Origin of the sequence: Microbacterium sp. NPDC089186, assembly GCF_040685115.1 — a bacterium.
Lineage (GTDB): Bacteria > Actinomycetota > Actinomycetes > Actinomycetales > Microbacteriaceae > Microbacterium > Microbacterium galbum.
In genome coordinates, this window is record NZ_JBFBHJ010000004.1 from 336,182 (window position 1) to 564,055 (window position 227,874).

Annotated in this window: 211 protein-coding genes, 1 tRNA gene and 1 riboswitch (1 of these 213 running past the window's edge); of the genes, 76 read left to right on the plus strand and 136 right to left on the minus strand. The window is 71.4% G+C overall.

All coding sequences use genetic code 11. The features are described from left to right. Nucleotides 1–163: 163 nt before the first annotated feature. Complete coding sequence (locus AB0N82_RS15430) at nucleotides 164–1,564, plus strand: amidase (protein ID WP_315993184.1); 1,401 nt, start codon at nucleotides 164–166, stop codon at nucleotides 1,562–1,564. A gap of 3 nt (nucleotides 1,565–1,567) precedes the next feature. On the opposite strand, the gene AB0N82_RS15435 is transcribed toward AB0N82_RS15430, so the two are convergent. The 14 genes from AB0N82_RS15435 to AB0N82_RS15500 all read right to left on the minus strand — a co-directional run bounded on the left by AB0N82_RS15435 (nucleotide 1,568) and on the right by AB0N82_RS15500 (nucleotide 18,369). Continuing rightward, entirely contained in the window at nucleotides 1,568–2,164 is a 597-nt protein-coding gene (locus AB0N82_RS15435; protein ID WP_363392770.1) for a GrpB family protein, read from the minus strand. Nucleotides 2,165–2,228: 64 nt separating this feature from the next. Then, nucleotides 2,229–3,305: a peptide chain release factor 1 gene (gene prfA, locus AB0N82_RS15440; RefSeq protein WP_363393346.1), complete on the minus strand. Its 1,077-nt coding sequence runs from the start codon at nucleotides 3,303–3,305 to the stop codon at nucleotides 2,229–2,231. A gap of 32 nt (nucleotides 3,306–3,337) precedes the next feature. Continuing rightward, nucleotides 3,338–5,533 carry a transcription termination factor Rho gene (rho, locus tag AB0N82_RS15445; protein WP_363392773.1) on the minus strand — a complete coding sequence of 732 codons (2,196 nt, stop codon included), beginning with the start codon at nucleotides 5,531–5,533 and terminating at the stop codon, nucleotides 3,338–3,340. Between the two features lie 153 nt (nucleotides 5,534–5,686). After that, nucleotides 5,687–6,619, minus strand: a complete 933-nt coding sequence (gene thrB, locus AB0N82_RS15450; RefSeq protein ID WP_315993187.1) for a homoserine kinase — start codon at nucleotides 6,617–6,619, stop codon at nucleotides 5,687–5,689. Then, on the minus strand, nucleotides 6,616–7,698 hold the full coding sequence (thrC, locus tag AB0N82_RS15455) for a threonine synthase (protein ID WP_315993188.1): 1,083 nt from the start codon (nucleotides 7,696–7,698) through the stop codon (nucleotides 6,616–6,618). The genes thrB and thrC overlap by 4 nt, the downstream gene beginning before the upstream one ends. Nucleotide 7,699: 1 nt before the next feature. Beyond that, complete coding sequence (locus tag AB0N82_RS15460) at nucleotides 7,700–9,022, minus strand: homoserine dehydrogenase (RefSeq protein WP_363392777.1); 1,323 nt, start codon at nucleotides 9,020–9,022, stop codon at nucleotides 7,700–7,702. Beyond that, nucleotides 9,019–10,449, minus strand: a complete 1,431-nt coding sequence (lysA, locus tag AB0N82_RS15465; RefSeq protein ID WP_363392780.1) for a diaminopimelate decarboxylase — start codon at nucleotides 10,447–10,449, stop codon at nucleotides 9,019–9,021. Before lysA ends, AB0N82_RS15460 begins: the two co-directional genes overlap by 4 nt. A 173-nt stretch (nucleotides 10,450–10,622) precedes the next feature. Then, nucleotides 10,623–12,599: a M60 family metallopeptidase gene (locus AB0N82_RS15470; RefSeq protein ID WP_363392783.1), complete on the minus strand. Its 1,977-nt coding sequence runs from the start codon at nucleotides 12,597–12,599 to the stop codon at nucleotides 10,623–10,625. A gap of 454 nt (nucleotides 12,600–13,053) precedes the next feature. Further along, nucleotides 13,054–13,830, minus strand: a complete 777-nt coding sequence (locus tag AB0N82_RS15475; RefSeq protein ID WP_363392786.1) for a DUF2993 domain-containing protein — start codon at nucleotides 13,828–13,830, stop codon at nucleotides 13,054–13,056. 3 nt (nucleotides 13,831–13,833) lie between these two features. After that, a complete protein-coding gene (locus AB0N82_RS15480; protein ID WP_315993193.1) occupies nucleotides 13,834–15,498 on the minus strand; it encodes an arginine--tRNA ligase in 1,665 nt (554 codons plus the stop codon). Nucleotides 15,499–15,574: 76 nt separating this feature from the next. Then, the gene (locus AB0N82_RS15485; RefSeq protein WP_363392789.1) at nucleotides 15,575–16,384 is read right to left on the minus strand and encodes a transglutaminase family protein; all 810 of its coding nucleotides are present in this window, start codon (nucleotides 16,382–16,384) and stop codon (nucleotides 15,575–15,577) included. Nucleotides 16,385–16,462: 78 nt separating this feature from the next. After that, nucleotides 16,463–16,936, minus strand: coding sequence for a hypothetical protein (locus AB0N82_RS15490; protein WP_315993195.1), 474 nt, complete (start codon nucleotides 16,934–16,936; stop codon nucleotides 16,463–16,465). Continuing rightward, the gene (locus AB0N82_RS15495) at nucleotides 16,933–18,081 is read right to left on the minus strand and encodes a serine/threonine-protein kinase (RefSeq protein WP_363392793.1); all 1,149 of its coding nucleotides are present in this window, start codon (nucleotides 18,079–18,081) and stop codon (nucleotides 16,933–16,935) included. Before AB0N82_RS15495 ends, AB0N82_RS15490 begins: the two co-directional genes overlap by 4 nt. Before the next feature lie 33 nt (nucleotides 18,082–18,114). Continuing rightward, nucleotides 18,115–18,369: a DUF6458 family protein gene (locus AB0N82_RS15500; RefSeq protein WP_108319361.1), complete on the minus strand. Its 255-nt coding sequence runs from the start codon at nucleotides 18,367–18,369 to the stop codon at nucleotides 18,115–18,117. Nucleotides 18,370–18,541: 172 nt separating this feature from the next. Here AB0N82_RS15500 and AB0N82_RS15505 point away from each other — a divergent pair, with 172 nt between their 5' ends. Next, a complete protein-coding gene (locus AB0N82_RS15505; RefSeq protein ID WP_363392796.1) occupies nucleotides 18,542–19,651 on the plus strand; it encodes a hypothetical protein in 1,110 nt (369 codons plus the stop codon). A 170-nt stretch (nucleotides 19,652–19,821) separates the two neighbouring features. Next, entirely contained in the window at nucleotides 19,822–20,019 is a 198-nt protein-coding gene (locus tag AB0N82_RS15510; RefSeq protein WP_315993198.1) for a DUF2188 domain-containing protein, read from the plus strand. Nucleotides 20,020–20,072: 53 nt separating this feature from the next. On the opposite strand, the gene AB0N82_RS15515 is transcribed toward AB0N82_RS15510, so the two are convergent. The 3 genes from AB0N82_RS15515 to AB0N82_RS15525 form a co-directional block, all read right to left on the minus strand. Then, a tRNA-Arg gene (locus tag AB0N82_RS15515) sits at nucleotides 20,073–20,145 on the minus strand. A gap of 126 nt (nucleotides 20,146–20,271) precedes the next feature. Beyond that, nucleotides 20,272–20,442, minus strand: coding sequence for a hypothetical protein (locus AB0N82_RS15520; protein WP_315993199.1), 171 nt, complete (start codon nucleotides 20,440–20,442; stop codon nucleotides 20,272–20,274). 80 nt (nucleotides 20,443–20,522) lie between these two features. After that, nucleotides 20,523–20,972, minus strand: coding sequence for a hypothetical protein (locus AB0N82_RS15525; RefSeq protein WP_363392800.1), 450 nt, complete (start codon nucleotides 20,970–20,972; stop codon nucleotides 20,523–20,525). Nucleotides 20,973–21,072: 100 nt separating this feature from the next. Here AB0N82_RS15525 and AB0N82_RS15530 point away from each other — a divergent pair, with 100 nt between their 5' ends. After that, on the plus strand, nucleotides 21,073–21,468 hold the full coding sequence (locus AB0N82_RS15530; protein WP_363392803.1) for a DUF5684 domain-containing protein: 396 nt from the start codon (nucleotides 21,073–21,075) through the stop codon (nucleotides 21,466–21,468). 55 nt (nucleotides 21,469–21,523) lie between these two features. Here the strand turns inward: AB0N82_RS15530 and AB0N82_RS15535 are convergent, their stop codons facing one another. From AB0N82_RS15535 to AB0N82_RS15550, 4 genes are all read right to left on the minus strand, one after another. Further along, nucleotides 21,524–21,826 carry a hypothetical protein gene (locus AB0N82_RS15535; protein WP_363392806.1) on the minus strand — a complete coding sequence of 101 codons (303 nt, stop codon included), beginning with the start codon at nucleotides 21,824–21,826 and terminating at the stop codon, nucleotides 21,524–21,526. Between the two features lie 266 nt (nucleotides 21,827–22,092). Continuing rightward, nucleotides 22,093–22,419, minus strand: coding sequence for a hypothetical protein (locus AB0N82_RS15540; protein WP_363392809.1), 327 nt, complete (start codon nucleotides 22,417–22,419; stop codon nucleotides 22,093–22,095). A 99-nt stretch (nucleotides 22,420–22,518) separates the two neighbouring features. Further along, a complete protein-coding gene (locus AB0N82_RS15545) occupies nucleotides 22,519–22,656 on the minus strand; it encodes a hypothetical protein (RefSeq protein WP_315993204.1) in 138 nt (45 codons plus the stop codon). Between the two features lie 38 nt (nucleotides 22,657–22,694). After that, the gene (locus tag AB0N82_RS15550; RefSeq protein ID WP_315993205.1) at nucleotides 22,695–23,249 is read right to left on the minus strand and encodes a MarR family transcriptional regulator; all 555 of its coding nucleotides are present in this window, start codon (nucleotides 23,247–23,249) and stop codon (nucleotides 22,695–22,697) included. A gap of 114 nt (nucleotides 23,250–23,363) precedes the next feature. Between AB0N82_RS15550 and AB0N82_RS15555 the strand changes: the two genes are divergently transcribed. From AB0N82_RS15555 to AB0N82_RS15565, 3 genes are all read left to right on the plus strand, one after another. Continuing rightward, entirely contained in the window at nucleotides 23,364–23,741 is a 378-nt protein-coding gene (locus tag AB0N82_RS15555) for a hypothetical protein (RefSeq protein WP_363392813.1), read from the plus strand. Between the two features lies 1 nt (nucleotide 23,742). Next, nucleotides 23,743–24,084: a hypothetical protein gene (locus AB0N82_RS15560; protein WP_315993207.1), complete on the plus strand. Its 342-nt coding sequence runs from the start codon at nucleotides 23,743–23,745 to the stop codon at nucleotides 24,082–24,084. Nucleotides 24,085–24,254: 170 nt separating this feature from the next. Further along, nucleotides 24,255–24,419, plus strand: coding sequence for a hypothetical protein (locus tag AB0N82_RS15565; protein WP_315993208.1), 165 nt, complete (start codon nucleotides 24,255–24,257; stop codon nucleotides 24,417–24,419). Between the two features lie 60 nt (nucleotides 24,420–24,479). Here the strand turns inward: AB0N82_RS15565 and AB0N82_RS15570 are convergent, their stop codons facing one another. The 5 genes from AB0N82_RS15570 to AB0N82_RS15590 all read right to left on the minus strand — a co-directional run bounded on the left by AB0N82_RS15570 (nucleotide 24,480) and on the right by AB0N82_RS15590 (nucleotide 29,683). Then, on the minus strand, nucleotides 24,480–25,550 hold the full coding sequence (locus AB0N82_RS15570; RefSeq protein ID WP_315993209.1) for a spore photoproduct lyase family protein: 1,071 nt from the start codon (nucleotides 25,548–25,550) through the stop codon (nucleotides 24,480–24,482). A 9-nt stretch (nucleotides 25,551–25,559) separates the two neighbouring features. After that, nucleotides 25,560–26,384, minus strand: a complete 825-nt coding sequence (locus AB0N82_RS15575; RefSeq protein WP_315993210.1) for a DNA-formamidopyrimidine glycosylase family protein — start codon at nucleotides 26,382–26,384, stop codon at nucleotides 25,560–25,562. Between the two features lie 2 nt (nucleotides 26,385–26,386). Further along, nucleotides 26,387–27,868 (minus strand): NAD(P)/FAD-dependent oxidoreductase, encoded by a 1,482-nt coding sequence (locus tag AB0N82_RS15580; protein WP_363392819.1) that lies wholly within the window; start codon nucleotides 27,866–27,868, stop codon nucleotides 26,387–26,389. Further along, entirely contained in the window at nucleotides 27,865–28,368 is a 504-nt protein-coding gene (locus tag AB0N82_RS15585; RefSeq protein ID WP_315993212.1) for an SRPBCC family protein, read from the minus strand. The genes AB0N82_RS15580 and AB0N82_RS15585 overlap by 4 nt, the downstream gene beginning before the upstream one ends. A gap of 139 nt (nucleotides 28,369–28,507) precedes the next feature. Continuing rightward, nucleotides 28,508–29,683 carry a GAF domain-containing sensor histidine kinase gene (locus AB0N82_RS15590; RefSeq protein ID WP_363392822.1) on the minus strand — a complete coding sequence of 392 codons (1,176 nt, stop codon included), beginning with the start codon at nucleotides 29,681–29,683 and terminating at the stop codon, nucleotides 28,508–28,510. A gap of 110 nt (nucleotides 29,684–29,793) precedes the next feature. On the opposite strand from AB0N82_RS15590, the gene AB0N82_RS15595 reads away from it, so the two are divergent. After that, nucleotides 29,794–30,072 (plus strand): hypothetical protein, encoded by a 279-nt coding sequence (locus AB0N82_RS15595; protein ID WP_315993214.1) that lies wholly within the window; start codon nucleotides 29,794–29,796, stop codon nucleotides 30,070–30,072. A 67-nt stretch (nucleotides 30,073–30,139) separates the two neighbouring features. Here the strand turns inward: AB0N82_RS15595 and AB0N82_RS15600 are convergent, their stop codons facing one another. From AB0N82_RS15600 to AB0N82_RS15620, 5 genes are all read right to left on the minus strand, one after another. Then, nucleotides 30,140–31,456, minus strand: coding sequence for a hypothetical protein (locus tag AB0N82_RS15600; protein WP_363392825.1), 1,317 nt, complete (start codon nucleotides 31,454–31,456; stop codon nucleotides 30,140–30,142). A 129-nt stretch (nucleotides 31,457–31,585) separates the two neighbouring features. Further along, on the minus strand, nucleotides 31,586–31,909 hold the full coding sequence (locus tag AB0N82_RS15605; RefSeq protein WP_363392828.1) for an SMR family transporter: 324 nt from the start codon (nucleotides 31,907–31,909) through the stop codon (nucleotides 31,586–31,588). Nucleotides 31,910–31,922: 13 nt separating this feature from the next. Beyond that, nucleotides 31,923–31,985: riboswitch (guanidine-III (ykkC-III) riboswitch) on the minus strand. 161 nt (nucleotides 31,986–32,146) lie between these two features. Continuing rightward, nucleotides 32,147–33,007, minus strand: coding sequence for a CPBP family intramembrane glutamic endopeptidase (locus tag AB0N82_RS15610; RefSeq protein WP_363392831.1), 861 nt, complete (start codon nucleotides 33,005–33,007; stop codon nucleotides 32,147–32,149). Further along, on the minus strand, nucleotides 33,004–33,726 hold the full coding sequence (gene trmB, locus AB0N82_RS15615; protein WP_363393349.1) for a tRNA (guanosine(46)-N7)-methyltransferase TrmB: 723 nt from the start codon (nucleotides 33,724–33,726) through the stop codon (nucleotides 33,004–33,006). The genes AB0N82_RS15610 and trmB overlap by 4 nt, the downstream gene beginning before the upstream one ends. Nucleotides 33,727–33,785: 59 nt before the next feature. Then, entirely contained in the window at nucleotides 33,786–34,619 is an 834-nt protein-coding gene (locus tag AB0N82_RS15620; protein WP_315993219.1) for a DUF3097 domain-containing protein, read from the minus strand. A 126-nt stretch (nucleotides 34,620–34,745) separates the two neighbouring features. Between AB0N82_RS15620 and AB0N82_RS15625 the strand changes: the two genes are divergently transcribed. From AB0N82_RS15625 to AB0N82_RS15640, 4 genes are all read left to right on the plus strand, one after another. Next, nucleotides 34,746–36,854 carry a TPM domain-containing protein gene (locus AB0N82_RS15625; RefSeq protein WP_363392835.1) on the plus strand — a complete coding sequence of 703 codons (2,109 nt, stop codon included), beginning with the start codon at nucleotides 34,746–34,748 and terminating at the stop codon, nucleotides 36,852–36,854. A gap of 89 nt (nucleotides 36,855–36,943) precedes the next feature. After that, nucleotides 36,944–37,699: a PspA/IM30 family protein gene (locus AB0N82_RS15630; protein WP_315993221.1), complete on the plus strand. Its 756-nt coding sequence runs from the start codon at nucleotides 36,944–36,946 to the stop codon at nucleotides 37,697–37,699. A 62-nt stretch (nucleotides 37,700–37,761) separates the two neighbouring features. Continuing rightward, complete coding sequence (locus AB0N82_RS15635) at nucleotides 37,762–38,574, plus strand: arginase family protein (RefSeq protein ID WP_363392839.1); 813 nt, start codon at nucleotides 37,762–37,764, stop codon at nucleotides 38,572–38,574. Continuing rightward, nucleotides 38,571–39,026 carry a Fe-S oxidoreductase gene (locus AB0N82_RS15640; protein WP_315993223.1) on the plus strand — a complete coding sequence of 152 codons (456 nt, stop codon included), beginning with the start codon at nucleotides 38,571–38,573 and terminating at the stop codon, nucleotides 39,024–39,026. The genes AB0N82_RS15635 and AB0N82_RS15640 overlap by 4 nt, the downstream gene beginning before the upstream one ends. A gap of 140 nt (nucleotides 39,027–39,166) precedes the next feature. Here the strand turns inward: AB0N82_RS15640 and AB0N82_RS15645 are convergent, their stop codons facing one another. The 3 genes from AB0N82_RS15645 to AB0N82_RS15655 form a co-directional block, all read right to left on the minus strand. Continuing rightward, a complete protein-coding gene (locus AB0N82_RS15645) occupies nucleotides 39,167–39,631 on the minus strand; it encodes an SIP domain-containing protein (protein WP_363392842.1) in 465 nt (154 codons plus the stop codon). Between the two features lie 69 nt (nucleotides 39,632–39,700). Beyond that, nucleotides 39,701–40,411: a tyrosine-protein phosphatase gene (locus tag AB0N82_RS15650; RefSeq protein ID WP_363392845.1), complete on the minus strand. Its 711-nt coding sequence runs from the start codon at nucleotides 40,409–40,411 to the stop codon at nucleotides 39,701–39,703. Beyond that, complete coding sequence (locus AB0N82_RS15655) at nucleotides 40,408–40,959, minus strand: carboxymuconolactone decarboxylase family protein (protein ID WP_315993226.1); 552 nt, start codon at nucleotides 40,957–40,959, stop codon at nucleotides 40,408–40,410. Before AB0N82_RS15655 ends, AB0N82_RS15650 begins: the two co-directional genes overlap by 4 nt. Nucleotides 40,960–41,136: 177 nt before the next feature. Here AB0N82_RS15655 and AB0N82_RS15660 point away from each other — a divergent pair, with 177 nt between their 5' ends. The 8 genes from AB0N82_RS15660 (at nucleotide 41,137) to AB0N82_RS15695 (ending at nucleotide 48,693) form a co-directional block, all read left to right on the plus strand. Next, nucleotides 41,137–42,090 (plus strand): alpha/beta hydrolase, encoded by a 954-nt coding sequence (locus AB0N82_RS15660; protein WP_363392848.1) that lies wholly within the window; start codon nucleotides 41,137–41,139, stop codon nucleotides 42,088–42,090. Between the two features lie 158 nt (nucleotides 42,091–42,248). Further along, nucleotides 42,249–43,760 (plus strand): ABC transporter substrate-binding protein, encoded by a 1,512-nt coding sequence (locus tag AB0N82_RS15665; RefSeq protein ID WP_363392851.1) that lies wholly within the window; start codon nucleotides 42,249–42,251, stop codon nucleotides 43,758–43,760. Further along, the gene (locus tag AB0N82_RS15670; RefSeq protein ID WP_363392854.1) at nucleotides 43,757–44,707 is read left to right on the plus strand and encodes an ABC transporter permease; all 951 of its coding nucleotides are present in this window, start codon (nucleotides 43,757–43,759) and stop codon (nucleotides 44,705–44,707) included. The genes AB0N82_RS15665 and AB0N82_RS15670 overlap by 4 nt, the downstream gene beginning before the upstream one ends. After that, entirely contained in the window at nucleotides 44,704–45,573 is an 870-nt protein-coding gene (locus tag AB0N82_RS15675; protein ID WP_363392857.1) for an ABC transporter permease, read from the plus strand. The genes AB0N82_RS15670 and AB0N82_RS15675 overlap by 4 nt, the downstream gene beginning before the upstream one ends. Then, nucleotides 45,570–46,436, plus strand: a complete 867-nt coding sequence (locus AB0N82_RS15680) for an ABC transporter ATP-binding protein (RefSeq protein WP_363392860.1) — start codon at nucleotides 45,570–45,572, stop codon at nucleotides 46,434–46,436. The genes AB0N82_RS15675 and AB0N82_RS15680 overlap by 4 nt, the downstream gene beginning before the upstream one ends. Next, nucleotides 46,433–47,224: an ATP-binding cassette domain-containing protein gene (locus tag AB0N82_RS15685; RefSeq protein ID WP_315993232.1), complete on the plus strand. Its 792-nt coding sequence runs from the start codon at nucleotides 46,433–46,435 to the stop codon at nucleotides 47,222–47,224. The genes AB0N82_RS15680 and AB0N82_RS15685 overlap by 4 nt, the downstream gene beginning before the upstream one ends. Nucleotides 47,225–47,315: 91 nt before the next feature. Continuing rightward, nucleotides 47,316–48,374 carry a M4 family metallopeptidase gene (locus AB0N82_RS15690; protein ID WP_363392863.1) on the plus strand — a complete coding sequence of 353 codons (1,059 nt, stop codon included), beginning with the start codon at nucleotides 47,316–47,318 and terminating at the stop codon, nucleotides 48,372–48,374. Then, nucleotides 48,361–48,693, plus strand: a complete 333-nt coding sequence (locus AB0N82_RS15695) for a protealysin inhibitor emfourin (RefSeq protein ID WP_363392866.1) — start codon at nucleotides 48,361–48,363, stop codon at nucleotides 48,691–48,693. The genes AB0N82_RS15690 and AB0N82_RS15695 overlap by 14 nt, the downstream gene beginning before the upstream one ends. Nucleotides 48,694–48,996: 303 nt before the next feature. Here AB0N82_RS15695 and AB0N82_RS15700 read toward each other — a convergent pair whose 3' ends face one another. The 4 genes from AB0N82_RS15700 to AB0N82_RS15715 all read right to left on the minus strand — a co-directional run bounded on the left by AB0N82_RS15700 (nucleotide 48,997) and on the right by AB0N82_RS15715 (nucleotide 51,476). Beyond that, entirely contained in the window at nucleotides 48,997–49,608 is a 612-nt protein-coding gene (locus AB0N82_RS15700; RefSeq protein WP_315993235.1) for an N-acetyltransferase family protein, read from the minus strand. A 68-nt stretch (nucleotides 49,609–49,676) separates the two neighbouring features. Continuing rightward, a complete protein-coding gene (locus AB0N82_RS15705; protein ID WP_315993236.1) occupies nucleotides 49,677–50,363 on the minus strand; it encodes a uracil-DNA glycosylase in 687 nt (228 codons plus the stop codon). After that, complete coding sequence (locus AB0N82_RS15710) at nucleotides 50,360–50,845, minus strand: phosphoribosyltransferase (RefSeq protein WP_315993237.1); 486 nt, start codon at nucleotides 50,843–50,845, stop codon at nucleotides 50,360–50,362. Before AB0N82_RS15710 ends, AB0N82_RS15705 begins: the two co-directional genes overlap by 4 nt. Before the next feature lie 85 nt (nucleotides 50,846–50,930). After that, nucleotides 50,931–51,476, minus strand: a complete 546-nt coding sequence (locus tag AB0N82_RS15715; RefSeq protein WP_315993238.1) for a hypothetical protein — start codon at nucleotides 51,474–51,476, stop codon at nucleotides 50,931–50,933. Nucleotides 51,477–51,823: 347 nt separating this feature from the next. Here AB0N82_RS15715 and AB0N82_RS15720 point away from each other — a divergent pair, with 347 nt between their 5' ends. Continuing rightward, a complete protein-coding gene (locus AB0N82_RS15720; protein WP_315993239.1) occupies nucleotides 51,824–52,909 on the plus strand; it encodes an AAA family ATPase in 1,086 nt (361 codons plus the stop codon). A gap of 67 nt (nucleotides 52,910–52,976) precedes the next feature. Here the strand turns inward: AB0N82_RS15720 and AB0N82_RS15725 are convergent, their stop codons facing one another. The 35 genes from AB0N82_RS15725 to AB0N82_RS15895 all read right to left on the minus strand — a co-directional run bounded on the left by AB0N82_RS15725 (nucleotide 52,977) and on the right by AB0N82_RS15895 (nucleotide 82,311). After that, nucleotides 52,977–53,315: an HU family DNA-binding protein gene (locus AB0N82_RS15725; protein ID WP_363392871.1), complete on the minus strand. Its 339-nt coding sequence runs from the start codon at nucleotides 53,313–53,315 to the stop codon at nucleotides 52,977–52,979. 429 nt (nucleotides 53,316–53,744) lie between these two features. Beyond that, on the minus strand, nucleotides 53,745–54,161 hold the full coding sequence (locus tag AB0N82_RS15730; RefSeq protein WP_363392874.1) for a flagellar assembly protein FliW: 417 nt from the start codon (nucleotides 54,159–54,161) through the stop codon (nucleotides 53,745–53,747). Beyond that, on the minus strand, nucleotides 54,158–55,045 hold the full coding sequence (locus AB0N82_RS15735) for a flagellar hook-associated protein 3 (protein ID WP_363392877.1): 888 nt from the start codon (nucleotides 55,043–55,045) through the stop codon (nucleotides 54,158–54,160). Before AB0N82_RS15735 ends, AB0N82_RS15730 begins: the two co-directional genes overlap by 4 nt. Before the next feature lie 13 nt (nucleotides 55,046–55,058). Next, nucleotides 55,059–56,465: a flagellar hook-associated protein FlgK gene (flgK, locus tag AB0N82_RS15740; RefSeq protein WP_363392879.1), complete on the minus strand. Its 1,407-nt coding sequence runs from the start codon at nucleotides 56,463–56,465 to the stop codon at nucleotides 55,059–55,061. A 4-nt stretch (nucleotides 56,466–56,469) separates the two neighbouring features. Then, a complete protein-coding gene (locus AB0N82_RS15745; protein WP_315993244.1) occupies nucleotides 56,470–56,952 on the minus strand; it encodes a flagellar protein FlgN in 483 nt (160 codons plus the stop codon). A gap of 131 nt (nucleotides 56,953–57,083) precedes the next feature. After that, entirely contained in the window at nucleotides 57,084–57,332 is a 249-nt protein-coding gene (gene csrA / locus AB0N82_RS15750; RefSeq protein WP_315993245.1) for a carbon storage regulator CsrA, read from the minus strand. Between the two features lie 92 nt (nucleotides 57,333–57,424). Further along, the gene (locus tag AB0N82_RS15755) at nucleotides 57,425–59,485 is read right to left on the minus strand and encodes a flagellar biosynthesis protein FlhA (protein ID WP_363392883.1); all 2,061 of its coding nucleotides are present in this window, start codon (nucleotides 59,483–59,485) and stop codon (nucleotides 57,425–57,427) included. Nucleotides 59,486–59,573: 88 nt separating this feature from the next. Further along, nucleotides 59,574–60,677: an EscU/YscU/HrcU family type III secretion system export apparatus switch protein gene (locus tag AB0N82_RS15760; RefSeq protein WP_363392886.1), complete on the minus strand. Its 1,104-nt coding sequence runs from the start codon at nucleotides 60,675–60,677 to the stop codon at nucleotides 59,574–59,576. Next, entirely contained in the window at nucleotides 60,674–61,435 is a 762-nt protein-coding gene (locus AB0N82_RS15765) for a flagellar biosynthetic protein FliR (RefSeq protein ID WP_363392889.1), read from the minus strand. Before AB0N82_RS15765 ends, AB0N82_RS15760 begins: the two co-directional genes overlap by 4 nt. Beyond that, nucleotides 61,432–61,710 carry a flagellar biosynthesis protein FliQ gene (fliQ, locus tag AB0N82_RS15770; RefSeq protein ID WP_076674472.1) on the minus strand — a complete coding sequence of 93 codons (279 nt, stop codon included), beginning with the start codon at nucleotides 61,708–61,710 and terminating at the stop codon, nucleotides 61,432–61,434. The genes AB0N82_RS15765 and fliQ overlap by 4 nt, the downstream gene beginning before the upstream one ends. Then, the gene (gene fliP, locus AB0N82_RS15775; RefSeq protein WP_363392893.1) at nucleotides 61,707–62,540 is read right to left on the minus strand and encodes a flagellar type III secretion system pore protein FliP; all 834 of its coding nucleotides are present in this window, start codon (nucleotides 62,538–62,540) and stop codon (nucleotides 61,707–61,709) included. The genes fliQ and fliP overlap by 4 nt, the downstream gene beginning before the upstream one ends. Before the next feature lie 115 nt (nucleotides 62,541–62,655). Then, nucleotides 62,656–63,117, minus strand: coding sequence for a flagellar biosynthetic protein FliO (locus tag AB0N82_RS15780; protein WP_363392896.1), 462 nt, complete (start codon nucleotides 63,115–63,117; stop codon nucleotides 62,656–62,658). Further along, a complete protein-coding gene (locus AB0N82_RS15785) occupies nucleotides 63,114–63,770 on the minus strand; it encodes a FliM/FliN family flagellar motor switch protein (RefSeq protein ID WP_363392899.1) in 657 nt (218 codons plus the stop codon). Before AB0N82_RS15785 ends, AB0N82_RS15780 begins: the two co-directional genes overlap by 4 nt. Continuing rightward, a complete protein-coding gene (locus tag AB0N82_RS15790) occupies nucleotides 63,767–64,663 on the minus strand; it encodes a flagellar motor switch protein FliM (RefSeq protein ID WP_315993252.1) in 897 nt (298 codons plus the stop codon). Before AB0N82_RS15790 ends, AB0N82_RS15785 begins: the two co-directional genes overlap by 4 nt. A 29-nt stretch (nucleotides 64,664–64,692) precedes the next feature. Further along, nucleotides 64,693–65,505, minus strand: coding sequence for a flagellar motor protein MotB (locus AB0N82_RS15795; protein WP_315993253.1), 813 nt, complete (start codon nucleotides 65,503–65,505; stop codon nucleotides 64,693–64,695). Further along, nucleotides 65,502–66,305 carry a MotA/TolQ/ExbB proton channel family protein gene (locus tag AB0N82_RS15800; RefSeq protein ID WP_315993254.1) on the minus strand — a complete coding sequence of 268 codons (804 nt, stop codon included), beginning with the start codon at nucleotides 66,303–66,305 and terminating at the stop codon, nucleotides 65,502–65,504. Before AB0N82_RS15800 ends, AB0N82_RS15795 begins: the two co-directional genes overlap by 4 nt. Nucleotides 66,306–66,310: 5 nt before the next feature. Further along, nucleotides 66,311–66,529 carry a flagellar FlbD family protein gene (locus AB0N82_RS15805; RefSeq protein WP_363392904.1) on the minus strand — a complete coding sequence of 73 codons (219 nt, stop codon included), beginning with the start codon at nucleotides 66,527–66,529 and terminating at the stop codon, nucleotides 66,311–66,313. A gap of 105 nt (nucleotides 66,530–66,634) precedes the next feature. Then, nucleotides 66,635–67,798: a flagellar hook protein FlgE gene (locus AB0N82_RS15810; protein ID WP_363392907.1), complete on the minus strand. Its 1,164-nt coding sequence runs from the start codon at nucleotides 67,796–67,798 to the stop codon at nucleotides 66,635–66,637. Nucleotides 67,799–67,864: 66 nt separating this feature from the next. Beyond that, nucleotides 67,865–68,296 (minus strand): flagellar hook capping FlgD N-terminal domain-containing protein, encoded by a 432-nt coding sequence (locus AB0N82_RS15815; RefSeq protein WP_363392910.1) that lies wholly within the window; start codon nucleotides 68,294–68,296, stop codon nucleotides 67,865–67,867. Between the two features lie 11 nt (nucleotides 68,297–68,307). Next, nucleotides 68,308–70,692, minus strand: coding sequence for a flagellar hook-length control protein FliK (locus AB0N82_RS15820; protein ID WP_363392913.1), 2,385 nt, complete (start codon nucleotides 70,690–70,692; stop codon nucleotides 68,308–68,310). Then, nucleotides 70,689–71,072 (minus strand): hypothetical protein, encoded by a 384-nt coding sequence (locus tag AB0N82_RS15825; protein ID WP_315993259.1) that lies wholly within the window; start codon nucleotides 71,070–71,072, stop codon nucleotides 70,689–70,691. Before AB0N82_RS15825 ends, AB0N82_RS15820 begins: the two co-directional genes overlap by 4 nt. Continuing rightward, nucleotides 71,069–71,494 carry a flagellar FliJ family protein gene (locus AB0N82_RS15830; RefSeq protein ID WP_363392916.1) on the minus strand — a complete coding sequence of 142 codons (426 nt, stop codon included), beginning with the start codon at nucleotides 71,492–71,494 and terminating at the stop codon, nucleotides 71,069–71,071. The genes AB0N82_RS15825 and AB0N82_RS15830 overlap by 4 nt, the downstream gene beginning before the upstream one ends. Next, nucleotides 71,491–72,816: a FliI/YscN family ATPase gene (locus AB0N82_RS15835; protein ID WP_363392919.1), complete on the minus strand. Its 1,326-nt coding sequence runs from the start codon at nucleotides 72,814–72,816 to the stop codon at nucleotides 71,491–71,493. Before AB0N82_RS15835 ends, AB0N82_RS15830 begins: the two co-directional genes overlap by 4 nt. Then, a complete protein-coding gene (locus AB0N82_RS15840; RefSeq protein WP_363392922.1) occupies nucleotides 72,813–73,439 on the minus strand; it encodes a FliH/SctL family protein in 627 nt (208 codons plus the stop codon). Before AB0N82_RS15840 ends, AB0N82_RS15835 begins: the two co-directional genes overlap by 4 nt. A 133-nt stretch (nucleotides 73,440–73,572) precedes the next feature. Then, a complete protein-coding gene (gene fliG / locus AB0N82_RS15845) occupies nucleotides 73,573–74,667 on the minus strand; it encodes a flagellar motor switch protein FliG (protein WP_363392925.1) in 1,095 nt (364 codons plus the stop codon). Next, entirely contained in the window at nucleotides 74,664–76,301 is a 1,638-nt protein-coding gene (gene fliF, locus AB0N82_RS15850) for a flagellar basal-body MS-ring/collar protein FliF (protein WP_363392928.1), read from the minus strand. The genes fliG and fliF overlap by 4 nt, the downstream gene beginning before the upstream one ends. Before the next feature lies 1 nt (nucleotide 76,302). Further along, complete coding sequence (locus AB0N82_RS15855; protein ID WP_315993265.1) at nucleotides 76,303–76,629, minus strand: flagellar hook-basal body complex protein FliE; 327 nt, start codon at nucleotides 76,627–76,629, stop codon at nucleotides 76,303–76,305. Next, complete coding sequence (flgC, locus tag AB0N82_RS15860; protein ID WP_315993266.1) at nucleotides 76,629–77,021, minus strand: flagellar basal body rod protein FlgC; 393 nt, start codon at nucleotides 77,019–77,021, stop codon at nucleotides 76,629–76,631. The genes AB0N82_RS15855 and flgC overlap by 1 nt, the downstream gene beginning before the upstream one ends. Continuing rightward, entirely contained in the window at nucleotides 77,018–77,365 is a 348-nt protein-coding gene (locus AB0N82_RS15865; protein ID WP_315993267.1) for a flagellar biosynthesis protein FlgB, read from the minus strand. The genes flgC and AB0N82_RS15865 overlap by 4 nt, the downstream gene beginning before the upstream one ends. Nucleotides 77,366–77,469: 104 nt before the next feature. After that, nucleotides 77,470–77,745, minus strand: coding sequence for a hypothetical protein (locus tag AB0N82_RS15870; RefSeq protein ID WP_315993268.1), 276 nt, complete (start codon nucleotides 77,743–77,745; stop codon nucleotides 77,470–77,472). Nucleotides 77,746–77,751: 6 nt separating this feature from the next. Continuing rightward, nucleotides 77,752–78,135, minus strand: a complete 384-nt coding sequence (fliS, locus tag AB0N82_RS15875) for a flagellar export chaperone FliS (protein WP_315993269.1) — start codon at nucleotides 78,133–78,135, stop codon at nucleotides 77,752–77,754. 36 nt (nucleotides 78,136–78,171) lie between these two features. Next, nucleotides 78,172–79,536: a flagellar filament capping protein FliD gene (gene fliD / locus AB0N82_RS15880; protein ID WP_363392934.1), complete on the minus strand. Its 1,365-nt coding sequence runs from the start codon at nucleotides 79,534–79,536 to the stop codon at nucleotides 78,172–78,174. A 99-nt stretch (nucleotides 79,537–79,635) separates the two neighbouring features. After that, nucleotides 79,636–80,460 (minus strand): flagellin, encoded by an 825-nt coding sequence (locus AB0N82_RS15885; protein ID WP_315993271.1) that lies wholly within the window; start codon nucleotides 80,458–80,460, stop codon nucleotides 79,636–79,638. A gap of 143 nt (nucleotides 80,461–80,603) precedes the next feature. Continuing rightward, nucleotides 80,604–81,431, minus strand: a complete 828-nt coding sequence (locus AB0N82_RS15890) for a sigma-70 family RNA polymerase sigma factor (protein ID WP_315993272.1) — start codon at nucleotides 81,429–81,431, stop codon at nucleotides 80,604–80,606. A 133-nt stretch (nucleotides 81,432–81,564) separates the two neighbouring features. Further along, the gene (locus AB0N82_RS15895; RefSeq protein WP_363392938.1) at nucleotides 81,565–82,311 is read right to left on the minus strand and encodes a hypothetical protein; all 747 of its coding nucleotides are present in this window, start codon (nucleotides 82,309–82,311) and stop codon (nucleotides 81,565–81,567) included. 105 nt (nucleotides 82,312–82,416) lie between these two features. On the opposite strand from AB0N82_RS15895, the gene AB0N82_RS15900 reads away from it, so the two are divergent. After that, complete coding sequence (locus AB0N82_RS15900; protein ID WP_363392941.1) at nucleotides 82,417–83,916, plus strand: MFS transporter; 1,500 nt, start codon at nucleotides 82,417–82,419, stop codon at nucleotides 83,914–83,916. A 12-nt stretch (nucleotides 83,917–83,928) separates the two neighbouring features. Here AB0N82_RS15900 and AB0N82_RS15905 read toward each other — a convergent pair whose 3' ends face one another. Together AB0N82_RS15905 and AB0N82_RS15910 are read right to left on the minus strand one after the other, a co-directional pair. Further along, entirely contained in the window at nucleotides 83,929–85,005 is a 1,077-nt protein-coding gene (locus AB0N82_RS15905) for a hypothetical protein (protein ID WP_363392943.1), read from the minus strand. Nucleotides 85,006–85,021: 16 nt separating this feature from the next. Further along, entirely contained in the window at nucleotides 85,022–85,792 is a 771-nt protein-coding gene (locus AB0N82_RS15910) for an SDR family oxidoreductase (protein ID WP_363392946.1), read from the minus strand. A gap of 169 nt (nucleotides 85,793–85,961) precedes the next feature. On the opposite strand from AB0N82_RS15910, the gene AB0N82_RS15915 reads away from it, so the two are divergent. Further along, on the plus strand, nucleotides 85,962–87,284 hold the full coding sequence (locus AB0N82_RS15915) for a bifunctional o-acetylhomoserine/o-acetylserine sulfhydrylase (RefSeq protein ID WP_315993277.1): 1,323 nt from the start codon (nucleotides 85,962–85,964) through the stop codon (nucleotides 87,282–87,284). A 133-nt stretch (nucleotides 87,285–87,417) separates the two neighbouring features. Here the strand turns inward: AB0N82_RS15915 and AB0N82_RS15920 are convergent, their stop codons facing one another. Then, nucleotides 87,418–88,116, minus strand: coding sequence for an SDR family oxidoreductase (locus AB0N82_RS15920; protein WP_363392950.1), 699 nt, complete (start codon nucleotides 88,114–88,116; stop codon nucleotides 87,418–87,420). A gap of 116 nt (nucleotides 88,117–88,232) precedes the next feature. Here AB0N82_RS15920 and AB0N82_RS15925 point away from each other — a divergent pair, with 116 nt between their 5' ends. Beyond that, nucleotides 88,233–89,438: a homoserine O-acetyltransferase gene (locus AB0N82_RS15925; RefSeq protein WP_363392953.1), complete on the plus strand. Its 1,206-nt coding sequence runs from the start codon at nucleotides 88,233–88,235 to the stop codon at nucleotides 89,436–89,438. 150 nt (nucleotides 89,439–89,588) lie between these two features. Here AB0N82_RS15925 and AB0N82_RS15930 read toward each other — a convergent pair whose 3' ends face one another. Next, the gene (locus AB0N82_RS15930) at nucleotides 89,589–90,836 is read right to left on the minus strand and encodes an MFS transporter (RefSeq protein WP_363393352.1); all 1,248 of its coding nucleotides are present in this window, start codon (nucleotides 90,834–90,836) and stop codon (nucleotides 89,589–89,591) included. Nucleotides 90,837–91,065: 229 nt separating this feature from the next. Here AB0N82_RS15930 and AB0N82_RS15935 point away from each other — a divergent pair, with 229 nt between their 5' ends. Next, complete coding sequence (locus AB0N82_RS15935) at nucleotides 91,066–91,446, plus strand: hypothetical protein (protein ID WP_363392956.1); 381 nt, start codon at nucleotides 91,066–91,068, stop codon at nucleotides 91,444–91,446. A gap of 145 nt (nucleotides 91,447–91,591) precedes the next feature. On the opposite strand, the gene AB0N82_RS15940 is transcribed toward AB0N82_RS15935, so the two are convergent. From AB0N82_RS15940 to AB0N82_RS15950, 3 genes are all read right to left on the minus strand, one after another. Continuing rightward, a complete protein-coding gene (locus AB0N82_RS15940) occupies nucleotides 91,592–91,927 on the minus strand; it encodes a thiamine-binding protein (RefSeq protein ID WP_363392959.1) in 336 nt (111 codons plus the stop codon). A gap of 75 nt (nucleotides 91,928–92,002) precedes the next feature. Next, nucleotides 92,003–93,310, minus strand: coding sequence for a glycosyltransferase family 87 protein (locus AB0N82_RS15945; protein WP_363392962.1), 1,308 nt, complete (start codon nucleotides 93,308–93,310; stop codon nucleotides 92,003–92,005). 75 nt (nucleotides 93,311–93,385) lie between these two features. Beyond that, a complete protein-coding gene (locus tag AB0N82_RS15950) occupies nucleotides 93,386–94,234 on the minus strand; it encodes an ADP/ATP-dependent (S)-NAD(P)H-hydrate dehydratase (protein ID WP_363392965.1) in 849 nt (282 codons plus the stop codon). 29 nt (nucleotides 94,235–94,263) lie between these two features. Between AB0N82_RS15950 and AB0N82_RS15955 the strand changes: the two genes are divergently transcribed. After that, a complete protein-coding gene (locus tag AB0N82_RS15955) occupies nucleotides 94,264–95,322 on the plus strand; it encodes an NADH:flavin oxidoreductase/NADH oxidase (protein WP_363392968.1) in 1,059 nt (352 codons plus the stop codon). A 214-nt stretch (nucleotides 95,323–95,536) separates the two neighbouring features. Here AB0N82_RS15955 and AB0N82_RS15960 read toward each other — a convergent pair whose 3' ends face one another. Both AB0N82_RS15960 and AB0N82_RS15965 read right to left on the minus strand, forming a co-directional pair. Then, the gene (locus tag AB0N82_RS15960) at nucleotides 95,537–96,592 is read right to left on the minus strand and encodes a hemolysin family protein (protein ID WP_363392971.1); all 1,056 of its coding nucleotides are present in this window, start codon (nucleotides 96,590–96,592) and stop codon (nucleotides 95,537–95,539) included. Then, entirely contained in the window at nucleotides 96,589–97,932 is a 1,344-nt protein-coding gene (locus AB0N82_RS15965) for a hemolysin family protein (RefSeq protein ID WP_315993286.1), read from the minus strand. The genes AB0N82_RS15960 and AB0N82_RS15965 overlap by 4 nt, the downstream gene beginning before the upstream one ends. Nucleotides 97,933–98,088: 156 nt before the next feature. Between AB0N82_RS15965 and AB0N82_RS15970 the strand changes: the two genes are divergently transcribed. After that, nucleotides 98,089–99,123: a glycoside hydrolase family 76 protein gene (locus AB0N82_RS15970; RefSeq protein ID WP_363392974.1), complete on the plus strand. Its 1,035-nt coding sequence runs from the start codon at nucleotides 98,089–98,091 to the stop codon at nucleotides 99,121–99,123. Here the strand turns inward: AB0N82_RS15970 and AB0N82_RS15975 are convergent. Then, nucleotides 99,113–100,573, minus strand: coding sequence for a GuaB1 family IMP dehydrogenase-related protein (locus tag AB0N82_RS15975; RefSeq protein WP_363392977.1), 1,461 nt, complete (start codon nucleotides 100,571–100,573; stop codon nucleotides 99,113–99,115). The two genes, AB0N82_RS15970 and AB0N82_RS15975, sit on opposite strands and share 11 nt — an antisense overlap. Before the next feature lie 163 nt (nucleotides 100,574–100,736). Between AB0N82_RS15975 and AB0N82_RS15980 the strand changes: the two genes are divergently transcribed. Then, nucleotides 100,737–104,426, plus strand: coding sequence for a multifunctional oxoglutarate decarboxylase/oxoglutarate dehydrogenase thiamine pyrophosphate-binding subunit/dihydrolipoyllysine-residue succinyltransferase subunit (locus tag AB0N82_RS15980; RefSeq protein WP_363393355.1), 3,690 nt, complete (start codon nucleotides 100,737–100,739; stop codon nucleotides 104,424–104,426). A 222-nt stretch (nucleotides 104,427–104,648) separates the two neighbouring features. Here the strand turns inward: AB0N82_RS15980 and AB0N82_RS15985 are convergent, their stop codons facing one another. Genes AB0N82_RS15985 through AB0N82_RS16005 form a run of 5 tightly spaced genes read right to left on the minus strand, consistent with a single transcriptional unit; the run spans nucleotide 104,649 to nucleotide 110,696 of the window. Beyond that, nucleotides 104,649–105,950 carry an esterase gene (locus AB0N82_RS15985; RefSeq protein WP_363392980.1) on the minus strand — a complete coding sequence of 434 codons (1,302 nt, stop codon included), beginning with the start codon at nucleotides 105,948–105,950 and terminating at the stop codon, nucleotides 104,649–104,651. Beyond that, nucleotides 105,947–108,457 carry a DUF2156 domain-containing protein gene (locus AB0N82_RS15990; RefSeq protein ID WP_363392983.1) on the minus strand — a complete coding sequence of 837 codons (2,511 nt, stop codon included), beginning with the start codon at nucleotides 108,455–108,457 and terminating at the stop codon, nucleotides 105,947–105,949. The genes AB0N82_RS15985 and AB0N82_RS15990 overlap by 4 nt, the downstream gene beginning before the upstream one ends. A gap of 36 nt (nucleotides 108,458–108,493) precedes the next feature. Then, the gene (locus AB0N82_RS15995) at nucleotides 108,494–109,798 is read right to left on the minus strand and encodes a GNAT family N-acetyltransferase (protein WP_363392986.1); all 1,305 of its coding nucleotides are present in this window, start codon (nucleotides 109,796–109,798) and stop codon (nucleotides 108,494–108,496) included. A 53-nt stretch (nucleotides 109,799–109,851) separates the two neighbouring features. Next, complete coding sequence (locus tag AB0N82_RS16000) at nucleotides 109,852–110,094, minus strand: zf-HC2 domain-containing protein (RefSeq protein ID WP_315993292.1); 243 nt, start codon at nucleotides 110,092–110,094, stop codon at nucleotides 109,852–109,854. Beyond that, complete coding sequence (locus AB0N82_RS16005; RefSeq protein WP_298875749.1) at nucleotides 110,091–110,696, minus strand: sigma-70 family RNA polymerase sigma factor; 606 nt, start codon at nucleotides 110,694–110,696, stop codon at nucleotides 110,091–110,093. Before AB0N82_RS16005 ends, AB0N82_RS16000 begins: the two co-directional genes overlap by 4 nt. 112 nt (nucleotides 110,697–110,808) lie before the next feature. Between AB0N82_RS16005 and aroA the strand changes: the two genes are divergently transcribed. From aroA to bcp, 3 genes are read left to right on the plus strand one after another with little or no spacing between them, the layout of a single operon-like run. Beyond that, nucleotides 110,809–112,155, plus strand: a complete 1,347-nt coding sequence (aroA, locus tag AB0N82_RS16010; protein ID WP_363392989.1) for a 3-phosphoshikimate 1-carboxyvinyltransferase — start codon at nucleotides 110,809–110,811, stop codon at nucleotides 112,153–112,155. 3 nt (nucleotides 112,156–112,158) lie between these two features. Continuing rightward, nucleotides 112,159–113,217, plus strand: coding sequence for a ribosome small subunit-dependent GTPase A (gene rsgA, locus AB0N82_RS16015; protein WP_315993294.1), 1,059 nt, complete (start codon nucleotides 112,159–112,161; stop codon nucleotides 113,215–113,217). Then, on the plus strand, nucleotides 113,214–113,687 hold the full coding sequence (bcp, locus tag AB0N82_RS16020) for a thioredoxin-dependent thiol peroxidase (RefSeq protein ID WP_315993295.1): 474 nt from the start codon (nucleotides 113,214–113,216) through the stop codon (nucleotides 113,685–113,687). Before rsgA ends, bcp begins: the two co-directional genes overlap by 4 nt. A gap of 54 nt (nucleotides 113,688–113,741) precedes the next feature. Here bcp and AB0N82_RS16025 read toward each other — a convergent pair whose 3' ends face one another. Beyond that, complete coding sequence (locus AB0N82_RS16025; protein WP_363392993.1) at nucleotides 113,742–114,122, minus strand: histidine kinase; 381 nt, start codon at nucleotides 114,120–114,122, stop codon at nucleotides 113,742–113,744. 211 nt (nucleotides 114,123–114,333) lie between these two features. On the opposite strand from AB0N82_RS16025, the gene AB0N82_RS16030 reads away from it, so the two are divergent. Further along, nucleotides 114,334–114,582 (plus strand): WhiB family transcriptional regulator, encoded by a 249-nt coding sequence (locus tag AB0N82_RS16030; protein WP_013583608.1) that lies wholly within the window; start codon nucleotides 114,334–114,336, stop codon nucleotides 114,580–114,582. Nucleotides 114,583–114,715: 133 nt separating this feature from the next. Here AB0N82_RS16030 and AB0N82_RS16035 read toward each other — a convergent pair whose 3' ends face one another. Then, nucleotides 114,716–116,212 carry a PAS domain-containing sensor histidine kinase gene (locus AB0N82_RS16035; protein ID WP_056226906.1) on the minus strand — a complete coding sequence of 499 codons (1,497 nt, stop codon included), beginning with the start codon at nucleotides 116,210–116,212 and terminating at the stop codon, nucleotides 114,716–114,718. A gap of 225 nt (nucleotides 116,213–116,437) precedes the next feature. On the opposite strand from AB0N82_RS16035, the gene AB0N82_RS16040 reads away from it, so the two are divergent. Both AB0N82_RS16040 and AB0N82_RS16045 read left to right on the plus strand, forming a co-directional pair. After that, on the plus strand, nucleotides 116,438–116,719 hold the full coding sequence (locus tag AB0N82_RS16040) for a DNA-binding protein (RefSeq protein ID WP_363392996.1): 282 nt from the start codon (nucleotides 116,438–116,440) through the stop codon (nucleotides 116,717–116,719). Nucleotides 116,720–116,857: 138 nt separating this feature from the next. Beyond that, nucleotides 116,858–117,292 (plus strand): Rv3235 family protein, encoded by a 435-nt coding sequence (locus AB0N82_RS16045; protein WP_363392999.1) that lies wholly within the window; start codon nucleotides 116,858–116,860, stop codon nucleotides 117,290–117,292. A gap of 237 nt (nucleotides 117,293–117,529) precedes the next feature. Here AB0N82_RS16045 and AB0N82_RS16050 read toward each other — a convergent pair whose 3' ends face one another. Together AB0N82_RS16050 and secA are read right to left on the minus strand one after the other, a co-directional pair. Beyond that, nucleotides 117,530–118,756, minus strand: coding sequence for a pyridoxal phosphate-dependent aminotransferase (locus AB0N82_RS16050; RefSeq protein ID WP_315993299.1), 1,227 nt, complete (start codon nucleotides 118,754–118,756; stop codon nucleotides 117,530–117,532). 223 nt (nucleotides 118,757–118,979) lie between these two features. After that, complete coding sequence (gene secA / locus AB0N82_RS16055) at nucleotides 118,980–121,778, minus strand: preprotein translocase subunit SecA (protein WP_363393002.1); 2,799 nt, start codon at nucleotides 121,776–121,778, stop codon at nucleotides 118,980–118,982. A 184-nt stretch (nucleotides 121,779–121,962) separates the two neighbouring features. Between secA and AB0N82_RS16060 the strand changes: the two genes are divergently transcribed. Next, entirely contained in the window at nucleotides 121,963–123,276 is a 1,314-nt protein-coding gene (locus AB0N82_RS16060) for a hypothetical protein (RefSeq protein ID WP_315993301.1), read from the plus strand. Nucleotides 123,277–123,337: 61 nt separating this feature from the next. Here AB0N82_RS16060 and raiA read toward each other — a convergent pair whose 3' ends face one another. From raiA to mtrA, 5 genes are all read right to left on the minus strand, one after another. Next, the gene (raiA, locus tag AB0N82_RS16065; RefSeq protein ID WP_363393005.1) at nucleotides 123,338–124,000 is read right to left on the minus strand and encodes a ribosome-associated translation inhibitor RaiA; all 663 of its coding nucleotides are present in this window, start codon (nucleotides 123,998–124,000) and stop codon (nucleotides 123,338–123,340) included. Between the two features lie 120 nt (nucleotides 124,001–124,120). Then, nucleotides 124,121–124,759, minus strand: a complete 639-nt coding sequence (locus AB0N82_RS16070) for a phosphoribosyltransferase family protein (protein ID WP_363393008.1) — start codon at nucleotides 124,757–124,759, stop codon at nucleotides 124,121–124,123. 87 nt (nucleotides 124,760–124,846) lie between these two features. Further along, nucleotides 124,847–126,505: an LpqB family beta-propeller domain-containing protein gene (locus AB0N82_RS16075; protein WP_363393011.1), complete on the minus strand. Its 1,659-nt coding sequence runs from the start codon at nucleotides 126,503–126,505 to the stop codon at nucleotides 124,847–124,849. Continuing rightward, the gene (mtrB, locus tag AB0N82_RS16080; protein WP_315993305.1) at nucleotides 126,502–128,187 is read right to left on the minus strand and encodes an MtrAB system histidine kinase MtrB; all 1,686 of its coding nucleotides are present in this window, start codon (nucleotides 128,185–128,187) and stop codon (nucleotides 126,502–126,504) included. The genes AB0N82_RS16075 and mtrB overlap by 4 nt, the downstream gene beginning before the upstream one ends. A gap of 7 nt (nucleotides 128,188–128,194) precedes the next feature. Further along, entirely contained in the window at nucleotides 128,195–128,875 is a 681-nt protein-coding gene (gene mtrA, locus AB0N82_RS16085; protein ID WP_315993306.1) for an MtrAB system response regulator MtrA, read from the minus strand. A 163-nt stretch (nucleotides 128,876–129,038) separates the two neighbouring features. Here mtrA and AB0N82_RS16090 point away from each other — a divergent pair, with 163 nt between their 5' ends. The 8 genes from AB0N82_RS16090 (at nucleotide 129,039) to AB0N82_RS16125 (ending at nucleotide 139,381) form a co-directional block, all read left to right on the plus strand. Continuing rightward, the gene (locus AB0N82_RS16090) at nucleotides 129,039–130,424 is read left to right on the plus strand and encodes a glycerophosphoryl diester phosphodiesterase membrane domain-containing protein (RefSeq protein WP_363393015.1); all 1,386 of its coding nucleotides are present in this window, start codon (nucleotides 129,039–129,041) and stop codon (nucleotides 130,422–130,424) included. Next, on the plus strand, nucleotides 130,421–131,077 hold the full coding sequence (locus tag AB0N82_RS16095) for a DUF4129 domain-containing protein (RefSeq protein WP_363393018.1): 657 nt from the start codon (nucleotides 130,421–130,423) through the stop codon (nucleotides 131,075–131,077). The genes AB0N82_RS16090 and AB0N82_RS16095 overlap by 4 nt, the downstream gene beginning before the upstream one ends. After that, complete coding sequence (locus tag AB0N82_RS16100; protein WP_363393021.1) at nucleotides 131,074–132,240, plus strand: DUF4350 domain-containing protein; 1,167 nt, start codon at nucleotides 131,074–131,076, stop codon at nucleotides 132,238–132,240. Before AB0N82_RS16095 ends, AB0N82_RS16100 begins: the two co-directional genes overlap by 4 nt. Nucleotides 132,241–132,380: 140 nt before the next feature. After that, nucleotides 132,381–133,310 (plus strand): MoxR family ATPase, encoded by a 930-nt coding sequence (locus tag AB0N82_RS16105; protein ID WP_363393358.1) that lies wholly within the window; start codon nucleotides 132,381–132,383, stop codon nucleotides 133,308–133,310. After that, nucleotides 133,310–134,611, plus strand: coding sequence for a DUF58 domain-containing protein (locus tag AB0N82_RS16110; RefSeq protein WP_363393024.1), 1,302 nt, complete (start codon nucleotides 133,310–133,312; stop codon nucleotides 134,609–134,611). Before AB0N82_RS16105 ends, AB0N82_RS16110 begins: the two co-directional genes overlap by 1 nt. A gap of 125 nt (nucleotides 134,612–134,736) precedes the next feature. Next, nucleotides 134,737–135,759, plus strand: a complete 1,023-nt coding sequence (locus AB0N82_RS16115; RefSeq protein WP_298874550.1) for a 3-oxoacyl-ACP synthase III — start codon at nucleotides 134,737–134,739, stop codon at nucleotides 135,757–135,759. Beyond that, on the plus strand, nucleotides 135,756–138,425 hold the full coding sequence (locus tag AB0N82_RS16120) for an alpha/beta fold hydrolase (RefSeq protein ID WP_363393027.1): 2,670 nt from the start codon (nucleotides 135,756–135,758) through the stop codon (nucleotides 138,423–138,425). Before AB0N82_RS16115 ends, AB0N82_RS16120 begins: the two co-directional genes overlap by 4 nt. After that, on the plus strand, nucleotides 138,422–139,381 hold the full coding sequence (locus AB0N82_RS16125; RefSeq protein WP_363393029.1) for an NAD-dependent epimerase/dehydratase family protein: 960 nt from the start codon (nucleotides 138,422–138,424) through the stop codon (nucleotides 139,379–139,381). The genes AB0N82_RS16120 and AB0N82_RS16125 overlap by 4 nt, the downstream gene beginning before the upstream one ends. Before the next feature lie 503 nt (nucleotides 139,382–139,884). On the opposite strand, the gene katG is transcribed toward AB0N82_RS16125, so the two are convergent. From katG to AB0N82_RS16140, 3 genes are all read right to left on the minus strand, one after another. Further along, a complete protein-coding gene (gene katG, locus AB0N82_RS16130; protein WP_363393032.1) occupies nucleotides 139,885–142,137 on the minus strand; it encodes a catalase/peroxidase HPI in 2,253 nt (750 codons plus the stop codon). Next, a complete protein-coding gene (locus AB0N82_RS16135; protein WP_315993314.1) occupies nucleotides 142,134–142,595 on the minus strand; it encodes a Fur family transcriptional regulator in 462 nt (153 codons plus the stop codon). Before AB0N82_RS16135 ends, katG begins: the two co-directional genes overlap by 4 nt. A 190-nt stretch (nucleotides 142,596–142,785) precedes the next feature. Then, the gene (locus AB0N82_RS16140) at nucleotides 142,786–143,781 is read right to left on the minus strand and encodes a stage II sporulation protein M (RefSeq protein WP_315993315.1); all 996 of its coding nucleotides are present in this window, start codon (nucleotides 143,779–143,781) and stop codon (nucleotides 142,786–142,788) included. 16 nt (nucleotides 143,782–143,797) lie between these two features. Between AB0N82_RS16140 and AB0N82_RS16145 the strand changes: the two genes are divergently transcribed. Beyond that, nucleotides 143,798–144,628 (plus strand): RDD family protein, encoded by an 831-nt coding sequence (locus AB0N82_RS16145; RefSeq protein WP_363393036.1) that lies wholly within the window; start codon nucleotides 143,798–143,800, stop codon nucleotides 144,626–144,628. Between the two features lie 167 nt (nucleotides 144,629–144,795). Here AB0N82_RS16145 and AB0N82_RS16150 read toward each other — a convergent pair whose 3' ends face one another. Then, complete coding sequence (locus AB0N82_RS16150; RefSeq protein ID WP_136587001.1) at nucleotides 144,796–145,002, minus strand: DUF3499 family protein; 207 nt, start codon at nucleotides 145,000–145,002, stop codon at nucleotides 144,796–144,798. A gap of 260 nt (nucleotides 145,003–145,262) precedes the next feature. Between AB0N82_RS16150 and AB0N82_RS16155 the strand changes: the two genes are divergently transcribed. After that, nucleotides 145,263–145,697, plus strand: coding sequence for a hypothetical protein (locus tag AB0N82_RS16155; protein ID WP_315993317.1), 435 nt, complete (start codon nucleotides 145,263–145,265; stop codon nucleotides 145,695–145,697). A 33-nt stretch (nucleotides 145,698–145,730) separates the two neighbouring features. Here AB0N82_RS16155 and AB0N82_RS16160 read toward each other — a convergent pair whose 3' ends face one another. The 4 genes from AB0N82_RS16160 to manA form a co-directional block, all read right to left on the minus strand. Continuing rightward, the gene (locus tag AB0N82_RS16160; protein ID WP_363393040.1) at nucleotides 145,731–147,122 is read right to left on the minus strand and encodes a DUF5719 family protein; all 1,392 of its coding nucleotides are present in this window, start codon (nucleotides 147,120–147,122) and stop codon (nucleotides 145,731–145,733) included. After that, complete coding sequence (locus tag AB0N82_RS16165; RefSeq protein WP_363393042.1) at nucleotides 147,119–149,962, minus strand: glycosyltransferase; 2,844 nt, start codon at nucleotides 149,960–149,962, stop codon at nucleotides 147,119–147,121. The genes AB0N82_RS16160 and AB0N82_RS16165 overlap by 4 nt, the downstream gene beginning before the upstream one ends. A 101-nt stretch (nucleotides 149,963–150,063) precedes the next feature. Next, complete coding sequence (locus AB0N82_RS16170) at nucleotides 150,064–150,387, minus strand: WhiB family transcriptional regulator (RefSeq protein ID WP_058232110.1); 324 nt, start codon at nucleotides 150,385–150,387, stop codon at nucleotides 150,064–150,066. Between the two features lie 143 nt (nucleotides 150,388–150,530). After that, nucleotides 150,531–151,694: a mannose-6-phosphate isomerase, class I gene (gene manA, locus AB0N82_RS16175; protein ID WP_363393046.1), complete on the minus strand. Its 1,164-nt coding sequence runs from the start codon at nucleotides 151,692–151,694 to the stop codon at nucleotides 150,531–150,533. Between the two features lie 61 nt (nucleotides 151,695–151,755). On the opposite strand from manA, the gene AB0N82_RS16180 reads away from it, so the two are divergent. The 4 genes from AB0N82_RS16180 to AB0N82_RS16195 are packed head-to-tail and all read left to right on the plus strand — an operon-like array spanning nucleotide 151,756 to nucleotide 157,462. After that, the gene (locus AB0N82_RS16180) at nucleotides 151,756–153,156 is read left to right on the plus strand and encodes an O-antigen ligase family protein (RefSeq protein ID WP_363393048.1); all 1,401 of its coding nucleotides are present in this window, start codon (nucleotides 151,756–151,758) and stop codon (nucleotides 153,154–153,156) included. Beyond that, the gene (locus tag AB0N82_RS16185) at nucleotides 153,153–154,529 is read left to right on the plus strand and encodes an O-antigen ligase family protein (protein ID WP_363393051.1); all 1,377 of its coding nucleotides are present in this window, start codon (nucleotides 153,153–153,155) and stop codon (nucleotides 154,527–154,529) included. Before AB0N82_RS16180 ends, AB0N82_RS16185 begins: the two co-directional genes overlap by 4 nt. Nucleotides 154,530–154,580: 51 nt before the next feature. Next, nucleotides 154,581–156,494 carry a glycosyltransferase gene (locus tag AB0N82_RS16190; protein WP_363393054.1) on the plus strand — a complete coding sequence of 638 codons (1,914 nt, stop codon included), beginning with the start codon at nucleotides 154,581–154,583 and terminating at the stop codon, nucleotides 156,492–156,494. 2 nt (nucleotides 156,495–156,496) lie between these two features. Beyond that, a complete protein-coding gene (locus AB0N82_RS16195; protein ID WP_363393057.1) occupies nucleotides 156,497–157,462 on the plus strand; it encodes a glycosyltransferase in 966 nt (321 codons plus the stop codon). A gap of 10 nt (nucleotides 157,463–157,472) precedes the next feature. On the opposite strand, the gene AB0N82_RS16200 is transcribed toward AB0N82_RS16195, so the two are convergent. Genes AB0N82_RS16200 through glf form a run of 4 tightly spaced genes read right to left on the minus strand, consistent with a single transcriptional unit; the run spans nucleotide 157,473 to nucleotide 162,213 of the window. Further along, nucleotides 157,473–158,213, minus strand: a complete 741-nt coding sequence (locus AB0N82_RS16200) for an ABC transporter ATP-binding protein (RefSeq protein WP_315993325.1) — start codon at nucleotides 158,211–158,213, stop codon at nucleotides 157,473–157,475. After that, the gene (locus AB0N82_RS16205) at nucleotides 158,213–159,004 is read right to left on the minus strand and encodes an ABC transporter permease (RefSeq protein ID WP_315993326.1); all 792 of its coding nucleotides are present in this window, start codon (nucleotides 159,002–159,004) and stop codon (nucleotides 158,213–158,215) included. Before AB0N82_RS16205 ends, AB0N82_RS16200 begins: the two co-directional genes overlap by 1 nt. 22 nt (nucleotides 159,005–159,026) lie before the next feature. Further along, entirely contained in the window at nucleotides 159,027–161,069 is a 2,043-nt protein-coding gene (locus AB0N82_RS16210) for an acyltransferase family protein (RefSeq protein ID WP_363393060.1), read from the minus strand. A gap of 7 nt (nucleotides 161,070–161,076) precedes the next feature. Beyond that, entirely contained in the window at nucleotides 161,077–162,213 is a 1,137-nt protein-coding gene (gene glf / locus AB0N82_RS16215) for a UDP-galactopyranose mutase (RefSeq protein ID WP_315993328.1), read from the minus strand. 148 nt (nucleotides 162,214–162,361) lie between these two features. Between glf and AB0N82_RS16220 the strand changes: the two genes are divergently transcribed. The 9 genes from AB0N82_RS16220 (at nucleotide 162,362) to AB0N82_RS16260 (ending at nucleotide 173,908) form a co-directional block, all read left to right on the plus strand. Then, nucleotides 162,362–164,287 carry a DUF6541 family protein gene (locus AB0N82_RS16220; RefSeq protein WP_363393063.1) on the plus strand — a complete coding sequence of 642 codons (1,926 nt, stop codon included), beginning with the start codon at nucleotides 162,362–162,364 and terminating at the stop codon, nucleotides 164,285–164,287. A gap of 1 nt (nucleotide 164,288) precedes the next feature. Then, nucleotides 164,289–165,485, plus strand: coding sequence for a glycosyltransferase (locus AB0N82_RS16225; RefSeq protein WP_363393066.1), 1,197 nt, complete (start codon nucleotides 164,289–164,291; stop codon nucleotides 165,483–165,485). Next, on the plus strand, nucleotides 165,482–166,678 hold the full coding sequence (locus AB0N82_RS16230) for a glycosyltransferase family 2 protein (protein WP_315993331.1): 1,197 nt from the start codon (nucleotides 165,482–165,484) through the stop codon (nucleotides 166,676–166,678). Before AB0N82_RS16225 ends, AB0N82_RS16230 begins: the two co-directional genes overlap by 4 nt. A gap of 5 nt (nucleotides 166,679–166,683) precedes the next feature. Continuing rightward, the gene (locus AB0N82_RS16235; protein WP_363393069.1) at nucleotides 166,684–167,817 is read left to right on the plus strand and encodes a glycosyltransferase family 1 protein; all 1,134 of its coding nucleotides are present in this window, start codon (nucleotides 166,684–166,686) and stop codon (nucleotides 167,815–167,817) included. Then, nucleotides 167,810–169,048: a hypothetical protein gene (locus AB0N82_RS16240; protein WP_363393072.1), complete on the plus strand. Its 1,239-nt coding sequence runs from the start codon at nucleotides 167,810–167,812 to the stop codon at nucleotides 169,046–169,048. The genes AB0N82_RS16235 and AB0N82_RS16240 overlap by 8 nt, the downstream gene beginning before the upstream one ends. 31 nt (nucleotides 169,049–169,079) lie before the next feature. Then, nucleotides 169,080–170,057 (plus strand): glycosyltransferase family 2 protein, encoded by a 978-nt coding sequence (locus tag AB0N82_RS16245; RefSeq protein WP_363393075.1) that lies wholly within the window; start codon nucleotides 169,080–169,082, stop codon nucleotides 170,055–170,057. 138 nt (nucleotides 170,058–170,195) lie between these two features. Beyond that, nucleotides 170,196–172,400 carry a hypothetical protein gene (locus AB0N82_RS16250; RefSeq protein WP_363393077.1) on the plus strand — a complete coding sequence of 735 codons (2,205 nt, stop codon included), beginning with the start codon at nucleotides 170,196–170,198 and terminating at the stop codon, nucleotides 172,398–172,400. A 112-nt stretch (nucleotides 172,401–172,512) separates the two neighbouring features. Next, a complete protein-coding gene (locus AB0N82_RS16255; RefSeq protein ID WP_363393080.1) occupies nucleotides 172,513–172,953 on the plus strand; it encodes a GtrA family protein in 441 nt (146 codons plus the stop codon). After that, the gene (locus tag AB0N82_RS16260; RefSeq protein WP_363393083.1) at nucleotides 172,946–173,908 is read left to right on the plus strand and encodes a glycosyltransferase family 2 protein; all 963 of its coding nucleotides are present in this window, start codon (nucleotides 172,946–172,948) and stop codon (nucleotides 173,906–173,908) included. The genes AB0N82_RS16255 and AB0N82_RS16260 overlap by 8 nt, the downstream gene beginning before the upstream one ends. A 59-nt stretch (nucleotides 173,909–173,967) precedes the next feature. Here AB0N82_RS16260 and AB0N82_RS16265 read toward each other — a convergent pair whose 3' ends face one another. The 8 genes from AB0N82_RS16265 to rfbA form a co-directional block, all read right to left on the minus strand. Beyond that, nucleotides 173,968–174,984, minus strand: a complete 1,017-nt coding sequence (locus AB0N82_RS16265; RefSeq protein WP_363393085.1) for a Gfo/Idh/MocA family oxidoreductase — start codon at nucleotides 174,982–174,984, stop codon at nucleotides 173,968–173,970. Further along, entirely contained in the window at nucleotides 174,981–176,078 is a 1,098-nt protein-coding gene (locus AB0N82_RS16270) for a DegT/DnrJ/EryC1/StrS family aminotransferase (RefSeq protein WP_363393088.1), read from the minus strand. The genes AB0N82_RS16265 and AB0N82_RS16270 overlap by 4 nt, the downstream gene beginning before the upstream one ends. After that, a complete protein-coding gene (locus AB0N82_RS16275) occupies nucleotides 176,071–176,694 on the minus strand; it encodes an acyltransferase (protein ID WP_363393091.1) in 624 nt (207 codons plus the stop codon). The genes AB0N82_RS16270 and AB0N82_RS16275 overlap by 8 nt, the downstream gene beginning before the upstream one ends. Nucleotides 176,695–176,751: 57 nt before the next feature. Beyond that, nucleotides 176,752–177,960 (minus strand): ABC transporter ATP-binding protein, encoded by a 1,209-nt coding sequence (locus AB0N82_RS16280; protein WP_363393094.1) that lies wholly within the window; start codon nucleotides 177,958–177,960, stop codon nucleotides 176,752–176,754. Continuing rightward, nucleotides 177,960–178,877, minus strand: coding sequence for an ABC transporter permease (locus AB0N82_RS16285; protein ID WP_363393097.1), 918 nt, complete (start codon nucleotides 178,875–178,877; stop codon nucleotides 177,960–177,962). The genes AB0N82_RS16280 and AB0N82_RS16285 overlap by 1 nt, the downstream gene beginning before the upstream one ends. Nucleotides 178,878–178,899: 22 nt before the next feature. Further along, on the minus strand, nucleotides 178,900–180,828 hold the full coding sequence (locus tag AB0N82_RS16290) for a rhamnan synthesis F family protein (protein ID WP_363393100.1): 1,929 nt from the start codon (nucleotides 180,826–180,828) through the stop codon (nucleotides 178,900–178,902). Next, the gene (locus AB0N82_RS16295; protein WP_363393103.1) at nucleotides 180,825–182,747 is read right to left on the minus strand and encodes a rhamnan synthesis F family protein; all 1,923 of its coding nucleotides are present in this window, start codon (nucleotides 182,745–182,747) and stop codon (nucleotides 180,825–180,827) included. The genes AB0N82_RS16290 and AB0N82_RS16295 overlap by 4 nt, the downstream gene beginning before the upstream one ends. A gap of 88 nt (nucleotides 182,748–182,835) precedes the next feature. Then, on the minus strand, nucleotides 182,836–183,720 hold the full coding sequence (gene rfbA / locus AB0N82_RS16300) for a glucose-1-phosphate thymidylyltransferase RfbA (RefSeq protein WP_363393106.1): 885 nt from the start codon (nucleotides 183,718–183,720) through the stop codon (nucleotides 182,836–182,838). A gap of 82 nt (nucleotides 183,721–183,802) precedes the next feature. Between rfbA and rfbB the strand changes: the two genes are divergently transcribed. Then, nucleotides 183,803–184,801, plus strand: coding sequence for a dTDP-glucose 4,6-dehydratase (gene rfbB, locus AB0N82_RS16305; protein WP_363393109.1), 999 nt, complete (start codon nucleotides 183,803–183,805; stop codon nucleotides 184,799–184,801). Between the two features lie 4 nt (nucleotides 184,802–184,805). After that, nucleotides 184,806–186,218 carry a bifunctional dTDP-4-dehydrorhamnose 3,5-epimerase family protein/NAD(P)-dependent oxidoreductase gene (locus AB0N82_RS16310; RefSeq protein ID WP_363393112.1) on the plus strand — a complete coding sequence of 471 codons (1,413 nt, stop codon included), beginning with the start codon at nucleotides 184,806–184,808 and terminating at the stop codon, nucleotides 186,216–186,218. A gap of 42 nt (nucleotides 186,219–186,260) precedes the next feature. Here AB0N82_RS16310 and AB0N82_RS16315 read toward each other — a convergent pair whose 3' ends face one another. The 10 genes from AB0N82_RS16315 to AB0N82_RS16360 form a co-directional block, all read right to left on the minus strand. Next, nucleotides 186,261–188,309, minus strand: a complete 2,049-nt coding sequence (locus AB0N82_RS16315) for a hypothetical protein (RefSeq protein WP_363393115.1) — start codon at nucleotides 188,307–188,309, stop codon at nucleotides 186,261–186,263. A gap of 94 nt (nucleotides 188,310–188,403) precedes the next feature. Further along, nucleotides 188,404–190,764 (minus strand): VCBS repeat-containing protein, encoded by a 2,361-nt coding sequence (locus AB0N82_RS16320; RefSeq protein ID WP_363393118.1) that lies wholly within the window; start codon nucleotides 190,762–190,764, stop codon nucleotides 188,404–188,406. Then, nucleotides 190,761–191,288, minus strand: coding sequence for a hypothetical protein (locus AB0N82_RS16325; RefSeq protein ID WP_363393121.1), 528 nt, complete (start codon nucleotides 191,286–191,288; stop codon nucleotides 190,761–190,763). The genes AB0N82_RS16320 and AB0N82_RS16325 overlap by 4 nt, the downstream gene beginning before the upstream one ends. A 61-nt stretch (nucleotides 191,289–191,349) precedes the next feature. Continuing rightward, entirely contained in the window at nucleotides 191,350–192,300 is a 951-nt protein-coding gene (locus AB0N82_RS16330) for a glycosyltransferase (protein ID WP_363393124.1), read from the minus strand. A gap of 60 nt (nucleotides 192,301–192,360) precedes the next feature. Beyond that, nucleotides 192,361–193,464, minus strand: coding sequence for a glycosyltransferase (locus tag AB0N82_RS16335; protein WP_363393127.1), 1,104 nt, complete (start codon nucleotides 193,462–193,464; stop codon nucleotides 192,361–192,363). Continuing rightward, nucleotides 193,461–194,885: an LCP family protein gene (locus AB0N82_RS16340; RefSeq protein ID WP_315994584.1), complete on the minus strand. Its 1,425-nt coding sequence runs from the start codon at nucleotides 194,883–194,885 to the stop codon at nucleotides 193,461–193,463. The genes AB0N82_RS16335 and AB0N82_RS16340 overlap by 4 nt, the downstream gene beginning before the upstream one ends. Before the next feature lie 38 nt (nucleotides 194,886–194,923). Further along, nucleotides 194,924–195,391 (minus strand): 5-(carboxyamino)imidazole ribonucleotide mutase, encoded by a 468-nt coding sequence (purE, locus tag AB0N82_RS16345; RefSeq protein ID WP_363393361.1) that lies wholly within the window; start codon nucleotides 195,389–195,391, stop codon nucleotides 194,924–194,926. Between the two features lie 119 nt (nucleotides 195,392–195,510). Beyond that, nucleotides 195,511–196,644, minus strand: coding sequence for a 5-(carboxyamino)imidazole ribonucleotide synthase (locus tag AB0N82_RS16350; RefSeq protein WP_363393130.1), 1,134 nt, complete (start codon nucleotides 196,642–196,644; stop codon nucleotides 195,511–195,513). A 192-nt stretch (nucleotides 196,645–196,836) separates the two neighbouring features. Further along, entirely contained in the window at nucleotides 196,837–197,391 is a 555-nt protein-coding gene (locus AB0N82_RS16355) for a PH domain-containing protein (protein ID WP_363393133.1), read from the minus strand. Nucleotides 197,392–197,471: 80 nt separating this feature from the next. Further along, nucleotides 197,472–198,254 carry a biotin--[acetyl-CoA-carboxylase] ligase gene (locus tag AB0N82_RS16360; RefSeq protein ID WP_363393136.1) on the minus strand — a complete coding sequence of 261 codons (783 nt, stop codon included), beginning with the start codon at nucleotides 198,252–198,254 and terminating at the stop codon, nucleotides 197,472–197,474. A gap of 139 nt (nucleotides 198,255–198,393) precedes the next feature. On the opposite strand from AB0N82_RS16360, the gene AB0N82_RS16365 reads away from it, so the two are divergent. Further along, nucleotides 198,394–199,992 carry an acyl-CoA carboxylase subunit beta gene (locus AB0N82_RS16365; RefSeq protein ID WP_315993349.1) on the plus strand — a complete coding sequence of 533 codons (1,599 nt, stop codon included), beginning with the start codon at nucleotides 198,394–198,396 and terminating at the stop codon, nucleotides 199,990–199,992. Continuing rightward, nucleotides 199,989–200,225 carry an acyl-CoA carboxylase subunit epsilon gene (locus AB0N82_RS16370; RefSeq protein WP_363393139.1) on the plus strand — a complete coding sequence of 79 codons (237 nt, stop codon included), beginning with the start codon at nucleotides 199,989–199,991 and terminating at the stop codon, nucleotides 200,223–200,225. Before AB0N82_RS16365 ends, AB0N82_RS16370 begins: the two co-directional genes overlap by 4 nt. 496 nt (nucleotides 200,226–200,721) lie before the next feature. Here the strand turns inward: AB0N82_RS16370 and AB0N82_RS16375 are convergent, their stop codons facing one another. The 4 genes from AB0N82_RS16375 to AB0N82_RS16390 form a co-directional block, all read right to left on the minus strand. Further along, nucleotides 200,722–201,759, minus strand: a complete 1,038-nt coding sequence (locus AB0N82_RS16375) for a hypothetical protein (RefSeq protein ID WP_315993351.1) — start codon at nucleotides 201,757–201,759, stop codon at nucleotides 200,722–200,724. Beyond that, complete coding sequence (locus AB0N82_RS16380; protein ID WP_315993352.1) at nucleotides 201,756–203,024, minus strand: ATP-binding protein; 1,269 nt, start codon at nucleotides 203,022–203,024, stop codon at nucleotides 201,756–201,758. The genes AB0N82_RS16375 and AB0N82_RS16380 overlap by 4 nt, the downstream gene beginning before the upstream one ends. Then, complete coding sequence (locus AB0N82_RS16385) at nucleotides 203,005–203,670, minus strand: response regulator transcription factor (protein ID WP_315993353.1); 666 nt, start codon at nucleotides 203,668–203,670, stop codon at nucleotides 203,005–203,007. Before AB0N82_RS16385 ends, AB0N82_RS16380 begins: the two co-directional genes overlap by 20 nt. A gap of 86 nt (nucleotides 203,671–203,756) precedes the next feature. After that, on the minus strand, nucleotides 203,757–205,019 hold the full coding sequence (locus tag AB0N82_RS16390) for a TRAM domain-containing protein (RefSeq protein ID WP_363393144.1): 1,263 nt from the start codon (nucleotides 205,017–205,019) through the stop codon (nucleotides 203,757–203,759). Between the two features lie 270 nt (nucleotides 205,020–205,289). Between AB0N82_RS16390 and AB0N82_RS16395 the strand changes: the two genes are divergently transcribed. Then, nucleotides 205,290–205,937 carry a Maf family protein gene (locus AB0N82_RS16395; RefSeq protein WP_363393147.1) on the plus strand — a complete coding sequence of 216 codons (648 nt, stop codon included), beginning with the start codon at nucleotides 205,290–205,292 and terminating at the stop codon, nucleotides 205,935–205,937. A 77-nt stretch (nucleotides 205,938–206,014) separates the two neighbouring features. Then, a complete protein-coding gene (locus tag AB0N82_RS16400; protein WP_363393150.1) occupies nucleotides 206,015–207,781 on the plus strand; it encodes a biotin carboxylase N-terminal domain-containing protein in 1,767 nt (588 codons plus the stop codon). A 317-nt stretch (nucleotides 207,782–208,098) separates the two neighbouring features. Here AB0N82_RS16400 and AB0N82_RS16405 read toward each other — a convergent pair whose 3' ends face one another. Continuing rightward, on the minus strand, nucleotides 208,099–209,559 hold the full coding sequence (locus tag AB0N82_RS16405) for an NAD(P)H-quinone dehydrogenase (RefSeq protein WP_315993357.1): 1,461 nt from the start codon (nucleotides 209,557–209,559) through the stop codon (nucleotides 208,099–208,101). 108 nt (nucleotides 209,560–209,667) lie between these two features. Here AB0N82_RS16405 and AB0N82_RS16410 point away from each other — a divergent pair, with 108 nt between their 5' ends. From AB0N82_RS16410 to AB0N82_RS16420, 3 genes are all read left to right on the plus strand, one after another. Continuing rightward, nucleotides 209,668–210,501, plus strand: coding sequence for a purine-nucleoside phosphorylase (locus tag AB0N82_RS16410; protein WP_363393154.1), 834 nt, complete (start codon nucleotides 209,668–209,670; stop codon nucleotides 210,499–210,501). Then, entirely contained in the window at nucleotides 210,498–212,189 is a 1,692-nt protein-coding gene (locus tag AB0N82_RS16415) for a phospho-sugar mutase (protein ID WP_363393157.1), read from the plus strand. The genes AB0N82_RS16410 and AB0N82_RS16415 overlap by 4 nt, the downstream gene beginning before the upstream one ends. Nucleotides 212,190–212,361: 172 nt before the next feature. Next, nucleotides 212,362–213,321, plus strand: a complete 960-nt coding sequence (locus AB0N82_RS16420) for a type IV toxin-antitoxin system AbiEi family antitoxin domain-containing protein (protein ID WP_363393160.1) — start codon at nucleotides 212,362–212,364, stop codon at nucleotides 213,319–213,321. Nucleotides 213,322–213,421: 100 nt separating this feature from the next. Here AB0N82_RS16420 and AB0N82_RS16425 read toward each other — a convergent pair whose 3' ends face one another. Further along, entirely contained in the window at nucleotides 213,422–215,350 is a 1,929-nt protein-coding gene (locus AB0N82_RS16425; protein WP_363393163.1) for a PTS sugar transporter subunit IIA, read from the minus strand. A 202-nt stretch (nucleotides 215,351–215,552) separates the two neighbouring features. Between AB0N82_RS16425 and AB0N82_RS16430 the strand changes: the two genes are divergently transcribed. The 7 genes from AB0N82_RS16430 (at nucleotide 215,553) to AB0N82_RS16460 (ending at nucleotide 222,206) form a co-directional block, all read left to right on the plus strand. Next, entirely contained in the window at nucleotides 215,553–215,879 is a 327-nt protein-coding gene (locus AB0N82_RS16430) for a PTS sugar transporter (protein ID WP_363393165.1), read from the plus strand. Nucleotides 215,880–215,896: 17 nt separating this feature from the next. Next, complete coding sequence (locus AB0N82_RS16435; protein ID WP_076674181.1) at nucleotides 215,897–216,172, plus strand: HPr family phosphocarrier protein; 276 nt, start codon at nucleotides 215,897–215,899, stop codon at nucleotides 216,170–216,172. A gap of 14 nt (nucleotides 216,173–216,186) precedes the next feature. Continuing rightward, a complete protein-coding gene (gene ptsP / locus AB0N82_RS16440) occupies nucleotides 216,187–217,872 on the plus strand; it encodes a phosphoenolpyruvate--protein phosphotransferase (RefSeq protein WP_363393168.1) in 1,686 nt (561 codons plus the stop codon). Between the two features lie 99 nt (nucleotides 217,873–217,971). Further along, the gene (locus tag AB0N82_RS16445; protein WP_315993364.1) at nucleotides 217,972–219,636 is read left to right on the plus strand and encodes a PTS mannitol transporter subunit IICB; all 1,665 of its coding nucleotides are present in this window, start codon (nucleotides 217,972–217,974) and stop codon (nucleotides 219,634–219,636) included. A gap of 104 nt (nucleotides 219,637–219,740) precedes the next feature. Further along, nucleotides 219,741–220,178, plus strand: a complete 438-nt coding sequence (locus AB0N82_RS16450) for a PTS sugar transporter subunit IIA (RefSeq protein ID WP_363393172.1) — start codon at nucleotides 219,741–219,743, stop codon at nucleotides 220,176–220,178. Then, nucleotides 220,175–221,326, plus strand: coding sequence for a mannitol-1-phosphate 5-dehydrogenase (locus AB0N82_RS16455; protein ID WP_363393175.1), 1,152 nt, complete (start codon nucleotides 220,175–220,177; stop codon nucleotides 221,324–221,326). The genes AB0N82_RS16450 and AB0N82_RS16455 overlap by 4 nt, the downstream gene beginning before the upstream one ends. 109 nt (nucleotides 221,327–221,435) lie before the next feature. Then, the gene (locus tag AB0N82_RS16460) at nucleotides 221,436–222,206 is read left to right on the plus strand and encodes an alpha/beta hydrolase (protein WP_363393178.1); all 771 of its coding nucleotides are present in this window, start codon (nucleotides 221,436–221,438) and stop codon (nucleotides 222,204–222,206) included. Between the two features lie 98 nt (nucleotides 222,207–222,304). Here AB0N82_RS16460 and AB0N82_RS16465 read toward each other — a convergent pair whose 3' ends face one another. From AB0N82_RS16465 to AB0N82_RS16475, 3 genes are read right to left on the minus strand one after another with little or no spacing between them, the layout of a single operon-like run. After that, nucleotides 222,305–223,966, minus strand: a complete 1,662-nt coding sequence (locus AB0N82_RS16465) for a tripartite tricarboxylate transporter permease (RefSeq protein ID WP_363393181.1) — start codon at nucleotides 223,964–223,966, stop codon at nucleotides 222,305–222,307. Between the two features lie 12 nt (nucleotides 223,967–223,978). Continuing rightward, the gene (locus AB0N82_RS16470; RefSeq protein ID WP_315993369.1) at nucleotides 223,979–224,533 is read right to left on the minus strand and encodes a tripartite tricarboxylate transporter TctB family protein; all 555 of its coding nucleotides are present in this window, start codon (nucleotides 224,531–224,533) and stop codon (nucleotides 223,979–223,981) included. Then, the gene (locus tag AB0N82_RS16475) at nucleotides 224,530–225,546 is read right to left on the minus strand and encodes a tripartite tricarboxylate transporter substrate binding protein (protein WP_315993370.1); all 1,017 of its coding nucleotides are present in this window, start codon (nucleotides 225,544–225,546) and stop codon (nucleotides 224,530–224,532) included. Before AB0N82_RS16475 ends, AB0N82_RS16470 begins: the two co-directional genes overlap by 4 nt. Before the next feature lie 170 nt (nucleotides 225,547–225,716). Here AB0N82_RS16475 and AB0N82_RS16480 point away from each other — a divergent pair, with 170 nt between their 5' ends. Continuing rightward, entirely contained in the window at nucleotides 225,717–227,300 is a 1,584-nt protein-coding gene (locus tag AB0N82_RS16480) for an ATP-binding protein (RefSeq protein ID WP_363393185.1), read from the plus strand. Nucleotides 227,301–227,302: 2 nt separating this feature from the next. Continuing rightward, a protein-coding gene (locus AB0N82_RS16485; protein WP_363393188.1) for a response regulator crosses the window boundary here: on the plus strand, nucleotides 227,303–227,874 show its 5' portion. It continues 109 nt past the right edge of the window; 572 of the gene's 681 nt are visible here — the first part of the coding sequence; it begins with the start codon at nucleotides 227,303–227,305; its stop codon lies beyond the right edge, outside the window.

The window sequence follows — 227,874 nt, forward strand, 5'->3', positions numbered from 1 at the left end:
GGTGAACGGCCGGTTCCGCGCCGCCCCACGCCGGGTGGCGCGCGGCCGGCGAAGGGTCGGTTCCGCGACGCTCGGCGCCGGCGCCGCCCGCTCGTTCGCACGCCGACGCGTCGGTGCACCTCCCGCCCGCTGCGGTGACCGGGGCTCGCCCTAGGCTCGAGACATGACCCGTCTGCACGATCTGTCGCTCGCCGCCCAGGTCGACGCCCTTCGACGCGGCGAACTCGCGCCGGCCGACCTCACCGCTCACTACCTCGACCGAGCAGAGCGCTTCGCCGACCTCGGCGCGTTCGCCGAGGTCTCCCCCGACGCAGCGCGGCAGCGTATCTCCGAGCTGCCGCCGTCGCCGCGCGGAGCGCTCTGGGGCGTCCCCCTCGCCGACAAGGACCTCGTGGCGCGGGCGGGGGTGCCCACCCGTTACGGCTCGCGCTCGCGCGCCGATCACGTGCCCACGGCGTCCGACCCCCTCGCCGCCGCCCTCGACGCCGCCGGCGCCGTGAACATCGGCAAGACGTCCACGTCGGAGTTCGGCCTCACCGGTTTCACCGAACCCCTCATCCACGCCCCGGCGCGCGACCCCTGGCGCCTCTCCGCCGGAGCCGGCGGTTCGAGCGGAGGAGCGGCCGTCGCGGTGGCCGCGGGCCTGCTACCCGCCGCCGTGGGATCGGACGGCGGGGGGTCCATCCGCATCCCCTCGGCGACGGTCGGCGTACTGGGCCTGAAGCCGTCGCGCGGGCGCCTGCCGCTCGGTTCCGGTTTCGATTCGCCGGACGGGTTGTCGGTGACCGGGCCGATCGCGCGCAGCGCGGAAGACGTCGGCCTCCTCCTCGATGCTCTGATCGATCTCGCGCCCTTCTCGTACGCCACGACGGCGCCGGGCAGCGGACCCTTCGTCGACGCGGCCCGGCGCGAGCCCCGGGAGCTGCGCATCGGCGTCACGACTGTTTCACCGTGGGACGACGACGAGGACATCGCGCTCGATCCGGACGCCCGCGCGGCGGTCGAGGTGACGAGCGCCTGGCTGAGCGACGCCGGACACGCGGTGACGGATGCCGACTGGCATCCGTGGGGCTATGCAGAGCTGTTCCACGTGCTCTGGCGCGCCAGTGCCGCTCGCGTGCCGCTCACCGACGACGACATGGACCTCGTCGAGCCGCTCACCGCGTGGCTGGTGCGGGAGGGCCGACGGTTGTCGGCGCTCGACCTCCTGAACGGGCTCGCCGCCGCGCGGGCGTTCGAGCGCCGCACGATCGCCGACTTCTCGGCTTTCGACGCCGTGCTGACCCCGGCCCTCGCCCAGCCTCCGCAGCCCGTGGGGTCCTACGCCGGGCACTCTCCCCAACGCACCTTCGCGATGCAGGTCGAGTACGCGCCGTACTCGAGCTTCGTCAACGTCGCGGGCCTCCCGGCGCTGACGATGCCGGTGACCGCGGATGCCGAGGGCCATCCCGTGTCGGCGCAGCTCGTCGGCAGGCCCGGTGGCGAGGCGGTGCTGCTGTCGCTCGCGTCGCAGCTGGAGGCGCGACGCGGGCCTCTCCCCCACCCGCCCGCGTGGATCGACTGAGACCTATCGGGAGATCAGCCCCGCGGCGACGAACGCACGGGCGTAGATCGCCCGGACGGTGGCCTGCTTTCGCTCGTTGTAGGCGCTCATGAGACCGTCCTCGGCGACCTCGCGCTTCACGCGCGCGTAGAGCGCCCGGTCGTCGGCATCCGCCCGCAGATGGTCGCGGAAGATCAGGTGGCGGGCGGCCTCGGGGCTGTCGGGCGGCCAGACGTGCAGGTGGACGGCGGGCTCGCTCGCGACCAGGAGCCGGTGCCCGAGCCACCACGGCTCGCGCACGCGCAGGGCGAAGCCCGCGGCCTCGAGGGTCGGCACGTAGGCATCCTCGTCGTCGGTGTCGGCGACGGTGAGATCGACGTCGATCACCGGCTTGGCCGCCAGCCCGGGCACCGCGGTGGAGCCGACGTGGTCGACGCGGATCGCCCGCTGCCCGAGAGCGTCGTGGATGCGATCGCGCACCGTCGCGAAGGTCAGGGGCCAGGTGGCATCCGCGTCGACGATCTCGATCCGCCGTGCCTGTGCGGGCTCCCCCACCCACGGCGAGGCACCGGGAGGCGGGGGCGTGTCGTCGAACGCGACGATGCGGGCGGCGGAGGGCACCCACCGACCCTACGACAGACGAGGCGAAGCGTCCGGTCGGCCGCCGGCGAGGGGGTTCGGCAGGTCAGCCGTCGGCGAGGGCGACGAGACGCGCCTCTTCGTCGGCGATGATCGCCGATTCGATGATCGGGCCGAGCGCGCCGTCCATCACCTGGTCGAGGTTGTAGGCCTTGTACCCGGTGCGATGATCCGCGATGCGGTTCTCGGGGAAGTTGTATGTGCGGATGCGCTCGGAGCGATCCATTCCGCGGATCTGCGAGCGCCGTGCGTCGGCGGCGACGGCGTCGCGCTCCTCCTGCTGCTTGGCGAGCAACCGGGCGCGCAGCACGCGCATGCCGGCCTCGCGGTTCTGCAGCTGCGACTTCTCGTTCTGCATCGACACCACGATGCCCGTGGGCACGTGGGTGATGCGCACCGCGGAGTCGGTCGTGTTGACCGACTGCCCACCCGGTCCCGAGGAGCGGAAGACGTCGATCTTCAGGTCGTTGGGGTCGATCGCGACCTCTTCGGGCTCGTCGGCCTCGGGGAAGACGAGAACACCCGTCGTCGACGTGTGGATGCGGCCCTGCGACTCGGTCGCGGGCACGCGCTGCACGCGGTGCACGCCGCCCTCGTACTTCAGGTGCGCCCAGACGCCCTGCGCGGGATCGCTCGAGGAGCCCTTGATGGCGACCTGGACGTCTTTGTACCCGCCCAGGTCGGATTCGGTGCGCTCGAGCAGTTCCGTCTTCCACCCCATGGATGCCGCGTACTGCAGGTACATACGCAGCAGATCGGCCGCGAAGAGGGCGCTCTCCGCTCCCCCCTCGCCGCCTTTGATCTCCATGATGACGTCACGTGCGTCGTCGGGGTCGCGCGGGATGAGCAGGCGCCTCAAGCGCTCCTGCGTCTGCGCCACGCGCTCCTCGAGGGCGGGGACCTCCTCGGCGAAGGCCTCGTCTTCACGGGCGAGTTCGCGTGCCGCGTCGAGGTCGTCGGACGCCGCGGTCCACGCTTCGTGGGCCGCGACGATCCGCGACAGTTCGGCATAGCGCCGGTTGACGCGCTTGGCGCGCGCGGCGTCCGCGTGCACGGCCGGGTCGGAGAGCTCCTCCTGAACGGCCTTGTGCTCTTCGAGCAGGCCGCGGACCGACTCGAACATCGCGGGCTCCGCCATCGCGCCAGCTCCCCCGATCAGCGGATGCTGTTGTCGTCACCGCCGCGCGCGGGCGCCGGGATCGACTTCTGCATCTGCACGAGGAACTCGACGTTGGACTGCGTCTCCTTGAGCTTGCCGAGCACGACCTCGAGAGCCTGCTGCGGCTCGAGACCGGCCAGGGCGCGGCGGAGCTTCCAGGTGATCTTGACCTCGTCGGGCGAGAGCAGCATCTCTTCGCGGCGGGTGCTCGACGCGTTGACGTCGACGGCCGGGAAGATGCGCTTGTCGGCGAGCTGGCGGTTCAGACGCAGCTCGCTGTTGCCCGTGCCCTTGAACTCCTCGAAGATGACGTCGTCCATCTTCGACCCGGTCTCCACGAGCGCGGTCGCGAGGATCGTGAGCGATCCGCCGTTCTCGATGTTGCGCGCGGCGCCGAAGAAGCGCTTCGGCGGGTACAGCGCCGACGCGTCGACGCCACCGCTGAGGACGCGGCCGGAGGTGGGGGCGGCGAGGTTGTACGCGCGGCCGAGACGGGTGATCGAGTCGAGCAGCACGACGACGTCGCGACCGAGCTCCACGAGACGCTTCGCGCGCTCGATGGCGAGCTCGGCGACGGTGGTGTGGTCTTCCGCCGGACGGTCGAACGTCGAGGCGATGACCTCGCCGCGCACCGTGCGCTGCATGTCGGTGACCTCTTCGGGGCGCTCGTCGACGAGCACGACCATGAGGTGGACCTCGGGGTTGTTGTGCGCGATCGCGTTGGCGATCTGCTGCAGCACGATCGTCTTGCCCGCCTTCGGGGGCGCGACGATGAGACCGCGCTGACCCTTGCCCACCGGGGCGACCAGGTCGATGATGCGCTGCGTGAGCTTCTCGGGACCGGTCTCGAGGCGCAGGCGCTCCTGCGGGTAGAGCGGCGTGAGGTTGTTGAACTCGACACGGGCGGCTGCGTCGTCGACCGACAGCCCGTTGATCGAGTCGACCTGCACGAGGGCGTTGTACTTCTGGCGGCCCTGCTGCTCGCCCTCGCGGGGCTGCTTGATGGCGCCGACGACGGCGTCGCCCTTGCGCAGGTTGTACTTCTTCACCTGGCCGAGCGAGACGTAGACGTCGCTCGGACCGGGCAGGTAGCCGGTGGTGCGCACGAAGGCGTAGTTGTCGAGCACGTCGAGGACGCCGGCGATCGGGACGAGGACGTCGTCCTCGCCGATCTCGGTCTCGAACTCGTCGCCCGTCGTGTTCTGCCCGCGGCGCTTGTTGCGCTGGCGGTTGCGGCTGTTCGCCGGACCCTGCTGCTGCTGGGCCTGCTGACCGTTCTGGCCGCTGTTCTCGCGCTGACCGCTCTGCGAGCCCGCGTCGCGCTGGCCGCTCTGCGTCGGCGCCTCGGCCTCGTCGGCGGACGTGGAGGCCGCGGCGTCGTTCTTCTCGGCGGCGTCGGCCTTGTTGCGGTTGCGGTTGCGCGACCGGCTCCGACCGCGACCGCGAGCGGGGGTCTCGTCGGTCTGCTCGGCGGAGTCGCTCGCGTCGGCGGCCTGCTCCGACTGCTCGGTCGCGTTCTCGGCGTCGGCATCGGGCGCCGCGTCGGCGGCGACGTCGGCGGCGGTCGTGACGGGCGTGGTGGGCTCCTCGGCCGGGGCGTCGGCGGCCGGAGCCTCGGATGCCGGAGCCTCGGATGCCGGAGCCTCGGATGCCGTGGCCTCCGCGGCGGCCTCGTCGGAGGGCGCGGTGGTCTCGGTGTCGGCGGGCGCGCTGGCGGCCTCGGCAGCGGCAGCCTCGGCAGCGGCGGCCTCGGCGGCGGCCTTCTCCTCGGCGGTCGCGCTCTTGGCGCGGCGCGGCGCGCGCTTGCGGGGGGCGCGGGCGGGCTTCTCGGCCGGGGCCGGCTCCTCCGTGGCGGTCGCGTCGGCGGCGGCGTCGTCCGCGGCCGCAGCAGCGGCGGTGTCAGCAGCCGGCGCATCCGCGGTCGGCTCGTCCGCGGCCGGCGCGTCAGCCGCCGGCTCCTCGGCCGGCGTCTCGACAGCGTCGGCCGGGAACAGCGCCTCGGGCTGCGCGTCGGCGTCGGCCGGGGCGTCAGCGCCCTCGCCGTCGGTGGCCTCCGCCTCGGGTGCGTCGGCGGCGGGCGCGTCGGCCGCCGCGGTGTCGGTGCCGTCCGCCGCAGCCGTGGGCTGCTCCTCGGCGGGGTTCTCCGCGCTCTCGGGCGCGTCGACGGGCTGGGTCTCGGAGATGGACTCCACGAGTGCTCCTCAGAAAATGAAACGTGATCAGATCGCGCTTCGCCATGCAGAACGCAGACGAAGAGACACCAGCGGTTCGGAAGACTGCAGCCGATACCGGGTTCGCGATGTGTTGCGGATTTCGCAGGTGTGCAGAGGCTCAGATTCGCGAATTTACGCGGAACCCTCTGCGTTTTTCACTGTACCACCCTTGACGTCGACGGCGAGCATGAGGGCCTGCCACGGGGTGTCAACGACGGATGCCATAAGATCCGCCGCCGCGAGTCGCTGTCCGGGCCCGTCCGCGAGCACGAGCACGCTGGGGCCCGCCCCCGACACGACCGCCGCATACCCCTCGGCCCGCAGCGCCCGCACGAGCCTGTCGGTCTCGGGCATCGCCTGGGCGCGGTAGTTCTGATGCAGCTTGTCCTCGGTGGCCGCCATCAGCAGCTCGGGGCTCTGCGTCATCGCCGCGATCAGCAGGGCGGAACGCGAGACGTTGAATACGGCGTCCTCGCGGGGCACCTGCAGCGGCTGCAGGCTGCGCGCGACGGCGGTCGACATCGTGAAGCTCGGCACGAAGACCAGCGGCGAGACACCGCGGTGCACGATGAGCTGCTTGTGCTGCGGGCCCTCGGCATCCATCCAGGCGATGGTGAGACCGCCGAACAGGCCGGGCGCGACGTTGTCGGGGTGCCCCTCCATCTCGGTGGCCAGGCGCAGGAGGTCGACGTCGCTGAAGGCGACCTCCCCCTCGAGCAGGCCCGTGGCGGCCAGGATGCCGGCCACCACGGCGGCACCGGACGAGCCCATGCCGCGCCCGTGCGGGATGACGTTGCGTGCGCTCAGCCGCAGACCGGGGAGGGTGCGGCCGACAGAGGCATAGGTGTGCGCCATCGCGCGCACGACGAGGTGCGACGCGTCGCGGGGGACGTCGGCCGTCCCCTCCCCCTCGACCTCGATCTCGAGGCGGTCACCGTCGAGCTGCTCGACGACGAGTTCGTCGTAGACGCTGAGGGCCAGGCCCAGGGTGTCGAAGCCGGGACCGAGGTTCGCGCTGGTGGCGGGAACGCGGACGGCGACCCGGCGACCGGGGCCTGAGCTCACGCGGTCACCGGCTGCAGGTCGAGCACGGAGGCGACCTCCGAGGTGGCGGCGTCGACCACGGTCGGCTCGACCGTCGTGCCGTCGGCCTTGCGCAGAGCCCACTGCGGGTCCTTCAGGCCGTGCCCAGTGACGGTCAGCACGACCTTCGCACCCGACGGGACGACGCCCGCCTCGGCACGGCTGAGCAGACCCGCGACGCTGATAGCCGACGCGGGCTCGACGAAGACGCCGACCTCGCCCGCGAGGATCTTCTGCGCCTCGAGGATGCCCTCGTCGTCGATCGCGCCGAACCAGCCGTCGGTGGCCTCGCGGGCCTCGAGAGCGAGCTCCCACGACGCCGGGTTGCCGATGCGGATCGCGCTGGCGATCGTCTCGGGGTTCTTCACGACCTCGCCGCGCACGAGGGGCGCGGACCCGGCTGCCTGCAGACCGAACATGCGGGGCACCTTCGTCGCGACGCCGCGAGCTGCTTCCTCGCGGTAGCCGCGCGAGTAGGCGGTGTAGTTGCCGGCGTTGCCGACGGGGATGAAGTGGAAGTCGGGGGCGTCGCCCAGCTGCTCGACGACCTCGTAGGCCGCGGTCTTCTGGCCTTCGATGCGGTCGGGGTTGACCGAGTTCACGAGGTGCACCGGGTAGTGATCGGCGAGCTCCCGCGCGATCTCGAGGCAGTCGTCGAAGTTGCCGCGGATCTGGATGAGACGGCCGTTGTGCGCCACCGCCTGGCTCAGCTTGCCCATGGCGATCTTGCCCTCGGGCACGAGCACCGCGGCGGTGATACCGGCGTGCGCGGCGTAGGCGGCGGCGGAGGCCGAGGTGTTACCGGTGGAGGCGCAGATGACGGCCTTGGCGCCGTGCTCGACGGCGCGCGAGAGCGCCACGGTCATGCCGCGGTCCTTGAACGACCCGGTGGGGTTCATGCCCTCGAACTTGACCCACACGTCGGCGCCGGTTCGGCGCGAGAGCGCCGGGGCGGGGATGAGGGGTGTGCCGCCCTCGCCGAGCGTGACCACGGTGGAGGCGTCGGTGACACCCAGACGGTCGGCGTATTCGCGGAGGACTCCGCGCCAGAGGTGAGCCATGTCAGTTCCCTTCCACGCGCAGCACGGAGACCACGCGCTCGACGACGCCGCTCGCGGCGAGACGCTCGACGGTCTCGCTCAGGTCCTGCTCGCGGGCCTTGTGTGTTCCGATGACCAGCCGGGCGGAACCGCCGGTCTGGGTGTTCTCGTCCGCCTCGATCACGGTCTGCTCGACGGTCGCGATGGACACGCGGCCCTCGCTCAGGATGCCGGCGACGGTCGCCAGCACGCCCGGCTGATCGTCGACCTCGAGCGTGATCTGGTAACGCGTGATGACGTGCCCGATCGGCACGGCCGGCAGGTTCGCGCGCGTGGACTCGCCCACCCCGACGCCTCCGGCGATGTGCCGGCGCGCCGCCGAGACGACGTCGCCGAGCACGGCGGAGGCCGTCTGCACGCCGCCGGCGCCCGCGCCGTAGAACATGAGGTCGCCGGCCGCCTCGGCCTGGACGAAGACGGCGTTGTTGGCGCCGTGGACGCTGGCGAGCGGGTGCGACCGATCGACGAGGGCGGGGTATACGCGCACGGAGATGGACTCCGAGCCGTCGGCGGCCGTCAGACGCTCGCACACGGCGAGCAGCTTGATGACGTACCCCGCGTGACGAGCGGACTCGATCATCGCGGCGTCGACCGAGGTGATGCCCTCTCGGTGCACGGCATCCAGGGGAACCGTCGTGTGGAAGGCCAGGCTCGCGAGGATCGCGGCCTTCTGCGCGGCGTCGTAGCCCTCGACGTCGGCGGTGGGGTCGGCCTCGGCGTACCCGAGCTGCTGCGCCTGGGCCAGGACATCGGCGAAGTCGGCGCCCTCGGTGTCCATGCGGTCGAGGATGTAGTTCGTCGTGCCGTTGACGATGCCCATGATGCGCACGACGCGGTCGCCGGCGAGCGAGTCGCGCAGCGGGCGGATGATCGGGATGGCACCGGCGGCGGCGGCCTCGTAGTACACCTCGGCGCCGACCTGGTCGGCGGCCTCGAAGACCTCGGAGCCGTGGGTCGCGAGCAGCGCCTTGTTGGCGGTGACGACGTCGGCGCCCGAGGCGATCGCGTGCAGCACCTGCGTGCGGGCCGGCTCGATCCCGCCCATGAGTTCGATCACGATGTCGCTGCCGACGATGAGGGTCTCGGCATCCGTCGTGAAGAGCTCGCGCGGGAGGTCGGCGTCGCGCTTGGAGTCGACGTTGCGCACGGCGATGCCGGCGAGTTCGAGCTTGGCGCCCGCGCGGTCGGCGAGCTCGTCGCCGTGCTTGAGCAGCAGGTCGGCGACCTGCGAGCCGACGGCGCCGGCGCCGAGGAGCGCCACGCGGAGCGTGCGGTAGTCGGTCATGCGGTGTCTCCGTGGGGTGTTGCGGTGGGGGCGGATGCCGGGATGCCGGCGTCGCGCGAGAGCAGATCGTCGATGGTCTCCCCGCGCACGATCACGCGGGCCTGTCCCCCGCGCACCGCGACGACGGGCGGGCGGGGCGTGTAGTTGTAGTTGCTCGCGAGCGAGAAGCAGTAGGCGCCGGTGGCGGGCACGGCCAGCAGGTCGCCCGGTGTGACGTCGGCGGGGAGGTACTCGGCATCCACGACGATGTCACCCGACTCGCAGTGGTGGCCGACGACGCGCGAGAGCGCCGGGGTCTCGGAGCTCGTGCGCGAGACGATGCGCGCGGAGAAATCGGCGCCGTAGAGAGCGGGGCGGGCGTTGTCGCTCATTCCGCCGTCGACGCTGACGTAGGTGCGCTCGAGGTCCTCGGCGGCCGTGACCGTCTTGACCGTCCCGACCTCGTACAGCGTCACCCCGGCCTGGCCGACGATGACACGACCGGGCTCGGTGGCGACGTCGGGCATCGGGATGCCGCGCACGGCGCACTCGTCGGCGATGGCGTCCAGGATGCCGTCGGCGATCTCCTCGATGGGCTTCGGGTCGTCGACCGAGGTGTAGGAGATGCCGAAGCCGCCGCCGACGTTGAGGAGGGGGATCTCTCCCCCGGCCAGCAGGTCGGCGTGCAGGTCGACCAGGCGTGCGGCCGATTCGCGGAATCCGGACGAGTCGAAGATCTGCGAGCCGATGTGGGCGTGCAGGCCGACGAAGCGCAGGCTGGTGAGCTCGCGGATGCGCGCGACGGCCTCGGCCGCGCCGTCGAGCGAAAAGCCGAACTTCTGGTCTTCGTGCGCGGTCGCGAGGAACGCGTGGGTCTCGGCGTGCACGCCGGTGCGAACGCGTACGAGCACGGACTGCACGGCGCCGCGGCGCTCGGCGATCGCGGCCAGGCGCTCGATCTCGATGGGGCTGTCGACGACGACCGAGCCGATGCCGACCTCGACCGCGCGCTCCAGCTCGCGCACGCTCTTGTTGTTGCCGTGGAAGCCGAGGCGCGCGGGGGCTGCTCCCCCGGCGAGGGCGACCTCGAGCTCGCCGCGCGTGCACACGTCGACGGAGAGTCCCTCGTCGACGACCCACCGCACGACCTCGGTCGACAGGAACGCCTTTCCGGCGTAGTAGACGCGAGCCCGGATCCCGTGACGCGCCGCCGCCGAGTCGAACGCGGCGCGGGCGCGGCGGGCGTGCTCGCGCACCTCGTCCTCGTCGAGGACGTACAGCGGGGTGCCGAAGCGGTCACGCAGATCGAAGACGGAGACGCCTCCGATCTCGACGGAGCCGTCGTCGACGCGACGAGCGGACGCGGGCCAGACGGGGGCGACGAGCTCGTTCGCTTCGGCCGGAGTGGTGAGCCACTCGGGCACGAGCGCGGAGTGCGAGGCGGACACAGAGGGACCAATCGGGTTTTGCGGCGACGCGACGGCCGCGGATCACGGCTGCCACCCCCGCGGAGAGTCACGCGGCGGGCAGCCCGATCAGTCTAGGGCACCGCGTATGCCGCTCCCTTCCCGTGTCCGGTGGCGCCGCCCCGCGTCCGCAGCCGCCGGGCTCCGGGCGGCCGTCAGACCACGAACCGCCCCCCGCGGATGGTCAGCGTCTGAGGCGTCTTGGACAGGGACCCGGTCTGCACGCTGTCCGCGTAGACGCGCACCCGGGAGGGCTCCGCGGCGGTGACGAGGAGCCGGTACCCGTTCGACACCGACATGCCGTCGAGCGCCGTCACGACCTTGTCGTGGGTGTCGTCTCCGTTCACGGTCACCGTGACGAGCGTCCGGCCCCGCGCGTTCTGCAGAGCGACCTGGTAGTACGGCTTCCCCTTGAAGTAGTAGTCGTGCGGGGCGACACCGGTCGAGGTGACCACGAGGCGCTTCCCGTCTCGGCTCATGCCGATCCATCCGGAACGGACGTCGTAGATGCCCACGAATCCGAGCGCCGAGGTGACGGTGACCGGAACCGTCCGCGTCAGCGCCTCCTGCGTGGCATCCGATGACTGGAGGATCGCGAGAAGCCGCCCCTCCATCGAACCGACGTTGATCGCGACGGACTCGCGCGCGACGAGGGTGCTCGTCGACCCGGCGAGCGTCGACAGACCGGTCACCTCGCCTGACGAGGCCGTGCGGTCGCCCAGGTACAGGCTCACGTTCTCCGCCGTCAGCGTGCCGATGGGGAGGTCGTACCCCGCGTCCCGCTCGCGGTGCGCGTCTCGGGAGTCGATGGCGGTCCAGATCTGGTTCTGCAGCGCGGGATGCGCGCTCAACGTCGTCAGAACCGCTGACGTGATCGGAACGCCCCACGCGGTGAAGAACGGGCCGAGGTCGCGCTCGGCCACCTGGGAGGCCACCTGGGCGAAGAGGTCCTTCTTGTCCTGGTCGGAAGAGGGCATCGACAGCCCGCGGATCCGTCGGACGCGGTACGCCTGATCGACCGCCGGATAGAACCCCTCGCCGAAGGACTGCCGGAGCTGATCGAAGAGGAAGAGCGGATAGAACGGATCCTCGTCCGTCAGCTGCGCGAAGCTCCGGTCCCCGACGGCCTGGGCGAAGTACCGCGCGATCCGGTCCTCGGCCTCGGGCCACTCGTCCAGACGGTGGTGGCCGGTATGACGCTGTTGGAGGGCGAGCGAGGAGATGTTGACCGTCACCTCACCCAGTCCGCTCCACGTGTACGACGGGGTCTGGAACGTGTGTCCGACCTCGTGCCAGATGCCCCACGAGTCGGAGTCGGCGAGCAGCGCCTCACTGGCACCCGTGTCGACCTGGAAGCACAGCCACTGACTCGTCGCGAAGGCCCACCCCGCCCCGCTGTCCGCTCCGCTGAAATACACGCGACCGGCGTGCTTGCGTCCGACCCCGACCGCGGCATAGCTCAACCCGTAGACGTCGCAGGTCGACGAGAGCACCCGATCGAGCCGCGCCACGGTGTCGGCGGGATCCCATGCGACGTTCCGGGCGGCCATGTCGTCGATCACCCGTCGCTGGACGTCGACGAACACCCGGTCGCCGACGAGCGTGACGACGGGTACCGACGACGCGGCCAGTCGGGAGGCGAACTCAGCCGATGTCGTCCGGTCCTTCACCCACGCGGGCTGCGCGGAGCCGCCCGACACCGTCAGCTCCACAGCCTGGCTGTCGGAGTGATTGATGACGTAGACGATTCCGTCCTGGGCGGCGGTGATGCTCTGACTTCCCGTCGTCAACGTCGTGACGGAGAGATCGGTGCCCGTGCCGCCGTTGAACGCCTTCCAGGGCCCGCGCGCGCCGATCGCCAGAGACAGGGTCGCCGGGGCCCCGTCCGGCACCTCCACCTGGAGCACCTGCTTCGGCCGCACGTGTCGTCCGGTGGGTTGCAGATCGCTGTGTGCGAAGCCCCGGTTCTCGACGGTCGCGATGTCGTCCTGATACCCGTGCGCGAGCGCGAGGACGCGGGTCGAGGCGCCCGTCTCGTCGTGCCGGATGACGGTCGCCTCCCGCACCTCGAGCGCCGTGCTGGTCGCCCCGAGGACGTGGATGCCGTGATGCCGAGGCTCCGGGGGCGGCATCGGTGCGCACGCGCACCGACGTCGTGTACGCGCCCGAGGAGTCCGTGACGCCCGTCGGTCGTTCGATGATCGCGCGGGCGGGGTCGTCCAGCGAGAGGGACACGGCGTCGCCGGCGCGAGGCCGTCCATCGGCTTCGATACTCGTGACCCTCACGGTCGCCGTCTCATCGGGGTAGGCGGCCGCGCGGGACGACGTCAGCGTCACGCGGTCGGTCCGGCTCGCCGCCGCGTGCGCAGGCAGTGCCGCGCTCACGCTCAGAACGGGAATCGTCCACGCGCCTGCGGTGAGAACCCTGCGACGTGACACCGCGGACATGCCGACCTCCCCATGACGCGCCGCGGTCGCGGCATCCGTCCGTCGACCCCGACCATAGGCAGGCTCACGCCGGTCGGCGGTCGCGCTCACCGACGCGGAGGACGGGTGACGCGGTCGGTGATCGCGATGCGCGGCCGGTCAGCTGCAGGAGCCGTCGGCCTGCAGCGCGGGGTCGTCGAGGATGCCGCCCGCGAGGTCGAAGGCGGCCACGAGGCTCTGACCCTGCACCGTCGCGGAGGTCAGCGTGAGGCCGGCCGGGAGGCGATCGGCGATGCACAGGCTCTGCGGGCCGAGGACCGCGTCGGCCACGCCGCCGAACTGCGCGCGCAGCGTGTCGGCGTCGATGGTGTTGCCGCCGAGTTCGAACGACGTCGGGGTGAGGGTCAGGTCACCGGACGCTGCGCCCGGGGTGACCGAGACGCCCACGGGGATGCCGACGCCGAAGAGCGACAGCTCGTTCGTGAAGGTGAGATCGGGGGCGGCCATCGCCACCGTGCCCGACGGGAAATCGGGGATCTGCGCGAGCAGCGCCCGCAACTGCTCCTCATTGAGACGCACCGAGGCCGATCCTCCGTCGGCAGGACCCTCACCCGACACCGGCACGCCCTGCATCTCCACGAGGACGTCACCGGTGATGGGGCCCAAGGTCACGTCGTCCGAGCTGACCGTGACGTCGTCGAGGCGCCCTGCGATCAGCTGCGGGAGCACGATTCCGCTCACCGACACGTCGAGGTTCTGGTCGTCGGCCAGGCCGACGTTCTTCACGACCAGCGAGCGGACCGTGTTCGTCACGAGGGAGCGTGCGATGAACTCGGCGGCCACCACGGCACCCGCCAGCAGCACGACGACCACGAGGAGGATCGCGATCCATCGACCTGAACGGCGGCGGGGGGCCACGGCATCCGCGTCCGTCATGGACTACATCCGCTCCGGAGCGCCGACGCCGAGCAGCGTGAGGCCGTTGCGGAGCACCTGACCGGTGGCGTCGTTGAGCCACAGGCGCGTGCGGTGCACCGACTCGACCGGGGCGTCACCGAGCGGGATGACGCGGCAGTTGTCGTACCACCGGTGGTACAGGCCGGCGAGCTCTTCGAGGTAGCGCGCGACGCGGTGCGGCTCGCGCACCTCGGCGGCGAACGCGACGACCCGGGGATACTCCTGCAGGGCACCGAGAAGCGCCGACTCGGTCTCGTGATCGAGAAGCTCCGGGGCGAACTCCGAGCGGTCGACACCCGAGTCGGCGGCGTTGCGTGCGACGTTGTGCGTGCGCGCGTGGGCGTACTGCACGTAGAAGACCGGGTTGTCGTTGGTGCGCTTCTGCAGGATCTCGGGGTCGAGCGTCAGCGGCGAGTCGGCCGGATACCGTGCGAGCGAGTAGCGCAGCGCGTCGGTGCCGAGCCACTGCTGCAGGTCGTCGAGCTCGATGATGTTGCCCGCGCGCTTGGACAGCTTGGCACCGTTGATCGACACGAGCTGTCCGATGAGCACCTCGATGTCCTTCTCGGGGTCGTCGCCCGCGGCGCCGGCGAGAGCCTTGAGACGGTGGACGTAGCCGTGGTGATCGGCGCCGAGGAGGTAGATCTTGTGCGCGAAGCCGCGGTCGCCCTTGTTGAGGTAGTAGGCGGCATCGGCGGCGAAGTACGTGTACTCCCCGTTGGAGCGACGGATGACGCGGTCTTTGTCGTCGCCGAAATCGGTGGTGCGCACCCAGACGGCGCCCTCGTCGTCGAAGACATGGCCCTGTTCGCGCAGACGGTCGACCGCCTCGTCGACGAGACTCGGCTGCGCATCGACGTGCGCGTGCAGCGTGCGCTCGGAGAACCAGACGTCGAAGTGGACGTTGAAGCGCTCGAGAGAGGCCTGGATCTCGCCCAGCTGGAAGCGATAGGCCAGTTCGGTGGCGACGGCCACCTGCTCGGCGCGATCGAGATCGCGCAGGTCGGGGCGCTCCGCCAGCACCCGCTCGGCGAGCGCTCCGATGTACGCGCCCCCGTATCCGTCGTCGGGGGTCGGCTCGCCGTGCGCCGCGGCCACGACGGAGCGGCCGAAGCGCTCCATCTGGGCGCCGGCGTCGTTGATGTAGAACTCGCGGACGAGCGTCGCACCGCTCGCGAGCAGCACGCGGGCGATGGCATCGCCGAGAGCCGCCCACCGGGTGTGGCCGATGTGCAGGGGTCCGGTCGGGTTCGCGCTGACGAACTCGAGGTTGATGGTGTTCCCGCGCTGGGAGTCGTTCGTTCCGAACGCGGCGCCCTGCTCGACGATGACCTTCGCGAGCGCGCCGGCGGCAGCGGCATCCAGTCGGATGTTGATGAAGCCGGGGCCGGCGACCTCGACGCTCGCGACGCCGTCGACCGCCTCGAGACCGGCGGCGATCTCCGCGGCGAACTCGCGCGGGTTCGCTCCGACGACCTTCGACAGCTTGAGCGCCGCGTTGGACGCCCAGTCGCCGTGGTCGCGGTTCTTCGGCCGCTCCAGCGGGAGGTCGGCGGCGGTGATCCCCGCCGAGGAGCCCTCTCGTCGCGCCTCGGCGAGCGGGGCGATGACGGCGAGGAGGGCTGCGGAGAGGGCTGCGGGATCCATAACCCTGCAAGTCTAGGCGGAGCGGGGCGGGACCCCCTCCGTGACGACGAACCGCCGGAGGCGACCGCGGAGCGCGTCAGCCGATCTGCACCAGCGCGGCGTGGTCGTCGGGGGTCGTGGCATCCGGGGTCTCGTCGTCGAAGACCGCGTCGACGTGCAGGCGTTCCAGCCCCACGTATCCCCCGTGGTAGCTGAGGAAGGCGCAGTCGGCGGCGTCGCGCCCCGTCGCGATGCGGACGAGCGAGCGGCGATCCGCGAGACGGGTCGCGTCGACGACGTACCAGGCGCCGTCGATGTAGGCCTCGGCGACGGCGTGGAAGTCCATCGGCTCGAGGCCGGGGGCGTAGCACGCGGCATACCGCGCCGGCATGTCCATCGCCCGCAGGAGCGCGATGACGACGTGGGCGTAGTCGCGGCACACGCCCTGGCCGGTCATGAGCGTCGTGACCGCGCTGTCGGTGCCGAGGCTCAGGCCCGGGGTGTAGGTGACGGTGGATGCCACGAACGACGACACCGCGGTCAGCAGCTCTTCACCGGAGAGCCCGCGGAACTGGCGACGTGCCTGCGAGAACACCTCGTCGGACTGGCAGTAGCGGCTCGGGCGCAGGTAGGTGATGGTCTCGAGGTCGCTCGTGCGGGGGCTCTGCGCGGGACCGGCGACGACGGCGTCGTACCGCACCGTCAGGGGGCCCTGCTCGCCGGTGACGCGGTGAAGGCGGCTGCCGGACTGGTCGACGATCTCGGTGGGCGTGTACACGCGATCACCCTGCGAGAACGTCAGGTCCTCGCTCAGCAGAGGGACCCCCTGGGCGGCGGAGATCTGGAAGATGAGGTCGACGGATGCCCCGAGATCGAGGTCCAGTTCAGCGGTCACGCGGCGCGGCACCGGGCAATCCTCGCACGGCGCGCGGGCGTGGGGGCCATCCCCGCGCACCTGTTCCGCGACACGCCGCCGCCGGCATGCTCACCCGTCCTTCTTGCCCGGCCCCTTGCCGTTCCCCGGCCCCTTCTCGTCGCCCGGCTTCTTGTCGGACGGGCCCCCGCCGTTCCCGCCTCCGCCGGTGTCATCCGTGCCGTCGTCGACGACGTCCTGCTGGTCGTCGGGTGCGGGCTCGGTCGTCTGCGCAGGCTCGGGCTCGGGCGTGGGTGTGGGGGTGGGGACCAGACCGGTGAGATCGGCACGGACCGTCGCGATGCGCGTCAGGATGGCGTCCGCCTCCTCGGCCGTGATCTCCCCCGCGTCGCGGCGGGCGGTGACCTCGGCCTCGAGCGCGTCGAGGCTCGCGAGCGCCGAGGCGTAGTCGCCGGCCGACGCCTGCTCCGCGATCGTCTGCACGTTCTGCTGCCACGCGGTGGGCGCGGCGGGCGGGGTGCAGCCGGCGAGGGCCAGGGCTGCGGCCACGGCCACGACGCCGGCGAGGGAAGCGCGACGGATCATTCCCCGACCTCCTTCCACAGGTCGTCGACGTGCTGATCGAGCGGCTGGGGCAGTGCGGGCAGATCGGGCTCGGGGGCTCCCCCGGCTCCGGCTGCCACGGCGGCGGTCACTCCCCCCGTGGCGAGGACGGCGGCGACGACGGATGCCACCACCACAGCACGTCGAGACGGACGACGCCGCGAACGGGGCACCGGGGATCCCCCCGGCGTCGAGGCGTCGAAGACGCGCGTCGGGGCGGTGGCTCCGGACACCGCCGGCATACGCGCGGTCGTTCCCCCTCCCGGGGCGGGCACCGCCACGTTCGACAACGTGCGCAGCGCGACGATGACGCCCGCGGCATCCGGTCGTTCGGCGGGGTCGATGGCCGTCATCCGCTCGAGCACGTCCCGCCACCCGGAGGGGATGTGCGCGGGGATCTCAGGCGGGGAGACGAGCCGGGCGGCGAGCGCTTCATGCGGGGTGCGGGAGCCGAACGGGCGTGAACCGGTCAGGGCCTCCAGCAGCACGAGTCCGAGCGCGTACACGTCGCTCGGGGGTGCGGCCGGCATCCCGCGCGCCTGTTCGGGGCTCAGGTAAGCGGCCGTTCCGATCACGGTGTCGGCCCGTGTCACGCGGGTGGCCCCGACGAGCGAGGCGATGCCGAAGTCGGCGAGAGTCGCCCGCGGGGTCTCCCCCGTGTGCGCGGCGGGTCGCATCAGGATGTTCGACGGCTTCACGTCGCGGTGCACGATCCCTCGGCCGTGGATCACGGCGAACGCCTCCGCGACCTCGCGCCCCACGCGCGCGGCCTCGGGCCCGCCGAGACGACCCCGCGCGATGAGGTCGGTGAGCGTCGGGCCCGCGATCAGCTCCATCGCCAGATAGGCGGGCGTCGCGTCGAGCCGTGCGTCATAGAGGGTGACGAGCGACGGATGCGAGAGCGAGGCGAGCAGGCGGATCTCCGACCGGACGCGGGCGACGTCGGAGGGATCGGCACCGTCCCCGTCGATGACCTTGATGGCGAGGGTGCGCTCGAGAGCGGTATCGACCGCCTCGTACACGCGCGCGTAACCGCCCCGGCCGAGCAGACGGCCGAGGCGGTAGCGTCCGTCGAACAGGTCGCCCGCGGGCGAGTCGTCGGCGACGGTGCGCGTCGGTTCGGTCATGGGTGTACCTCCGGGGTGGCGACCCCGGGGGACTCAGACGAGGTCGTCGTTGGACGAGCGCGTGGTCGAGCGGGTGACCTGGGCGCCCCCCACTCCTTCGGTGCGGGTGACCGTATCGGTTTGCCGACGACGCACGAGCAGCACGACGCCGATCAGGAACACGACGACGCCGGCTCCCATCATGATGTAGCCGACCATGCTCAAGCTGACGTAGTCGTTGGGCAGGTTCACGGCGAAGGCGAGGATGGCGCCGATGACGAACAGCGCGATGCCGGCTCCGATGCTCATGGCAGATCCTTTCGACGGAAGGTCTCAGCATCCCAACCGTCCGCGAAAGAGCGGCAGGTCTTGACAAGAGGTCGGAACGGGCGATGCCCGATCCGGTGGACGCGTCTTTCACCCGCCCCCGACGCGGTGCCGCGACCCGCGACCATCCCGCGCCCCGGGAGACTGACCGACGATGTCCCGCGAACAGCCCCTCCCGAGTCGTACCGGCGAAGCCGATCATCTGCATGTCGACGCCCTCGGGGTGACCGTGCGCATCGACCTCGACGGCGTGCCCCCCGCCGACCGCGTCTCGATCGGAGAAGCCTGGTCCGGGGCCCGGCACGACGAAGCCACGCTCGCTGCGGCGATCGTCTCCCCGCGCCCGCGCTTCCTCTCCGACGAGACCATGTCCGACCTGTCGACCCAGGTGACGCTCTCCGCCCTCTCCGCGCGGCGTGGAGACCTGTGGCTCGTCCATGCCGGCGCCATCGCCGACGACGACGGACGCGTCGTGCTGTTCTCGGGTCGGTCGGGGATGGGCAAGACCACCCTCATGTCGAGCCTCGCGCGCGACTACGCCTACGTGAGCGACGAGAGCGTCGGCGTCGCACCGGACGGGAGCGTCCTGCCCTACCGCAAACCTCTGTCGATCGTCGACGGCGCCGGCCGCGCCAAGAAGCAGGTGTCGCCCCGCGGTCTCGGTCTGCGCGATCTTCCGCCCACCCCGCTCCGCCTGCACGCCGTCGTGGTGCTCGATCGTCAGCCGCGGAGCACCCAGGCCGCCCTCGAGCCCCTCGACATCGCGGATGCCGTGGCAGCGATCGCGCCGCAGTGCAGTTATCTCGCCGATTTGCCGCGTCCCTTGGAGACGCTGATCGGCCACGTCAGCGCGGTCGGCGGAGCGCTGCGTCTGCGCTACGCGGAAGCCGCGGACGTGCTTCCCCTCATCCGCGATCTGTTCGCCGCGCCACGGCCGGCGTCACGCGAGCCGATCGTCTCGCAACGCGCCGAGGCCACCCGAGGCGCGAGCGGCTTCACCCGCACGCCCGTGGTGGATGCCGTGGCTCTCTCGGGCGCGCGTCTCGCGCTGCTGCGCCGCGCACCGGACGACGAGACGACGATCCACCTCGTCGACGGGATCGGACCGGTGCTCTGGCGGGCAGCCGACGGCGCCTCGTTCGACGACCTCGTGGCTGCCGCGGTGCACGCGCACGGCGAACCGCGCGGCGGAGACGCCGGAGATGCCGTCCGTGCCGCCCTGACGGCGCTGTGCGACGCCGGGCTGATCGCCGAGCGCCCCTGACGACGACGCCGCGACGCCGTGCCGGGCCTCCGCCGCCCGGGCATGGCCGCATCCGCGGACACCGCCTCGGGAGGTGACGTGAGGGGTGAAAGACCCTGTCGCCCGCCCGCCCGCCCCTTCACGTGTCAACCCCGCACCGCGCGAAGAACGACCGGTGTCTGCTGGATGCCATGAGCCAGAACGACGTGACGACCAGATCGAACCGGGGCCAGTGGGAGAACGCGGTGGAGGGCCGACCCGAGCTGTCGGCGAGCTTCTCCAGCAAGGAGGAAGCCGTCGACCAGGGGCGCGCCACCGCCGACGAACTCGGCTCGCGGCACCTCGTCGAGGACGCCGAGCCGACCGGCGCGCCGACCGACGAGGGCTGACGGCCCCGGAAATCAGAAAGGCCGCGGTCATCGACCGCGGCCTTCGTCACATGTGCCCCCGACAGGAATCGAACCTGCGACCTTTGGTACCGGAAACCAACGCTCTATCCCCTGAGCTACGGAGGCGGACCGGTCCAGGCTATCACCGCACCGGCGGCGGTCCCGACGGCCGGGCGTCGCTGCAGGCACGGCTCCGCGGGCACGGCCACGGACCGACGACGCGGAGCACGACGCCGATCCGTGGCATCCGGATCACTCGTCGCCGATGACGCCGATGCCGCTCGCCTGGTGATCGGCGTTCGGGTCGTCGGCGGACGGTGCCTTCGAGGCCTCGTCGACGTCGTTCTCCTGGCTCGGCTTGACCGTGGGGTCGTCTCCGAGGTCGGACGCGTCGTCGGCCGGGGTGTGCTGCGGGTCGCTCATGGTGTTCCCTTCGTCGAGATCACCAGCGTCGCAACCCGCCCCGGCCCGGCGCACCGGGTTGACCGGGGTGGCGCGTCGGCCTAGTGCCGGAACATCCCCCGGACCCGTCGGGAGATCGGAAGGTGAAGCAGCACCTCGCGCCCGTCGACATCGACGGTGACGACCGACCCGCCCAGCCCTCGACCGGGCACGGGGGCGACGTCGGAGCGCACGTAGGCCTCCGCCACGTCCACGTAGACGGCGAGCAACTGCGCGCTCTGGTCCTTCGACGACGACGCGTCGACGAGCTGCATGCGGTGACCCGTGTCGGTCTCGACCGAGAACCACCGCGAGCCGGGGGTCGATACGAGCGCCCACCGCGGCCCGCGCGAGAAGCGGGCCCATGCGGCGCCGTCGCGCAGCTCGGTGGCGACGTCGAGATCGGCCTGGGCCACGACGAGGACCTCCAGCATCGCGAGCGCCTCGGCGGCCGTGACGTAATCGGCGCGGTCGGCGCTCAGCCCGCCCCACTCGAACTTGCGCTCGCCCATTCGGCCGCCTCCTCGTTGAGAGCGTAAACCCGCCCGACCATGGCGTGCCGTGCGGGCGGCCAACCTGAGCGTCGGCTGGGAGAACCCCTACGATGAGCGCATGCTGACCTCCTCGCCCTCGTCTATCACCGACCAGACGTCGATCTTCGCGCTGAGCGCCACGAACTCTCTGATCGCCCTCGCGATCTACGTCCTCATGGTGGTCGCGCTGTGGCGCGTCTTCGCCAAAGCCGGGCACGCCGGGTGGCTCGCGATCATCCCGATCGTCAACCTCGTCGTCATGGTGCGCATCGCCGGCTTCTCGGGGTGGTTGACCCTGCTCTACCTCGTGCCGATCGTGAACCTCGTCTTCCACGTGATCGTGCACATCCGCGTGGGCCGGGCATTCGGCCACGGGTGGGTGTTCTCGCTGTTCCTGCTGGTGATCTTCTACGTCATCGGATATCTCGTCATCGGCTTCAGCGACGACAAGTACCGTCCCGAGCGCCTGGCCTGACAGGACCGGCCTCCGCGGACCGGCCCGAGCCGAACGGCTCGACCGGCGCGCAGGCTCAGGCGAAGCGCAGGCGGTCGTCCGGGTGAAGGCTGCGCAACGGCACCGATCCATCGGCGATCGCTCGCAGAGCGCGAGGACTGACCTCCAGCTCCGCCGACACGCGTTCCACTCCCGCCCCCGACGACAATGCGCTGCGCAGCGCCGCTTCGGCGGCATGGGCGGCCTCGGCGACGTCGTCGGCTGAGCTGCGCACGAAGGCGGCGAGCTGCGCCTGCGCATGACGGATACTCCGGCGCTGACGTTCTCGACCGTCGGGGGCGTCGGTCGTCGGGGCGATTCGCAGCTGGTCGGGCGACATGATCTCCACTCCGGGGGGAAGCGTCCGGCTCGCGCGGCTGCGAGCACTCCTCCAGCCTCACCGACGGCCGGTCGTCGCACATCATCCCTGAGGACTATTTCCCGACGGTGAACGGAGGATGCCACAATCGCACGGTCGGGATCGTGGCATCCGGTGCCGTCGCCGTCCACGGCGACGCTCCGGCGCAACGTGTGCAGCACGATCGCCGACTCGGCGGCATCCGCCGTCTTTCGCTCGACCGGCTCGTGGGCTGAATCGGGTGGCGATCAGGCCTGCGTGGGCTGGTCGAAGTCCCAGTCGATGGGCTCGTCGTCATCCACGTCGGACGTGGGCTCGACCGCCCGCAGGTGCGGGCGCGGGAACAGGCGGTGGTTCTTCAACTCGGCGGCCGCGTGAGCGAAGTCCGGTTCCTCGTCGTGCCAGTCGACGGGCGCGGACAGCACATCATTGCCCACGCCGATCACCAGCTCCGCCTGGGCGACCTTCTTGTCGCCGGTGACGATGGGGATGCTGACCGCCTCGGCCTGCCCCTCTTTCGCCACTGCCGCGGTCAGCTCCACGAGTGACGCGGCCACGTCGTCGGTGGTCGTCACGGTTTCGCCGGCATAGGTCACGCATCGCATTCCCCCACTCTGCGGTCCCACCCGGCAGGGGTGGGGCGGGTTGCCCCGGCCGCGCGCGTGGGATACGCATCAGTCGCGGCGTTGCGCCGAACGGAACATCGACTCGTCGAGTTCGAACCAGACCGCGCGAACGGTGTCGAACTCGGCGAACGGTTCCGGCTGAGGATCGGTCAGAGAGAGGCGGTAACCGCGAGGAAGGTCATCCACGTGCTGTCCGTCGCGCGGTCCGCCGACGAGCACGTAGATCACGGGGAATCGACCGCCCGCTTGTCGACCGCCACTCCGTCGACGGCGTCGCTCATGCGGTGCAGGAAGGCGACGACGGCCGCGGACTCCTCGGGCGACATGTCGATCACGGCCGCGAGCATGCGGTCGTGCATGTTGCCGAGGGTCTGTCGCACCTCCTCGTCGGCGCGCGGGGTGGCCTGGATGAAGATGCTGCGACGATCCTCGGGGTTCGCCGCACGCGTGATGTGGCCCGATCGCTCCAGGCGGTCCAGGATCGCCGTGGTCGACGCGGTCGAGAGCCCGAGGTACCGGGTCAGTTCCCCCGGGCGCACCCGCCGAGTGGGGTCGCGGAGCAGATAGCGCAGGACGAGGAGTTCGTTCTCCCCCATCGCCATGGAGTCGCGGGTGCGGCGTCGCATGGCGACCTCGGCCGCCCGGTAGATGCGCAGCGCTTCGAGGACGGCTTTGCTCCGGCGTCGGCGATCGGTCGGCTCGTCGCCGTACCAGTAGGTGACCTCTTCGGTGGGTCCCGTGCTCGTGAGTCCGCGGGACGTGGTTTCGACGTCGGTCATGACACACTCCTCCCCGCTCGTCCGCCGACTATACCTCGTTAATAATAGTTAGACAAACTAGTTACTAAGCGAGTATGTTCTACACACAGCTAATCGCTCACGAAGGGAGTTCCCATGGGCCACTTGTTCTACGGCACGTCGACCGAACCGATCCGCATCCCGGACCGTCTCCTCTCGCACCTCAAGGTCGTGACCACGACCAAGCTCCGCCGCAGCGAGAGCTTCACCCTGAGCTGGACGCACGTCGACGGCACCCCCGGCCGCTCCACCCTCTGGCTGCAGCCGGCCATCCCCCTGCGATTCGTGTTCGATTCGGCGGAGCCCGAAACCCTCGACGCGACGACGCTGAAGAGCATGGCCGAGATGGCGAACTCCTCGGCGGGACTCGTCATCGACCTGCGGGTCGAGATCCCCGAGGCTCACCCGACCCGTGTGGCGCCCGCGCGCACCCCCGCTGCGACCCGCCGCCGTTCGCTCTCGGTCGCCGCCTGACATGAGCGCTCCCACTCTTCCCGTCGTGCCGACGCTCGCCCCTGCCCGGGTGCTGTGGGCGAAGGTCGACACCGGCTTCTGGGTCGCCCACCGCGGCGGCGAATACGACGGCTGCGTCGACGCGGTCGCCGGCGGGTTCGTGTCGCGCGACGCGCACGGCATCCCCATCGGCCGCTACGACAGCCTCGATGCCGCGAAGGCGTCGCTGCGCTCGACGATGCACCCCGCCAACGTGTCGCGTCGCCGGCGCGCCGAGCGCGTTTCGGTCGTTGCGGCAACCGCCGTCGGAGGCACCGCCCTCGCCTTCGCTCTCACCGCGGGCGCCCTGGCGCCGTACCTGTGAACGACGTGAACGATGTCGAGCTGCGCGACGACGCCGACGACTTCGAGGACGCGGCGAGCGCCGAGTTCGCCGCTCGCTACGGCGTCACTCCCCTCTGATCGCCGTCGACCCCCTGGACGTCACGGTTCGGACGTGACACCGTCGGCGCTTCACCAACGGATGGAGACCCCATGACGATCGACAACGGACACCCCGGAAGCGGAGACTCCGGCGCCGCTCCCGACGAGCAGTCGAACGGCGCTGGCAGCGAGTCGCCCGAGGAGGGTGCGGCCGCGCAGCGCGACGCCGACGAGGCCGCGACCACGAGCGACTCCCCCACCGGCGACATCGGCTGAGACCGCCTGGACGGCCGGCGCGGCTCCCGACGGGAGCGCGCCGGCTGCTGCGTCTGCGCGTCAGAAGGCGTAGCGCACCCGGCAGTACGGAAGCTTCCGGGCGATGAGATCGGTGAGAGCCGCAACACTCTGCGCCTTGAGGGGATGCCGATAGCGGACGTTGACCGCGCCGTTCTGCGAGCGCTTCTCCTCTTGCGCGGCGGGTGTCCACAGCAGCTCCTCCCCCTTGGGGTGCCAACCGAGGTTCACCTCGTGCAGGCCCTCGTTGTGCGTGAGGAAGATGACCTCGCAGGCCAGCTGGGCCTTGGCCCGCGCATGCAGTGCCGCGTCGAGCTGCTCGAAGAGCTCTTCCCAGTCGGCGAGCCACGTCGGGGTGAGGATGACCGGCGAGAAGTTGACATGCACCTCGTACCCGGCATCGACGAAGTCGTTGATCGCGGCGATGCGCTCCGCCATCGGCGAGGTGCGCAGATCGGTGACGCGCGCCGTGCCCGCCGGCATGAGCGAGAAGCGGATGCGTGTGCGGCCCGCGGGATCCCACTCGAGCAGATCGCGGTTGACGAACTTCGTCGCGAACGACGCCTTCGCGGTCGGCGTCATGCGGAACAGATCGCACACGTCGCGGACGTTCTCGCTGAGGAGCGCGTCGACGGAGCAGTCGCCGTTCTCGCCGATGTCGTACACCCAGGCGTCGGGGTCGCACTGGTTCGGCTCGGTCTTGGGCCCCCGGGCCGCGACGTGGCGCGCGAGGTGACGCGTGATCTGGTCGATGTTCGCGAACACCGTGATGGGGTTGCTGTAGCCCTTGCGGCGCGGAACGTAGCAGTAGGAGCACGCCATCGCGCAGCCGTTCGACAGCGACGGCGCGATGAAGTCCGCCGAGCGGCCGTTCACGCGCGTGGTGACGCTCTTCTTCACGCCCAAGACGAGCGCTTCGGTCTTGATGCGCACCCAGCGGGCGACGTTGGTCTCATCGCCGTGAACCTCGGGGATCTGCCAGTGCGAGGCGACCGGAACGATGTCGGCGTCGGGCCAGCGCGCGACGATCTCCCGTCCGCGCTCGAGTTCGAGCGCGGCGTCCTCCGCGTAGATGCGCGTGACGCGCAGAAGGTTCTCCCGTTCGACGGCCATCGTTCCGTTCTACTCCGGGGTTCCGACATCGACGTTCGCCGGCATCGGCTGACACCGCGGGCACCACCACGTGCGGCGCTGCTCCGGGTCGTTCGCCACCTCGTCGCGCACGCGGACGCGCGTTCCGCAGCGCAGGCACGGACGCCCCGCGCGGCCGACCACCCAGTGCGAGGCGCCCCGACGACGATCCCCCGTGGTGACCTGGTACATCCCCGGGACCGTCGCCGACACGCGAAGGCATCGAGCCGCGAGCGTCACGAGGGCGTCCAGATCGGTCGCACCGATCGGCGCGAAGGGGTGGATGCCGCGCAGGAAGGCGAGCTCGTTCACCCAGAGGTTGCCGAGCCCCGCCACCCGACGCTGGTCGAGGAGCGCTGCCACGAACGGGCGATCGGGGCGTTCGGTCAGCCGGCGCACGGCCTCCGCGGCATCCCAGTCCGCGCGGAGCGGATCGGGACCGAGGTACCCCACGACGTCGCGTTCGCGCGCGGTCGGCACGAGCTCGACGACCGGCAGATCCAGTCCCCACACCTCCCGCCCGTCGTCGAGTCGCAGGCGCACGCGGGCCTTCTCCCGGACCGCGGTCGGAAGGGATCTGCCGGCTCGCGTGATGGTCCACGATCCCTGCATGCGCAGGTGCGTATGCAGCGTGTCGCCCTCATCGAAGCGCGTGAGCAGGTGTTTTCCGTGCGTGTCGTAGCCGACGATCGTGCGGCCGGCGAGGGAGAGACCGGCGGCATTGCCGGAGCGCACCTCCCCATCGGCCACACGGGCGCCGGTCGTCGCGGCATCCAACCGCTGACGGAGGCGATAGACGCTGTCGCCCTCCGGCACGGCTAGCGCGCCGCGGGGAGGAGCTGGTCGCCGCGGGGGGCGAGATCGGGACGCAGGCGCGTTCCGAACTCGTGGCGCAGGGCGCTCAGCGCGGCCTGCCACCCGGCAAGACCGTGCACGCCGGGCCCCGGACTCGCCGACGAAGAGCACAGGTACACGCCCTTCATCGGGGTGCGCCAGGGGTCGGGGCTGTAAACCGGCCGGCCGAGCAGCTGCGTCAGGGTGGGGGCACCGGCGGAGATGTCACCGCCCGGGAAGTTGGGGTTCCACGTGGCGATGTCGACCGCGGTGCGCGAGCTCGAGGCGAGGATCGTGTCGCGGAAACCCGGCGCGAAACGCTCGATCTGCCGCACGATGGCCTCTTCGCGGTCGGCCGGACTCCCGGACGGCACGTGCGTGTACGCCCACAGCACGTGCTTGCCCGCGGGCGCGCGCGTGGGGTCGAACAATGTCGGCTGAGCGGCGAGGACATAGGGGGCGTCGGGGAGCTCGTCGCGCGCGATCGCGTTCTCGGCCGCGGCGATCTCGGCCCGGGTACCGCCGATGTGGACGGTCCCGGAGCGCGCGACGTCGGGATCGGCCCACGGCACCGGCTCGGACAGCGCGAAGTCGACCTTCGCCACGCCCCCGCCGTACCGGAACCGCTGCAGCGCTCGGCGGTATGCCGCCGGCATCCGGTCTCCGGCGAGGCGGATCAACGCTCGCGGGGTGGTGTCGAGCAGGACCGCACGCGACGGGGGGAGCTCGTCGAGCGAGGTCACCTCGACCCCCGCGTGCAGGACGCCGCCGTGCGCACGGATGTCGGCGATCATCGCATCCGCGATCGCCTGGCTGCCGCCGACCGGGATCGGCCACCCGCGACCGTGCCCGTAGGTGGCCAGCACCAGACCCGCTCCCCCGGCCGCGAGGCTCGGCTGGTGAAGGATCGTGTGCGCGGACACGCCCGTGATCATGCTCGGCACGGCCTCCTCGCGGAAGCGCGCGTTCCACCACGGACCGCCCTGCTCGAGGGCCCGGATGCCGAAGAAGAACGCCGCGAGAGGGTCGCCGGGGATGCGCAGCAGCGCATTCCCCGTGAAGTCGGCGACGCCGCGCAGATGATCGACGAGCGGGCGCATCAGCCGCTCGTAGGCGGGCCCGTCGACGCCGAGACCGTCGGCGGCGCGCGCGAGATCGCGGAACGCCAGCGCGGCGCGCCCCCCGTCGAGCGGGTGCGCGTACGACACCTCGGGCACGATCAGGGGAACGCGACGGTCGAGACCGAACTCGCGGAAGAACCACGACTCGAGGGCGAGGGGGTGCACCGCCGACCCCACGTCGTGGTGGAAGCCCGGGAGCGTCAGCTCCGCGGTGGACGCGGCTCCGCCGAAGGTCGGCGCCTTCTCGTAGACGCCGACCGAGAGCCCGGCGCGTGCGAGGGTGACGGCAGCGGCCAGGCCGTTCGGACCGGAACCGACGATGACGGCGTCGTAGGTCTCGCTCATCGTCGGATCGGCTCCCTCTCGGCGGTCGACTCGTGGCCGATCGCGTCGGCACCGCCCTCGGTGCCGGGTGCGCCGCCCTCCGCGAGGTAGGCGAGACGGTGCAGCGTCTCGGCGTTGCGCCAGCGGGTGATGGCATCGAAGACGGTGTCGGGCAACAGCCGGGTCGGCCCCGTGACGGGCTCCTCCTGGATGCGCACGACGCATCCCTCGCCCCGTCGTTTGACGTCGATGGCGACGCGCGCGACGCCGATCGGGCCGCCGTGCGGTTCCAGGACCGCGCGATGCGGCGGATCCCAGACGCGCATGATCGTGGTGTCGTTCACGAGCAGGGGCCACGACCCGAACGAGTGGTGCAGCGTCGCCCCCACCTGGGGCCAGGACTCCCCCACATCGCGCATCCGCGAGGTGCCGACCACCCACAACGGGTAGAGCCAGCCGTTCTCGAGGACGCGGAAGACGTCTTCCGGGGTGCAGTGCAGCAGACGGACGTTGCGGGCCATGCGTCGCTCCTCCTCGTCGTCTCGGATGCGGACGGATGCCGAGGACTTCCCCGACAGCCCTCACGCTACGGTCCGCCTCCGACATCCGTCGCGGTGGTTGCGCCTCAGCGCCTCGGCCGATATCGGCGCCGCGGTCGGCTCACGCGGCCGCGGGGAGGACGAACCACGCGCGCGTCCCACCCGCCGGGGAGGCGTCGAGACCGATCGTCCCGCCGTGCGCCTCGACGATACGTCGACATGTCGCGAGGCCGATGCCGATGCCCTGCACGTCGGCGCCGTGCCCGCGCTGCATGGGCTCGAAGACGCGCTCGCGCAACTCCGTCGGCACCGCATCGCCGTTGTCGTCGACGCTGATCCGCCAGCCGTCGGGCAGGGTCTCGACGCTCACTCGGACGTCGGGCACCTTCTCGGCCGCGACGGTGAACTTGACGGCATTGGCGATGAGGTTCTGCAGCAGGACGCGCAGCAGGGTGTCGTCGCCCCGGACGAACGTCGAGGCGACCACCGTGACCTCCGCGCCCGTGCGCACCAGCGCGCCGTCGAGGTCTTCGAGCACCGCGTCGACGGTCTCGGCCACGTCGACCTGCGTCATATGGGGGCGGGCGCCGCCTATCCGGGCGAAGTCGAGCAGGTCGGTGACCATCGACGTCATCCGACCGGCCGCGGCTTCGGCGCGGGCGAGGGACTGCGCCGCGCGCGGGGCGTCGGCCATCTCGGGGCTGTCCGCGGCGAGCTCGAGGAAACCCGTCAACGCCGTGAGCGGGTTGCGCAGGTCATGGCTGACCTGGGTCGCGAAGTTCTCCAGCTGCTGGTTCGACTCGACGAGGTCGCGCTGGACGCGGCGCAGCTCCAGCACGTCGATCACCTGATGGGCGAGCAGGTCGAGCGCGTGAGCGCTGGCATCCGAGAGCTCCCCCACCTCGTCGTCGAAGACGCAGAGCGTGCCGATCGCCACTCCCGACGGCGTGATGAGCGGGCTGGAGGCGTAGAAGCGCACGTTCGCGACCTCGCCGGTGACGAAGGCATTGAGGGCGAAGCGGTCATCGAGCCGGGCGTCGGCGACGACGACGCGGCCCGGCTGGGAGATGACGGCCGCGCACATCGAGTCCTCGCGCTCGCATGACGCAGCCCGGATGCCGACGGCGGCGACCTGATGCTGCATCCGGTCGTCGATGATGTTGATGACGGCGGTGGGGACCCCGCACACGGTCGCGGCGAGTTCGACGAGCCCTTGGAGGTCGGGCTCGGACGGCTCGCCCACGAGACGGTACTGAGCGATCGCGTCTCGCCTGGTCACATCGTGCGCAGTCGACACGGCATCCCCCTGGTGTTCTCGCCGACGAGCCTAGCGGCTGCGGGTTACACCGGGACGGCCGGGAGAGGAAGGGGCTCGCGCGCGATGGCCGCGTAGCGCAGAGTCGCGGCATGAGCACCCCGACCTTCCCCCAGACCCCGTCCGAGCCCAGCGCACCGACTCCCGCGGAGCCGACCACGCCGGCGCCGTCCGAACCGACCGTCCCCCTCCCGCCCGAGACGCAGCCCGCCCCGGCGGGCGGGGTCGGCGACGAAGCGAAGGGGTCCGACGCAGCCGGCGCCTTCGCCGAGGACGACGACGAGGCGATCGGCTCGGCCGAGACGGTCGCCGACAACGCGGTCGAGGAGGCCGTGGTCGACGCGGTCGACCCGGGCGGACGGCCCGACTGAATCCGAACACACGCGGAAGGGGGCGATGCCGGATCGGCACCGCCCCCTTCCGCCGTTCAGGCGAGGATCACGGGTTGCCGCGCGTCCACAGCAGGAGGATCGCGACGGCCTGCAGCACGAGGCAGCCGACGAGGATGGCGGTGCGCCGGCGCGGCGTCGACGACCATCGCTCGTCGCCCATGAGCGGCGCCATGGGCATGAGCAGACGGAACGTGCTCTGCTGGGGCAGGAACACCGCGAAGATGTACACGCCGTAGCTGAAGCCGTACGCGACGACCATGAGGCCGAGCTTGCGGACGGGCCGCGACCACATCAGCGCGAGGAACGCCACGATGAGGGCGATCACCAGCACGATGCCGACGACACCCAGGTGCGTACCCGCCTGACGGAACCACGGAGTGAAGGGCGTGAACTCGTCGTTGCCGACGTAGTCGAGCCACCACCCGAGCTCGGTGCGGATGTAGGCGTTGTGCGTTCCCGTGACGAACTGGGCGATGTGGTTCCAGGAGAGCCCCGCCACCGCGATGACCAGCCCGGATGCCATGAGCGACGCCCATTCGCGGACCGGGAACGGGTCGACCCGACGGCGGAAGAAGCGCACGAGGAACACGATGCCCAGGGCCAGGCCCAGGGCGAGCACGCCCGGCCGCGTGTACGCGGTGATGAGGCCGATGGGCAGGATCCACAGATAGCGCCGCTTGATCGCCAGCAGCATGCCGGCGAACATCAGCAGCATGAACAGGCCCTCGCTGTAGCCGATCACGAAGAGGAACGACATCGGCGCGAAGGAGAAGAACACCACGGCCCACCACGCCGGCTGCGGCTTGGCGACGGTGCGCAGCAGGACGAACAGCAGCCACGTGGCGCCGAGACTGGCCCCGAGGCTCAACAGGATGGCGACCGGCTGCCAGCCGAGACCGGTCGTGCCCGAGATGACGCGCACCATCGTGGGGAACACCGGCAGGAACGCCCAGTTGTTGGGGAGGATGTCGCCCGAGACGTTCATCGGCAGCGACATCGGGTAGCCCTGGGCGGCGATCTGGCCGTAGCGATCGGCATCCCACCCGGTGAGGTAGTCGAAGAACGTGCCGAGACGCTCGCTGTCGGGGCCGAAGCCCCAGCGCGCCGCCTTCGCGATCGAGTAGAAGCCCCACAGGAGCCCGAAGTTCACCGTGCGCGCGATCGCCCACAGGATCAGGATGCGAGTGAAGGCCCCGCGCTCGATGGGGACGATGCCCTCGGGCCGGCGCAGGACGTCACTGCCGTACTGCCGCAGCGCGCGACCGACGCGGGATTCGCGCAGACGATCGAGACGTCGCGACGGACGCCCGATGACCCTCGACGGTTGCGTCGGGGTGACAAGCTCGCTCGGCGGTGCGCTCACTCGGAACCTTTCACAGGGGAAGACGAGGGCGAGTGACGACGGTGTCTGGCCCGGAGAAGTGCAATTGGGCGTGATCGTACCGGATCAAACTGACCGTTCCATCCGGTTGACTTCTGCGGAAACCCCAGGTCAGTGGGTGTCGCCCACGAGCTTCAGGCCGACCACGCAGCCGACCAGGCCGAGCACCAGGAGCACCTTCACCACCGAGACCGCCTCGGTGCCGGTCACCATGGCGACCACGACCGTCAGCGCGGCCCCGATCCCGACCCAGACCGCGTAGGCCGTGCCGGTGGGGATCTCGCGCATCGCCACGGCGAGCCCACCCATGGATGCCACCAGGGCCACGCCGAAGATCACGCTCGGCCAGAGCCTGGTGAAGCCCTCCGACCGACCGAGGGCGGTGGCCCAGACGGCTTCGAGGACACCGGAGAGGATGAGGATGATCCACGACATGACGATGCAGCTCCTTGGCCAGTCTTGTCGCTGTCCGGGTACTGATCCCTCGTCCGGGGGCGCGGTGGGCGTCCGGTGCCCAGGCTAGCGTCCGCGCCTGGGCAGGACCCGTGCAGCACGACTCGAGTGAACGCCGCCCCGTGGGGGAAACGCTCCGGCCGGGCGTTTCCCCCACGCCGGAGCGTTCACACCGGGCCGCCCGGGCCTCGGCCGCAGGCGGGCTCCCGGCATCCGGCTTCAGATCAGGAAGATGGATGCCGCGCCGGGGTTGTGGGCGTGGACGAGCACGCCGAAGACCACGGCGTCGAAGAGCAGGTGCACCGTCACGACGTACCAGAGCGAGCGGGTCTTGAGGAAGAGGAAGCCCTGCACGATCGCGAACGGGATCGTGAGCAGAGGTCCCCAGGCCTGGTAGCCGAGTTCCCACAGGAACGAGACGAACACGATGGCCTGCAGCAGGTTCGCCGTCAGGTCGGGGAAGTGCCGGCGCAGCAGCACGAAGACCGTGCAGATGAAGAAGAGCTCGTCCCAGATGCCGACCGCGCCGACGCCGACGAACAGCCGCGCGATGAGCTCCGGCGTCGTCACCTCGGGCCAGTTCATGTAGACACCGGAGGTGATGAAGTAGAACGGCAGGATCAGGTAGCCGAGCACGATGACGCCGGCCAGCCACGCCCACTGCCACCAGGTCCAGCGTCCGCCGCCGCGCCAGGGGAACGCGATCGCGCGATCCCGGTAGACGAAGCGCGAGATCACGTACGGCACGACGGCCGCCCCGCCGAGAGCGAGCGTGAACCGCACGAAGGCCGCGTTGTCGAGCTCGGCGTGCAGCGGGATCAGGCTGACGATGAATTGGCCGATCGCGACGAGCGAGACGTCGCGGGCGATGCTCGGCTCATCGGAGCGGGCGAGGGCGACGCCGTTGCGGCGATCCACGAGAACGGCGGATGCCACGGCGAGAGCGAGCAGGACCCACCCGAGCCACACGACCTGCACGACGAACAGCACCGGGGCGGCGAGGCACACCAACAGCGCCGGGAGGAGCTTCGGCGTCCACGTGGAACGCTCGCGGACCGGCACCGCGGTGTGCGCGGTCACGGCGAGACCCGCGTGTAGGTGAGGTCGCGGATGTCGCGGCCGACCCGCAGCCCCTTCCGCTCGAACGCGGTGAGCACGCGCCCTTCGAAGCGCTCCGCCCACTCCCCCGCGAACGCCCGCTCGAACCCGGGCGCGGCGTCGAGCACCTCGCGCATCTGGTCGGCGTAGTCCTGCCAGTCGGTCGCGAGGCGCAGGGTGCCGCCGGGGCGGAGCGCCTGGGCGGCGATGCGCGCGAAGTCGGGGGCGACGAGGCGGCGCTTCGTGTGCTTGTTCTTGTGCCAGGGGTCGGGGAAGAACACCCAGAGCTCGGAGGCGCTTGCCGCGGGCAACAGATGCTCGAGTGCCTCCGGCGCGTTGGCCTCGACCAGGCGCAGGTTCTTCACGCCCTCGCGGTCGGCGTCGAGCATCGTGCGGGCGAGTCCCGCGGTGAAGACCTCGACGGCCAGGAAGTCCGCGTCGGGATGGGCGGCTGCGGCCGAGACGATCTGGTGTCCCTGCCCCGAGCCGATCTCGACGACCAGGCGCGCCGCGCGACCGTAGACGGCGGCGAGGTCGACCGCGGTGCCGGCCTTCACGCTCGTGGCAGCGGCGGCGCGTTCGACCGGCAGCAGGTAGAACGGCGAGAGCTCGGCCCACGCGCGGTCCTGCGCCTCCGACATGCGGCCGCTGCGGCGCACGAACGACACCGGCTTGTCTCGGAACACGGGGGCGGAGTCCATGGCATCCAGGGTATTCGGCTGCCCCTCGGGGGTGTGGCGCACGGGCACCTTGCGGCCGCTCACGGGACGGTCACGAAATCGATGAGCTCCTCGACGCGGCCGAGCAGGGCCGGTTCGAGGTCGCGGAACGTGGTGACCCTCGACAGGATGTGCTGCCAGGCGCGGGCGGTGTCGGCCTGCTCCTCGGCGGGCCAGCCGAGGGCGCGGCACACGCCCACCTTCCACTCGATCCCGCGGGGCACCTCGGGCCACGCGGCGATGCCGAGGGCGCGCGGGGTGACGCACTGCCACACATCGACGAAGGGGTGGCCGACGATGCGCACGTGGGCGCCGTGGCGGCCGCGCGCGATCTTCTCGGCGATGCGCGACTCCTTGGAGTTCGGGACGAGGTGGTCCACGAGCACGCCGTAGCGGCGCTCTGCGGTCGGGGGCTCGGCATCCAGCTTCTCTTCGAGCAGATCGACGCCCTCGAGGAACTCGACCACGACGCCCTCGGCGCGCAGGTCTGCGCCCCAGACCTTCTCGACGAGCTCGGCGTCGTGCTTTCCCTCGACGAAGATGCGGCTCGCGCGGGCGGTGCGGGCGCGCTGGTCGTGCGCCGCGAACGAACCGGAGGCGGTGCGCGTGCGCCCCTTGGGTGCCGCGGCGGGCGCGGTGAGCACCACGGGCTTGCCGTCGACGAGGAACCCCCCGCCGAGCGGGAAGAGGCGGCGCTTGCCGAACCGGTCCTCGAGCTCGACGTTCATGCCCTCGACCCGCGTCACCGCGCCGACGTAGCCGTCGCCCGCGACTTCCACGACGAGATCCGCGGATGCCGCGACCTCGGCGGCCTTGACGCGTCCGGCGTCGCGCCATCCGCGGGCGAGCACGTCCGTTCCGTACCGGTCGTCCATGGTGGTGTACCTCCGAGCGTTCGAGCCTAGGCGTCGCGCCTGTCCGCCGGCAGCGGACGCGCCGCGCCTATCCCGGTGTCGGCGGTCGTTTATAGGGTGGATCCGTTGCGCACCGAAGGGGGATGCATGCGGGTGCCGAAAGTGGTCCGGGCGGTCGCCGTCGCCTTCCTGACGCTCGTCGCGATCCTGGGGGTGCCGCTCGCCGCGGTCGCCGTCCCCCCTCCCTCCCTCGGCTCGAGCTACGTCGTCGACCGCATCGACGCGCTCACCGATGCGCAGGAGGCAGAGGTGCAGTCGCGGCTGGTGGCGCTGTCGGAGCAGACCGACCTCGATCTGTGGGTCGTCTTCGTCGACGCCTTCACCGATCCCGCCGACGCGCAGGACTGGGCGAACGACACGGCCAATCAGAACAAGCTCGGACCGCACCAGTACGTGCTCGCGATCGCCATCGACGGTGACACGTTCTCGTTCTACCTCTCCGGCGACGTCGACGACGGGGAGCTCTCGGCCGCCCAGCTGACGTCGATCGAGCAGGAACGCATCCAGCCGGCACTGGAGGCCGGAGACGACGCGGGCGCGGCGATCGCCGCCGCCGACGGCATCCGCACCGCGCACGCGCAAGCCGGGGGCAACATGCCCGTTCCCCCTCCGACTCCCGCCACCGACAGCGGGCCCGCCCTCGGGCCGATCATCCTCGTCGCGGTGCTCCTGCTGGCCATCGCCGGCGTGCTGCTGTGGCTCTTCCTCCGCAAGCACCGGTCGGCGGCCACCGCGACGCCGCCCGCGGAGAGCGTCGACGACCTCGCCCGGCGCGCAGGCTCGGCGCTCGTCGCGACCGACGACGCCGTGAAGACCAGCGAGCAGGAGCTCGGTTTCGCCCGCGCCCAGTTCGGCGACGAGGCCGCGGCCCCGTTCGCCGACACCCTCGCTCAGGCCAAAGCCGACCTCGACCGGGCCTTCGCCCTGCAGCAGCAGCTCGACGACGACACCCCTGAGACCCCCGATCAGCGACGAGCCGGCTACGCCGAGATCCTGCGCCTGTGCCAGAGCGCCGACGAGGCCCTGGATGCCAGAGCCGCGGCCTTCGACGAGCTCCGCGCCCTCGAAGCGGACGCCCCGGCCGCCCTGCAGACCGCCCGCACCCGGCGCGAGGCCGTCGCCTCCGCCCTCGCCGCGGCGGAGCACGAGCTGCAACGGCTGCGCGCCCGCTTCGCCGACGACGCGCTCAGCCCCGTCGCCGACAATCCCGCCCAGGCCCGCTCGCGTCTCGACCTCGCCGCCGCCCAGGAGACGGAGGCCGACGCCGCCCTCTCCGCGGGACGCGCCGGCGAAGCGGCGGTCGCCATCCGCGCCGCCCAGGCAGCCGTCGCCCAGGCCGACACGCTCGAGAAGGCGATCACCACCCTCGGCACCGCCCTCGATGACGCCGCTCGGCGCGCAGACGCCCTCGTCGCCGAGATCGAGGGCGACCTCGTCGCCGCTGAGGCCCTGCCCGACCCTGACGGCCGGGTCGCCGCCGCGGCCGCATCGACGCGCTCGCAGCTCGACGCCGCGCGTGCGCTCCTCTCGGCCGAGCGTCCGAGCCCGCTGCGCGCGGTCGACGGACTGCAGCAGGCGAACGCCACCATCGACGGCGTCCTCGACGCGGCGCGCGACGCCGCGGAGCGCCGCCGACGCGCCGAAGGCCAGCTCGACACCGTGCTCGCCCAGGCCCGCGCGCAGGTCAGCGCGACCGAGGACTTCATCGCGGCGCGGCGAGGCGCCGTGGGGCCGACCGCCCGCACCCGCCTCGCCGAGGCCGGTGCCGCGCTGGTGCAGGCCGAGCAGCTGCGGGCGAGTGATCCGGCGGCGGCGCTGACGACGGCCCAGCGTGCGGCGCAGAAAGCCGGCGAAGCCGCCTCGCTCGCCCAGAACGACGTGGGGTCGTTCGGCGGGAGCGGGGGCGGCGGCGACCTCATGGGCGCCATCCTCGGCGGCATCGCCATCAACGCGCTCTCCGGCGGCGGACGACGCCGTGGCGGCTTCGGGGGCGGCGGTCTCGGCACCCTCGGCGGGCTGGGCGGACTGGGCGGCCTGGGCGGCGGCGGATTCTCCGGCGGACGTTCGCGTTCCGGCGGCGGCGGGTTCGGCGGCGGGTTCTCGGGCGGCGGACGATCGCGCAGCGGAGGCGGCCGTGGCTTCTCAAGCGGAGGCGGCCGCGGCCGCGCCGGGGGCGGAGGAGGCCGACGCCGCTGATCCCCTCGCGGCGCAGCCGCCGATCACAGAGAATTCGTAGCATCCGACACCAGACTCGACATCGTCGCCCTCAGGAAGGAACACCCCGCATGGCCAAGCAGTCCATCTTCGGTCGCATCTCGACCCTCGTCCGCGCGAACATCAACGCGCTCCTCGATCAGGCCGAGGACCCGCAGAAGATGATCGACCAGCTCGTGCGCGACTACTCGAACTCGATCGCCGACGCCGAGTCCGCCATCGCCGAGACCATCGGCAACCTGCGTCTGCTCGAGCGAGACCACCAGGAAGACGTCCAGGCCGCGGCCGAGTGGGGCAACAAGGCCCTCGCCGCCAGCCGCAAGGGCGACGAGCTGCGCGCGGCCGGCAACGTCGGCGAGGCCGACAAGTTCGACAACCTCGCGAAGATCGCCCTGCAGCGCCAGATCACCGCCGAGGGCGAGGCCAAGGCCGCCGCTCCCACGATCGCGTCGCAGACCGAGGTCGTCGACAAGCTCAAAGACGGCCTGAACGGCATGAAGACCAAGCTCGAGCAGCTCAAGGCCAAGCGCAACGAGCTCACGGCCCGCGCCAAGGTCGCCGAGGCGCAGAACAAGGTGCACGACGCGGTCAAGTCGATCGACGTCCTCGACCCCACCAGCGAGCTCGGGCGCTTCGAAGACAAGATCCGCCGCGAAGAGGCCCTCGCCGCGGGCAAGCAGGAGCTGGCCGCATCGAGCATCGACGCGCAGTTCAACGCGCTCGAAGACGTCGGCGAGCTGACCGAGGTCGAGGCGCGTCTGGCCGCTCTGAAGGTCGGCGGCCCGCAGCGCGCGGCGATCGACGCCCCCAGCCCCGACCAGCTCTGATCGACCCTCGAGCGCGCCGTCCGTCCACCGGGCGGCGCGCTCCCGTCTCCGGCGAGGACACCATGGCCAGATTCATCGTCGCCCCGCAGTGGCAGGGCTCCTCGTCGTCGCGTGCGATGCAACTCGTCGACGGTGCCCAGGCCATCGCCGGCGACCTCCCCCGCGCCTCGACGACGGTGCTCGACGCACCGACCGAGGCCGGAGACCCACAGGGCACGCGTGTGCACCGTCTCAGTGCTCTCGTCCGCATGCGCGAACGCATCGAAGACGCCGTCCGCGGAGCAGACGGGCCCGCCGTGGTGATCGGCGGCGACTGCGGAGTCGCACTCGGGGCCGTTTCGGCCGTCGCGGGCGACGACCTGGCGGTGGTGTGGATCGACGCGCACGCCGACCTGAACACCCCGGAGTCCTCCCCCAGCGGGGCGTTCCACGGCATGGTGCTGCGCGCCATCGCCGGCGAGGGCGAGTCACCCCACCGCCTCGAGCCCGCAATCTCCCCCTCCCGCATCGTCCTCGCCGGAACGCGGGCCCTGGATGCCGAGGAGCAGCGCTACATCTCGGAGCACGGCATGAGTGTCCTCGCCCCTGCCGACCTGGCGGATCCCGATGCCCTCGCCGACGCGGTCCTCGCGACCGGCGCCGCGCGGGTCCACGTGCACGTCGACCTCGACGTGCTCGACCCGGCGGAGATGACGGGCGTCGCCCTGCCCGAGCCGTTCGGTGCGCGCGCGGCCGACGTCGTGGCATCCGTCCGCCGTCTGCGCGAACGCCTGCCGCTCGCGGGGGCCACGCTGACCGAGTTCTCGCCGTCGAGTCCCGCGGCGGCCGTCGACGACCTGGGCACCATCCTCCGTCTGATCGGAGCGCTCGCGTGAGCCCGATCCCCCGCCCGCCGGCCGGCTGGCGCGAGCGCGCCGATCGCGCCGTGGCTCGGGGGCGCCGTCTCGACCGGTTCATCCCCGGCATCCTGCTCGACTCCCCGATCAGCCGCGTCGGCTACTGGTACGGGTGCACCGTGGGATGGGTATGGGGCTCGATCTGGAGCACCGGGCGCATCGAGAGGCGCGGCGGCCTGTGGGTGTTCCGCGGCCTGCCCGCGTGGGCGTTCCCCCGCGGGGGCGTGTGCGTCGGCGGATGCTTCCTGACCGGCGACGACCGACCCACCGACGTGGTCCTCGGACACGAGGCCGTGCACCGGCGACAGTGGCAGCGCTACGGCTTCCTCATGCCCCTGCTCTACGCGCTCGCGGGACGGGATCCGCTGCGCAACCGTTTCGAGATCGAGGCCGGGCTCATCGAGGGCAACTACGTGCCCCGCGGCAGCTGACCCGCCCTCCCTTCACCGCCCGCCCCGCTCACCGCGGCCACTACCGCGGATCGAGTGTCCAGGACACGCCGCCCAGGCCCCGAGGATCCGGCGTGTCGTGGACACTCGACCGAGGGCGACGGGATCGCGCGGCGGCAGCGTCAGCGCGCGGTGGCGAGGCCGAAACGCTCGGGCGTGTGGATGGCGAGCGGATCGACGCCGTGGCGCGAGGTCAGGTCGTCGACGATCTCGGCGGTGCCGAGGTATCCGCCGAGCAGGATGACGCGGGTCGCGTCGTCGTCGCAGCAGAGCATCTCGCCCGCCCAGCCCGAGACCGCACGAGCGAGGGCCTGCCCCGGAGCGCAGCCACGACCCGTACCGGGCGCTCCGCCGCGGCGCGAACGGTCGAGCCACGCGATCGTCATGCGGGCGGGTGCGGCGACGCGACCGATCCACGACTCGTCGGGGACCTCGATGAACACGCGCCCGGTCGAGCAGATGGGCAGCGTCGCAATGAGCGCCTCGAGCTCGGCGAGAGAGGTCTCGTCGGCGGTCACGAGGTGCTGCACACGGGTGTGCCGCGACGCACGGCAGGCGGCGTCGTTGTGCTCGGAAGAGGTGGGCATGATGAGGTCGAGTATACCCCCGACGAAGGGTTGCCTAACCTGTGTTCCGGCTGGTGATCCACACGTGGATCACTCCACGAGCACCTCGCGCAGACGGTCGATCTCGGCATCCGTCATGCCGTGCGCACGCAGATACCCGGCGGCGGAACCGTAGGTGCCGTCGAGATGCGCCAGCAGCGCGCGCATGGCCCGCGCCGGTGCCCGGGTCGCGAGATCCTCGGCGTGCACGTTCTCGGGGTGCAGCGCTCGGATCGCCGAGAGCACCCGCGCGTTGCGACCGGCGGGCAGCAGGCCTTCGGTGCGCGCGTAGTCCGCCACGACGGCCTCGGCGTCGACGCCCGCCGCGGCGAGCGCGATCCCGACCGTCACGCCCGTGCGGTCTTTGCCGATCGTGCAGTGCACGAGCACGGGCTGATCGACCAGGATGCCGCGGATGGCCGCGACGACGCGGTCGGCGGAGGCGTCGGCGATCTCGGTGTAGAGCTGCTCGAGACTGAGGTCGCGCGCGAAGAACGAAGCGACGGATCCCAGGAAGAGGGGCTCGTGCTGCACCTCCACGGGCAGATCGTCGAGCCAGCTGGGGTCGACGGCGAGCTCGCTCTCGTCGCGGAGATCGACGACGCGACGCAGGCCGATCGCGCGCAGGGTGTCGATGCCGTCGTCGTCGACCGCGACCAGGTTGCCCGAGCGGAACAGGACGCCCTCCCTGGTGCGGCCCGCGCCCGCCGGGAGCCCGCCGACGTCGCGGAAGTTGACCGCCCCCGAGACCAGCGAGCTCACGCGGTGCCGTCCACGTGCACGTGCGGAGCGCGCGGCGCGGTCGTCGCGGGAGGAGCGGCATCGTCCGCGACGACAGCGCCCGCGGGCGTGCGGGGCGGCACCGGATAACGGCCCGCGATCGCGACGCGGTTGAAGGCGTTGATGGCCACGAGCACCCAGCTGAGGGCGACGTACTCGGCCTCGCTCAGGATGCCGCCCGCCTGGTCGTACACCTCGTCGGGGATGCCGTCCTCGTGGATGAACGTGAAGGACTCCGTCAGCTCCAGCGCCGCCCGCTCGCGGTCGTCGAACACGCCCGACTCGCGCCACGTCGCGATCTGGGCGATGACGTCGGCGTCGAGCCCCGCCTTCACGGCGCCGTCGACGTGGACGCGCACGCAATACGCGCAGCCGTTCAGCTGGGAGGCGTGGATCTGGACGATCTCGCGCAGCCGCGCATCGATGCCCGCGTCGGCGGCGAGCCGGCCCACCGTCGTCGAGAACGCGCGCAGCGCCGCGTACGCCTCCGGAGCCGACTTCGACAGGTGCACACGCCGTTCCTCGCCCATGGCGACAGCCTAGGACGACCGTGGTCGACCGGCGCGGGAACGGTCGGCGACACCTCGGCATCCGCCCGAGCCGCGGGAACCGGGGACGGGCCACCGCGCGCAGGATACGGCGCACCGCGTGACGCCGCGCGGCACCCCGGTGGCGGCATCCGGGCGACGGGTGACAGGCTGAACCCCATGCCCGAGCTCGACGAGTTCTCGTTCCTCCCCGCCCAGGCCGCCGGTCTCGGCGCCGCCGTCCCCGCCGTCTCCCGCGTCGACCTCGTCCTCGCCGACGGGCGTCGATTGAGCGCGCTGCGGTGGGGCGCCGCTCCCCCGGCGGTGACGCTGCTGCACGGCGCCGGACTGAACGCGCACACGTGGGACACGACCCTGCTGCACCTCGGGGTGCCCGCCCTCGCGCTCGATCTGCCGGGGCACGGCGATTCCTCCTGGCGCGACGACGCCGCCTACGTCGCGCGCGTCCTCGCCCCCGACGTGGTGCGCGCTCTCGACACCTGGACCGATCGGCCGCAGGTGCTGGTCGGCCACTCGCTCGGCGGTCTCACGGCGGCGGCCGTCGCGGCATCCCGTCCCGACCTGGTCTCACGACTCGTCGTCGTCGACATCACCCCCGGCGTCGATCCGAGCGCGGGACCCGCGCAGATCCGCGCGTTCTTCGCCGGCCCGACCGACTGGGCGTCGCGCGAGGAGCTGGTGGAGCGCGCCCTGTCGTTCGGACTCGGCGGCTCGCCCGAGGCCGCCGCGCGCGGGGTCTTCCTCAACTCCCGTGTGCGCGAGGACGGACGCGTGGAGTGGAAGCACCACTTCGCCCACCTCGCCGCGGCCGCCGCGAATGCGGCCGCCCGGACCGACCCCGCCGCGGACGCGGGCACCGAGCCCACGACCCCGGATGCCGTGCGCGCGGTGCTCGCGAGCACCGGGTGGGACGACCTGGCCGAGGTCGGCGCGCCGGTGACCCTCGTCCGCGGCGAGCGCGGTTTCGTCACCGAGACGGATGCCGAGGAGCTCCGGCGTCGCGTGCCCGGTGCGGGCGTCCGCGTGCTCGCCACCGGCCACAACGCGCAGGAGGAGGATCCCGCCGCCCTCGCCGCGCTCATCCGCGAGGTCGTCGCCGACGCCTCCGCGTGAGGCGGTCGGCGGAGAACCTCGCGTGCGCGCACCGTCATACACCGTCGCTCATCGTCACACGGGGCGATGAGGGAATGCCGGTGAAAGTAGGCTGTTTCCACCCCTGCACGGCATCCACAGCACTCGGATGCCCTCGGCCTGCGAAAGGACACCCCGCAATGCTGCGCCGCACCGCCCTCGCCTCGAGCGCGCTCCTGATCGGAGCGCTTCTGCTCACCTCGTGCACCGGCACCACCACCTCGCCCGGACCGGTCGGCGACCCCGACCCCAACGCGACCCTCACCGTGCGCCTGTCGCTGGAGCCGTCGAACCTCGACATCCGTCGCACCAGCGGCGCGTCGCTGGAGCAGGCGCTGATCGACAACGTCTACCAGGGTCTCGTGACCCGTGACGGCGACCAGGACAACGCGATCGTCCCCGCCCTCGCCACGGCCTGGGAGGTCTCCCCCGACGGCCTCACCTACACCTTCACCCTCCGCGAGGGCGTGACCTTCCACGACGGGAGCGCGCTGACCGCCGACGACGTCGTGACCTCGCTGCAGACGGCCAAGGACGACGCGACCGTCCAGAACAGCGCCGACCTCGCCGGAGTCGCCTCCATCGCCTCGCCGGACGCGACGACCGTCGTCGTCACGCTGGCGCAGCCGAACATCGACTTCCTCTTCGCGCTCACCGGCCGTGCCGGGTTGATCTTCAAGAACGGCGACACCACGAACTTCCAGACCGCGGCCAACGGCACCGGGCCGTTCCGCGTCGAGAGCTGGAGCACCGGGCAGAGCCTGACCCTCACCCGTTTCGACGACTACTGGGGGGAGAAGGCCGGCGTCGCCGAGGTCGTGCTCGACTACATCCCCGATCAGAGCGCCGCCACGAACGCCGCCGTCAGCGGTGACGTCGACGTCGCGCTCGAGATCGACCCGGAGCTGCAGAGCCAGATCGAGGGCACCGGGAACTTCTCGATCGAGTCGGGCCTGACCACCGACAAGGGCACCCTCGCCTTCAACAACGCCAAGGCCCCGCTCACCGATCAGCGCGTCCGCGAGGCCCTGCGCCTCGCGATCGACCACGACGCCCTCGCCGAGACGCTCGTGACGGCGCAGCCTCTGAACGGACCGATCCCCCCGCTCGACCCGGGGTACGAAGACCTCACCGGCAGCATCTCGTACAACCCCGACCGCGCGCGCGAGCTGCTCGCCGAGGCCGGTGCCGAGAACCTGAACCTGACGCTGACCATCCCCAACGTCTACCCCGGCACCCTCGCGACCTTCCTGGTGTCGTCGTTCGCCGACGTGGGCGTGACGCTGAAGGTCGACCAGGTGGACTTCTCGACCTGGCTGACCGACGTCTACAAGAACCACGACTACGACCTGAGCTTCGTGCGTCACGTCGAGGCGCGCGACTTCGGCAACTGGGCCAACCCCTCGTACTACTTCGGCTACGACAACCCCGAGGTGCAGAGCCTCTACGCCCAGGCGCTCGCGACCACCGACGAGCAGCAGTCCTCCGACCTGCTCGCCGAGGCCGCCCGCATCGTGGACGACGAGGATGCCGCCGACTGGCTGTTCCTGTCGACCCCGCGCACCGCGGTCGCGAACGACGTCGCCGGCTTCCCGAAGAACTCGCTCAATGTGCGTCTGCCGTTGGCGGGCGTGACGGTCGCGGCGGAGTGATCCGCTACACGCTGACACGGCTGGGCCTGCTCGTGCTGGGCCTGGCCGTGGCCAGCGTGCTGATCTTCCTCTCGCTCCGCGTGCTCCCCGGCGACGTCGCGCAGCTGGTCGGGGGCACCCAGGCGAGCCCGGACCAGATCGCGGCGCTGCGCGAGAGCCTGGGTCTGAACGTGCCGCTGTGGCAGCAGTACACGGCGTGGATCGGCGGCCTGTTCCGCGGCGATCTGGGCACCTCGCTGCTCACGGGGACGCCGGTGGCCACCGAGCTGCTCGACAAGGCGCAGGTCACCGTCCCCCTCGCCGCGATGTCGCTCACGGTGGCGCTCGTCGTCGGCATCCCGTTCGGTGTCGTCTCGGCGCTCGGCCGTCGCCGGGCCGGGGGGACCGCGCTGAGCGTCGGTGCTCAGGCCCTCGCCGCGGTCCCGGTGGTGTGGGCCGGGATGATGCTGGTCGTCGTCTTCGCGGTGTGGCTCGGATGGCTGCCGCCGCAGGGCTTCCCGCGCGCCGGGTGGAACGATCCGGGGGCGGCGGTGCGCGCCCTGATCCTGCCCGCCCTGACCATCGGCGTCGTCGAGGGGGCGATGCTGCTGCGCTTCGTGCGGAGCGCGACCCTGCAGGCGCTGGGCGAGGACTACGTCCGCACGGCCGCGGCCAAGGGGCTCACCCGCACGCGCGCGCTGCTGAGCCACGGTCTGCCCAACGTCGGCCTCTCGGTCATCACGGTGCTCGGTCTGCAGATCGCGGGCATCATCGTGGGAGCCGTCGTCATCGAGCAGCTGTTCACGCTGCCCGGGGTGGGCCGCATGCTCGTCTCCGACGTCGCCGGGCGCGATCTGCCCAAGGTGCAGGGCGAGCTGCTCGCCCTGACGGCGGTCGTCCTGATCGTGGGCGCCGTCGTCGACCTCGTGCACCGCCTGATCGACCCCCGCCAACGGGAGGCCGCATGAGCACCCTGAAACGCCTCCTCGCGCTGGGGACCGGCCGGTTCGGCATCCTCGTGGCGGGCCTGGTCGTCGTGGTCGCCCTGATCTCGCTCGTGTGGACCCCGTTCGACCCGGGGGCGGTCGATGCGCGCAACCGGTGGGCCGACCCTTCGTGGCCGCACGTGCTCGGCACCGACAACAGCGGACGCGACATCGCCAGCCTCCTCATGGCCGGAGCCCGCACGACGGTCGTCGTCGCGGCCGGCGCGGGGATCGTGGCGTCCCTGCTCGGCATCGCCCTGGCGGCGCTCGGTGCGCTCACCGCCCGGTGGATCCGCGAGAGCGTCGCGGTTCTGGTCGACATCCTCGTGGCCTTCCCCGTGCTGATCATCGCGATGATGATCTCCGCGGTCTGGGGCGGGTCCCTCGCGGTGGTCATCTGGTCGGTGGGCATCGGGTTCGGCGTCAACGTCGCCCGCGTCACGCGCCCCGAGCTGCGGAGAGTGCTGCACAGCGACTTCGTGCTCGCCGGGCGGGCGAGCGGGCTGTCGACGTGGCAGAACCTCACCCGTCACCTGCTGCCGAACGTGGCCCCGGTGTTCATCGTGCAGTTGTCGTGGGCGATGGCGGTGGCCGTGCTCGCGGAGGCGGGCCTGTCGTACCTCGGCTTCGGCGCCCCCGTGACGCAGCCGTCGTGGGGCGTGCTGCTGAGCGACCTGCAGGCGTACATCGCCGTGCACCCCCTCACGGTCGTGTGGCCGGGAGTGGCGATCACCCTCACCGTGCTCGGACTCAACCTGCTCGGCGACGCTCTGCGCGAGGCCGCCGACCCCACCCTCGCCGAGCGGACCCCGTCGGCGCGGACACCCGTTCCGGGGGTGGTCGCGTGAGCCTCGCGGTGAAAGACCTGCGCGTCGAGATCGGCGGGCATGCCGTCGTGGACGGTGTGTCGTTCGACGTCCCCGACGGCGCCCGCGTGGGTCTCATCGGCGAATCCGGTTCGGGCAAGTCGCTCACCGCCCTCGCGATCCTGGGCCTACTGCCCGAGGGGGCGCGCGCGACGGGCAGCGTGCGCTGGGACGACCGCGAGATCCTGAACCTGCCCGACGCCCGGCTCGCGGCCCTGCGCGGCGACGACATCGGCATCGTGTTCCAGGAGCCGCGCACGGCACTCAACCCGATCCGCACCGTCGGCCGCCAGATCGGCGAGTCCGTCCGCATCCACGAGGGCGTCTCCCGCCGCGAGGCCCTGCGCCGTGCGGTCGTCGAAGCCGAGCGGGTCGCCCTCCCCGACCCGGAGCGGCTCGTCTCGCGCTACCCGCACCAGCTGTCGGGCGGACAGCGCCAGCGCGTCGCGATCGCCATGGCCCTCGCGTGCCGCCCGCGCCTGCTGATCGCCGACGAGCCGACGACCGCGCTTGACGTCACCATCCAGGCCGGGATCCTGTCGCTGCTTCGAACCCTGGTCCAGGATGCCGGCATGTCGCTCGTGTTCATCACGCACGATCTGGCGGTACTGGCCCAGGTCGCCACCCACGCCGTCGTGCTCGAGCGCGGGCGGGTGGCCGAGGAAGGCGCGGTGACCGACCTGCTCCGCGCACCGTCGTCGCCGATCACGCAGGCGCTGCTGCGCGATGCGACGGCGACCCTCTGGCATCCGGAGCGCTCCGTCTCACGCGCTCCGGCGTCGAACGAACCGGATGCCGAGATCCCGGCGGCGGCGGACCGCAGCGACGGCGAGGGGGAACGGTGAGCGACACGGTGATCCGGGCGCGCGGGCTCTCGCGCGACTACCTCGCGCCGCGCACCCGCGGCTTCGGTCGCGCCGAGCGCACCGCGGGACTCGCCGACGTCGATCTGTCGGTCACGGCGGGCTCCGCGGTGGGGATCATCGGCGAGTCGGGCTCGGGCAAGTCGACCCTAGTCCGTCTGCTGCTGGGTCTCGACGTGCCGAGCGCCGGGAGCGTCGAGGTGGAGGGGCGTGTCGTCGACGGCCGCGGCTCCGCGCGCTCGCTGCACTGGCTGCGGCGTGCGACGGGCATCGTCTTCCAAGACCCGTACGCCTCCCTCGACCCCCGCATGAACGTCGGGCGCATCGTGGGCGAGCCGCTGTGGGCGCTCGGCATCGACGGCGACCGTTCGCAGCGCGTTCGCGACGTGCTCGAGCAGGTGGGCCTCGACGCCGACATGTCGGCGCGCTTCCCGCACGAGTTCTCGGGAGGCCAGCGGCAGCGCATCGCCCTCGCGCGGGCGATCGTGCATCGTCCGCGCATCCTCGTGGGCGACGAGCCGCTGTCCGCCCTCGACGTCACCGTGCGCGCGCAGATCCTGCGTCTCATCGCGCGGCTGCGCGCCGAGGAGCAGCTGACGCTCGTGCTCGTCTCGCACGACATCGGCGTGGTGCAGAGCGTCTGCGACCAGGTCGTGGTCATGAAGGACGGGCACATCGTCGAGCAGGGTCCCACCGAGAAGGTGCTGCTGCAGCCGCAGGCGGCCTACACCCGCCAGCTGCTCGCGTCGATCCCGACGCTGCCCGCCTGAGGCTCCTCCCCCGTCCGCGTGAGTGGGAATCCGCTCACAGGTCATGGGCAAGGGATGCCGCGATGTCGGGGGTCGGCGTTAGCCTCGCCCCATGACCCCCGGTATCGTCCCCCCGTTCCTGCTCGACCGCCTCGCGCAGACCGACGACCCCCGCCTCGCGCGGGCGGCGGCCGCCGCGCGCAAGACCCTCGCCCTGCCGCGTCCGTCCCGCCCCACGCGTACGCGCCTGCGCCTGTCCATCGAGGGCGACGCGCTCGTGGCCGAGACCGGCCCCGCCCCCGATCGCGTCATCTCCGACGCCGCCAACACCGAGAACCTGCCGGGGCGTCGCGTGCGCAGCGAAGACGACGCGCCCACCGGTGACAGCGCCGTCGACGAGGCGTACGACGGCCTCGGCGAGACCTACGACTTCTTCTGGGACGCGTTCGCGCGCGACGGCATCGACGCGGCGGGCGGATCCCTGCTGGCCACGGTGCACTACGGCGACGACTACGACAACGCGTTCTGGAACGGCGAGCGCATGGTCTTCGGCGACGGCGACGGCGACGTGTTCGTCGGCTTCACGCGCTCGCTCAGCGTCATCGCCCACGAGCTGGGTCACGGGGTGACGGAGGCCGCCGGAGGACTCGAGTACCAGGGGCAATCGGGGGCCCTGAACGAGTCGCTGTCCGATGTGTTCGGCGCCCTCGCCGAACAGCATCATCGGGGCCAACGCGCCGACGAAGCGTCCTGGCTCATCGGCGCGGGTATCTTCGCCGCCGCGGTGCAGGGCGAAGCCCTGCGATCGATGAAGGCCCCGGGCACCGCATACGACGACGACGTGCTCGGGAAAGACCCGCAGCCGGGCCACATGCGGGATTACGTCGAGACCGAGGACGACAACGGGGGCGTGCACATCAACTCCGGCATCCCCAACCACGCGTTCTACCTCGCCGCAACGGCTCTCGGCGGTTTCGCCTGGGAGCGCGCCGGGCTCATCTGGTATCGCACGCTCACCGGCGGCGCGCTGTCGTCCACGGCCGATTTCCTCGCCTTCGCCTCGGCGACACTGCGCACCGCCGCCACGGAGTACGGTGAGGAGTCCGAGGAGGTCGCCGCCGTCCGAGCCGCATGGGCCGGGGTCGGCGTCGTGAAGGATGCCGCAGCCTGACGCCGACACCGCCGAGCACGAGCGTCTCGTCGTCGTGGTGGTGCGGTCGGGCGGCATCGCCGGACTGTCGAAGCAGTGGCGCGCCGAACCCGCACCGGAACGTGTCCCGCACTGGCGGGACCTCGTGGAGCGTTGTCCGTGGGACGCCGCGGAGGCCCCGTCGACGGGCGCCGACCGGTATCAGTGGCGCATCGACGTCCACCGGGGCGACACCGCCGTGCATCGCGCGCGCCTCGGCGACGGGCAGATCGAGGGACCGTGGCGCGCGCTCGTCGATGAGGTGCGCCAGGCCGCGGCGCCTCCATCGCGAGATTCCTGAACCTCGGCGGCGTGGGCCCGAGCGCAATCGCGCGACACGAGGGCGGACACCGGACACAGACGCGCGAGCGCTCGGCGCGGGCGGACACCGCGAACACGGGCGCACTCGCGCGACGCGAGGGCGGACACCGCGAACACGGGCGCACTCGCGCGACGCGAGGGCGGACACCGCGAACACGGGCGCACTCGCGCGACGCGAGGGCGGGCACCGCGAACCGAGGCGTGCGGGCGCGACGCGATCGTCGCTGCGCTGAGTCCGCCTTCCCGAGGGCACGGCACGCGGCGATCGGGGTATCCCGACCGCTCAGCCGAACAGCTTCCGCCGCTTCTTCTTCGACGGGATGCTCTTCTGCAGGTAGACGACGCCGAGCCAGCGTCCGAACTTGAAGCCCACGCGCCCCATCCGCCCGACCTCGGTGAAGCCGAGCTTCTCGTGCAGGGCGATCGACGCGTCGGCGCCCTTGTCGCTGATGGCCGCGACCATCTCGCGGATGCCGAGGTCCTGGCACGCGGCGATCAGTGCCTCGAGCAGCGCTCGCCCCAGCCCTTTGCCCGCCGCGGCCTGCCCGAGGTAAATCGAGTTCTCGACCGTGTAGCGGTAGGCCGACTTGGACTGCCACGGTTGCACGAGCGCGTAGCCGAGGATCTGGCCGCTGGGCGACTGCGCCACGAGGAAGGGCAGGCCGAGCTTGTGCAGGGTGGCGAACTTGTCGCGCCACTTGGCGATCGTCCAGGCCTTCTCGTCGAAGGTCACGACGGAATTGCGCACGTAGTAGTTGTAGATCTCGCGGATGTCGGGGATGTCGGCCTCGGTGGCCGGGCGGATCTCGAACGAGAACGGCCTCTCCGGCTCGGGCGCGCGGCGCAGGTGCGCGGGCAGACGCCGACGGCTCTTCTCGTACTCCTCTTCCAGCACCCCGCCACTCTACGGGCGCGGCGGTTTCGGGCGTGTGTCCGCCATCCGCCCCGCGGGGCGCGGGGGCGTCAGGCCGGAAGCCGCCAGTCCACGGCATCCGCGCCCTGCTGCTCGAGCAGAGCGTTCACCTGTGAGAACGGGCGCGATCCGAAGAATCCGCGGCTCGCCGACAGCGGTGACGGGTGCGGTGACGACACCGTCGCCGTCGCGCCGAGGAGCGGCGCCAGGTTCATGGCATCCTTCCCCCAGAGCACGGCGACCAGCGGCTGCTCGCGCGCGACGAGCACCCGGATGGCGTGCTCGGTCACGCGCTCCCACCCCCACCCGCGGTGGGATGCCGGCTGCCCGGGCGCCACGGTGAGCACCCTGTTCAACAGCATCACGCCCTGCGCCGACCAGGCGGAGAGGTCGCCGTGCGGCGCGGGGGCGATGCCGAGGTCGTCGTGCAGCTCTCGGTAGATGTTCGCCAGACTCCGCGGGAGCGGCCGCACGTGCGGGTCGACCGCGAACGACAGCCCGATCGGATGGCCGGGCGTCGGGTAGGGGTCCTGCCCCACGATGAGCACCCGCACGGCATCGAGAGGGGTGCGGAAGGCCCGAAGGACGAGCTCACCGGCCGGGAGATAGGGCGCCTTCTCGGCGCGCAGTCGCTCCCCCAGCGCCGCGATGTCGTCGGCGACGGGGGCGAGGGGCTCGACCCACGAGGCGTCGATGAGTCCCGCGTCGGCGAGCTCGGCGAGCGACTTCGCCGTCACGCGGCGTCTTCTTCGTGCACCGATCCCTGGTGCGACCACGGGAAGTCGATCCAGAGCGAGGTGTCTTTCCAGGCGTAATCGGGCTGCACCACGGTCGTCGGCTTGGTGTAGATGACGGCTGAGCGCGCCTCGGCCCCGTGACGATCGAGAAGCTTGATGGCCAGATCGAGGGTGCGGCCGCTGTCGGCGACGTCGTCGACGAGCAGCACACGGCGCCCCGAGAGGTACGACAGATCGAGCGCCGGAGGCAGCACCTCGGGGGCATCCAGCACCGTGCCGACACCGGTGTAGAACTCGACGTTCAGGGCACCGCAGTTCTTCACGCCCAGGCCGTAGGCGATCGCCCCGCCGGGCAGCAGACCTCCGCGCGCGATGGCGACGACCACCTCGGGGTGGAATCCGTCGGCGACGATCGCGCGGGAGATGTCCCTCGTCGCGATCCCGAAATCGTCCCAGCTCAACCGTTCGCGTTCGTCAGCCACCCGCGGGCCCCTCTCATCGTCTCCCCTCACCCTAGGGCGCACGGCCTCCCGCACCCGTCCGGAGACGGAGGTGCGGGGGCGCTGCTCACGGTCGGGAGCCCACGGGCAGCAGCATCGCCGCGGTCCCGGGGATGTCGACGAAGCCGATGCTCGCCCAATGAGCACGGCGGGCGGCGACATCGGCCGGATCGACCACCGGTCCACCCATCGCGGCGGGAAACGCCGCCGTCAGGAGGATCGCTATCGTGTCTCCGTCGAAGACGCGGGCGACGCCGCGGACGAGCGCGTGGCTCACGAGAGAGCCGACCGCGGCGTCGATGTCGACGGAGGAGATCACACACAGGCTGTCGGTGAACAGCGAGGACTCGTCGATCATCGAGATCAGCTCGCGATCGGCGAACGCGGATCCGATCGACGACAGGTCCGGCACGGCCTCGCGCAGTTGTTCGGCCCAGGACGGATCGGCGTAGTGGACGCGGTGGAGCGTCGCGGCCGTCAGGACACGGGCGCCCGCATCCGCCTCTTCGCCGGAGCGGATGACCGCACGCCAGACTTCCGGCTCGGTCCGTCGCTCGTCGATCCGGACGGTGAGATGGAGCGCCATCGCTCCGACGTCGGCGTCATCGTGCATGTGCCCCCCAGGGGTCGTCGCGCGTCATCCGGTCGCCGCCCCTCGTCATTCGATCCATCGTTCTTCGTCTTTCACGGGCACTGCACGCAGGAGTACCGCAGGGCCGTGAGCGGCGCCGGTCGTCGCATTCGGCCCTCTCACACCCCCACCGCGTTTCCTCTCCTTTTCGAGTCGTTTCGCGCCCCCCGCGCTCAGCCGACCCCGCAACGCTCCCGTCTCCCGTTCCTTCACCGCAAATGGTGTTGCGGCACGCCTTCCGGGGCTTACATTAGAAAGTACTCATCTCATTCTTAGGGTATTGACAGCCCTTTCGGAACGCCCCTTCCCCCCTAGAGGAGCACGACCACGTGAGCAGCACCTACATCGAGACCGGCGGTCAGGTCCGCGTCTACGATTCCGCCGTCAAGGCTCACGATCGCCTTCCCCTCGGCACCTATCGCGTGCGCTTCAGCAGTAAAGAGGGCTTCAGCCTCGTGCGCACGGCGGATCTCGCCGTCGGCGCGGAGAAGGTGTACGGACAGCGCGAAGCCAAGGTCGACAAGATCTTCCGCACCTACGCCCGACTCGACCGCAACCTGGGCGTCATGCTGTCGGGGAACAAGGGGCAGGGGAAGTCAATGTTCCTCCGCATGGTGGCGGAACGGGCGATCGCCCAGGAGCTGCCGGTGGTGCTCGTCACCGAGGATGCCGACGGCATCGTCGACTTCCTCGACACCCTCGACGAATGCCTCGTCATCTTCGACGAGTTCGAGAAGGTCTTCGCATCCGGTCGCGGTCACCTCGCGGAGCCGAACCGCCAGAATCAGTTCCTGACGCTCTTCGACGGGATGTCGTCGGTGCGACGCATCTATTGCGTGACGGTCAACGACGTGCAGGACGTCAGCCACTACATCGTCAACCGGCCCGGTCGCTTCCACTACCACATGCGCTTCGACTACCCCGGCCCGGACGAGGTGCGGGAGTACCTCGCCGACCAGGCCCCGCACGCCGCGCCCTCGGAGGTCGAGAACGCCGCACTGTTCTCGCGTCGGGTGAACCTGACGTACGACCACCTGCGGGCGATCGCCTTCGAGATGAATCACCCCGAGGCGAAGTTCTCCGAGATCGTCGAAGACCTCAACATCAAGGCGATCGAACCGAGTACCTATCGCGTCGAGGCGAAGTACCCGGACGGCACGATCCTGGCGGACGAGTCGGTGCTCAACCTGCACGAGCGCAGCGATGTGCAGCGCACCATCGAACTGCGCAGCACCCAGCGCACGCTGTTCTTCTCGTTCGCCCCGCGCGACGTCGTCTTCGAGGACGACGGCAGCATCTCGATCCCCGTCCACACGATCGACGCGATGGACGAGGACGAGGAGATGCCCGACGAGCTTCCGGCGCGGATCACTCTGACCCTCGTGGGCCAGGTCAGCTACTCGTTCGATCGCTGAAAACGACACCGCGCTTCGCGCGATCCCCCACGCGTCGGCGTGGGGTCGAGGATGCGCGCCGCACGGGCTACGAGTCGTCGCGGGAGCGGGGCGGAACCGTCACCCTCTTGTTGACGTCGCGCGTCGCCGAGAACTTCAGCACCGCGTAATCGTCGACGTGCCCGCGGGTGTGGGCGTCATCGCGGATGTTCAGGACGACGTCGTGCCCCTTGTGCGGCTGTGCGTAGAACTTGCCGAACCCGGTCAGCGTGACGCGGTTGCCCGCGTTGACCAGCTCGAGGATCTCCTCGAAGATCGCGTCGTACGCGAGCTGGGTCGTCCGCAGGGACAGACCCGCGCGCTTGGACACCCGCTGGACGAACTCGCGCTTGCTCACCTTGGGCTCTTCGGACCTCGTGACAGGCATATCTTCACCATCCAATGCTCTTGCTCGTGAACGAGCGTATGTGTCGACCCTCCGACCGGCATCGGGGTTGCCGAACGGGGACGACAGGTGGACCGTGCTGCGACGCGTGAGCGGATCCTTCGGGTGAAGACGCCGGCGGTACGCGTCGTCGCCCGCCGAGGTGGCCCGTCTCCGCGGACGCGACGGACGCTCCGGCGGCGCGTGCGCACTGCCGGTCTCGCCGCCGACGCCCCTCGGAACCGAGGTCACGCACCGCGGGCTGACTCCGACCCGCGCCCCTTCGGGAGGGCGCACACCGCATTCGGGTTGCGGTGCTCGTCGGTTTCTGCTCGTTTTCGTGATGATCTTAGCGCCTCGCAGCACCTTCCGCGCGAGATGTTTCGCCGCGGATCCCCGCGGTCGCCCGTGCGGCTCGGGGTACGCCGGCGGTCAGGCCGTCCCCAGCTGCGCGCGCAGAGGGTACGACGTGTCCTCGAAGATCAGCTGCGCCGCCGATCCCGTCCGCGCGTTGATGAGGACGGGCGCACGCAGGTTCACGAACACCCCCTCCTCCGAGGGATTGGCCACGACGAACAGGCGGACGTCATCCTCGTCGGCACCGACTTCTCCGCGCATCCCGGCGGTGATGCGCGGGCGATAGTCCGCGACCACGGTCGCGGGGTCGACGAGGAACAGCCGCACCTCGTCGCCCCTCGAGCGCAGCGAGTACAGCCCCCGGGCGCCCTCGATGCGCGCGAGACGGAAAGAGGTGAGCGGGCCGAGCCCCGGAAGGGATGCCGCGAACTCCACGTCGAGATCGCCGAGCTCGGCGGTGGTCCCGGGGGCGGTCGTCGGGGAGGTGGTCATCGCAGGAACTCCAGGAGGTTGGTCTGCAGGGTCTTCGCGGTCACCTGCAGGGCGGATTGATACACGAGCTCGGCGGATTGCAGGGCGATGTACACCTCGAGGGTGTCGACGTTCTCGACCTCGGCGCGGCGCGCCTCGAGGTCGACGGCGACGCTGGTGTTCGCCGCCGACGCCCTCTCGATCTGGGCCTGGCGGGCCCCGGCGACACCCCGCGCCGTCGCCAACTCCTTCAGGTGCGCGTCGATGGTGGCCAATCGCGGTCCGACCTCCTCGCCCGCGCGCAGATCGGCGGCGATCGCGCGCAGAGCCGCGAAGACGCTGTCGGTACCCTCGCCGAACACCTGCGCGCCGTCGAGGTCGACACGCACCTGCTCGCCGTCGGAGAGGCGCCGCTGGACCCCCGCACCGCTCGTGCCCGAGAACGCGAAGGTCGCCGGGTCGAAGGCCGAGCCGCTGTCGTCCGTCCCCGCGAAGACCGTACGTCCGAGCACCGTCGTGTTCGCCTGCGACAGCAGCTCGGTGCTGAGACTGTCGAGTTCGGCGGCGATCGATTCCCGGGCCGACGCGCTTAACGCGCCCGAGTTGGCGCCCTGGGCGGTGAGGTCGCGCGCGCGGTTGAGCAGGTCGATGCTCGCTCCCAGCGCCGTGTCGGCGGTGGTCACCCAGGCGAGACCGTCGCTGATGTTGCGAGCGTACTGCGACGTGCGCGCCTGCTCGCCGTGCACCCCCAGAATCGCGGCGGCGGCCGCCGGATCGCCGCTGGAGGTGCGGATGGCGCGCTGCGAGGTCGCCTGATCCTGCAGCCGCGCCCGGTCGGCGAGGCCCGCCTGCAGGGTGCGCAGCGCCTGCTGATTGACGGTGCTGCTGGTGATGCGTCCGATCATGGCCACTCCGGGGTCAGCGGCCCACGAGGCCGACGCGGTTGATGAGCAGGTCGAGGGCCTCGTCCACCGCGGTCAGCACGCGGGCCGCCGCCTGATACGCGGTCTGGTACTTCAGGAGGTTGATGGTCTCTTCGTCGCCGTCGACCGAGGCCTGCGACTGCTGCCCGCTGATCGCCGCGATCGCGCTGCGATCCGCCGTGTCAGCGCGCTGCACGTCTCCCCCGACCGCCACGCCGTACCCCGTCACGAAGCTCGACCACGTCGCCGACGGACCGGTGGGAGAGGTTCCGAGCACCGAGAGGCGATCGGCGATCGAGGTGTCCCGCGCACCCGCTCCCGGTGCCGCGAGGGCGAGCTGGTCGAGCCCCGTCGGCACGACCCGCAGTCCGCGTGCGGCCGGACCCGTGGCATCCACCGAGAAGAAATCCCCACCGGCGGCGCCCGTCGCGGTCTGACCGGAGCGATGGATGCCGTTGACCGCGGTCGCGAGCGAGGTCGCGACCGCGTTGTAGGCGTCGGCGACCGCCGCCAGCGTGCCCCCCTCGGATGCCGGTGCGAGGACGCTCAGCGCACCTCCGACCGACCCGCCGGTCACGGCGACGGGGACGTCGGGACGGTCGGTCCAGGAGATCGAGAGGCGCGCGGGATCGGTCATCTCGCGCGGTCCCGCCACGGCCAGGGCGCGGCTGGAATCGCCCGCGACCAGCGCGTTGCCGTCGAGGCGGAGGGTCATCGTGCCGTCGTCCTCGAGCCGTCCGGTGGCCCCCACGACAGTGGACAGCTGCTGCGCCAGCACGTTGCGCTGGTCGATGAGTTCGTTGGCCGAGCGCCCCGACTGCAGCGCCGTGCGGATCTGCCCGTTCAGGGTCGCGACCTGGGCCGCCGTGACGTTGACGTCGGCGATCTGCCGATCGACCTGAGCGCGCAGGTCGTTCCACTGCCCCACCACGCTGTCGTAGCCCGAGGCGATCTGCGCGGCCAGCACCGAGGCGTTGGTCAGCACCACCTGCGCGGCGGCGGGCTCGGGGGTGTTCGCCAGATCGGCCCAGCCCGCCCAGAATCGGTTGAGGTTCGCGGCGAGACCGTCTTTCGTCGGCTCGGCGAGCACGGCCTCCGCCGCGCTCGCAGCGGCGGCGCGCGTCGACCAGAACCCGGATGCCGACAGCGCATCGCGCACGCGTGCGTCCAGCACCTCGTCGCCCAGCCGCGCCACGCCCGTCACCGCGACGCCGCCGCCGACGTTCAGGCCCGATCCCCACGCCGCGACGGTGCCGGCGGGCGCGACCGAGGTCTGCTCGAGGCGCTGGCGGGTGTACCCGGTGGTGGTCTCGTTGGCGATGTTCTGCCCGGTGACGGTCATGCCGGCGCGCGCGGCGGCGAGGCCCGACGCGGCGACCTGGAGTCCGGCGAAGGTCGACATGCGCTCAGACCTGCACGTCGAGGAGACGCGATCCGCCACCGCCGACGAGCGCCCCGCTCGCGGCGTACTCGCCGGTGGGCTCGCCCAGCCCGGCGATCGTCTCCTGCGTCACGCGCAGTGCCGTGCGCAGGTGCTGATTGACGGTGTTCCTCTTCTGGGCGATCTCGTCGGCGAGTCCGGTCATCACCGCGTGGTGGGAGCCCATGACCTCGCGCCACGCCTCGGTCGGCGCGATCTCGACGAGCTCGCGCAGCGTGGTCGCCTCCGGAGCGCCCCACTCCGTCGCGACGTCGACGAACATCGTGTCGCGCAGGATCGCCCCCGAGGCGAGGGCCTTCGCGACGCGCTCGACCTCGGTCGTGGCGTGCTGGACCCAGCGCGTGCGCCCGGTCGTCACGAGCATCTCGAGCTCCTCGAGCTTGAACAGCATGAGCTCGAGCAGCTCACGCTGACGCAGCAGCTGCATGCTCAGGTCGGTGGCGGCCACGGGGTCTCCTCGTTCGGGTCGAGTCGTCGTGACAGGTCCACCCGTCACGACAGCCACTATCGCGACGCGGCGACGCCCCAGTAACCCGCCCCGGCCGGGGCCCGTGCTGCGACGGCCCGCCGGCGCGCGGCCTACTCGGCCGGCGTCGACGCGCGAAGCGCCGTCAGCAGGGCGTTCTGCGCCTCGTCGGAACGGGCCGCCCTCAGGGCGTCGTGGTTCTCGGTACCGACGGCGACCACGATCTCGCTGCGGTGGATGCGGGTGTCGCGGGGAGCGTCGATGCCGATGCGCACGCCCGTCGCCGTCACCCCCAGCACGGTGACCGTCACGTCGTCGCCGATCATGATGCTCTCGTTGGGTCGTCGAGTGAGTACGAGCATGTCGGAGTGACCGCCTTCCCTGGCTTCTGCGCGGAGCGCCGTCCTGCCGACGAATATACCTTTTCCGTTCGATGACGAGCGGATTCAGCACCTCATACGGAGCCGATGGCGACCTGCTCGAGGCGCACGACGCCGACGACGTCGGTCGCGAAACCGCCGATCGCGGCTTCGTCGTACGACAGGATCGGCATCCCCGCGACCTGCCCCGACACGAGGGCGCGCACCCCCTGGCGCAGCGACGGCGCGCACACCAGGATCGGCTCCGCGCCCGCGGGGTCGAGCTCTCCGACGGTGCGGCGGATCCCTTCGAGCAGCTGCATCGTCGCCTCGGCGCTCAGCACGATCTGCGGACGCCCCTCGACCTGCCGGAGCCCCTCCAGCATCTGCTGCTCGAGCACGGGGTCGAACATGACGACGCGCAGGCGCCCCTCGCGGGCGAACCGCGCGGCGATCGCCGGGCCGAGGGCGCTGCGGGCGGCCTCGACGAGGGAGGGGATCTCGGTCGACGACTTCGCGCGGAGGGCGAGGGCCTCGTAGATGCGTCCGAGGTCGTTGATCGACACGCGCTCGGCGAGGAGGCTCGCGAGCACCCGCTGCACCACGGCGAGGGGAAGGAGGGTCGGGGTGAGCTCCTCGACGGCTGCGGGGTTCGTCTGCTTCAGGTGCTCGGTGAGCTGACGCACGTCCTCGAGCGAGAGCAGCCGGTGCGCGTGCGCGTGCACGATGTCGGAGAGGTGGGTGATGATGACGCTGGATCGGTCGATGACCGTCGCCCCGGCCAGGTCGGCCGCGTGCGACATCTCCGTGCGCACCCACTTGCCCTCGAGGCCGAACACCGGGTCGACCACCGCCGTCCCGGGCAGGCCCTCCAGCCCCGTCCCGAGGGCCAGCACGTGCCCGCGGGGCACGATCCCCCGGCCCGCCTCGACGCCGGCGACGAGGATCGCGTAGGTCTCGGACGGCAGCTCGACGTTGTCGCGCGTGCGCACCGGCGGCATGAGGGCGCCGAGCTCGAGGGCGACCTTGCGCCGAAGCGCCTTCACCCGGGTGAGCAGGTCGCCCTGCCCTCCCGCGGCCAGGTCGACGATGTCGGGGGCGAGCGAGATCTCCAGCGCGTGGACGCGCATCGTGTCCATGAGGTCGTCCGGCCGCTCCGCCGCGGCCTCGACGGCGAGCTGCGCCTGCGCGTCGGCCTCGTCGGCCGCGGCCCGATCCGCGTTCGCCTTCACGCGCGACGCCGCGAAGAGCAGGGCCGCACCGATCGCGAGGAAGGCCAGGAAGGGCATCCCGGGGATGAGCCCCATCCCCAGCGCCGCGATCGCCGTGATGATGAGCGCGTTGCGCGACTGGAGCAGCTGGCGCCCCGCGGCCCGGCCGAGCTCGGCCTCGGCGTTCTCGCGCGTGACGATCATGCCCGTCGACACGGCCATCAGCAGAGCCGGGATCTGGGTGACGAGCCCGTCGCCGATCGTCAGCAGGCTGTACGTCTCGAGCGCCTTGTCGATGCTCATGCCGTGCATGGTCATGCCGATGACGATGCCGCCGGCGAAGTTGATGATCAGGATGACGATGCCGGCGATCGCGTCGCCCTTGACGAACTTGCTGGCTCCGTCCATCGCGCCGTAGAAGTCCGACTCGGCGGCGACCTCGGCGCGCCGGCGGCGGGCCTCCTCGTCGGTGATGAGGCCCGCGTTCAGGTCGGCGTCGATGGCCATCTGCTTGCCCGGCATGGCATCCAGGGTGAAGCGGGCGCCGACCTCCGCGACGCGCTCCGCGCCCTTGGTGACGACGACGAACTGGATGACGGCCAGGATGAGGAAGATGACCGCACCGATGACCAACGAACCGCTGATCGTGATCTGACCGAACGCCGCGATGACCTGGCCGGCGTGCGCCTCGCCCAGGATCAGGCGCGTGGACGCCACGTTCAGACCGAGCCGGAACAGGGTCGCCACCAGCAGCAGGCTCGGGAAGACGGAGAAGTCGAGCGGCTTCTTCACGAACATCGCCGTGAGCAGGATCAGCAGCGCGAAGGCGATGTTCGACACGATGAGCACGTCGAGCAGCGCCGCCGGGATCGGCACGATCAGCAGCAGGATGATCCCCACGACGCCGAGGGGGACGGCGCCCTTCGACAGCACTCCACCGATCATTATTCCCGCTCTCTCGTGGTGTTCCCGTGGCCGGGTCGGTTCGTCGCCGGGCGCGCGGTCGCTCGGCGCGCGGCCTCGGGGCGCGCGGTCACAGCTCGCGCCCGACGAGGGCCGCGGGGGGCATGGTGTGCGTTCCCGCCCGCGACCCCCTCTTGTGCAGCTGCTGCACGAAGGCGAGCACCTGCGCGACCGCGGTGTAGAGGTGCTCGGGGATCTCGTGCCCCACGTCCACCGCCGCGTGCAGCGCCCGCGCGAGCGCGACATCGCGCACCATCGGCACCTTCGCGCTCTCGGCGCGCTCGCGGATCTTCTGCGCGATGACCCCGGCGCCCTTCGCGACCACGCGCGGGGCCGACCGGCCCGGCTCGTAGCGCAAGGCCACGGCGATGTGCGTCGGATTCAGAAGGACGACGTCGCTGTCGGCGACGGCCGCGATCATGCGGTTGCGGCTCACCGCCATCTGACGCGCTCGACGCTGCGACTTGATGAGCGGGTCGCCCTCGCTCTTCTTGTGCTCGTCGCGCGCTTCCTGCTTCGTCATGCGCGTGTGCTGGCGGTTGCGCTTCATCACCACGAAGACGTCGATCGCGGCGAGGAGCAGGCCCACGGCCACCGCGACCTGCAACAGGGTCGCCACTCCCCCGCCGGCCAGCTCCAGGAGCCAGCCGACGGTGTGACGGCCGCTGCCCATCAGCACGGGGACGAGGCCGGCGACGACGATCCACAGGGCGGCGCCGATGGCGGCCGTCTTCAGCAGCGCCTTCGCGCCCTCCCACAGGGCTGCTTTGCCCACAGTGCGTTTCAGTCCCGCCACGATGTCGAACTGCTCGACGCGCGTCGGGATGCCGCGCAACCGGATGCCGCCCTGCGCGATGGCCGTGGCGGTCGTGGCCACCAGCACCACGACGAGCAGCGGGGCGAGTACCTCGCCGACCGTGCCGACGGCGTGGCCGATCGCCTCGATCGCCCGCGCGGGATCCGGGTCGCGCGCCACCGCGGCGAGGGCCCCCAGGGGCTGCGACACGGCTCGGGACGCGGCATCCACCGTGGACGGGATCATCACGCCCGCGGCGCCGATGCACACCCACGCCGTGAAGTCCTGGCTCCGGCCGATCTGCCCCTTGCGGATCGCCTTGCGCAGGCGCTCCGGGGTCGCCTTCTCGGTGCGCTCCCCCGTATCGGTCCCGCTCATCGCGTCACCCCGATCAGCACCTGCGCGGCGTCGCCCGCGAGCGAGGAGACGATGGCCGGGAGGGCGGTGAAGACGAATCCGACCAGCAGCAGGGTCAGCGCGATCTTGATGGGGAAGCCGAGGGCGAACGCGTTCAGCGCCGGTGCGACGCGGGAGACGAGCCCGAGGCCCACGTCCGCGAGGAACAGCACGATCAGCAGCGGGCCGGCGATCTGCACGGCGCTGACGAGCATCTGCCCGACCGCGTCGGTGAGCACCTCGGCGGGTCGTCCGAGGTCGATGGTCCCGGCGACGGAGACGGCGTCGAACGAGCGGAACAGACCGCCGAGCACGAGCTGATAGCCGTTGGAGGCGAAGAGCAGAAGGATCGCCGTCATCTGGAACAGGCGCGTGAACTGGGCGCCGTTGACGTTCATCCCGGGGTCGTAAGCCTGGGCGAGCTGGAAGCCGCCGAAGGTGTCGACGAGGAAGCCGGCGCTCTGCACCGCGCTGAACAGCACGAGCACGAGGAAGCCGAGCAGGCTGCCCACGAGCACCTGACCGGCGAGCGCGAGCAGAAACCCGCCGGCGTCGAGGCGCTGATAGCCGGCGACGACGACGGGTGAGACGGCCAGGCCCAGGCCGACGCCGAGCATGGCGCGGATGCGCAGTGGGATCGCCCCGTGGCTGAAGGGCGGAGCGATGACCAGGAACGCCGTGATGCGCACGATGGCCAGGGCCGTGGCCTCGAGCCACACGAAGTCGATCGCGAGGTTCATCCGCCGCCGTTCAGCAACGAGGGGATTCGCGCGAACAATTCGTTCGTGAACGCGATGCTCTCGGCGATCATCCAGTTGCCGCACACCAGCAGCGCGATGCCCACGGCGATGAGCTTCGGCACGAACGACATCGTCATCTCCTGCACCTGCGTGATCGACTGCAGCAGCGAGATCGCGAAGCCGACGACCAGCGCCGTGATGAGCAGCGGCGCACTCAGCTTCGCCGCGAGCATCAGGGCGCTCAGGCCGATGTCCATGACCGCCTCGGGCTTCATCCGGCACCCCGATACGACTGCACCAGCGAGGTGATCACCAGCCCCCACCCGTCGACGAGGAGGAACAGCAGGATCTTGAACGGCAGCGAGATCATGACCGGCGGGAGCATCATCATGCCCATCGACATCAGGGCGCTCGAGACGACGAGGTCGATGATCAGGAACGGGATGAAGACGATGAAGCCGATCACGAACGCCGCCCGCAGCTCGCTCAGCATGAAGGCCGGGATGAGCGTGTACAGCGGGATGCTGTCGGGCGCCGCCGGGTTGTCCATCTGCGCCGCGCGGTGCATCAGGGCGATGTCCTCCTCGCGCGTGAAGTGCAGCATCCACGTGCGCAGCGGCTGCTGGGCCGCGTCGAAGGCCTGACCGAAGTCGATCTGCCCGGAGGTGAAGGGCGTGACGGCCACCTGATTGATGTCGGCGAGCACCGGCCACATGATGAACAGCGTCAAGAAAAGACTGAGGCCCGCGAGCACCTGGTTGGGCGGGATGGACGGAAGCGACAGCGCGTTCCGAGTGAGCGCGAGCACGACGAAGATCTTCGTGAAGCTGGTCATCATCAGCAGCAGTGCCGGGGCGACGCTGAGCACCGTGATGCCGAGCAGCGTGGTGATGCTGTCGGAGGGCGACCCGTTGATCCCGTTGATGCTGATGCCGCCGGACTCCCCGGTCGCGGCGGACGCGCTGTGCGCCGTGAGCAGGTCGAGCGCGCCGACGAGCGCGAGCGCAGCGACGCCCGCGGCCGCCCACCCCGCGACGTGCGTCCGTCGCCGCGGATCCCGGCGATCCACGCGCACCGCGACGGCGCGGGAGGGGGATGCGGGCACGACGGCACTTTCGCGAGGGTGTCGAGGCCGATCCGTAGCCAGGGGTGCGAGCGATCCGTGCTCGCGACCGACTATCGCGACGGTGGCGGCGGGCGTAACCGACCACGCGGCCCGATCAGGCGGCGGTGCTCGTCCCGGCATCCTCCCCGCGGGCCCCGCCGGCGTCGGCGAGCGAGATCACGTTCTCGGACGCGTCGTCCCCGGACGCGTCCACCTCGGACGCGTCGACCGCGGCCGTCGGGGCCTCCTGGGTGTCGACGACGTCGATGCCCTTCTCGCTCACGCCCAGGACGTAGCGGATGCCGCCGAACTCGGCGACGACGAGCTGCGCCTTGGCGCCGAGGGTGGTGCGGGCGACGAGCGTGATCTTCTCCGCCTTGGCGCGCGGAGCGGCGGCGGCACGCGCGCCGGTGAGCTCGCGCAGACGGCCCAGGCGACGCGGCACGAGCGCTGCGAAGGGGCTGCCGCCCGCGGCCTGCCCCTTCTGCAGCCGACGGCCGAGGAACAGCAGCAGCCCGACGACGGCCGCGAGCGAGACGATCGTGCGCAGCGCCAGGAGCAGCTCGTCGCCGCTCATGCGGTCTCCGCCTGGTCGATGATGCGCTCGACGCGCACCGCGTAATCGCCGTCGGCCACCACGACGGTGCCGTGACCGATCAGGCGTCCGTTGAGGGTGATGTCGGCGGGTGAGCCGGCCGCGCGGTCGAGCTCGACCACCCGACCGGGTTCGAGCGAGAGCACGTCGCGCACCGCCATGCGCGTGCGGCCGATCTCGACGACGAGCTCCATCTCGACGCCGGCGATGCGGCTGATGCGCGTGGGGGCGGCCGGGGCCGCCGCCGCGGCGTCGTCGATGCGGATCGCCGCGCGCGCGACGACCGAGCCGTCCTCGCGCACGAGGTCGAAGACCTGGGCGCCGGGAACCGTGAACACCCCCGCCGCGTCGACCTCCTCGCCGTCGCCGAGCGTGCCGGCGCCCAGCACGGCGACCGCCGCTTCGAACACGGGATGCAGACGGTCGGCGAGGGCGCTCCCGGCGGAGCCGTCGTCGAGCGTCGCGACGTCGGCGACCTGGATCGCGACGGTGGCGCCGGGGGCACCGACGAAGGCGACGGCCACGGCGCGACCGGTGGCCCCCGGATCGGTCGAGGGGGCGGGGAGCACCGGGAACGCGAAGGGGAGCTTCGCCGCGATCGCGGCGGCCATGGCGGCGGCGTGGAAGGTGCTCATCGGGTCTTCTCCTCGTGGATGGTGGTGATGGTGCAGGCGAGGCGCGAGCCCTGCGCCCCCGGGACCGCGCGGGCGATCGGGGTGTCGCCGACGACGAGTTCGAACGGTTTCGTCTCGGGGTGGGCGAAGCGCAGCAGGTCGCCGGGCGCCAGGTCGAGGACCTCGCCGGCGCCGATCACCCGGGGCGAGATGCGCAATGACACCTCGAGCGGGGTGTCGTTCAGCTGGTCGCGCATCGCGCCGTCGCGGTGGGCGTTGGCGGCGTGACGGTCGCTCTCGGCGAGCTGGTCCACGACGATCGCGGCCGGGAGCATCACCGTCGCCGTGCTGCGGGCCTCGCCCGCGCTCATCGCGAAGCGCGCCACGATGACGGCCTCCCCCGGCGAGATGACCTGCATGTACTGCGGGTTGTAGTGCAGTCCCGAGAAGGTCACCGCCCCCGGCAGCAGCGGGCCCATGCACGCGCTGAGCAGTTCGAAGGTACCGTCCATCACCTGCAGGATCAGCGCCGTCTCGATCGGCGTGAGCGTGCGCGCCTCGACGCCTCCACCGGGCTTCCCGCCCAGCATCTGCACGACCCAGGCCAGCGCGCTGTCGAGACCGAACTGCACGACGCAGGGCTCCTCGCGCCCCGCGGTGGAGCCGGCCACCATGGCCGTGGTCGTCGGGAGGGTGTCGGCGTACTCCTGGTACGACACCAGCTCGAGCCCCTCCGGGACGAGGTGGGTGCGCAGGCGCACCTTGGCCGTCAGCTGCGAGGCCCACTGGCGCGCGAACGTCTCGAACGCGGCCTCGAGCTGGCGCGTGTGCTCGCGGCCCAGCTGCGCCGGTCGACTGAAGTCGTACGCGGGATAGCGACGAAGGGGGTCGTCGCGAACGGCCGCTGTCGTCATGGCCTGTCCTCCAGGGGATTGTTCACGGGTCAACTCTGCGCGGCGGCCTGCACGAGGCCGGGGATGAGGGAGCGCACCTGCTCGTCGGCGGTGGACAGCACGACGATGTCGACGCGGCGGTTCGCGGCGAGGTCCTCGACGCTGTCGCCGACGACGATCGGACGCTGGTCGGAGAACCCCACCGCCTGGACGCGCGTGCCGGCGATGCTCTTCTGCTCGACGAGGAAGCGCGCCACCTTCGTCGCGCGTCCGCTGCTGAGCTCCCAGTTGCTCTCGAACGGCGGGACGGCGGCGCGGTGATCGGCGTGGCCCTCGATGCTGATCTGGTTGTCGGTGGCCGCGAGCACGTCGCCGATCAGGCTGAGGACGCGATCGGCCTTCTCGCTCAGATCCGCCCGGTTGTCGGCGAAGAACGTCTCGGCCCCCACCAGTCCGATCTTCAGGCCGCGGTCGTCGATGACGAAGTCGACCGTGTCCTGCAGACCCTGGGATGCCAGGGCGTCGGTGATCTGCTGACGCATCTTCTCGAGGCCGTCCAGCTCCTGCGCGGCGCGTGCCGCGACATCGCGCACGCCGTTGTCGTCGAGCAGCTCGGGCGGGATGACCAGCCCCTCGGTGAGATCGCCGCCGCCCTCCACCTGCGACTGGCCGAATGCAGCCGCGAGGCCGTTCTTGAGCTGGTCGTACTTCGTCTCGTCGACGACCGACACGGCGTACAGCACGATGAACAGGCACATCAGCACGGTCACCATGTCGGCGTACGACACGGCCCATCGCTCGTCGGGCTCGTCGTGCGCGGCATCCTCATGCCCCCGTCCGCCCGCGCGCCGGGCGCTCGTCACGCGGCGTCCTCCACCGCGGGGGCGGCGTCGGCGCGCGGTGGCTTCTTCTTCGCCGGGGCGGAGGTCGTCATCGCGAGCAGACGCTCCTCGAGCAACCGAGGCGGACTCCCCGCCTGGATCGCGAGGATGCCCTCGCACACCAGCGTCATCCGCTCCTGCTCGAGGGTGGCCATGCGGTTCAGCCGGCCCGCGATGGGGTTCCAGATGAAGTTGGCCGAGAGCAGACCCCAGAGCGTGGCGACGAAGGCCGCGGCGATCATGTGCCCGAGCTCGTCGGGCTTGCTGAGGTTCTCGAGCACGTGCGTGAGCGAGACGACCGTGCCGACGATGCCGATCGTGGGCGCGTATCCGCCGAGCGAGGCGAAGAATTTCGCCGAGACGCGGTTGCGCGCCGATTCCGAGTCGATCTCGTCGAGCATCAGAGTGCGCAGGTCTTCGGCATCCACCCCGTCGGCGAGGGCCTGCACCGCGCGACGCGTGTAGTCGTCGGGGGCGGAGTCGAGCTCCTCCTCCAGGCGCAGCAGCCCGTCTGTGCGGGCTTTCTCGGCGTAGCCGACGAGGACCGGGATGACGGCGGAAGGGGTGGACCGCGGGCCGCGCACCATACGACCGAGGGAGCCGAAGGCGGCGATCGCGTCACGCAGGGTGTGGCTGGCGATGCCGACGCCGATGGTCGACCCGAGCACAAGGATCATGGGGGCGGGGAGGAACAGCGCGCTCAGCGACGCGCCCTCCATCGTGATCATGGCGTACAGCGCGCCGAAGGCGGCGACCACGCCGATGATGAATGCGATGTCCACGTCGGTCAGTCCTGGGCGGCGGGAGCCGAGAGCGCGGACGCCGCGGCGAGCACGCGCGCCCGGTAGGCCACGATCCGCGCGATCAGCTCGTCGAGGCTCTCCTCGACGTTGTACACCCGGCCGTCGACCATGTGCAGGGTCGTGTCGGGAGACTCGTGCACGCGCTCGATGAGATCGGGGTTCACCGCGAACCGCGTGTGGTCGAGGCGGGTGAGCGTGATCATTCGGGGACGGTCTCGGCTTTCGCTGCGGGAGGGGACGGGGCGGACTATCGCGACGCGGCCCGCCCGGGGTAACTCGGGCGGGCCGCGCGGGTGGCGATCGCGGGATCAGCGCTTGAGGTTGGTCAGCTCCTGCAGCACCTCGTCGCTCGTGGTGATGACGCGCGCGCTCGCCTGGAAGCCGCGCTGCGCGACGATGAGGTTGGTGAACTCCTGCGAGAGGTCGACGTTGCTCATCTCCAGCGCGCCGGACAGCAGCGAGCCGACACCGGCTTGCCCTGCCTCGCCGATCTGCGCCTCTCCGCTGTTGACGCTCGCACGGTAGGCCGTGCCGCCGACCTTCTCGAGCCCCTCGGCGTTGGCGAAGGTCGCCATGGCGATCTTCGCGAGGGTCTCGGTGCGCCCGTTGCTGAAGGTGCCCACGATCGAGCCGTCCGCGGTGATCGCGTAGGACTTCAGCGTGCCCGCGGCGGCGCCGTTCTGGCCGGTGAGGGCGACGGTGCTCATGTCGGCGAAGCCGGTCACCGCGCTGAGGTCGACGGCGATCCCCCCGGCGTTCAGCGTGAGACCGGCGGTCTGACGTCCGTCGGTGAAGGCGAGGGCACCGGTCGCTCCGCTGACGGGCTCGGCGACGTCCCAGCCGGCGGCCGTGCGCGTGAACGTCAGGCTCAGCGAGGTCTTCGTGCCCTGGGCGTCGTAGACCGCGATGTCGCGCACGAGCTGCGTTCCGACCGCGGCGGTGGAGGGCAGGTTGCCGGTCGCGGTCGAGGTCGTGGTCGCCCGGGCGGCCGAGACGAGGTCCTGCGGGATCGAGATGGTACCGGGCACCTGACCGGTGTCGACCGCCCCGTTCTGCGCCGACCAGCCCTGCACGAGCGAGCCGTCGGCGGTGACCATCTTGCCCTGACCGTCGAACGAGAAGCCGCCCGCGCGGGTGTAGAGGGTCTCCCCGCCCGAGCGCACCGCGAAGAACCCGTCGCCCTGGATCATCAGGTCGCTGCCGCGGCCGGTGGTCTGGGCCGCCCCCTGGGCGAAGTTGGTGCGGATGCCGCCGACCTGCACGCCGAGACCCACCTGCGCGGGGTTGCGACCGCCGTTCGCGGCATCCGGGATGCCGGCTTCGCCGACGACCTGTGAGAGCGAGTCCTCGAAGAGGACCGAGGAGCCCTTGAAGCCCGCCGTGTTGACGTTGGCGATGTTGTTGCCAGTGGTGTCGAGCATCGTCTGGTGGGAGCGGAGTCCGGAGATCCCGGAGAAGAGCGAACGGAGCATGAGGGTCTCTTTCGTGTGGGTGGTCGAGCGGTGGAGGTCAGGGGGTGGTCGTCAGGACGGTGGTCGTCAGGGGGTCGCGGAGGTGGCGGGGGTGACCGAGGTGATCGCGTCGAGGGCCACGGTGACGTCGCCGATCGTGACCTGCGGGATGGATCCCTCGAAGGACACCTTCGAGACGATCCCCGAAGCCGGGGCGCCGGCCGCGTCGAGGTAGCCGGCCCGCTGGCCGATCAGGGCGGTGGCCGCCTGCCGCATGTTGAGGGCGAACGCCTCGGAGCTGTTGCGGCTCATCGCGGTGAGCTGCTCCATCATGGCCAGCTGGGTCGTCTGCGAGATCATCTGGTTGGTGTCCATCGGGGTGGACGGGTCCTGGTTCGTCAACTGCGTGACGAGCAGCTTCATGAACACCTCGCTGTCGAGCTCCTTCTTCGGAGCCGCGGGGGTGGGGGAAGCGGTCGCGAACGGGCTCGCTGTGGCGGTGACGGCGTCGACGGTCATGGGGGGTCCTCTCAGGCGAAGATGTCGAGCCCGCCGGCGCGGGCGACGTCGAGCGACGCGGCCGCGCCGATCGGGGGGATCCGGGGGTCGGAAGCGGGGGACGCAGACGCGCGGGCGCGGTCGCGCGGGTCGGGCTGGGCATCGGAGGGCGCACCGCCCGACCCGGCGGACGGGCCGCGATCGCCCGCACCGCTGTCTCCGGCCCCCGGCCCCACCGCGAGGTGGGCGTGGGGCACGATCGCGGCGAGGTCCCGCCGCAGATCGGAGACCATGCTCCGCAGGATCTCGCGTGTCGCGTCGGTCGCTCCCGAGAGCTCGACGCGCACGTCTCCGCCCGCGCCGATGCGGGCGCGGACCGTGACCGGGCCGAGGGCGTCGGGGTGCACGGTGAGCACGAGCTCGTGCACCCCCGCCGGACGCTGGGCGAGATGCACGATCGCGGGCGCGACCTGCGCCGCGACCGCGCGCGGGACCGCGGCCTCCGTCGGCGGCGGCGGTGTCGCGGGCGCGACCGGGGTCGCGGCGGGAGCGGAGACCGCCGAGGCGGCGGCGGTCCCCGCGGTCTCGGCGCCGCCGACGGCGGGCGTGAGCGGCGCGGGGACGGCGGAGCCCGCGGAGGTGCGCGGGGGCGCGGATGCCGCAGCGGAGACGACGGCGGCGCCCGGTGCGGGGGCGGGCGCGGGTACCACGGCGGATGCGGGCGCCGACTGGCCGCCGACGGGGGCGAGCACGGGCGCCGGTGACGGCGCGACCGGGGTGGGCGGCTCGGCATCGCCGACGGGCACGGTCGACGCTCCGTGCGCCCCCGCCGTCTGTTCGGTCGATGCGGGGCGCGGGTCGGCGGTGGGCGGGGCAGAGGGCGAGACCGTTCGCCCCGTCAGCGCGGGAGACTCGGCGGCGGGTGCGGCCCCGGCGGCGGGGGCGGGTGCGTCAGCGGGGGCGGACGGGAGGGGTGCCGGCACGGCGACGGCGGCGGGGGCGGGCACGCCGGCGGGTGCGCCGGCGGGGGCGGGTGCGCCGGCGGGGGCGGGTGCGCCGGCGCGGGCAGCCCCAACGGCGGCGGCGGGTGCGCCGGCGGCGGGGGCGGACGGGAGGGATGCCGGCACGGCGACGGCGGCGGACAGGGCGGCGGATGCAGCGACACCCGACGCACCGAGGCCGGACGCCGGAACCCCCGGCGCGGCGAGACGCGGCACCACGGCCGCGGGCGGAACCGTTGCGACGGGAACCGCTACGGGCGCGGGAGCCGCTGCGGCGGGCGAGGTCGTAACGCCGACGGGCGAGATGGCGACGCCGACGGGCGAGGTCGCGACGCCTGCGGGCGCGGGTGCGGCGCCGGCAGGCGAGGTCGCGACGCCGACGGGCGAGGTCGCGACGCCGTCGGGCGCGGGTGCGGCGCCGGCGGGCGCGGCTGCGGCGCCGGCGGGCGCGGGTGCGGCGCCGGCAGGCGGGGCGACCCCGACGGCGTGCCCGACGGGCGATGCGGGCGCGGTGGCCGTTGTCGCCGGCAGCTCCGCGGAGGCGATGATCCCGTCCTCCGAACGCCCGCCGAATCGGGCGCCGCCGACGGGAACGCCGTCGATCGGCCATCGAGCGTCCGCGGGCGGGGTCGCCTCCGCATCCCTTCCGGCCCCGGAAGTCCCCGGGGTCGGGCTGAGGGTCGCCTCGGCGGGCATCGTCCGCAGAACGGGGCGGGGTCGCTCCCCCTCCCCCGGCGCACTGCCGGGCAGCGCGCCGTCGATCCACACCGGCATCGTCCGCAGCACCGGCGGCTCGGCGGCATCCGCGGCGACCGTAGGCGTCGCGGCCCGGGGGGTCTTTTCCTGAGCCGTCGTCGCACCGGTCAGCCCGGCCGGCACGGCCCCCGCGGCCGGGACCGCCGCGGGAGCGCCGCCCGTGGTCGACGCCTCCGCGGGCGTCGCTTCCGCGGGTGACACCTGCGCGGGCCGCACTCCGGCGGGCACCGCCCCCTGCGGAAGCGGCATGACCCAGGGCGCCGGCATCGTCATCAGCGGCGGATGATCCCTCGCGGGCGCCGTCGTGTCGGCGTCGCGCGTCGTCGCGGGAGCCGACGGACCGCCGACCGCGGACGTCGTCCGAGCGGATGCCGCCACCCCACTCTCCGCCGACGTCGCTCCCCCGCGGGGCGCCGCGTCACCCGACCCCGCCGGAGATGCGATAGAGGAGGTCTCCGGCGACGCCGGTCCCCCGGCATCCGTCGATGACACCGGCAGGACGCGGACGTCGGCGCCCCGCGCGAGCGCGTCGGCGGCACGGGCGAAGGCGTCGCCGAACGCCGACGCCGTCTCGGAACCGGAACCCGACGGGGGCGCGGTCGCCGCCCCGGCGACGAACGCGTTCGCCGGCGCGGAGACCGGCGGAGGCGGAAGCGTCATGCGCCACGTCCCGTCAGGGTGGACGCGATGCCCGAGACGCCGAGCCCGCCGCTTCCGGTCGTGCCCGCGGCGAACAGCGTCTGCAGCGCCGCCGCGAGATCCCCCTGGCTCGCGGGACGCGTCGCGGTCGATGCTGAGGCGGGGGTCGCCGACGTGGTCGGTGTGCCGAGCTCCCGCGCGGCCGCCGCGGCCTCTTCGAGGAGGTCGGCGAATCGCGTCGCAGCGCTCGACGAGGCCGTCGCCGTGGCCGTGGTCTCCGCGACGCCGCCCGCGGCGGTCGTCTGCGCGGGGGCGGTCTTGGCGGTGGCGGACGACGGGTGCAGCGAGGAGATCTGACCCGTGATCGCCTCGATGCGCCCGAGCACGCCGTCGACGCTCACGCCGCGCTCCCCTCGCCGCGACCGGCGCGCGTGGTGGCGATCTCGTCGAGCGCGTTCTGCTCGGCACGCGCCTCGGTCTCGAGCTCGCGCGCCCGGTGCGCGCCCTCGAGCCGCTCGAGACCCTTCAGTTCGCGGCGGGCCTCGACGTGCGCCGCTTCGGCGGTCGCCGCGTCGTCCCGCCGAAGGCGCGCGAGCACCTGCAGGTCGGCCAGCGACGCCTGCCCGGCCGCGCGCGCGGCGGCCATGGCCCGCAACGTCGCGGGGTCGTCGATCTGCGTCGCGATCGCGCTCAGGCTCGACACCGCCTGCTCCGCGGCTGCTTCGGCCGCCCGCACCTCGGTGCGCGCGCGGGCGACGTCCTCCGCCGCGACACGTTCCTGGACGCCGCGCACGCGCAGCAGACCCGCGAGGGGAAAGGTCATGGGTTCAGGCCTCCGAAGGTCTCGGTGAGGGCGGTCAGATGCCGCCAGGATTCGTCCGTCGTGGAGTGCTCGTCGATCGATTGCGTGAGGAACGCGTCGATTCCGCGCTGGTGGAGCAGAGCGGCATCCACCAGGGGGTTCGCCCCCCGCGTGTACGCGCCGATGTCGATCAGGTCGTTCGCCTGCCGACGCGCGGCGAGGACGCTGCGCAGGATCACCGCCCGCTGCCGTTGATCGGGCGTGGTCACCTTGCCCACCACCCGCGAGACCGATCCGAGCACGTCCACCGCGGGGAAGTGCCCGCGCACCGCGAGGGCGCGGTCGAGCACCACGTGACCGTCCAGGATGCCGCGAGCGGCGTCCGCGATCGGTTCGTTGTGGTCGTCTCCGTCGACGAGCACGGTGTAGAGCCCCGTGATCGAGCCCGCCGGGCCCGTACCGGCGCGCTCCAGAAGGGCCGCGAGCACCGAGAACGTCGAGGGCGGGTAGCCCCGTGTCGCCGGAGGCTCCCCCGCCGACAGGCCGATCTCGCGCTGGGCCATCGCCACCCGCGTGAGCGAGTCCATCATCAGCACGACGTCGCGACCCTCGTCGCGGAACGCCTCGGCGATGCGCGTGGCGAGGAACGCCGAGCGCAGGCGGGCCATCGCCGGCTGATCCGAGGTGGCCACGACCACCACCGAGCGGGCGAGGCCCTCAGGCCCCAGATCGTCTTCGAGGAACTCGCGCACCTCGCGACCGCGCTCGCCCACGAGCGCGATGACGGTGACGTCCGCGGTGGATCCGCGCGCGATCATCGACAGCAGCGACGACTTGCCCACGCCGGAGCCCGCGAACAGACCGAGGCGCTGTCCCACCCCGACCGGCGTCATGGTGTCGAGCACGCGCACCCCGAGGCCGAGCTGACGATCGATGCGGCGGCGGCCGAGCACGCTGGGTGCGTCGTTGCCCAGCGCGACGCGCCGGGCGGCGACGAGCGGTCCCCGATCGTCGATGGGGCGTCCGAGTCCGTCGAGCACTCGCCCGAGCAGCGCGGGTCCGGTGGGCACGAGCGCCGCGGCGCCGACGTGGTGCACCGCCGCACCCGCCGTGATCCCGGCGAGCGGCGCCAGGGGCATGCAATGCGAGCGCGCCCCCTCCACGGCGACGACCTCCGCCTCGACGCCGCGCCCGTTCGCCGCCGCGATGCGCACGCGATCGCCGACGGCGGCCCGGATGCCGAGCACCTCGACCCCGAGACCCACCACGGCCGTGACCGTGCCGGCGCGCTCCGGTCGCGCGGCGGTCAGCACGCGTCGCCACGACGCGGTGGCGGTGCTCACGCGGGCTCACCCCCCTCGGCGCTGCGCAGCGCCGCGCGGGCGCGGGCGAGGGCCGAGGAGACACGGGTGTCCACGCGGGCGTCCGCGAGCTCCACGATCGCCCCGCCCGCGTCGACGGCGTCCGAGGCGACGACCTCCGCCGTCGCCAGGACCGGCGATGCGCTGTCGCGGAGCGTGCGCACGTCTCGCTCGGCGAGGTGCGCGCGCACCCACGTCGAGACGGGGGCCTCGGCCACGGCGCGTCGCATCGCGTGCGCGGCCGAGCGCGCGGCATCCGAGAGCTCCCCGTCGAGGATCGTCTCGGCGAGGTCGATCGCCAATTCCTCGAGCCGCTCGGCGTCGGCGGCGACGAGAGCCGCGAGACGCCCGTCGAGATCGGTGCGGACCGCGTCCACCGCGGCGAGCGCCGTGCGCAGCGTCTCCCGCGCCTCGGCTTCCTGCTGCGCGATGCGCGCCTCGAGCGCGACGCGGGCCTGCGCGAGCTCCTCCGCGGCGCGCCGACGCCCCTCCGCGAACCCGTCGGCGTACCCGCGCACGCGCGCCTTCTCGCTGATCGCGCGAGCGTCCGGCACGCTCCCGCCCAGGCGCGGCGGCACCAGCGGTGTGAAGGTTGCATCGGTCACGGCGGTCACCCTGCGGGTTGTGGCGAAGCCGATCCGTGGCCAGGTCGTCGAGCGATCCGTGCTCGCGCCCCACTATCGCGACGCCTCTCGTCCGCGGTAACCGGTGGTCGCGCTCCGCGCGTCGTCGAGGGCGTCACTCGATGAGTTCGTCGTCGTCTTCGCGCGAGATCGTGATCTCCTCGGCCGCCTCGAGCTCGCGGATGATGCGCACCACCTCGGCGCGCGCCTCGTCGACCTGCCGCATGCGCACCGGCCCGAGCGCCGACGCCTCCTCCGCGAGGTTCTCGCGATTGCGTTCGGTCATGTTGCGCCGGATGACCTCGCCGACTTGCTCGTCGGCGCCCTTCAACGCCAGGGCGAGCACGCGCAGATCGATGCCGCGGAGCACGCGCTGGGCGTCGCGGTCCTCGAGCCGGGAGATGTCGGCGAAGGTCACCATCCGACTGCGCACCTCCTCGGCGAGGTCGTGGTCGCGATCCTCGAGACTGGCCAGCAGGGCCTTCTCGAGCACGGTGTCGGAGCGGTTGATGATGTCGACCAGGGGCTGCACGCCCCCGGTCGCCTCGTGCGCCTCGCGCATGCCGAAGATGCCGGTGCGCGCGCGCAGCGACTCCGCGACGACCGCGATCGCCTCCTGCGAGGCCGCCCCCAGGGTCGCGATGGCCTGCGCGACGTCGGTGCGCAGCGGGTCCTGCAGGGCCGCCAGCACCGCGGCGGCGCGGTCGGCGCGCAGGTTGGCCAGTACGACCGCGACGGTGGTGGGCATCTCCCCGTCGAGGATCGTGGCGAGCTGGGTCGGGTCGGCGCTGTTGAGGAACTCGAACGACACCACCCCCTGCGACATCACCCGTCCGACCATGCCGACGGCCTTCTCCCGGCCGAACGCGGTCTCGAGCAATCCGGTGGCGAATTCCTGGCCGCCGCGGCTGACGGCGGATCCCCCGGATGCGATGCGGCGGAAGTCGGCGAGGGCGGCGGCGATCGCGGCGGTGTCGATGCCGCCCAGCTGCGCAAGCTCCGCCGCGAGCAGTTCCGCGCGGGCCTCGCCGAGGTGCCGCAGCACCTCGGCGCTGACGTCGCGGTCCATGTTGAGCATGACGATCGCGGCCTTGCGCACCCCCGACATCGCCGGCGCGGCGGGAGCGACCGGCATCACCTCGGTGGCCGCCGTGGGGCTGACCGCGGTGGCCGCGTCCTCCGCGGGCACGCGCGTCTGCAACAGGCTCATACCCTCGCCTCGTCCATCATGCTCGCCAGCGCCTTGGCGGCGTTCTGCGGGTCGTTCTTGGCGAGCAGCTCGACGTCACGCCGTCGCTGCTCCACCAGCACCTGCGTGGCCTCGGGCTCCTCCTCGATGTCCAGGACGGTCGGGAGCACCTTGGTCGGCGGGGTGGCCGCGGGCAGGGCGATCGGTTCGGCGAGGCCCTTCAGGCTCTTGAGCTTCTGCTCCTCGGTCTCGGTGATCGTCGAGAAGTACTCGATGGGGCCTTCGTCGGTGTACAGGGTGCGCCGTTTCATCCGGCGCCGCACCAGCAGGGCGACGACGAGGATGATGGCCGCGAGCACGATCGAGCCGCCGATGATCGCCGCCCGCAGCAGGTCGGCCTGCATCTGCGCCGCCTTCTCCGCCTCGGCCGCGTCGAGGGCCGCCTGCGCCGCCGCCGCGCCGGTCTGGCTGAACTCGACCATCTCGACCGTGACGGTGTCTCCGCGCTGGGCGTTGATCCCGGCCGCGGTGGAGACCAGCGCCTGCACCTGCTCCGCGGTCACACCGTTCACCGCGCCCCGGTCCAGGGCGACGCTGATGGTCTGGCGGGTCACCTCGCCGGCGGGGGTCGTGGTCTTCTCGGTGCTCTTGTTCACGGCGTTGTTGCGCGTGGACTCCTCGGCCTGGTAGTTGCCGCCGCCCGCCGCGTTCGGCACCGCGATGTTGTCGGGACCCAGGACACCCGTGCCCGTCCCCTGCCCGCCGGTGTAGGTCTCGGTCTTCGTCTGCTCGTTCGACATCACGCCGCCCTCCGGGGCGGTGTAGGTCTCGTCCATCCGCTCCGACGTCGAGTTCGCGACGTCCGCCGCCACGCTGACGGTGGCGTTGCCCGGGCCGACGATGGTCTCGAGCATCTTCGTCACCGTCGAGGCGACCTTGGCCTCGTACTCGGTGGCCTGCGTGTTCGCGGAACCGGTGAGTCCGGTTCCCACGGCGGCGAGCACCTTGCCCGACTGGTCGGTGACCGCGACGTCCTCGGGCGTCATCCCCGGGATCGAGGCGCTCGTGAGGTGCACGATCGCCGCGACCTGGTCCTCGGTGAGCGATCCGCCGCCCTGCGTCTTGACGAAGACCGAGGCGGTGGGATGCCGTTCCTCGGCGACGAACACGCTCTGCTCGGGGATCGCCAGCTGCACGGATGCCGCGGTGACTCCCGACATCGCCCCGATCGTGCGGGCGAGTTCCCCCTCGATGGCGCGTTTGTAGGTGACGGACTGCTGGAACTCGCTCGCCGTCACGCCCATCTTGTCCAGCAGCGTGTACCCGCCGCTGGTGTCGCTGGGCAGCCCTGCGGCCGCCGCGGTGAGCCGCTGGGGATAGACCTGCGCGTCGGGGACGAGGATCGTCGCTCCGCCCTCGGTCAGCTCGTAGGGCACGCCCGCCGATTTCAGCTGCTCGACCACGGCTGACGCGTCTGTCGCGCTCAGGCCCGTGAACAGCGGGCTCATCTGCGGTTTGGACAGCCAGCTGCCCAGGGCGATCACGCCCATCACCAGCAGCGCCGCGCCGATGACGGCGATGGTGCGCTGCGCGACCGTGAAGCCGCCCGCGATCTGCTTCGCGCGGCCGATGGTCGTCGCAAGGAACGGGGGCATGTCAGGCCTGCATCCTCATGATGTCGTTGAAGGCGGCGACGCCGCGGTCGCGCACCGCCACCATCAGGTCCAGCGTCACTCCCGCGCGCGACGAGGCCAGCGTGGCCTTGTGGATGTCGTCGAGGTCGCCCGTGACCGCCTGCACGGCGAGCTGGTTGGAGGTGGACTGCAGCTGCTGGAGGTTCTCCACCGCCGCCGTGAGCGAGACGGCGAACGGCTGCGCACCCGCGGTGGCGCCCACGCCCGACGGCGCCGGCGTCGTCTCGAAGCTGAGCGGTGCGAGCGGGCTCACGCCCCCTGCGGCGACGGGGTCGATCGGAGTGCTCATCACGACCGCCCGATCTGGAGGGCGGATTCGTAGGTCGTCTTCGCGCGGTCCACCACGGCGGCGTTGGCCTGGTACCCGCGTTGGGCGAGGATCAGCATGCTCATCTGGTCGCCGAGGTCGACGTTGGGGTACTGCACGTACCCGTCCTCGTTCGCGTACGGGTGGTCGGGTTCGTAGACCAGGCGCCCCTCGGCCGTCGATTCCTGCACGCCCGTGACGTACACGCCCGGGCTGCGGGTGCCCTCGGCGACGGTGACGTACTTCTCGCGGAACATGTCCTGCCCCGCCGGGGTGGCGGTGTTGACGTTGGCGATGTTGTCGCTCAGCGCATCCATCCATTTGCGGTGCGCGGTCAGCCCGGTGCCGGCGATGCCGATGGTGTCGAAGGTCATGCCGAGGCCTGCCCGATCGCCTTGGTGATGGATGCCGCCTGGCCGCTCAACGCCTGCGCCGCGAACTGGTAGCGCAGCACGGTGTCGATGTTCGACAGCGTCTCGGTGTCGAGGTTGACGTTGTTGCCGTTGCGGCGGGTGGGCTCGAGCGAGCGTTCCACCGTCGGTGCGACCCCGCCGACCCCGCTCTCGACGGCGCTGCGCAGGCGGTCCTCGAACAGCACGCGCTTGGCCTGGTAGTCGGGGGTGTTGACGTTGGCGATGTTCTCCGCGATCGAGCGCTGGCGCAGGGCGAGCCCGTCCAGCGCGCTGGACAGGGCGGTTGAGGTGACGGAATCGAGCACGCGGCACTCCGGTCGAAAGAACGAGCCGATCCGTGGCTGTGTGGTCGAGCGATCCCTGCTCTGGCGCGACTATCGCGACGCCACGGCGACGGCGTAACCGGGTGTCACCCCTCCACGTCGAGATACACCGGTGCGTCGGGGGCGACCGAGGGGATCCGTCGGATCGCGGCGAGTTCGCGGGCGACGTTCTCGCGCGCCGCCATCAGGCCGCTGATGCTCGCCCGCTGGCGCTCCAGGACGAGGCGGGCGCGCTCGACGACCTCGGGCGGCGGCGGCCCGGGTGGTTCCTCGACCGGACCGTCGGCGGGATCGTCGGGGGCGTCGAGCGATCGTTCGAACGCGTCAAGCAGCCGGTTCCACGCCGCGAGGTTCGTCGACACGGGGCGTCAGACCGGCGTGATGGCGTCGGCAGCCGCGTGCCACGCGTCGCGGAGCGGCGCGATGAGGTCGCGGCACTCGCGGGTGGCGTCGGCGTCGCGCGCGACGTTGGCGACGATGAGGCGCCCGGTGATGTAGGTGTACAGCGCCCGCAGCCCGTCGGAGCCGTCCCACGTGTCGTCGAGCGATCCGCTGAGCTCGGCGATGATGGCCTGCGCGTGGGTGAGGTAGGTGCCGGCGGATGCCGCATCTCCCCCGGCCTGCGCCGCGGCGGCCCGCTCGACGTCGACCAGCAGCCGGTCGTAGAGCATGGTCACCAGTCGCTGCGGGGTGGCGGCGTTGACCTGCTGCTCCAGGTACTCCTGCTTGGCGCGTTCGAGGGCGGTGGGCACGAGGGGTTCTCCTTCTCGGGGGACGGGATGCGGGGACTACTTCGACGACGGCGTCAACGCCGACAGCTGCGAGGTGAGCCAGTCCGACCGCGACTGCAGGCCCGACAGGCGCACCTCCATCGCGGCATACGTGCGCTCGAGGGTCGCCCGCCGCATGTCCAGGCGCAGGTCCATGCGCTCGACCTGTTTCTCGAGGGTCTTGACCTCGCTCTGCTGGCCCGTGATGCGCTGGGTGACGAGGCCGTCGTACTTGTCGGAGTACTGCGCCGTGGTGTCCTGCACGCGGGCCGAGACCGCGGCGAAGACCGCCTGCACCGCCTCCGGATCCTCGGCCATGGCCGCGGCGAAGCGGTCGGCGTCGAAGGAGAGAGCCCCCGCCTTGTCGACGCTGATGCCGATGGTCGAGGGCGAGACCCCGTCGACCGGGCTCTGGACGGCGGAGGCGAGTGCCGCCCGCAGCGACCGCACCGTGCTGTCGCCGGTGAACACGCCGAGAGTGGTCGTCTTCCCGGGAGCGGCGACCGTCGCCTTCGATCCGTTGTCGATGCGGGTCAGCAGCGTCGCGATCTCCTTCACGAACGCCGAGGCGGCATCCGACTGCGCTTTCGCATCGGGCGTCACGGTCACGGTGACCGGGTCGGCCGAGACCGCCTTCACCGTGATGTCGATCCCGTCCCCGATGCCGGTGAAGGTGTTGGACGCGCTCGTCACCACCTGCTCGGCCGCCGTCCCGGCGAACAGGCGGATGACGGCATCCGTCCCCCGCGCGAGCACGGCCGCGCCCGGCTCGGTCGAGACGTCGATCGACGCGGATGCCGCGACCTCGGCCGCGGTGCCGCGGTGCAGGCTGAACGCGCCCTCCGCACCCGTGCGGGTCGAGGTGATCTGGATGCGCGAGAGCGCCGCCCCCTGCGCGTCGCGCCCGCCGGGCACGACCGTGGCGGTCACCCCGGCCTTGGCGGCGTTGATCGCGGCGGCGAGATCGGCGGCCGATCCACCACCCGGCGCGAGCTCGGTGACGGTGCCGTCCGCTCCGACCAGCGAGAAGGGACCGGCGAACGCCGACGCGTCGCCCGCGGCGGTGACCACCGCGTGCGCCCGTGCCAGCGTGTCGACGACGACGTCGGTCGAGAACGCCCGTGCCGTCTCCCCCGCGACGACGGTCACCGCCTCCGATGAGCTCGATGCGGTGTACCGGGCGAGGGAGGTGGAGGATCCCGCGGCCTTGGCCTTGTCGGTCAGGCTCTGCAGCGCGGTGTTGAGCGACTGGAGGTTCGAGATGACGCTGTTGCGATCGGTGATCCGATTGGCGACGAGGGTCTTGGGGATCGCCGCGACGTTGACCAGGGCGTCGATGAGGTCCTTGGTCTTCAGGCCCGAGGCGATGCCGTCGATCCGCATGATCCTGCGTCTTCCTTCTCTCGAGATGGGGGGTTATGCGAAGGCGCCCGGGCGGGAGAACTCCCCCGCCCGGGCGCCCGAGGGCAGCAGTGCTGCGACTCAGCGCAGGAGCTGGAGAACGCCCTGGCCCGACTGGTTCGCCTGCGCGAGCATGGCGGTACCGGCCTGCTGCAGGATGTTCGAGGCGGTGTACTTGACCATCTCGGATGCCATGTCGGTGTCGACGATGCGGCTCTTGGCGGCGGAGAGGTTCTCGGCCGAGACCTGCAGCGAGTTGATGGTCGACTCGAAGCGGTTCTGCACGGCACCGTAGCCCGAGCGAGCGGTCGAGACGTTCACGATCTCGGCGTCGATGGCGGCGATCGAGGTGAGCGCGTTGGCTGCCGAATCGACGTCGAGGGCCTTGACCGTCGCACCGAGACCCGAGAAGTCGGTCAGGGCGACCGCGATCTGGTCCTCGGCGGCCGTGGAGCCGGCGCCGACCTGGAACGTCAGGGTGTCGCCGCCCGAGAGCAGCTTGATGCCGTTGAAGTTCGTGCTGGCCGCGACACGGGTGAGCTCGTCGCCCAGCGTGTCGAGCTCGGTCTTGATCGAGGTGCGCGAGTCGGCGTTGTTGGAGTCGTTACCCGCCTGCACCGCGAGGTCGCGCACGCGCTGCAGGATCGAGTGCACCTCGGTCAGGGCGCCTTCCGCGGTCTGGATGACCGAGATGCCGTCCTGAGCGTTGCGCGCGGCGACGTTGAGGCCGTTGACCTGCGAGCGCAGGCCCTCGGAGATGGCCAGACCGGCGGCGTCGTCCGCGGCCCGGTTGATGCGCAGACCGCTCGAGAGCTTCTCGAGCGACTTCGAGACGTCGGCCTGGTTGGCCGACAGGTTGCGGTACGCGTTGAGAGCACCGACGTTGGTTGCGATCTGAAGACCCATGTTGTTCCTCCGTGGATGGGATTACCGTGCGGGGGCCGTCCGTGGCCCTCCATCCCCCACCTTCGCGACGGGCCGGCATCGCGGTAACCGGGACCGCGCGATTTCTCCCGCCCGTTCGCCAGTTGCTCCGCGCTCTCCCCGCCTCAGGCGGGGACGGCGACGACGGGAGCCGCGGCGGCGGGCCCGAAGACGCCGTCGAAGAACGCCGCCTTGGCCTTGGTAGAGCGGTCCGGCGCGGTGCCGTTCTCCCAGGAGTCGAGGGCCTCGCGCATGAGGGTCAGCCCGATGCGGCGCAGCTTCGAGACATAGGCGTGGCTGACGTCGAGGTCGTGGGCGACGTCCTTGACCATGCGCTCTTCGAGGTAGACCCCGCGGATCACCTGCCGCATCTGATCGGGGAGGGCCGCGACGATGCGCTCGAGCATGCGCTGGGTCTCGGCCTGCTCGGCGGCGTGCTCGGGCAGGATGACGCTGTCGGTGAGGTCGGCCGCCTGTCGCCCGTCGTCGCCCTCGAACCGCGCCTCGAAGCTCGTCGCGGTGCGCACCATCTCATCGAGCAGCTGCATGCGCGCGACGGTCTCGGCATCCAGTCCCGATTCCGCGGCCACCTCCGCGAGCGTGGCGGGCCGTCCGGTGCGCACCCGGACGAGCTCCGTCGCCACGCGCACCCGCTCGATCTTGTCGCGGCTGCGCTCGCCGGCCGGGTCGGCGGCGCGCATCTCGCTGAGGATGGCCCACGTGATCTTCGTCCGCGCGTACGCCCCGAAGGGCACCCCCCGCGCCGGGTCGTATTCCAGGGATGCCACGGCCAGGCCCAGGTACGCCGCCGACAGCAGGTCGTCGAGGTCGACGTGCAGCGCGGTCCGCGCCTTCTCGACCGCCAGGTACTTCGCCAGGGGGAGGTTCTCCCGCGCGAGTCGCTCGGCCGAGAGGGGCACGTCGGAAACGGCGGGGAGGACGGTGCTCGACATCACGACTCCTGCTGTTTTTGCTTGTTTATGAGCAGAAACTAACACACATAGGAGTCTCGGCCGCATCCGGATCGACCCCGGCGTCGGCCTCGCACCCGCGGGCCGCCGGCGGCGCCCGTCCGCGATGCGGCGCTCAGCCGCGGACGCGACCGACCACGCGGAGTTCGACGGTCGCCGCGGTCCCGCCCACCAGGGGGATCGCCGCGGCCGTGGGGTTCCAGATGACGAGGGGAACGCCGGGCGTGGGGGCGACCTGATCCTCCTCGAGCCCGAACCGGGCGCGGAGGCCGTAGTGGTGCAGCACCGTCGCGAATCGCTCCCACTCGACCCAGCGCCACGGTCGCATCGCGCTCACGTGCACGCCGGCCTGCTGCCAGGGGCGCGCCGGATGCGAGAAGCCGCGCAGACCGTCCCGACGCACAGCCGGAGCACCGGGCGACAGGACGTCCACGCCGAGCGCCTCGCAGCCGCGCCGCAGGTCGTCGTCGAGCCGTACGAGCTCGGCGCGGGTGCGCAACCGCGCGATCGCGGCCAGGGTCAGCACGACCGGGTGGTGACCGAGCGTCCGCACGCGCGTCCACGTCACGCCCCGGTGGGCGACGAGGCCCCGCACCGCCAGCCACCGGTCGAAGAACGGATCGGCGATCGCCGCGTCGACGGCTCCGCCGACTGCGCCGCTCTCGGCGGCGAGACGATCGGCGACCAGGCGGGCGCGCAGGAAGGGCGCCGGCGCGGTCGCGTCGGCGATATGCTGCATCGCGTCTCGCGGATCGAGGCCGTTGAGGCGGGCGAACCGCTCGAGCATCTCGGCGGTGCTCATGCCGGCCCGCAGGCCCGCCTCCCCGCCGCGCACGGAGGGCCGTCGCGCTTGGAACGTCACGGTACTCCCTCAGATCTGCACGTTTACGAGTGAAAATAGCACGCCGGCGAGGGAGTCGCGCACCACCGCCGAACGTACTTCGAGGGCCGGTGCTACTCTCGCGCCATGTCGCGCGTCTCCGGCGCGGTCGCGAGGATGCGCTCGTCCGCCCTCGGCGTGACCGCGGGACTCATCGGGTGGTTCGTGCTGGTCGAGCTGGCCAGCGGCATCCTGCAGGGCTTCTACGTGCCGCTGCTGCCCGACATCGTCGTGCACCTGGGCATCCGCGACGCCGACGTCAACTGGTTCGAGGCCGCGCAGCTGCTGCTCTCCGCGCTGGTGCTGCCCGTGCTCGCCAAGCTCGGCGACATGTTCGGGCACAAGCGCATCCTGCTCGCCTCCGCGCTGGCGACGGCCGCCGCGAGCTGGTGGCTCGTCTTCGCCGACTCCTTCGGCGCCTTCCTCGCCGCGTGGGCGCTGCAGGGCTTCTACGTCGTGTGGCTGCCGCTCGAGATCGCCCTCGTCTTCGATCGCGGCCGTCGCGCCGCCCACGGGGTCTCGCGCACGCGCCGGGCCGCGGGACTGCTCGTGGTGGGGCTGCAGGTCGGCGCGATCCTGGGCGCCCTCGCGGCCGGGCGTCTGTTCGCCGCGACCGGCGGCGATCTGCGCCTCTCGCTCGCGATCCCCGCGATCGTGGTCACCCTGATCTGCGTCGTCATCTGGCTCGGCGTGCCCGAATCGGAGCGAGCCGACGGCGAGCGCCGCCTCGACGTGGGCGGGTTCGCGATCCTCGCCGGCGCGCTCCTGTGCGTGACCGGTGCGCTCTCGTTCGTGCGCCTGCCCGAGGGGCCCGGCCCGCTCGCGATCACCGCCCTGCTCGTCGCCGGGGTGGCCCTCCTCGCGGTCTTCGTGTGGTTCGAGCTGCGCCAGAGCGACCCGGCGGTCGACATCCGCGTGCTCCGTCGCCCCGAGATGTGGCCCGTGCAGACCACCGCCTTCCTCGTGGGAATCAGCCTTCTCGGTGCCCAGGGCCCCCTCGCGACCTACGCCGGCACGGACCGCGCACTCGGATACGGACTGGGACTGGACGCCACCGACCGGTCGAACGTGATCGGGGTGTACCTGGTGTCCCTCATCGTCGGGGCGGTGCTGTTCGCCGTGACCTCGCGGCGCGCGAGTCCCCGCGCGGTGCTGATCGGCGCGGCGGTCCTCGTCGGGGCGGGATACGCGCTGCTGCTCCCCCTCCACGTCGAGCTGTGGCAGGTGCTGCTGTGCCTCGGGATCGCCGGCCTCGGTTCGGGGGCGCTCGTCGCGGCGATGCCCGCGGCCGCCGCGGCCGCGGCTCCGCGGGGGCAGACCGGCGTGGCATCCGCCCTCACGAACACGACCAAGACCGTGGGCGGAACGATGTCGTCCGCGGTGTTCGGGGTGGTTCTCGCGGCGGGCGCGGGATCGGCCGTGGCGGCGACCGCCGCTCCGCTGGCGGGGTACCTGACCGTCTGGTCGATCTGCGCGGCGGGAGGGTTCGCGGCGGCGGTCCTGCTGTTCTTCGTGCCCGAAGTGGCCTTCGCCGATCGTGCGGAGGCCGAGGTCGACGCGCACGCGGCACGCGGCGACGTCAGCTGAGCGCTGTGCCGCTCACGGGCGGCCGAGGGCGAAGAACCCGATGGCGAGCGCCACGACGATGCCGAACGACACCCAGGCGGCGAGTCCCCACGACGTCCGCAGACGCCGACCGGCGGGCGCCACCGCGGCGTCTCCCCGGTAGCCCTGCCCGGCGGGCTCCGTTCGCCGCTGCCCCTCGCGCCAGCGCTCCCACTGCTCGAGCTTCGTGACGAATGCATCGGCCGTCCGCATGACGTCGACCCATCGTGCGGGGTCGGTCGTGACGACACCGCGCGGATGCACGAGCAGGAGCAGATCGTCCGCGATCTCGATGTCCCATCCGCCCGCGTCGTCGATGGCCTGCGCCATCACGTCGGGAGTGAACAGGTAGAGCGCGTCCGCCTCGTACCCCTCGGGGCAGTACAGGTCGAAGTGCTCGCCGAAGTCGCCCTCCAGCGAGAGCCGCTGCCCGGAATCGGGCACGGCCGCCACCGCGAACGCGCGGGTTCCGCGCCGAGTGGCGCGCACGATGATGTGCGGCAGTGGGCGCCGAAGGCCGATCCTGATCCATCCGCCCACCGGCGGGTAGGTGAACCGACGCGTGGCGTTGCGGATCTCGTAGTCCGCCCACTCGACCGTTCGCCCGTCGCCATTCTCGCGCGTCATCGCGCGGGAGACGGTGTGCCCCGTGATGCTCCACCAGGCGCGCATGGTTCCCGATTTCGGCCCCGGGACGTACGCGAGCCCGTTGTCGTCGGCGAAGCGGGACAGCGCCCAGTGTTCGCGGGGGCGTGTGCGTCCCCTGCCGGTGCGGACGATGCCCCACACGCTGAAGACGAACACCCCCGCGAACAAGAACACGAACAGGGAGATGGGTCGCACCTCGTCGGACCCGCCCTCGCGGATCTTCGCCGCGATGGTGGCCCCCATCCCCAGCGCACCGACCGTCGAGGTGATCAGGAGGAAGGAGAAGACAGCCCGTCGCCCCCGCCTCTCCGGATCGCGGACCCGCGGGTACTGCTGCCGGAACCGCGCCCAGAACTCCCGGAGCTCCGCACGGCTCGGGCGGGAGCGAAGCGCCTCGACGTCGAGCGTCGTCGACTCGGTCATTCCGCGAGACTCGGCATCACCGGGTGCGCAGGGGGCCCCGCGCCAGCAGGTGCTGCGCCGACTGCGCGACCGGGCGCATCGTCACCGAGTCGAGGTTGACGTGACCCGGCGCGTCGAGCGCATAGACGATCACGTCGGCCACGTCGTCGGCCACCAGTGGCGCCTCGACACCCTCGTACAGCTTGTCGGCGGCATCCTGATCTCCGCCCAGACGGTTGAGGGTGAACTCCTCGGTGCGCACCATGCCCGGGGCGATCTCGATCACGCGCAGCGGTTCGCCGTTGAGCTCCTGCCGCAGCGCGTGCACGAGCATGGCCTCGCCCGCCTTCGCCGCGTTGTAGCCGCCGCCACCGGGGTATGCCGTCTGCGCGGCGGTGGAGGTGACGAACAGCAGGTCGGCGTGCCCGCCCGCGTCGGCCGCACGCCGGAGGAGGGGAAGAAGGGATGCCACGAGCCGCTGCCCCGACAGCACGTTCGCCTCGAACATCCAGCGCCAGTCCTCGGGATCGCCGTCTTCGACACGGTCGCTGCCGCGCGCCCCACCGGCCACGTGCACGAGAGCGTCGACTCCCCCGGTCTCGTCGAGCCAGGCGGCGAGCGCCGCGACCGCGTCGGCGTCGGTGAGGTCGGCGGCGTGCGCCACCGCGCCCGTCTCGGCTTCGAGGGCCGCGAGACGCCCCGCGCGGCGGGCCACGCCGACGACGTCCCATCCGCGCGCGCGCAGCAGCCGCGCCGTCGCCTCCCCGATCCCCGAACTGGCCCCGGTCACCACAGCACGTCGCGTCATGGCATCCACGCTACTGCTCTCCTCCGACACACGAGGGCCTCGCGTCGGGAGTCGGCGCGACCGCCGTGTGACGGCGCGTTTCCTCCGCGGTTGCCCGCGATTTCACCCGTGTCTACGCTCGCAGCAGGCCAGGGCGACCGCTCGGCCCCCCAGAACCTGAGGAGCAGCCATGTCGGCACCCGAGAACTGGCGTTTCGAGACGAAGCAGATCCACACGGGCGCTCAGCCCGACCCGGTCACCAAGGCGCGCGCCACGCCGATCTACCAGACCACCTCGTACGTCTTCGACAACGCCGACCACGCCGCGAACCTCTTCGCGCTCGCCGAGTTCGGCAACATCTACACGCGCATCCAGAACCCCACGCAAGACGTCGTCGAGCAGCGTGTCGCGGGCCTCGAGGGTGGCACCGGCGCCCTCCTCGTCGCCAGCGGCCAGGCGGCCGAGACGTTCGCGGTGCTCAACATCGCCCAGGCGGGCGATCACATCGTGTCGTCGAGCTCCATCTACGGCGGCACGTACAACCTGTTCAAGTACACGCTCGCCAAGCTCGGCATCGAGACCACCTTCGTCGAGAACCAGGACGACCCCGAGGCCTGGCGCGCGGCGGTCCGACCGAACACCAAGCTCTTCTTCGCCGAGACCATCGGCAACCCGAAGATCAACGTGCTCGACATCCGCTCCGTCGCCGACGTCGCGCACGAGGCGGGCGTGCCGCTCATCGTTGACAACACGATCGCGACGCCGTACCTCATCCGGCCCTTCGAGCACGGCGCCGACATCATCGTCCACTCGGCGACGAAGTTCCTCGGCGGTCACGGCACCACGATCGGCGGCGTCATCGTCGACGGCGGTACCTTCGCGTGGTCCGAGCACTCCGAGCGCTTCCCGGGTCTCACCACGCCCGACCCCTCGTACCACGGTGCGGTCTACACGCAGGCGGTCGGCGACGGCCTGGCCTACATCATCAAGGCGCGCGTGCAGCTGCTGCGCGACCTCGGCGCCTCCATCGCCCCGCAGAGCGCGTGGCAGCTCATCCAGGGCATCGAGACGCTCTCGCTGCGCGTCGAGCGTCACGTGCAGAACGCGCAGGAGATCGCGGAGTGGCTCGAGTCGCACCCCGATGTCGCGAGCGTGAACTACTCCGGCCTCCCCAGCTCGCCCTGGTACGCCGCCGCCAACAACTACGCCCCGAAGGGCGTCGGCGCGGTGCTGTCGTTCGAGCTCAAGGGCGGCGTCGAGGCGGGCCGCGAGTTCGTCAACGCGCTGAGCCTGTTCAGCCACCTCGCCAACATCGGCGACGTGCGCTCCCTCGTCATCCACCCGGCATCCACGACGCACTCGCAGCTCACCCCCGAGCAGCAGCTGACCGCCGGGGTCACGCCCGGGCTGGTGCGCCTGTCGGTCGGCCTCGAAAACATCGCCGACCTGAAGGCCGACCTCGACCAGGCCCTCGCCGCCGCGCGCCGCCTGTCGGAGGCCGCCCGCGCCTGAGCGATCCTCGCAGCGACGCCCCGCCCCGGTCGACCCGGGGCGGGGCGTTCGCGTCCCACCCGCGCAAGTCGCCGAGACTCGTCGCTTCGGGGTGCCGAGAAGCGACGAATCCCGGCGACTCGCGCGGCGGGAGTCAGATCTTCTGCCGCGGACGCAGGTTGCCGAGGCCGCCGTCCACCCCGAGCACCTGCCCCGTCATCCAGGCGTTCTCGGGGGCGAGCAGGAACTCCACCGCGCGCGCGACGTCGTCGGGCTCGCCGAGGCGACCGAGCGGGTGCATCGCCTCCGACACCTTCCGCGACATGTCGCTCGAGGTGAGCTTCTCGGTCAGCCGCGTCTGCACGAGCCCCGGGGCCACCGCGTTCACGCGCAGCCCGTGCGCGGCGTAGCTCGCGGCGGCCGACAGGGTCAGACCGATCACGCCGGCCTTGGCCGCGGCGATCCCGTCGTGGTTGGGCAGGCCCGCCAGCGCCGCTGCCGACGAGACGAGCACCACCGCCCCACCGTCGCGCATGTGCGCGCCGGCCGCCCGCACCGCGGCGAACGCGGTGGTGAGCGAGGCCGCGATGAGCTCGTCGAACTGGGCACGCGAGGTCAGATGCGCAGGCTTCAGCAGCATCGACCCCGCGAAGACCGCGATTCCGTCGAGCTCCCCCGCCTCGGCGACGACCTTGTCGACCGCATCGAAGTCGGTGGCGTCGAGGGTGAAGTCGGGGTCGATGCGCGAGGAGTCCCGCGCGGTGGTCACGACGTGGTGTCCCGCGTCGCTCAGTCGTGTCGCCGTCGCCTGGCCGATGTCGCTCGAGGCCGCGATGAGAAGGAAGTTCGCCATGCCGGGATCATGACCACCCCACCCGGGTGCCGACGGGGGCTGGACAAGCGGCATCCGCGTCATCCGTCGTCGTAACAGACCGTGCCCGTCCGCGCGCACCGGAGAGAATGGATGCCATGGACTGGCAGATCTCCGAAGACACCGTGCCCTCGGCACCGGTGACGGAGGCCGATGCGCGGTCTCTGCTGGGTCGGCCCCCGGCGACGGGCGCCTGGCGCGACGGAGACACGGTCGGCGATCGACGGTTCGTCTCGTTCGGCCCCTTCACGACCGAGAACGGCGAATCGCTGCCGCACGTGCGCCTCGCCTACGAGACGTGGGGCGAGCTCTCCCCCGCGCGCGACAACGCCGTCCTGATCCTGCACGCCCTGACGGGCGACAGCCACGTCCGCGGCGCCGCGGGCCCCGGCCACGCCACGGCGGGCTGGTGGAGCGACCTCGTAGGCCCGGGAGCCGCGATCGACACCGACCGGTGGTTCGTCGTCGCCCCCAACATGCTCGGCGGATGCCAGGGCTCGACGGGTCCGGCCAGCATCGCCCCCGACGGGTACGAGTGGGCCTCGCGCTTCCCCTACCTCACCATCCGCGACCAGGTCGCCGCGCAGGCGGCGCTCGCCGACGCGCTCGGCGTCGACCGGTGGTTCGCCGTCGTGGGCGGATCGATGGGCGGCATGCACGCCCTGGAGTGGGCGGTGGGCCACCCCGACCGCGTCGAGCGCTCGGCGATCCTGTCGGCCCCGCCGATCACGACGGCCGACCAGATCGCCCTGAACTCCGTGCAGCTCGACACCGTCCGCGTCGATCCGCGCTTCGCGGGCGGCGAGTACTACGACGCCGGCGACGGCGACGGACCCCACCGCGGCCTCGCCCTCGCGCGACGCATGGCGTTGCTGAACTACCGGAGCCCGACCGAGCTGAATCAGCGCTTCCAGCGCTCCTGGCAGTCGGGGGTCAGCCCGCTCGGGCGCGGCGGGCGCTTCGCGGTGGAGTCGTACCTCGACTTCCACGGCAACAAGTTCACGCGACGCTTCGACGCGAACAGCTACCTGACCCTGGTCGAGGCCATGAACTCGCACGACGTCGGACGCGACCGCGACGGTGTCGAAGACGCCCTCGCCCGCGTCACCGCCACGACCCTCGTCTTGGGCATCGACAGCGACCGCCTGTTCCCCATCGACGGGCAGCACCGCATCGCCCGCGGCATCCCGAACACCCTCGACGGCGATGCCGCCGTCGTGCTCTCGAGCGACTTCGGGCACGACGGCTTCCTCATCGAGACCGCCGCCGTGGCGACGCACCTGCGCCGCCTGTTCGCGACCTGAGCACCGCGGATGCCGCGCCCCCGGCATCCGCCCCACCCCACCCCGCCGCACGCCCCCGCCGCACGCCCCGTCGAGCGTCCAGGACACGCCGCGTCGGGTCGGCCGTTGCGGCGTGTCTTGGACACTCGGCCCCGCCCGGGGCCGCCGGACTCAGCGCTGCGTCGGGATCGAGCCCGTGATGGCGGTCTGCGCGGCTTCGGCGGCCGGCATCCGATGCGCGGGATGCCGCCCGGACCGGTCCTCGACGCGGTACGACACGAACGCGACCGCGAGCCCGCCCAGGGCCAGTAGCGCCCCGACCCACGCGGGGGCCACGAGGCCGAGCCCCGCGGCGATCGCGAGACCGCCGAGGAACGCGCCGAGGCTGTTGCCGATGTTCAGCGCGGAGTGGTTGAGGGCGGCCGCGATGGACTGGTTGTCCTCCGCGACGTCCATGAGCCGCGTCTGGATCGACGGGCTCAACGCGGAGCCGCAGAAGGCGACGAGGAAGGCGAAGAAGACGAGGCTGACGATCCAGGTCGCCGTGAGCGCCAGACCCACGGATGCCGCACCCAGAGCGATCAGCCCCACGGACAACCAGAAGCGGAGGTCTTTGTCGGCGAGTGCACCGCCGACGATGTTGCCGACCGTCATCCCCACGCCCACGAGGACGAGCACGAGGGAGACCGCCCACTCCGGCTGGCCGGCGACATCGGTGATCATGGGCGCGATGTAGCTGTACATCGCGAAGAAGCCGCCGAAGCCGACCGCTCCGATGCCGAGCGCGAACCAGACCTGACCGATCCGGAACACGCGCAGCTCGTCGCGCAGACGTCTCCCGGGCGAGCCCGGGTGCGACGGCACGAAGAGGGCGATGCAGACCGCCGCGAGGGCGAAGATCGCGGTCACCACGGCGAAGGCCGCGCGCCAGCCGACCTGCTGCCCGAGGAGCGTGCCCAGCGGCACGCCCACGACGTTGGCGATGGTCAGTCCGGTGAGCACGAACGCGACGCCCTTGGCGCGGTTGCCCGGTCCGAGGGCATCGGCGGCGACCAGCGCGCCGATGCCGAAGTAGGCGCCGTGCGGCAGTCCCGCGAGGAAGCGCGACGCCGCCACCAGCTCGAACGTCGGGGCGATCACCGTCAGCAGCGTGAAGAACGCCAGCGCCGCCGCCAGAACGATCATGACGCGGTGACGAGGGAACCGGGCCACGGACCCCGCGATGGTCGGCGCGCCCACGACGACCCCGAGGGCGTACAGCGAGATGAGCCACCCGGCTTGGGCGATCGCGTCGTCGGGAGAGGCCGCCCAGGCACCGGGCAGGAGTTCACGGGCGATGTTGGGCAGCAGGCCCATCACGACGAACTCGGTCATGCCGATGCCGAAACTGCCGATGGCGAGAGAAAGGAGCGCCCGCATCGCCGCACCTCTCGAGGGAGTCGAAGAGGTCACTCGACGATGCTAGTCGGGTTCCGCGACCCGGCCGAATCGTTTCGAGAGTCGATCGCGCGTCCCCGACGTCACCGGGTGCCGACCACCCTTCCTCCCCGGATGACGGATCGGCCCCTCTCTCCCCCGTTACGGCGGCGACGGGATTTCACCCGCCCCGACCGTGGCACTGTCGAACCCCTCACCGCACAATGAGAGGATGCCTGAGATGACCGAACCACAGGTCTGGGTGCTGATCGGGACCTTCGCCGCCGCCGCCCTCGGCGGCATGACCTTCAGCACGAACCTCATCATGGGCTCGCTGACGAAGGTCATCGCCACGAACACCGACCGCCTCGAGGCGCGCATCGATTCCCTGCGGCACGACACCGTCGCCGAGTCGCGCGTCACGCGCATCGAGCTCACCGCCAGGATCGACAGCGTCGAAGCCGGACTCACCGCCAAGATCGACAGCGTCGAATCCGGGCTCAAAGCAACGATCGACAGCGTCGAGAGCCGCCTGCGCGGCGACCTCGCGCGCATCGACGCCGACGTCGCCGCCATCACCAAGCGCATCGGGACCGACCCGCCCGCGATCTGAGGCAGGTCCCCCGAGCCGGGCGAAGCCGACGGGGTCTGACGACGCGATCTCGTCGGCCGCGACGCTCCTCCGTCGCCGGGCGTCTGCGCACCGGGCGGGAGCGTGCGCCGTTCCGTCCACGTCGGCGCGACCGGCGCCCCGCGGCTCAGTCCGTGCGGTCCTCCCGGCGCTCCAGGGCCTGTTCGAGCCGCTCGACCTTGCCCTCGATCTCGCCCGTGCGCCCCGGGCGGATATCGGCCTTGAGCACGAGCGACACCCGAGATCCGTAGGGCATCACGGCATCCGTCGCCGCTTTGACGACCGCGAACACCTCGTCCCACTCGCCCTCGACCTCGGTGAACATCGAGGTCGTGCGGTGCGGCAGACCGGACGCGCGCACCACGGCGACCGCTGCGGCCACGGCGTCGTGCACCGAGGCGTCGGGGTTCTCGGCGGCGGCGGTGCCGACACCGGAAGGGGCGACGGAGAAGGCGATGAGCATGCGTCGAGACTACGGCGCACCCCGACCGAGCGGAACCGGCGTGCTCCGGCCGGCCGCTCCGCCGTCTCCCGTGCCTCAGCGTCCCGTGGGCACCCGGGGCGGAACGGGGCGGCGACCCGTCACGATCTCCCGCAGGCCGGCGGGCGGCCGGACGCGACCGACGGGGACGCGCGCGACGCGCACGATGGCCCACACCAGCAGCACCAGGGCGAGGAGGTTGCGCACCTCGAGGACCACGACCGGGAAGGGGTTCGGGTGCGTCGCCATCAGCCCGTCGTAGAGCAGCGGGTACATCCACTGGGTCAGGCCGGCGATGACCAGGGTCAGGCCCGCGAAGCCGAACCACCGTCGGCGGTCGATCATGAGACCGAGCACGACCGGGGCGAACAGCCACACGTAGTACTGGGGCGAGCCGACCTTGTTCAGCGCGATGAAGGCCGTCACCAACGCCAGCGACAGCGGCGGGAAGAGGGTGAGGAACGTGGCGCCGTGACGCAGCTTCCAGACGCCCACGGCGGCCACGCCCACCATGGTCAGCAGCATGACCGGGGTCATGGCGGCGATGACCGCGTCGGCGCCCGGGCCGGTCACCTGGAAGGTCAACACGTCGCCGTCGTAGTAGACCTCGCTACCCGGGACGTAGAACGCCGAGAGGAACATGTAGAGCCCGCCCACGGGCGCCTCCATCTGTATGCCGCGCGAGGTCTGGTCTCCCACGAAGCCGAAGACGAAGGGGGCTCCGCCGAGCGCGACCACCGGGACGATGGTCGCCAGCGACACCGCCACCGCGCCCCAGACGAGGGCCAGGCGGCGGCGCACCACGACGAGACCCGCGGCGAGGATGGCCGCCGGCCACACCTTCATCCACACCGAGACCGACAGCAGGACGGAGGCCAGGAACGGGCGCCGCAGCATCCAGATCCCCCCGAGGATGGCGAAGGGCACGGTGATGCCGTCGATGCGGTAGATGCCGACGGGGCCGATGAGCAGGATCGCCGCCAGCCAGAACCACGCGGCCAGCACGCGACCGCGGGAGCGACCCGAACCGACGAGGACGACGAAGGCGATGAGGTTGAAGAGGGCGACGGTGATCGCCCAGGCCGGGGTGTAGCCGACCGCCCAGGCGAAGAGCCAGGCGAACGTCATCGGGAGGAAGGCGAGCTGCGGGTAGATCCACTTCTCGGTGATCCCGGGCCACTGCCAGGTGTCGCTGCGGGTGCAGGAGGTCACGTCGATCCCCCCGAACAGCGCGCAGCGCGACCACGGCTCGTACACCAGGTACACGTCGCCCATGGGTTCGTTGGGCTGCTGGTAGCCCAGCACCCCCACCACGACGTGCACGGCGACGAACGCGATCAACAGGGGAACGACACGCCTCAGCACCCCCCGATCCTAAGCGGGCGTCCCCACCGGCCCCTGCCCCGCTCCTGCGCCCGCGCAGCGGGAGGGGGTCAACCGTTATGCGATCGAGTCCCGCAGCAGCTCAGAGATGACCCGCGGCACGGCCTCGGCGACGTCGAGCGCCGTGATCGGACCGCCCTCGCCGCCGATCGAGAGGGAGGCCAGCGCCCCGGCCCGCCCGTGCACCCAGGCGGCGGTCGCCGCGCACGCCGCGAGGTCGTCGATGCCGGTGCGCCCGGCCGCCACCGCGGACGCGGTGATGGCGCCCAGCACTCCCCCCAGCACATCGCCGGTGCCCGCGGTCGCGAGCCACGGCGTCCCGGCCGACACCCGACGGGTCCAGCCTCCCGCCGCCGCGACCACGGTGACGGCGCCCTTCGACAGCACCACCCCGCCGAAGGCGTCGGCCGTCTCGCGAGCGACGCGCTCGCGGTCGTCGGTCGCGGCCTGCGGCAGCCCCAGCGCCTCCCGCAGCCGGTCGAGTTCGCGGGAATGGGGAGTCACGATCACCGGAGCGGTGGCGTCCGGCACCAGGTCGAGGGCGCCCGCGTCGACCACCACCGGCACCTCGCCGCGGAGGATGCCGCGCAACGCCGCGGTCTCGGCGGCGTCGCGCTCCGCGGCATCCGTCCCCGACCCCATCAGCCACGCCTGCACGCGACCATCGGCGGTCACGGTCTCGGGGCGACGCTGCAGGACGAGGTCCTGCGCGCGCTGCGGTCCGAGGTAGCGCACCATCCCGGTGCCCGTGCGCCAGGCCGCCTCGACCCCCAGCACCGCCGCTCCGGGATAGCGGGTCGACCCCGTGCGCACGCCGATGACTCCGCGGGAATACTTGTCGTCGTCCGCCGTTGGCCTCCGCAGTACGCGGGCGGCATCGTGTCCGTCCCAATCCTTCGCCGTCATGGCGTCACCCTAGAACGCAAAGGTCTTCCATGAGCGCCCTCTTCACTCCCCTGGCCATTCGCGGTATCGAGATGCGCAATCGCCTGTGGGTCTCGCCGATGTGCCAGTACAGCGCGGTGGAGGGCGTCCCGAACGACTGGCATCACGTTCACCTCGCGCAGTTCGCCGCGGGCGGGGCGGGGCTGGTGATCGCGGAGGCGACCGCGGTCTCCCCCGAGGGGCGAATCTCCCCCCAGGACGCCGGCCTGTGGACCGACGCTCAGGCCGAGGCGTGGCGGCCCATCGTCACGGCCCTCCGCGCCCGCGGAGCCGTCGCGGGCGTGCAGCTCGGCCATGCCGGTCGCAAGGCGTCGACGTCGGCGCCGCTCTCCGGCGCGCGCGGCTCGGTCTCTGTCGCCGACGGCGGATGGCGCACCGTCGCCCCCTCCGCCCTGGCCTACGCCGATTTCGCCGAGCCCGCGGCGCTCGACGCGGAGGGGGTCGAGAAGGTGGTGACCGACTTCGCGGATGCCGCCCGCCGGGCCGTCGAGGCGGGATTCCAGGTACTCGAGCTGCACGCGGCCCACGGCTACCTGCTGCACCAGTTCCTCTCGCCCCTCACCAACCACCGCGACGACGCCTACGGCGGCTCGTTCGAGAACCGCGCACGCCTGCTCGTCCGCGTGACCGAGGCCGTCCGCCGCGCCGCGCCCGAGGCCGCGGTGTTCGTGCGCTTCTCCGCCACCGACGCCGCCGAGGGCGGCTGGAGCGTCGACGACACGGTGGCCGCGTCCCGGCTCGTCGCCGCAGCCGGCGCCGATCTCATCGACGTCTCGAGCGGTGGGCTCGTCCCCCACCAGCACATCGTGCCCGGGCCCGGTTATCAGGTCGAGTACGCCGCGACCGTGCGCCGCGAAACGGGCCTGCTCGTCAGCGCGGTCGGCATGATCGACGATCCGGCCCTCGCCGAGAACGTCGTCGCCGACGGACGCGCCGACGCCGTGATGTCGGGCCGTGAGTGGCTGCGCGACCCGCACTACGCCCTGCGCGCGGCCGCCGCCCTGGGCGCGGACTCCCCCGCCCCCGCGCAGTACCTGCGCGCGTACTGAGCCGCATCCCGGTCCAGGTCACGGTTCTCGCCCGGATCACACGCCGCGACGGGTGCTCGCGGGATCTCGCGCCACGCCGCCCCCTCGTTGCGCGACGAATGCGCCGGAGCGCGTGATCGCGGGCGTTTCGTGCGCCGTCGACTCCGCCCGCCCTCACGCGAGGACACCGGATGCCACGCGGCCGCGGCCCGTGGCATCCGGTGTTCCGATGGGGTCAGACGAAGCGGCGACGCTCGGTGGCGTCCTGCACCTCGCCCACGAGCTCCTCGATGACGTCCTCGAGGAAGAGGACCGCCCGCACGTCTCCGGCCTCGTCGCGCACCTGGGCGAGGTGGCGCCCCGAGCGGCGCATGAGCGCCAGGGCGTCCTCGAGGTCGGTGGTCTCCAGCACCGACACCATGTGGTGCACGCGCTTGTTCGGGATCGGCCGTGACATGTCGGCATCCGACCCCTCCGCCGCGCGCAGTACGTCCTTCAGATGCACGTAACCGGTGGGGATGCCGGACGCGTCGACGATCACATACCGGGAGTACCCGTGCTGCGCGACGGCCCGTTCGATCTCGGCGGGGGTCGTCGTCTCGGGAAGGGTCACCAGATCGGCCATCGGCACCGCGATGTCGGCTGCCTTCTTCTCGGTGAACTCGACCACCGCGGTCACCGTTCCGGCGGCGTCGTCGAGCACCCCCTCGCGACGCGACTGCGTCACGATCGTGGCGACCTCATCCAGCGTGTAGGTCGAGGCGGCCTCGTCCTTCGGCTCCACGCGGAACAGACGCAGCACGTGATTGGCCGTCCAGTTCAAGGCCACGATGATCGGGTGGAACGCCTTCGACACCGCCACCAGCGGCGGGGCGAGCATGAGCACCGCGCGGTCGGGCAGCGAGAACGCCAGGTTCTTCGGGACCATCTCGCCGAACACCACGTGCAAGTACGACACCAGCAGCAGCGCGACCACGAACCCGGCCACGTCGACCGCGGCCTCGGGAAGTCCGGTGAGCCCCAGCGGACCCGCCAGCAGGTGGTGGATCGCGGGCTCCGACACGTTCAGGATCAACAGCGAGCAGATCGTGATGCCGAGCTGGCACGTCGCCAGCATCATGGTGGCGTGCTCCATGGCGTACAGCGCGGTCTTGGCCGCGCGCGACCCGCGGTCGGCGTGCGGCTCGATCTGCGAGCGGCGCGCGGAGATGACGGCGAACTCCGCGCCGACGAAGAAGGCGTTGGCCGCGAGGAGCACGACCAGCCAGGCGATTCCGGCCCAGTCGTTCATCGCTGATCACCGCCCTTCGCCGCTCGGACGAGATCGTCGATGTCGTGCTCCTCCGGCGTCGGCGTGAACTGCACCCTGTCGACCCGGCGACCGTCCATTCGCTGCACGGCGAGCACGCCGTCGTCGAGGTCGACCGTGTCGCCGACCGCGGGGATGCGCTCGAGGGCCGCCATGATGAATCCGCCCACGGTGTCGTAGACCTCGCCCTCGGGGACGCGGACGCCCGCGCGGTCGAGCACCTCGTCGGGCCGCAGGTCGCCGGGGAAGGTGACCGACGCGGCCGATCGCACGACGCCGGCGCGGGAGCGGTCGTGCTCGTCGAGCACCTCGCCGACGATCTCCTCCACGAGGTCCTCGAGGGTCACGACCCCCGCCGTCCCGCCGTACTCGTCGACGACGATCGCCATCTGGTAGCCGCGCGAGCGCAGCTCGGACACGAGCGTATCCAGGTGCACGGTCTCGGGCACGCGCAGCGGCTCGGTGGCGAGGGCGGCCACCGGCACGTCGGCGCGGCGGTCGCGCGGCACGCCGATCGCGGCTTTGAGGTGCACGACCCCGACGATGTCGTCCATCGACTCCCCGTAGACCGGGAATCGGCTGTGTCCCGTACGTCGGGCGAGCTGCACGACGTCGTCGGCGGGGTCGCCCGCGGCGAGCGCGTGCACGCTCGGCCGCGGCGTCATGACGTCGGCGGCGCTCAGGCGCGCGAAGGTGAGGCTGCGGTCGAGCAGCGAGGCGGTGTCCTTCTCGAGCATGCCCGCGCTGGCGGAACGCTTCACGAGGCTCGACAGTTCCTCGGCCGAACGGGCTCCCGACAGCTCCTCCTTGGGCTCGACGCCCATCGCGCGCAGCACGCCGTTCGCGCTGCCGTTGAGCACGAGGATCGCGGGCTTGAACACCGCGGTGAAGGCGACCTGGAACGGGATCACGAGCTTCGCCGTCTGCCGCGGGATCGCGAGGGCGAAGTTCTTGGGGACGAGCTCGCCCAGGATCATCGACAGCACGGTCGCGAAGCCGACGCCGATGACCGCGGCGAGCCCGACGACGAGCGCCTCGGGCAGACCCCACGTCTGGAAGGCCGGTCGGAGCAGGTTGGAGATGGCCGGTTCCATCGTGTAACCGGTGAGCAGCGTCGTCAGGGTGATCCCCAGCTGGGCGCTCGAGAGGTGGGTCGAGGTGATGCGCAACGCATCGATCGTGAGCGACAGGCGCGTCTCCCCGGCCGCGCGACGGGCCTCGAGGTCGGCGCGGTCGAGATTGACGAGGGCGAACTCGCTCGCGACGAAGAGTCCGGTCCCCACGGTGAGCAGGAGCCCCACGGCCAGCATGACGTAATCCATCAGGCATCACCCCCGCGCGGGCGTTCGGCGGGAGAGGGTCGTCGGGGCCTGGGTCTACAACTGGGAGGGTCGTCCATCGTGCCGTCGATTCTATGGCAGCGGGAGACCGACGGTACCCGTCTGCGCGAGACGGCCGACCTGGGGAGGATGGGAGACATGGATGCCACCTCCCCGGCGCAGTCGCGCGCCATGGCGGCCGAGTCCGCCGTCGTCCGCCGCTACGTCCACCGCTACGGCCCGCTGGCGTGGGCGCACGCCGTAACGCCGGGCGTGGACGGCGCGCGCACCTGGCACTACTGGTGGCACGCGCATCTGCTCCACGTCCTCCGCGACGCGCAGGAGCACCGCCCCGATCCGCGCCGGGCGCGCCTGCTGCGGGCGCTCCACCGCGGCGTCACCGTGCGCACGCTCGGTCGCTGGACGACGCCGTTCTACGACGATGTGGCGTGGATGACGCTCGCCCTGCAGCGCTACGACGCGCACGATCGGCGCCTCGACCGCCTCACCCGGCGGCTCGACGAGGCGATCGACCCGGCGGTGGGCGCCCTGCCCTGGGCCGTCGACAGCGCGCTGTACAACGCCCCCGCGAACGGTCCCGCGGCGATCGCGCTGGCGTCGTCCGCGCATCGCGGGTCGGCCGTCGATCTCGACGCGTGGGTCGCGGCGACCCTCGACGACCCCGCGACGGGGCTCGTGCGCGACGGGGTCGAGCACGGCGTCGTCCGCCCCGACCTGTGGACGTACAACCAGGGCGTCGCGATCGGAAGCGCCCTCGCCCTCGCCGAGGCGGCGCCCGACGCCGACGCCCGGGAGGCGCACGAGGCCCGGGCGGCCTCCCTCGTGCGTGCCGTCGCCCGGTGGTGCGCTCCCGATGACGACCTCTTCCCCGCGGCCGGGGGTGGCGACGGCGGCCTGTTCGCCGGCATCCTGGCCCGTTATCTCGCCGAGGCCGCGCTCTGGTTCGCCGACGACGCCTCGAGCGAGGCCCACCGGCCGGTCGCGGACGTCGCCCGCCGGCTCGTGCACCGCAACGCGGCGGCGTTGTGGGACGGCCGTCGGGGCGGGTCGTTCCCCGCCGACCCCCGACGGCCCGCGCGCGCGGGCGGCGACGATCTCGATCTGTCGGTCCAGGTCGGCGCCTGGATCACGCTCGAGGCCGAGGTCGCCCTCGAGCGGGCGCTCACCAGCTGACCGGGAGCGCCTTGCCCTCCTCGTAGCCGGCGGCCGACTGCAGGCCCACCCGGGCGCGCTCGTGGAACTGGGCGACCGTGGCCGCGCCCGCGTAGGTGAAGGAGGAGCGCACGCCGGAGGTGATCATGTCGAGGAGGTCCTCCAGGCCCGGCCGCTGCGGGTCGAGGTAGATGCGCGACGACGAGATGCCCTCGGCGAACAGCTCCTTGCGCGCCCGTTCGAACGGGTCGAGACGACCGAAGCGCCCCTGCACCGCCTTGGTGGAGGCCATGCCCCACGACTCCTTGTAGAGCAGGCCCGCGTCGTCGGTGCGAAGAAGTCCCGGGGCTTCGATCGTGCCGGCGAACCACGACCCGATCATGACCGACGCCGCACCCGCGGCCAGCGCGAGGGCCACGTCACGGGGGTAGCGCACGCCGCCGTCGGCCCACACGTGCGCGCCCGCGCTGCGGGCCGCCTCCGCGGTCTCGAGCACGGCGGAGAACTGCGGGCGGCCGACCGCGGTCATCATGCGGGTCGTGCACATCGCCCCGGGGCCGACGCCGACCTTGAGGATGGTGGCCCCGGCGTCGGTCAGGTCGCGCACGCCCTCGGCGGTCACGACGTTGCCCGCGGCGATGGGGATGCCGAGCTCCAGCGCCGCGACCTCGCGCAACGCGCGGAGCATCTGCGCCTGGTGGCCGTGCGCGGTGTCGACCACGAGCACGTCGACGCCCGCGGCGGCCAGCGCCCGGGCTTTCGACGCGACGTCGCCGTTGACGCCGACGGCGGCCGCGACGATCAGGCGACCGCCGGCGTCCACCGCGGGACGGTAGACCGAGTCGCGGAGGGCGCTGCGACCCGACAGCGTGCCGACGACCCGATCGCCGTCCACGACGGGGACGATGTCGACGCCGGCGTGCTCGATCAGCGCGAAGACCTCGCGCGGGTCGCCGATGCGCTCGACCTCGACCACCGGTGCGTCGCTGCGGGCGATGTCGCCGAGCGTGGCATCCGGGAGCGCCGTCGCCAGACGCGGGGCCGGGACGATCCCGCGGAAGGCGGCGACGTCGACGACACCGTCCTCGCGCGCGTCGGCGACGACGATGCCCCGGCCGGGCACCGGGGGCAGCACGAGACGCGCATCGGCGACGGTCGCGGTCGGAGGCAGCACGAGGGGCGCGTCCCAGGCGACGGGCTGCGCCTTGACCCACTCGACCGCCTCGACCAGCTGCGGCAGCGCGAGGTCCTGCGGGAGCACGCCCAGACCGCCGCGACGCGCCAGGGTCGCGGCGAGGCGCGTTCCCGTCACGGAGTTCATGTTGGCCGACACGAGGGGGATCGTCGCGCCGCTGCCGTCACCCGGGGCCAGGTCGACGTCGAGGCGGCTGCGCACCTCCGAATGGCGGGGGACGAGGAAGACGTCCGAGTACGTCAGGTCGACATCGGGCTGCGCGCCGGAGAACTCCATGGCATCCACTCCATCACACGATCCGAAAGTAAAGGCCTCATCCAGGCCGAGGTCGTTCTTCCAACCTCGGCTAGGCTGGCAGGTGCGTTGGACGCTCGGCGTCTTCGACGGCGACGTCGGCGCATCCACAGGAATCTTCATCGAGGAAAGCAGGCGATCGACTGTGTCGAGCCAGGTGACGGGCGTCGGTACTTCGAGCGAGGGCGAGTTCGGCGCGAACGAGTGGCTCGTAGACGAACTCTACGAACAGTTCAAAGTCGACAAGCACTCCGTAGACAAGGCCTGGTGGCCGATCCTGGAGGCGTACCACCCGGTCGTCGACGGATCCTCGGCCGCCGCTCCCCCGCCCGCCGCGCCGACTTCGGCGCCGGCGTCCGAGCCCAAGCCGGTGACGGCGCCGATCCCCGTGGTGGGACAGGCGCCCGTCGCCCGCACCACGGCCAAGCCGGCCAAGCCGCAGCCGATCCCGGCGCAGGCCCCGAACGCCGTTCCCTCGGCGGGCTCCGAGAGCACCGAGGAAGACCGCGTGACGGTGCTGAAGGGGATGCCGAAGGCGCTGGCATCCAACATGGACGACTCGCTCACGGTCCCCACCGCGACGAGCGTGCGCACCATCCCCGCGAAGCTGATGATCGACAACCGCATCGTCATCAACAACCACATGTCCCGCACGCGCGGCGGCAAGGTCAGCTTCACGCACCTCATCGGCTGGGCGCTCATCCAGGCGCTCAAGGAGTTCCCGAGCCAGAACGTCTACTACGCCGAGATCGACGGCAAGCCGTCCGTCGTGGCACCCGCGCACGTCAACCTGGGCATCGCCATCGACATGCCCAAGCCCGACGGATCCCGCGCGCTCCTGGTGCCGAGCATCAAGCGCGCCGACACCCTGACGTTCGGGGAGTTCCTCGCGTCCTACGAAGACCTCGTGCGCCGCGCCCGCGGCAACAAGCTGACCCCGGCCGACTTCCAGGGCACCACGGTCTCGCTGACCAACCCCGGCGGTATCGGCACGGTCCACTCGGTCCCGCGCCTCATGCGCGGACAGGGCGCGATCATCGGCGCCGGCGCCCTCGACTACCCCGCGGAGTTCCAGGGCGCGAGCGAGAAGACGCTCAACGAGCTGGCGATCGGCAAGACGATCACCCTCACCAGCACCTACGACCACCGTGTCATCCAGGGTGCGGGCTCGGGCGAGTTCCTCAAGAAGGTGCACGAGCTGCTGATCGGCCAGCGCGGCTTCTACGACGACATCTTCGCCGCCCTGCGCATCCCGTACGCGCCCATCCACTGGGCCGCCGACATCAGCGTCGACATCTCCGAGCGCATCGACAAGAGCGCCCGCGTGCAGGAGCTCATCAACTCCTACCGCGTGCGCGGCCACCTCATGGCCGACATCGACCCGCTCGAGTACGTCCAGCGCACCCACCCCGACCTCGAGATCGAGTCGCACGGGCTGACCTTCTGGGACCTCGACCGCGAGTTCGTCACCGGCGGCCTCGGCAACAAGCGGGTCGCGAAGCTGCGCGACATCCTCGGCGTGCTGCGCGACTCCTACTGCCGCACCATGGGCGTGGAGTACATGCACATCCAGGACCCGGCGCAGCGCCAGTGGTTCCAGCGCAACATCGAGGTCAAGTACACCAAGCCCGGGCACGACGAGCAGCTGCGCATCCTCTCCAAGCTCAACCAGGCCGAGGCCTTCGAGACCTTCCTGCAGACGAAGTACGTCGGCCAGAAGCGCTTCAGCCTCGAGGGCGGCGAGTCGCTCATCCCCCTGCTCGACCAGATCCTGCAGGGCGCCGCCTCGGCCGGTCTCGACGGCGCCGCCATCGGCATGGCGCACCGCGGTCGCCTCAACGTTCTCACCAACATCGCGGGCAAGACCTACGGTCATGTGTTCCGCGAGTTCGAGGGCGCGGTGGCCGTGGGCAGCAAGCGCGGCTCGGGCGACGTGAAGTACCACCTCGGCACCGAGGGCACCTTCGTCGGCGACGCCGGCGACGAGCTCCCCGTGTACCTGGCGGCCAACCCCTCCCACCTCGAGACCGTCGACGGCGTGCTCGAGGGCATCGTGCGCGCCAAGCAGGACCGCAAGCCCATCGGCACCTTCTCGTGGCTGCCCATCCTCGTGCACGGCGACGCCGCGTTCGCGGGTCAGGGCGTCGTGGTCGAGACGCTGCAGATGTCGCAGCTGCGCGGCTACCGCACGGGCGGCACGATCCACGTCGTGGTCAACAACCAGGTCGGCTTCACCACCACGCCCACCGATGCGCGCACCTCCGTGTACGCCACCGACGTCGCCAAGACCATCCAGGCCCCGATCCTGCACGTCAACGGCGACGACCCCGAGGCCGTCGTGCGCGCCGCGGAACTGGCGTTCCTGTACCGCGAGGAGTTCCACCGCGACATCGTCATCGACCTCGTCTGCTACCGCCGACGCGGTCACAACGAGGGCGACGACCCCTCGATGACGCAGCCGCTGATGACGAACCTCATCGAGGCCAAGCGCTCGGTGCGCCGTCTGTACACCGAGTCGCTCGTCGGCCGCGGTGACATCACCGAAGACGAGTACGAGCAGGCGAAGCAGGACTTCCAGAGCCGTCTCGAGGTCGCTTTCGCGGACACGCACGAGGCCGAGACCGGGACCAACCCGGTCGTCACCACCGACGCGGCCTCCGAGCCCGCCGTCGGCGCGCCCGAGACCACCGGCGTCTCGCGTGAGGTCGTGCAGCACATCGGCGACGCCTTCGTGAACAAGCCCGACGGCTTCACCGTGCACACGAAGCTCCAGCAGCTGCTCGACAAGCGCCTCGACATGAGCCGCAACGGCAACATCGACTGGGCCTTCGGCGAGCTGCTCGCCTTCGGCTCCGTGCTGATGGAGGGCACCCCGGTGCGTCTCGCCGGTCAGGACTCGCGCCGCGGCACGTTCGTGCAGCGTCACTCGGTGCTGCACGATCGCGACAACGGCCAGGAATGGCTGCCGCTCGCCAACCTCAGCGAGAACCAGGGGCGCTTCTGGGTCTACGACTCGCTTCTGAGCGAGTACGCCGCCATGGCGTTCGAGTACGGCTACTCGGTCGAGCGCTCCGACGCACTGGTGCTGTGGGAAGCGCAGTTCGGCGACTTCGCCAACGGCGCGCAGTCGGTCATCGACGAGTTCATCTCGTCGGCCGACCAGAAGTGGGCGCAGCAGTCGAGCGTCGTGCTGCTGCTCCCCCACGGCTACGAGGGACAGGGCCCCGACCACTCCTCGGCCCGCATCGAGCGGTACCTGCAGATGTGCGCGCAGGACAACATGATCGTCGCGCGTCCCTCCACCCCGGCGTCGTACTTCCACCTGCTGCGCCGCCAGGCTTATCAGCGTCCGCGTCGCCCGCTCGTGGTGTTCACGCCCAAGGCGATGCTGCGTCTGCGCGGGGCGACCAGCCCGGTCGAGGACTTCCTCGAGGGCCGGTTCGAGCCCGTGCTCGACGACGACCGCGGCATCGACCGCGGCGCCGTGAAGCGTGTGCTCCTGCACGCCGGCAAGATCCACTGGGACCTGCGCGCGGAACTCGACAAGAACCCGAACCCGGAGATCGCCCTGGTGCGTCTCGAGCAGTACTACCCGGCACCGATCGAGGAGCTGACGCGTGTGGTCGCGCAGTACCCGAACGCCGAGCTGGTCTGGGTCCAGGACGAGCCCGAGAACCAGGGCGCGTGGCCGTTCATCGCGCTCGAGGTGGCCGACCAGCTCGACCGCCCCGTTCGTCGCATCTCGCGCGCCTCGGCGGCATCGACGGCGACCGGCTCGCCCAAGGTGCACGCCAGCGAGCACGCCGCGATCATGAAGGACGCGCTCTCGCGCTGACCTCCCGCCGAGAAGGGGCCCGGACGACGGAAGTCGGCCGGGCCCCTTCCTCGTCCTCCCCGGAGCGCAGGAACGATCTCGTACGGCGCGCATGCGGCGACGTCGACCCTGAGGAACATCGCCGCAACGCCGATCGTGGAAACGGGAGCTGCCGGACGGACGCCAGGATGCCGGCACCGCCCATCGCGGGCGGGCACGGAACCGCTCCCGTCGCCCCGCCTGTCAGGATGCCGGGGCCGCGAGCCCGAGGGTCGGCGCCATGGCCGGGATGGCGTACGCCAGGCTCCCATCGAGCGCTTCGCCGGTGTGGCCCGCGCCCTCGACGATGTGCGTCAGCACCGTGAAGCCTGCGGCGGTGGCCGCGTCGGCATTGTTCTGCTGTCCGGGGCCGTAGGTCGTATCCGCACTGCCCCAGGTGAACACGGCCAGGTGACCGGAGTACGTGCCGGCCGGCGCCGCGGCCATGATGACCGAGGGCTTGTTCGCCTGGAAGGCGGCGGCATCGCCGCCGTAGACGTCCGCGACGGTCTGCGCCACGTGCTCCGACCCGGGGAACTCGTTGCCCATGACGTCCAGCAGCTGCCCCCAGGTGTCGGGGTACTTGGTGCCGTAGAGCGCCGCGCACGAACCGCCGTTGGAGAAGCCGCCGATCGTCCAGTACCGATGATCCGTGATGACGTTGAGATTCTGTTCGGCCCATTTCGGCACGAGCTCGTTGATGTACGTCGACACGGCGCCGAACTTCGCCGAGTCCACGCAGGCGGGATCGTCGTCGGGCGCGGTGAGCTGATCGACGACGATCGCGATGGGCGCGAGGCCCTTGTTCGCCGCGGCGAAGGCGTCGAGCGCCTTCGCCAGGGCGGTCGGATCGGGCGAGCCGGGTTGCCCCATCATGAAGACCAACAGCGGCAGCGCGGGTGGGTTCGCGACCTGGGCGGCGGGCGGCAGATAGAGCGAGGCATCCCGCGCCGCGTACTGTCCGGTCGGGATCTTGCTGCTGCCGGTCAGCGCGCTCACGGATCCCTTCGTCGGCATCCCGGCCGGCGGCTCCCACGTCTGGTAGAGCGTCGACGGATCGCCGGCGGTGTCGCCGCGCTGCGGCAGGGATGCCGGGTCGAGTGCCTGCACGCCCAGGATCGCGGCGAGATTGTGCGTGACGCCGTACGACGCGTTGACGCCGAGGGCCCCCGCCAGCAGCGCGGCGATGACCGTGACCGCGCCGATGAGCCGCCGCGGCCAGGGTCGGCGGAGGAGTCCGACGACGCCGACGGCGACCGCCGCCGCCGCTCCCGTCGCCCACCAGATCGCGCCCGACGGCAGCGGTCCTTGGAAGGTGTCCATCGCCTCGAGGATCTTCGCCACGACGAACATCACGATCGCCGCGGCGCCGGCCACGACGCCGGTCAGCACGAGACGTCGCCGTCGCCACAGCAGCACGGCCACGACGCCGAGACCCGCGATCACCGCCGCGATCGGGAGCAACGGCGAGTCGATCAACTCGAACGACAGGACGAATCTGTTCATCGGCGCCCCTCCCACGCGGTCCTCGCCAAGGCGACCATCTCACGGCGAGAGGCGTCGGGCAGGTACGCGCGGCCGACGGCCGCCCCGATCGCGGGAAGCTGCAGCGGATCGCGGTAGGCCAGAGCCAGCGAGCGGTAGCGCGGGCGGAACTTGCCCTTGAAGCGGAACAGGGAGGCGAACCCGTACGCCGGCTCGAGCACCTCCGCGAGCCAGCGCAGCAGCGACCGCAGCGGAGCGGGGTCGCCGTCGACGGGCTCGTCGGGATCATCAGCCAGCGGTGCGCCCGACAGGCTGAGCACCACCGCGCCCTCCGCCTGCAGCTCCAGCGCCGCCTTGGCGATGAGGAACTCCATCATCCCGTTGGGACCGTCCGTGCGCCGACGCATGAAGTCGAGCGTCCACCCGGTGATCTCGCCGTCGGTCCAGCTCGGCATCCAACTGGTGACCGCCTCGATGCGCTCGTCGGGGCCGACGGCCAGCAGCAGACGCACGTCGCGGTCGCGCAACTCGTCGAGGGAACCGAGGGTGAACCCCATCTCGGGAAGAGCGCGGTCGGCGACCCACTCCTCGTCGATCGCCACGACCTGCGACGCCTGCGCGACGGAGAGCTCGTGCCACCGCGACCACACGGCGGTGTAGCCCTCGCGCTCGGCGCGGGTGAGCGGTTGGCGCACCTTCTGCCACGTCTTGCCCGCGAAGCTGAGCCCGGGCAGGTCCATCACGGTCTCGACGCCCACGGGCACGTGTCGCCAGCCCAGCTCGACCAGGTCGTCGAGCGTCTCGGAGTGCACGCTGTAGAACGCGGGTGTCCACCCGTGCTCCACGCAGTAGTCGGAGAATCCGGTCAACGCCTCGGGCCTCCGCCCCGCCGGAACCAGCGGATCCGCGACGGCCAGGGCCACGTCGCCCGCCAGGCGGTACGCCACGGCGCACTCGCCGTCATCCGAGTACCAGTGACGGTTGCCCTCCCAGGTGCCGAGGAACCCGAGGGTGTCGCTGCCGCGGCGCAGCAGGTCGCGATAGTGGGCCTCGCCGCCGGCGTCGGGTCGTCGCACGCGGCGGTACAGCCACAGGATGGCCGCCACCACGATCGCCCAGAACAGCACGCCGATCCATTGATAGGCGAACAACGCCGGACCGTGGTGCGGGAACGCCGTCCCCCCGCCGGGGTTGGTGAACGCGGGAGGGAAGAATCGGCGCAACGTCAGACCGAGAAGGTCGAGCACCGTCAACTCGCGGTCGAAGCTGCGACGTCCGACGGCCTCGACGATGAAGAGCGTCGCCGCGCACGCGAGGAACGCGAGTCCGATCACGGCGGCGACCGTTCGCGCCGCGGTGTGCGTGGCCCGCAGGGTGAAGCGCGCCCTGGCCACCACGAGGGCTGCGGCGAGGGCGAGCGGGATGAGGATGGATGCCACGGCCCACAGCACGTACTCCGCCCCGCTGCCGTCGACCCAGGGGTCGATGCGCAGTCGACCGTCGAGCAGCGAGACGACCGGGAGGACCGCCGATGCGGTCAGCACGAACAATGCGACGATCCACGCGGAGCGGCGTCCCTGACGCAGGCCCCACGCAGCGACCAGCAGCAGAACGAGCGGCGTGATCGCCAACAGCGCGGGCCCCGCGCCACGGGTCATGAGCAGCGCGACCTGTTCGTCGCACACCGACTGCGCCACCGAGCCGCACCGGCTGAGCAACTCGTCGTCGTATTGCGTGTAGGCGTCGACCACGAGCGACAGCGGCCCGCGACCGCCACCGCTGACGAGCGCGACGATCGGACCGCTGCCGACCACGGCGACCAACAGCGCGAGCAGCGTCCGCGTCTCGCGCGTGGAGCTGCGGTGCCACGAGCGGCGCTCGCGACCGCGGGAGAGGACCGACCCCACCCCCAGGCCGATGACGGCGGCGGTCAGGCGGTACCAGGAGTCGGCATCGCCCGCGTAGAGGGCGAAGAGGGCCAGCAGGGCGAAGCCCACCAGCCGCAGACGACGGCGCCACAGCGTGGGCGCGAGCGCCGACGCCGCCATCACGACGCCCGCGATGGGCGTCGTGGGATCGAGCACCGGGACCTCGGCGGCCACCACCGGGCGCAGGTCGGTCAACGTCCAGGCCGCCGCGTGCAGACCGATGCCGACCGCCAGTCCGGCGACGCCCAGCACCACGAGCAGCACCCCCGTGCGCCGGGAACCGAGCAGACGCTCGGCGTACGCGAGCACGGTGAGGGCGAGCAGCAGCGACGACACGGCATCCACCGTGGAATCGGGGATGGCGAGAGCGGTCAGCAGGGTCCACCAGCGGCCGCTCGCGACGGTGGCGAGCGGTCCCGCGCCCCACGCGGAGGCATCCTCGCCCCACAGGGTGCCCGTCGCCGCCGCCGACGCCACGATGAGCACGCTCGCGATGAGGGCGACGGGGTTCTCGCGCGCGTATCGGCGGAGGATCGCCCGCAGCGCGTCGAGCCGCGCCGATGCGCGCGTGACGGGCGGGGAGGGAGGGGCTTCGGACATCGGCGGAATCGTACGGCGGGATCCTATGAACGAGCGTCAGTACCAGATGTCCAGCAGCGGGGTCGCCGCGGGAGCGAACGCGGCGTCGAGCGCGGCGAGCGTCCGGGCTTCACCCCGGACGAGCCCGGCGGACGCCAGCTCGGTGGCCCGGACCCCGCCCAGCAGCAGGGAGCCGAGGGCGCCGACCGAGAGGTCGACGTCGACCGATGACCCCGCGGCCACCGCCTCGACGGCCGCCTCCCCCGCCTCATCGATGCGCACGGCCCAGACCCCGTCGGCGAAGCCGAGCGGGTCGTCGACCCGCGCGACCACCTCGAGCGGCGCCGCGTAGACCCGCGACGTCAGGGCACCCGGCACATCGAGCACGCGCAACCAGTGGTGGTCGGTGAGCGTCGCCGTCACCGCGCGGCGATCGGACACCATCCACTGCACCGGCGGCGCGGGGGCCTGCAGCCACGCCTTGACCTTGCCGACGAGATCGTGCTCGATCGCGAACCGCCACAACGCGGCGTAGGCGTCGTCGCCGTCGGCGAAGAGCGCCCGTACCGACAGGTCGTGCGCGGAGTAGTCGTCGGTCTCTTCGAGGGTGTAGACGAGGATGCCCCGCTCGGCGCCGTCGACGTCGCGGTAGACGACGGCCCGGACCTTGTCGGCCTCCTTGTCGCCGGGCGCCACCCCGGCCATCCCGCGCCACCGCCCGTCCCACCCCGGGACGGAACCCGGCCGTTGGACGCGGACGCGCTCGTGGATCGTGTGCAGCCGCTCCGCGATGCCGTCGCGCGGGATGAAGTCGAGCCGCCCCGGCGCCGTGGGCCCCGTCCATCGGGCACGCCGCGCGTCGACGACGACGTCGGAGGCCCACGCGGCGGGCGAGAATCCCCACCGACCGTAGATGGTCGCCTCGGTGACCGTCAGCCCGGCGAGCGCGAAGCCGGCCGCGGCCGCCGTCCGCAGCTCGCCGCCGATCATCGCGCGGGCGATCCCGCGCCGGCGATGCGTGGGTGCCACGGTCACCGCACTGATCGACCACAGATCGACGGCGCGACCGGGCGAGGTGGTCAACGTCGACGCCCACGAGTCGATCGTGCCGACGGGGACCTCGGGCTCACTGCCCGAGCGGTCGAACACCCCGGTCAGTCGGCGCGTGCGGAGCGTCTTGCGGGAGTTCGCGGCCTCGTCGTCGGTCGACTCCCCGCCGAGGAACCCTCGGGCCACCGCGCGCTGGAAGGGGCGGAAACCCCCGCCGTCGGCGTCGACCCGGGCGTATTCCAGACCGACGGCCGCCACCTCGGCGGCGGAGGTCTCGTCGAGGGGCAGCGTCAGCGTGTCGATGGATGCCATGACCCCAGCCTAGGGACCGCCTCCGACACGCGCCGCGTGCGTGCGAGAAGCGGTCAGTGGGTCGACTGGATCGCGCGCAGTCGCGAGAGCACCTGGTCGCGGAGCTCCTCGGGAGCGGTCTCCTTGCAGGCCCGCGCCACCACCTCGGTCAGCGTCCGGGCGATGTGCGCCTCGTCCTGGCATCCGGGACAGTTCTGCAGGTGCTCGCGGATGTCCTGCGCCTCGGTCTTGCAGACCTCGTTGCGCAGGTACTCCTCGAGGTCACGTCGCGCCTTGTCGCAGCCGCAGTCGCTCATTTCGTCTCTCCCGTCGCGGCCTGGATGCCGCGCTCCTTGGCGTAGTCCGACAGCAGGTCACGCAGAAGGCGTCGTCCGCGGTGCAGACGGCTCATGACCGTGCCGATCGGGGTTTTCATGATGTCGGCGATCTCCTGGTAGGCGAAGCCCTCGACGTCGGCGAGGTACACCGCCATCCGGAAGTCCTCGGGGATCGACTGCAGGGCGTCTTTGACGACGGATGCCGGCATGTGGTCGATCGCTTCGGCCTCGGCCGAGCGGGCGCTGCTGGCGGTGGTCGACTCGGCCCCGCCGAGCTGCCAGTCCTCCAGGTCGTCGATCGCGCTCTGGTAGGGCTCGCGCTGCTTCTTGCGATACGTGTTGATGTACGTGTTCGTCAGGATGCGGTAGAGCCACGCCTTGAGGTTGGTGCCCTGCGTGAAGCTGGCCCACGAGCCGAAGGCCTTCACGAAGGTCTCCTGCACGAGGTCGGCTGCGTCGGCGGGGTTGCGCGTCATGCGCATGGCCGCGGCGTACAGCTGATCCATGAAGGGCAGAGCCTGCTCCTCGAACTGTGCGCGGGGCTCCACCTCGAGCGGGCCGGCGTCTGCGGTGTCGTTCATCGCGCGCCAGTCTACGTCGCGTGCCGCGACGGCCACCGGGACGGTCGTCGCGGTGCGGTCGCGCTCCAGAAGTGCGGTCACGTGTCGTCCCCTTTCAGTAGAGTTGGAACCGATGACTCCCCTCGGGTATTCCCCTTCCGCCGCCACTCCCCGCGGTGCGTGGGACGCGCCCGTCGCCGACCACCCCGTGGATGCCACGGTCACCGTGCCGGGCTCGAAGTCGCTGACCAACCGCGAACTCGTGCTCGCTGCGATCGCGGACGGCCCGGGCACGCTGCACGCCCCGTTGCACTCCGACGACTCCGCCCGCATGATCGATGCGCTGCGCGCTCTCGGTGTGGGCATCGAGGAGGTCGACACGGGGTCCCCCTTCGGCCCCGACCTGCTCGTCACCCCGCCTGCGACCTTCCGCGGCGACAGCGAGATCGACTGCGGCCAGGCCGGCACCGTCATGCGCTTCGTCGCCCCGCTGGCCGGTCTCGCCCGGGGCGACGTGCACGTCACGGCGCACGAGAGCGCCCTGCACCGGCCCATGGGGGCGATGATCCACGCGCTGCGCGACGTCGGGGTCGACATCGACGACGGCGGACACTGGGCGCTGCCGTTCTCGGTTCGCGGTCACGGTCACGTGCGCGGCGGCGAGGTCGAGATCGACGCGAGTCAGTCGAGCCAGTTCGTCTCGGGACTCCTTCTCGCGGCGGCGCGCTTCGACGTGGGTCTGCACCTGCGCCACGTGGGCTCGCGCCTGCCGAGCGTCCCCCACATCGACATGACCGTCGAGTCCCTCGCCCACCGCGCCGTGCACGTCGAGCGTCCCGCCCCCGGCGAATGGATCGTGCCGGCCGGGCCCGTTCGCGCGAAAGACGTGCACATCGAACCCGACCTCTCCAACGCCTCGCCGTTCCTCGCGGCGGCGATGGTCACCGGCGGATCGGTCACGATGTCGGGCTGGCCGCTGCACAGCACGCAGCCCGGCGCCCTCCTCGTCGACATCCTCGCCGAGATGGGAGCCCGCGTCAGTCGCCGCGGCGGTGCCCTCACCGTCGCGGCGGGCGACGACGGCATCCTGGGGGTCGATCTCGACCTGTCCGCCGCCGGTGAGCTCGCGCCCACCCTCTTCGGACTGGCGGCGTTCGCCGACGGCCCGACCACCCTGCACGGCATCGGGCACATCCGCGGGCACGAGACCGACCGCATCGCCGCCCTCGTGGGAAACCTCCGTTCGCTCGGCGGCGAGGCGCACGAGCTCGAAGACGGCATCCGCATCGTGCCTCAGCCGCTGCACGGCGGCGAGTGGAAGGCCCACCACGACCACCGCCTCGCGACCACCGGTGCCCTCATCGGGCTCCGTGTCCCGGGCGTGCAGATCGACGACATCGGCACCACCGCCAAGACGCTTCCCCAGTTCGCGGGTCTCTGGCGCGCGATGCTGGGCCCGGATGCGGATGCCGGGGACTGACGCGTGAGCTGGCTCGACGACGCGGACGACGACGACCTGGAGTTCGACGAGTCGTCGATCCGGGTGCGTCCCAACCCCAAGGCCAACCGCCCGCGCACGAAGCGGCGCCCGGCGCACGCCGACGCGCAGATCGCGCGCGTGCTCGGAGTCGATCGCGGGCGCTACACGGTCCTGGTCGATGAGGACGGCCCCGACGAACGGCGCGTGCTCGCCACCCGGGCGCGCGAGCTGCGCAAGCAGCCCATCGTCAACGGCGATCGGGCGCGCGTCGTGGGCGACCTCTCGGGCGACGAGGGCACGCTCGGGCGCATCGTCGGCATCGAGGAGCGCACGTCGCTACTGCGCCGGAGCGCCGACGACACCGATCAGGTGGAGCGGGTCATCGTCGCCAACGCCGACCAGATGCTCATCGTCGTGGCGGCGGCCGATCCCGAACCGCGGGAGCGCCTCGTCGACCGCTACCTGGTCGCGGCGCTCGATGCCGGCATCCGCCCGCTCCTCGTCGTCACCAAGACCGACCTGGCCGACCCGAGCGAGTTCCTCTCGCACTTCGCCGGCCTCGATCTCCGCGTCTTCACGAGCGCGCAGGGCGACATGCCGCTCGACGAGATCGGCGAGGCCATCGCCGGCCACGCGACGGTGTTCGTCGGGCACTCGGGCGTGGGCAAGTCCACCCTGGTGAATGCGCTCACCGGCTCCGAGCGCGCCACCGGACACGTCAACACCGTCACCGGTCGAGGCCGCCACACGTCGTCTTCGGCCGTATCGCTGCGCTATCGCGGCCCCGCCGGTTCGGGATGGGTCATCGACACACCCGGCGTCCGCTCCTTCGGGCTGGGCCACGTCGACCCGGCGCACGTGCTGGGTGCCTTCACCGACCTCGCGGAGGTCGCCGAGGAGTGCCCCCGCGGGTGCACCCACCTGCCCGATGCCCCCGACTGCGCGATCGTGGAGGCGGTCGAATCCGGGCGCCTGGGTCCGGGGGCCGCCGCGAGACTCGATTCCCTGCAGCGCCTGCTGACGACGTTCCAGGGCATCGAGCGCTCTAGGCTGGACGGGTGACGAACCTCGATAAGGGCGACACGGCGCCCGATTTCACCCTTCTCGACCAGGATGAGCACCCCGTCTCGCTGGGCGACTTCCGCGGACGCCGCGTGATCCTGTACTTCTACCCCGCCGCGCAGACGCCCGGGTGCACAACGCAGGCATGCGACTTCCGCGACAGCCTGGCTTCGCTGCAGGGCGCCGGGTACACCGTGCTCGGCATCTCGCGCGACACCCCCGAGAAGCTGCGCGCGTTCCGCGACAGCGACGGGCTCACCTTCCCGCTGCTGAGCGACCCCGACCACGCGATCCACGAGGCGTACGGCGCGTGGGGCGAGAAGCAGAACTACGGCAAGACGATCACCGGCGTCCTGCGCTCGACCTTCGTCGTCGACGAGGACGGCAAGATCGTCGAGGCCCTGTACAACGTCAAGGCGACCGGCCATGTCGCGCGTCTGCGCAAGACGCTCGGTCTCGACGCCGCCTGACTCCGAGCTCCGAAGGCCCCGCCCCGCTCTCGCGGCCGGCGGGGTCTTCTCACGTCAGTCGTCGTCGCGACGCCGCGGGGCTGCGGCGCGGACCGCCAGGGCCAGCAGAATCAGTCCGATCACCGCCGGGACGGCGATGAGGAGCGCGATGCCCGGCGCGGCCCACTCCCCCGTGATGGCACCGATCGCGACCGACAGCACGAGAAGCTGGGTGACGATGCCGCCCGACCGACCGGCCGACACGTCGCGCGCGGTGGCCACCCCGAAGGCGGCGACGATCGCGGCGCCGATCACCGTCAGGACGATCAGGGCGATGGAGCTCACCACCGAGTCGGTGTCGCCGCCGATGAGGGCGACGGTCTGCCATCCGGCGAGCGCCAGGATGCCGACGGCCTCGAGTCCGAGGAGGGCGGCGGCCGCCAGGCGAATGGGCATCCGAGAGCCTCCCCGACGGGCGCGGCTGCGCCGTTACGATCCGGAAACCTGCCGGTTACCTCTTGATCAGGCGGAATCGCTATGGGAGCATGGAACAAGCCGTGTGCTCCCACAGCGAAGTGGGGCGAGCAATCGCTCGCGTTCCCACCAGGGTACCGGACCCGAATCCCGGTGCCGAATCGTCGAAATTTCTGTTACAAGGAGCACCCCTATGGATTGGCGCGACAAAGCAGCCTGCCTGACCGTCGACCCCGAACTGTTCTTCCCCGTCGGCAACACCGGCCCCGCGGTCGACCAGATCGAGAAGGCCAAGTCGGTCTGCGCGCGCTGCACCGTCACCGAGGTCTGCCTGCAGTACGCCCTCGAGTCCGGTCAGGACTCGGGCGTCTGGGGCGGTCTGAGCGAAGACGAGCGTCGCGCGCTCAAGCGCCGCGCCGCTCGCGCCCGCCGCGCCTCCTGACCTCACGGCATCCGCCGTTCGACGAAGCCCGTCCCTCCGGGGGCGGGCTTCGTCGTGCCGCGGGAGGGAGAGGCGCGCAGACCTCGCCCCGAGAACGGCGGGACTCCCGCGTACCCGCGAGCAACGCGATGCCTCAGGCGGACGAGCCGCCGATGTAGCGCAGCGGGATCTCGATGGTGACCTCGGTTCCGCTGCCCATCAGCGTGTGCCAATCGATGGTTCCGCCGAGCTCGCCCTGGATGAGGGTGCGCACGATCTGCGTTCCCAGACCGCGGCCCACCTGGCCCTCGGGCAGGCCGACGCCCGTGTCGCGGACGCTGACCTCGAGCATCTCGCCGGTGCGTTCGGCGGCGATCTCGACGTCGCCCTCCTGACCGGCGAGCCCGTGCTCGACCGCGTTGGTCACCAGCTCGGTGAGCGCGAGCGCGAGGGGCGTGGCGAACTGGCTGGGCAGCGTGCCGAACTTGCCCGTGCTGCGCGTGCGCGCGCGGGTGTTGGGGGCCGCCGCGACCTCGGCGACGAGCTTGAGCACGCGCGCGAAGACGTCGTCGAAGTCGACGTTCTGCGCGAGGCCCTCCGACAGCGTGTCGTGCACGACGGCGATGGCCGAGACCCGTCGCATGGCCTGCGTGAGCGCGTCTCGCGCCTCGTCGGAGTGCGTGCGCCGCGCCTGGATGCGCAGGAGCGACGCCACGGTCTGCAGGTTGTTCTTCACCCGGTGGTGGATCTCACGGATCGTCGCGTCCTTGGTGATGAGCTCCTGCTCCTGGTGGCGGATCTCGGTGACGTCGCGGCTGAGCACGATCGCGCCGATGCGGTTGCCGCGATCGCGCAGGGGGATCGTCCGCAGCGAGACCTGCACGCCGCGCGCCTCCATGTCGGCGCGCCACGGTGCGCGCCCGCTCACCACGACCGGGAGCGACTCGTCGACGTCCTGTCGCTTCGCCGGCAGGATGCGAGCGGTGACCTCGGCCAGCGACTCGCCCTCGAGCTCGTCGTCGAAGCCCATGCGATTGAACGCCGATAGCGCATTGGGGCTCGCGAAGGTCGTGATCCCGTCGACGTCGAGACGGATCAGTCCGTCCGACGCGCGCGGGGCTCCACGACGAGGTGCGGTCGGCGCGGACAGGTCGGGGAACTCCGCCGAAGAGATCATGCCGAACAGGTCGTCGGCGCAGTCGTTGAAGGTGATCTGCTGACGCGACGGCGTGCGCGTCTCGCCGAGGTTCGTGTGCCGGGTCAGCACGCCGACCGTCGTGACGGCGTTGCCCTCGCGGGAGAGCTCACGCACGATCGGCACCGCACGCACGCGCGTGGGGGTCTCCTCGAACCAGTCGGGGGATGCCGAGTCGACGATGCGTCCGCTCTGGAACGCCTCGCGCACCTGGGTGCGCCACTGCGGACGTACCCGGTCGCCCACGATGTCGCGGTAGAACAGCGTCGCCGCTCCCCCGGGCCGGGTGTGCGCGACGGCGACGAAGGAGTCGTCGGGGGTCGGGACCCAGATGACGATGTCGGCGAAGGCGAGGTCGGCGAGCAACTGCCCGTCGCCGGCGAGGCGGTGCAGCCACTCGACATCCGCCTCGCTGGAGCGACCTTGGGCGTAGACGAGTTCACTGAGTGTCGACACCCCTCCACCCTAGGGGCCGCTCCTGCGTCGTCGCGCGCCGCGCGACGCGGCGGACGCGTCGCGGGTGATGCGACGGGTGAAGGTCCTGTGTGTCCGGCGCCCTGGGGTGGCGAAAGCCGATCACGGAGGATTCCTGGGACCACCGCCGTTCCCCCGGTCGACCGCCCTTTCGCACGGGCGCGGGTGAACCCCGCACTCCCCCGGAAAGGGGGACATAATGACGGGATGCCGGTTGATCCCTCACCCGAAGAGAGATTCGTCGCACTCGAGCACGCCGCCGCCGCCCTCGCGCTCACGCCCGACGAGATCGTCGCCCTCGTGCACGAGGGGCACCTGCGAGGAGCCCCCCTCGGCTCACCCGCACGGTGGCGCATCGACCGCGACAGCGTCGACGCCTACGTCGAGGCCCGGATCGAGGACGCCCGCCGCGCGGCGCTCTGGCGGCAGTCGCAGGCCGCGAGCTTCCCCGAGCTCTGGGGCCGGGGCGAGCTGCGGCACGACGACTGACCGCGCCTCCTCCCCACCTCACCCCTCGCATCGGTCATCCACAGGTGGCGCATAAGCGCGGTGTCGTACGCCCACGCTCCCCTACGCTCGGCCGCACGTTCATCCGCACTCGCCGAATCCGCACGACGGAGGGGACCCATGTCACTCGCACCCGAACCCGACCCCGAACGTGCCCGCTCATCGCGACCGCGCGGTGAGGAGTTCTTCGCCCGGCAGAGGACCTCGACCGATCAGCTCCCCGCACCCGAGGTCTTCGTGCGAAACATCGTCCGCGGCATCCTCGAGGTCCTCGCCGGGGTGCGCGAGGTCGAGCAGCTCGCGCGCTGGCTGTCGGAAGAGGTCTACCGCTCGCTCGTGACGCGCGCCAATCTCGCCGCCCGCGCCCGCAGCGCCCGTCGCGTGCCCGCCCGTCGAGACGTCCACGAGATCCGCAGCGTCCACATCTCCTCCCCCGCGGACGGGGTCGTCGAGGCGACCGTCACCGCGTCCGCGCGCGTCCGCACGCGCGCCATCGCCGTGCGCCTGGAGGGAATGGACGGACGCTGGCGCGTGACGGCACTGGGCCTGCTCTGAGCACTGTCGCCGCGCGGCATCCGTCGCGACCGGCGACGCCTCCGCAGGGCCGCCGAACGCCCGCCCCTTCGGGGCGCGCCGACGCTCGCCGTGGCTCGGAGCTCGCCGTCACGACGCGGCGCCCACGCCGTGGCGCGGCCGGCCGCACATCGAGCACCTCCGGCGCACGGTGGCCGCCGAGGCCTGGTGCCACCGGCGGGCGCGTCGGGATCCGTGCGCCTCGCGGTTGGCGCCGCCCTACGGGCGCCAGGACGCGAGGAAGTTGCCGAGCCGCTCGATCGCGTCGCTGATGACGCGGGCCTCGGGCAGGGTGACGATGCGCACGTGGTCGGTCGCGGGCCAGTTGAAGCCCGACCCCTGCACGAGCAGCACGTGCTCGGCCACCAGGAAGTCGCGCACGAACTTCGCATCGTCCGGGATCTCGTACACCTCGGGGTCGAAGCGCGGGAACGCGTAGAGCGCGCCGCGCGGCAGCACGCAGGACACCCCGGGGATGGCCTCGAGGCCCTGCCACGCGGCATCCCTCTGCTCGTGCAGACGACCCGAGGGCGCGATCAGCGCGTCGATGGACTGCACCCCCGACAGCGCCGCCTGCACGGCGAACTGCGCCGGCACGTTCGGGCACAGTCGCGTGGATGCCAGTAGGTTGATGCCGTGCAGGAAGCCCTGCGCGTGCTCCTTGGGACCCGTGATCGCGAGCCACCCCGAGCGGTAGCCCGCGACGCGGTACGTCTTGGACAGGCCGTTGAAGGTCAGCACGAGCAGGTCGGGCGCGATCGTGGCCATCGGAATGTGCACGGCGTCGTCGAAGAGGATGCGGTCGTAGATCTCGTCGGCGAGCACGAGGAGCGAGTTCTCGCGGGCGATGTCGGCGATGCCTTCGAGGATCTCGCGCGAGTACACCGCGCCGGTGGGGTTGTTGGGGTTGATGACGACGATCGCCTTGGTCCGCGGTGTGATCTTCGACCGGATGTCCTCCAGGTCGGGCTGCCACTCGCGCTGCTCGTCGCACAGGTAGTGCACGGGCGTACCGCCGCCGAGGCTCGTCATCGCCGTCCACAGCGGGTAGTCGGGCGCGGGGATGAGCACCTCGTCGCCCTCGTCGAGCAGGGCCTGCATCGTCATCGTGATGAGCTCGGAGACCCCGTTGCCGAGGAACACGTGATCGGGGTCGAGGTGCGGGAACCCGGGCTCCTGCTCGTAGCGCGACACGACAGCGCGCCGCGCCGACAGGATGCCGCGGCTGTCGCTGTACCCGTGCGCGTTCGGCACCGAGGCGATCATGTCGCGAACGATCTGGTGCGGCGCCTCGAACCCGAAGATCGCCGGGTTGCCGGTGTTGAGCTTGAGGATCGCGTGCCCGTCGGCCTCCAGTCGATCGGCCTCGACGAGGGCCTCCCCGCGGATCTCGTAGAGGACGTCTTTCAGCTTGGACGACTGGTCGAGAGGGCGAAGCGGGCTCATCGGTTCAGGATATCCCCGGGCCGATCCGGCCAATCGACACCGGGTGGACCGCATGCGGTCGTCCCCGCCGGCGGCGGAGATCGTCGCGCGGATCCCGCGGGCGAGGGACCGTGACGACGGCGACCGCTGCGAAGCGGCGCCGAACGGGACCACTGCGCGTGCGGGGGTGAACGACGGATGCCGTGCCCCGGCAGCGGGACACGGCATCCGTTCTTCGAGGGCCTTACTTCTTCTTCGCGGCGCGACGATCGGCGCGGTTGCCGGGTGCGGCGTCCGCGGGAGCGTCGGTGCGCTGGCCGAAGGCGCCGCGCGCGCCTGCCGGAGCGGCCTCGGCGGCCGGAGCCGCCGGCTGGGCCTGGCGGAGGCGGTTGGTCGCCGCCTGCTGCACCTGGCCGCGGTCGTTGCGCACCTCGACCTCGCCGGCATCGTTGGCCGCGGAGTACTCCAGGCGCTGCGTCTCGACCGGGGTGGGCGTCAGGCCCTTGGCCTCGACCTGCGCCGCGGGCTCGCCCTCGACGCTGCGCACCTCGACCTCGAGGTTGTACAGGAAGCCGACCGACTCCTCCTTGATCTGCCCCATCATCGACTGGAACATCTGGTAGCCCTCGCGCTGGTACTCGATGAGCGGGTCGCGCTGGGCCATGGCGCGCAGGCCGATGCCGTCTTTGAGGTAGTCCATCTCGTAGAGGTGCTCGCGCCAGCGACGGTCGAGCACCTGCAGCACCACGCGGCGCTCGAGCTCGCGCAGAGCCTGCTCACCCAGGGCCTTCTCGCGGTTGTCGTAGGCGATGCGCGCGTCGGAGATGATCTCGCGCTTGAGCCCCTCGGGCGTGATCCGCCCCTTATTGCCGCCGGCCTCGGCCACGACCTCGTCGATCGTGACACTCACCGGGTAGAGGGTCTTGAGCTCGGTCCACAGGGCGTCGAAGTCCCACGACTCGGTGTGACCCGATCCGGTGTGGTCGTCGATGACGGCCGTGATGGCGTCTTCGATGAAGTGCTGCACGCGGTCGGCGATGTCGTCGCCCTGGAGCATGTGACGGCGGTCGGCGTAGATGGCCTCGCGCTGGCGGTTGAGCACGTCGTCATACTTCAGCACGTTCTTGCGCATCTCGGCGTTGCGCGCCTCGACCTGCGACTGCGCGCTCTTGATCGCCCGCGACACCAGGCCCGACTCGATCGCGACGTCGTCGGGGAAGTTGGTGCGCGCGAGGATCGCCTCGGCGGCGCCCGACTGGAACAGGCGCATGAGGTCGTCGGTGAGCGACAGGTAGAACCGGCTCTCGCCGGGGTCGCCCTGTCGGCCGGAGCGACCGCGCAGCTGGTTGTCGATACGCCGGGACTCGTGCCGCTCGGTCCCGAGCACGTACAGACCGCCGGCCGCGGTGACCTTCGCCGCCTCTTCGGCGACGGTGTCGCGCATCGTCGTGTAGACGCCGTCCCACTCCGCCTCGTAGGCCTCGGGCGTCTCGACCGGGTCGAGGTTCTTCGCCTTCATCTCCTGGACGGCGAGGAACTCGGCGTTGCCGCCGAGCATGATGTCGGTACCGCGACCGGCCATGTTGGTGGCGACGGTGACGGCGCCGAGGCGACCGGCGCGGGCGACGATCTCGGCCTCACGGGCGTGGTTCTTGGCGTTCAGCACCTCGTGGCGGACGCCCTTCTTCGCCAGCAGGCGGGAGAGGTACTCGCTCTTCTCGACGCTCGTGGTGCCGACAAGGACCGGCTGGCCCTTCTCGTGGCGCTCGACGATGTCTTCGACGACCTGGGCGAACTTCGCCGTCTCGTTCTTGTAGACGAGGTCGGCCTGATCCTTCCGGATCATCGGCTTGTTCGTCGGGATCGGGACGACGCCCAGCTTGTAGGTCGACATGAACTCGGCGGCCTCGGTCTCGGCGGTACCGGTCATGCCCGAGAGCTTGTCGTACAGGCGGAAGTAGTTCTGCAGCGTGACGGTGGCCAGCGTCTGGTTCTCGGCCTTGACCGGCACGCCCTCCTTCGCCTCGATCGCCTGGTGGATGCCCTCGTTGTACCGGCGACCGACGAGGATGCGGCCGGTGTGCTCGTCGACGATCATGACCTCGTCGTTCATGACGACGTAGTCGGTGTCGCGCTTGAAGAGGGCGATCGCCTTGATCGAGTTGTTGAGGAACGAGATGAGCGGGGTGTTCGCCGACTCGTACAGGTTGTCGATGCCGAGGTAGTCCTCGACCTTCTCGATGCCGGGCTCGAGCACGCCGATGGTGCGCTTCTTCTCGTCGACCTCGTAGTCGACGCCGGCCTCGAGGGTGCGGGCGAGCTTGGCGAACTCGGCGAACCAGCGGTTGGCCTCACCCGATGCCGGACCCGAGATGATCAGCGGCGTGCGCGCTTCGTCGATGAGGATCGAGTCGACCTCGTCGACGATGGCGAAGAAGTGCCCCCGCTGCACGAGGTCTTCCTTGCGCCACGCCATGTTGTCGCGCAGGTAGTCGAAGCCGAACTCGTTGTTCGTGCCGTAGCTGATGTCGGCCTCGTACTGCTCGCGGCGCACCTCGGGGGTCTGGCCCGCCACGACGGTGCCCGTGGTCATACCGAGCGCGCGGTAGACGCGGCCCATCAGCTCGGACTGATAGCTGGCGAGGAAGTCGTTCACCGTGATGACGTGGACGCCCTTGCCCGCGATGGCGTTGAGATACGCCGGGAGGGCCGCGGTCAGGGTCTTTCCCTCACCGGTCTTCATCTCGGCGATGTTGCCCAGGTGCAGGGCTGCGCCGCCCATGATCTGCACGTCGTAGGGACGCTGTCCGAGCGTGCGCTTGGCCGCCTCGCGGACGGCGGCGAAGGCCTCGGGCATGAGCTGGTCGAGCGTCTCACCCGCGTCGTAGCGGGCACGCAGCTCGATGGTCTCGTTGCGCAGTTCGTCGTCGGTGAGCTGCTCGTAGTCCTCTTCGAGGGCGCCGGTCGCCTTCACGACGCCCTGCAGGCGGCGCAGGATGCGGCCTTCGCCGGCGCGCAGCAGTTTCTCGAGCGGATTTGCCACGAAGAATCTCCATCTGTCGGGTGCGGCGCCCGCGCGGACGCCGGCCTGCGAACAGGCATACGCCCCTCATGCTATCCGTGTTACCCGTTCGTGACCTGCGAGGAGGCCGCAATCCGGACGTCTCTCTGCGCGCCCGCAGCGAACACACGGCGACGGCCGGGAACCCGCCGCTTAGGATCGAGCCATGGCCGGTTTCTGGGGCAAGAGGAAGCGCGAAGAGCAGGACGCGGCGGATGCCGATCTGGCACGTCGAGCCGAGCTCGCGATCGTCGCTGCCGACGAACGGGTCCGGCTCACCTCCGACGAGCTCGACTTCGCCCGCGCGGAACTCGGCGACAAGGCCACGGAGGATCTCGCGGCGGCCCTCGACTCCGTTCGCACGCACCTCGCCGAGGCGTTCCAGCTGCACCAGCTGAACCACGACGAGATCCCCGACACCAAAGAAGAGCTGCGCACGCGCAACGCCCGCATCATCCAGCTCTCGGAGTGGGCCGAAGACCTCCTCGAGGAGCGCACGCAGGTCCTGCAGCCGAAGATCGACGCCGTGCGTCGCGCGCCCGAGACCCTGGCGCGCGTGCGCGCCGACCGCGACCGCCTCGCCGCACGGATCCCCGGCGCGCGGGAGGTCGTCGAGCGCCTGTCCCGCCGGTACAGCGAGTCCGCTCTCGCCCAGATCGGCGGCAACCCCGATGAGATCGAGCAGCTCCTCGACTTCGCGGTGCACACCGCGGGCGTCTCGGAGCGACGCCGCGAAGCCGGCCAACGGGAGCAGGCCTCCGTCGCCCTCGAGGCCGCGACCGAGGCGGTCCGACGCGCGGAATCGCTTCTGGATGCCGTCGACACGTTCGAGATCGAGGCGCTGCGCGCCGAGTCGACCCTCGCCGCCGTCGTCGACGACTCGCGCACCGACCTGGTCGAGGCACGCCAGGGCGCGCAGACGCCCGCGGTGACCGCGGCGATGGCGACCCTTCAGCAGGCGCTCACCGCCCTTCCCGCGTCGGGGACGCGCAGCGACCCCTTCGCCGCGCTGTCGTCGCTGCGCCAGGCCAACGCCGCCCTCGATCTCGCCCGTGAACGTGCCGCGCGTCCGGTGCCGTCGCAGGAGCAGGTGGAGCACGCGATCGACGACGCCGATCGTCAGCTGGCGGTCGCGCGGGGCCTCATCACCGGGCACCGGGGATGGATCGGCGCCGATGCGCGCACGCGCTTCGTCGAGGCGGAGCGCCTGCGCGCCGGCCTCCCGCTCGGGCCGATCGCGGAGGACCAGCGCGAGACGGCTCTCGCCACCGCACGACGCGCCGGGTCGCTGGCATCCGAGGCTCTTCAGATCGCCCAGCGCGACATCGAGCAGTCCCGCCCGAACGACTGGGGCGGGGACGGCTACGGGCGCGGCGGCGGCTACGGACGCGGAGGCGGCATGGGCGGCGGCAACATGGTCGGCGGCATGCTCGGCGGTCTCGTCATCGGCTCGCTGCTCGGCGACATCTTCGACGGCTGAGCTCTCGCCCGTCACGACGACGCCCCCGGCCATCCGGCCGGGGGCGTCTTTCATGCCTGCGTCAGGATGCCACGGAGACCATCGGCGACGCCTGCGTCGTCAGCTCGATCACGCCGTAGTCCCATCCCTTGCGGCGGTACACGACGCTCGGGTGGTCGGTGCGGGCGTCGATGAACAGGAAGAAGTCGTGGCCGACGAGCTCCATCCGGTCGACCGCCTCTTCGACCGTCATCCACTCGGCCTCGAACTCCTTCTGGCGGATGACGACGGGGCAGTAGTCCTCTTCTTCGACGCTGTCGTCCTGCACCGGCACGGACCCGGTGGCGACGGCGCGCAGAACATCGACGGAGGCGGGCTCGACATCGATTCCGGAGAGTTCCCCGGTGCCCTTCTCGAACTTCGCACCGCGGGGGTGGTTGCGGGCGTCGACGCGCTTGTCCTTCGCGCGGCGGACCTGCTCCGAGATCTTGTCGACCGCGAGGTCGAGAGCGGCGAATTTATCGGCGTCCGTGGCCTCGGCCCGCACGACGGGGCCCTTGCCGTCGAGGGTGAGCTCGACCGTATCGTCTTCCATTCGACCGTTGCGATAGGAGCGATGTGTGACCTTGACTTCGAGGGTGTTCGCCCGGGGAGCCAGGTGCTCGATGCGGCTGACCTTCTCTTCGACCACCGAGCGGAATCGATCGGTGATTCCGACTCCCACGCCGACGATGTTGGTGTCCATCCGTGACCTCCTTGTTCCGGGTTCCGCCCGGTCTAAGGGCGGAACGTCCGTCGCCTTCAGTCATCCCTACGCTAGTGCTGCGGCACCGCGCTGTCACGTGTCAATCACCTCTGGTTCACCTCAGAGACCCCCGCGTCGCGGCGTGTGCGCCAGCGTTACGGCGACCACCGTGGCAGCCCCTGCGTCGCGCAATGCCCTCGCCGCCTCGAGCAGGGTGGCTCCCGTCGTCACGACGTCGTCGACCACGACGACGGGCAGCCCCGTGACACCACGGGCGACGAACGCTCCCCCGACGTTGCGGCGACGCGCGTCGCGATCGAGACCGCGCTGATCGCGGGGGGCGCGCCGCAGACGCAGCACCCGCTGGTCGCGGTGCCCCGCTCGACGCAGGATGAGCTCGACCGGGCGATACCCCCGTCGGCGGAAAGCGGCACGCGTCGAGGGCACGGTGGTGATCACGGCCTCGGGCGGGATGGCGCCCAGGACGGCGCGCAGGGCGGGGGCGAGAGCGCTCGCGAGGGCGGTGCGGCCGTCTTCCTTCAGGCCCCGGATGATCCGGGCCGTGGGTCCTGCGAAGACGAGGGCGCTCGTGACGGTCAGCTCCGGCGCGAGGACGCGGCGCACCGGCTGCGGAGCGAGGGCGCGGCGGCATCCCTCGCACAGCGCCGTATCGAGAGCGTCGCATCCCGCGCACGCGACGGGGAGCCAGAACGTCAGCGCGTCGCGCGCCGCGTCGGCGAGGAGGGACCGGGGATCCATTCCTCGAGCCTGGAGGAGCCGATCGCCGTCCGGGGGCCCGATTCCCGCACGGTGGAGGGATCGCCGCCTGGGGAGGAGCGGGTCACCTCAGGAGGTGGTGCCCTGTTGCGCCGCCAGGACGCGGATGCCGGAGGCCACGAGCGTCCACGAACTGCCGCGCCGGCTGTAGAGCCGTCCCTGGTCGTCCAGGACGCGCACGCTCGTACTGCCGGCGGCCAGCGTACGGGCCCCGTCGGGGGCGGTCGCCTCGGTGCCGCGTCCGCCGACGTTGAGCTCGCGCAGACGGTCGACGCCGTCGACGTCGACCAGGACGCCCAGCGTCGTGTCGTCGAGCCATGCCAGGTCGAAGGCGCCCTGCTGGCTGAACGACAGCACGTGCGGCGGGCCGAGGTTGACCTCGGTGCCCTCGCGCTCGATACCGGCCACCCACACCTCGCGCACGCCCGACACCGTGACGACGGCCGCGATGCGCGTCCCGTCGCGGGAGACCTGCATCGACACGATCTCGGAGGCGTCGGGCCAGGCGTTGCCCACCTCCCGGGGGACCCCCTCGGCGGTGATCGCGCGCACCTGCGTGGGGGCGTTGGCAGGAACGCTCCAGATCTCGCCTTGGCCGTCGATGGAGGGGGCGATGAGCCCGGCCCGGTCGTCGAGCAGGAACGTGCGGCCGTCACTCAGGGCGCTCGCGACCGTCCCCTGCTGGGTGCGGACGGCGGCGAGGCTGCGGTCGGCCTCCAGCTCGACGGCGACGGGGTTCAACGACTCGATGGCATCGGAGAGGCCGTCGATCGGCTCCACCGCGTCCCCGGCGAGCGCGCCGAACACCCCGGCCGTGGTGAGCACGGCCGGCGACGGGTCCACGCGCGTGACGCGCACCGCGACCTCGGACGCGGCGATCGGCGTGCCCTCCACGGTCATCTGCACCTCGTTGATGCCCGCGGTGGCGAGACTGCGCACGAGCTGCGTCTGCATGCGATCGAGCGTCGTGCGGTCGAGGCTGAGCGCCGCCCGCGGGAGCTGGACCTGCGCGATGCCGTCGGAGGACAGGGTCACGGATCGTCCCACCAGCGAGAGCTCGTCGGGGAAGGCGCTGCGCACGGCGCCGGCCAGCCACGCACTGGGCTGACCGTCGACGAGGGCGGTCGCGACCCGGCTCGCCACGAGGGGCCGCGGGAACCAGCGGACGTCGGGGACGATGAAACTGTAGGTCGGGTCGAAGTACGCCACGGATGCCGACTGGTAGACGGTCGGGAAGACCTCCTCGTACAGCACCACGCCGTCGGGCGCGGAGGTGATGCGCCACTGGTCGTCGACGCGCGCGAGCGTGTAGCTCAGGGTCTCCGCGGCGCCGGCGGCCGTCGGGGCGTACGCACCGTCGGCATCCACCGCCGCGACCGTGGTGAGGGCCACGGCGACCGACGTGCCGTCGGCGCTCGGAGTCGCGCGCCGATCGGCGAGGCGGTCGATCGTCACGCGCGAGCGGGGGTCCCACTGCGTGCCGGGCGCGAGGAAGAGCTTCGCGGTGGCCCAGTCGTCGGCGGGACCGGAACCCGCGCGCAGGAACCCCTCGACGATCTCGGCGGGGGTGGCGTCGTCCTGGGGACCGTCGGGCACGAAGGCGAACGCCTGCGTGTCGTCGACCTGCGGTCCGCGCCCCGGGTTGACGTATCCCGAGGTCGGCAATCCCGTGCACGCGGTGAGGGCGAGCACGAGCATCAGGGTCACCAGCGAGAGGGCGCGTCTCATGTCGTCCTCCGGACGCCGGGGCGGGTCGAGATCGGCTGCGTGAGCCCGAGCGCTTCGAGCGCTCCCCCCTGCTCGTCGTCGGGCACGAGCGGGAGGGGCGAACCGGTGACCGGTCTGCCGTCGCGCGGGAGCGTGAGCACGAAGTTCGACCCGCGCCCCGGCTCCGACCACACCGCGAGGGTCCCGCCGTGCAGGCGCGCGTCGCCGAGGGCGATCGACAGCCCCAGCCCCGTTCCGCCGATGGTCCGCACGCGCGAGGGGTCCGCGCGCCAGAAGCGGTCGAAGACGCGCTCGACGTCTTCGCTCTTCATGCCCAGACCGAAGTCGCGCACACCCAGGGCCACGGCATCCCGGTCGCTGTCGACCGAGACGACGATCGGCCGCCCCTCACCGTGCTCGATCGCGTTGCCGAGCAGGTTGCGCACGATGCGCCGCACCCGGCGCGCGTCCATGTCGACGGGCGTGTAGCCGCCGGGGGCGACCAGCCGCACGTCGGAGCCGTGCCCGTCGGCCAGCTGCTCCATCGACTCGATGACGTCTTCGGCGAGGTGCGCCAGACTCGTCGCCTCGCGCTCCAACTGCACGGATCCGGCGTCGTAGCGGCTGATCTCGAGCAGGTCGGTCAGCAACACCTCGAAGCGCTGCACCTGCGCGTGCAGCAGCTCGGCGGCCCGACCGGTCACGGGATCGAACTCCTCGCGCTGGTCGTTGATCATGTCGGCCGCGAGCTTGATCGTCGTCAGCGGGGTGCGGAGTTCGTGCGAGACGTCGGAGACGAACCGCTGCTGCACGAGTGAGAGGTCGGCGAGCTCCTTGATCTGCGACTCGATGCTGTCGGCCATGGCGTTGAACGAGCGGTTCAGCGTCGCCAGCTCGTCCTCGCCGCGGACGGGCAGGCGCACCCCCAGGTCGCCCGCGGCGAGCTTCGCGCTGGTCTCGGCGGCATCCGCGATGGGGGTCGTCACCGACCTCAGCACGAACCAGGCGATCGCGCCGATGAGCACCACGAGCACGAGGCCGACGACCCACAGCAGCACCTGCACGAAGGCGAGGGTCTGCGAGGCGCTCGTGAGGTCGTATCCCATGTACAGCTCGTAGGAGTCGACACCGTCCTCGGCGGGGAAGCGCAACTGGTGGCCGACCAGGATGCCGGGCACATCGCGCCCGTTGTCGGAGGGCAGGGACACGGACTGCCACCACTGCAGATCGGGACTCGACTGCACCTGCGTCCGCAGGGCCTCGGTGACGAGGTTCGACTCGAACGCGGGTGAGATGAACGGCTGGGGAGCGAGCGGCGACGGCGGGCCGATGCGGTAGAGCGCGATCAGATCGCTCGAGGACTGCTGCGACAGCCGGGTGGCGATGCCGTTCATCAGCGTCTGCGCGGCGGCGGGGTCGGTGGAGTCGACCGCGGCGTCGAGGGTCGCCTGCGCGGCCGCCGTGGCGCGCTGCGCTTCGAGGAGCACCTGGTCCTTGCGCGCGGTGAAGAGCTCGTTCTGGATGACGAGGGCCATCGCGACGCAGGTGACGAGGATCGTGGCCGCGGTGAGGGTCACCGTGATGACGATCGTGCGGAACCGCAGGGAGCGCCGCCACAGCGTCGCGAGGCGGTCGCGGATACCCCGCCAGTCGCGCCATCCGTCGATCCGCGGCGAGGAGACGGTGCGCACGGCGCCCGTCATGGAGACCTCAGGCCACCGCGCCGGCGCGGTAGCCCACGCCGCGCACGGTGGTCACGATCCGCGGGTTGTCGGGGTCGGCCTCGATCTTGGCGCGCAGACGCTGCACGTGCACGTTCACCAGTCGCGTGTCGGCCTTGTAGTGGTAGCCCCAGACCTGCTCCAGCAGCATCTCGCGCGAGAACACCTGCTGCGGCTTCTCGGCGAGCGCGACGAGCAGCTCGAACTCGAGCGGGGTCAGGGCGATCGGCGCGTCGCCACGGCGCACCTCGTGAGCGGCGACGTCGACGACCAGGTCGCCGATGCGCAGCGTCTCGTCGGCCGGAGCCTGGGCGGGCCGCAGGCGCGTGCGGATGCGCGCGACCAGCTCCTTCGGGTTGAAAGGCTTGACGATGTAGTCGTCGGCCCCCGACTCGAGCCCCTTGACCACGTCGGCCGTGTCGGTGCGGGCGGTGAGCATGATGATCGGGATGCCGGACTCGGCGCGCACGCGCGTGCAGATCTCGATGCCGTCGACGCCGGGGAGCATGAGGTCGAGGAGGATGAGGTCGGGCCGCTCCGAGCGCCACGCGTCGACGGCCTGGGCACCGTCGGCGCAGAACACGGTGTCGAATCCCTCGGTGCGCAGCACGATGCCGATCATCTCGGCCAGCGCGGTGTCGTCGTCGACAACCAGGATCCGTGAAGTCATTCGGGTGTACGTCTTCCGTCTCGAACCCGCGCGGGGACGGGCATCAGGCCCGGGGTCGGGGCATGTCTCATCGAGAGTAGTCGACCTGCCTGCACGCCAGGCGTGCGTGTCGGAGGTCTGTGACACGATGAGGGCACCGCCATGTGACGAGGAGGGGCCCCACATGACCGCGTACCCGGCTTGGACTCCGGCATCACGACCGGGGATCGTCCCGCTGCACCCGTACGGGTTCGGCACCATCCTGGGCCGCTCCTTCGTGGCGCTGCGACACAACCCCAAAGTGCTGCTGGGCTTCGCCCTCATCGTGCAGGCCGCCGCGTACATCGTGCTCACCGCCGCCGTCGGCGGCGTCGCCATCGCGAGCTTCTCCCGTCTCGACACGGTGCCCATCGGCAGCGACGACTACGACGCGATCCTCGCCGGGTCCGCCGTGATCACGGCGGCGACCGCACTGGTCCTGGGTCTCGCGACCGGAGCGCTCAGCGTGATCGTCCAGGGCGTCGTGGTGTCGGAGGTCGCCCACGCGGTCGTCGCCGAGAAGCCGAGCCTGAAGGCCGTGTGGGCGCGCGTGAAGCCGGTCGTGTGGCGTCTCATCGGGTACAGCGCGCTCTATCTCGTCGCGACGATCGTGGTCATCGGCGTCCTGGCGGGGATCGTCACGCTCCTCGTGATCAACGTGCTGTGGCTCGGCGTCGCGGTGGGCGTGCTGTTCGTGCTGGGGCTCATCGTCGTCTCCCTCTGGCTCACGCCCAAGCTTTTCCTCGTGCCGTCGGTGATCATCCTCGAGCGGGCACCGATCTTCCGCGCGATCGCACGATCGTGGCAGCTCACGCGGGGCCGCTTCTGGTCGACGCTCGGTGTCGTCGTCATCATCTCGGTCGCCTTCAGCATCGTCGCGCAGATCATCTCCGTGCCCTTCAGCCTCGTCGCGGGCATCGTCCCCGGCATCCTCGCCCCCACCGGGGAAGATGCCGTGGGCGCCCTCGTCGGGGTCATCGCCCTCCAGGTCGTCGGGCAGTTCGGCATCCTCCTCGTGCAGTGCATCGCGTTGGTGGTGCAGTCCACCTCCGCCGTGCTCGTGTACGTCGACGCGCGCATGCGGGTGGAGGCGCTCGACCACGACCTGAACACCTACGTCGAACAGCGCGACGCCGGCGGAACCGACCTCGTCGACCCGTACCTGGTCGGCGTCGGGCGCATCGTCGAGCGCCCGGCTCCGACGCCCGTGGGTGCTCCCCCGGCCTTCGCGGGCTATGCCGCGCCGACGGGTTCGCCCGCATATGGTGCACCGCAGGGCTACGGGGCACCGCAGCCGTATGGGGCGGCGCAGGCGTACGGGACACCGTCGCAGGACGCAGCGACCCCGGCCCATGGGGCACCGCAGCCCTCCGGGGCGGCCTCGGCTGATCCGACCCCGCCGGCTCCCCCGGTCCCGCCCGCGGCGGACGGCGCGTCGGACGACGCCCCGCCTGCCCACCGTGCCCCGGACGCCGCGCCGGGAGCCGCACCGACCACCTGGGCCGCGCCGGGATCGAGCGGCGACGCGTGAGCCCCGCCGCGCTCGCCGCCGCTTTCGCACCCCTGCTGCCCGACCCGGATCAGGCGCAGGAGTGGGCGGAGCGTGAGCTGGCCGACCCCTCCTACCAGGCGGCCGAGCCGAGCATCATCGATCGAGCGGCACAGGCGGTCACCCGCTTCCTCGACGATCTGCTGCGCATCCCGAACACCGACGGGTGGGGACCGGCGGCGCTCATCGTGCTCGCGGTGCTGCTCGTGGCGGCGATCGTGGTCGGCATCCTGATCTGGGGGCGACCGCGTCGGAGCGTGCGCGCGGCTCCGGCCGCTCGGGCACTCTTCGACGACGACGACACCCGGTCGGCCGAGCAGTTGCGGGCAGAGGCCGAGGCGGCCGCACGGCGCGGAGCCTGGGACGACGCCGTCGTCCTGCGATTCCGCGCCGTCGCGCGGGGCCTGTCGGAGCGCGGGCTGGTGGACCCACCACCCGGGGCCACGGTACGCGCGTTCGCCCGCGAGGCCGCGCACGCCCTCCCCGCCCTCGCGGAGGGGCTCGAGACGGCCGCGACGACCTTCGACGACGTGCGCTACCTGCGGCGCCCGGGAACGGCGCAGAGCTACCGCCTCATCCTCGATCTCGACGACACCGCCGTGCGGACGCGTCCGACGCCGATGGGCACCCTGTGAGCGCGGTGACGGCGGCACGACCGCGGTCCCGCGGCCGCGCCGCCCTCGGGTGGATCGCCCTCGCGGTGGGGTTGCTGCTCGTGTCGCTCGTCGGCGGACTGTTCGTCTACGGCGGCTACACGGAGCGCGCACTGCTCGACCCCGACTCCGCCGGCCCCGACGGCACGCGAGCCGTGGTGCGGGTCATCGAGCAGCAGGGCGTGCGGGTGATCGTCGCGCGCGACCGCCCGGCCGCCGAACGCGCGCTGGCCGGAGCGGACGCGACGCTCGTGATGCGGGACGCACCGATGCTCTCCGACGACGCGCTGCGCGAGCTGTCGTCGCGCGCCCGGCACGTCGTGCTCGTCGAGCCGCGCTCCCGCGCCCTCGACGTGCTGATGAACGGGTCGTCGCTCGGAGGATTCGTCGATGACACGGCGGCCGCCGACTGCGCGGTGGCGGCGCCCGACAACGCCCGGACCGCGCGTGTCGGTGAACTTCTCGTCGCCGGCGACGGCGTCACCGGGTGCTTCCCCGTCGGGAGCGAGTTCGGGCTGCTGTCCCTCGAGGACGGGGGTCGCTCGGTGACCGCTCTCGACGGCCTCTCGACGTTGACCAACTCCACGCTCCCGCGCGAGGGCGACGCGGCCCTCGCCCTCGGTGTGCTGGGGAAGACCGACACCCTCGTCTGGTACGTGCCCGCGCCCGCCGACGCCGACCCCGGCGCCGCTCCCCCGACCCTCAGCGACCTGACGCCGCCATGGGTCACCCCCGCCATCGCGCTGCTGCTGCTGTCCGCTCTCACGGCCGCGATCTGGCGGGGTCGGCGCTTCGGCCCTCTCGTCACCGAGCGCCTGCCCGTGACGGTGCGCGCCACCGAGACCACCGAGGGCCGCGCGCGCCTCTACGCCACGGCGCGCGACGCCCCGCACGCTCTCGACGAGCTCCGCCGCGCGAGCCGCACGCGTCTCGTGCGTCTCCTGGGGCTCGCGGCACGGACCTCGCCGCCCGACGTCGCCGACGCCGTCGCCGAGCGCCTGGGAGCGGATCGCTCCCGCGTGCGCGGCATCCTGGTCGACGACGTGCCCCGCACCGACCGCGACCTCGTCGCCGCCGCCGACCGACTGCGCGACCTCGAAGAGAGCGTGCGCGTCGCCGTCCGAACCGAAGGGACACCCCGATGACCGAGAGCCCCGAGACCCCCGGCGCCGAGCCGGCCGCCGACGGCCGTGCGACCGGCACCGCCGACACGAGCCCCGCGGCCGGCTCCGCTCGCCCCGATCCGTCCGGCCCGTCCGACGACCACGCGACCCTCCGCGAGGCGATGCACCGCGTGCGCCTCGAGGTGGGCAAAGCGGTCGTCGGCCAGGACGGCACGGTGACCGGGCTGCTCATCGCCCTTCTCTCGCGCGGACACGTGCTGCTGGAGGGCGTGCCGGGCGTCGCCAAGACGCTGCTCGTGCGCTCGTTCAGCCGCGCCCTCGGTCTCGACACGCACCGCGTGCAGTTCACGCCCGACCTCATGCCGGGCGATGTGACCGGATCGCTGGTGTACGACGCCCGCGCGGGCGGATTCGAGTTCCGACCGGGTCCGGTGTTCACCCACGTGCTGCTCGCCGATGAGATCAACCGCACGCCCCCCAAGACGCAGGCGGCCCTGCTCGAGGCGATGGAGGAGCGGCAGGTGTCGAGCGACGGGGTGAGTCGCGCCCTGCCCGATCCCTTCCTGGTGGCCGCGACGCAGAACCCCATCGAGCACGAGGGCACCTACACGCTGCCCGAGGCGCAGCTCGACCGCTTCCTGCTCAAGCTCGTCGTCGATCTGCCCGGCCGCGACGCCGAGGTCGACGTCCTCCGCCGTCACGCGCAGGGCTTCGACCCGCGGCGCCTCGACGAGGCGGGGGTCACCCCTGCCGTCACGGCGGGCGAGATCCTCGCCGCACAGCGGGCGGCGGCATCCGTCGCCGTCGCCGACGACGTGCTCGGCTACGTCGTCGACCTCGCGCGGGCCACGCGGCAGAGCCCGTCCGTGCAGCTCGGGGTGAGCCCGCGCGCGACGACCGGCCTGCTCGCCGCCGCCAAGGCGTGGGCGTGGCTCGGCGGGTACCCCGCGATCACCCCCGACCACGTGCAGACGATGCTCGTCCCCGTGTGGCGCCACCGCATCCGTCTGCGTCCCGAGGCCGAGATCGAGGGCGTCTCGTTGGATGCCATCCTCACCTCCGTCCTGCAGCAGACCCGCGTCCCGATCTGATGTTCGTCACCGGCCGCCTCGCTCTCCTCGTCGCCCTCGGCGTCGTCCCCCTCGTGCTGCTCAGCACCGCGGGGGTGCCGGCCTGGATCGCGGCGGGCGGTTGGGTGCTGCTGTGCGCCCTCGCGATGGCCGCCGATGCGGCGGCGGCGGCCGATCCGCGCCGGGTCGAGGTCACGCGGACCCTGCCCGAGCGCGCCCTGCGCGACGAACCCGTCTCGGGAGAGCTGCGCGTGCGCAACCTCGGTACGCGCCTGCTGCGCGCGCACGTGCGCGACGCCTGGCAGCCGACGGCGGGCGCGCCCGAGGAGCGTCTGCGCCTCACCGTGCCGCCGGGCGAGAGACGGGCCGCGCCGCTGCCGCTGCTCCCCCGTCGGCGCGGCGAGCTGCGCAGCGCCTTCGTCGTGGTGCGCGCCCTCGGACCGCTCGGCCTGGCGGGTCGGCAGGCCCGGGTCGACGCCCCCGCCCGCCTCCGCGTGCTGCCGCCGTTCACATCGCGTCGCCACCTGCCCTCGCGCCTGGCCCGTCTGCGCGAACTCGACGGCAACACCACGCTGCAGGTCCGCGGGCAGGGCACCGAGTTCGACAGCCTGCGGGAGTACGTGCGCGGCGACGACGTGCGCTCGATCGACTGGCGCGCGACCGCGCGCGCGGGCACGACCATGCTGCGCACCTGGCGCCCCGAGCGCGACCGCCACGTCGTCATCGTGATCGACACCGGCCGTACCGCCGCCGCGCGCGTCGGTGACGGGGTGCGGCTGGACGCGGCCATGGAAGCCGCCCTCCTGCTGTCGGTCCTGGCCAGTCGCGCCGGCGACCACGTGCACCTCGTGATGTTCGATCGCGTGCCCCGCGCCCGCGTGACCCGCGTCGACGGCGCGCAGCTGCTCCCCGCCCTCGTGGATGCCATGACCCCGGTCGACCCGCAGTTGATCGACACCGACTGGGACGCCGTCTTCGCCCACGTGCGCGGCCTGTCGGTGCGCCCGGCCCTCGTGGTGCTGCTGACCGCCGCCGACGACCCCGAGGCCGCCCGCGCCTTCCTCGCGTCGCTGCCCGCGGTCGCCGCGCGGTCGCGCCTGCTGGTGGCGACCGCGACCGACGGCCCCGGCGACGTGCCCGCCCACCGCGACGCCGCCGACGTGTATGCCGCCGCTGCGATCGAGCGAGCGCGCCACGACGCCGACCGCGTGCGCGACGCCGTCGTCCGCGCGGGCGGCGACGCGGTGGCGGCCTCCGCCGACGACCTGCCGCCGCTCGTGGCCGACCGCTACCTCGCCCTGAAGGCGGCGGGGCGGCTGTAGCACACCCAGCCCGCATGCAGCCCGCGACATACGACGCGGCTTATCCTGGGGGGTACCCTTCCGGTCGTCAGCGTGTCCCCTCCGCGCGCGGCCTCGCCGTCTACGCACAGGATGCGGGAGCTCTCTTGCCAGGTAACGCCACCACGCACTTCGACGATGTGGCCCTCGTGTCGGTGGCGAGCGTCTTGCCCAGCCGCGTCACGACGTCGGACGACATCGAGGAGCGTCTGGCTCCCGCGCTGAAGCGACTCAAGCTCAAGCCGGGTCTGCTGCGCCGCGTCGCGGGCGTCAACGAGCGCCGCAACTGGGCGGAGGGCGAGTCGTCGGATGAGGCGACGATCGCCGCCGGCAAGCAGGCCCTCGCCGAGGCCGGGGTCGACGCGAGCGAGATCGGCCTCATCATCAACACGTCGGTCACCCGCAAGCACCTCGAGCCCTCGGTCGCCGTGCGACTGCACCACGGCCTCGGCCTGCCGAGCTCGGCCATCAACTTCGACGTGGCCAACGCGTGCCTCGGCTTCATCAACGGCATGAGCCTCGCAGCCGGCATGATCCAGTCGGGGCAGGTGAAGTACGCCCTCATCGTCAACGGCGAGGATGCCGACGAGATCCAGGTCAACACCATCAACCGGCTCGTGCGCGAAGATCTCGACCGCGACGCCTTCATGCAGGAGTTCGCCTCGCTCACCCTGGGATCGGGCGCCGCCGCGGCCGTCCTGGGACGCGCGAGCGACCACCCCGAGGGACACCGCATCGTGGGCGGCGTCACGCGGGCCGCGACGCAGTTCTACGACCTGTGCGTGGGCAGCGTCGACGGCATGTTCACCGACGCCAAGGCGCTGCTGAAGGGCGGACTCGACCTCGTCGTGTCGGCGTGGAAAGAGGCCAAGGGCGAATTCGACTGGACCGGCATGGACCGCTACGTCACCCACCAGGTCTCGTCGGTGCACACCGGTGCGATCGTTCGCGCCGCGAAGCTCGACCGCGACCGGGTCCCGGTCACGTACCCCGAGCTGGGCAATGTGGGCCCGGCATCCATCCCCATCACCCTCGCCGCCGAGCAGAAGACGCTGCGGCGAGGTGATCGCGTGCTGCTGATGGGAGTGGGCTCCGGCTTGAACACCGGCATGCTGGAGCTGGCCTGGTGAGTCACCCCCGCGTGACCGGACCGCAGGCCACCCTCCCCCCGGCCGGGCTCCCCGGCCTCGACCCGTCTCTGTCGCGGCTCGTCAGCGTCGAGGGCGTCCTCGACGACCGCGGAGCGTCGCGCCTCTGGCACGTGCTCGACACCGGGGGCACCCTCGCCGAGCACGGCGTCGAGCCGCTCGGCACGATCATCGCCGTGCACGGCAACCCGACGTGGTCGTACCTGTGGCGCGCGCTCGTGACCGCCTCGCTCGACCGCGCGCTCGAGGGCCGCGCCGCGTGGCGCGTCGTCGCCGTGGACCAGCTCGAGATGGGTTTCTCGGAGCGCTCCTCGCTGCGCCGCACACTCGCTCAGCGCATCGCCGATCTCGACGCGCTCGTCTCCGAGCTCGGCATCCGCGGTCCGGTCGTCACCATCGGACACGACTGGGGCGGGCCCGTCTCCCTCGGCTGGGCCGTCGAGAACCGCGAGCGAGTCGCCGCGGTCATCGCGCTGAACACCGCCGTACACCACCCCGACGGCGCCGAGCTGCCCTTCGCGCTGCGCGTCGCGACCGCTCGCGGCATGCTCGCGGCGGGCACGACCGGCACGACGGCGTTCCTCGACGTCACCCTCGCCCTCGCCGACCTCGACCCGGCCGTGCGCGCCGCCTTCCGCGCGCCGTACGCGACCGTGGCACGGCGTCGGGGCATCGGCGGATTCGTCGCCGACATCCCGGCGACGCCGGACCACGTCAGCACCCCCGCCCTGCACCGCATGTCGGCGGGGCTGCGCGAGCTCGAGGTGCCCGCGCTGCTCCTGCGCGGTCCGAAAGACCCCGTGTTCGGCGAGGACCACCTCGACGACCTCACCGAGCGTCTCCCCCACGCCGACGTGCACCGCTTCGAGGGCGCGGGCCACCTGATCGCCGAGGAGCGCCCCTACGCCGACGTGGTGCTCGATTGGCTCGACGAGAAGATCGTGGATGCCGCGACGGCACCCGCGCGCTCGCGTCGCTCGTCCCCGACGAAGCACGCCGGCACCGGCACCGGCACTGCCCCTGCCGGTCGCCTCTGGGACGCCCTCGACGCCCGCCGCGATGACGACGACACCGCCGTGATCGACATGACCACGGCCTCGGGCGGCGGCGGACCGCTGCGGGTGAGCTGGCGACAGCTCGCCGCGCGGGTCGACGAGATCGCCGCGGGACTCGACGCGTTCGGCGTCCGCGCCGGCGACCGCGTCTCGCTGCTCGTGCAGCCCGGCCCGACGCTCACGGCCGCGCTGTACGCGTGCCTGCGCATCGGCGCCGTGGTCGTCGTGGCCGACCGGGGTCTCGGCATCCGGGGGCTGTCGCGCGCGGTGCGCGGTGCCGTCCCCGACGTGGTGATCGGCGAGGTCGCGGGGCTCGCCGCGGCGCGCGCCCTGGGGTGGCCCGGGCGCCGCATCTCGTCGGCGTCCCTGCCCGCCGCGACCTCGCGCGCACTGGGGGTCGAGGCCAGCCTGTCGGATCTCGCGCGCGCCGGTCGGGGGCGGACGCTGCCGGAGCCGCCCGCAGCCGACGCCGAGGCGGCGGTGCTCTTCACCTCGGGCTCGACCGGTCCCGCCAAGGGCGTCGTGTACACGCACGCGCAGGTGACAGCCTTGCGCGACACCCTCGCCACGCACTTCGCGGTGTCGGCCGACACGGGGCTCGTGACCGGCTTCGCGCCCTTCGCGCTGCTGGGCCCGGCGCTCGGCACCCGCTCGGCGACGCCCGACATGGACGTCTCGGCTCCGCGCACCCTCACCGCCGCCGCGGTCGCGGCCGCCGTGCGCGCCTCCGATGCGAAGATCGTCTTCCTCTCCCCCGCCGCCGTCGCCAACGTCGTGGCCACCGCCGACCGTCTGACGGATGCCGATCGCTCGGCGCTGGCGCGTGTGCAGACGTTCCTCTCGACCGGCGCTCCCGTGGGCGTCGACCTGCTGCGGCGGGCTCAGGCGCTCATGCCGAACGCCGTCGCGCACACGCCCTACGGCATGACGGAATGCCTGCTGGTGGCCGACGTCACCCTGCCCGAGATCGAGGCCGCTGCGGGAGACCGCGGAGTGTGCGTCGGTCGTCCCCTCGGGACGGGCGAGGTACGCATCTCGCCCCTCGACGACCGGGGCCGCGCGGCCGATGAGACGACGACGGATGCCGGGGTCACCGGCGAGATCGTCATCTCGGCGCCGCATCTCAAGCGCGGCTACTTCCGCCTGCACCTGACCGACCGCGACGCCCGGCGCGGCCTCCCCGCCCGCTGGCATCGCACCGGCGACGTCGGTCACCTCGACGCCGAGGGGCGCCTGTGGGTCGAGGGGCGCCTCCCCCACGTCATCACCACCGCGGAGGGGCCCGTCACCCCGGTCGGCGTCGAGCAGGACGTCGAGACCGTCTCCGCCGTCGTCCGCGCCGCCGCGGTCGGCGTGGGCCCGGTCGGTCGACAGGTCGTCGTCGCCGTCGTCGAGTCCGGCGTCCGGCGTCCCGGCCTGGCATCCCCCGAGCTCACCGACGCCGTCCGCGCGGCCACCGCGCAGTCGCTGGCCGCCGTGCTGGCCGTGCCGAGCCTGCCGACCGACATCCGCCACAATTCCAAGATCGACCGCTCCCGCGTGGCCGCGTGGGCCGAGCGGGTGCTCGCGGGCGAGAAGGCGTCGGCGCTGTGAGGGTCCTCGCCACCGGTGCCTCCGGCTTCCTCGGCCGTGCCGTCGTCCGCGGCCTCCAGCACGACGGTCACGACGTGCGCACGCTGCAGCGCCGCCCCTCGGGCGTCGACGGCGCCGACGACCGTCTCGGTTCGGTGACGGATGCCGACGCCGTGGCATCCGCTCTCGACGACGTCGACGCGATCGTGCACCTCGCCGCGAAGGTCTCCCTCGCGGGGGACCCGGCGCAGTTCCGCGCCGTGAACGTGGAGGGGACGCGCACGCTCCTCGACGCCGCTGCCGCCGCGGGAGTCTCGCGCATCGTGCACGTGTCGTCGCCCTCGGTCGCGCACGCCGGACACGCCCTCGCGGGCGTCGGCGCCGGGCCCGCCGACCCGGATGCCGCGCACGGCGAGTACGCCCGCACCAAGGCCGAGGCCGAATTGCTCGCGCTCTCGCGCGCCGGCGACGGCACCGCGCTCGTCGCCATCCGACCGCACCTGGTGTGGGGGCCGGGTGACACCCAGCTCATCGCGCGCGTGGTCGACCGCGCTCGTCGCGGCACGCTGCCACTGCTGGACGGCGGCACGGCGCTCATCGACTCCACGTACGTCGACAACGCGGCATCCGGCATCGTCGCCGCCCTCGACCGCGTCGAGGACGTCAGCGGGCGCGCCTACGTGCTGACCAACGGCGAGCCGCGGCCCGTGGGCGACCTGCTCGCCGGGATCTGCCGCGCATCGGGCGTGACACCGCCGCGATTCAGCGTGCCCGCGGGACTCGCCAAGGCCGCGGGGTCGCTCATCGAGCGCGTGTGGGCCGTGCGCCCGGGGCAGGACGAACCGCCCATGACGCGTTTCCTCGCCGAGCAGCTGTCGACCGCGCACTGGTTCGATCAGACCGAGATCCGCCGCGACCTGCGCTGGCGTCCCTCCGTGACGATCGACGAGGGCCTGCGCCGCCTGTCGCGCGCCTGAGTCGGCGGCATCCGTCCCACCTCCGGCATCCGCCACACCTCAGGCATCCGCCACACCTCCGGCAGCGCGCGTCTCCGGCAGCGTGTCTCTCCTACAGTGCCCCTTCAGCGGCGCGCGTCCCACTCCTAGCGGCGCATGTCCCACTTCTGACAGAGCATGTCCCCAGAATGGCCACTTCACGCCCCTCGCACCGACCATAAGTGGGACACACCTCCCTCTCCCCGCCACCGACGAGCCACCGCCGACAAAGCTGCACACCGGCCCCGCAGTGCGTCCTACTCCTCGCGGCGCTCGTCCCACATATGACGGTGGATGTCCCGAAAATGGTCACCCCACACCCCTCCCACCGGCCATAAGTGGGACACACCTCCCCGGCGGGGCGGAACGGAGACGGACCGCGGCGCCACCGAACGACGGAAGGCCCGCCCCCGCGAGGGGACGGACCTTCCGGATGCCGCGACGACCGAGCCGCAGCGCGAACCCCGCCGCAGCGGGGGTCGATCTCAGACCAGGTCGAACCGGTCGAGCTCGGTGACCTTGCGCCACGCGGCGACGAAGTCGCGCACGAACTTCTCCTTCGCGTCATCCGAGGCGTACACCTCGGCGAGCGCGCGCAGTTCGGAGTTCGACGAGAACACCAGGTCGACGCGGGTTCCGATGCCGACCTTCTCGCCCGAGCCGTCCTTCGTGCCCTCGAAGGCGTGCTTGCCGCTGTCGAGCGGCTTCCACGTCGTGCCGAGGTCGAGGAGGTTCGCGAACACGTCGTTCGTCAACGCACCGGGGGTGTCGGTGAACACGCCCCAGTCACTGCCGTCCCAGTTCGCGCCGATCGCGCGGAGGCCCCCGACCAGCACCGTCATCTCGGGCGCGGTGAGCGTCAGCAGGTTGGCCTTGTCGAGCAGCAAGAACTCCGCGGGCAGCCGCGCCTCGCGCGAGGCATAGTTGCGGAACCCGTCGGCGATCGGCTCGAGCCAGCGGAACGACTCGATCTCGGTCTGCTCCTGCGAGGCGTCGGTGCGACCGGGGGCGAAGGGCACCTCGATCTCGACGCCGCCGGCGCGGGCGGCCTGCTCGACACCGGCGTTGCCCGCGAGCACGAGCAGGTCGGCGATCGAGACCTTCTTCTCCCCCTGAGCATCGAACCCGGCCTTGATCTTCTCGAGCACCTCGAGCACGGATGCCAGCTGCTCGGGGTTGTTGACCGTCCAGCTCCTCTGCGGCTCGAGGCGGATACGCGCGCCGTTCACGCCACCGCGCTTGTCGCTCCCGCGGAACGTGGATGCCGCGGCCCACGTCGTGGTGACGAGCTGCTGCACCGTGAGGCCGCTGTCGAGGATCTGCTGCTTGAGCGCCGCGGCATCCGCGGAGTCGATGAGCGGGTGGTCGACGGCGGGCACCGGGTCCTGCCACACGAGCACCTCGGAGGGCACCTCGGAACCGAGGTAGCGCTCGCGCGGGCCCATGTCGCGGTGGGTCAGCTTGAACCACGCGCGGGCGAAGGCGTCCTGGAACGCCGCCGGGTCTTCGGCGAAACGCCGCGAGATCTTCTCGTACGCCGGGTCGACGCGCAGCGCCAGGTCGCTCGTGAGCATGCGGGGCTCGCGGCGTCCGGCCGAGTGCGCCTCGGGGACCATGTCGGCTCCCCCGCCGTTGACGGGACGCCACTGGTGCGCTCCCGCGGGGCTCTGGAAGAGCTCCCACTCGTAGGCGAAGAGGATGTGGAAGAACTCGTTGTCCCACCGGGTCGGGTGGTAGGTCCAGGTGACCTCGAGACCGCTGGTGATGGTGTCGTCGCGCTTGCCGGTGCCGTGGCTGTTCTTCCAGCCTAGGCCCTGGTCCTCGATGTCGGCGGCCTCGGGGTTGACACCCACGTGCGAGTCGCTCGCCGCACCGTGCGTCTTGCCGAAGGTGTGTCCACCGGCGATGAGGGCGACGGTCTCCTCGTCGTTCATGGCCATGCGGCCGAACGTCTCGCGGATGTCGTGGGCCGACAGCTGCGGGTCGGGGTTGCCGTTGGGCCCCTCGGGGTTGACGTAGATCAGGCCCATCTGAACGGCGGCGAGCGGGCGCTCGAGCTCGCGGTTGCCGGTGTAGCGCTCGTCGCCGAGCCAGGTGGTCTCGGGACCCCAGTACACGTCGTCGTCGGGCTCCCACACGTCGGTGCGGCCACCGGCGAAGCCGAAGGTGGGGAAGCCCATGTCCTCCAGCGCGACGTTGCCGGCGAGGATCATGAGGTCGGCCCACGAGATGGACTGGCCGTACTTCTTCTTGACGGGCCAGAGCAGGCGGCGCGCCTTGTCGAGGTTGACGTTGTCGGGCCAGCTGTTCAGCGGGGCGAAGCGCTGCATGCCCGCGCCCGAGCCGCCACGACCGTCGGTCACGCGATAGGTGCCGGCGCTGTGCCAGGCCATGCGGATCATGAGGGGGCCGTAGTGACCGAAGTCGGCGGGCCACCAGTCCTGCGAGGTCGTCATGACGGCCTGCAGGTCCTTCTTCACGGCCTCGAGATCGAGCGCCTCGAACGCGGCCTTGTAGTCGAAGCCCTCGTCGAGCGGGTCGCGGAGGGCGTTGTTCTTCGCGAGGATCTTCACGTTCAGGGACTCGGGCCACCACACGCGGTTGGCGGATCCCTGGGTCGGGTGCGGCAGGGCGCCGGCGGGCTCGCTGTCGGCGGGGGCCTCGCCCACCGGCAGTCGGTTGTCGTCGGGGGCGGCGCCGTCGTGGAAGACGGGGCATCCGTTCAGAGTGTCGCTCATCGGGATCCTCTCGGTTTTTCGGCTTCGGACTCGGCCCGGCAGTCGGGGCACACGCCCCAGAACGTCACCTCGGCGGTCTCGATGACGAAACCGCTCCCCTCCGGCACGTGCAGGCACGGCGCCGCGCCGACGACACAATCCACGTCGTCGATGCGTCCGCATCCGGTGCACACCACGTGGTGGTGGTTGTCTCCGACGCGCAGCTCGAACGTGCCGGAGTGCCCGGCCGGTTCGATGCGGCGCGCGAGACCCGCGTCGGCGAAGTCGCCGAGCGCGTTGTACACGGATTGCTTGCTCGTGCCGGCGAGGGTGCCGCTGACCCGTGCGAACACGTCGTCGGCGGTGGCGTGCGGCCGGGCGCGCAAGGCCTCGAGCACGGCGACGCGCGTCGTCGTGACCCGCAGACCCGCACCACGGATGAGGGCATCCGCGGGGGCGTCCGGCTGACTGTCGAGCATGCGTCGAGCCTACCTATTTTTGAATGAATCAAAAATGACACGCCGGTGAACGGCGTGATCGGGGTGCGGGCGGCACGACGCAGGGCGTTTCCGCTGCGCTGCGCGCACGGCGCCGGAGCCGCCCGTCCCCGCGGAACGCCGGGGGAACCCGAAGCCTCCGCGGCGCCCCCGGGTCGGCATCCGGATGCCGTCAGCCGGCCGTCAGCGTGGGTGTGCCGGCCTCGTACTCGGTGAGGTCGCCCGTCTCCCCCGCCCGGACCGCGCGGCGTCCGACCCACAGCATGTAGAAGAGGAAGACGCCGAGGGCGGCCGCGCCGATCGCGATCTTGACAGGCCAGGGCCACTCGCGCGGGGTGACGAAGCCCTCGACGAGACCCGACAGCGCCAGCGCGAACACGAGTCCGACGGCGACGGTCGCGAGAGAGCGCCCCGCCGCCGCGAGCGCCGCCGCGCGGGTGCGACGCCCCGGGGCGACCCACGCCCAGAAGATCTGCAGCCCCGCCGCCCCCGCGACGAAGATCGCCGTGAGTTCCAGCAGGCCGTGCGGGAGGATGAACTGGAAGAACACGTCGGCCCGGTCGAAGGCGATCATGATCGCGGCCGAGGTCCCCACGCCGACCGCGTTCTGCATGATGACCATGAGCGGCCAGAACCCCGTCACCCCGAACAGCACGCACTGCGCCGCGATCCAGGCGTTGTTCGTCCACACGGTGCCGGCGAAGATCGCATTCGGGTTCTCGCGGTAGTAGTCGACGAACTGCTCGTCGGCGTAGCGCTGCAGATCGCTCTGCGCCCCGAGCGCGGCCACGGCCTGCGGGTCGCCCGAGATCCACAGCGCGACGAGGGTGGCCACGACCAGGAAGAACACCGTCACCGCCAACGTCATCCACCGCACGCGGTACAACGCCGCGGGCAGCTGGAGGAGGAAGAAGCGCGGAAGCTGCTTCAGCACGTTCTCGCGCACGCCGGTGAGACGCAGACGCGTGCGCGCGAGCAGGATCGAGACGTAGTCGCCCTGCGGGGTGCGGCCGGCCGAGGTCTTGATGTCGGCCAGATCCGCGGAAGCCGCCCGGTAGCGGGTGACGAGCTCGTCGACCTCCTCGCCGCTCAGGCGACGGCGTCTGCCGAGCTCGTCGAGCCGCTCCCACTCGCGGCGGCGCGCGGCCGTGAGCGCGTCGAGGTCCATGTGGTCAACTGTACGCATGGCATCGACCCCGGTCCCCTCCCCCGCGGTCTCGCTCGTGCACACCACCGCCGAGGAGACGCTCACCGGTGAGGCCGTGGCCCTCGACGTCCAGCCGATCGGGTTCTTCCTGCGCGCGGTGGGCGCAGTCATCGACGTCGTGATCGGCGCGGTGCTGCTCTTCGGCGGTGCCCTTCTGCTCGCCACCCTCACCGCGCAGGGCTCGCTGCCGGAATCCGCCCTCGGCATCGGCGTGATCACGCTGCTCGTCCTCGTGATGGTGGCGGTGCCCACCACGGTCGAGACGCTGTCGCGCGGGCGCAGCCTCGGTCGCCTCGCGGTGGGGGCGCGCATCGTCCGCACCGACGGCGGCGCCTCCGGCTTCCGTCAGGCGCTCATCCGCGCGCTGACGGGGGTGCTCGAGATCTGGTTCACCTTCGGCGCGATCGCCGCGGTCGTCGGGATGTTCACCCCGCGCTCTCAGCGCCTCGGCGACCTCCTCGCGGGCACCGCCAGCGAACGGACGCGCACCCCGCGCCTGCCCCTCGAGGCCCCCGGCATCCCGCTCGGTCTCGAGGCATGGGCGCAGGTCGCCGACGTCTCGCGTCTGCCCGACCGCCTCGCCGCGCGACTGTCGCAGTTCGTGCGCGGGGCCGACGCGCTCACCCCCGCCGCACGCGCGCGCGTGGCGGTCTCGCTCGCCGAGGCGGTGCGGCCCTTCGTCTCGCCCATCCCCGCGGTGGATGCCGAGAGCCTGGTCCGCGCGGTGTCGGCGGTGCGACGCGATCGCGAGTATCGCGCCCTCCTGCTCGAGAACGAGCGGGCCGCCGCCCTCACCGAGCGCGCCTGAGCAGGGGGTCGCGGGCGAGGGAGTGCCGCCTTCGGGGAGGATCGGGGCGGATCACCGCGTTCCGGGCGCCGATCCCACGCCCCACGGAGCCGAACGCGCCCCGAACCGGGAAAGCCGGCGCCACGACGCGAAGGGCGCATCGGGTCAGACGCGCGGCACGGCCGGCCTCAGGCGCGCAGCGTCTCGTGGCGCACGACGACCCAGCCCTTGGGGACCGACAGGCGGTCGGCGTGGATCGCGCACAGGTCGTGCGCGTGCGGGTCGCCCGCAGGCCCCAGGGGGCCGAGGGCCGCCATCTGGTCGCCGTAGTCGTAGGTGAGGGTGCTCATCGCCTCGCGGGCGCATCCCACCTTCGAGCAGAGTCTGTCGCGCATCGCGGTCAGCCTACCCAGCCCCTCCGACACCGCCACGACGCCGCGCCGGGATGAGGAGCACCCCGGATGCCGGTAACCGGCGCCGCAGTAGACGGCGGAGGCGGGGTGCGCAGAGGCATACCCCGGCGATGCAGGGGCCCGGGGCCGATCGCCGTGCGGCGGAGGGCACCGACGCGGAGCGGACGTGCGGACGGCTCCCCGCCGGCCCCGACCGTTGTCCGACGCCCGGCGCGACCCGCCGACGAACGTAGGATGGGCGGATGATGCGTCGTCGATCCCGCGAAGCGCGTCCGGTCGTCCGCCCCTCCCGTCACGGTCGGCACGGCCGCGAGAACCGCAGCCCGGTCGTCCGTCCGCCGCTGCCCCCGATCGACACCCGCGTCGAGCGGTTCGACGTCGCCGTCAGTACGGCGGCGGAGTTCCTGCGCTCCGCCTGGCCCGAGCTGCGCGAGGTCTCGTTCGAGATCGGCATCATGCCTCCGGCGGCCGGTGACGGCATCCCCCGCTGGACGGTGCTGCGCGATGAGAAGCGCATCATCCTGTACCGCGTGCCGATCGAGCGGCTCGGTCACCCGCACCACGACGACGACCTGCACCGTCGCATGATGATCGAGGGCGCCGTCTTCCGCGCGGCCGCGGAGTTCCTCGATCGCGACCCGTGGGACCTCGGGCCCGAGCGCTTCCGCTTCCTCTGACCGGTCCGGATGCCGTGACCCGGCGCCCCGGGCTTAGGGCAGGACGGTGACCGCCGAGGCCGCGGCGTCCGCCGGCCACAGCGGGTACGACGCGAGTGCGCCGGCCCCCGCGTACGACACCGCGGCGCGCACCGGCGCATCGGTGTCGAGGCGGTAGACCCCCGTGCCGACGGGGAGGGCGACGCTCGCGCCGGCCCCCACCGCGGTCGTCAGCGGGTCTCCCCCGTCGACCGGCGTGAGGGTGACCGTCGCGTCGCTCGCGTCGCCGGCGATCACCACGGCGGCACCGACGCCCGAGGCGACGGCGATCACTCCGGACGACGAGAACGCGGGGGCGGCGGCGTACCAGGCGAAGTCCGCGCCCTCACCGAAGCCCGTGGTCGACCACGCGCCTCCGACGACGGGAGCGGCGGCCGTCACCTCGACGGTGTAGGCCCCGGCCGCGACGCCCGAGAGGTCGAGCGAGGTCGGGAGTCCTGCCGTGAGCGGCACCAAGCGGGCCTCCGGCACCGCGGTCGCGGCATCCAACGGGGTCATGGTCACCGTCGCCGTGGTGTCGGCCCCCGGTGCGAGAAGGCGCAGGACGGTCCCCGCCTGGCCCTCGCCCGTCGTCAGCACCTGCACCCCGGGGATCACCAGGCGCGTGTCGGCCTGGGCGAAAGGCGCGACCTGGTCGCTGCCGCCCGGCAGCAGCACGCGCGTGAGGTTCGCCTGCAACGAGGCGTGCACGGGGGCACCGGATGCCACCACCCGCACCACCGGGCTCTCCTCGCCCAGCAGCAGGCCGGCGAGGGGCACGACGCGGCGCTCACCGGGCGGGACGACGAGGTTGCTGCCACCGGGAGGGGTCGAGACGCCCTGGGCACCGTAGACCGACAGCTGGACGGTCGCCGGGACGGTTCCCGGGTTGGCGAGGACGACGAGGTCGTTCGACCCGGTGGTGGAGGCGCCGCCCACGAGCCACGACTCGGCGAGGGGGGCGCGGCAGGCGGAGGCGGCGAAGCCGGTGAGGTCGTCCGACACCGCGGTCGCCGAACCGGCAGCGGCCAGCGGGGTCTGCACGCCGTCCTGCGGGGCGGCGCGCAGGGCGTCGGCGGAACCGTCGTCGCCGCCCGTCGCCCCGGTCAGCGCCGATGTGTCCGCGGAAGCGGAGGAGGGACCGCTCACCACCTGCTGCGCGGCGGCGGCGCTCAGGCTGTTCGCCGCGTCGGCGCTGCGACCGAGCGCCAGCAGCGGGCCGTCGCACGCGAGGACGGTGTCGGAGGGCGCGGGGGTCGCCTGCACCCGGACCGGCTCGGCGGCGTACTCGGGCCAGGGCGCGGCGATACCCGCGACGGTGCCGACGACCGCCGCCGTGGCGACGGCTGCCCCCGCCACGACGCGGGCGCTCGTGGCGGCGAAGCGGACGAGACGACGATCGCTCATCGTGATCCTCCCGAGATCGGGCCGACCGTGCGCGGCGTCCGCCGGGCGACCCGGCGCGAGGCGGCGGTGGGCACGGCGAGCAGGAGCGCGACCAGCACCACGCCCAGCGAGGCGAGAGTGACCAGGCGCTGGAGACGCACCTGGTGATCGTCGATGGGCGCACGGGCGACGATGGTGGTATTCACGCGCCAGAGGTCGCCGCGGGAGGTGGCCCCCACCGGGTCGAGCAGGTCGCGCTGGTCGAGCGACGTGGCCGCACCGAGACGCGCCCCGCGGATCACGTCGTCCTCGCCCGCGGGCGCCGACGCCAGCAGCACGAAGCCGATCCCACGATCGGCCAGACGCGTGACGACGTCGTCGGCGGATGGAGTGACGAGATCGGCGGCGAGCGCCGCGAGCTCCTCGTCCGCGGGCGACGCGGCGGTGCGCGTGGCCTGCACGGTGCTCTGACCGGACAGGGTGGCGCTGCCGCCCCAGACGACGTCGACGCGCATGCCGTCGGCGCGGGGGTCGAGCACGATGGTGCCGATGTCGGTGGAGCCGCGCCCCTCGGCGGCGACGAAGGCCGGCAGGGTCGACACCGGACCGTTTGTCAGCACCGAGCGACCGCTCTCGACGGAGGCGGTCTGCGCGGTCAGCGCCGGGGCCACGGCGACGAGCAGCGCCGCCAGAGCGGCCAGCGCGCCGATCGGTCGCAGCACGCGCACGCGCTCCACGAGGCCGGCGTCGAGCGCGACGACGGCGGCACCGACCAGGCCGATCCACGCGAGGCTCAGGCCCGATCCGGCCCACACGGGCACGGCGATCGCGTCGCGGAACGACACGGCGACGCCCACCGCGGCGAAGGCCGTGGCCAGCCCCGTGACCGCGATCACCAGCAGAGCGGATGCCGTCACCCAGCGGGGCGTCAGCACCGCGAGCAGCGCGAGAACGGCGAGAGGCGCGACGAGCAGTCCCACCCACCACACGGGCCCGTCGAACACGGCGGCCCACCCGCCGGGATCCGACGTCGGGAAACCCGCCGCCAGGAGCGCCCGACCCAGGGGGTCGGCCGTGGCCTCCGCCCCGGCATAAGGCACGCCCGGATCCGCGAGGAGCGCCCACGGCGTCCCGCGACGCACCTGCGTCCATACCAGGGGCGCGAAGATGACCGCCGACGGCACGAGCAGCCAGACCACACGGGCCACTCCGCGGCCCGCGACGAGCGCCACCACGATGAGCGCCGCCGACCACAGCACGACCACCGCGGGTGCGAGAGACGGGGCGCACGCGAGCACGGCGACCAGGAGGAGGGATGCCGCTCCGGCCGGCGCCCACGACCGATGGGCCACGCTCGCCGCGAAGAACAGCCACGGCAGCAGCAGGTGCAGCAGCACGGCAGCGGGGCGGCCCTCCACGAGGGCGGCGAGGAAGGTGGGGGCGAGGGCCCACGCGAAGGCGGCGGTGATGCGCAGCAGCGACGACTCGGTCACCCGCGTGGCGGCGAACCAGCCGCCCAGCACCGCCAGCGGGAGCGCGAGCACCCACAGCACGACGAAGGCTCGCGAGGGGTCCCCCGGCGAGAGCGTGCCGAGGAGCGCGACGAGCGCCGAGAACGGGTCGGCCGGTCCCACGGCATCCAGACCGAGGGGGCGGGCGCCCCAGGCGGCGTCCTGCCAGAGCTGAGCGATGTCGGCACGGAGCGGCAGCAGCGCTCCCCCGCCGAGGACGGGCCAGGCCAGCAGGGGGGCGAAGAGCGCCGCCGACACGGCGAGCGCGCCGAGGACGGCCCACGCGCCGCCGCCGACGAAGAAGCGCAGCTCCGAACGAACGGGGGCGTCGGGGTCGGCGCCGTCGGCGTCGAGACGCAGGCGCATCTGCGCCCGCGAGATGCGCAGCGGCGCGATGCGCGACCACCCCACGCGGCGTACCGTCCGGATGCGGCGACGGGCGCGCGCGACGGCGGCGGGTCGGAAGAGGACGAGCAGCGTCGCCCCCCACTCCGGCAGCACCCGGTAGGGCATCTTCGTCACGAGGTGCATGACCGTGCGCCACAGGGCGAGCGGCAGGAACGAGAGCCAATGCAGCAGCACGGCCGCGGACGGCGCGTACGCCAACCGCCGGTGCAACTGCGCGGTGCGCGTGGCGAACGCGCGACGACGCGCCCGACGGCGACCGCGGGCCATCGCGGCCACGCCGTCGCCCGCGACCGCGACGCGCGCCGCCGGCACGAGCGAGACGAGATCGCCCGCCAGGCGCGCGCGCACGCCGAGGTCGAGCCCCTCGTCGGCCCCACCGAGGGCGGGGTCGAGACCGCCGAGCGCGGTCCACGCCTCGCGACGCACGAGCATGCCGCGCACGTCGGCACCGAGCACGTCGGCATCGGCGTCGTGCTGACCCTGGTCGAGCTCGCCCTTGGCGAGTTCGACCGTGCCGCCGTAACGGTTCATGCTCACACCCAGCGACACGATCTCGTCGCGGTCGTCCCACGACACGAGCTTGGGCGCCGCGATCACGAGCGACGACGACAGCTCGAGGGCACCCGCGAGACGGACGAGGGCGTCGGGATCGGGCGCGGTGTCCTGGGCGAGCAGCCACACGGCGTCGCCGGTCAGACGCGGCGTGGCCAGGGCCGTGGCGACGGCGAACGGGGTGCCGGCCGGAGCCGTGATGACGCCTTCGGCGCCGGAGGAGGCCGCGACCTGCGTCAAGGCCGGGTCGGCGCCGCACAAGACGATGGTCAGGGCGTCGACCGGACGGGTCTGGGCCGCGAGGGCTGCGAGCGTGCGCTGCAGATGGTTCGCGGCGGGGGTGCGTCCTTCGGGACGCACGACGAGGATGGCGTGTACACGGGCGGGCATGACCGGATCAGCCTAAGTCGGCTCCTCCGCGATCACGGACGCCGCGCCGTCGGGACGCCGATCGCTCACCCCTGGGTCACCCGAGGGCGATCGGCGGCGGATCAGGCGCGACGCTTGAGCTTGCGGCGCTCGCGCTCGCTGAGACCGCCCCAGATGCCGAAGCGCTCGTCGTTCTGCAAGGCGTACTCGAGGCACTCGCTCTTGACGTCGCACGAGGTGCAGATGCGCTTCGCGTCGCGGGTCGATCCGCCCTTCTCCGGGAAGAAGGCCTCGGGATCGGTCTGCGAGCACAGCGCGTCGGTCTGCCAGGCGAGGGTGTTCTCCTCGGTCGCGTCGATGTCTCGGCGAACGCCGGGCACTCCCAGATCGACCGGGTCTACGAACCAGTTGTCCGGGACACCGGACCGGTACTGCGACGTCGCCATATCGTCCTCCGCCTCGTTCAAGCCCCCATGACGCGGTTCCGCGTAGACATAATTACACCCGTGTGATTCGGTTTGGTCAAGTCGCGGATCGTAAACCCTCAAGGCCGAGGTGAAGCTTCACACCCCCTCACGGCGTGTCGCGATCAGGCCCCCGGCATCGCGACGAAGACCTCGCCGCCACCGTCGCCCGACAACGGGGACTCGTCGGGGGTCACGAGCGCGGCCTGCCCGGGCTTCAGGCTCACCTGCGCTCCCGAGGCTCCGGTGATCGTCGCCTCCCCGGCGACGCCGAGCGCGATCGCGACGCCGCGCAGGTCGAGCGACCCCGACGCTTCGGCGGCCAGGTGCCCGAGGGCGAAGTCGGCGATCCCGGGTGCGAACACCTCGGCACCGTCGCCCGCCGGAGTCGGCCGCAGGAACGGCGGCTCGGCGGGCCGGAAGTCCACCAGCGCCAGCAGCTCGTCCACGTCGATGTGCTTGGGGGTCAGCCCCCCGCGCAGCACGTTGTCGCTCGCGGCCATGATCTCCACGCCGAGACCGGCGACGTAGGCGTGCAGCACCCCGGCGGGCACGAAGATCGCCTCACCGCGCCGCAGCTCGACGAGGTTCATCAGCAGCGCCACCACGATGCCGGGGTCGGCCGGGTAGGCGGTGTGCAGCGAGCGGGTCAGGGCCAACTCGGCGGCGAACTCCCCCGGATCGGCGGATGCCGCGGCATCCACGATCTGCTCGATCGCGGTCGCGTCGGCCTCGCCGAGGAGCCAGGCGATGCTCGCGCGCAGGGCGTCGGCGGCGTCGGGCGCGGACAGGTGGGTGCGCAGCGTCTGCACGCCCGGGGCCTCACCGAGGGTCGCGACGAGCGCGCGCGTGCGCTCGATGTCGCGGAGTCCCGCGAGAGCGGTGAAGGTCTCGCTCAGCGCCACGATGACCTCGGGCTTGTGGTTGTCGTCCTTGTAGTTGCGCTCGCCCGCATCGCGCGGGACCCCCGCGGCCTCTTCGCGCGCGAAGCCCTCGACGGCCTGCTCCTTCGAGGGGTGCACCTGGATCGAGAGGGGCGCGCCGGCGGCCAGGAGCTTCAGCAGGTAAGGAAGCGCGGCGGGCACGCCGTGCTCGCCGGCGGCGGCCGGGAGCCACGCGTCGAGGGTGCGCTCCGAGCCGTCGTGCACCCGCGCGGGCGAGCCCGGGTGATCGCCGAACCACACCTCGGCCTCGGGAGCACCGGAGGGCTCACGACCCTCGAGGTCGGCGATGAGCGTGGGGCTGCCCCAGGCGTAGTCGCGGGGCGTGTTCGAGATCGGGATCAGCACGGCGTCAGCCTAGTGGTCCGACCGGACGGTCCCGGATGCCGCCCGCTACCCTGAGATCACCATGGCGATGCACACGAACCACCCGGTGTCGGCGCTGCCGACCGCGCCTGCGCGCGAGACGACCGGGCACCTGCTGCTGCGCGCCTGGTGCGTGTTCGTCCTCGTGCTGGCGCTGGGCGGTGTGGGACTCGTCAACGCCGTCGGACCCGTGCCGACGGCCGTCGTCGTCGTCGCCTCCGCCGTGGTCTCCGCGATCCTCTGGCTCGTGACCCGACCGCCGCTGGCCGTGCGCCGCCTGCCGTGGCTGGCGTTCGGCTACGTCGCGTGGGCCACCGCGTCGCTCGCCTGGAGCGCCTGGCCGGCGGCATCCGTGCTCACCTGGCTCCTGCTGGTGATCACGACCTTCCAGGGCCTGTTCGTGGGAGCCGTGCTCACCTGGCGCGACGTCGTTCGCGCCGTCGCGTCGGCCGCCAAATGGATCGTGGGGTTGTCGTTGCTCTTCGAGCTCGTGGTGTCGGTGTTCGTGCGGGGGCCGGTGCTCCCGGGCTTCGTGATCCCCGACGAGCGCCTGGATCCGATCGTCTACTGGTCGCGCGACAACCTCTTCGACGGCGGCCGCATCCAGGGCGTGTTCGGCAACGCCAACCTCCTCGCCGCCGTCATGCTCGTCGCGATCATCGTGTTCGCGATCCGGCTGGCCGTGGGCGCCCCCCGACGGGTGCTGCTCGGGGTGTGGATCGCGATCGCCGCCTTCCTGTTCGTGCGCGCGGGGTCGGCCACCGCCTTCCTGGCCGCCGCGTTCGTCGCGCTCGTGCTCGGCACCGTGCTCGTGATGCGCACGGCGCGGCGCCCCGGCGAGCGCACCCGCTGGTACCTCCTCTACGCGGCGATCGGTCTCGGTGCGGCCGCTGCGCTGTGGTTCGGCCGCGACGCCCTGTTCGGCCTGCTCGGGCGCGGCGCCGATCTGACCGGACGCGAAGGGATCTGGGCCGACGTGATCGCCCGCGCCGACCAGCATCCCGTGATCGGCTGGGGCTTCTCGACCCCCTGGATCGCCTCGGAACCGCTGATCGACGGCTGGATCGTCGACCACGGCCAGACGGTCGTGCAGGCGCACAGCATGTGGCTCGACGTCTACCTCCAGCTCGGCGGTGTCGGCGTCGTGCTCCTCGCGCTCGTGTACCTCGCCTACGTCTGGCGCTCGTGGTTCTTCGCCGTCGACCGGCCGCGGTGGGACCTCCGCGACGACCGCCCGCACTCCCCGCTCACGCTCCTGCCCACGCTGATCGGCGCCCTCCTCGTCGTGCAGGGACTCACCGAGTCGGGCCCGCTGCTGCTGTGGGGCTGGATGTTCGTGGTGCTGTTCGGCGCGAAGATCAAGCAGACGCCGCTGGTCGGAGTGGGGCCCAGCGAGCAGAGCATCTCGATCGAACGCGGCGAACTGCAAAGACACGCCTCGTGATCGCGGAGCCCGACGCGCTCCGCCCTCGCCTGTTCTCCCTGCTCTCCTCGGCGGCGCTCGCCCGCGCGTTCACCCTGACGGTCTTCACCACGGTGTTCGGCGGCTTCGCCCTGACCGCCGTCGCGGGTGCGGTCACGCTCGCGACCGTCCTCGCGGGGCTGTGCATCCTCGGCGCGGCGATCCTGTTCGCGCGGCGCGACGAGATCGAGCTGGTGCGCCTCGCCCCCACGACCCTCGTGCTGCTGGTGGCGTGGGCCGCCGCGAGCGTCTTCTGGAGCGCCGCGCCGACCGCCGCCCTCGCCGGATGGATGCAGCTGGCGGGGATCGCCCTCCTGGCCGTCGTGATCGGCCACGTGCGCGACGCCCTGCAGACCGTGCGCGCCCTCGGCGACGTCCTGCGCTGGCTGCTCGGCATCTCGCTCGGGCTCGAGGTGCTCAGCGGCATCCTCCTCGATCTGCCCATCCCGTTCCTCGGCATCCAGGGGGCGATCGCCGACCTCGGCCCCATCCAGGGCCTGTTCGGCACGCGGAACGCGCTGGGCTTCGTCACCGTCATCGCGCTGATCACCTTCCTCGTGGAGTTCCGCACCCAGTCGGTCGGCGTGTGCGTCGCGATCGGATCCGTCGTGCTCGGCGGCGTACTGGCCGCGCTGAGCGGATCGCCGACGGTGATCGTGGTCGCGCTGGTCACGGCCGTCGCGGCACTCGCCCTGTGGGGCGTGCGGCGGGTGCCGACCGATCGACGACGCGGGGTGCAGGTCGGACTCGGCATCGGGGTGGCGGTCGGGGTGGCCGTCGCGTACGCCGCACGGGCGTCGCTGGTCGCCGCCCTCGGGGCCCAGGACGACCTCGAGACGCGCACGCGCGTGTGGACGCGCGTCCTCGACATCGCCGACATCCGCCCCGTCCAGGGCTTCGGGTGGTTCGGGGCATGGGACCCCGACGCCGTCCCTTTCGCCCTCGTCACCCTCGCCGACGGCGCGCGGCACGCCTCGGCCCTCAACGCCTACCTCGACGTGCTGCTGCAGCTCGGCTGGGTGGGCCTGCTGCTGTTCCTGGCGCTCGGCGGCCTCGGCCTCGCACGCGGATGGCTCGTCGCGGGCGAGCGGCGCGCCGTCGTCCACGCCTGGGCGCCGCTCATCCTGGTCGCTCTGCTCACCGTGTCGCTGTTCGAGAGCTTCACGCTCACGGGTCCGGGATGGCTCCTGCTCGCCCTGTGCGCCGTGCGGGCGGGGCAGTCCCGGTCGTGGCGCGAGCGCCTCGAGCAGCGGATGACGGATGCCGCCCGCCCCGCGACCGACGGCCGCCCCGGCCCCGACGGGCGGCGCGGGCACGCTCCCGACGCTCAGGGCGGCGCCGGTGACGCCGGGTAGACTGCGGGCGGCCCCGCCGAGGCCCCCTCGCCTGAGACGAAAGACCTCTTCGTGACGTACACCCTGCAGAACGCCGTGCTCCCGCTCGACCGCGATCCCGACCTTCTCCCCCTGTACGTCGACCCCGAGACATGGTCGACGATCGACGAGGAGCCGGTGCGCGTCACCAACGTCGCACAGCTGAGCAACATCCTCGACCGCACGCGCGCGCGCATCGTCGCGGGTCGGCGCGTGTCGTTCGGCACCTACTTCAACGCGTTCCCGGCGTCGTACTGGCAGCACTGGACCGCCGTCCGGCAGGTGCGCCTCACGGTGCGCACCACGGGAGACGCCACGATCCTCGTCTACCGCTCGAACGGCGGCGGGACCAAGCAGCGCCTGGACACCCGTGAGGTGCGCGGCGACGCGAACGAATCCTCCTTCGACCTCGTGCTCGACCAGTACAGCGACGGCGGGTGGATCTGGTTCGACGTCGCCGCCGACCGCGCCGACGCGATGTTCGAGGGCGCCGACTGGACCACCGAGCAGGAACCGGTCCGCGCGGGCAAGGCGAGCATCGGCATCACCACCTACAACAAGCCCGACTACTGCGTCGAGACGCTCACGGCTCTCGCCGACTCCCCCGACGCTCTCGACGTGATCGACCGGGTCTTCCTCATCGACCAGGGAACCGATCTCGTCGCCGACCAGGACGCGTTCCCCGCGGTCGCCGGACGCCTGGGTGAGACCCTCGAGGTGGTGCGCCAGCCCAACCTCGGCGGCTCGGGCGGCTTCGCCCGCGCGATGGTCGAGACCCTCGCCCGGGAGGGGAGCGACTTCGTGCAGCTCCTCGACGACGACGTGCGCATCGAGCCCGAATCCATCCGACGCTCCGTCGTCTTCGGCCGCTACGCCTCTGTGCCCACCATCGTGGGCGCGCACATGTTCGACCTGCTCGACCGACCCAAGCTGCACGCGTGGGCCGAGGTCGTCGACGACGCCCCGTTCATGTGGCGAGCGCTGTTCCAGGAGCGCCTCCCCCACGACTTCAGCGTCGCGAACCTGCGCCAGTCCCCCCTGCTGCACATGCGCCTCGACGCCGACTACAACGGCTGGTGGATGTGCCTCATCCCCACCAGCATCCTGCGGGAGATCGGGCTGTCCCTGCCCGCGTTCATCAAGTGGGACGACGCCGAATTCTGCGTGCGGGCGCGGGATGCCGGTTACCCCACCGTCTCGGTCCCCGGCGTGGCGCTCTGGCACGTGTCGTGGCTCGGCAAAGACGACTCGATCGACTGGCAGGCCTACTTCCACGCCCGCAACCGCATCGTGTCGGCACTGCTGCACTCGCGTTCCCCGCAGGGCGGCACGCTCATCCGTCACAGTCGACGCGTCGACCTCAAGCACCTGATGATGATGCAGTACTACCCGGTGGAGCTGCGCCACCGTGCGCTGCGTGACATCCTCTCCGGCCCCGAGCACATGCGGGCGAACCTCGCCACCGCGATGCCCGCCGCCCGTGCCGTCGCGAAGAAGCATCCCGAGACGGTCATCCACAAGGATTCCGGCGTCCCGCTGCGCTCCCGCCGCGGTCGGCAGGTGTTCAAGCGTCTGAAGAACCACCAGTTCGACAGCCCGACCGGCATCGCCCTGCGCACCTTCACACTGCGCACGCTCCTCTCGCACTGGTTCCACACTCCGCGCCCCGAGAACGTCGAACAGCCCGAGGTCGAGTTCGGCAAGGGCGACGCCAACTGGTGGCGCGTTCCGCTGTACGACAGCGCCCTCGTGAGCGCCGCCGACGGGTCGGGGAAGAACATCTACACGCGCGACCGCGCGCTGTTCCGCCGCATGCTCGTCGACAGCTGGCGGCTGCATCGCCGCCTGCAGCGGGAGTGGCCCTCCCTCTCGCGCCTTTACCGTCGCGCCCTGCCCGATCTCGTCTCCGAATCGCAGTGGCGCGCCACCTTCGAGGAGCGTTCCTGACCGTGGCATCCTTCGATCCGACGTCGGCGACCATCGTCGTCGTCACCTATAACCGCACGCCCCTGCTGACCCGGTTGCTCGAGAGCATCGAGCAGATGGATCCGGCGCCCGGGCACCTCGTGGTGGTCGACAACGCCTCGACCGACGACACCACCGCGGTCGTGGAATCCTTCCGCGACCGTCTGCCCACGACGCTGGTCTACCGCCGTCTCGAGACCAACACCGGAGGATCCGGCGGGTTCAGCGAGGGCATGCGCGTGGCGTACGACCTCGGATCCGAGTGGATCTGGCTGATGGACGACGATGTCGAGGTCGTCTCCGACGGACTGGCGCGCATGGGTCACTGGGCGCCGCGCTTCCGCAGCATCCAGGGTCGTCGGTACGACTCCGACGGCAGCGAGTTCTACTGGCAGTACCGCGTGGCGGAGTCGATGGCGATCCCCATCCCCTTCGCCCCGGCCGGCTTCGACTCCTCGGGCTACAAGCCGATGAATTCGGGATGCTTCGAGGGCATGTTCATCCACCGCGACATCGTCGCGAAGATCGGCCTGCCCGACCCGCGCTTCTTCATCTACTGGGACGACCAGCTCTACGGATGGCTCGCCTCCCGGCAGACACCCTCGGTGATCGTGAACGAGTTCGTGCTGCGCCGCACGCGCGAGATCAAGCAGTGGGACATGGGCATCCGCCACATGAACGCCTCCAGCGACGCCTATCGGTACTTCATCATGCGCAACCGCGCGTATCTGGCGAAGTACTACCGCGAGCTGGGCGTCTATCGGCCGCTGCCCTTCCTCACCGGCACCGCGCTGACCTTCGTCAAGGAGCTCATCCGGCTCCTCGTCGTCGAACGCAAGGTCCGCGGCACGAGCCACCTCTTCCGGGGGCTCCGCGACGGACGGGCGATCGCCCGCGACTCCTCGTGGAAGCCGATGCCGCCTTTGGAGCAGGCGCAGCCCGCGTCCTGAGCGCTCGCGCTCAGCGTGTGGCGTAGTCGGTGTTGTAGCGGTCGAGCACCTCGGCGATCGGGGCGTCCAGCTGCAAGGCGCCGCGGTCGAGGTAGAGCCCGCGCGTGCAGAAGCGGCGCAGGTCCTTCTCGTTGTGACTGACGAAGAAGAGGGTGCGTCCCGCGGCGAGCATCTCGTCGATGCGCCGGTAGCACTTCTCGCGGAACGCACGGTCGCCCACGGCGAGCACCTCGTCGACGAGAAGGATCGGCTCGTCCAGCTGCGAGACGACCGAGAACGCCAAGCGCACCTTCATTCCGTTGGAGAGGTGCTTGTAGGGCGTGTCGACGAAGTCGCCGATCTCGGCGAACGCGATCATGTCGTCGAAGCGACGCGCGACCTCCGCACGCGGCATCCCGTGCAGTCCCGCCGTGAGGCGCACGTTCTCGCGCACGGTCAGGTCACCCACGAAACCGCCCGTGATCTCGATGAGCGGTGCCACACCGCCCTCGACCTCGACGCCGCCCTCGTCCGGCAGCAGCACGCCCGCGACGAGCTTGAGCAACGTCGACTTGCCCTGGCCGTTGCGCCCGACCACGCCGATGGACTCGCCCGGCTGTACGCGGAACGACACGTCGCGCAGGGCCCAGAACTCGTCGGGACGCGAACGGCGCGCGGAGCCGGCGAACAGATCCTTGAGGCTGCGGCTGCCACGGCGGTTGCGGCGGAAGCGGACGCCGAGGCCCTCGACCTCGATGGCGGGTCGCGTCATCACAGCTCCTTCAGCACGGGACGCTCGAGACGCGGGAACACCATCAGGCCGATGACCAGGATGCCGACGCTCACCGCCGCGCCCACGACGACGGTCAGGGTGTCCCACTGGTCGGGGAAGAAGCCCACGCGGTAGAGGGTGAAGATGCCGGCGAGCGGGTTGAACGCGGCGATGTCGGCGAAGACCCCGGGGAGATTGCCGACGCCGTAGATGATGGGCGAGGCGTAGAACAGCGCGCGCAACACGAGGCGCGTGGTGCGCTCGAGGTCGCCGAACATCACGCACAGGGGCGCGACGATCAATCCGAGTCCCACCAGCAGGATCGATTGCAGCAGCACGGCGAGGGGGAACGCCAGCAACGCCCACGACACCTGCGCTCCACCGAAGACGGCGAACAGGGCGAGCACCGGCACGGAGAAGAGGAACTCGATGCCCTTGCTCAGCACGATGCGGTTCACCCAGATCCACCGCGGGATCGCGGTCGAGCGCACCAGGCGGGCGTCCTTCTTGAACGCCTTGGTGAAGTCGGTGACCGCGGAGTTGAACCACACCCACGGCAGCAGCGCCGTGATGAGGAAGACGATGTAGGGGTCCTCTCCGACCGACCGGTGGAAGACCTGCGTGAACACGAACCAGTAGATGCCGGTCATCACCAGCGGGTCCAGCACCGACCACAGGTAACCCAAGGCGCTCGTCGAATAGCGCACGCGGAGGTCGCGCGCCGACAGCAGCCACAGGGAGTGGAGCGAGCGCCGCACCGATCCGGGGGCGCCGACGGCGGCGGAAGTCACCACGAAATCCTATGCGGGCGCGTCATCCGAGGCTGGACGGAAGCTGCTCGGCCAGCGAGGGACCGAGGGTGCGGGCGTACAGACGCGTGAGGTGGTTGTCGTCGCGGTACACGGAGACGTTGCCGATGACGCCGACGCACAGGTCGTCGGGGCAGATCCAGGGAGTGAGGTCGAGCAGGTCGACGCCCGGGCGGTCGAGCACACGGGCGGGGTTCTCGTCGGCGAGGGACGCCGCACGGGGTGCGGCGCAGTCGAGCGGATCGTCCGCGTCGATGACGCAGCCGTACATGTCGAACGCGAACCGCGGGTTGTCGCGCACCGCCAGCACCGGGATGCCGGCATCCCCCATGCGATCGAGGAACAGCTCGATGCCGGGGCGCACCACCTCGTCGTCCTCCCCCGCGTCGGAACGCGTGACGACCGTCATGACGGCGTCGGGCGCGACCCGCTCGACGAGATCGATCGCCTCCTCGCGCCACGCGTCGCAGCGCTCGTCCATTCCGGGTTCCGCCAGTCCCATCGAGCAGCCGCCCTTGATGAGACTGACGACTCCCCACCCGTTCTCGTCCGCGAGCGGCAGCAGCGCTCCGGTGATCTGCTGCGCGTGGGAGTCGCCGATGACCGCGATCGTGAAACCGGCTCGTGCGGTGCGAGCGGTCTCGAAGCACGTGCCGAGGAGGATGTCCGTGTCGACGCTCCATCGACCGGCGCACGGGTTCTCCAACTGGACCCACTCGTCGTCGAGCAGGGTCGGGAGGGGCAGCAGCTCGGCATCCGTCGGGATCTCCGCCAGCGACGGATCGCGCAGCACCGCGGCACCGGGGTTGTCGCGTACGGCCTGCGCCTCGATCGCCCGCTCCTGCGCCCACGTCGACACCTGCCAGGCGCCGAGGGGAAGGGCGACGACGCTCGCGGCGACGGCGACCACCGCGACCGGCACCCACGGCGAGCTGTCCGACCGACGCCATGCGCGCACCGGTCGATCCACCGCCCACGTCAACGCGCGCGCGAGCAGCAGCGACAGCGCGATGATCGCGGCACCTCCCACGAGACCGACCTCGACGCGCTCGTTGACGACGAGGAAGGTGACGAGGATCGGCCAGTGCACGAGGTACAGCGCGTACGCGTCGCGCCCCACCGCCTGCAGCGGCCGGGAGGACAGCAACCGCGCGGCCCCCCTGCCCCGGTCATCGCCCGACCCCGACACGACGATCGCGGCCGCGCACAGGACCGGCCACAGCGCGAGGAACCCCGGGAAGCCGCCGCGCACGTCGAGCACCGCGCCGAGGACGAGCAGGCCCGCCAGCCCGGCCCATCCCAGGATCGCCCGGGCGACGGCGCCGACGCGCACGTGCGGGAGGGCGACGACCAGGAGGGACCCGGCCGCGAACTCCCACAGCCGCGCCCCCGTGTCGAAGTACGCCATCTCCTGCGCCGTCGCGGTGCGCACCACCGAGTACACGAACGACAGCGCGAAGACGGCGCCGAACACGACACCCACGACCCGGTCGGGAGAGAGGCCGCGCCGGCGGACGACGAGCTGGCAGAGTCCGAGCAGCACGACCCACAGGACGAACGCCTGCCCCTGCACCGACATCGACCAGAAGTGCTGCAGGGGGCTCGGGATCTCGGTGCGGGCGTAGTAGTCCACGGCATCCGCCGCGAGCACCCAGTTCTGCACGTAGGCGAGCGACGCCCAGGTCTGATCCCAGACCGCGCGCCAGGCGGTAGGAGGGTAGGTGAACCAGACGAGCGCGAGGACGCCCGCGAGCGTCACCGCCGCGGCCGGCAGAAGGCGGCGGAAGATACCGAGCAGGTGAGGGAGCGGTCGGACGGGGTTGGGCCCGGCCATCCGCCGGACGAACCCCCGGGTGAGGAAGAACGCCGACAGCATCAGGAAGACGTCGACCCCGCCCGAGACGCGTCCGAACCACACGTGGTACGTGACGACGAGGAGGATGGCGACGGCACGGAGGCCGTCGACGTCGGGCCGATACGCCCACCGCCCCTCGTCCGCCCTCCCGCCGATCGACGGGAGGGTCTGCGGACGCAGCGTCAGACGCACGAATCCGTCACGCGAGCTGGTTGTTCCACATCGACAGCGCCGACCCGATGGCCATGTGCATGTCGAGGTACTGGTAGGTGCCCAGGCGTCCGCCGAAGTACACCTCGCTCTCGCCCTTGGCGAGCTCGCGGTACGCGAGCAGACCGGAGCGGTCGTCGGCGGTGTTGACCGGGTAGTAGGGCTCGTCGGCGCGCGTGGCGAAGCGCGAGTACTCCCGCACGACCACCGTCTTGTCGGTCGGGTAGCGGTCCGCGCGCTCGGGGTGGAAGTGCTTGAACTCGTGGATGCGCGTGTAGGGCACGTCGGCATCGGCGTAGTTCATGACGCTGGTGCCCTGGAAGTCGCCGATCGGCAGCACCTCCTGCTCGAAGTCGAGCGTGCGCCACGACAGCTCGCCCTCGGCGTAGTCGAAGTACCGGTCGACCGGACCGGTGTAGACGACCGGCACCTGACCGACGGTGGCCTTCTTGTTCAGCGGCTGCGCCTCGTCGAAGTAGTCGGTCGACAGCTTCACCTCGATGTTCGGGTGATCGGCCATCCGCTCCAGCCACGCGGTGTATCCGTCGACCGGGAGACCCTCCCAGGTGTCGTTGAAGTACCGGTTGTCGTACGTGTACCGCACGGGCAGCCGCGAGATGACCTCCGCGGGGAGGTCCTTCGGGTCGGTCTGCCACTGCTTCGCGGTGTAGTCGCGGATGAACGCCTCGTACAGCGGGCGTCCGATCAGGGCGATGCCCTTCTCCTCCAGGTTCGCGGCGTCCTTCGCGTCGAACTCGCCGGCGAGCTCGTGCACGAGCGCCTTCGCCTGGTCGGGCGTGTAGGCGGCCTGGAAGAACTGGTTGATGGTGCCGAGGTTGATCGGCAGCGGGAACACCACGCCCTTGTGCGTCGTGTAGACGCGGTGGACGTACGAGGTGAAGTCGGTGAAGCGGTTGACGTACTCCCACACCGTCGGGTTGGAGGTGTGGAACAGGTGCGCGCCGTACTGGTGCACCTCGATGCCCGTCTCGGGCTCGTTCGCGGAGTAGGCGTTTCCGCCGATGTGATGACGACGATCGATGACCGTCACCTTGCGGCCCGCAGCGGCCGCGCGCTCGGCGATCGTGAGACCGAAGAAGCCGGAGCCGACGATGAGGAGATCCATGAAGTGGTGCGTCTTTCGTGTCGCGGACACGCGGAGAGCGATCCCGCGCCCCTCCAGTCTAAAGGGGCACCTCGCCGCGGCCTTCAGGGGCGGGTCAGCGACCGTCCGTTAGCATGGCTGACTGTCGTCCAGCGAGAAATGGGAGTGCATGAGCGATTCCTGGTGGGTGATCGTGATGCCTCTCATCATCTCGATCCTCGCTCTCGTCGTCCCCGGAATCGTGGTCCTCGCCGCCGGGTGGGGCGTGCGGCGTCTGCGCATCCTGGCCCTGGCACCGGTCGTCTCGATCGCGATCCTCGCCGTCGCCGCGATCGCCGCCCCGCTCGCGCGCCTGTCGTGGTCGGTCGTGCCGATCGCGATCGTCACGATCGTCGCAGCGGCTGCCGCGTACGCCCTGCGCCGATGGGTCGGACCCGAGTCCGGCGACCGCACCCCGGGGCGCACCCTCCTGTGGGGCGGCCTGTCCCTCGTGGTCGCGGGTGTGGTCATCGCCCTCCAGCTCGCCTGGGTCTTCGGAGGTCCCGCGCACATCTCGCAGACCTTCGACGCGATCGTCCATCTGAACACGGTCGCCTTCGCCGTCGACACGGGCGACGCGTCGGCCTTCCACATCGGACTCACCTCCGACATCGGCTTCTACCCCAACGGCTGGCACACCGTCGCCGCGCTCGCCGCCCAGGCGACCGGAGCCGCCGTCCCGGTCGCCGTCAACGCCGCCAACATCGCGCTGGCAGCCGTCGCCTGGCCGCTGTCGGTGGTCGCCCTGAGCACCGCCCTGCTGTCGGAGCGCACCGCCGTGGTCGTCAGCGCCGCAGCACTGTCGACGGGGTTCGGCGCTTTCCCCCTGCTGCTGATGTTCTTCGGCGTGCTCTACCCGAACGCCATGGGCTACGCGGTCCTTCCGGGCGGTGTCGCCGTCGTCGTCCACCTGCTGCGGGCGACCGGACTCGCCGCGCGGGTGCGCGCCGCCGTCCTGCTCCTGGTGGCGGCCGCGGGCGTGGGCCTCGCCCATCCGAACGCCTTCCTGTCGATGGCGGCCCTGGGCGCCGGTGTCGCCGTCGTCGAGCTGGTCGGCCGTGCGGTGCGGCATCCGTCCCGCCGTCGGTGGCTCTCGACCACGGCGATCCTGCTGGCTTTGTCCGTCGTGCTCGGCGTGCTGTGGCGCGTCATGCGCACCAACGCCGAGATGTCGATCTGGGCGCCGTGGCAGACCACGGCCCGCGCAGTCGGCGAGGCCCTCCTGCTCTCCCCCGGCGGCTACACGATCACCCTGACGATCTCGGTGATGATCGCGGCGGGCGTCTTCGCCATCGTGCGCCGACCGCGCCTCCTCGCCGTCGCCGCGCCCATGGCTGTCGCGACGGTGCTCTTCGTGGTGGCCTCGGGCACCGCCGGGGGCAACGCGCTGCGGGAGTTCCTGACGAACCCCTGGTACAACGACTCCTATCGCCTCGCCGCTCTCCTGCCGGCCGCCGGGATCCCGGTCGCCGTCCTCGGTGCGGTCACGATCGCCGACGCCGCCGGGCGCGTCCTCTCCCGCGCCCGTGCCGGGCGCGTGCTGCGCGTCGCGGTCGCCGCGGTCGGCGTCCTCGCGGTCTTCTCGGTCGGGGTCAGCCCGAACATCCTCCGCACCGCCGCCGACGCGCGCGGCGCCTACGCTCTCGACGCCACCTCGCCGCTGCTCACGAGCGATGAGGAGGCGCTGCTGGAGCGCCTGCCCGAGACCACGCCCGCTGACGCGGTCATCGCCGGCAGCCCCTGGACGGGAGCCTCCCTGGCGTATGCGATCGGCGACCGCGAGGTGCTGCGCAAGCACGTGTTCGGTGCGATCGGAACCGACGAGGAGTACCTCGACAACCGCCTGAGCGCGATCGACTCCGATCCGCGCGTGTGCGAGGTCGTCGACCGCCTCGGCGTCGACTACGTGCTCGACTTCGGCGCGCAGAACGTCTGGAACGACCCCGGCGTCGGACTCGAGCGCCAGGGGCTCTACAACCTCTCCCCCTCGGAGCACCTCGTCCTCGTCGACTCCGAGGGACCGTCGGCGCGCCTGTTCAAGATCGAGGGGTGTTGACGTGTCCCGCGAGAGCCGCGTCGCCGTCGCGTACGACTGCCTGTTCCCCTACTCCACGGGAGGGGGCGAACGGCAGTATCGTGCGGAGGCCGTCGAGCTCGGCCTGAAGGAATTCGAGGTCGACTACCTCACCGCCACGCAGTGGGACGGCCCGGCACCGGTCGAGGACGCGTTTCGCATCGTCCCCGTCACCGGGCGACTCTCGCTCTACTCGGATGACGGGGTGCGCCGCATCCCCGCGGCCCTCCGGTACGCCGGTTCGCTGTTCGGCGCTCTCCTCCGCCGCCGTCGCCGCTACGCCGCGGTGATCGTCAGCGGCCTGCCGATCTTCAACGTCTTCGCCGCGCGGGCGGCGCTGCTGGGTTCGGGGACGAAGCTCGTCGTCGACTACCTCGAGGTCTGGCACCGTCGTCAGTGGGTCGAATACTCCGGTGCGGTGACCGGAACGCTCGCATGGCTGCTGCAGCGGGCCGCCATCGCGATCACGCCGATCGCGACCTGCCATTCGCAGCTCTCGGCCACCCGGCTGCGACGCGAGGGCCTCCGCGGAGAACCGCTGGTCAGCCCCGGACTCATCGACGGTGCCGCCGAGGTGCCGCCGCCGGGTCCGGCCGCGGCCCCGCCCTACGTGCTCTACGTCGGTCGCCACATCCCCGACAAGCGCGTCGAGGTGCTCCCCGCCGCCGTCGCCGCCGCTCGCGACGGCGTTCCCGACCTGCGACTCGTCGTCCTGGGCACCGGCCCGAGCTCCGACGCGGTGCGCGCCGAAGTCCGCCGCGTGGGCGGCGAGGCCTGGACGCGGTTCCCGGGCTTCGTCTCCGACGCCGAACTCGATGAGCTGCTGCACGGGGCCGCGTGCCTGGTGAACCCCTCCCGCCGCGAGGGCTACGGACTCGTCGTCGTCGAGGCCAACGCCCACGGCGTTCCCGTCGTGCTCGTCGCCGACGAGGGCAACGCGTCCACCGAACTCATCGACGACGGCGTCAACGGCGTCGTCTCCCCGACCACCTCACCCGCCGACCTCGCCCGGGCCATCCGGGTCGCCGTCGACGGCGGTGACGATCTGCGCCGCTCCGCGCGCGCGTGGTACGACGCCGCCGTCGGCACCCGCACCATCCGCCGCACCGTGGAAGGGATCCTGTCGGCACTGCCGCTGCCGACGCCCGCCGCGGTGAAGACGAAAGAAGACAGCCCGTGACCACTCCCGCTCCCACGGACGTCGAACTGACGATCCTCATGCCCTGCCTCAACGAGGCCGAGACCCTCGAGGTCTGCATCCGCAAGGCGCAGGGCTTCCTGCAGCGCAGCGGCATCCGCGGTGAGGTCCTCATCTCCGACAACGGCAGCACCGACGGCTCCCAGGCGATCGCCGAAGGCCTCGGCGCCCGCGTGTCGCACGCCCCGCGCCGCGGATACGGCGCGGCCCTCATCAACGGCATCGAGCAGGCGCGCGGGACGTACGTCATCATGGCGGATGCCGACGACAGCTACGACTTCGAGAACCTCGAGCCGTTCGTCGACCGCCTCCGCGCAGGAGCCGACCTCGTCATGGGCAACCGCTTCCGCGGCGGGATCGCCCCGGGCGCCATGCCCCCGCTGCACAAGTATCTCGGCAACCCGGTGCTGTCGTTCATCGGCGAGCTGTTCTTCCGTCCCGGCATCCGGGACTTCCACTGCGGTCTGCGCGGATTCAACCGCGCGCGCATCCGCACTCTCGACCTGCAGACCACGGGGATGGAGTTCGCCTCCGAGATGGTCGTGCGCGCCTCCCTCGCGCGCTACCGCATCGAAGAGGTGCCGACGACGCTGAAGAAGGACGGCCGCTCGCGGCCTCCGCACCTGCGCAGCTGGCACGACGGCTGGCGCCACCTGCGCTTCCTGCTGCTGTTCGCCCCGCGCTGGCTCTTCGTCTACCCGGGCCTGGTGGCGTTCTTCCTCGGCGCGATCGCCGTCGGTGTCCTCTCCTTCGGCGGTATCAACGTCGGCGGCGTCGGATTCGACGTCACGACGATGGTCTACGCCAGCGCCCTGTGCGTGATCGGGTTCCAGTCGCTGCTGTTCTTCTGGTTGACCAAGCTCTACGCCACGCAGGAGGGGTTCCTCCCCACCAGCGAGCGCTATCGCCGGATCGTGGCGAAGTGGTCGGCCGAGCGCGGCCTGCTCATCGGCGTCGGACTCTTCGTCCTCGGCGTGGTGATCGGCATCGTGCAGGTCATCCTGTGGGGCAGTCTCGACTTCGGGCAGCAGAATGCGGCCCAGGCCGTGCGCATCGCCGTGCCGAGCGCGCTGCTGATCATCCTCGGTTTCCAGACCGTCATGATGAGCTTCTTCTCGGGCGTCCTCACCACGCCCCGGCGCGAGCAGCGCCCCGAAGCCGTCATCGAGAGCTGACCGCCGTGCGGATCCTCGTCGATCTGCTCGGCTACACCGGCGGTCGCGGCGGCACCGAGACGTACGTGCGCGAGCTGCTGCCGCGCCTGGCCGACGAGATGCCGGATGCCGGCTTCGTCGCCCTGACCGGAGCGTCCGGCGCCGCCGGCGTGCGGGCGTTCTTCCCGGGCGAGGTGCGCGTGGTCGAGTGGGTCGGCGACGGACGCGCCTCGTGGGCCGCGGGTGAGATCGTCGCGGTGGAGCGGGCCGCGAAAGCGACGGATGCCGACCTCGTGTGGAGCCCCGCGAACTTCGGTCCCCTGACCGCCGGCGCCGTCCCCCGCGTGGTGTCGGTGCACGACGTCATCTACCACGAGGTGCCCGGCACGGGCCTCGAGCGGATCACGCGCGCCGTGACGGCCTGGCTCATGACGCGCACCGCGCAGACCGCGCGGGAGGTCGTCACCGTCTCCTCCACTGCGGCGAGCGCGATCTCCCGTCATCTCGGCGTCGCGCGCGAGCGCATCACTGTCGTGCACAACGGCGGGAGCGACATCACCCGCGTCGACGACCCCTGGCGTCTGCTGGCACCCCTCGGCATCCGCCCGGGAAGACCGGTTCTGCTGTCGACGGGCAACCGGATGCCGCACAAGAACTTCGCGGGTCTGCTGGCCGCTGTGGCGCAGATCCCCGCCGACCGGCGTCCTCTCACGGTGATCGCGGGCGGCGGAGCCGACGATCCTCTTCGCCCGACGGTCGAACGCCTCGGCCTCACGGCCGACCTCGTGCTGCCGGGCTGGGTCGGCGACGACCAGTTGCGCGCGCTCTACCAGGTGGCCGACGTCTATGCGTGCCCGTCTCTGACCGAGGGCTTCGGCCTGCCCGTCGTCGACGCCCTCGGCGCGGGAGTGCCCGTGGTGGCCCACGACACCGCGGTGCTGCGCGAAGTCGGCGGGGAGTGGGCGCGCTACGCCGACGCGACGGATCCCACTGCATTCGCCCGGGCGATCCTCGCGGTGCTGTCCCTCGACGACGAGACGCGCGTGGCGCTGCGCACGGGTGGGCGGGAGTGGGCGAGCCGCTTCAGCTGGTCGGCTGCGGCCATCGCCCTCTCGGTCGTGTTCCGTCGCACGGCGGCGCGGGGGAACAGCCGTGGCTGAACCGGCGTCCCTGCGCTCGCGACTGTTCGGCTTCACGCTGATCCCCGCCGTCGCGGCGGTGTCGCCCCTCGTGGTGCTGCCGGCCGTCTCGCGCGCGGCACCCGACGGCTGGTCCAGTGCGATCGCGGGGGAGTCGATCGGAACGTTCGCCGCCATCGCCGTGGCCTACGGCTGGACGACGGTGGGACCGGCACTCGTGTCGATCGCGGCCGACGACGTCCGTCGCGGCCGTCTGTACCGCGACGCGCTCGTCGTGCGGTTGGCGACCTCGATCGTCGCCCTGCCCGCCCTCGTGGTGGTCTGCGCCCTCGTCGCGAGTCCCGGGTACGGCCTGCTCGCCGCCCTCATGGGTCTGCAGGGCGCGATGATCGCCCTGTCGTTCACGTGGTTCTCAGTGGGCGTGGGCGACCCGCGGTCGATCCTCTTCTACGATGCGATCCCTCGGCTCGTGGTGGCCGTGGGATCGATGCTCGCCATCGTCAACGGCGCTCCCGTCGAGGTCTACCCGATGGCCGGCATCGCGGTCACGGTGGTCGGGACGACGCTGTTCTCGCTGCGCCTGCTGCGCCGATATCCGTCGGCGTGGCCGCCCGTCCGCGAGATCCCGGGCCTCTTCCGGATCGGCGCGCCGGTGGCGCTGAACGACGCCGCCCTGGGGGCGTACTCCGCCGTGCCCACGCCGCTCGTGAACGTGCTGTCGGTCGGGACGGCCGCCTCCGGCTTCGCCTCGGCCGACAAGATGGCCAAGCTCGGGCAGTTCCTCCCGCTCACCCTCGCCAACGCCCTGCAGTCGTGGTCGGCCGAGGTCACGGGGCCCGCGCGGCGGTCACGGCTGCGACTGGCGCTGCTGATGCACGGCGGCTTCGGCGTGCTCGGGATGCTCGTGCTCGGCTTCGCCGGTCCCCCGGTCAGCGCGCTCATGTTCGGCGAGCCGGCGGCGGCGCCTTTCCTGGTCTGCCTGGCGCTCGGCGTCGCCTTCGCCCTGTTCTCCCTGCGCACCTCGATGACGCGGCACGTGCTCTTCCCCGCGGGTGAGCAGCATGCCGTGATGCGGGCCACCGTGACGGCCACCGTCGTCGGCATCCCCCTCATGATCGGCGCGGGCCTGCTCCTCGGCCCCGTGGGGGTGGCCGCCGGGCTGGCCGTGACCGAGGCGATCTCCACGCTCATCCTGGTCGGGCGCACGCGCCGCCAGGTCGACCTCGTCGCCGCCGAAGCATCCACCCCGTGATCTCACCGACCGCTCGAAGGGCAGGTCTCGCATGACCGACGCACGCGACATCGACATCGTCATCCCCGTGTACGGCGGGTGGGATTTCGTCCGCTCGTGCCTGCTCGCGGCCACGCGGCAGAGCGTCGCGGCGCGGATCATCGTCGTCGACGACCACTCCCCCGACGACACCGCCGACCGCGTCGCCGCCGAGTTCCCCGAGGTCACCCTCATCCGCAACGACCGCAACCTCGGCTTCGCCCGCGCGTGCAACGTGGGTCTGGCAGCCGGCTCGGCGCGTCTGGTCATGCTGGTCAACAGCGACGTCGTCCTCGAGCCGGATGCCGTGGAGCGTGTGGTCACGTCGATGACCGCCGTCGAGGAGTCGCGTCGCGTGGGAAGCGGGGCGACCCTCCTCCTGGCCCCCGACGGCACCGTCGATTCCTACGGCATCGTCGCCGACGTCACGGGAGCGGGTTTCGTGCGCTTCCACGGTGCGGACCCGGCGGCGGCGGACCCCGTCGATCCCCCCGTGCTCGGGCCCTACGGAGCCGTCGCCGTCTACGTCCGCGCCGCCCTCGACGAGGTCGGCCTGTTCGACACCAACATCTTCATGTACGGCGAGGAGCTCGACCTCGCGTTCCGGCTGCGCGCGGCGGCGTGGGAGTGCGTCGCGATCGAGGGCCCCCTCGGCACGCACCTCGGCGGGGCCAGCGCGGGCCGGGAGTCGGCTCGCCAGCGCCGTCTGTCGGGCTTCGCGCGCGGCTACCTGCTGCGCAAGTACGGCGTTCTCCGTTCGCGCTGGGCGCTGCGGGCGCTGGCCGTCGAGCTCGTCGTCAGCGCCGCGCGCCTCGTCCTGCGGCGCGACGTCCTCTCGCTCCGCGGTCGGTGGGAGGGCTGGCGCCGCGGCGCCGCCGCGCCCACCGCGGTCCTGCCGCTCGACGCGGTCGACCGCACGATCGGCCTGCGCGAATCGATGCGCATGCGCGGCGACCGATACTGGGCCGATCGCCCTGTCGCGTCGCGATGACGGCATCCGGATGCTGCCGATGCGGACCCGGTGTCCCCCCTCGCGTTCGCACGGGCCGGGGGCCCACCTGACGTCCGGGCGGGCCGCCGACCCTGCCTCTCGCCCAGGAGGGCCGGACGCCCTGCCTATCATCGAAGAGTGCTGACCGCCCTCCGTTCGCGCGTGCGCGCCGCGCGCGATCTTCCTCTGCTCCGCCCACTCGTCGCCCGCGCCGACCGGCTGTGGTGGGCGCGGGTCATCCGCCGCGCCGGCGTCGTCGACCTCGCGTACGTGCGCGCCCAGGTGGGCAGGCCCCTGAGCGAAGCAGCGGCCGTCCGTCGGTACGTGAACGGGGGCTTCCGCGACGGGCTGCGCCTGTCGCCGCTCTTCGTCGACACGGCGGTCGGCGACCACCTGCCCGAGGCATGGCGCGTGCCCGCGCTGTACGCCTACCTCGTCGCCGATCCACGGGGGCTGCAGGTGAGTCCGCTGTGGGATGCCGTGGCCTACGGCACCGCTCATCCCGAGGCCTGGGAGGCTCCCGGCGGACCTCTCGGCCACGCCTGGCGCAACCGTGAGACGCACTCGCTCCCCCTCGGTCCGCGATCCGAGCCCGCCGCGGCATCCTGGCCCGACTTGTCGCGCGTGATCGTCGAGGCCGCCCGTCGCGCCCGAGTGGGCGGCGAGGTCGGCCCGGCGCCGTCGGCGGAGCCCGTCGATCGCGAGTTGATCGTCGCGATCGGCCCCGAGGAATGGGACTTCGACGAATCGTTCGCCGAAGCGGTCGCCTTCTCGGTCGTCCCCGGACAGGGGGTTGCGATCGCCGTGCTCGACGACCGCGCGGAGGATTGGACGCTCGCGTCGCTGTGGGCCGCGGGCCGCCCCCGCGTCCGCATCAGTCGGCGACGTCACGACGACGCGTCCCTCGCGCTCGACGAACTCGTCGCCTCCTCCCGCGCCGAGATCATCATCGTGAGAGGACCGAACCAGACCCTCACCGCCGCCGACGCCACGCGTCTGGCGGATCGCGTGGAGAAGAGCGCCGCCGGGACGGTGCTCGGTCCGGTGTGGAGGGACGGCGACGGCACGATCGCCGCAGTCGGAGCCACCGCCGATGGACGCTTCCTCGCCGGACACCCGATCGAAGACCTCGCCGCCCTCGCTCCGGCGACCGATCTCGAGGTTCCCGCCCTGGCCGGGAGCACCTTCGCCGCGCGCCGCGCGGAGGTCACCGTCGCGCTGCGCGGTCCCGACGCGGCTGCCCGCCTCGACGGACGGGCCGTCGTCGCCCTGGACGTCGAGACGCGCACGCGCTCGCGTGCCGAACCGGCGCATCTCCCACCGCACCTGACGGGCGGTGGGGATCTCCTGCTCCGCGCCGGGTGGGAGCGCCTCGCCCATGGCCCTCTGCCCCGTGTGAGACGTCCGCAGCGCCAGGTGGAGCTCCCCGACGGCACGCACGTGCCCGCCCTGAGGTGGGCGCTGCGGACGGCCGCACCGGTGGGCCCTCGCGCGGAGGGCTGGGGCGACACCCACTTCGCCCGGGCCCTCGCCGACGCCCTCCGGCGCCTCGGACAGGAAGTCGTCATCGACTCGTACGCCGCCCGCACCCGCCCCACGCGGCATCTCGACGACGTGACCGTGGCCCTGCGCGGTCCCGAACCGCTCGAGGCCTCCCCCACCGGTGTCTCGCTGCTGTGGGTCATCAGTCATCCCGACCAGGTGGGTCCGGACGACGTCGCGGGGTTCCACGAGGTCTTCGCCGCGTCCGCGCCGTGGGCCGAGACGACAGGCCGCGAACTCGGCGTGCCCATCACCCCTCTGCTGCAGTGCACCGACGCGACGCGCTTCCACCCCGCCGGACGACCCCGCGGCCATGACATCCTCTTCGTCGGCACGGCGCGCGGCATCCTGCGCCCCTCCGTCGTGGAGCCCATCAGAGCCGGCATCCCCGTGACCGTGATCGGCCCCGACTGGCGCGGATGGATCCCTGCCGAGCGCATCGCCGCCACCGGGGTGGGCAACGACGAGCTTCCCGCGCTCTACGAGACCGCGGGGGTGGTGCTGAACGATCACTGGCCCGCCATGCAGGAGCGGGGGTTCATCGGCAATCGCCTCTTCGACGTCGTCGCCGCCGGGGGTCGCGCCGTCAGTGACCGGGTCGAGGGAATCCAGGAGCTCTTCGGCGGTGCGGTGCGCACATGGGAGGGGCTTCCCGACCTGCTCGACCTGCTCACCGGCGACCTCGACGCCGCCTTCCCCTCTGCGCCCGACCTGGATGCGGTGTCGGCGCGCATCCGCGCCGATCACTCCTTCGACGCCCGCGCACGGACGCTGCTCGACGCGGCGCTGCGGCGCCGCTAGAGGGTACGGCCTACCAGCGCGTCGCCACGGTCGGCACTCTGCACAGGCGCATACGGCCGACACGTCGATGCGCCGTCTATGGCGGAGCATCGGGGCTGGCAGAATGGAAGCCATGCCCCCAGAGAAGCCCTCGCTACGTGGCGGAGGGCTCTCCCGGCTCTGGTCTTCGAGCCTCGTGCGGTACCTCGTCATGGGCGGACTGTCCTTCGCTTTCGACTTCGGCCTGCTCTGGCTGCTGTACGACATCGCCGGCGTCCCGCTCACCGTCGCGACGCCCACCGCATTCCTCGCGAGTTTCGTCGTGACGTACACGCTGCAGCGCCTTTTCGCCTTCCGCGCGACCGCTTCCGTCGCGCCCAGCGTCGTCCGCTACGCCCTCCTCGTCGTGGCGAACACGGCCCTGACCACCGGGATCGTCGCCCTCGCCGACTCCGCAGGCTGGTCCTGGGCAGCCGGCAAGCTCATCGCCGTCGCAGTGACCACAGTGGGCAACTACTTCGCGTACCGCTACTGGGTCTTCGCCCGTCCGAAAGGTTCTCCGACGCATGTATAAAGGCGCCATCATCGCCGCGGTCGTCCCCGCGTACAAAGAAGAGAAGATGATCGCGCGCGTCATCGAGACCATGCCGGACTTCGTCGACCACATCGTCATCGTCGACGACTGCAGCCCCGATGACACCAGCGGCGCGGTGACGCGCGCGGGCGATGCGCGGGTGACGCTCATTCGTCACGAGGTGAACCAAGGCGTCGGCGGCGCGATCATCACCGGCCACCGCACGGCGCTGGACCTGGGCAGCGACGTCAACGTCATCATGGCGGGCGACGCGCAAATGGACCCGGCCTACCTCCCCGCCCTGTTGGACCGAGTGGTCGAAGACGGTTACGGGTTCGCCAAGGCGAACCGCTTCTACTCCCCCGAATCGTTCACCGGGATGCCGGGCTACCGCGTCTTCGGCAACATCGCCCTGTCGTTCATCACGAAGCTGTCCTCCGGTTATTGGAACCTCTTCGATCCCCAGAACGGGTACACCGCGATCCGCTCCGAAGCGCTGCGTCGCGTCCCTCTCGAGCGCGTGGCCAAGCGCTACAGCTTCGAGAACGACCTCCTGATCCACCTGAACATCCTCCAGGTGTCCGCGGTCGACGTGCCCATCCCCGCGGTCTACGGCGACGAGGTCTCGAGCATCAAGCTGAGCAAGGTCATCCCCGAGCTGATGCACCGTCTGACCGTCGGCTTCTGGCACCGCATCTGGTACCGCTACGTGCTGTGGTCGTTCTCGCCCATCGCCCTGTTGCTATTCCTCGGTCTGCTCTTCCTCGGCTTCGGCCTCGTCGTGACCGTCTGGCTGTTCTTCCAGATCCTCGGCTCGGTGATCGCCACGGCCGCCACGGTGATGCTGGCGGCGCTCCCCCTGATGTTGGGGACGCAATTGCTCATCAGTGCCCTGCAGCTCGACATCCAGGCCACGCCATCGACGCCGGAGCACACCCCTTTCGCGACGCGCTGACGTCTTCGGGAACGACGAACCCCCGGCGCACGGCTGAGCGCGCCGGGGGGTCGTCGTTGTCAGAGGGCTGCCGCGACCGGCTCCGTCGGGCGCACGAGGCGTCCATCGTCGGATGCCGACTCGAGCGACGCTTCGACCACACGGAGCACGTGTACGGCCTCGCGCATCGTCGACAATGCGGTGCTCACGCCGTTGACCGTATCGCGGAAGGCCTCGAGCTCGGCGCGCAGCGGCTCGCGTTTGGGGAAGGCGAAGCGCGTGACGTCCCCTTCCGACACCCCCCGGAACGTCGAGACCGACTCCCACTCGAGCGCGGCCGTTCCGTTGCGGTGCAGAGTCAGATCGGCGGTGGCGGTATCGGCGATGAAGGTTCCCCGCTCGCCGGTGACGACCGTGACGCGCTCCTTCATCGGGCTCAGCCAGTTGATGAGGTGGTTGACCACGGCACCGTCGGTCAGCCGACCGGAGATCGCGATCATGTCCTCGAAGGAGCGGCCGCTCTGGAAGGCGGTCTGAGCCGACACCGCGGCGTATCCTGACTGGGCGACCCAGGCGGTGAGATCGATGTCGTGCGTCGCCAGGTCTTTCGCCACCCCGACGTCGCCGATGCGGGCCGGGAACGTGCTCTGACGCCGTGTCGCGATTTGGTAGACGTCGCCGATTTCACCCTCGGCCAGCCGCGCGCGCAGCTGTTGGAGCGCCGGGTTGAAACGCTCGACGTGACCGACCGCGCCGACGAGACCTCGCGACTCGAAGAGGTCGGCCAGCGTCTGTCCTTCCTCCGAGCTGTCGGCGATGGGCTTCTCGACAAGCACATGAACGTCGGAATGCGCGAGTGCGGCCGCCGCCGACGCATGAAATCGCGTCGGGACCGCTACCACCGCGATGTCGAGACCGGCGGATGCCAGTGCTTCGACGTCGGGGAGCACAGTCATCCCGCCCGCGACACCGTGAGGGTCGCCCGCCGGGTCGGCGACGGCGACGAGCTCGACGCCGTCGATCTCGCGCAGGAGCCGTGCGTGGTGGCGGCCCATCATGCCGAGGCCGAGGAGGCCCGCGCGAAGGACGGCGCTCATGATCCGGCCCCCGCCACGGCCGCGACGGCCGCGACGATCCGCCCGAGATCGTCATCGCTCAGCGAAGGGTGCACCGGAAGCGAGACGACCTCGCGCGCGGCGCTCTCGGTCTGCGGGAGATCGAGCCCCGGGGCGAACCGTGTCAGCGAGGGGAGGCGGTGGTTCGGGATCGGGTAGTAGACGCCGCTGCCGACCTGGTGCTCCGCGCGCAGCGCGCGCACGAAGCCGTCGCGGTCGTCCTGGACGCGGATCGTGTACTGGTGGTAGACGTGGTGCACCCCGGGGGCGACGACGGGGACCTCGACGCCGGTGAGGTGGGCGTCGAGGAACGCCGCGTTCGCGCGACGCTTCCGCGTCCATGCGTCCACCTTGGTCAGCTGCACGCGACCGATCGCCGCGTGCAGATCGGTCATGCGCGCGTTGAAGCCCACGATCTCGTTCTCGTACTGCCGCTCCATGCCCTGATTGCGCAGCAGACGGAGCATGCGTGCGATCTCGGGGGATCCGGCGGTGACCATGCCCCCCTCGCCGCTGGTCATGTTCTTCGTCGGGTAGAGCGAGAACATCGTGAAGGAACCGAAGGTGCCGACGGGGCGGCCGTCGATCTTCGCCCCGTGAGCCTGCGCGGCATCTTCGAAGAGCGCGATGCCGTATCGCTCCGCCAGCGCGGAGAGCGCGACCATGTCGGCGGGGTGACCGTAGAGGTGCACCGGCATGATCGCCCGCGTCTTCGGGGTGATGGCCGCCTCGACGCTCGCGACGTCGAGCGTGTAGGTGACGGGATCGATGTCGGCGAACACCGGGGTCGCCCCCGTGAGCGCCACGGAGTTGCCCGTCGCCGCGAAGGTGAAGGACGGCACGATGACCTCGTCGCCGGGGCCGATCCCGCAGGCCAACAGCCCGAGGTGCAGGCCCGAGGTCCCCGAGTTGACGGCCACCGTCTCGCGACCGTCGACGAAGTGGTCGGCGAACTCGCGCTCGAATGCGGCGACTTCGGGCCCCTGGGCGATCATGCCGCTGCGGAGAACGCGGTCGACCGCGGCTCGCTCGTCGTCGCCGATGAGCGGCTTCGCTGCCGGGATGAGATCAGGCACGGGTTTCCTCCTTGAGTGCGCCGTCGAGCTCGACGAAGCGTGCGCCGGTGCGCGGGCAGGTCCACACCCCGTCGTGCTGCGCCAGCGGCACGCCGGCAGGTCCGACCCAGCCGATGCGCTTCGCCGGCACCCCCGCGACCAGCGCGAAGTCGGGGACGTCTTTCGTGACGACCGCTCCGGCTGCGACAGTGGCCCACCGGCCGACGACGACCGGGGCCACGCAGGTCGCGTGCGCCCCGATGGACGCTCCCTCGCGAACGGTCACTCCGACCGGTGTCCAATCGGTCGCCGACTTGGGCGATCCGTCGGGGTTCACCGCGCGAGGATGGGTGTCGTTCGTGAACACGACGGCCGGGCCGACGAAGACGCCCCGCTCCAGCCGTGCCGGCTCGTAGACCAATGCGTGGTTTTGGATCTTGCAGTTGTCGCCCACCTGGACGCCCGATCCGATGTACACGCCGCGTCCGATGACGCAACCGATGCCGACGACGGCGCCCTCGCGCACCTGTGCCAGGTGCCAGACGGAGGTGCCGTCACCGATGACGGCACCCGTCACATCAGCGGATGGATCGATGCGGGGGGACGTCTGCGCGGACGGATCTGTGGTGTGGTGCACGGCGGACCAGTTTATCGGGACGGGGTGCCGCCATCAGGGCGCCACCCGGAGGGCGAGTCAGACCGAGGACGCTCCGACGAAGGCGACGCTCGCCGCCACCGTGCCCACGGTCACGTCGTCTCGCGTCTTGACGGTGAAGAGCGCTCCCTGCGCCAGACCGTGGCTGCTCGGCTCGCTCACCCCGGCGGCGTTGGCATTGACGTAGTACTGACCGGCACCGAGATTCACCGCGGCGACCCGCAGATCGACGGCGACCGGACCCTCGATGGGATCCAGACGGTGCTCGAGCATCTCGGTGTTCGACGCCAGCACCATGTGCCCGAGAGGCGTGTCGATGCTGAAGCCGAGCTCCCATCGCTCGATCGGCTTCATGGAGTCCACGTGGACGCGGATCGTCAGGGGATCGCCCTCGTTCACGACCTTCGTGGGCGAGCCGTCGTCGGCGAGCAGTTCGACGCGCTTCACCTGGATCGGGTGCACCGTCTGTTCGGGCGGAGCTTCACCCACCCGGCGACCTTCGAGCACGTCGCGCAGGGCTCCGATGGCGGCGCGGGTCTCGCCGTCGAAGACGACGGCTCCGTCCTTGAGGACGATGCCCCGGTCGCAGAGTTCCGCGACCTGCTGCGCGGAGTGCGTCACGAGGATGATGGTGCGCCCCTGGGCGCGGAACTCCGCGATGCGGTCCATGCATTTGCGCTGGAAGGTCTCGTCGCCCACGGCGAGGACCTCGTCGACGAGCAGCACGTCCGGGTCGGTGTGAATGGCGACCGCGAACGCCAAGCGCACGTACATGCCGGAGGAGTAGAACTTCACCGCTGTGTCGATGAAGTCGCCGATCCCGCTGAACTCCACGATGTTGTCGAATTCGCGGTCGATCTCCTCGCGAGTCATTCCGAGGATCGAGGCGTTGAGATAGACGTTCTCTCGACCACTCAGATCGGGGTGGAACCCTGCTCCGAGTTCGAGCAGTGCCGCCATGCGTCCTCGGGTCTCGACGATGCCGGACGAGGGCGAGAGGATTCCGCCGATGAGCTTGAGCAATGTGCTCTTGCCCGAGCCGTTGGCCCCGAGAAGACCGACGGTGGTTCCGGCCTGGATGGTCAAGGAAACGTCGTCCACAGCGACGAAATCACGACGGTGGGTCTTGCCGAGACGGCCCAGGTGCACGACCCGGTCTTTCAGGCTGTTGTCTTTGCGCACACGGAAGTGCTTCGAGACGGAGGACAGGCGCACGATGTCCGGCGCGGCGGTGGCAGAGTTCGGCATCACAGCTCCTGAGCGAAGTTGCCCTGCATGCGGGTGAAGACGCGGTGCGAGATCACGAGCAGGACGAGGCCGATCACGCCGGCGATGAGCATGCGCAGCCCGAGGTTGGCGGGGTAGTCCTCGATGGTGCCCGCACCCCAGAAGGCGCGGTGGAAGCCGAGCACGGCGATGGTGAGGGGGTTGGCCGCGTAGACCTCGAGCACCCACTCCGGCAGCTGGAAGCGAGTGATGACGTCCTGCACCATGCGCCACGAATAGACGATGGGCGCGCCCCACATGGCCAGCATGAGCACGACCTCCGTGAGGTACTGGATGTCGCGCAAGTAGACGTTCAGCGCTGACAGCAGCAGCCCGATCGCGAGTCCGTAGATGGTGATCAGGATCACCGATGGGAAGAACCACAGCATTTCTGCCGGCTCGGGGAGCGCTCGGAACAGCAGGGCAGCCACGACGAGTACGCCCAGCTGCACGAGGAACATGAAGCCTGCACCGCCGATGCTCGCGAGCGGGAAGATCTCGCGCGGCAGATAGATCTTCTTGACGAGTCCGCCGTTCTGCAGGATCGACCCGGTCGCCCCGAAGACCATGTCGTTGAAGAACACGTAGAGCGTCAGACCGGAGAACAGGTAGACCGCGAAGTTGTCGATCCCCTCGGCGGCCCGGAGGAATTGGCCGAGCACGATGAAATACATGAGGAACTGAATTAGGGGCCGGATGACGGTCCACAAGAATCCCAGGAAGCTGTCGCGATAGCGCGCCTGCAGATCGCGGCGCACCAGGAGGTTGAGCAGGTCGCGACGAGCGAGGATCTCGCCCACCTTGCCCAGCCGGCCCGTGGCACGACGGCCCTTGGCGTCGACGACCGCGTACGGCGCGTCGGCGATGCGGGCGAACCTCGCCTCGGTCTCCATGCTCATCGCTTTTCTTCTCGCTGTCGTGTCATCGGTTCTTCCGTCGTCTTCTCACACCATCGGCAACCCGGTGGATCCAGCGCCCCGGCCGGCGCACGGGATCCATCAGCCGCCGCATCCGATGGACAGCGCCCATGTGATTGAGCCGCATGTACATCCGAAGGAAATCTTTCCCGGAACCCTTTCCGACGAATCCCACGGCGCGCAGCCGGTCGATCTTCTCGAAGGCGTATCCCGGGGTGGTCGCCGACATCTCGTCGAGCTTGTAGTCCAGGGCCGTGAAGCTGACCGCCGCGTAATCGGGTGCCACGATCGTCCGGGTGTGAAAACCCGCTTCGCCTGCCGCGTAGGACGGCATGCGCTCAAGGATATGCGCGAGTCCACCGTCTTGGTACGCCTCCGCGCCGCCGAAGTCGGAGTAACGCCAAGAATGCTCGACGAGAATGCGCAGCGCCTCGGGCCGTGCGAAGAACATCGATCCGTACGGCGCCAACGGCGACACGTCGTCCAAGGGAACGCGGATGCCGAGTTCGTCGGCGAGACGCTCGAACCCGGGTTTGTTCGCCCACCAGGCTCGTCCGAGCGTCGGGTAGCCGATGTGGATCATGGGCGGGTAGGCGAGGCCGAGCCCCGGTTCGCGCTGGAACAACGCCACCACGCGCGACGTGTGCGCATCGTCGTGAAGGAGGTTCAGGAACTGCTGCTCGCGGAAATGCGTGCCGACGTTGTATCCGTCCTGCGGCGTCTTCTTGCTGTGGAGCTTGACCACGAGATCGTATCGGTCCGACACCAGCACGTCACGGCATCCGACCAGGAACGCGCTCTGGTCGCGGCCGTCGTTGGACTCCACCACCCGGACCTCGACCGAGCCGCGCTCTCCCGGGAGCGCGGCGATCCGCGCCCGGATACGCGCGGCGCGCTCGGCGTCCGGGGTCGTGACGACGAGGTCGTACGGCATCGGCAGCGTGTCGGCCCGCTCGATCATCTCGTCTGTCATCTCGTCGTAGAAGATGTGGGCGATCACCACGACCCGCATCGGGCGAGAGGGGTCGTACGGGTCATGGTCCGCGCCGATGACGTCCATCAGACCCGCGTCGGCGTTCAAGACCTTGGGAGCGACGTTCCGTGCGAGATTCGACAGCGCCATCTCGACCGGGTATCCCCCCTCCGCGGCGGCGTCCAGGGCCCACCTCCCGATGACCGCGTGGCGGTCGAGGAAGGGCGGCCAGTGGAAGAACGGACGACGCTTCAGCACGGGGCATCCGTCGTCGATCAGCGCGCGCGGGGCGAAGAGCGACGCGTTGACGCAGCCGTAGTCCTCGGAGGCGAAGGCGGCGGCGGATACGAAACCGTCGTCGCGGAACGCCTGTGTGAAGACGATCTCGTGGTGCACCACCGCATCGGTGTAGGAGGTGAGGGCGGGCAACTCGCTCCAGTAGCGCTCCCACCGATCGGACAGGAACATCTCCCGGCGCACGGCGAGCCAGTACGACTGGAGGTGATAGGGCAGCGTGCCCTTGCCGGTGATCGGGTTGTGCTCCTCGGGTGTGTGGTCGGTCATCCCCCAGAAGTGAACGGCACGCGCGTCCATCCGCTCGAAGACGGGAGCGAAGGGACGCACCGGACCGAACCACGTGTCGTTGGTGAGCACGATCTCGTCGTACTGCGACAGCTCTTCTCGCAGATGCCGCAGGGCGTGGCGCTGCGCGCCGATGTCGAACCCGCTGTTCTCACGCACGACGACCTCGTCGGCGACAGGCTCGAGTCGTGCGCGGCCGGACGCCGTGAGGCTGCCGTTCACCACGACGACGATGCGAGTGCTGTGCGGACGGAGACCCTGCAGCGCGTGCACGACGTAGTCGTCGACACCCCCGCGACGGTCGAAGATCGTGTACACGATCAATCGGCGCCCCTCGTCGGGGAAGGCCACGGGTGGTGGGACCTGGAGCTCGCTCACGCGCGGCCTCCTCTCACCAGGCGGCGACCCGTCGCGACGCCGGCGCGCGCCGTGCGCAGAACCGCGCGCGCTCCCCGGCCGAACGGACGCATAACGGGGTCCAGACGCTCGACGACTGCGTTGTGATTCGTCTTCATGTACATACGGAAGAAAGCGACGGCGCCCGCCGTGCCCATCCAGCCCGCACGGTGCAGGAATTGGATCTGCTCGACCGGATACCCGGGTAGGTTGACCGCCAGCTGGTCGATCTTGTACTCGACCGCAAGGTGCGTCAGGCTCGCATGCTCGGGGTCGAGCACCGTCCGCACGTGATATCCATCCTCGCCGGCGGCCGCGGAGACCAATCGCTCCAGCAGACGCTGCATGTCGGGAACGCGCTCGCGCGACCGGTCGCGGAAATCCCGGTAGGTGAACTTCTCATCGAGAAGTGGGCGGAGGGACGCCGGCCGTCCCGCCCACATCCCGCCCAGCGGTGAGAGCGGCGTCACCCCGTCGAGCGGGACGCGGATGCCGAGTCGGTCGGCCATGTCGTGGCCCATCCCCCGATACCACGACCATCCTTCCCCCGTGGTGGCGTATCCGGTCTCGATGACGGGAGGGATCACGACACCGAGACCGGGCTCGCGCACGAAGAGCGCGAGGAGATTCGCAATGTATGCGGGGCTGCCCACGAGGTTGTCGCGCATGTAGCGACGGAAGTACTCGGCGACCGTTCGTCCCCGGCGCACGGGGAGTCGGTCGTGGAGCTTGACGAAGACGTCGTAGCCGCCGTCGAGCAGCTCGTCGCGGCATCCGATCAGGAAAGCACTCATGTCGCGACCCTCGTCAGAGGGGACGACCCGCACGTGGGCGTCGCGGACGCCGGCACCCTGGGCACTCACCAATTCTTCCAGGCCGGGAACGAGAGCCCCGTCCGACGTCGTCACGATGACGTCGACCGGCGCCGGGAACCAGGAGAGGCGCTCGACGAGCGGAGCGACCGTCGCTATACCGGTGGCGTGCAGGACCACGAGCACACGCAGGACGGAGGGGTCCTCGGATGCCGTGACGACCGTGCGAGGCAACACCTCGAGCATCGCCAGATTCGTGTTGATCACCTTCGCGGGCACGGTGCGCGCGAGATTGTCGAGGATGAGCGCCGTCGGATAGCCGTATCCCTCGACGCTCTCGACGAGCGTCCGACCGATCACGGCGTGCCGGTCGAGGAAGACGGGCCAGTGGAAGAAGGGCCGGCGCTTGACGAGCGGGCAGCCGTCATCGAGCAGCAGTGTCGGGTTGAACAGCGCCGGGTGGTCCGTCGGATAGTCGTCGGAGGCGAATGCGACACCGGACGTGAAGCCCGCCTGCACGAAAGTCTCCGTGAAGAGGGTCTCGTGCTTGAGGACGGCGTCGAAGTACGACGGCATCTCCGGCAGCTCTCGCCAGTACCGTGCCCAGCGGTCGGACGCCAGCATGTCGCGACGCACCGCGATCCAGAACGACTGCAGGTGGTAGGGCAGAACGCCCTCACCCGTGAAGGGATTGGGTTCCTCCCGCGCGTGGTCCGTCATCCCCCAGAAATCGACGTCGAGGGCATCCATCCGATCGAAGACCGGCCCATACGGGCGCACCGGACCGAACCAGGTGTCGTTCGTGAGCACGACCTCGTCGAAATCGCGCAGATCCGTCCCCATGTGATCGAGCGCGTCTTTGTGGGCCCAAATGTCGAACCCCACATTCTTGCGCACCAGGATCTCGTCGGACACCGGCTCGAGGCGCTTCCGCCCCTCCGGCGTCAGCGACCCGTTGACGACGACCAGGATGCGCGTCGCACGATCACGCAGACCCGCGAGCGCGTGTACGACGTACTCATCGATACCGCCACGCCGGTCGTACACGACGTAGATGACGAGCCGACGCCCATCCGAGGGGAAGACCACCAGACGCACACCTTTCGGTCCCAATACCGCATCCATCGGTGCTTCGGATGCGGCAGGGACCTCGACCGCACACAGACCACCCGCGAGCTTAGAGCGGACCGCGGTCGCTTCCCTGAGCAAGGGCCTTGAGGAGGTAGTCGCCGTAACCGCTCTTCACGAGCGGCTCCGCGCGCTCGCGCAGTTGCTCGTCGGTGAGGAAGCCCATGCGCCAAGCCACCTCCTCGGGGCACCCGATGGACAGCCCCTGCCGCTTCTCGACCGTTCGGATGAACTCGGTGGCCTCGCTGAGGGAGTCGAACGTCCCGGTGTCGAGCCACGCCGTACCGCGCGGGAGGAGCTCGACGCGCAGACGTCCCTGCTCGAGGTAGGTGCGGTTCACGTCGGTGATCTCGAGCTCGCCTCGCGGAGAGGGGGCGAGGCCCCGGGCGATCTCGATCACGTCGTTGTCGTAGAAATAGAGTCCCGGTACCGCGTAGTCGCTCTTGGGGAGGGAGGGCTTCTCTTCGAGCGACACCACCCGGCCCGCGGAATCGAATTCGACGACCCCGTAGGCCGTCGGGTCAGCGACCCGGTATCCGAACACGACACCGCCGTCGAGATCCGTGTACTGGCGCAGACGGGTGCCCATGCCCTGCCCGTAGAAGATGTTGTCCCCCAGGACGAGCGCCACGGACTCGGAGCCGATGTGCTCCTCTCCGAGGAGGAACGCCTGGGCCAAGCCATCGGGCGACGGCTGCACCTTGTAGGTGAGCGAGATGCCGAAGCGCGAGCCGTCGCCCAGCAGCCGTTGGAACTGCTCGGAGTCCTGGGGAGTCGTGATGATGAGGATGTCCCGGATGCCGGCGAGGATCAGCGTGGACAGCGGGTAATAGATCATCGGCTTGTCGTAGACCGGGACGAGCTGCTTCGAGATGCCCAGCGTGATGGGATGAAGTCGCGAGCCCGTTCCGCCCGCCAGAATGATTCCGCGCATGGCTTCAGTCTTCCTCATCCGCACGGACCCACCAATCACCCCGCCCCGGGACAGGGACGCTCTCCCCGGTAATCTGAAGCGCATGAGTCGTCTTCTCGTCACCGGTGGTGCCGGTTTCATCGGATCCAACTTCGTGCACCATGTCATCGCGCACACCGACCACACGGTGACCGTGCTGGACAAGCTCACCTACGCCGGGAACGAGGCATCTCTCGCGGGGCTCCCCGAGGACCGCGTGCGCCTGGTCGTCGGCGACATCGCGGACGCCGCCGTCGTCGACCCCCTCGTCTCGGAGGCCGACGCCGTGGTGCACTACGCCGCGGAGTCGCACAACGACAACTCGTTGCACGACCCCCGCCCGTTCCTCGACACGAACATCATCGGGACGTACACGCTGCTCGAGGCGGCCCGCCGTCATGACGTGCGCTTCCACCACATCTCCACCGACGAGGTGTACGGCGACCTCGAGCTCGACGATCCGGCCCGCTTCACCGAGAGCACGCCGTACAACCCCTCATCGCCCTACTCCTCGACCAAGGCCGGTTCCGACCTCCTCGTTCGCGCATGGGTGCGATCGTTCGGGGTCCGCGCGACGATCAGCAACTGCTCCAACAACTACGGGCCGTACCAGCACGTCGAGAAGTTCATCCCCCGGCAGATCACCAATGTCCTGCGCGGAATTCGTCCGAAGCTGTACGGCACCGGCGAGAACGTCCGCGACTGGATCCACGCCGACGACCACTCCTCGGCCGTCCTGACGATCCTCGACAAAGGCGAGATCGGCGAGACGTATCTCATCGGCGCCGACGGCGAGAAGGACAACAAGAGCGTGGTCGAGCTGATCCTGCAGATCACCGGGAACCCCACCGACGCCTACGACCTCGTCACCGACCGCCCCGGACACGACCTCCGCTACGCGATCGACTCGACGAAGCTGCGCACCGATCTCGGGTGGACCCCGACCTACGGCGACTTCGAGTCCGGCCTCGCGGCGACCATCGACTGGTACCGCGACAACGAGGCCTGGTGGGCTCCCACCAAGGACGGCGTCGAGGCGTTCTACGCCAGCAAGGGGCAGTGACCCGGTGTCGATCGACTTCGGAAAGGCGCTCTCGGTCCGGGAGACGACCATCCCCGGCCTGATCCTGCTGGACCTGCCCGTGCACGGCGACTCGCGCGGGTGGTTCAAGGAGAACTGGCAGCGCGAGAAGATGACGGCTTCGGCCGTCGACCTGCCCGACTTCGGCCCCGTCCAGAACAACATCTCGTTCAACGACGCCGTGGGCACCACCCGCGGCATCCACGCGGAACCGTGGGACAAGTACGTCTCCGTCGCCACGGGTCGGATCTTCGGCGCCTGGGTCGACCTGCGCGAGGGCGATTCCTTCGGAGCAGTCTTCACCGCCGAACTCGACCCCTCTGTTGCGATCTTCGTGCCGCGGGGCGTCGGCAACTCGTACCAGACGCTTGAACCCGACACCGCCTACACCTACCTCGTCAACGACCACTGGTCACCCGACGCGACGTATACGTTCCTGAACCTCGCGGACGAGACGGCCGCCATCGCGTGGCCCATTCCCCTGGACGAGGTCGAGATCAGTGCGAAGGACCAGAACCACCCGCGTCTGGCCGACGTGGTCCCCATGCCGCCCAAGAAGATCCTCGTGACGGGCGCCAACGGTCAGCTCGGCCGGGCCCTTCGCGAGCAGTTCGGCGAGCATCCCTGGATCGAGTACGCCACGCGCGCCGAGCTCGATCTCACCTCCCCCGACCTCGGTGCCGCGCGCCGCTGGCGCGACTACGGCACGATCATCAACGCCGCGGCGTACACGAAGGTCGACGCGGCCGAGACGCCGGACGGACGCGTCGAGGCCTGGGCGGCCAATGTCACCGCGGTGGCGGCGCTGGCGCGGATCGCGATGGCGAACGGGATCACTCTCGTCCACGTCTCGAGCGACTACGTCTTCGACGGGACGAAGGACGGCGCCTACGGCACGGAAGACGTCGTCAGTCCCCTGGGGGTCTACGGGCAGACGAAGGCCGCGGGCGATGCCATCGTGGCCACCGTGCCGCGCCACTACATCCTGCGCACGAGCTGGGTCATCGGCGACGGGGCGAACTTCGTCCGGACGATGGCGTCACTCGCCGAGCGCGGGATCGACCCGCGCGTGGTGAACGATCAGGTCGGACGCCTGACGTTCACCACCGACATCGCCTCCACGATCCAAGGTCTCCTCGATGCGGCCGCTCCCTTCGGCGTCTACAACGTCACGGGGGTCGGGACTGCGCGCACCTGGTACGACATCGCACGCGAAGTGTTCGCGATCACCGGACACGACCCCGAGCGCGTCTCCGGGGTCGGCACCGACGAGTACTTCGCGGCGTCCCCGACGCCCGTCGCGCCTCGCCCCCGCAACAGCGTGCTGCTCGTCGATGAAGCAGGCCCCGTCGTCACCGGCGATATGGAAGAGAGATTGCGCGCCTACCTTCAGGGATGACGCTCCAGCAATGAAGAGGGGACCGCGGACGCGGCCCCCTCTTCATTTCCGCACTTCGTAGATGCGCATCGTGGTCGGGCCCTCCTGGACGGTGTCCGACAGGGTGACGCACGCCGAGTCGATCGGGGCCTCGCTCAGCACCCAGGTGACGTACTCCTGGGCGAAGGGGGCACAGGCGTCGAACGTCATCTGCACCTGGTCCGGATAGGGATTCCGAGGAGCGGGATCACCGGAGCCCAGTACCCACGACACCATGCCCAGGCGGTTCCACTCCTCTTCCGCGGCCCCGGTGGGATCGATCTGCGCCCACATCTTCTCTGACGGCGCCCCCTGGAAACCGTTGAGTGCAGTGACCCCCGACTCGACGAGCATCATCGTGGGCAGAGAGCTCGAAGTGATGCCCACCCAGGTTCCCGGTTCCTTCTCATCCCGCTGCTGAACCGTCTGCACGGTCGCGGTCTCCCGCAGATCGAGCACGCCCCGATAGAGCGGATTCACGCCCAGTCCCGACGCGATCGACACCAACAGCAGCGCGATCGCACCGGCGGTGACCCCTCCCCGCGCGAAAGCCACGACCGAGAAGAGGAAGAGCAGGGCCAGAACCACCCCGAGGACCGCTTCTGCGCCGCTGATGCCCTCCAGATAGGCCGTCAGCCCGCCGGTCCGATGCACGCGCCAGAGGACCATCGCCATGGATGCCGCGGCCACGGCCAGCGCACCGAAAGACACCCACCAGGGCCCTCGACCGGCCCCTCGGCTCCGTCGGCTGTCGAGGGCGGCGCCGACCACGAGCACCAGGACGAAACTGAGGACGCCGAAGCCGATGCGCATGCGCGCGGAGGTGGTGCGATCCAGGAGCAGCACGTGCGCGATCGGATCCCACCCCGGCACGAACAGGAAGGCGAGCATGACGGCTCCCGCCACGAGGAGGGCGATGGACAGGGGATCTGCACGGCGCTCGGCTCTCCACCGCTCCACGAGCAGCCACGCCACCACGACGACGAGGAACAGACCGGGGAGGAAGAACGTCGACGCCTCAGGCATGTTGACCGCGAAGGGCTTGCCTGCGGTGCGGCCGAGGTCGAAGGACAGGAACCCGGCGAACAGCTGTGCGAGTTCAGACCATCCACCCTCGCCCACCTTCTGCAGGCGTTCGCCCGGGTAGACCGTCGACGTGAACCCCTCGATCGTCGACAACCTCGTGATCAGCCAGACCACCATGACGACGGCCGCCGCCCCGCCCGCGACGAGAAGAGGCACCAGACGACCCAAACGACGGCGGAAGGGAAGCGAATCGTCTCCCGGTGTCAGGACCGCACCGACTGTGAAAGCCGCGGCGACGAGGACCACGGGGACGATGAAAGGCGCGTACACGCCGACCGCCATGGCCGCCGTCGTCCAGGCGGTCACGGCGGCCAGGATCCAGGCGCCGCGTCGTCGCCGCGACCGCAGGCACCACACCGCCGTCGCCATCACCAGGAAAGCCCACGCGGCGGGATAGAGGGTCGTGGACAGATACCACCACTGGAAGAACGGCGCGAAGAAGAAGCCGACCGATAGCGCCGCCCCAGTCAGAGGTCGGCGTGGCATCAGCACGACCGAGAGGAGGTATCCCGCGGCGATGACGGCGAACCCCGGCAGCCACCATTTGAGCGCCATCGCCTGATCCAGCGGCAGGAAGAAGAAACCCCACAGGTGCGGCCTGAGAAGCGTCGACCAATCGGTGGTGGGAAGGTCGTTCTGAACGGTCGCATCCATGCCGCCGGGGAACGTCTCGTTACGGGCCGGGAGATCCTGCTCCACCTGCGAGATCACCCACGACGTCTGCACGAACCATTCGTCGCTTCGGATCGGCTCCGGCTCGCCCGCGATCAAGGCGGGGTCCTCGCCCTGGCTGATCAGGTCGTGGACGATTCCCGTCGATGATCCCGTCAAACCCAGCGCGACAAGGGCCACCAGCACGAACCCGAGGATGCCGAGGGGCACGCCCACGACCGCGCAGTTCGGCAGCCCGTCCGATCGCGGCGTCGCCCATCTGCGGTACCGATCGCGGAAAGCGCGTCGTGCGCCAGGAGCGAGGGGGTTGGTCACGGAGCGGGTCTCACTTTCGAAAAGGCCGACTCTCCAGTGTCGTCGATGCGGCGGGATCCCGCGAACGGCACCAGCCCACCCGACGAGCGGTAACTCATCGGATCTGCGACATCACTCCCCACCCGATTCCCGCGAGCACCCGATCGCCCTGCCATCCGCCCCCGCCGTCTCCGCGATAGAGGAACAGGTTGCCGTTCGACGCACGGCCGAGCACGTCCGGTCCACCGGAGCCGTCGAAGTTCCCCGGGCTGAAGACGGCTCCGAAGACGTTCCAACCGGTACCGATCTGTCGGATCGATCCCCAGTTCCCCCGCCCGTCGGTGCCGTACATCCACAGCGTCCCGTCTGTGCGGCGTGCGATGAAGTCGTTGACACCGTCTCCGTCGACGTCGCCGGCCGCAGAGAGGGAGTCGATGACGTTCCACCCGATGCCGATGGGCTGACCCTGGCCGGTCAGCCATCCTCCCATCCCGTCGCCGCGGTAGAGCTTCAACCCTCCCGAAGCGTCACGGGCGACGACGTCCACACGACGGTCTCCATCGAAATCGATGCCACCGGTCACCAGGCCGAATCCGCTCCACCCACTGCCGATCGTCGTGGGCTTCTCGAAAGTCCCGTCGCCCTTGCCGCGCAGCAGCTGGAAAGTGCCGTCGCTCGTGATGCGTCCGAGGTCCGCACGGCCGTCGCCCGTGAAGTCACCCAGGGGCACGATCTTCGACGTTCCCCACTTGGCGTCGACCTGGATGGGACCCAGCCAACCGCCTGATCCGTTTCCGGGGTAGACACTCATCACACCCTTGTTCGACACGGCGACCACGTCGCCCGCGCCGTCGCCGGTGAGGTCACCGGCGCCGCCGGGGAAGGACTTGCGCCACCCCGGCCGGGGTCCCTCGCTCGTGACGACGCTCATGACCGACCATCCGCTGCCGACGGGAGAGCTCACCCGGCTGAAGCTGCCGTTGTTCCCGCCGGCGTAGGCCCACAGCACGCCTGACTTGTCTGCTGCGAGAATGTCCCCGGGGCCGTCTCCGGTGAAGTCACCGGGCATCAGGATCGTCTTCATGACGTCCCACCCGCCCCCGAGATAATCCCGGCCGTCGCGGAACCCGCCCCTGCCGTCACCCCGGTAACTCCACAGCGCGCCGGAGTCGTCGCGCGCGAGGAGGTCGGGCACGCCGTCGCCGGTGATGTCGGAGCCGCTGACGAAGGCGGTGTAGCCGATCCAGCCGCTTCCGACTTGACGTGCCGCCGCGAAGGTCCCGTAGCCGGTTCCCTTCCAGAACAGCAACCGCCCGTCCTTCGTCGTCGTATAGACGTCCGGGATGCCGTCGCCGTCGGCATCGCCCGCCGCGCTGATGAACGGCGCGTCCGACCAGTTCACGTCGATGCGCTTGGGTGCCAGATCGTTGCCCTGCTCCGCGAGCGGGCGCAACCACACCTTCTTCGCCTTGTCGATGACGATCATGTCGCGACGACCATCGCCGTCGAAATCGCCCATGGCGAGAACCCGATCCGTGCTGGCGACTCCCCCGGCGGTGCGCACGCGAGCCCCCCACGCGCTGTTCTTGAAGGGGTACGACAACACGCTCCCCGACGCATCGACCGCCACCACGGACGGGTCCACCCCGTACTGCGGCAGCTTCGGCGTGTACCGGGTCGAGCCGAACCAGTCGACGAACGTGCGCCAGAAGTTCCGGTTGCCGTATGCCGAGCATCCGTCGCCGGTGCCGTAGAGATTGTTCAGCGCGGCCTGGTTCGGCACGTAGGGGGTGTAGATGTAGAGCCCGGCCGTGGCCTGGTTCTCGATGAAGACGCGCTGGGTTCCGCATCCGCCGTTGGGGTTGTAGAGGATGTTGTTCCACCGACCGGACTGATAGCCCCACCAGGTGGGATTCAGGCGGTAGACCTCGAACTGCCGGGCGCCGTAATAGACCTGGTAGAAGAACCCCTGGGTCGACGAGTCGCAGGGGGCGGTGTCGGGGCAGCCTTGACCGGTCGCCGCGAGGTAGTTCCACTCGGAGGGGGCCGTGGAGGTGATCAGCCCCTGCTCCTTCTGCAGGAGCACCAACAGCGATTTCTGGCTGATGCCGCAGGACCGCGCCACCTTGTCGATGATCGTCGCGGCGCTCTCGTTCGGCGCCCCCGCATAGCCGTTGCAGTACTTGTCCGCGGGACGGTTGTCGGTGTTCTGGCGGTAGTCCTTGAGACAGGTGTACCCCGACTGGCAGGTTCGGACTTTGCCATTCAGGAAGGTCTGGATCTCCCCCGCCGTCATCGCGTCGCCGTCGTAGAAGACGGCATCGTCGATGATGTTGCCCGGGTTCCAGTCAGCGGCGTCCGCGGCTGCCGCCGATGAGGTGGGAGCGACGGTCGCCGGAAGCGCGACGAGGAGGGCCATGGCGCACGCCCATGCCGCGAGGATGGCCGCGACACGACGAGCCACCGGGCGGGTCACGGGGTCGGCTCGATCGTCGTGATCGACGACTGCGCCTGGAGCGCCCGCGACGCGTAGGACACGTGGAAGGCGAGATCCTCCGGCGCGTCACCGCCGACCGCGATCGACATCAATCCGCAGTAGGTGACGTCCTTACCCTCGTTCGCTTCGACCGACGCCGTGGCGCCGGTGGAATCCACGGTGAGGGTGCACGTCCCACCGGACTCCGAGATGCCCGGCACCATCGCGCTCACTTCGAGGTTGCCGTCGCGCACCTCGGAGGTCACGATCAGGATCTCGCCGTTGTAGACGGTCCCCGGTGTGGCGGAGGCGGAGGGCGACGGCGAGGGCGTTCCCGTGGGGGTGCTCGTCGGCGAGGCCGAGGGGCTTGCGGATGCCGCCGTCGCCGTCGCGGAGGGGCTCACCCCTCCGACCGGGGTCGCGCACGCCGACAGCCCGACGAGGCCGGCGACCATGAGCACCGGAAGGGTCGTCCGCAGACGACGCGAGCGGGACGAGCGGGCAGCGGCTGTGGTGTGGCTCACGCGATCATTATGCGGGCGCTGCTCCTCCGGTCCCGCTGCCACGCCGCGCGACACCGGCTCGTTACCCGCGCCGAAGGGTCCGCCGCACCCGCCGCAGCCGCGACATCACCGGCTGATGTGCGTCGATCTCGCGCCGGACGTCGTCGCGGATGTCGGTGCGCAGCCGCTCGACGATCCGCTCCACTGCGTCCTCGATCGACCGGTCGACGTGAGCCGCCAGCTCGGCCTGCGACGCGGCGACGAAGAGAGGGAGCCCGGCGCCCTCCCGGCGCACCCACTCCGCCAGCGCGCGGTCGCGGACCAGGGCGTCGTCGCGCGCGTGCTCCGCGGCCAGACCGAACATGCTGTTGGCGTCGCGGCCGACGGCATCCGGTCGTTGCGTCCAGAAGGCGAGGGGCTCGCCCGGGAGGAAGCCGATCCCGTGCACGCGCAGGATGCGCAGGTAGAGGTCCCAGTCCTCGACGGCGTCGAGCGTCTCGTCGTACCAGCCCACCTCGGCGTGCACGGCACGGCGGTACAGCACCGCGATCGGCACCATGCGATTGATGCTCATCATCTCGGTGAGCGAGACCCGCTGCATCCCCGCCCAGAAGGGCGCGCGCCCGACCTCGACCCAGTCCCCGTCGCGCTGCTCCTCGTAGACGATCTCGGTCGGTACCGCGACGCCCGCGTCGTCGGGGTGCGCGTCGAGCCACGCGACGGTACGGGAGAGGAATTCGGGATGCCACCGGTCGTCGTCGTCGTGCAGCACGACGTGGTCGGTGTCGAGCGCGCGCACGCCCGTGTTCGCGGCGACGCAGCGACCGCCGTCGCCGTCGGCGATGTGCACGATCTCGACATGCGAGAGGCCGGATTCCGCGACCACGCGGTCGACCTCGGCGGCGACGCCGCCGTCGTTCACGACCACGACCCGCCGGTCGGCGAAGGTCTGCGCGGCGATGTCGGCGAGCGCACCGCGGAGGAATCCGGGACGGTGGCGGGTGCGGACGACGATCCCGACGCGAGCAGGCATACGTCGAAGCCTAGGGTCGCCTCGTCCGCGGTCGCGGGAGCCTCGCGGGAGGTCGATCGATCACAGCTCCGCGTGCAGGGCCCAGACGCGCTCGGCCGCGGCTGCCCAGGCGAACCCCTTCGCGCGGTCACCGGCGAGCACGCGCAGACGCTCCGCCTCGTCGCCCAGGGCGAGGGCGAGGGCCTCGCCGAGTTCCTCCGGGGCCGCATAGGCCGCCGCGTCGTCGAGCACCTCGCGGTGCGCGACGGTGTCGACGGCCACGACGGGAACGGCGAGCGCGAGCGCATCGACCGCCCGCCAGGGCCAGTCGGTGCGGGCGCACGGGGCGATGAACGCCGCGGCGTGCGAGAGCACGGCCGCGCGGTCCCACCGGTCGAGCGAACCGCGCGCGTGAACGCGTGTCTCCGCCACGCCGGCCGCCGCCGCGATGTCGGCCACGCCGGGCTCCTCCCCGTCCGGCACGTCGAGCACGACCACGTCGCCGTCCCAGCCCGCCGAGACGACCGCTTCGAAGGCGTGGGCGAGGTCGTCGGAGGCGGCGACCCCTCCCGCCGTGGCGACGAACGTCGACGGCAGATCGAGGGCGCGCAGGCGCCCCACGGCATCCGAGGGCACGCGGAGTCCCGCGGCGGGAGCACCGCCGATCACGCGGACCTTCTTCACGAGCTTCGCCTTGGCCGTCTCGGCGAGCCGGTCGGCCATCGCGTGGGTCGGCACGATCACCGCGTCCGCGTGCTTCGCCACGCGCGAGAGCAGGGCCCGCGCGGCGAGGCTCTCGGTCCTCGGCAGCTCGTCGGGGGTCTCGAACGCCCGCAGGTCCCAGAGCGTCACGACGATCTGGTGCGTCTCGTTGACCCGGTCGTGCCGGACCAGCGGGGCCAGCGCCGTCGGGGAGTGGATGAGCCCCTTGCCGATCCCCGGGGCCACCCCCAACTGCCACGACGCCGCGAGTTCGCGGCGACGCACCGCCAGCCGCGTCTCGGAGCTCAGCCCCTCGATGGTCTGATCGTCGGCGAGGCCGGGGGCGGGCACGATCGCCGCGACGTCGCAGCCTCGTGGGGCCGTCGCGATGAGTGCTTCGGTGAGGGATGCCGAGGCCTCGGCGAGGTCGCGGGAGGTCGGGGCGACGAGCTGATCGAGGACGACGCGGAGGGTGACGGTCACGGCGCGGGGCTCTCCGTTTCGGTCGGCGGGTGCAGGGCGTCCTTCACCATCTGCTGCACCTGCGCGTAGTCGGGGTCGAACTCGTCGACGCCGCCCGCGGGGGTGAGCTCGAGGGTGCCGACCGTCTGGTCCTTCGCCTTGAGGGCGAGATCGACCAGTGTCGGGGCGATGAGGCTCTGCGGCAGATCGGTCTGAAGGATGTTCGTGGTCGAGGTGGCCACCTGCTGGAAATGCGCGAGCACGTTCTGGGGCGTGAACTGCGCGAGGATCGCCTCCTGCAACTCGCGCTGGCGTCGCATGCGGTCGAAATCGCTCGTGGTGTAACGCGAGCGGGCGTACCACTGGGCGGTGTCGCCGTCCATGTGCTGCTGACCGGGTTCGATCCATCCGAATGCCCAGTCGTCCACCGGCTGGCCGTCGTAGGCGGGTCCGCCCTTGGGCAGGCGCTCCTGGACGTTGATGTCGACCCCGCCCAGGGCGTCGATGACGTCGGCGAAGCCCTTCATGTCGATGAGCACGTAGTACGGGATCTGGATGCCCATGATGCCCTCGGCGGCGTCCTTGGTCGCCTCGATCCCGGGCTCGGAGTCGTGCGCCTCGGCCTCGGGGTAGAGGGCGTTGCCGTCCTGGCAGATCTCGACCTCGGTCTTGAGCTGGTTGATGCCGCTGCCCCAGCCGCACGTCGCATTGGCGTATCCGGTGTGTCCGTCCGGGTACTTGTCCTGCATGGGCCCCGGGGCGAAGGGGAAGTGCGGCATGTCGCGCGGGATTCCGGTGATCGTCGTCGCGCCGGTGGCGGCGTTGATGGAGACCACGGAGATGCTGTCGAAACGCATCGAATCGCGACCTTCGCCGGAGTCGGCGCCGAGAAGGAGGATGTTGTAGTAGCCGTCGGACGGCGGCACGACGGGGGCCGACTGCGCGAACAGCGTCGAGAACGCGTCGCGGGTGCTCCCCGCGATCTGAGCCGCCCAGGCGGCTCCCGAACCGGTGAGCACCAGCATCCCGACGGACACGATCGCGAGGGCGACGCGCGAGAGGGGACCGACCTTGACCAGGCGGATCAGGCGCAGGGTGTCGATGGTGAGCACGACCCACAGCACGACGTAGGCGGCGATCACGACCTGCACGAGGGTCAACGGCAGGGGTCGGAACCACGACAGGAAGTCGGGGAAGAACGAGCCGGTCGCGAGGGTGAAGAGGCCGGTCGGCCACAGGATCGCCCCCAGGCCCGCCAGCACGAGCAGCGTCCACAGCGCGAGGGTGGCGCCGAGTCCGAAGCGACCGAGGCGCCGGTTGCCGGCGAGCACCTGCGCCGACCCGGGGATGAGCAGGTTCAGCACGACGAGCCACCAGCCGCGGCGGGTCATGACCTCGACCGACGACGCGTCGGGGTTGCGCAGCGGCCGCGCCTCGATCATCGGCGCGTGTGCGCGCGGGCGGGCGGGCGCTGCGAGGGTCACAGCGAGTCCTTCAGACGCCGGTTCTTCTCGTCGACCTGGGCCTCGAGGTCTCGGGCGTATGCCTCCACGCGCTCCGCGAGCTCTGCGTCGGCACTGCCGAGGATGCGGGCGGCCAACAGCCCGGCGTTCTTCGCGCCGTTGATCGACACGGTCGCGACGGGTATGCCGGCCGGCATCTGCACGATGCTGAGCAGCGAGTCCAGCCCGTCGAGGGTCGCCAGCTGCACCGGGACGCCGATCACGGGGAGGGCGGTGACGGATGCCAGCATGCCCGGCAGGTGCGCCGCTCCCCCGGCCCCGGCGATGATGGCGCGGAGCCCCCGGCCGCGCGCCTCGCGTCCGTAGCGTATGAGCTTGTCGGGGGTGCGGTGGGCGGAGACGACCTCGACCTCGTGCGGGATGCCGAACTCCGTCAGCACCGCGGAGGCGGCATCCATCACCCGCCAGTCGGAGTCGGAGCCCATGACGACGCCGACCACGGGCGTCTCGGAAGAATGCAGCGGCCGGGTCACCGCACCAGGCTAGGGGGGCTCGCTGGAAGATCGCGGAACGGCGCGCTCAGGAGTGCCGGTCGGTCGCCCATTCAGTCGAAGAAGGCCGCGGCCGCGCGGCCTTCGTACACGACGTCGTCGAGGTCGTCGCCGACGACGTTGACGTGCCCGACCTTGCGGCCCGGCCGCGGCGCCTTGCCGTAGGTGTGGATCTTGGCCGACGGGTGAGCGGCCATGGCGGCGGGGAAGCGTTCCTCGAGCGTGCCCTCCGCCGGCCCGCCCAGCACGTTGATCATCACGGTCCAGGGGGCGACGGCATCCGTCGATCCGAGGGGCAGGTCGAGGACCGCGCGCACGTGCTGCTCGAACTGGCTCGTGACGGCCCCGTCCTGCGTCCAGTGCCCGCTGTTGTGCGGACGCATGGCGAGTTCGTTGATGAGGATGCGCTCGTCGGTGGTCTCGAAGAGCTCGACGGCGAGCATGCCGGTCACCCCGAGGCCCTCCGCGACCGCGACACCGATCTCGGCGGCCGCGCGCTGCACGCGCTGGTCGGCGCGCGGGGCGGGGGCGACCACCTCGGCGCACACGCCGTCGCGCTGGACGGTCTCGACGACCGGGTAGGCGCGGACGTCGCCGGAGGGGCGACGGGCGACCTGCTGGGCGAGCTCGCGCGTGAAGTCGACGAGTTCCTCGACGAGCAGCGACCCCCCGTTGCCGTCTTCCGCGAGGGCGGCGAACCAGTCGTCGGCCTCGGTCGCGGCCGATACGACCCGCACGCCCTTGCCGTCGTATCCGCCGCGGGGGGTCTTGACGACCGCGCGACCGCCATGGGCGTCGAGGAACTCCTGGAGCGCCGCGGAGTCCGCGACGGCGGCCCAGTCGGGCTGCGGCAGGCCCAGCTCGGCCATGCGGGCGCGCATGACGAGCTTGTCCTGCGCGACGCCGAGGGGCGCGGGGCCGGGGTGCACGGCGACGCCCGCGTCGACGAGGGCGGCGAGGACGTCCTGCGGGACGTGCTCGTGGTCGAAGGTGATGACGTCGACGTCGCGCGCGAACGCGAGCACGGTCTCGGCGTCGCGGTAATCGCCGACGGCGGTTGCGGCGAGGGCCGCCGACATGCCCTCCTGCTCGGCGAGCACGCGGATCTCGACGCCCAGCTCGACCGCCGGCGCGATCATCATCCGCGCCAGCTGCCCGCCACCGACCACTCCGACTCGCAGCGCCATGCCGCTCCTTCCGTCGGCATCCATTCTGTCGGGACGTCCGCGCGCGCGCGAGCCGGGGCCGCCCCGGGGCGTCGGGAAGCGCCGATGCCGAGCCCGGCTCCGGGGGCGCGGACGCGACGCCCGGCGGCTTCGACGGGCTCAGCCACCTCCGCTCGACGCCTGAGCCCGTCGAAGGGACCGGGCCCCCTCGAGTCAGAGGCCGACGGAGCCCGAGCCGAAGGTCTGCGAATCGCGGTGGGCGAGGATCTGGTTGACCTCGACCTGATCGACCAGCGTCTCGTGCACGAGCACGGCGTGCGGGATGTTCTTCAGGCGCAGCGGGGGCTCGACGCCGTTCGACAGCGACAACGTCCCCGCACCCCAGAGGCGCTGGAGGAGGCCGCGACGCATCTGGATCGCGTAGCCCCGCACGTGGGAGATCTCGCGCTGGGTCGAGCCGAACGGCCCCGAGCGCTCGATGACGCGGCGCGTCGTGATGGTCCACGTGTGGGAGAGCCACACGAGGAACGGGATGACGACCAGCAGCAGGATGACGACCGCGGCGGCGGTCAGCAGCATCCAGTTCTCGTACGGCGCGGGGAGGTTGTCGTAGAAGTAGGCGGTCGCCCCCGCGACGGCGATGAGCACGAGCGCGGACCAGAACAGCCCGCGGGCATGGGCGTGCAGCCGGGCGATGCGCAGCTCGGGCGCGTTCGTGCCCGGCGCCGGCATGCGCGGGCGCCCGATCGAGCTCGACGGCTGGGTCACCCTCTCATTGTGCGACCCCGTGGCCGACGATCGCGGCGCACACGCGGGCGGCGGTCGCGGCGGAGCAGCGCGGCACCGCGTCAGCGCACGTGCACGACGTCGCCCGCGGCCACGACCGTCTCGATCGTGCCGGCCGCGACGACGAGGCGACCGTCGTCGTCGAGTCGCTCGGCGAGCCCCTGCACCGTCGTGCCGTCCGGCATCGACACCGTCACCTCTCGCCCGACCGTCGCGCACAGCCCCTCGATGTCGCGGTGCACGCCCGCGACGTCTCCGGATGCGAGGGCGGCGAGGCTGTCGCGCAGGTGGCCGAGGTAGTCGGCCATCAAACGGTCGTCGTCGCACTCCGCCCCGATCGCCGGGAACGACGTCGCGGTCGTCACGGGGAGATCGGCGCGGGACATGCGCGTGTTGACACCCGCTCCGACCACCACCGTGTCGAACGTGCCCGGCACCGCCTCGGCCAGGATGCCGCAGATCTTGGCGCCGTCCACGAGCACGTCGTTCGGCCACTTCAGCTCGGCGCCGCCGCCGTGGCCGGTCAGCTGCGCGCGGACAGCGCGGGTCATGGCCGCCCCCGCGGCCAGCGGGATCCACCCGCGCGACGACATCGGGATGCCGGACGCGTCGACCACGACGGACACGGCGAGCGCTGTGCCCGCCGGCGCCGTCCACGTGCGGTCGAGGCGCCCCCGGCCCGCGCGCTGGTCATCGGTGACGAGCAACGAGAGGTGGGGCCAGCCGGCGGGGTCGGCGGTGACGGCGGCCACGACGTCGGCATTGGTCGAATCGGTGGTCGTCACCACCTGGACGCGGGGGCTGATGTCGGCGGTGCGGGGGTATCCGGACGCGGGGATCGGCATGTCCACACCTTAGGGAAACGGCGGCGCGTCGGCATCCGGTTGCGCGCGACGACCGACACCACCGATGGCCGGATGCCACAGCCCGCGGACGATTCGCTTGTGCGCACCCTCCAACGCCGGTGCCGGTGCGGTCGCTAGGGTGGAAAGCGTGACCGACCAGCCCGATCTCTTCACCACCGCCGGCAAGATCGCGGACCTGCGCAGCAGGTTCCAGGAGGCGGTCGTCGATGCCGAAGCCGCCGCGCGCCAGAAGCAGCACGCCAAGGGCAAGCTCACCGCCCGCGAGCGCCTCGAGATGCTGGTCGACCCGGGCTCGTTCGTCGAGCTCGACGAGTACGTGCGCCATCGCACCACCGCGTTCGGCATGGACAAGTCCCGCCCCTACGGCGACTCGGTCGTCACGGGCACCGGCACCATCCACGGCCGCACGGTCGCGGTGTACGCGCAGGACTTCTCCACCTTCGGCGGATCGCTCGGCGAGGTCGCCGGCGACAAGATCATCAAGGTGATGGAGCTCGCGCTGCGCAGCGGCATCCCGATCATCGGCGTCCTCGACTCCGGCGGCGCCCGCATCCAGGAGGGCGTCGTCGCCCTCGGCAAGTACGGCGAGATCTTCCGCCTGAACACCGCCGCCTCGGGCGTGATCCCGCAGATCTCGATCATCATGGGACCCGCCGCGGGAGGCGCGGTGTACTCCCCCGCCCTCACCGACTTCGTCATCATGGTCGACAAGACGAGCCAGATGTTCGTGACCGGCCCCGACGTCATCAAGACCGTCACCGGCGAAGACGTCGGCATGGAGGAGCTCGGCGGGGCGCTCACCCACAACACCCGCTCCGGCGTCGCGCACTACCTCGCCGACGACGAGGACGACGCGATCGACTACGCGCGCGGTCTCATCGGCTACCTGCCCGACAACAACCTCGCCGAGATCCCCGTCTACGAGACGCCGTTCGAGTTCGAGACGACGGATGCCGACCGCTCGCTGAACACGGTCATCCCCGACTCCCCCAACCAGCCGTACGACATCCACACCGTGATCGACGGGATCGTGGATGCCGGGGAGTTCCTCGAGGTGCAGCCGCTGTTCGCGCCGAACATCGTGATCGGCTTCGGGCGGATCGAGGGGCGCACCGTCGGCGTCATCGCGAACCAGCCCTCGCAGATGGCCGGGACGCTCAACATCGACGCGGGCGAGAAGGCCTCGCGCTTCGTGCGCTTCTGCGACGCGTTCTCGATCCCGATCGTCACCCTCGTCGACGTGCCCGGATACCTCCCCGGCACCGACCAGGAGTGGACCGGCGTCATCCGCCGCGGCGCCAAGCTGCTCTACGCGTACGCCGAGGCCACCGTCCCCCTCGTGACCGTGATCCTGCGCAAGGCCTACGGCGGCGCGTACATCGTGATGGGCTCCAAGCAGCTGGGCGCCGACATCAACCTCGCCTGGCCGACCGCGGAGATCGCCGTCATGGGCGGCCAGGGCGCCGTCAACATCCTCTACCGCGGCGAGATCAAGCGCGCCGAGGAGGCGGGAGAAGACGTCGCTGCGGTGCGCACGCGCCTCGCGAACGAGTACACGTACAACGTGGCATCCCCGTTCCTCGCCGCCGAGCGCGGCGAGCTCGACGGGATCATCGAGCCCGCGCAGACGCGCGTGTCGATCGCCAAGGCCCTGCGCGCGCTGCGCAACAAGCGCGCGAGCCTTCCCGCCAAAAAGCACGGGAACATCCCGCTGTGAGCGACGCGTCTGCGAACACCGGCCTGCCGCCCGTCATGGCGGAGGTCGTGCGCGGCACACCGACCGAGGAGGAGTTGGCCGCGGCGATCGTCGTGGTCAGCGAGGCGTACGTGCGCGAGGTCGCCGAGGCCACGGCGCCCGACGACGCCCCGCGTTCGCGTTGGGAGCTGTCGGCGCGCGGCCTGCGCGCCCCCCTGAACCGCGACGCGGGATGGAACGGCTTCACCGGCTGACCGTTCGGCCGGAAAGTGTCCCCCGAAATACCTACAGACGCCGCGGGACAGCTCGCGAATACTGGAGGAGCTGGAACGCATCACGCGTTCGGTCGGACCGCTCCTTCGAGCCGGATCCGGCCGCACGGACGGTTTTCGGGTAACCGTTCGTCCGGGTGGGGGGCAGGCGACATCGCCGCCCCTCACCCCTCATCCTCGGCAGCGTCGACGAATCCCCCCTCTGCGTCGGTCGGACCGGCGGATGAGGGGTGTGCCGCTGATGCGGCGCGGGCCGTCGGGTGCGCTCAGCGCGGGCGTCGGCTGTCCGCCGGGATGCAGCGCGGGCCGTCGGGTGCGCTCAGCGCGGGCGTCGGCTGTCCGCCCGGATGCAGCGCGGGCCGTCGGGTGCGCTCAGCGCGGGCGTCGGCTGTCCGCCCGGATGCGGCGCGGGCCGTCGGGTGCGCTCAGCGCGGGCGTCGGCTGTCCGCCGGGATGCGGCGCGGGCCGTCGGGTGCGCTCAGCGCGGTCGGCGGATCTCGCGCCAGAGATCGACCTCGTCGTCGTCGCCCCCGTCGCCGTCGCCCTGGGACCGGCCGACGATGGTCACCGCGACCTCGTGGTGCGGCGACGTGCGGATGATGACGCGCTGAGAGACGGACTCGTGCAGGACGGATGCCAGCTCGGTACGGATGGCGTCGAGGTCGGCGGCCCGCAGCCCCTCGAGTCCGCCCTCGTCGAACAGGCTGACGGCCGCTCCACGGCGACGGGCAGCCTCGATCTCGACGCGCACGCCGTCATCGAGGAGACGGTTGCCGCGCAGTTCGTCGCGCAGACTCGCCTCGGCGCGGCGTGCCGCCTCTTTGTCGGCGGCACGGAGGTTGCCACCGTTCTCGATGGTGCGGGCGAGGATCGGACCCGCGGCCTGCAGGGCACGCTGGACATGCAGCCGGCGCTCGCGCTGCCGTCCGCTCTGCGACGCCTGCCATGCGGAGGCGGCCTGCTGCAGCTCGGCGAGCCGCTCGGCGTCGCGCGCGGCACGATCGAGCGCGATCGTCACCAGTTGCGCCGCGGCCACCCACATGAGGGAGCCGACGAGGCCGAGGCTGAGGGCTTGAAGGGGCCCCAACCAGAGCGAGGTCGACAGGGTGAGCAGTGCCATCCCGGTCCAGGCCACGATGGGGCGACGGCGCACCATGACGATGGTCATGAGGGCGCCGATCGCTCCGATCACCCAGGTCACGAAGGGCTGGGAACGTCCGGCTTCGGTGACCGCGAGGAACGGGGCGTTCGGCACGATGACGGCGGCCATCAACGCGAGCGCGACACCCCAGCCGGGGAGCTTGGCCGGCGAGGTGACCGGCGACGACGAGTCGGTACGCTCGCGCGCACCGATGGCGAAGATCCAGAGCCAGGTGACGGGCAGGTAGAAGAGCAGAGCGGCCACGATCAGCCACCCGCGCACGACGGTCTCGGGCGAGGTCCAGATGAGTCCCCTCGCGGCGAGGTAGGCGGTGAAGGCCAGACCGATGACGGACAGCACCGAGCGGACGGTCACCAGCGGTCCCCGCTCTCCCACTCGAGGGTGACCGTCGTCCCGGCGGAGGTCGAGTCGATGTCGCTGCGTCCCCCGACGGCCGCCAGACGGGCGTTGATCGACCCGCGGATGCCGAGACGGTCATCGGGGATCGCGGCCACGTCGAAGCCGGCTCCCGTGTCGCGCACGCGCACGGCGACGCCACCGGGCGCGCTGTCCCCCGTCAGCTCGACCGTGAGCCCCTGCGCGTCGGCGTGCTGCACGGCGTTGGCGACGGCCTGCATGGCGGCGAGGACCAGGGCGCGGGCCACGCGCCCGGGGACGCGAGGCGTTCCCTCCTCCACGGCCCGGGTGACGACGAGGTCGATGCCCAGCTCGCGAGCGGCGACCTCGATGTCGTCGGCGAGGCGCAGGGCGGGAACGGGCTCGTCACTGCCCTCGAGCGAGTCCTTCTCGGCGTTGGCGAGTCGCGTCAGCGCCTCTCGCGCCATGCTGACCGCGAGCGTGCGTTCGCGCGGGCTGGAGGCGCGTTCCGCGGCGAGCAGGGCGCCGAGGACGCTGTCGTGCATCAGGGCGGCGACCGCGACGCGCTCGTGCTCCGTGGCCGCGGTCGCTGCCGCCGCCGCATAGCTCGACACGGCGACGGCGCGCGCCTGATCGACGTTGGCGGCGATCGAGCGATACATCCACCCGAGGGTCAGCAGCACGCTGCCGAGGATGAGGGCGAACGTGACGTCGAGGATGACGGGGAGCACGAAATCGGGCTGTCCGCCGGCCTGGAGCAGACGCACGACGCCGAACAGCAGCGGGGTGGCGATGGTCCACACGATCTGCAGCGCGAGGGGGAACGCGACGATCGTCGACACCGTCGCCACGTTGACGAGGTAGAAGATCCAGGGGTTCTCCGTGGGCGCCGGCGCCGGACCGCCCGCGGTCGCGAGCGGCCACAACGCGAGGGCCAGCAGGAACACCACCGCGAAGATGCCCGAGAACACCCGGGCGAAGCGCCCCACACTGCACGCGATGATCATCGCGACGAGGGGGAGGAACACCCCGAGCACCAACGGGAGATGCCACCCCTGCGCCTCATCCCCGGGCCCGAAAGCGGCGAAGAACGCCTGCGCTCCGAGGACGAGCGAGCCCGGTCCCACGATGAGCGTGATGACGCGCTCGATGCGCGTCTGGGTGAATGTCCCCTGGTCGGCCTGGCTCTCGCGCGTGTGCGGGATGCGACCCCACGCCTCGTCGAGCACCGACCGGTCCGATTCAGCCACGGCCGACGTCATCTGGCGCATCCTGGAGGATGCCGTCTTCCATGGCGCGTCTCAGCAGGTCGACCTTGGTGGGTGCGGGTCGCCCCACCTCCACGTACTTCACGCGCACCCGGGTGATGTTCTCCTTCGCCGTGGAGTACGCCACCCCGAGCCGCTCGGCCACGGCCTTCAGCGGCAGTCCCGCCGCGTACAGGCGGAGCACCTCGCGCTCGCGAGCGGAGAGCTGCGCGTCGGCGAAGTCGCGGTCGCCCTCGACGGCGCTGGCCCATTCGACGTTGTCGAGCAGCTCGCCGCGAGCGACGGTGCTGATCGCGCCCAGCACCTCGTGCGTGGGAGAGGACTTGCTCACGATCCCGGCCGCACCCGCGGCGAGGGCTTCGCGCACCGCCCCGGCACGGTCGGCGACGCTGTGGATGATCACGCTCGAGCCGTCGCGGACGACACGGTCGACGTTCTCCGACACGGTGGTGCCGTCGCCGAGGGTGAGATCGAGCACGACGACGTCGGCCGGCGTCTCGGCCGCGCTCTGGCGCCACGTCAGGTAGGCGGCGACGTTCGCGCCCGAGAAGACGACCGTGGTGGCTTGCGTGCGCGCGAGGGCGGCCTCCAACCCGAGCCGGACCGACTCGTGGTCATCGATGAGGGCGACGCGCGTCATTCCGTCATCGTATCGGCGCTGCCCTCCGCCGCGCAGGAGGACCTTCCCCGCACGGCGCGTCCTCGCTCGCGCGCCCGCGACGCGCTTCAGCGACGGAGGACGGTGACCGCCTCGACGTGGTGCGAGTTCGGGAACAGATCGACGCCCCGGATGCCGCGATCGGCCCGATAGCCGAGCTCGGCGAAGGTCGCGAGATCGCGGGAGAGGGCCACGGGGTCGCACGCGACGTACACGACCGCGGTCGGGGCCAGGGCGGCGATGCCCTCGACGACGGCGCGACCGGCGCCGGCGCGCGGCGGATCGAGGAGCACGACGCCGCGAGAGAGACGCTCGCGTTCCCGGGCGGAGGCGCCGTCGGCGAGCGCCGCGACGAACCGGTCGACGCGCGCCGTCTCGGCACGGGCCCCGATCCACTCCGCGAGGTTCTCACCCGCATGCTCGGTGGCGCGCGGATCGCTCTCGACGCTCACCACGCGCGTTCCGCTCCCGCCCATCTCGCCGAGCGTGGCGGCGAACAGGCCCACTCCGCCGTAGAGGTCGAGGTGGGTGGCGTCGGGATCGAGTCCGCCGAGGGATGCCGTGAGCTCCGCTGAGACGAGCGAGGTCAGCGTGCGGGCGGCCAGACGGTGCACCTGCCAGAACCCGCCGGCGCCGACGCGGAACACGCGATCGCCGACGCGCTCCTCGATCACCTCGGGCTCCGAGGACGGGCGCTCCCCCTCGGGACGGGGCAGGACGCGCACGCGACCGTCGGCGGGCTGGACGAGGTCGATGCGTCCGGGGAGGGCTCGACCGGCCCGCACCTCCGACGCGGCGAGGGCGATGGCCTCGGTCGCCAGGGGAAGGTCGACGGTCTCGACGACGTGGTGCGAGCGGGCGGCGAACGCGCCGACGCGTCCGGCGTCGTCGACGTGCAGGCTCACGCGGGTGCGCCATCCCGTGCCGTCGGACGACTCGCGCTGCGCGTCGTCGCCCGCGATCGCGACCTCGACGGGGAGCTCCAGCCGACCGACGCGTTCGACCGCCTCGCGGATGACGCGCTCCTTCAGCGCCCGCTGGTGGGCGAGGGCGATGTGCCCGAATTCGGCGCCGCCGACCCGCTCGGACGGATCGACCTCGATCGCCGCCGCCTGCCACACGTGCGGCTGCCGTTCGGGCGCCGCCTCGAGCACCTCGATCGCCTCGGCCCGCCAGAACGCCTTCTTGCGGGTGTCGGTGAGTCGAGCACGGATGCGCTCGCCCGGCAGGGTGTCGGGGACGAAGACGACGCGCCCCTCGTGCCGCCCGACGAACACACCGCCGTGGGCGATGCCGGTGATGTCGAGTTCGATGAGGTCGCCGTCGTGCATCCCCCGAGCCTGTCACACGAGGCCGTGAAGCAGCCGGGCCTCGGTCTTCGCGCCGGGTGGCGTCGACAGGCCCAGCCACCTCGCCGCCCCCGGATCCTGAGCGCGGCGGCGACGACAGGCTCAGCCACCTCGCCGCCCCAGGGCCCCGAGGCCGTCGAAGGGTCCGGGCCCACGCGAGCCCGGGGGCTTCGACAGGCTCGGTCGCCTCGCTGTGGCAGGACGTGAGGTCTGCGGGCATCCGCCGGGGCATCGCGTCGGTAGCGTGGACGCATGCGCGTGTGCCTGGCATCCACTTCTCCCGCCCGTCTGATGCTGCTGCGCCAGGCGGGGATCGAGCCCGAGGCGCGTGCGCCCCGGGTCGACGAGGAAGCGGTGATCGCCGAGGTCGAGGCGTCCGAGGGGCGGCGCTTGCCCGCCCCCGAGCACGTTCTGCTGCTCGCGCGCCGCAAGGCCGCCGACGTCGCCCACCGCGTCCGCGACGAGGACCCCCTCTTCGACGGCTTCGTCATCGGCGGAGACTCGATGTTCGCGCTCGGCGACGAGATCCTGGGCAAGCCGTACACCGCCGATGCGGCGACGGCGCGCTGGCGCGGGATGCGCGGGCGCACGGGTGTGCTGCACTCCGGGCACAGTGTGTTCCGCCTCTCCCCCGGCCTCGAGCCGCGCGAGGCCCACGCCGTCGCCGAGGCGTCCGTGACCTTCGCCGCCGACGTCGACGACGACGAGATCGCGGCCTACGTCGCCAGCGGCGAACCGCTCCTCGTGGCGGGCGCCTTCACGGTCGACAGTCTCGGCGGTGCCTTCATCGAGCGCGTGGAGGGCGACCCCTCCACGGTGGTGGGGATGTCGCTGTCGACCGTGCGCCGCCTCGTTCGCGAGCTCGGCGGCTCCTGGACCACGCTCTGGAATCGTTCGTAGACACCCGCTCACGTTTCTCGGCGTTTCTTGTCGAGGAGTGTCAAAAGACGCGCGGTCGCCCTCGCTAGGCTGGACGAATGCCGAAGATCGCCAAGGTCCTTGTCGCCAACCGCGGCGAGATCGCCGTCCGAATCATCCGCGCCGCCCGTGATTCGGGCAAGGCCTCCGTCGCCGTCTACGCCGATCAGGACCGCGACGCCCTTCACACGCGTCTCGCCGACGAGGCGTACGCCCTCGACGGCACCACCAGCGCCGACACCTACCTCTCGATCGAGAAGATCCTCTCGGTCGCCCGCCGCTCCGGCGCCGACGCCGTGCACCCCGGCTACGGCTTCCTCGCCGAGAACGCCGACTTCGCCCGCGCCGTCATCGGCGCCGGCCTCATCTGGATCGGGCCCTCGCCCGACGCGATCGAGGCGCTCGGCGACAAGGTCACCGCGCGACACGTCGCCGAGAAGGTCGGCGCTCCCCTCGCTCCCGGCACGCCCGGCCCCGTCTCGGGCGCCGACGAGGTCATCGCCTTCGCCGAAGAGGTGGGCCTGCCCATCGCGATCAAGGCCGCCTACGGCGGCGGAGGACGCGGGTTGAAGGTCGCGCGCGAGCTCGACGAGGTCGCCGAGATGTTCGAGTCGGCCACGCGCGAGGCGGTCGCCGCCTTCGGTCGCGGCGAGTGCTTCGTCGAGAAGTACCTCGACAAGCCGCGCCACGTCGAGACGCAGTGCCTCGCCGACTCGGCGGGCAACGTCGTCGTCGTCTCGACCCGCGACTGCTCGCTGCAGCGCCGTCACCAGAAGCTGGTGGAGGAGGCCCCGGCCCCCTTCCTCAGCGAGGAGCAGAACGCGGTGCTGTACTCGGCATCCAAGGCCATCCTCAAAGAGGTCGGCTACGTCGGAGCGGGCACCTGCGAGTTCCTCATCGGCGCCGACGGCACCATCTCATTCCTCGAGGTCAACACGCGCCTGCAGGTCGAGCACCCCGTGTCCGAGGAGGTCACCGGTATCGACCTCGTGCGCGAGCAGTTCCGCGTCGCGGAGGGTGAGGAGCTCGGCTACGACGACCCCGCCCCCGTCGGTCACTCGATCGAGTTCCGCATCAACGGCGAGGACCCCGGCCGTGGTTTCCTCCCGCAGCCCGGCCCCATCCACGTCTTCAAGACGTTCGGTGGTCCCGGCATCCGCCTCGACTCCGGTGTCACCGCCGGCGACAGCGTCTCGGGCGCCTTCGACTCGCTGCTCGCGAAGATCATCGTCACCGGTCGTGATCGCGCCGAGGCGCTCGAGCGCGCCCGCCGCGCCCTCGACGAGTTCGAGGTCGCCGGGATGCCGACAGTGCTGCCGTTCCACCGCAAGGTGGTGCGCGACCCCGCCTACACCGCCGAGGACGGCACCTTCGGCGTCTTCACCCGCTGGATCGAGACGGAGTTCGTCAACGACATCCCCGCCTGGGACGGCGAGCTCGACGCTCCCGCCGCGGAGACCGGCCGTCACACGGTGGTGGTCGAGGTCGGCGGCAAGCGCCTCGAGGTGAGCCTGCCCGACCGCATCACCGCCGCCGCCCCGCAGGCGGGTCGCCCCGCCGCCGCTCCCCCGTCGCGCCGCTCCCACGCGGCCTCGCCCGCCGCCGGGGCGACCGGCGACGCGGTCAAGTCTCCGATGCAGGCCACGATCGTCAAGGTCGCGGTCGAGGAGGGCCAGCAGGTCGTCAAGGGCGACCTCGTCGTCGTGCTCGAGGCGATGAAGATGGAGCAGCCCATCCAGGCCCACAAGGACGGGACGGTCGCCTCGATCGACGCGACCGCCGGAACGACGGTGTCCGCGGGGCACCAGCTGCTGTTGATCAGCTGAGGTCGCGTCTCGTTCGACCGGCGCCGCGCTCCTTCGGGGGCGCGGCGCCGTCGTTCCTGGGCGCCGGTGCGGAGCACCCCCACGCCCCGCGCGCCGCGGAACGGTGACGGATGCCGCACGGCGCGGCATTCGCGACACACAGGCCCCACCGGGCCGCGGAACCCCACCCGGCGGCGAAACCCCACGCATGAACGCGATCCCCGCGCATAAACGCGAGCACAGCGCGTTTATGCGCGCGAGAAGCGTTTATGCGTGAACCCACACCCCGCGCGACGCGGAACGGTGACGGATGCAGCACGGCGCGGCATCCGCGACACTCAGTCCTCGCCGGGATCGTCGCGGTCGACGATGTGCATCGCGCGCGCGGCGTCGGTGATGCTCGACGTCAGCGACGGGTACACCGCGAAGACGCGGGCGACCTGGTCGACCGTGAGGCGGCGCTCCACGGCGATCGCGATCGGGTAGATGAGCTCGGATGCCTTGGGGCCGACGATGACTCCGCCCATGACCGTGCCGCTGCCCTCGCGGGCGATCAGCTTGACGAAGCCGTCGGTGATGCCCTGCATCTTGGCGCGCGGGTTGGCCGAGAGCGGGAGCTTGCGCACCTTTCCGGCGATGCGCCCCTCGGTGACGTCCTGCTCGCTGAAGCCGACCGTGGCGATCTCGGGGGCGGTGAAGATGTTGGCCGTGATGCGGCGGGTCTCGAGCGGGATGACGATGTCGCCCAGCGCGTGGAAGATCGCCTGGCGCCCCTGCATCGACGCCACTGACGCGAGCGGGTAGAAGTTGGTGCAGTCGCCGGCGGCGTAGATGTTCGGCACCGAGGTGCGCGCCACGCGGTTCACGCGGATGTGTCCGGATGCCGTCATCTGCACCCCCGCCTGCTCGAGGCCGAGCCCCGCGGTGTTCGGGATCGAGCCCACCGCCATGAGGCAGTGGCTGCCCTCGATCGTGCGTCCGTCCGCCAGGGTCACGGTGACGCCGTCGCCCGTGTTCACCACCGACTCGGCGCGCGCCTTGGCCAGCAGCGTCATGCCTCCGCGCTGGAAGACGCGCTCGAGCACCGCCGCGGCATCCTGGTCTTCTCCGGGCAGCACCTGGTCGCGGCTCGAGACGAGCGTGACCTTGGCACCGAGGTTCATGTACGCCGAGGCGAACTCGGCGCCGGTGACGCCCGAGCCCACCACGATGAGGTGGGTGGGGACCGACTTCATGTTGTAGAGCTGCGTCCACGTGAGGATGCGCTCACCGTCGGGCTTCGCGGAGGGGAGCTCGCGGGGAGACGCCCCGACCGAGACGACGAGGGTCTCGGCCTCGACCCGGTCGAAATCGGTGCCGCCGGCCTCGGTCGAGACCACCACGGCGCCGTTGCCGTCGAGGCGGCCGTGCCCGGAGATGATGCGGACGCCCGCCTCGAGCAACGAGGCGCGCATGTCGTCGGACTGCTGGCGCGCGAGCGAGAGCAGACGCTGGTTGACCGCGGCGAGGTTGATCGCGACCTCGGGGGTCAGCGGCTTGCCGCGGTCGTCTTTCGCGAAGAGCTGCACGCCGAGGCTGCTCGCGTTGCGGATCGCGACGGCCGCGTCGGCCGTGGCGATGAGGGTCTTCGAGGGCACGACGTCGGTGATGACCGCCGAGCCGCCGACTCCCGCGCGCTCGACGAGGGTGACGTCGGCGCCGAGCTGAGCCGCGGAAAGGGCCGCCTCGTATCCGCCGGGGCCGCCGCCGACGATCGCCACGGACTGCTTGCGCTCGAAGCTCTGCACCATGGCATCCATTCTGTCAGCGCTGGGCGGATGCCGATGCGCCACCCGGGTCGGTCCGACACGCTGACCGCACGCGTGTGCCGTCTGGCCCGCGGGCCCCGCAGTTTCTAGAGTGGGGGGATGTCCAACAGCACATCTCACCCGCTCGACGACCCGGCGGTCGACCCCTTCGAGGTCGCCGCGGCCGCAGCGGCCGACATCGCCCGCCTCTCCGGGGTCGAGCACCACGACATCGCCGTGACCCTCGGGTCGGGCTGGGGGCGCGCCGCCGAACTCATCGGCGAGGAGACGGCGTCGTTCCCCGCCACCGAGGTCACCGGCTTCAGCAAGCCCGCGCTGGAGGGCCACGTCGGCACCCTGCGCAGCGTCCGCACCCCGGGCGGCAAGAACGTCCTCGTCATCGGAGCGCGCACCCACTACTACGAGGGCCACGGCGTGCGCCGGGTCGTGCACAGCGTCCGCACCGCGGCGGCGACCGGTGCGACCACCATGATCCTCACCAACGGCGCGGGCGGCATCCGCGAGACGTGGAAGCCCGGCCAGCCGGTGCTCATCAGCGACCACATCAACCTCACCGCCGACTCCCCCCTCGAGGGCGCGACCTTCATCGACCTCACCGACCTCTACTCGACCCGCCTGCGGGAGCTCGCGCGATCGATCGACCCGACCCTCGACGAGGGCGTCTACACGCAGTTCCGCGGGCCGCACTACGAGACGCCGGCTGAGGTGCAGATGGCCAAGACCATCGGCGGCCACATCGTGGGCATGTCCACCGCTCTCGAGGCGATCGCCGCCCGCCAGGCCGGCATGGAGATCCTCGGCTTCTCGCTCATCACGAACCTGGCCGCCGGCATCCAGGAGACCCCCCTCAGCCACGAAGAGGTGCTCGAGGCCGGCCGCGAGGCCGAGCCCGTCATCTCCGCGCTGCTCGCGCGCGTGATCGGCGCGTTGTGAACGCCCACCTCGACGCCGCGCGGGCCTGGATCGCACAGGACCCGGATGCCGTGACCCGGGGCGAGCTGGAGGACCTCGTCGCCCGCGTCGAGACGGGGGATGCCGAGGCTGCGGCGGACCTGGAGGATCGCTTCTCCACCCGCCTGGCGTTCGGGACGGCGGGACTGCGCGGCACGCTCGGCGCCGGCCCCAACCGCATGAACCGGGTGCTCGTCGCCCAGGCGGCGGCGGGATTCGCGGCGTACCTGCGCGAGCGGTCGTCGGGCACGCCGACCGTCGTGGTCGGGTACGACGGGCGTCGCAACTCGGACGTGTTCGCGCGCGACTCGGTCGAGATCTTCGCCGGCGCGGGACTGAACGCCATCCTGCTGCCCCGCCTGCTGCCCACGCCCGTGCTCGCCTTCGCCGTGCGCCACCTCGGTGCCGACGCGGGCGTCATGGTCACCGCCAGCCACAACCCGCCCGACGACAACGGCTACAAGGTCTACCTCGGCGGCGCCGACGAGGGCGCACAGATCGTCTCCCCCGCCGATGCGGAGATCGCCGCCCACATCCAGCGGATCGCCGACGAGGGCGACGTCACCGTGCTGCCCCGCTCGGTGGGCTACGCCAACGCCCCGGAGTCGGTCGTCGAGGCCTACGTCGCCGCGACCGCCGCGGTGGCCCCCGCGCCCACCGGCGCCGAGGGCCTGACCTGGGTCTACACCGCCATGCACGGCGTCGGATGGGAGACCGTCTCGCGCGTGCTCACCGAAGCCGGCTACCCCCAGCCCACGGTCGTCGAGGCGCAGATCCACCCCGACGGGCGCTTCCCGACCGTCGCGTTCCCCAACCCCGAAGAGCCCGGGGCCATGGACCTGTCGTTCGAGACCGCGCGCGCCGTCGACGCCGAGCTCGTCATCGCCAACGACCCGGATGCCGACCGCCTGGCCGTCGCGATCCCCGACGCCGACGCCGAGGGCGGGTGGCGCCGGCTCACCGGCAACGAGATCGGTCTGCTGCTGGGGTGGCGCGCGGCGCGGGCCGCGGCCGGCTCGGGCGGCTCCGATGCGGACGGTCCCGGGGCTGCGGCATCCCTCGCCTGCTCGCTCGTCTCGTCGCCCGGGCTGCAGGCGGTCGCGGAGCACTACGGTCTGGACTTCCACTCGACCCTCACGGGCTTCAAGTGGATCTCGCGGGCAGCGGGCATGGTGTTCGGGTTCGAGGAGGCCCTCGGCTACCTCGTGAACCCCGGCACGGTGCGCGACAAGGACGGCATCTCCGCCGCCGTGGCGCTTCTCGGCATGGCGTCCGCGGCGCGCGCCGAGGGCCGCACGGTCGCAGACCTGCTGCAGGAGTTCCGTGAGACGTTCGGCGCGTTCGCGAGCGACCAGATCTCGATCCGCGTGAGCGACGTGAGCGAGATCGCCGGGATCATGGCATCCCTTCGCGCCCAGCCCCCGTCCGCCGTCGGCGAGGTCGCGGTGTCGCGCATCGACGACCTGCTGCAGGGCGTCGACGGCCTGCCCCCCGGAGACGTGCTGCGACTGTGGCTCGACGACGGCTCGCGCCTCATCGTGCGCCCGAGCGGAACCGAGCCCAAGCTCAAGCTGTACCTCGACGTGCGCGGTTCGTCGGCGAAGAAGGCCGCGCGGCGCCTCGCCGCGCTGCGCGCCGGCGCCGAGGAGCTGCTGGTTTCGGTGCGCTGAGGCGGCGTTCTCCTGGTTTGGGGCGCGCGGTTCCGTTTGGGGCGGGGTATTCCGCGCCCCAAACGGTAGAACGCGCCCCAAACCCGATCGAGATGTTCTCCACAGCGGCGGTTATCCACCGCGGCAACGAGCGACGGCACCACGCGAAAGTGGACTTCGCGAAGGTGGGGCGATGGATGCAGCATTCGAGCTCCCTCTCCTCCGCCGGGCTGAGCTGCTCGAGGCGGGAATCGACCGGCACGGCCTCGACGCCCGGCTTCGCGCCGGGGTCCTGGAGCGCGTGCGTCCCGGCGTCTACGTCGACCCTCAGCGAGCCGCGAGCCTTCGTCCCGAACAGTGGATGGTCGTTCGCGCCCGGGCACTCGCGCTGATGTGCAGCGAGGCGCCCGTGTTCTCCCATCAGACGGCCGCCGCACTTCACGGCCTCCCCGTGCATCCGCCCTCGGGCGAGCGCGTCCACCTGATCCTCGACGAGCATCGCCGGGGCCCGATCGCCTCAGCCGTCCGGCACCGGGGAGAACTCCAGCCGGACGAGGTCGTGGAGAGGAACGGCCTCAAGATGACCGCCCTCACCCGCACCATGGCCGATGTCGCACGTACCTCGCCCTTTGAGAACGCGGTGTGCTCGCTCGACGGCGCACTACGACACACGGCGGGCCGAGGCGACGGAGGGTATGACGAAGACGCGGCGCACGCACTCAGAGCCGCGGCACTCGCGATCTCGATGCGGTCGGCGCACGGTCGCGCAAGAGCAGCACGCGCTCTCGCATTCGCTGACGGTCGCGCGCAGCTTCCCGGGGAGAGCATCAGCCGCATCCGCCTGACCGAGCTCGGCTTCCGGTCGCTGCGTCTGCAGGTCCCGGTGGCGACGCCCACGGGAGGCTCGTATTACGTCGACTTCGGCATCGAGGACGTGAACGCCTGGGGAGAATTCGACGGGCGCGGGAAGTACGTCGATGACGGCCTCCGCGGTGGTCGGACGGCGGCCGAGGTGGTGCTGGCCGAGAAGCAACGCGAGGACTGGATACGCGGAGCCACCGGGAGGCCCGTCGTCCGCTGGGGCTGGCCCCACCTCCGCGACGCCGCGACTCTGGCCTCCCGCCTGCGGGCGTTCCACATCCCACTCCCCTGATCACGCCCTCAACGCGCGGTTCGGGGCGCACGGTTCCACTCGGGGCGGAGTATTCGGCGCCCCAAACGCGACATCGCGCCCCAAACCCGGGAAGGCCGCGTCAGCCGTCGATCACCGCGACCAGCTCGTCCAGAAAGGCCGGGAACGACGTCGCGCGGCGGACGATGCGCTGCACGCTCTCGCGCTCGCTGAAGACCTCGACGAACTGCTCGAACACCGTCTGGAAGGCCTCGCGGTCGGTCTCGCTGAACGCCACGAGAGCCACCACCTGCACGCGTCCCTCGCCCCACGCGATGGAAGGGTCGGCGATGCCGATGGCGATGCGGGTCTGCGTCGCGGTCATCCCCATCGCGTGCGGCACGGCGAGGGCGTCGGTGAACGCGGTCGACGAGATCGACTCGCGCTCCACCGCACGGGCGACGTAGGCCTCGTCGATGACGCCCTGCTCCACGAGCAGACCGCCCAGGCGACGGATGACGCCGGCCTCGCCGTCGGCGGCATCCAGGCCCCGCACGAACGCGCCCGGCGCGAAGTAGCGCTCGAGCTCATCGCGCAGGCGCGCCAGGCGTCGCCCGCGGCGGATGCGTCCGGCAGCGGCCTGGACGCGTTCGACGTCGGCGTCGGTGAGGAACGGCTGGATCCGCACGAACCGGTCACCGGGCCGCGGCGGGTCGATCGTGGTCAGCACGAGGTCGGTCTCGATCGCATCCCACGCCGGGTCGATGCGCGTCTCGACGCCGACGACCTCGATCGCCTGCCCGAGGGAGCGGTCGACGCTCGAGCGCAGCAGCTCGTGGAGTTCGTAGTACCCGGGGCACACGATGGTCGCCGTCAGCAGTTGGTCCGCGCGACGGCTGCGCTCGAGGCGCCCGCCGACGTGCATGGCGATGTAGGCGATCTCGTCGTCGAGGATCGGGATCCCGAGACCGTCCTGCAGACCCTTGGCGATGTACACGGCGACCTCGAAGATCATCGGATACGTCGACTTCAGCGACCGCGTCAGCGGATTGCGCGACCACGCCTGCTCCCGGGATCGGGCGAGGAGGTTCTGCACGTGCAGCGCCAGCCGCAGGATGAAGTCATCGTGCGCGATGTCGACGAGGAACTCGGATGCCGCGTTGTCGACGACCAGCCGAACGGCCGCCTCCACCGCGGGGTCGAGGCGCGCGCGCACGTCGTCGCCGCCCGGCGAGCCCGGGGCGACGATGCGCGTCAGCACGAGGGTGGCGAGGTGGCGGAGGTCGCCCGAGCCGAGCTGCACGCCGATGTGCTTGACGGTCAGGCGGTCGAGGAGCTCGACCACCGCCGCGGCGGCGTCGGAGGAGTCGCCGCCGGGAGACCCGAGCGCGCGGTCGCGGGTGGTGCGGTCGGCGGCGATCGCGATGTGCATCACGACGTCGCCGATGCCGATCTCGTTCACGTAGTAGCCGAGCGCCCCCAGCTCGGCGACGAGCTCCGCCTTGAACGGACCGAACGCCCGCGCCCCGACCGAGCGCTCGCCGAGCGTGCGCCGCAGCGCGTCGAGATCGAACAGGCCGGCATCCATCTCGTCGTGCGCGAGCTTCGACAGCAGGCGCCGCTGGGCGACCTCGGTCCCGCGCAGACGGGCGGTGGATGCCGAGCGTTCCAGCGTCAGCTCGGTCCCGCCGAGAAGGCCGCGCACGCGCGACAGGTCGGCCTCGAGGGTGGCGGTGCTCACGTGCAGCGCGTCGGCGGTGTCGAAGACGTCGATGCCGTCGGCGGAGTCGAGCAGGCGCCGCACGAGGTTGTGCAGGCGGTCGCGCGGGGTGCCGGCATCCGACCCGGAGAGGGAACGCAGCGCCGCCGCGGCATCGCCGCCCGCGCGGTACCCCAGGGGACCCGACTCGATCGCGGCACCGGACGACACCCGGGCGTTGATCGCCGTGACGTACGACCGGATGCTGCGCGGTGTGACCCCGAGCGCGTCCGCCAGCGATGCGGCGGTCGACCATTCCCCGTCCCGCAGCAACAGGGCCAGCAGGCGGTCTTGGCGAGCCTTCGTCGTCACGATCCGTCCTCCGCGCCGCCCCGGTGGGCGGCGATCCGTCCATCCTTTCACGCCCCTCCCCACCGGGCGCGGGAACGCGCGCGACGGCACGCGCGGCGCGAGCGCGCGGGGCCGCGGCATCCGCGTTCCGGGGGGTGGGAAACGAACCTGGTTGTCTCCTGTGAGGCGGGTGCGCACAATCGAGAGGAAGAAAGGCCGGTCGATGAGGATCCTCGTGGTGTGTGGAGCGGGTGCGTCGAGCACGTTCGTGGCGCAGCGCGTCCGTCGTGCTGCGCGGGACCGCGGCCTCGACTACAACGCCTCGGCCGGGACCGCGCGATCGCTGCCCATCGACCTCGACGGCGCCGACGTCGTGCTCGTCGGCCCGCACCTGGCCGACGATCTCCCGCACATCCGCCGCGACGCCGAAGCCCGCGGTGCCACCGTCGTGCTGCTCCCGGAAGATGTCTTCGCCGACCTCAGCGGCACCCGAACCCTCGCCCTGGTCGAGGACTCCCTGCGCTCCCGCCAGCCGGCGGACACGATCTGAGTTCGACGGAGAGACCCATGCCCCATCTGACCCGCACCGTCCGCATCGGATCGTCGCACGGCCTACACGCGCGCCCCGCGAAGCTGTTCGCGCAGGCGGCGAAGGAATCCGGCATCCCGGTGACCCTCGCCAAGGACGCGGGCTCCCCCATCAACGCCGCGAGCATCCTCGGCATCATCGCGCTGGGGCTGGAGCAGGGCGACTATGTCACCCTGACCGCCGACGGCGACAACGCCGACGCGACGCTCGAGCGCCTCGCCGAGCTGCTGACCACCGACCACGACGCCGAGTAAGGAAGACACACACCATGACGGAACTCCGTGGAGTCGGAATCGGACTGGGAGTCGCCCAGGGACCCATCGCGCGCATGGCCGAGCCCCTGCCCGCCCCGAAGGATGCGAAGAGCGAGCTGAGCGTCGAGGACGAGACCGCCCGCGTCCGCGAGGCGATCGGCGCCGTCGCGCGCGAGCTCGAGGCCCGCGGCGCGCAGGCGGGCGGCGCCGCCCGCGACGTGCTCGAGGCGCAGGCGATGATCGCCGAGGACCCGACTCTCGAGGCGGAGGTCGACAGCCGCCTCGCGAGCGGCAAGACCGGCGAGTTCGCCGTGCACGACGCCTTCGCCTCGTTCCGCGAGCAGCTCGTGGCCCTCGGCGGCTACCTCGGCGAGCGCGCCGCCGACCTCGACGACGTCGCCCAGCGCGTGATCGCACGGCTTCGCGGTGTCGCGGCCCCCGGCATCCCGGATCCCGGCCACCCGTTCGTGCTGGTCGCCAAAGACCTCGCCCCCGCCGACACCGCCCTGCTCGACCTCGACAAGGTGCTGGCCCTGGTCACCACCGAGGGCGGGCCGACCTCGCACACCGCGATCCTCGCGCGCGAGAAGTCGATCGTCGCCGTGGTCGGTGCGAGCGGTGCGAAGGACCTCGTCGACGGGCAGTCGGTGATCGTGGATGCCGCCGCCGGCGTCGTCACCGTCGACCCGACCGACGACGAGAAGACCCGCGCGGCGAACCGTGCCGAGGCCCGTGCGGCCGCGGCATCCGCCCCCATCACCGACGGCGCCCTCGCCGACGGCACGAAGGTGCCCCTGCTGGCCAACCTCGGAAAGCCCGGCGGTGCCGCCGAGGCCGTGGAGCTGGGCGCGGAGGGCGTGGGCCTGTTCCGCACCGAGTTCCTGTTCCTCAGCTCCAGCTCGGCTCCCACCGTCGAGGAGCAGCGCGCGGCGTACACCGAGCTGCTGAGCGCCTTCCCCGGCAAGAAGGTCGTCGTGCGCGTGCTCGACGCCGGCGCCGACAAGCCGCTGCCCTTCCTCAACGACGCGCACGAGGAGAACCCCGCGCTGGGCCTCCGGGGCCTTCGTGCCCTCCGCGCCAGCGAGGACATCCTGCGCGAGCAGCTGACCGCCCTCGCCGAAGCGGATGCCGCGACCCGCGCGTCCGAGGCCGGCCCCGCCGACCTGTGGGTCATGGCGCCCATGGTCTCCACCGTGGAGGAGACCCGCTACTTCACGGCACTCGCGAAGGACTACGGCCTCAAGACGACCGGCGTCATGGTCGAGGTCCCCTCCTCCGCGCTCCTGGCGGATCGCATCCTCCAGATCGCGGACTTCGCCTCGATCGGCACGAACGACCTGACGCAGTACACGCTCGCCGCCGACCGCCTGCTCGGTTCGGTCGCGTCGTTCCAGGACCCGTGGCATCCGGCCGTCCTCCGCCTCATCCGCGAGGTCGGGGCCGCGGGCCAGGCGCACGGGAAGCCCGTCGGCATCTGCGGCGAGGCCGCGGCCGATCCGCTGCTCGCCGTCGTCCTCGTCGGACTCGGCGCGACCACGCTGTCGATGGCCCCCACGGCCCTCGCCGACGTGCGCGCGACCCTCCTCCGTCACACCCTCGACGACGCCCGCCGCATCGCCGAGGCCGCCCTGTCCGCCGACGACGCGGCATCCGCCCGCGAGGCCGCCCAGGCTGCCTCCGCTCTCGTTCCCACCCCGTAAACCCCCGGGGGCGGCGACCGCCGCCCCCTTCTGCACCGCGGCGCACGCCGTACCCCCATCGCGCGGCTCCCGCCGTGCACCTACCAAGGAGACACAGCAATGACGACGACGTCACCCGCCAAGAAGCCGGGAGGGGCTCGGATCGCGGTTCAGCGATTCGGCACGTTCCTCTCCGGCATGATCATGCCGAACATCGCGGCATTCATCGCATGGGGCTTCATCACCATGCTCTTCATCCCCGCCGGGTTCTTCGGTGCGAACAGCCCCTTCGGCTGGCACTGGGCCCCGGTCGCCGAGATCCTCGGCGGCGGCGGTGACGCCGCCACCATCGGCTGGCCCGGAGCAGCGACCGCGCTGACCGCGAACGCCGACGGCGGCACCTACCAGGGCTACGTCGGCCTGGTCAGCGTCATGATCACCTACCTGCTGCCCCTGCTCATCGCCAACACCGGTGGACGCATCGTCTACGGCGCGCGCGGTGGCGTGGTCGCGACCATCGCCGTCATGGGCGTGATCGTGGGCACCAACATCCCGATGTTCCTCGGCGCGATGATCATGGGCCCGCTCGCGGCCTGGATCACCAAGCAGATGGACAAGCTGTGGGACGGCAAGATCCGCCCCGGCTTCGAGATGCTCGTGAACAACTTCTCCGCCGGCATCCTCGGCATGATCCTCGCGATCGTCGGCTTCTTCGCCTTCGGTCCCGTCTTCCTCGGCATCAGCGCGGTCCTCGGCAGCATCGTCGCGTTCCTCGTGCAGTTCAACCTGCTCCCGGTGCTGTCGATCATCGTCGAGCCGGCCAAGGTGCTGTTCCTCAACAACGCCATCAACCACGGCGTCTTCACCCCGCTCGGCATCGAGCAGGCGGCTGACACCGGCAAGTCGATCCTCTTCCTCATCGAGGCGAACCCCGGCCCCGGCCTGGGTCTGCTGCTCGCGTTCACGTTCTTCGGCGTGGGTGCGGCCAAGGCCTCGGCTCCCGGCGCCATCGTGATCCAGTTCCTCGGCGGCATCCACGAGATCTACTTCCCCTACGCCCTGGCCAAGCCGATGACGATCCTCGCGCTCATCGCGGGTGGCGCCTCGGGCGTCGCGGTCAACATGATCTTCGGCGGCGGCCTGGCCTTCCCGGCCGCTCCCGGCAGCATCATCGCCGTCACCGTCGCCGCCATCGGCGCCGGCCCCGCCAACCTGCTGGTGGTCTACCTGTCGGTGATCGTCGCCGCCGTGGTGACCTTCCTCGTCGCCGGTGTCATCCTCCGGGCCTCGCGCAAGCGCGACCAGGAGGCCGAGGGCGACAGCTTCGCCGCGGCCATCGACCAGACCGCCGCCAACAAGGGCAAGGAGTCGTCGGCGCTCGGCGCCCTCCGCACGCGCGCTGCCGGCACCACCGGTTCGGGTACCACCGAGTCGGCCGACCACGACGTCGACGCCGCGCTGGGCGGTCTCGGGGGCGGGGTCGCCGTGAAGCAGCTGAACACCATCGTGTTCGCCTGCGACGCCGGCATGGGCTCCTCCGCCATGGGCGCGAGCGTCCTGCGCAACAAGATCAAGAAGGCCGGCATCGAGGGGGTCACGGTCACCAACCAGGCCATCGCGAACCTCGACGGCTCGGCCGACCTGGTCATCACGCAGAACCAGCTCACCGACCGCGCGAAGGCGCAGTCGCCCGACTCCGTGCACGTCTCGGTGGACAACTTCATGAACTCGCCGCGGTACGACGAGGTCGTGGAGATGGTCCGCTCGCAGCACGAGGCCAAGTAACCCAATAGCACGCCAGGGGTCGGAGCGTCAGCCCGGCCCCTGGCGTCTTCCCGTCCGGCCCGCGTTTTGCGAGGCTGGACAGCACGACGAGAAAGGCGAGAACCATGTCGAACGTCCTCCGCATCGAATCCGTCCGCATCCACCCCGGAAGCGCCACCCGCGAGGAGGCGATGAAAGAGGCGGCCGATCTGCTGCAGGCCACCGGTTCGGTGACCGCCGACTACTTCGCCGCCATGCAGCAGCGCGAGCAGACCGTGTCCACCTACATGGGCAACGAGCTCGCCATCCCCCACGGCACCAACGAGACCAAGCAGGCGATCCTCGAGTCCGGTCTGTCGGTCGTGCGGTACGACGGCGGCGTGGACTGGGGCGGGGAACCCGTCACCTTCGTCATCGGCATCGCCGGCAAGGGCGACGAGCACCTCGAGATCCTGTCGCAGATCGCCATCCTCTTCTCCGAGGAGGACGATGTCGAGCGCCTGAAGGCCGCCTCCTCCCCCGAGGAGCTCTACGAGGCCCTCGCGGGCTCCGTCAACGCATGAAGGCCGTCCACTTCGGCGCGGGCAACATCGGCCGCGGCTTCGTCGGTCTGCTGCTGCACGAGGGCGGGTACGACCTCATCTTCTCCGACGTCTCCGCAGCGCTCGTCGCCGCCATCAACGACGCCTCGTCGTACACCGTCCACGAAGTGGGCGAGGGCGGCGTCGACAAGCAGGTGACGAACTTCCGGGCGATCGACAGTTCGGTGGATGCCGAGTCCCTGGTCGACGAGATCGCCACGGCCGACGTGGTCACCACCGCCGTCGGCCCGACCATCCTGAAGTTCGTGGCTCCGCACATCGTGGCCGGTCTCGCGCTGCGCGACCCGTCGCTGCCGGCGCTGCAGATCATGGCGTGCGAGAACGCGATCGGCGCGACCGACCAGCTGCGCGACCACGTCGTCGAGCTCGCCGGCGAGTCGTGGGATGCCCTGGCGTCCCGGGCCGTCTTCGCGAACACCGCGGTCGACCGCATCGTGCCGGCCCAGGCTCAGGGCGGCGTCGACGTCACCGTCGAGCCGTTCTACGAGTGGGCGATCGAGCGGGCCCCGTTCGGCGACACCCCTCCGCACATCCCCGGCGCGCACTTCGTCGACGACCTCGAGCCCTACATCGAGCGCAAGCTCTTCACGGTCAACACCGGTCACGCCACCACGGCGTACTTCGGGGCGCAGGCGGGCATCGAGCGCATCTCCGACGCCCTCGCCGACCCGGCCATCTCGGCCAAGGTCGAGGCGGCGCTCGAGGAGACCAGCGCGCTGCTCGTGCAGAAGCACGAGTTGGATGCCGGCGTGCAGGGCGAGTACCGCGCGACGATCCTGCGCCGCTTCCGCAACACCGCGCTGCCCGACACCGTGTGGCGCGTCGGACGGCAGCCGCTGCGCAAGCTCTCGCGGCACGAGCGTTTCGTGGGACCCGCGGCCGAGGCGATCGAGCGGGGCCTGAGCGTCGATGCGCTCGTCGCCGCGATGGCCGCGGCCCTGGAGTTCCAGGATGCCGAAGACGCCCAGGCCGTCGAGCTGCAGCGCCTGCTGCGCGAGCTCGACGCCGACGCCTTCACGGCGCAGGTGACCGGACTCGACGCCGCGCACCCGCTGTTCGCCCGGATCGTCGAGGTCGTCGCCGCCCGGCAAGCGGCTCTCTCGGCCTGAGCCCTTCCGACACCGCCGACGCGGCCGCATCGGGCGGCGCGTCGGCGGTGTCGTGTTCGCGGGCAGGACCGACGCTGCACGGCCGGCGGCCGGGGATACGCTCGTATACGTGACAGACAGCACTGCCCCCGCCGCCCCTGCTCCCCGCCGCCGTCGCCGATGGCTGCGGTGGACCCTCGGCGGCCTGGGCGCCCTCGTCGTGGTGCTGGTCGGCGGCATCCTGATCTACAGTCAGGTCGGTGTCATGGGCGCCGAACCGGGCCCGCTCGCCTCGGCCGAGGCGGATCCCGGGCTGACGATCACCGACGACGGTGCGGGGATCGTGATCTCCCCCACCGCGGGAGCGACCGGCCAGGGACTGGTGTTCATCCCGGGCGCGAAGGTGCAGGCGGAGGGCTACATCGCCACCCTCGCCGACGTCGTCGTCGACGACGGCGTCACGGTCGTGATCACGAAGCCGTGGCTGAACCTCGCCTTCTTCGACCCCCGTCCGCTGTCGACGTTCACCGACCTCGCGCCCGACGTCTCGACCTGGGCGGTGGGCGGCCACTCGCTCGGCGGCGTGCGCGCGTGCCAGCTCGCGACCGACGCCGACGCGCTCGTGCTGTTCGCCTCGTACTGCGCGAACGACCTCTCGGCATCCGGGCTCCCCGTCCTGAGCCTGTCGGGCTCGGAAGACGGGCTGTCGACCCCGCAGAAGATCGCGGATGCCAAGGGCGAACTGCCCGCGGATGCCGCCTTCGTCGAGATCCCCGGTGCCTCGCACGCGTCGTTCGGCGCGTACGGCCCGCAGCCGGGTGACGGCACCCCCACCGCCGATCCGGCCGAGGTCGACCGGGTGATCGCCGAGCAGCTCGCGGGGTTCCTCCCCCGTCCCTGACCGCCGCCCCGTCTCTCGCCGCACACGGCGGTGAGTGTCCAAGACACGCCGTTCCCGGGCCGGGCACCGGCGTGTCTCGGACACTCGACAAGAAGGGGTCAGTCCCGCGGAGGCTCACCCCGTGCGGAGCGGGCCTGCTCGGCCGCGAGCTCGGCGCGGATCGTGTCGGTGCGCACGTCGGTGGGGCGCTCGCCCGGCTCCCACAGGCGGTCGACACCGGCCTGCGGGTGCCCCTCGGTCGCGGCGAGCGAGGCCTCCAGCGCCCGCTCGTAGCGGCTCTGGCGACGCTTGAGCCACAGCCCCACCACGAGGAACACCGCCAGCAGCACGTAGGCCGATGCGGCGAAGGGGTGCAGCACGAGGTCGGCGACGTTTCCCTGGCTCAACTGCAGCGCCTTGCGCAGCTGCTGCTCCCCCATCGGCCCCAGGATGAGCCCCACGATGAGCGGTGCGATCGGGAAGCCGAAGCGCCGCATGAAGTACCCCAGCGCCCCCACCACCAGCAGGATGACGATGTCGAGCGTCGAGAAGCTCACGGCGTAGGCGCCGAGCACGGCGAAGGTCAGGATGCCGGCGTACAGGTACGGACGCGGGATCTGCAGAACCTTCACCCAGATCCCCGCGAGCGGCAGGTTCAGCACGATGAGCAGCACGTTGCCGATGTACAGACTCGCGATCAGGGCCCACACCAGGTCGCCCTGGTTCTGGAAGAGCTGGGGCCCCGGCTGGATGCCGTAGGACTGGAACGCCGTGATGATGATGGCCGCGGTGGCCGTCGTCGGAAGGCCCAGTGTCAGCAGCGGCACGAGCACGCCGGCCGCGGCGGCGTTGTTGGCCGCCTCGGGGCCTGCGACACCCTCGATCGCCCCGCGACCGAACTGCTCGCGGTTCTTCGACAGCTTCTTCTCGCTCGCGTACGACAGGAAGGTCGCGACGTCCGCACCGCCGGCGGGGATCGTCCCGATCGGGAAGCCGATGAAGGTGCCCCGCAGCCACGGCTTCCACGAGCGGCGCCAGTCCTCCTTCGTCATCCAGTTGCGCCAGCCGCGGGTGACGGGGATGACGGGGATGGGCCCGTGGCGCAGGCGCGCGGCGACGTACAGGGTCTCCCCCACCGCGAACAGGCCGACGGCCACGAGCACGACGCTCACGCCGTCCGACAGCGCGAGCACACCCATCGTGTACCGCGCCTGACCGGTGGTCACCTCGGTGCCGATGAGTCCGACGAGCAGGCCGATGCCGAGCGAGGCGAGACCGCGAGCCGGCGACGACCCGAGCAGCGCACCCACGGTGACGAAGGCCACGACGATGAGCGCGACGAAGTCGGCGGGAGACAGGTTCACCGCGAAGCGCGCGAGCAGCGGAGCGAAGAGGGTCAGCAGCGCCGTGGCGATCGTGCCGGCCACGAAGGAGCCGATCGCCGCGGTGGCCAGCGCCGCCGCGCCGCGACCGAGCTTGGCCATCTTGTTGCCCTCGATGGCGGTGATGACGGATGCCGATTCACCCGGCGTGTTCAGCAGGATGCTGGTGGTCGAGCCACCGTACATCCCGCCGTAGTAGATCCCCGCGAAGGTGATGATGGCCGCCGTCGGGGACAGCGAGTAGGTCAGGGGCAGCAGGAGGGCGACGGTCATGGCCGGGCCGATGCCCGGGAGCACGCCGACGGCGGTTCCGATGACGACGCCGAGCACCGCGAACAGCAGGTACTCCGGCTGCAGCGCGGTGGCGAAGCCCTCCATGAGGGAGTTGACAGCATCCATGTCGACGGTCTCCTAGCCGAACAGGGGTCCGGGGCCGTACCACCAGTCGAAGGCGGCCCCGCGGGGAAGGAAGAGGCCCAGGCCCTCGCCGAAGAGGAGCTGGGTGCCGATGCCGATGACGAGACCGGCGAGGAAGGCGACCCACGGACGCTTGGCGCCGAGGGTCCAGGCCACGCCGCCGAACAGCAGAGCGGCGACCATCCACCAGCCGAGCAGTTCGAGCAGCAGCAGAACGGCGACCATCAGCGCGACGAGCTTCAGGATCGTCCACCAGTCGGTCTTGGCATCCGGATCGATGTCCTCACCCTCTTCGCGCGGAGCAACCCGGCCCCGCAGAGCGGCGATGACCAGCGTGATTCCGGAGCCGAGCAGAATGGCGGCGACGGCGAAGGGGAACACCTGGGGGCCGATCGCCTGACCGGCGGGGACGCGGATGGCGAACGCGCCGACGAGGGCGAACACGCCCAGCCCGACCACGACGCCGGCGAAGGCGACGTTGCCGATGCGCTCGGCGCCCCACCGGGGGCGGCTGGTCGGCCCCGCCCCCGGTGCGTCGGTGGTCGTCACGACACGAGCCCGATGTTCTTCAGGGTTCCGGAGACGTCGACGACGTTCTCCTCGACGAAGGAGGTGAACTCGTCGCCGGTCAGGAAGGCGTCGGTCCAGCCGCGCTCCTCGAGCACGCTCTTCCACGCGTCGGACGCGTGCATGTCGGTGACGAGCTTCGTGAGGCCCTCGGCATCCGCCTCGCTGATCCCGCCCGGGGCGAGCAGGCCGCGCCAGTTCGTGTAGACGACGTCGTAGCCCTCGGAGGTCATGGTGGGCACGTCGGGCAGCAGCGCCGCCGCCTCCTCGCTCGAGACGGCGAGGGCGCGCAGGTCGCCCGACTTCACGTATTCGGCGAACTCCCCTACGCCCGAGATGCCCGCCGCGGCGTTGTTGCCGAGCAGCAGCGACACGGCCTCGCCGCCGCCGGCGTTCGGCACGTAGTTGAGCTTCGAGGTGATGTCCGCCCCGGTCAGGCCGGCTTCCTCGAGGAGCAGCCCCGCGAGGATGTGGTCCGCGCCGCCGGCCGAGCCGCCCGTGATGGTGACGCCCTGCCCGTCGGCGACGACGGCGTCGACGAGGTCCTTCAGCGTCTGGTACTGGCTGGCCGCGGGCACGACCACGACCAGCGGCTCCTCGGTCAGGCGCGCGATGGGGGTGGTGTCCTCGATGCGGTTCTCCGCGGCGTTGGTCTCGACCGCGCCGACCATCACCAGGCCCGTCACCATGAGCGTGTACGGGTCGCGCTCGGTCGCGAGCGAGGCGAGGCCGACCGTGCCGCCGGCGCCGCCGACGTTGCTCACGGCCGCGGTCCCGACGAGCTTGTCGCCGGTGAGCACGTCGGAGACGGCGCGGCCGGTCTGGTCCCAGCCGCCGCCCGGATCGGCGGGGACGACGATGTTGACGGAGTCGATGGAGGCGGCATCCTGCGAGGCGGCCGCCCCGCCGGCACCCGCGCCCTGCGGGTTGCAGCCGGTGAGGGCCGCGAGCGACAGCGCAGCCAGGGGGACGAGGGCGATGGTGGTGCGACGCATGCGCGGTACTCCTCTTCGAGTTCGGGTGAGGCACCGTCGCCTCCCCGCTGATCGCTCACGGTAGGCAGAGCACACGGATGCCGTCTCGCTTGCGCAAGTAACGACGAGTTCGGCAACTATTGGTCGCGGGCGGGTGTGGGCGGCGGTCGACGCCCGGGAGACAATGGAGCGTGGTCCGAGCACTGTCGCTGAGACTGCAGCTGTTGCTGCTGCAGGCGCTGATCGTGTGCGTCGTGACCCTCGGTGCCGGCCTCGTCGCCGTCTGGATCCAGGAGAGCGCGATCCGGGACTCGTACCGCGAGCGCATGGTCGGCGTGGCCCTGTCGATCGCCCGTCTGCCCGTCATCGTCGAGGCGTTCGACGACCCCGACCCCTCGGCCGCGATCCAACCGGTCGCGGAGGTGATCCGGGAGGCGTCGTCGCTGACCTACGTCGTCGTCACCGATGTCGACGGCATCCGCTTGTCGCACCCTCACCCCGACCGCATCGGAGAGAGCGTGTCGACAGACCCCTCGATCCCGCTCTCGGGGCAGGTGTGGTCGGGCACCGAGACGGGCACGCTCGGCGAGTCGTACCGGGTGAAGGTGCCGGTCTACGCCGACGGCGACACCGGTGAGGACGACGCGGGGGCCGAGATCATCGGGTCGGTGTCGGTAGGCGTGCTGGAGTCCGAGCTCGCGGCCGACCTGCAGTCGCGCCTGCCGGGACTGCTGCTGGCGTTCGGCGGAGCAGCGGTGGCGGGGGTCTTCGGCGCGGCCTGGGTCGCGGCCCTCATCCGTCGCCGGATCTTCGGGCTCGAACCCGACGAGATCGCCGAGATGGTCGGCGAGCGCGAGACGATGCTGCACCGGCTGAGCGAGGGCGTCATCCGCGTCGATCACCGCGGCATCGTCACGAGTGCGAACGACGCCGCCGAGCGCATCATCGACCGCGGTGCTCTGCGGGGCCGCCGCGCCGACGAGACGCTCGACGGGCCGCTCCTGCAGGTGATGGAGGACGGCGAGCCCGAGGGACGCCTCGTGCTCGCCGGCGAACGCCCCGTGATCGCCCGCTCGACGGGATTGCGCGACGACCGCGGGCGCCTGGTCGGCGCGACGCTTCTGCTCCGCGACCACAGCGAGCTGCACGAGGCGCTCCGGCAGATGGACGGCCAGCAATCGCTCACCGAGGGGCTGCGCGCCCAGGCGCACGAGTTCGCCAACTCGCTGCACGTGGTCTCGGGCCTGCTCGAACTCGGAGCCTACGACGACGCCCGGGAGTTCATCGCGCGCGTGCGCCCGGGCGGGTCTCTGGACCTCGGTCCGGATGCCGCCGGTCTGGGCAGCGAACTGACCGCGCTGTTGTCGGTGAAGCTCGCGCGATCGCGTGAGCTCGATGTCGCGCTCGAGATCATCGCCGACGGCACCCCGCCGGCCGAGGCCGTCGGCGACATCGTCACCGTGGTGGGCAACCTCGTCGACAACGCGCTGGAAGCCTGCCGCCCCGGCGACCACCTCCGCGTGACGGTGGATGCCACGGCGCCCGCCGTGCGCATCGTCGTCGACGACAGCGGCGCGGGGGTGCCCGACTCCCTCCATAATCGCGTGTTCGACGAGGGCGTCAGCACGAAGGACGCCCGTCATCGCGCTCGCGGGATCGGCCTGGCCCTGGTGCGGCGCGTCGCGCGTCGCCGCGGCGGCGAGGCCCGCGTGTCGCGCTCCCCGCTCGGCGGTGCGCGGTTCGAGGTCGTCCTGCCCGAGCCGGAAAGGGTCTGATGATGGTCCTTCGCGTCCTCGTCGTCGACGATCAGCCCGCGGTCGGGTCGCTGCACGGCCTCTTCGTCGCCGGTCACGCCGCGTGCGAGGTCGTGGGCACGGCGGGCAGCGGTCCGGATGCCGTGGCGGCCGTCACCGAGCTCCGTCCCGACCTGGTGCTCCTCGACGTGCACCTGCCGGGCTTCTCGGGGCTGGACGCCCTGCGCGCCGTGCGAGCGGATGCCGGGATCGTGCAGCCCGAGGTGATCGCCGTGACCGCCGCGCGCGACGTCGACACCGTGCGCACGGCACGACTGATGGGGGTTCAGCACTACCTCGTCAAACCGTTCACCGCGAGCGAGCTGCACGCGCGCATCGACGATGTCCTGGCGGAGCGCAGGTCGTCCGCCGCCATGGAGGGATCGCTCAACCAGCGGGGCGTGGACGCGGTCCTGCGACCCGTGACGCGCCGCCCGCTGCCGAAAGGGCTCTCGCGTCCGACGCTCGACCTCGTGCGCACCGCGCTCGACGACCTCCGCTCGGCGAGCGCGGCCGAAGTCGCCGACCACCTCGGCCTGTCGCGGGTGAGCTGTCG

Bases quoted from the DNA above. Each gene is read 5' to 3' on its own strand.
- AB0N82_RS15430 (WP_315993184.1), top strand. From the start codon at position 164: ATGACCCGTCTGCACGATCTGTCGCTCGCCGCCCAGGTCGACGCCCTT.
- prfA (WP_363393346.1), bottom strand. From the start codon at position 3,305: ATGTTCGAGTCGGTCCGCGGCCTGCTCGAAGAGCACAAGGCCGTTCAG.
- thrC (WP_315993188.1), bottom strand. From the start codon at position 7,698: ATGGCTCACCTCTGGCGCGGAGTCCTCCGCGAATACGCCGACCGTCTG.
- AB0N82_RS15460 (WP_363392777.1), bottom strand. From the start codon at position 9,022: ATGACCGACTACCGCACGCTCCGCGTGGCGCTCCTCGGCGCCGGCGCC.
- AB0N82_RS15470 (WP_363392783.1), bottom strand. From the start codon at position 12,599: ATGCCGCCCCCGGAGCCTCGGCATCACGGCATCCACGTCCTCGGGGCG.
- AB0N82_RS15475 (WP_363392786.1), bottom strand. From the start codon at position 13,830: ATGACGGACGCGGATGCCGTGGCCCCCCGCCGCCGTTCAGGTCGATGG.
- AB0N82_RS15480 (WP_315993193.1), bottom strand. From the start codon at position 15,498: ATGGATCCCGCAGCCCTCTCCGCAGCCCTCCTCGCCGTCATCGCCCCG.
- AB0N82_RS15490 (WP_315993195.1), bottom strand. From the start codon at position 16,936: ATGATCCGTCGCGCTTCCCTCGCCGGCGTCGTGGCCGTGGCCGCAGCC.
- AB0N82_RS15495 (WP_363392793.1), bottom strand. From the start codon at position 18,081: ATGACCGAACCGACGCGCACCGTCGCCGACGACTCGCCCGCGGGCGAC.
- AB0N82_RS15500 (WP_108319361.1), bottom strand. From the start codon at position 18,369: ATGAGCATCGGAGCCGGCATCGCGCTGTTCGTCATCGGCGCCATCCTC.
- AB0N82_RS15505 (WP_363392796.1), top strand. From the start codon at position 18,542: ATGTCCCGCGAACAGCCCCTCCCGAGTCGTACCGGCGAAGCCGATCAT.
- AB0N82_RS15510 (WP_315993198.1), top strand. From the start codon at position 19,822: ATGAGCCAGAACGACGTGACGACCAGATCGAACCGGGGCCAGTGGGAG.
- AB0N82_RS15520 (WP_315993199.1), bottom strand. From the start codon at position 20,442: ATGAGCGACCCGCAGCACACCCCGGCCGACGACGCGTCCGACCTCGGA.
- AB0N82_RS15525 (WP_363392800.1), bottom strand. From the start codon at position 20,972: ATGGGCGAGCGCAAGTTCGAGTGGGGCGGGCTGAGCGCCGACCGCGCC.
- AB0N82_RS15530 (WP_363392803.1), top strand. From the start codon at position 21,073: ATGCTGACCTCCTCGCCCTCGTCTATCACCGACCAGACGTCGATCTTC.
- AB0N82_RS15535 (WP_363392806.1), bottom strand. From the start codon at position 21,826: ATGTCGCCCGACCAGCTGCGAATCGCCCCGACGACCGACGCCCCCGAC.
- AB0N82_RS15550 (WP_315993205.1), bottom strand. From the start codon at position 23,249: ATGACCGACGTCGAAACCACGTCCCGCGGACTCACGAGCACGGGACCC.
- AB0N82_RS15555 (WP_363392813.1), top strand. From the start codon at position 23,364: ATGGGCCACTTGTTCTACGGCACGTCGACCGAACCGATCCGCATCCCG.
- AB0N82_RS15560 (WP_315993207.1), top strand. From the start codon at position 23,743: ATGAGCGCTCCCACTCTTCCCGTCGTGCCGACGCTCGCCCCTGCCCGG.
- AB0N82_RS15565 (WP_315993208.1), top strand. From the start codon at position 24,255: ATGACGATCGACAACGGACACCCCGGAAGCGGAGACTCCGGCGCCGCT.
- AB0N82_RS15570 (WP_315993209.1), bottom strand. From the start codon at position 25,550: ATGGCCGTCGAACGGGAGAACCTTCTGCGCGTCACGCGCATCTACGCG.
- AB0N82_RS15580 (WP_363392819.1), bottom strand. From the start codon at position 27,868: ATGAGCGAGACCTACGACGCCGTCATCGTCGGTTCCGGTCCGAACGGC.
- AB0N82_RS15585 (WP_315993212.1), bottom strand. From the start codon at position 28,368: ATGGCCCGCAACGTCCGTCTGCTGCACTGCACCCCGGAAGACGTCTTC.
- AB0N82_RS15595 (WP_315993214.1), top strand. From the start codon at position 29,794: ATGAGCACCCCGACCTTCCCCCAGACCCCGTCCGAGCCCAGCGCACCG.
- AB0N82_RS15605 (WP_363392828.1), bottom strand. From the start codon at position 31,909: ATGTCGTGGATCATCCTCATCCTCTCCGGTGTCCTCGAAGCCGTCTGG.
- trmB (WP_363393349.1), bottom strand. From the start codon at position 33,726: ATGGACTCCGCCCCCGTGTTCCGAGACAAGCCGGTGTCGTTCGTGCGC.
- AB0N82_RS15620 (WP_315993219.1), bottom strand. From the start codon at position 34,619: ATGGACGACCGGTACGGAACGGACGTGCTCGCCCGCGGATGGCGCGAC.
- AB0N82_RS15625 (WP_363392835.1), top strand. From the start codon at position 34,746: ATGCGGGTGCCGAAAGTGGTCCGGGCGGTCGCCGTCGCCTTCCTGACG.
- AB0N82_RS15630 (WP_315993221.1), top strand. From the start codon at position 36,944: ATGGCCAAGCAGTCCATCTTCGGTCGCATCTCGACCCTCGTCCGCGCG.
- AB0N82_RS15635 (WP_363392839.1), top strand. From the start codon at position 37,762: ATGGCCAGATTCATCGTCGCCCCGCAGTGGCAGGGCTCCTCGTCGTCG.
- AB0N82_RS15645 (WP_363392842.1), bottom strand. From the start codon at position 39,631: ATGCCCACCTCTTCCGAGCACAACGACGCCGCCTGCCGTGCGTCGCGG.
- AB0N82_RS15655 (WP_315993226.1), bottom strand. From the start codon at position 40,959: ATGGGCGAGGAACGGCGTGTGCACCTGTCGAAGTCGGCTCCGGAGGCG.
- AB0N82_RS15660 (WP_363392848.1), top strand. From the start codon at position 41,137: ATGCCCGAGCTCGACGAGTTCTCGTTCCTCCCCGCCCAGGCCGCCGGT.
- AB0N82_RS15665 (WP_363392851.1), top strand. From the start codon at position 42,249: ATGCTGCGCCGCACCGCCCTCGCCTCGAGCGCGCTCCTGATCGGAGCG.
- AB0N82_RS15675 (WP_363392857.1), top strand. From the start codon at position 44,704: ATGAGCACCCTGAAACGCCTCCTCGCGCTGGGGACCGGCCGGTTCGGC.
- AB0N82_RS15690 (WP_363392863.1), top strand. From the start codon at position 47,316: ATGACCCCCGGTATCGTCCCCCCGTTCCTGCTCGACCGCCTCGCGCAG.
- AB0N82_RS15695 (WP_363392866.1), top strand. From the start codon at position 48,361: ATGCCGCAGCCTGACGCCGACACCGCCGAGCACGAGCGTCTCGTCGTC.
- AB0N82_RS15715 (WP_315993238.1), bottom strand. From the start codon at position 51,476: ATGCACGATGACGCCGACGTCGGAGCGATGGCGCTCCATCTCACCGTC.
- AB0N82_RS15725 (WP_363392871.1), bottom strand. From the start codon at position 53,315: ATGCCTGTCACGAGGTCCGAAGAGCCCAAGGTGAGCAAGCGCGAGTTC.
- AB0N82_RS15730 (WP_363392874.1), bottom strand. From the start codon at position 54,161: ATGACCACCTCCCCGACGACCGCCCCCGGGACCACCGCCGAGCTCGGC.
- AB0N82_RS15735 (WP_363392877.1), bottom strand. From the start codon at position 55,045: ATGATCGGACGCATCACCAGCAGCACCGTCAATCAGCAGGCGCTGCGC.
- flgK (WP_363392879.1), bottom strand. From the start codon at position 56,465: ATGTCGACCTTCGCCGGACTCCAGGTCGCCGCGTCGGGCCTCGCCGCC.
- csrA (WP_315993245.1), bottom strand. From the start codon at position 57,332: ATGCTCGTACTCACTCGACGACCCAACGAGAGCATCATGATCGGCGAC.
- AB0N82_RS15755 (WP_363392883.1), bottom strand. From the start codon at position 59,485: ATGATCGGTGGAGTGCTGTCGAAGGGCGCCGTCCCCCTCGGCGTCGTG.
- AB0N82_RS15760 (WP_363392886.1), bottom strand. From the start codon at position 60,677: ATGAGCGGGACCGATACGGGGGAGCGCACCGAGAAGGCGACCCCGGAG.
- AB0N82_RS15765 (WP_363392889.1), bottom strand. From the start codon at position 61,435: ATGAACCTCGCGATCGACTTCGTGTGGCTCGAGGCCACGGCCCTGGCC.
- fliQ (WP_076674472.1), bottom strand. From the start codon at position 61,710: ATGAAGCCCGAGGCGGTCATGGACATCGGCCTGAGCGCCCTGATGCTC.
- AB0N82_RS15780 (WP_363392896.1), bottom strand. From the start codon at position 63,117: ATGAGCGGCGACGAGCTGCTCCTGGCGCTGCGCACGATCGTCTCGCTC.
- AB0N82_RS15785 (WP_363392899.1), bottom strand. From the start codon at position 63,770: ATGAGCACCTTCCACGCCGCCGCCATGGCCGCCGCGATCGCGGCGAAG.
- AB0N82_RS15790 (WP_315993252.1), bottom strand. From the start codon at position 64,663: ATGACGACAGCGGCCGTTCGCGACGACCCCCTTCGTCGCTATCCCGCG.
- AB0N82_RS15805 (WP_363392904.1), bottom strand. From the start codon at position 66,529: ATGATCACGCTCACCCGCCTCGACCACACGCGGTTCGCGGTGAACCCC.
- AB0N82_RS15810 (WP_363392907.1), bottom strand. From the start codon at position 67,798: ATGCTCCGTTCGCTCTTCTCCGGGATCTCCGGACTCCGCTCCCACCAG.
- AB0N82_RS15815 (WP_363392910.1), bottom strand. From the start codon at position 68,296: ATGACCGTCGACGCCGTCACCGCCACAGCGAGCCCGTTCGCGACCGCT.
- AB0N82_RS15820 (WP_363392913.1), bottom strand. From the start codon at position 70,692: ATGACGCTTCCGCCTCCGCCGGTCTCCGCGCCGGCGAACGCGTTCGTC.
- AB0N82_RS15830 (WP_363392916.1), bottom strand. From the start codon at position 71,494: ATGACCTTTCCCCTCGCGGGTCTGCTGCGCGTGCGCGGCGTCCAGGAA.
- fliG (WP_363392925.1), bottom strand. From the start codon at position 74,667: ATGAGCCTGTTGCAGACGCGCGTGCCCGCGGAGGACGCGGCCACCGCG.
- fliF (WP_363392928.1), bottom strand. From the start codon at position 76,301: ATGCCCCCGTTCCTTGCGACGACCATCGGCCGCGCGAAGCAGATCGCG.
- AB0N82_RS15855 (WP_315993265.1), bottom strand. From the start codon at position 76,629: ATGAGCACTCCGATCGACCCCGTCGCCGCAGGGGGCGTGAGCCCGCTC.
- flgC (WP_315993266.1), bottom strand. From the start codon at position 77,021: ATGACCTTCGACACCATCGGCATCGCCGGCACCGGGCTGACCGCGCAC.
- fliD (WP_363392934.1), bottom strand. From the start codon at position 79,536: ATGCGGATCGACGGCATCGCCTCGGGCCTGAAGACCAAGGACCTCATC.
- AB0N82_RS15885 (WP_315993271.1), bottom strand. From the start codon at position 80,460: ATGGGTCTTCAGATCGCAACCAACGTCGGTGCTCTCAACGCGTACCGC.
- AB0N82_RS15890 (WP_315993272.1), bottom strand. From the start codon at position 81,431: ATGTCGAGCACCGTCCTCCCCGCCGTTTCCGACGTGCCCCTCTCGGCC.
- AB0N82_RS15900 (WP_363392941.1), top strand. From the start codon at position 82,417: ATGTCGCGCGTCTCCGGCGCGGTCGCGAGGATGCGCTCGTCCGCCCTC.
- AB0N82_RS15905 (WP_363392943.1), bottom strand. From the start codon at position 85,005: ATGACCGAGTCGACGACGCTCGACGTCGAGGCGCTTCGCTCCCGCCCG.
- AB0N82_RS15910 (WP_363392946.1), bottom strand. From the start codon at position 85,792: ATGACGCGACGTGCTGTGGTGACCGGGGCCAGTTCGGGGATCGGGGAG.
- AB0N82_RS15915 (WP_315993277.1), top strand. From the start codon at position 85,962: ATGTCGGCACCCGAGAACTGGCGTTTCGAGACGAAGCAGATCCACACG.
- AB0N82_RS15920 (WP_363392950.1), bottom strand. From the start codon at position 88,116: ATGGCGAACTTCCTTCTCATCGCGGCCTCGAGCGACATCGGCCAGGCG.
- AB0N82_RS15925 (WP_363392953.1), top strand. From the start codon at position 88,233: ATGGACTGGCAGATCTCCGAAGACACCGTGCCCTCGGCACCGGTGACG.
- AB0N82_RS15930 (WP_363393352.1), bottom strand. From the start codon at position 90,836: ATGCGGGCGCTCCTTTCTCTCGCCATCGGCAGTTTCGGCATCGGCATG.
- AB0N82_RS15935 (WP_363392956.1), top strand. From the start codon at position 91,066: ATGCCTGAGATGACCGAACCACAGGTCTGGGTGCTGATCGGGACCTTC.
- AB0N82_RS15940 (WP_363392959.1), bottom strand. From the start codon at position 91,927: ATGCTCATCGCCTTCTCCGTCGCCCCTTCCGGTGTCGGCACCGCCGCC.
- AB0N82_RS15950 (WP_363392965.1), bottom strand. From the start codon at position 94,234: ATGACGGCGAAGGATTGGGACGGACACGATGCCGCCCGCGTACTGCGG.
- AB0N82_RS15955 (WP_363392968.1), top strand. From the start codon at position 94,264: ATGAGCGCCCTCTTCACTCCCCTGGCCATTCGCGGTATCGAGATGCGC.
- AB0N82_RS15960 (WP_363392971.1), bottom strand. From the start codon at position 96,592: ATGAACGACTGGGCCGGAATCGCCTGGCTGGTCGTGCTCCTCGCGGCC.
- AB0N82_RS15965 (WP_315993286.1), bottom strand. From the start codon at position 97,932: ATGGATTACGTCATGCTGGCCGTGGGGCTCCTGCTCACCGTGGGGACC.
- AB0N82_RS15970 (WP_363392974.1), top strand. From the start codon at position 98,089: ATGGATGCCACCTCCCCGGCGCAGTCGCGCGCCATGGCGGCCGAGTCC.
- AB0N82_RS15975 (WP_363392977.1), bottom strand. From the start codon at position 100,573: ATGGAGTTCTCCGGCGCGCAGCCCGATGTCGACCTGACGTACTCGGAC.
- AB0N82_RS15985 (WP_363392980.1), bottom strand. From the start codon at position 105,950: ATGAACAGATTCGTCCTGTCGTTCGAGTTGATCGACTCGCCGTTGCTC.
- AB0N82_RS15990 (WP_363392983.1), bottom strand. From the start codon at position 108,457: ATGTCCGAAGCCCCTCCCTCCCCGCCCGTCACGCGCGCATCGGCGCGG.
- AB0N82_RS15995 (WP_363392986.1), bottom strand. From the start codon at position 109,798: ATGGCATCCATCGACACGCTGACGCTGCCCCTCGACGAGACCTCCGCC.
- AB0N82_RS16000 (WP_315993292.1), bottom strand. From the start codon at position 110,094: ATGAGCGACTGCGGCTGCGACAAGGCGCGACGTGACCTCGAGGAGTAC.
- AB0N82_RS16005 (WP_298875749.1), bottom strand. From the start codon at position 110,696: ATGAACGACACCGCAGACGCCGGCCCGCTCGAGGTGGAGCCCCGCGCA.
- aroA (WP_363392989.1), top strand. From the start codon at position 110,809: ATGACTCCCCTCGGGTATTCCCCTTCCGCCGCCACTCCCCGCGGTGCG.
- AB0N82_RS16025 (WP_363392993.1), bottom strand. From the start codon at position 114,122: ATGCCCATTCGCCTGGCGGCCGCCGCCCTCCTCGGACTCGAGGCCGTC.
- AB0N82_RS16030 (WP_013583608.1), top strand. From the start codon at position 114,334: ATGGATTGGCGCGACAAAGCAGCCTGCCTGACCGTCGACCCCGAACTG.
- AB0N82_RS16040 (WP_363392996.1), top strand. From the start codon at position 116,438: ATGCCGGTTGATCCCTCACCCGAAGAGAGATTCGTCGCACTCGAGCAC.
- AB0N82_RS16045 (WP_363392999.1), top strand. From the start codon at position 116,858: ATGTCACTCGCACCCGAACCCGACCCCGAACGTGCCCGCTCATCGCGA.
- AB0N82_RS16050 (WP_315993299.1), bottom strand. From the start codon at position 118,756: ATGAGCCCGCTTCGCCCTCTCGACCAGTCGTCCAAGCTGAAAGACGTC.
- AB0N82_RS16060 (WP_315993301.1), top strand. From the start codon at position 121,963: ATGGCCGGTTTCTGGGGCAAGAGGAAGCGCGAAGAGCAGGACGCGGCG.
- raiA (WP_363393005.1), bottom strand. From the start codon at position 124,000: ATGGACACCAACATCGTCGGCGTGGGAGTCGGAATCACCGATCGATTC.
- AB0N82_RS16070 (WP_363393008.1), bottom strand. From the start codon at position 124,759: ATGGATCCCCGGTCCCTCCTCGCCGACGCGGCGCGCGACGCGCTGACG.
- AB0N82_RS16075 (WP_363393011.1), bottom strand. From the start codon at position 126,505: ATGAGACGCGCCCTCTCGCTGGTGACCCTGATGCTCGTGCTCGCCCTC.
- mtrB (WP_315993305.1), bottom strand. From the start codon at position 128,187: ATGACGGGCGCCGTGCGCACCGTCTCCTCGCCGCGGATCGACGGATGG.
- mtrA (WP_315993306.1), bottom strand. From the start codon at position 128,875: ATGACTTCACGGATCCTGGTTGTCGACGACGACACCGCGCTGGCCGAG.
- AB0N82_RS16090 (WP_363393015.1), top strand. From the start codon at position 129,039: ATGACCGCGTACCCGGCTTGGACTCCGGCATCACGACCGGGGATCGTC.
- AB0N82_RS16105 (WP_363393358.1), top strand. From the start codon at position 132,381: ATGCACCGCGTGCGCCTCGAGGTGGGCAAAGCGGTCGTCGGCCAGGAC.
- AB0N82_RS16110 (WP_363393024.1), top strand. From the start codon at position 133,310: ATGTTCGTCACCGGCCGCCTCGCTCTCCTCGTCGCCCTCGGCGTCGTC.
- katG (WP_363393032.1), bottom strand. From the start codon at position 142,137: ATGAGCGACACTCTGAACGGATGCCCCGTCTTCCACGACGGCGCCGCC.
- AB0N82_RS16135 (WP_315993314.1), bottom strand. From the start codon at position 142,595: ATGCTCGACAGTCAGCCGGACGCCCCCGCGGATGCCCTCATCCGTGGT.
- AB0N82_RS16140 (WP_315993315.1), bottom strand. From the start codon at position 143,781: ATGGACCTCGACGCGCTCACGGCCGCGCGCCGCCGCGAGTGGGAGCGG.
- AB0N82_RS16145 (WP_363393036.1), top strand. From the start codon at position 143,798: ATGGCATCGACCCCGGTCCCCTCCCCCGCGGTCTCGCTCGTGCACACC.
- AB0N82_RS16150 (WP_136587001.1), bottom strand. From the start codon at position 145,002: ATGCGCGACAGACTCTGCTCGAAGGTGGGATGCGCCCGCGAGGCGATG.
- AB0N82_RS16155 (WP_315993317.1), top strand. From the start codon at position 145,263: ATGATGCGTCGTCGATCCCGCGAAGCGCGTCCGGTCGTCCGCCCCTCC.
- AB0N82_RS16160 (WP_363393040.1), bottom strand. From the start codon at position 147,122: ATGAGCGATCGTCGTCTCGTCCGCTTCGCCGCCACGAGCGCCCGCGTC.
- AB0N82_RS16165 (WP_363393042.1), bottom strand. From the start codon at position 149,962: ATGCCCGCCCGTGTACACGCCATCCTCGTCGTGCGTCCCGAAGGACGC.
- AB0N82_RS16170 (WP_058232110.1), bottom strand. From the start codon at position 150,387: ATGGCGACGTCGCAGTACCGGTCCGGTGTCCCGGACAACTGGTTCGTA.
- AB0N82_RS16180 (WP_363393048.1), top strand. From the start codon at position 151,756: ATGGCGATGCACACGAACCACCCGGTGTCGGCGCTGCCGACCGCGCCT.
- AB0N82_RS16200 (WP_315993325.1), bottom strand. From the start codon at position 158,213: ATGACGCGACCCGCCATCGAGGTCGAGGGCCTCGGCGTCCGCTTCCGC.
- glf (WP_315993328.1), bottom strand. From the start codon at position 162,213: ATGGATCTCCTCATCGTCGGCTCCGGCTTCTTCGGTCTCACGATCGCC.
- AB0N82_RS16220 (WP_363393063.1), top strand. From the start codon at position 162,362: ATGAGCGATTCCTGGTGGGTGATCGTGATGCCTCTCATCATCTCGATC.
- AB0N82_RS16245 (WP_363393075.1), top strand. From the start codon at position 169,080: ATGACCGACGCACGCGACATCGACATCGTCATCCCCGTGTACGGCGGG.
- AB0N82_RS16255 (WP_363393080.1), top strand. From the start codon at position 172,513: ATGCCCCCAGAGAAGCCCTCGCTACGTGGCGGAGGGCTCTCCCGGCTC.
- AB0N82_RS16260 (WP_363393083.1), top strand. From the start codon at position 172,946: ATGTATAAAGGCGCCATCATCGCCGCGGTCGTCCCCGCGTACAAAGAA.
- AB0N82_RS16265 (WP_363393085.1), bottom strand. From the start codon at position 174,984: ATGAGCGCCGTCCTTCGCGCGGGCCTCCTCGGCCTCGGCATGATGGGC.
- AB0N82_RS16280 (WP_363393094.1), bottom strand. From the start codon at position 177,960: ATGCCGAACTCTGCCACCGCCGCGCCGGACATCGTGCGCCTGTCCTCC.
- AB0N82_RS16285 (WP_363393097.1), bottom strand. From the start codon at position 178,877: ATGAGCATGGAGACCGAGGCGAGGTTCGCCCGCATCGCCGACGCGCCG.
- rfbA (WP_363393106.1), bottom strand. From the start codon at position 183,720: ATGCGCGGAATCATTCTGGCGGGCGGAACGGGCTCGCGACTTCATCCC.
- rfbB (WP_363393109.1), top strand. From the start codon at position 183,803: ATGAGTCGTCTTCTCGTCACCGGTGGTGCCGGTTTCATCGGATCCAAC.
- AB0N82_RS16330 (WP_363393124.1), bottom strand. From the start codon at position 192,300: ATGCCTGCTCGCGTCGGGATCGTCGTCCGCACCCGCCACCGTCCCGGA.
- AB0N82_RS16340 (WP_315994584.1), bottom strand. From the start codon at position 194,885: ATGATCGAGGCGCGGCCGCTGCGCAACCCCGACGCGTCGTCGGTCGAG.
- purE (WP_363393361.1), bottom strand. From the start codon at position 195,391: ATGGGCTCCGACTCCGACTGGCGGGTGATGGATGCCGCCTCCGCGGTG.
- AB0N82_RS16350 (WP_363393130.1), bottom strand. From the start codon at position 196,644: ATGGCGCTGCGAGTCGGAGTGGTCGGTGGCGGGCAGCTGGCGCGGATG.
- AB0N82_RS16360 (WP_363393136.1), bottom strand. From the start codon at position 198,254: ATGCCGATCCCCGCGTCCGGATACCCCCGCACCGCCGACATCAGCCCC.
- AB0N82_RS16380 (WP_315993352.1), bottom strand. From the start codon at position 203,024: ATGACGTCGGCCGTGGCTGAATCGGACCGGTCGGTGCTCGACGAGGCG.
- AB0N82_RS16385 (WP_315993353.1), bottom strand. From the start codon at position 203,670: ATGACGCGCGTCGCCCTCATCGATGACCACGAGTCGGTCCGGCTCGGG.
- AB0N82_RS16390 (WP_363393144.1), bottom strand. From the start codon at position 205,019: ATGCACGACGGCGACCTCATCGAACTCGACATCACCGGCATCGCCCAC.
- AB0N82_RS16395 (WP_363393147.1), top strand. From the start codon at position 205,290: ATGCGCGTGTGCCTGGCATCCACTTCTCCCGCCCGTCTGATGCTGCTG.
- AB0N82_RS16400 (WP_363393150.1), top strand. From the start codon at position 206,015: ATGCCGAAGATCGCCAAGGTCCTTGTCGCCAACCGCGGCGAGATCGCC.
- AB0N82_RS16405 (WP_315993357.1), bottom strand. From the start codon at position 209,559: ATGGATGCCATGGTGCAGAGCTTCGAGCGCAAGCAGTCCGTGGCGATC.
- AB0N82_RS16410 (WP_363393154.1), top strand. From the start codon at position 209,668: ATGTCCAACAGCACATCTCACCCGCTCGACGACCCGGCGGTCGACCCC.
- AB0N82_RS16420 (WP_363393160.1), top strand. From the start codon at position 212,362: ATGGATGCAGCATTCGAGCTCCCTCTCCTCCGCCGGGCTGAGCTGCTC.
- AB0N82_RS16430 (WP_363393165.1), top strand. From the start codon at position 215,553: ATGAGGATCCTCGTGGTGTGTGGAGCGGGTGCGTCGAGCACGTTCGTG.
- AB0N82_RS16435 (WP_076674181.1), top strand. From the start codon at position 215,897: ATGCCCCATCTGACCCGCACCGTCCGCATCGGATCGTCGCACGGCCTA.
- ptsP (WP_363393168.1), top strand. From the start codon at position 216,187: ATGACGGAACTCCGTGGAGTCGGAATCGGACTGGGAGTCGCCCAGGGA.
- AB0N82_RS16445 (WP_315993364.1), top strand. From the start codon at position 217,972: ATGACGACGACGTCACCCGCCAAGAAGCCGGGAGGGGCTCGGATCGCG.
- AB0N82_RS16450 (WP_363393172.1), top strand. From the start codon at position 219,741: ATGTCGAACGTCCTCCGCATCGAATCCGTCCGCATCCACCCCGGAAGC.
- AB0N82_RS16455 (WP_363393175.1), top strand. From the start codon at position 220,175: ATGAAGGCCGTCCACTTCGGCGCGGGCAACATCGGCCGCGGCTTCGTC.
- AB0N82_RS16465 (WP_363393181.1), bottom strand. From the start codon at position 223,966: ATGGATGCTGTCAACTCCCTCATGGAGGGCTTCGCCACCGCGCTGCAG.
- AB0N82_RS16475 (WP_315993370.1), bottom strand. From the start codon at position 225,546: ATGCGTCGCACCACCATCGCCCTCGTCCCCCTGGCTGCGCTGTCGCTC.